The sequence below is a fragment of the Phenylobacterium sp. T106 genome (genome assembly GCF_057219735.1).
In genome coordinates this window covers 53,771-253,272 of record NZ_JBXVWA010000007.1, presented here as the reverse complement: position 1 = coordinate 253,272, position 199,502 = coordinate 53,771, and the positions used below count along the sequence as shown (strand labels likewise).

Genomic DNA, 199,502 nt, shown 5'->3' with positions numbered 1-199,502 from the left:
CCCCTCTACCGAGAGCGCAACCTCATCGAGCGCATGTTCTGCCGCCTGAAGGACTGGCGGCGCATCGCTACCCGCTACGACAAACTCGCAGCCGTCTTCGCCGCGACCGTCTACCTCGCCGCCATCGTCACCTGGTGGACCTGATTGAGTCTGGAACCTAGAGCGCGTTCCGAAAAGTGGGAACCGATTTTCGGATCCGAACGCGCTCAAGCTATTGATCTCGAGCCGCATCTTCCCGTTCAGACGGTTCTGTCTGAACGGGTGAGGCTCTGGCCGACCCCGCGCCCCTTCCGGCGCCGCGGAGTCCATGGGGTGGTCCCGGTCTCCGGCGGCCGCGGAAACCGGGTCAGCAGCAGATGGGTGAGCCTCCCCGGAGGCGCCGTCAGGCCTTCACGAACGGCTGGCTCAGCACGGGCTGGCCGCTGATGGCCAGGAGCGCGTTGGCGACCGCGGGGCCGATCACGGGCGTGCCCGGCTCGCCCACGCCGCTCGGCGGGGCCGAAGAGGGGACGATGTAGGTCTCCACCGTCGGGGCCTCCGAGTTGCGCAGCACCCGGTAGCTGTCGAAATTGACTTGGTCGACCACCCCGTCGGTGAGGGTCACGGCCCCGAAGAGCGCCGCCGACAGGCCGTAGCAGGTCCCGCCCTCCATCTGGGCCGCGATCTGGTTCGGGCTGATGGCGATGCCGCAGTCGATCGCGGTGACCACACGGCCCACCTTGGGCGCGCCGTTCTCGAGCCTGACCTCGGCCACCTGGGCCACCACAGAGCCGAAGCTCTCGTGGACGGCGACGCCGCGGGTCCAGCCGGCGGGCGGCGGCGCGGTCCAGCCGGCTTTCTCGGCCGCCAGGTCCAGGACTGCCAGGTGCCGCTTGGCCCCCGCCTTCTGGTAGAGCGCCCGCCGGTAGGCCACCGGGTCCTTGCCGGCCTTGCGCGCCAGCTGGTCGATCGTGTGCTCCATCACATAGGCCGTGTGGGTCGCGCCCACCGAACGCCACCACAGCACCGGCACGCCCGCGTCCGGCGTCAGGAGCTGCCCGTCCACCACCGGCGTCGCCTTGAGGTAGGGCGAGCCCATCGAGCCCTCCACGGCGGTGAAATCGATCTCGGCGGTGGGCGCGCCGGGCGGGGCGCCCTTCATGATCGACTGGGTGACGATCCGGTGCCGCCACGTGGCCGGGAAGCCGTCCTTGTCGACGGTCACGCGCACCGCGTGATGCACGAGCGGCCGGTAGTACCCGGCGCGCATGTCGTCCTCGCGGGTCCAGACCAGCTTCACCGGCCGTCCCTTGCCCACCTTCTTGGCGATCTGGACGCACTCGACCACGAAGTCGGACTGGAAGTTGCTGCGGCGGCCGAACGAACCGCCCGCGAACAGGGTCTCGATCTCCACCGATCCCGGCAGGGCCGTGGCCGCGCGCGCCACGTTGATCTGGTCCAGGGTCTGGCCCTGGGCGCCGTAGACCAGCCGGGGCGGGCCCTTGCCCACCATGGCCACGCAGTTCATGGGCTCCATGGTGGCGTGGGCGAGGTAGGGAAAGTCGTAGGTCACGTCGACGGCGGCGGTTCCGCCGGCGGCCTGCGCCGCGTCGCCTTTGGCGTCGAACGCCTTCCACTCGGTCTTGGCCGGCGCGGCGGCCTTGCCGGCGGCGTAGTCGCGGAACTGCTGGGCGAGGGTCGCCGAGCTTCGCGTCTCGGCCTTCGACTCGTCCCAGGTGACCTTGAGGGCGTCGCGGCCGGTCTTCGCCGCCCAGGTGGAGCTGGCGACCACCGCCACCCCGCTGGGGATCTGGAAGACGTCGACGACGCCGGGAACCTTGCGCGCCGCGGCCGCGTCGAAGCTCGCCACCTTGGCGCCGAAGCGCGGCGGGTGGGCCACCATCGCCGTCAGCATGTCGGGCAGGCGGACGTCCTGGGTGAAGCGGGCCGTGCCGTTGGACTTCGCGGCCGAGTCCTTGCGCCGCACGCGGTCCGTGCCCACCAGGGTGAAGGCCGACGGGGTCTTGAGCGTCGGCGCCTCGGGCGGCGTGACCTTGGCGGCGTCGGCCACCAGTTCGCCGAATCCCAGCGAGCGGCCCGATCCCGCGTGGCGGACAACGCCGTTCTCGACGGTGATCTCCGCCGCCGGCACGCTCCACTTGGCGGCCGCGGCCTGGACGAACATGGCCCGCGCGGCGGCGCCGGCCTTGCGCATCTTCATCCACGAGTCCGAGATCGCCGACGAACCGCCGGTGCCCTGCGTTCCGCCCATCATGGCGTTGCCGTAGAGCTTGGCGTTGGCAGGGGCCTGCTCGACCTTCACCTTCGTCCAGTCGGCGTCGAGTTCCTCGGCCGCGATGGCGGCGAGGCCGGCGTGGTTCCCCTGCCCGAACTCGATGTGCTTCGAAAGGACGGTGACCGTCCCGTCGGGATCGAACTTCAGGAACGGGCCGAATGCGCCCGGCTCCACGCGGCTGCCGTAGGACAGCACGTCGGGGAGCGAGCAGCCGACCAGCAGGGACGAGCCGGCCAGGGTGGCGCCGACCACGAGCGCCTGGCGGCGGGTCGGCGCGGCGGAGAGCTTCGCAACAGGCTTGTTCATGACCGACCTCACGCGCCCGGCGCCGCGGGCGTAGGCGCCGCTGCCGCATCCTTGATCGCCGCGCGAATTCGCTGATAGGCGCCGCATCGGCAGATGTTGCCGTCCATCGCCGCGGAGATCGCGGCGTCGTCGGGACGGGGGTTGGCCGCGAGCAGGGCCGCGGCGCTCATGATCTGGCCCGACTGGCAGTAGCCGCACTGGGGCACGTCCAGCCTGACCCAGGCCGCCTGCAGCGGATGCGACCCGCCCAGGCCCTCGATCGTGGTGATCTTCGCCGCGCCGACAGCCGAGACGGGAACCTGGCAGGCCCGGATGGGCTGACCGTCGGCCAGCACCGTGCAGGCGCCGCACTGGGCCACGCCGCAACCGTACTTCGTGCCGGTCAGCCCCAGTTCATCTCGCAGGACCCACAACAGCGGCGTGTCCGGCGGCGAGTTGACGTTCATGGCCCGCCCGTTCACATCGACTGTCGTCGGCATGGGATCCCCGATCTCGCTGATTTGCGGCCGATCCTAACGTTGTTCAGACCGCGCCGTAAATCGAACCTTGGTCCGGGACGGCGACGGAAGGTATTGCGTACCCAAACTACGAAGTTCCAGGAGCCCGAATGCCCCGCGTCGCCGTCCTCGCCGCTCTCGTCTCGCTCTCCGCCGCGCCCGCGCTGGCGGCTGACGGAGCCCAGCTGTTCAATCTCCAGTGCAAGATGTGCCACGGCGGATCGGTCATGGGCCCCGCGCTGAACGGCGTGGCCGGCGCCCCGATCGCGTCCAGGCCCGGCTTCGCCTATTCGCCCGGCCTGAAGAACAAGGGCGGGACCTGGACCGAGGCCAATCTCGACGCCTACCTCAAGGCCCCCTCGCAGTTCGCGCCGGGCACCAAGATGCTGATCGCGGTGCCTTCCGACGAGAACCGCGCGGCGATCGTCGCCTACCTCAAGACCCTGAAATAGATGGACGCCTTCCCCGCCTTCTTCCCGCTCGCCGGCCGCACGCTGGCGATCGCGGGCGAGGGCGAGGCGGCCGAGGCCAAGGCCCGGCTGTTCGAGGGATCTCCGGCCACGGTCGTGCGGCTGTCGACCGGCGAAGCGCTGGACCCCGGCTCCTATGCCGGGATGACGCTCGCCTTCATCGCGGGCGAGGACGACGCCTGGGCGCGCGACGCGGCCGACGCGGCGCGGCGGGCGGGCGTGCCGGTCAATGTCGTCGACCGCCCCGCGCTCTGCGACTTCACGACGCCGGCGGTGATCGACCGGGGCGAGGTCGTGGCCGCCATCGGCACGGGCGGCGCGTCGCCCATGCTGGCGACCATGCTGCGCCACGACATCGAGGCCCGCGTGCCGGAAGGCGCGGGCCGGATCGCCGCCCTCTTCCGCACCATGGCCGAGGAGATCCGCGCCGTGCTGCCCGAGGCGCATGCGCGCCGCCGCTTCCTGCGCGCCGCCCTGACCGGCCCGGCCGCCGAGTCGGCCATGGCCGGCGACATGCAGGGCGCCCGCGAGCGCCTGCGCGCCGCGCTCTTCGAGGGACCGCAGCTGCGCGGCGTCGTCCGCTACATCGACGCCCGCGGCCCGGCCGACCTCCTGACCCTGCGCGCCGCCCGGGCCCTGGCGGCCGCGGACGTCCTGGTGTGCGACCCGGACGCCCACGCCGACGTGCTGGCGCTGGCCCGCCGCGACGCCGAGCGCGTCCACGACCGCTCCGTCGCGGACCTGGCCGATCTCGCCGCAGAGGGGCTCACGGTCGCGCGGCTGGTCACCACGCCGGCCTGGCGCACGGAACGCGCCGCCCTCGACGCCTCGGGCGTCGCCACGGACGTGCTCCCCATCGCCGGGTGAGCGGACTGTGCGCAACCGCGGCGGGCGAGCCGCGGCCCCGCATGGGATGTCTGTGATTTCCGCGCCTTTTGTGGTTCGAAGGGCAGGGACTTCGACGGGGAGGATCGTCATGCGGGTATTCGTGGCCGTCGGGGCGCTGGCGGCGCTCGCCGCTGCGTCCACGGCGCAGGCCCAGCCGGCCGACGCCCGAATCGCGGCGCGGGTCGAGAAGGTCCTGAAGGCGACGCCCCTCATCGACGGGCACAACGACGTCCCCTGGGCGATCCGCCAGCGCGTGGGGGTGCATCCCGAAAAGATCGACCTGGCGACGGACACCCGCCACCTCGTGGAGGCCGGCGGCCCGGGCATGATGACCGACATCCCGCGCCTGAAGGCCGGCCGGGTCGGCGGCCAGTTCTGGAGCGTCTTCATCCCCTCGAGCTTCGAGGGCCCGCTGGCCGTGCAGATGACCCTGGAGCAGATCGACATCGTCAAGTCGCTGCCGCAGCGCTACCCGGCGACCTTCGAGATGGCCTACACCGCGGACGACGTCGTGCGCATCCACAGGGCGGGCAAGGTCGCCTCCCTCGTGGGCGTCGAGGGGGGCCACCAGATCGGCGACAGCCTGCCTGTGCTGCGGCAGCTCTACGCCGCGGGCGCGCGCTACATGACGCTGACCCATTCGCTGAACACGCGCTGGGCCGACTCGGCCACGGCCAACCCCCAGCACGGAGGCCTGACGCCCTTCGGCGAGGAGGTCGTGCGCGAGATGAACCGCCTGGGCATGCTGGTCGACCTCAGCCACGTGTCGGAGGACACCATGAAGGACGCCCTGCGCGTGGCGCAGGCGCCGGTGATCTTCTCCCACTCGGGCGCCGACGGCGTCGCCGACCACGCCCGCAACGTCTCGGACGAGGTTCTGGCGCTGGTGAAGGCCAACCGCGGCGTGGTGATGGTGAACTTCCTGCCGAACTACGTGAGCCGCGCCCGCATGGAGTGGGCCGCGGCGCGGTCGGCCGAGCAGGCCCGCTACAACGCGCCGCCGTTCGGCGGCCTCTACATCGGCCAGCCCGAGCGGGCGAAGGCCGCGCTCGCCGAATGGGACAAGGCCAACCCGAAGCCGCCGGTCACGCTGGCGATGGTCGCGGACCACGTCGAGTATCTGGCGAAGGTCTGCGGCATGGGCTGCATCGGCATCGGCTCGGACTTCGACGGCATCGGCGACACGCCTGACGGCCTGGACGGCGTGGACAAGTTCCCCGACCTGCTGGCCGAACTGGCCCGCCGCGGGTGGAGCGACGCCGACCTCGCGGGCCTTGCCGGCGGCAATGTCCTGCGGGTCATGCGCGAGGCCGAGGCCGCGGCGAAGCGCCTGCAGGCCACGACCCAGCCCAGCTACGCCACCCTGGCCGGCTCCTGAGGCGGCTGTCCTAGCGCGGCTGGGGCGCGCCGGGTCCGCGGCGGCCCTCGGCCTGCAGGGCGTCGCCGATCTCCTTCGTCTCGCGCCCCCACACCTGCATGTCGCCGCCGCAGCGGGCGGCCTCCGCCTTGACGCGCTCCGCGTCGGCCATCATGCCGCGCGCCTCGTCGATCAGCCGGGGCTTCACCTCGAACGAGGGGTCCCGGCCCTTGAGGCGGCCCATGTAGTAGCCGAAGCCGGTGACGGCGCCCTGGCGCAGGGCGGGATCCTCGGTGCGGGCGGCGAACATGGTCATGATCACCATGCAGCGCAGGTCGTCCCGCGCGGGGTCCGCGGGCTGGGCGACGGCGGCCGGGGGCAGGCACAAGGCGCAGCCCAGCGCGATCGGGACGAGACGGCGCATGGCGGGCTCCGGGTCCGGCGTCAGGTGTTGAGCGGCTTGCCGTTGGTTTCCGGCAGCAGCAGCAGGCAGACGATCACCGAAACCGCGGTGAAGGCGAAGGGGTACCAGAGGCCGGAATAGAGATGGCCTGTCGCGGTCACGATGGCGAACGCGGTGAAGGGCACGAACCCGCCGACCCAGCCTGTGCCGATGTGGTAGGGCAGCGACAGGGCGGTGTAGCGCACGCGGGTCGGGAACAGCTCCACCAGGCACGCCGCGATCGGACCGTAGAGGGCCGTGGCGGCGACCACGAAGATCAGCAGCACGCCGAACGCGCCGATCAGGTTCATCCGCTCGGGATCGGCCTTGGCGGGATAGCCGGCCTGGGCCAGCGTCGTCTTGATCCGGCTTTCGACCGAGGCCTTCACCGCCTTGGCCACGTCCGGCGAGAGCCCCTCGGCGCTGGTCGAGGGGATGGTCTGATAGCCGATGCGCACCATGGCCGCCCGCCCGGGTACGCCGGCCTCATTCGTGTAGGAGACGCCCGCGTTCGCCAGGGTCGACTTGGCGATGTCGCATGAGGACAGGAACGTCGCCTTGCCCACCGGATCGAACTGCAGCGTGCAGTCCGCGGGATCGGCGATCACGACCACCGGGGTTCGCGCCTGGGCCTCGGTGAGCGCGGGATTGAGCGTCTGGCTGAGGAGGTGGAAGCCGGGGAAGTAGGCCGCCAGCATCAGCACCATGCCGAACAGCATCACGGGCTTGCGGCCGGCGCGGTCGGAGAGCCAGCCGAAGAAGACGTAGAGCGGCGCCGAAGCCGCCGTGGCCGCCATCATCAGCAGGTTGATGGTCTCGGGCGGCGCCTTCAGGAAGCGCTCCATGAAGGTCTGCGAGTAGAAGAACGCCGTGTACCAGACGGCCCCTTGCGCGAACATGATCGCCACCAGGGCGATGAGCACCAGCCTGAGGTTCGGCCAGCGGCCGAACGCCTCGGCGAACGGCGCCTTGGTCTCGCCCCCTTCGGCCTTGAGCTTCGCGAACTCCGGGCTCTCCGTGAGCTTCAGGCGCATCCAGATCGAGATGGCCAGCAGGATGCCCGAGACCAGGAACGGGATGCGCCAGCCCCAGGCGTCGAACGCCTCCGGGCCCACGGCGAGGCGGGTCGCGAGGATCACCAGCAGCGCCGAGAACAGGCCGAACGCCGCCGAGGTCTGGATCCACGACGTGGCCCCGCCCCGCCCGTTGGCGGGGGCGTGTTCGGCCACGTAGATCGCCGCGCCGCCGTATTCTCCGCCCAGGGCGAAGCCCTGCAGGATTCGCATCAGGATCAGCAGGATCGGGCCGATGATCCCGGCCTGGGTGTAGCTCGGAAGGAGCCCGATCGCGACGGTCGCGCCGCCCATCAGGAGCACGGTGGCCAGGAACGCGCCCTTGCGCCCCGCGCGGTCGCCGATCCGGCCGAAGACCAAGGCGCCCAGCGGCCGGAACAGGAACCCGGCCCCGAACAGCGCCAGCGCCGCCGCCAGCCCCGCCGTCTCGGGCAAGCCCGTGAAGAACGTCTTGGAAATGACCCCGGTCAGGCTGCCGAAAACGAAGAAATCGTACCACTCGAACGTAGTGCCGGCCGAACTCGCGGCGACCACGGTCCGGAGCGATGTCGCCGGCAGCACCTCGGGCTCCTGGTCCGCAGTCGTCTCCGCCATGGCCGGTCTCCCCCATCCCTTTCCGGCTGACTTACCGTGGAACGGCGGCCCGTGAGAAGGGACACCGGCCGGTGAGCCGGTCGATGTCCAATTTTCGCCGCAGCCCCGGCAGCTTGCTGGCGCATGGGGTTCCGGGGGCAGGCCACATTTCTGGTCGTGATGGCGGCGCATGCGGCGCTGTTCGTCGCGCTGGCTTGGGGCCTGAGACCGCGCTCCCCGTTCGTCGAAACGGCCCGTTCCAACGTGACGCCGGTCTACCTGGCTCCGCGCTCAGGCCCCGCCGTCGCACGCGCTCCGGACACGCGGGCGGCCCCGGCCCCGCCCGCGCCAAGTCGCCCCACACAGGCCGCCGCTCCGAACGCGGCGGTGGAAACGCCGGGCGGGGCGCCGGCGCTTTCCGGCGACGTGACGCCCGACCGGCTCGCCAGGATCCTGCGCGGAAGCCGGGTGGGCTGCGCGAACCCCAGTCTGCTCAGCGACGCCGAAAAGGAGGCCTGCGAGGCGCGGCTGGAATCCGGCGCGCGACAGGCGGCGTACATCCCCGCCCCGCTGCCGCCGGCGCGCCGCGCGTACTACGACGCCATCGCCCGCGCGAAGGCTCCAACGCCGAACAGCGCGGTCGTTCGCAGCGCCGGCTCGAAGGGCGCTTCGCCCAAGCATGGCATGCCGGGCCTCCTTGCAGCCGAATCCAACGCCGTCCGGGCGATGGGCGGCTCGGGGCCGGGCGTCGGTTGCGCGCTCGCCTTCGGGGGGCCCAAGGGAACGAACGGCTGGAAGACACCCCCGAACGCCCTGAAGCTCGGCCCGCTTCCCTGCTTCGTGACACCGCCGACGAGCCGCTGGACGCCGGAAGCCAATATCCGCAACCCCGACGAGGCCGTGACCGACCCCAGGCAGGCGACCGAGCGCTAGCGGGCGGCCTTCAGCACGTGGTCCACGCCCCGGACGACGGCGTCCGCGTGCCGCGGGCCCAGAAGGTTCGCGTGGGTGGCCGGCGCGACATGCTCCAGATAGCCGAAGCGCGACTGCTTCGCTGGCGCCTCCTGGGCGGCGCGGATCGGCGCGCGGATCGTCTTGGCGCCGGCGGTGACGACGGCGACGGGCAATTCGGCGGGCAGGTCCAGCGCGCCCGCCAGTTTCGACGTGGCCGGCCACTGGGTCACCTCCGCGGAGGCGCCGCGCGCGTGCGGCGCCGAGCCGTGGATGCGCCGCTTCTCGGCCGCGGCGAGGGATGGCAGGCCGATCAGGTTCGAGCTCACCAGCGACACCGGGACCATCAGGCCGAACCGGGCGCCTCGGCTGACGACCTCGAGCAGCCCCCCGAACGAGCGGACCGCCTCGGCGCCGCCCGGCAGGTCGAGGATGGCGGGCGTCACCGCATCCACCAGCACCAGCCCGCGGATCGGCCGCCGCTCGCGCTCGAGTGCAAAGAGCCGCACCATGAGCCCGCCCATCGAATGGCCCGCGAGCAGCACCGGACCGTGCTCGCCGAGCCGGTCGAGCAGCGCTTCGAGGTCGTCGTTGATGGCGCGTCCGTCGCGCGGCTCGGGCCCCGGATCGGAATGCCCAAGCCCCGCGCGGTCGTAGGCGAGGCTGCGCAGGCCCTTCTGCGCAAGCTTGTCCTGGACCACGGCCCAGTCGGTGGCGCACCCGAAGGCGCCGTGCTCGCAGACGATCAGCGGCGCTTCACCCGTCGCCGGCCCGGCGCGCACCACCCGCAGGCAGCGACCGCCGATGTCGATCCGATCGCCCCGATAGTTCGCCGGCTTCAAAGGCTGAGCTGCGCCCGCGGCCGGCCGTCCGGCCCGATCGAGAGGCCCTTCAGGCCGTCGATCTTCTCCTGCTGGGCGGCGGCTTCGGCCAGCCCCTTGAGATTCCGCTCGGCGGCGGCCGCGTCCTGGGCGTCGGTGGTGACGCGCTTCACGATGAGGACCGGCTTGTCGGACTTGGCGTCCATCAGGGCGCGCTTGCTGGCGGGGATGAACGAGACGTAGGCCATGCGGACGCGGCCCGAGTAGCGCTTGGCCTTGTCGAGCGGCAGGTCGCCGGCCTCGGCGAAGGCCCGTCCCAGGAACATCGCCGGATTCAGCGGCTTCCCGTCCGGATCGCGGATCTCGAAATGCAGGTGCGGGCCGGTGGAGACCCCCGTCGAGCCGATCTTGCCGATCGGCTGCCCCGCCTCGACCTGGACGCCCGGCTTCACGTCCGAGCCGATCGCGCCGAGGTGGGCGTAATAGGTGGTCAGGCCGGCTGTGTGCCGCACGGCCACGAAGCGGCCGTAGCCGCCTTTGGTCCCGGCCTCGGTCACGACGCCTTCCGCCACCGCCACGACCGCCACGCCCGCATCGGCCGAGATGTCGACGCCCTCGTGAAGGCGACCGCTGCCCTCCCACGGAAGCTGGCGCAGGCCGAAGGGCGAGATGATCTCCCGGCCCGGCACGGGCTCTTCGAAGGCGATCAGGACCTCGCCGGCGTCCGCCTGGGCCACCTGAACCGGCGCCACCGCGGAGGCCGGGGCGGAAATCGGCCGCACCTTCGGGGCGGCCGGCAAGGACGCGTGGGCCACGGCGAACGCGGACACGCCCGCCACCAGCACGATGGCGGCTTCCGCCTTGCGGCGTGCGCTCCACCCGCCCGTGATCGATCTGCCGTTCGCCAAGGAATGCTCCAACCGCCGCTTCTCGGCCGTCCAACCCCGGCGCGCCCGCCAGGTTGCCGCGCCTTCTAGGCAAAATCCGGGCCGCGGGCGAGTCTTTGCGCCTGCGGGGCGAGCGCGACGCCACGCTTTCGCCGAACGCCGGGACATGATAGCGGGACAAGCGTATACACGTCGTATATTTACGCCTTAAGTACTTACTGATTTCGCCGGCTCGCGCGTGAGCCGGCGATGCGGAGTTGCCGATGCCCAGACCTGCCACGGATCCGGCGAAGGCCGCCCATATCAAGGCGCTGCGCCAGGAGGCGGGCCGGTGGCTGAAGGTGTCGCGGGAGCAGGCCGGGCTGACCCAGGCGGAGCTCGCCGAGCGGGTGGGGCTGCGCTATTACACCTTCGTCAGCCAGGTCGAGAGCGGGCTCGGCCGCCTGCCGATCGAGACCCAGGGGGCCTGGGCCGAAGCGCTGGGGCTCGAGCCGGGCGAGTTCGCGCGCACCCTGCTGCGGTACTACGAGCCGGAGCTCTTCAGGCTGCTCTTCGGCGGCGAGGGCGCGGCCCGTGCGCAGGCTGGCCGAGCGGCCGGATAGTCCGCCAGGAGATTTTCCGAGCGCCATGGGCCAGGTCGTCCCCTTCATTGCCCGCGTCCGCGACAGCGGCGATTGGACCGCCGCCGAGCGCGTCCGCCTGCAGGCGCTGGCGGACCAGCTCGCCGCGGCGGGCGTCGATGTGGAGGTGATCTTCGGCGCGACCGACGAAGGCGACCCGTGGTGCGTCGTCACCGACGGCTCGGGCGACGTGCTGATCCACGTGGCGCGCATCGACGGCAGGTTCGTGGTCCACTCGGCGGTCGACGACGCGATCGACGAGAGCTTCGACCTGCATGCGGCGCTCCGCCAGCGGCTGGCGGTCACCGAGGAGGCCATCGCGCCGAAGTCGGCGGCGATCCTGCCCTTCACCGGACGCGACGGTCAGACCTTCCTCGCGCTGATCGTGGCCGCCGCGTTCTTCCACGAGACCGCCGCCATCGGAGGCGGGGCCGAGGCGGCGGAAATCGTCGCCAGCCCGCCGCCGCCGGACGAGCCGGGCGCCGCGCCGCCGCCGGCGGACGCGCCGGCGCAGGACCGGGAAGTCGCGATCCAGGGTGCGGCGCTGAACGAGCCTGCCGCGGCGCGCGCACCTGTGGAAGCCGGTCTCGCCGCCATGGCGTCGGCAGTCGCCACGGCCGCCGCCCCTCCCGCCGCGTCCGCGCCGGAGCCTGGCGCGGCGGCGGCGCTGCAGATCGAACTCCCGCCGGCGGCCCCGGCGGAGGGCCCACCCCCGATCCTGAGGGGCGGAGCCGGGGACGACAGCCTTGTGGGCTCGGCCGCCGCCGAGCGGATGGACGGCGGAGCGGGCGACGACACGCTGGTCGGCGGAGGCGGCCGCGACACCTTGCTGGGCGGCGCCGGCGACGACCGCATCGAGTTCACCGACGGCGCCATCGTCGAGGGCGGTTCGGGCGCCGACAGCTTCGTGGTCGCGGCGTCGAGCGCGGGCGCCGGCCCGGACACGCTGCTCGGCGTGATCGTCGATTTTTCGTTCGAGCAGGGGGACAGGATCGTGACCGCCGCGGGCCGGGTCGTGGACGCGCCCCGCCCGCCGGACGGGACCGAACCACAGGCTCCCGGTCCCGGCGTCACGCCTCCCGGCGACTTCGGCGTCAGCACGCTGGGACCGACCCTGCCGGGGCCGACGACCCTGGCGCCGACCACGCCGACCCGCGTGGACGTCGACATCGACGGCGACGGCGTCATCGACGGCTACGTGCTGGTGAGCTTCCGTCCGCTGGAGCCCACGCCGCCGCCGCCGGCCGAGGACGCGGGCATCGTGGTGACCGGCCAGGCTCTGCCCCCGCCCGACCCCTTCGGCTGAGCCGCGCTCAGACCCTCACCAAGAGCTCGAGCGCGTCTGGATCCGAAAACCGGTTCCCACGTTTCGGAACGCGCTCAGAGGCCCTTCACGATCCCTTCGACCATCTTCTTGGCGTCGGCGAAGAGCATCATCGTGTTGTCGCGGAAGAACAGTTCGTTCTCGACGCCCGCGTAGCCGGCGGCCATGCCGCGCTTCACGAACAGCACCGTGCGCGCCTTCTCCACGTCGAGGATCGGCATGCCGTAGATGGCGCTGGTCGGATCCGTCTTCGCGGCCGGGTTGGTCACGTCGTTCGCGCCGATCACGAAGGCCACGTCGGCGGTGGCGAACTCGGAGTTGATGTCCTCCAGCTCGAACACCTCGTCGTAGGGCACGTTCGCCTCGGCGAGCAGCACGTTCATGTGGCCAGGCATCCGCCCCGCCACCGGGTGGATGGCGTACTTCACCTCGACGCCCTCCTCCTTCAGCTTGTCGGCCATCTCGCGCAGGGCGTGCTGGGCCTGGGCCACCGCCATGCCGTAGCCCGGCACGATGATCACCTTGCTGGCGTTCTTCATGATGAAGGCCGCATCGTCCGCCGAGCCCTGCTTGACGGGGCGGGTCTCGACCCTGCCGCCGCCTGCTGCCGCGCTGTCGTCGGCGCCGAAACCGCCCAGGATCACCGAGATGAAGCTGCGGTTCATCCCCTTGCACATGATGTAGCTGAGGATCGCGCCCGAGGAGCCGACCAGCGCACCGGTGATGATCAGGGTCACGTTCTCGAGCGTGAAGCCCAGGGCCGCGGCCGCCCATCCCGAGTAGCTGTTCAGCATCGAGACCACGACGGGCATGTCCGCGCCGCCGATGGGGATGATCAGGGTCACGCCGATCAGCAGGCTGAGGGCGAAGATGCCCCAGAAGGCCCAGAGCGCCTGCCCGCCGCTGAGGACCAGCACCACGATCAGCGCCACGATGGCGAGGCCGATCGCGATGTTCAGCAGGTGCCGCGCCGGCAGCAGGATCGGCGCGCCCGACATGTTGCCGTTCAGCTTGGCGAAGGCGATCACCGAGCCGGTGAAGGTCACCGCCCCGATGGCCAGGCCCAGCGACAGCTCCACCAGCGAGACCATGTGGACCGCGCCGACCTCGCCGATCCCGTACGCGGCCGGCGTATGGATCGCGGCCACCGCCACGAGGCACGCGGCCATGCCGACCAGGCTGTGGAACGCCGCCACCAGCTGCGGCATCGAGGTCATGGCGACGCGCCGGGCGATCACCGCGCCGATGGTCCCGCCCACCGCGATGCCCGCGGCGATGAGGCCCAGGGTCAGCGCGTCGAGCTTGCCCTCGGAGAGCAGCGTCGCCAGGGCGACGCCGACGGCCAGGGCCATGCCGATCATGCCGTTCCGATTGCCGGACTGGCTGGTCTCGGGACTCGAGAGGCCCCGCAGCGCCAGGATGAACAGCACCCCGGAAACGAGGTAGAGGATGGCCGCGAGATTGGCGTTCATGTCGGTTCGTCCCCCAGGAGCGCGTTCAGCCGCAGGATCAGCGGCGGCAGGTGCTCTCGAACGGTCGCCACCACCAGCCTAAGGTCGAGCTCGTGGTAGGCGTGGATCAGAATGTTCCGCGTGCCGATCGCCTCCCGCCAGGGAAGGTCCGGCGCGGAGGTTCGCGTGTCGGCGCTGACCTTGGAGGCTGCTTCGCCCACGAGTTCCACGGCGCGGATCACGGCGTACTGCGTGCGTTTGTCCGCCAGCAGGGCTGCGGCGTCGCGCTCGCCGAGAAACTCCACCGCGTCGCGGGCGAAGGCGCGCATGTCCTCGAGCAGGCTGCGGTCACGCTCGGTCATGCGCGGACAAGGTCTCGTTCCATGCTCGCGCGGAACGCCGGCTTGAGGCGGTTGAGATCGACCATGTCCACGCGGCGCCCCAGGTCGCCCTGAATGTCCATCGCGAGGCCGCCAAGATCGAACAGGGATGACTTGCCCACGATGGCGTAGGCGACATCCACGTCGCTGTCCGGGCGCGCCTCGCCGCGGGCGACCGAGCCGACCACGCCCAGCAGTTCGATCCCGTGCTCGCGTGCATCGCCTCGCCGCGACCTGATCACGACCAGAGCCTGCTCAAGCAGGGAGGCGCCCGCCGCCGCGTCAGTCACCGGCCCCCTCCCGATCGCCCGAGAAGCGCCCTGACGGCGAGCGCGAGGCCGGCGGCCACGACGACGCCGCCGAGGATCATCAGGACCAGGCCGCCCGGCGATCCGGCCGGCATCTGCTGCGTCAGGCCGATCAGCGCCGCTCCGCCGGCCGACAGCAGGGCCGCGCGAGAGAGGGCCGCGTTGCGGGCTTCGCCGCTCACTTGCCGCGGTCCTTCTTCTTGTACATCGCCAGCATGCGCTGGGTGACCAGGAAGCCGCCGAAGATGTTCACTGCGGCGAAGGCCGCGGCCACGGCGCCGGCGCCCTTCGAGACCAGGACGTTGCCGGTGAGCGCGCCGTCGGCGCCGCTGGCGGCGGCCGCTAGCAGGGCGCCGACGATGATCACCGAGGAGATGGCGTTGGTCACCGCCATCAGGGGCGTGTGCAGCGCCGGCGTCACGCTCCAGACCACGTAGTAGCCGACGAAGATCGCCAGCACGAAGATGGCGAGGCGGAAGACCGTGGGATCGACGTCCATGGGGTTCTCCGGGGCTTAGGCGGTGAGTTGCGGATGCACGACGGCGCCGCCGTGGGTGACGAGCGCGGCCTTGAGGATCTCGTCCTCCAGATCGGGGGCGAACTGGCCCTCCTTGTTCCGGAAGAGCTCGGCGAAGGCCAGCAGGTTGCGGGCGTAGAGCGACGAGGCGTCGGCGGCGATGCGGCCGGGCAGGTTGGCCACGCCCATGATCTTCACGCCGTTGGCCGTGACGGCGACCTCGCCCAGCTTCGCGCCGTCCACGTTGCCGCCCTGCTCCACGGCCAGGTCCACGATCACCGATCCGGACTTCATCGACGCGACCTGGGCTGCGCTCACCAGCTTCGGCGCGGGACGGCCCGGGATCAGCGCGGTGGTGATGACGATGTCCTGCTTGGCGATGTGGCCGCTGATGAGCTCGGCCTGCTTGGCCTGGTATTCCTTGCTCATCTCCTTGGCGTAGCCGGCGGCGGTCTCGGCGGCCTTGAACTCCTCGTCCTCGACCGCGACGAACTTGGCGCCCAGGCTCTCCACCTGCTCCTTGGTCGCTGGCCGCACGTCGGTGGCGGTGACCACCGCGCCCAGGCGCCGCGCGGTGGCGATGGCCTGCAGGCCCGCGACCCCCACGCCCATGACGAACACCTTCGCCGGCGCGATGGTGCCGGCCGGCGTCATCATCATCGGCAAGGCGCGCCCGTAGGCCTCGGCCGCCTCGATCACGGCGCGGTAGCCCGCGAGGTTGGCCTGGCTGGAGAGGGCGTCCATCACCTGCGCGCGGGTGATCCGCGGAATGAACTCCATGGCGAAGGCGCTGGCGCCGGCCTTGGCGAGGGCCTCGACCGTCGCCTTCTCGTTGTAGGGATTGAGCAGCGCGGCCACGAACGCGCCCGGCTTCAGCGCCTTGATCTCGTCGGCCTCGGGCGCGCGGACCTTGAACAGCAGGTCGGCCTTGGCGACCGCGTCCTTGGCGGACTTGGCGATCGACGCGCCGGCCGCCTGGTAGTCCGCATCCGAGAACGAAGCGCCGGCGCCGGCGCCCGCCTCGACGACGACCTCGAAACCGGCGGCCGCCAGCTTCTTCGCCGTTTCGGGCGTGGCCGCCACGCGGGTCTCGCCGGCTCGGCGCTCCTTGGTCACAGCGATGACGGCCATGGTCCGCGTTCAACCCCCGAATGCGCTGCAGGCGGGCGGACCATAGGTGCGCCCGCGTCGGATTGTCCAGCGCGGCGCCCGAAGGATTTCCCACGCGCCGCAAGCTTCTCCCGCAGCGCACCTTCGCAACGCAACAATCAACTCTTGGAGGACGCTCCAGGGATCAACGCGCGCAACGCCATGCCCCGCAGGCCGTCAGTACCCGTAGGCCTTGAGGTAGGGATAGAGCCTGTGGTCGCTGGGCCAGGTCTCCTGCTCGGGCCGCGCCGGCGGCAGGTCCCAGGGCGCAGGCCCCTGCCCGGGGATGCACACGAAGTTCGCGTCGCCGATCGTGTCGTCCTGCGCCGTCACGCCCGAGAGCGGCGCGCGCGTCACCCACGGCGCGTAGAACCAGTAGGCGGCGTAGCCGGCCCGCAGGAACGTCTCCAGCACGGCCGCCCGCGCCGTGGCGTGGAACGCTTCGACGAAGAAGACGGGCCGGACCGTTTCGATCAGGCGGTGCGCGCCCGCGAGCACCTCGGGCTCAAGCCCCTCGACGTCGATCTTCACCAGCCGCGTGTCGGCGGGCGCCAGTTCGTCGAGCGGCAGCATCAGGACGGGGAGGCGCGGCGTCTCCCGGTCGTAGAAGCTGCTGGTCCCGAGGTTGGCCGCCGCGTCGAGCGGCAGGGTCGGGAAGGCGGCGATGCGGCGATCGGGGCCTGCGGCGGCGTGCACCACCTCCAGGCGGTCGCAGCCGTTGTTCGCCGCATTGGCCGCGAGGATCGCGGCGACCCCACGGTGCGCCTCGACCGCGATCACCCGCCAGTCGGGCCGTGCCTTGGCGAACGGCGCCGCCATGGTTCCGAGATTGGCGCCCACGTCGACGAAGGTCCCCTCGCCAGGGGTCGCCAGCGCCAGGAGGAAGTCGAGTTGCGGCCGGGCGAACTCGCCGTGGCGGGCGAGGCAGGGCCCGACCACCGTGTCGTTCGCGGGATACAGGAACGACAAGCCGTAGGCCTGCGCGCGCTTCAGCATTCGGGCCGACTATTCCACCACGGCGGGGCGGGCGCCAGCCGGGCAGGACGCCTTAGTGCGCCGCCGCCGCCTCGGGCTTGGAGCGCAGGAGGAACACGCCGGCGGCGATCAGCGCCGCCGTGGCGACCAACGAGCCGATGAAGCCGGCCGCGGTGCAGAACAGGAGCGTGAAGAACAGCACGCCCGCGGCGATCACGAGCGAGCCCCACTTCGTCAGGCCCATCACGAGATGGAACGTCGCGGTCTGCTCGGCGATGTCCATGTGACCGCGCTGGTAGTCGGAGCCTTGTCCGGCCATCAATTCACTCTCTAGGTCAGGGAGGTGTTCGGCGAGGCCCTACACGAACCGCGCCCTCGGTTCAATCCGGCGGGGTCCCGTGCGGCCAATTGGCCAGCAGGGTGCGGAGCGCCGCCACCAGGGCCAGGGGCTGGTCGATCATGACGTGGTGGTGGGAATCCGGAATCTCGATCTCGGGCACGTTGCCGTCCAGGAAGCCGGGCTCGCCCGAGGCGCGGCGCTCGATGATCCGGCTCTTGTCTCCGTAGAGGTGGATCATCGGGACCTTCAGGTCGGGGAAGGCGCCACGGTCGGCCGTCATGATCCCGTCGCTGCGGTCGAGCTTCTCCCACATGTTCGGATCGAACTTCCAGGCGTAGCCCTGGCCCGAACCGTCGGGCATGGGAACCCGCTTCAGCGAGCGGCGCGCGATGAAGTCGAGGATGTAGTGGTTCTCGGCCGGCTGCGGCGGCATCAGCCGGAACCGGGCCAGGGCCGCCTCCATGGTGGGGTAGATCCGCGTCGGCCGGTCCGGGCTGGGATTGTTGGCGAGCAGCTCCTGGCGCTTCCTGCGCTCTTCCAGGACCTCGGGCGGCGGGCCGCCGAAGCCGGTGTCCACGAGGATGGCCGCATCCATGTTCTGCGGGTAGCGCGCGGCGGTGAAGAACACCTGCCCGCCACCGAAGGAGTGGCCGATGTAGATGGGCTTCTTGCCCGGCGCGTAGAGGCCGGTGGCCCGCGCCACGGCCTCGGCGTCGGCGGCGAAGTCCGGGAAGCGGTAGGTCTGCCGCCACTCGGAGTCGCCCATGCCCGCCAGCGACATGGAGGTGACGCGGAAGTCCTTGGCGAGATAGGGGCCGATGAAGCTCCACCAGTCGGCGTGGGCCGAGTTGCCGTGGACGAGGAGCAGGCCGCGCTTGCCGCGCTCGCCCCAGCTCAGCGCTTCCAGCTTGATGCCGCCGGACTCGACGAAGGTCCGCTCGGCCTCCTGGGCGATGGCCCACTTGAACCATGCGGGCGCCTCCGGCTCCCGGCCGGCGTAAGGCGCGAGCGGCGCGCGCACCTCCGGCGGCAGGTCGTCCACGTGGAACGGCCGGTCGTCGTAGGTTTCCTTGCCCCCCGGTTTCGAACCTGCGGTCTTGCGCGCGTCGTCAGCCATGGCGAGCGGTCTAACGGCCGTTTGAAAAATGGCAACCTTCCTTCGGCGCGCGCGGCGCGAGAGCCTTGGGCCGACAACCGGTTCCGCACTCGGAACGCGCTTCAGCGCCGCATCCGCTTCAGGAAGCGGCTGAACGCGATGAAGCCGCAGAAGACGGCGGGAAACCCAAGCGTCATCGCGAGCGGCAGCGGCGTGGCGTCCAGGCCGCTGAAATGCGTCGCCCCCGTGAAGAACCCGCCCAGCAACGCCGTCCCGACGAGCCACTCGACCACCGCTGCGGCCACGAGGCGGCCCACCGGCTTCTCGATCGGCGGCGGCGCGCCTCCGGCCGGCCAGTTCTGCCCCGCCGCCCTCGCGATCCGGTCGGCCAGTCCGCCCGAAACCGTGAGCCTGGCGACGTCGCCCAGCATCAGGACGGCCCGCGGTCCGAGAAACGTCTCCTGCCGGCGCACCGTGAGGTCACACCACGGGACCAGGACCGGACGCATGAACGGCGCGAAGATCCGCCAGATCGCCACCCTCAGCCCCTGGCGGCAGGCGCTCAGCTCCAGCACGCCGCTGAAGTTCACGCCGGGCGCGCCGCCCATCATCCCGGACTGACCGCCGAACGTCGCGAGCACCTCGTCGTCCCGGTCGGGGTAGGCCCGCTGCAATGCCGGCCAGCCCGACAGATGACTGAGCGCCGCCGTCACCGCGAGCCACATGGCCGCGAAAACGAGCGGGAAGACGCCGAACAGCCAGACCGGGAAGCCGTCGCCCATCGTCACTGCCCCGGCCGGTACTCGCGCTTCACGTGGCCCTTCAGCTGGTCTTCGGTGAACAGCACCGGCTTGGTCTGCATCGCCGCGAAGAGCGGGGTCTGGTCGGCGTAGTGCGGCGAGGCCGCGTCGAGGGTCGCCGACCCGAACTGGTGGATGCTCTTCGACGAGAGCCTGCCGCCCTTCTCCCAGGTGACGAACATCACGAAGGTGTCGCCGGCCACCGCCCGCAGCCGTCCATCGGGATCGGGGCGCCCGTACACCGCCCGGAAGATGTCGGGCCCGCCGTCGATGGGCAGGTCCACCGTCCCGCGCCGGATCCGGTTCACCTCGCCCCAGGTCGGGTCGATGCGGCCGTAGGCCTTCTTCAGATCCGCCATCACGCCCTTGAGCGCGGAAAGCGGCGCCGTTCCGGGTTGCTGGTTCAGCCGCAGCACGGTCAGCACCGCAAGGGCCGCTGCGCGGCTGTCGCGGTGGGTCCGAAGGTCCCATCCCCGCAGCAGGTCCTGCGCGGCCTTGAGGTCCGCATCGTCCCCCGCCGGAAGCGCCAGCAGCAGCGGCAGGGCCTTGCCCAGCTCGGACTTCGCGGAGAACGCCAGGTCGTACTTGTAGGCCTCGAATTCCTCGGCGGTGATCGAGGGGTCGGCGCCGTAGGTTTCGAGCGCGCGGAAGGCGCGGTTGGTCATGTTGGTCTGCAGCCCCATCCACTTCGGGAAGTCGGCCGGCTTCAGGTCGTGGGCGGGGTCCGTGGCCGAGAACGGGGTGTTGTTGGCGTTGTAGGTCCAGCCGCTCTTCGGGTTCCAGAGCTGCGGGACGCCGGAGAACGGCCGCTGGCGCGTCCAGATCAGGTCGCTGCGGTCGCCGGGCACGACCCCGGACCAGTCCACGCCGTCCTTGCGCACCGGGAAGCGCCCGTTGTGGACGTAGCCAACGTTCCCGTCCGCGTCCGCGTACACGTAGTTGATCGACGGCAGCACGCCCTTGGCCATCGCCGCCTTCCACTCGGCGAGGTTCCGGGCCTTGTTCATGGCGAAGTACTGCTCGTTCTGCCGGATCTCATCCATGCCGGCATAGCGGATGGCGAAGACGCCGTGGTCCGTCCGAACCACCGGCCCGTGGACCGAACGGAGCGTCTCGCGCCGCACCGTCTCCAGCGATCCGTCCGGCCGCTTCACGCGGATTTCGACCCAGCGGCTCTCCAGCCGCTTCCAAGCCCCGTCCAGCCTGTAGAGCTCGCGGTCCGTCGGGTGCATGACGAGCTGGTAGACGTCGGCGAGGTCGGGGTTGTCGACCGTCGAGGCCCAGCCCAGCCGCGCGTTGTGGCCGTGCAGCATGAAGGGGCCGCCCGGGAAGAAGCCGCCAGCCACGTGCCACCCTTCGCGGCTCTGCACCACCGCCTCGTACCAGGCGAGGGGGCCGCTGTAGGGCTGGTGCGAGTTGACGAGCAGGCGCGTCGCCCCGTCGGCCGAACGGGCCGGGCCGACGGCGACGCCGTTGGAGCCGATCTCCACGCCGTCCCAGACCTCGGCGCGGCGCTGCGACGTCGGCCGCATGGTGCGGCGGAACAGGTCGTCCAGGCCGTAGAAGGTGGGCCCCCGGTAGATCACGCTGGCCGCGAGGTCCTGCCCCGTGATCGGCAGGAGGCCGGGCGCCACCTTGTCCGGATGCGCCCGCGCCCAGGCGCTCGCGCCGGCGGCGTAGGCCTCCATGACCGCCTTGGTCTTCGGCTCCAGGTCGCGGGCGTAGCGGCGGCGCACCGTGCCCCACACGTCCTGCAGCGCCACCAGGTAGTCGCTTTCCACGCCCGCGGGTCCGTTCAGCTCGGCCAGGCGGCCGCGCGCGGCGAACACCGCCTCCTGCAGCGTGGCGAAGTCGTCCTCGCTCTGCGCCCAGGCCAGGCCGTAGGCCGCATCCGCGTCGGTCTTTCCGAGGATGTGCGGCACGCCCCAGGAGTCGCGCCGGATCGTCACGTCGGGCGCCGCCTGCGCGCCCACGGCCAGCATCGCCGCCGCCAGGCCGATGATCGCGCCCCGCATGTCCGCCCCTCCGGTGTCTTGGGTGGAGTGTCGCGGACCCCGTGACCGCGCGCAATTGCAGACTAAGGCCCGCTTGGCTCGCCAACCGGGCGCCAGAAAAACATCAGTTGATCTCCAAGCAACATCGCGCCATGGTGGCGCCTCATCGGCGGCGAATACATCGTCAGCGCGCGGCTACGCCCCGATTTGCCAAGACCGGCAAGTTGTCTCAACTTGGGACAACCTATGATTAATCTGCGTACACCTCATCGCTTGGCGTTTCAGTAACGCCTGCCGAGCCATTTTCCTCCAGCGGCGGAAGAACGCGCCGTGGAGAACAAAGTCCATGTCCCGGAAGACCAGCACCCTGCTGATGAGCGTCGCGGCCGCGACGCTGGCGACCACGGCGCTGAATGCGACGCCGGCCGCTGCGCAGTCGACCACGACGACGAGCTCGCCGGTCAAGCCGTACTATGGGAACCTGAGGCCCTTCTACGGGAACCTGCGTCCGTTCTACGGGAACCTCCGCCCGTTCTACGGCAACCTGCGTCCGTTCTGGGGCAACCTGCGGCCCTTCTGGGGAGACACGGGCGCCTTCTACGGCGACCTGAAGTCGTTCTGGGCGACGTCCAACCCGGTCGTGGGAACCGGCGCGCCGGCCTATGCCCAGGTCAGCGGCTTCTGGACCAAGGCCGGCGACGACTGGACCGTGGCCTTCAACTCCGCCATCTCGGGGACCCCGGACCAGGCCCTGATCGCGGGCAAGGTCTCCACGATCTTCGACGACTCGCGCGCTTTCTGGGGGGCCTCGGTGCAGGCCAAGACCGGCAAGTCGTTCGACGAGGGCTTCCTGAACCCCTTCCTGCAGGCCCGCGGCATCGATCCGGCGGACCCGAACGCCATCGGCAAGCTGGACCAGGACACCCTGGCCTACCTGTTCCTCGAATACTACGACGGCCTGATGGCCTTCGCCGGGACCGACCACGTCGATCACTGGATGAAGACGGTCAACTGGACCCCGTCGCTGACCAAGACCCAGGGCTCGGGCGGCTCGACCATCATCGGGATCCTCGACGAGACCTTCGTCGGCGACGCCTCGATCTCGGGCAACATCGTCCGCTCGGACGGCGTGTCGGACTTCACCAACGGGCACGGCGCGGCCGTCGGCAGCCTGATCGTGGGCCATCACGACGGCAAGGGCGTGATGGGCATCGCGCCGGACGCCAAGGTCATCGCCTACAACCCCTTCGACAACACCGGCTCGGCAAGCTGGGCCGACGTCACGCGCGGGGTCCAGACCCTCAAGGCCAGCGGCGCCAGCGTGGTGAACATGTCGCTGGGCGTTCCGGGCACGACGATGGACAACGGCTGGAACGCCGTCTTCACCGATCCGTCGGTGGCGCTGACGCTCAAGAACACCGTGTTCGTGCTCGCCGCAGGCAACGACGGCGTCACCCAGACCGGCAACGTCACCTGGAACGCGCTCAACCCCGCCTTCATCGTGGTCGGCTCGGTGGGCGTGGACGGCGCCATCTCGAACTTCTCCAACCGCCCGGGCGAGGCATGCCTCACGACCCTCGGCCTCTGCACCGGCGACAAGCTGAAGAACCACTTCCTCGTGGCTCCGGGCGAACTGATCCTGGTGTCGGACGGCAAGGGCGGCGTGACCCGCCAGACCGGCACCTCGTTCGCCGCGCCGCTGGTGTCGGGCGCCATCGCCCTGCTGCACGACCGCTGGCCCTGGCTCGCGAACTACCCGCGCGAGACGGTGGGCGTGATCCTGAACTCGGCCAAGGACCTGGGCGACCCCGGCGTGGACGCGGTGTACGGCTACGGCCTGCTCGACGTCACCCGCAGCCAGTCGCCGCTGGACTTCAACAAGCTGATCTTCTTCACCGTCGAGAACGGCAGGATGACGCCGCAGACCAAGTCGGCGGTGATCACGCGCTACAACACCGTCCAGCAGTCGACCTGGGACGCCTCGAAGGCCTTCGTCTACGCCTTCGAGACCCTGGGCCTGACGCGCCGCGACTTCGCGATCCCGCTCAGCTCCAAGCTGGTCGGCCAGAACGTCACCACCTACCTGGGCGCCCAGGAGCAGTTCCAGGCCTATCTGCTCACGCGGATGGAGACCTGGGCCAAGTCGGGCGGCAAGGTCGGCTTCGCCAACGGCTTCTCGCCCGCGATGGCGGTGGCCAACCCGTGGGGCATGGACATGACCGTGGCGGTGGCCCCGCGGCAGTCGCGCTTCGGCTTCCGCGACGACGGCCCGGCGTACCAGTCGCGCTTCGACGTGACCGGCGAGCGGTCCCGCCTGGTGTTCGGCTTCGGCGACGGGGCTCCGCAACTCGCGGCCTCGACCGGCTTCGGCTCGGCGGGGTCGTACGACATCGAACGCGGCGGCGCCGACCCCCTGCTGGGCCTCGCCTCGGGCGGCGTCTATGCGGCCCTCGACTACCGGCTCTCGGACACCTTGACCTTCCAGGCCGGCGCGCTCGGCCGGGACCAGGAGCGTGAGCGCGGCGTCGATCCCGCGTTCGGGTTCGTCGGCCACGGCGCCGAACGCTACACGGCCAGCGCCCAGCGCTTCGCGCTCGCCTACAAGCCGAACGGCGAGCTCACGCTGACCGGGTCCTGGACCCGTCTGAACGAAGGCTCGGCCATCCTGGGCGTGCAGTCGCTCGACGCCGACGACTTCCGCAACGGCTCGACCACCGACGGCTATTCGGTGTCGGTGAACTGGGCCGCGACGCCGAAGCTCAGCTTCATGGCCACGGGGACCATGGCCCGGACCCACGCGTCCGACGGCCAGCAGCTCTCGGTGGGCAAGGGCGGACTCACCGCCTCGTCCTTCGAGGCCGGCTTCGCCGCCACCGACCTGTTCCGCAAGGGCGACCGCTTCCAGGTGCTGGTCTCCCAGCCGATGTTCGTCGAGAAGGGCCGGCTCGAGCTGCAGCATGTCGAGATCATCGACCGGCAGACCGGCGACCTGGGCATCGTCAGCCGCGGCGTGGACATCGCCGGCCGGCGCCGCGTCGCCGGCGAGGCGATCTACCTGCGCCCGGTGCAGGACGGCCAGGGCGACGTGGCCCTGTTCGGACGGGTGGAGACCGCCACGGACGGCGCAGGCCAGGACGAGGTCTTCACCGGCGCGCGCTTCCGGCTCGCGTTCTGACGCGCCCCGCCTCTCGGCCGGCTCGATCCGAGCCGGTCGGGATGGGGGGCCTCTAGGGCGCGTCGTCGAGCGGCGCCACCAGCTCGCTCGGACGCGCCGCCAGGCATCGCGCCAGCTTCACCAGCATCGACACCGACAGGTTGGACTGGCCGGTCTCGTACTTGTGGACCTGCTGCAGGCTGACGCCGCATTGCTCGCCGAGCTGGGCCAGGGACAGCCGCAAGGCGCGACGCCGCCGGGCGATTTCCTTGCCCACGATCAGGTTCACGTCCGCCGAACTCAAGATCCCGGCCTCCGATGCATCGGTGGCCGCGCCCGCCTGGCGACCTGCCCGCCGCTGGTAGCGCGAACGGACTGACCGGGAGGTGAACCGCTTCGCATCTGGGTTGAAAAGCCGCGGCGCGGCGCAACGGGATGCGGCGACGCTTGTTTCGGGCTGGTGGCGGTTTTCGTCCCTCACCGCCACCATCAGGCCCCCGGCGCCGCCTGCGCGCCGGGGGCCTCATGCATTGTGGCCTTAGGCCCGGCTTAAGACGTCGGCGGTAAGCTTACCGACCGGTGCGAGGGCTCATGCGTCTGAGAAGGCTGATGTTCGCGGCGTCCGCGGCAGCCGTCCTCGCGACGGCGGCGCCGGCCGCGCGCGCCTTCGCCCCCGAGCCGGCCGCCCTGGCGCCCGCAACGCCCTTCGACCAGAGGGTGGCGGCGGCCAAGCAGGCGATGATGGCCGATCCGCAGACGGCGCTGTCGGAGTCGCTGGCCGCGCTGGACGCCGCGCGGCGCGAGACCGGCGCGGCGCGCAGCGAGCGCATCGCCACGGCCCAGTGGCTCCAGGGCGAGGCGCTCCTGCGGCTGAACCGCCTCGATGCGGCCAAGCCGGTGATCCGCGAGGGCCTCAAGGCCGTCGCCAGCGGATCGCCCGACTCCAAGCTGCACGGCGACCTTCTGATGGCCCAGGCCGGCGTCCTGGCGACCCAGGGGCAGGTGCAGCCGGCCCTCGCCGACTTCCACGCGGCCTACCGCATCTTCGGCAAGGCCGGCGAGGCCCGCAGCCAGGCGATCGCGCTGATGAACATCGGCTCGATCTACCAGGATGCTCGCGACTACGCGAAGGTGCTCCAGTACTACGCCCAGGCGGCCGACCTCTATCCCGGCGACCCGTCGCTGCTGGTCAGCGCCCGGAACAACATCGGCAACGCCTTGCGGGAGCAGAAGCGCTTCGCCGAGGCCGAGGCCGAGTTCGAGCGCGCCCGCGCCATCGCGCGCGAGATGAAGAGCGCGCTGATCGAGGCGCACGTGATGGCCAACCTGGCCGCCACCGAGGTGGAGCACGGCAAGCTGGACGCCGCCCAGCGGCACGTGAACGAGGCGCTGCGGCTGGCCAACGCCGACCCGGCGGCGCGGGAGGCGCTCCCCGGCGTGTGGGCGGTCGCCGCGCGGCTCGAACTGGCGCGGAACAGGCCCCAGGCCGCGGCGGCGCTGGCCGAACGCGCCTTCGCCGGGGTCGACCTCGAGAAGACGAGCCTGCTCGACCGGGATTTCCACGAGACGGCCTATCGGGCCTACCTCGCCCTGGGCGACGAGCCCCGCGCCCTGGCCCACCTGCGCGCCTTCAAGCGGCTGGACGACGAGGCCCGCGACCTCGCCGCCTCGACCAACGCGGCCCTGATGTCGGCCCAGTTCGACTACGCCAACCAGGCCTCCCGCATCGCGCGGCTGAAGGCGAGCCAGCTCCAGAAGGACGTCGAGCTCGCCCGGGCGCGCGGGGTGATCACCAACGTCCTGCTGGCCGGCTCGGTGGTGGTGGGCGTGCTGCTGCTGGGCGCGTTCCTCTCGATCCGCCGCAGCCGCAACGAGGTGCGCGACGCCAACGGCAAGCTTTCCAAGGCCAACGCGGCGCTGGAGAAGGCGGTGCAGGCGCGCACCGAGTTCCTCGCGACGACGAGCCACGAGATCCGCACGCCGCTGAACGGGATCCTCGGGATGACCCAGGTGATCCTGGCCGACCCGCGCCTCGACGCCGAGCTGAAGGACAAGGTCAACCTGCTCCACGGCTCTGGCGAGACCATGCGCGCCCTGGTCGACGACATCCTCGATCTGTCGAAGATCGAGACCGGCAAGATGGTCATCGCCGCGGCGGAGATGGACCTGCGCAAGCTCTGCGAGGAGACCGCCCGCCTCTGGGCCGAGAAGGCCGACGCCAAGGGCGTGGCGCTCACCCTCGACATCGACGCGGCGCCGACCCGGATCGTCGCGGACGCCGGACGCCTGCGGCAGATCCTGTTCAACCTGATGTCGAACGCCATCAAGTTCACCCACGAGGGCGCCGTCACCCTGTCGGTCCGCGCCGAGCCCGGACCCGACGGCGAGCGCCTGGTGGTGGCGGTCACCGACACCGGCATCGGCATCCCGAAGGAGCGCCACGAGGACGTGTTCGAGCCGTTCCGCCAGGTCGACGGCTCGATCACGCGCAACTACGAGGGGACGGGCCTGGGCCTCGCGATCTGTCGCAACCTGGCCCGCGCCATGGGCGGCGACATCGCCCTGGAGAGCACGCTCGGCAAGGGGTCGACCTTCACGGTCCGCATTGCGCTTCAGCGCGCGGCCGAAACCCGGCCCGGCGTCGGCGGGGCCGCGGCCGAAAGCTTCGCCGAGGCGCGGCTGCTGCTGATCGACGCCAATCCCCTGAGCCAGGCGGTGCTGCGCGCGGTGGTGCAGCCGCAGGTCGCCAGCGTCGAGGCGGTGAGCGCCTGCGCGGACGCCGCGGGAGACCACTTCGACCTGGTGATCTGCGACGGCGCGGCCCTGGGCGACACGGCGGATGCGCGGGCCGGGGGCGTCGCCCGCCTCAGGCGCGCCGTCGCGCCCGCCGCGGTCGTGGTGCTGATCGCCGGCGCCGAGCCGGGCGAGAGCGCGCAACTTACCGCCGCCGGCGCGGCGCAGGTGATCGCGAAGCCCATCCCCGCGCCGATGCTGCTGGCCGCGCTCAGGGCGGGCTTCGCCGAGCGCAAGGCGCCGGTTGCAGATTCCTCAGCGCAATCAAGGTTAGCTTAAGCCCTGCGTCGCTAGGATGACGGGCGCGTCGGCGAACCCGGCCGCCGTCGGGAGCTGCCCATGCGGGTCTTGTTGGTCGAAGACAACGATGTGAACCGCCGGGTCGTGCGCGAGATGCTTCGCGCCGGCGGCATCGAGATGGCGGAGGCGGCCGACGGCGAGATCGGCCTGCAGATGATCGCCGATAGCGACTATGACGTCGTGCTTATGGACCTGCGGATGCCCGGCATGGACGGCATGACCGCCATCCGCCGCCTGCGGGCCCGGGGCGACGCCAAGGCCAGCCTGCCGGTGATCGTGGTGACCGCCGACGCCGGGTCCTCGATCGAGCCCGACTGCCTGGCCGCCGGCGCGGACGGGGTGCTCCTCAAGCCCGTCTCCATGAACGGGCTCTTCGACGCCATCGGCAAGGTCGTGGCGGGCCGCAAGGGCGGCGACATCCTGGTGGCCTGATCCCGCATCTGGGTCTACGGCTAGGGGCATGCGCCCGAACCGCCTGAAGCAGATCTGGAACGAGGGCCGTCCGGTCCTCAACGCATGGTTGAGCCTGCCGGGAGCGGCCGCCGCCGAGGCCATGGCCGCCCAGGGCTGGGACGCGCTCACCGCCGACGCCCAGCATGGTCTGATCGGCTACGACGAGCTGGTCCCCATCCTGCAGGCCATGCGCGCCAGCGAGGTCACGCCCCTCGTCCGGGTCCCCTGGAACGCGCCCGGCGACATCATGAAGGCGCTGGACGCCGGGGCGATGGGGATCATCTGCCCGATGATCTCGACCGTGGCCGAGTGCGAGGCCTTCGTGCAGGCCTGCCGCTATCCGCCGCTGGGCTACCGCAGCTTCGGCCCGTCGCGCCCGTCCATGATCTACGGCGCCGACTATGCCCAGCACGCCAACGCCGAGGTCCTGACCTTCGCGATGATCGAGACCGCCGAGGGGCTGGAGAACGTGGAGGCCATCGTCGCCGTCCCGGGGCTCGACGCGGTCTACATCGGGCCGTCCGACCTTTCCCTGTCCCTGGGCGGGGAGCCGCGGCAGGACTCCGACGACCCCCGCGTCCTCGCCGCCTTCGACCGGATCCTGGCCGCCTGCAAGGCGGCGGGCGTCCGCACCGGGGTCCATACGAACAGCCCCGCCTACTCCAAGCAGATGATCGCGCGCGGCTTCGACCTCGTCACCGTCGGGTCCGACCTGCGCTACCTGATGGGCGGCCGCCGCGACGTGCTGGAGATGGCCAAGCCCTAGCTCCCGCCACGGGGTGCAGGCGCCCCGCGGCGGCGGCGCTGCGGCTGTCCGGACAGGATTCTGCTGGCCGCCCGGCGGCAAATCGGGTTCCGTCGCCGCCATGTCCGACGCGAAACTCAAGAAGAGCGAGACGCTCGAGGTCCGCATCCCCTACCCCACCAAGCTCGCCTTCATGTCCCGGTGCCGGGACGAGGGCCGCTCGGCGAGCGAGGCGGTGCGCGACTTCATCGAACGTGAACTCGCGCCACCGACGACCCGGAAGCGCCCGCGCCGCCCGTGGCGTCTCGCCGTGGGGGCCCTGATCGCCGCGGCGGTCGGCGCGGCCGCGGCGCCGTCCCTCGCGGGCTCGGCGCTGGCCTCGGACTTCAGCCGCCTCGACGTGGATCGCGACGGCCGCATCACGGCGGCCGACCTGCGCGGACGCGACCTCGACGGCGACGGGGCGGTCAGCCTGTCGGAGCTGCGCCGCCCCTGACGCCGGCTATTCGATCGGCTTGAGGGCGCGGCGAAGATCCAGCTTCGCCACCCAGGTGATGGGATTGAAGATGTTGGCGCCGCCCGGCCAGGACACCAGCACGATCCGGGCGCGCCCGATCAGGTTGTCCGCGGGCACCAGGCCCACGCCGGTGGCCTCGGGCCAGCGGCTGTCCAGCGAGTTGTCGCGGTTGTCGCCGACCATGAAGTAGTGGCCTTCGGGCACGATGATCATCGCGCGGTCGTCGCCGTCGTGGCCCGGCCCGCGCTCGAAGGTCAGGTAGCTCTTCCCGTCCGGCAGCCGCTCGCGCACCTGCTCGACCGGGAACCCCGCGTCGAGGTCCAGGGCCTCGCCGATGGGCGTGCGGACGATGGGCTGGCCATTCACGATGATCGCGCCCTGCTGCACCTCGATGCGATCGCCGGGCAGCCCGATCAGCCGCTTCACGTAGGTCTGGCTGGGATCGCGCGGCAGCTTGAAGACCACGACGTCGCCGCGGGCGGGCGGCTTGGCGAGGATGCGGCCCGACGGCAGCGGCGGGCTGAACGGGACCGAATGCCGGCTCCAGCCGTAGTCCCACTTGGTGGCCACCACATAGTCCCCGACCAGGAGCCCGGGCTCCATCGACGCCGAGGGGATGGTGAACGGCTCGAAGAGGATCACCCTGAGCACGAGGGCGATCAGGAGGGCGTAGACCAGGGTCTTCACCGTCTCCACGACCTCGGTCGCGAAGGACTTGGCGGGCCTGGCCTTGGTGTCGGGCGTGTCGTTCATGGCCCCTGGTGTCGGGCGCCGGAGCCTTCACTGCAACGTCTTCCGTGTCCGGACACGCCGGAATCGCGCCGCGTCCCGCAGGCGACGGCATGGCCAAGACCCCGCCGGTTGCCTAGGCTCGGCCGCCGACGCCTGCGGGGACGATCGTGGAAGAGCGCGAACTCGACGACATGGTGGCGCTGCTGCCGCCGCTCCTCCAGGCGATGGACCGCCTGGCGTTCGTGGCGCGGCATCTGGATCCCGCCCAGTTCGGCGAGCTGATGGCGGCGGTGGGCGATCCCGCCGAACCGCTGGCGGCCGAGAGGCCACGGCTCGAGCACTGGAACCCCGAGCTCGGGCATGTGAGCGGCGCGCTCGGCGCCGCGGCCGACGCAACGCTGCAGGCCTGGGCCGAGCTGCGCGACGCGCCCGACCAGGCCGACGGCCTGGGGGCGGTCTTCCGCGCCCTCCGCCACCTGCCCCGGGCGCAGGAGGCGCTCTATCCGCTGGCCCAGAACCTGCCGCCGGTCAGCCGGTTCTTCCTCGACCCGGATCGCCGCGACGACGCCGCCCTGCTGGCGCGGCTGGCCCAGGCGGAGCCGTCCGCGACGACGGGCGTCATCCACGGAGGGTCCGAGCCCGGCTCGCGCGGCGGCTTCTCCCTGTACGTACCGGAGTACTACGACGCCTCCACCGCCTGGCCCGTGGTGTTCGCCCTGCATGGCGGCAGCGGCAACGGACGGGGCTTCCTCTGGAGCTGGCTGCGCGACGCACGCACGCGCGGCGCGATCCTGGTCGCGCCCTCGTCGGTCGGCCGCACCTGGGCGCTTCAGGGCGAGGACCCCGACACGCCCAACCTGCGGCGCATCCTGGACCTCGTCCGCCAGCACTGGCGCGTCGACGAAAGCCGCCTGCTGCTGGCGGGGATGAGCGACGGCGGCACCTTCAGCTACGTCACGGGGCTCGACGCCGCGTCGCCGTTCACCCACCTGGCGCCCGCCTCGGCCGCGTTCCATCCCATGCTGACCAGCTTCGCCGACCGCGACCGCCTGCAGGGCCTGCCGATCCACATCACCCACGGCGCGCGCGACTGGATGTTCCCGGTCGAGATGGCGCGCGAGGCCGCCGGCGCGCTCCAGGCGGCCGGCGCCGCCGTCACCTACCTCGAGATCCCGGACCTGGCGCACACCTATCCGCGCGAGGCGAACGGGCCGATCCTCACGTGGCTGGGCGCGCCGTGACGCGGCGCTCCGGCGAGCCCGGGGTGGCCCGCGGCGCCTGCCTGTGCGGCGCGGTGGAGGTGGAGATCGGCGTGCCCGCCCGCTGGGCCTGGCACGATCACGGCGAGCGGAGCCGGCGCGCCCAGGGGGCCGCCTATGTGACCTATGTGGGAAGCTGGCGAAGCCGCTTCCGCATCGCGGCGGGGGACGAGCATGTCGGCCGCTACGAGGACGACGCGCACGGCGAGGTCCGCAGCTTCTGCCGGCGCTGCGGCGCGCCGGTCGCCTACGAACGCGCGCGGTCGCCCCAGATGGTCAATGTGCCGAGGGCGCTGTTCCGCGAGCGGACCGGGCGCGAACCGCGCTACCACGTCAACCTGGCCGAGGCGCCGGACTGGGCCTGGCGCGACGAACCGCTGAAGCCGCTCAAGGGATATCCCGGCGTGCTTTGGGCGCCGCCCCGTCGGCGCAAGAAGCCGCCGGACCCGATGTTCTGAGGCCAGCGGCCTCACCACCCGGTAACCAATGGCGCCGTACACCATGTCCGGTTTGGCAGAAGCTGGGTGGGGGGGAATGGCGCAGGCAGCGACGGCGACGACGGCCGGGAAGTCCCCGGCGGCGCCCAGCATGCTGCAGCTGCTCGCCTTCGTGTTCGCGAGCGCCGACCTCGTCATGGAGATCGGCGAGACCGGGCAGGTCACCTTCGCGACCGGAGCGGCGGGCCGCCTGCTGGGCCGCAGCGCCGAGACGCTGGTCGGCCAGCCGTGGCGCGAGTTCGTCGCTGACGGCGACGCCGAGCTCATGGACGCCGCGGTCCAGGGCATCCGCGCGGGCGAGCGGCGCGGTCCGTTCCTGATCGACCTCAACGGGCCACGCGGTCCGCAGCCGGTCAACCTGTGCCTGTTCCAGATGCCGCAGCGCGGCGGCGTTGCCGTCGCCTTCAGCCTGTGGCAGCCCGGCGTGGCCTCGGTGCCCACCGACGAAAGCGGCCTTGCGAGCCGGGAGGACTTCGAGGCGGCCACGGCCGAGCTGATCCGGCAGGCCGAACAGAACGGCACGACGCTTTCGGTCGACCTGCTCGAGGTCGCGGGCCTTGCCGTCGCCCTGGCCGGCATGGAGCCGGACGTGGCCGAGGCCACCCAGAAGAAGCTCGCCGCGACCCTGCAGGCCGCGTCGCATGGCGGCGTCCCCGCCGCCGGGCTGGGCCCCGACCGCTTCGCGATGCTGCGGTCGGACCACGCCGACGCCGAGCATCTCGCGCAGCGCATCCGCGAACTCGCCGGCCCGGGCGTGCAGGTCACCACCGGCGAGCTGTCGCTGGACAAGGCCTCGCCGGCCGAGAGCCTCCGCGCCATCCGCTACGCGCTGGATCGCTGCCTGGAGGGCGGCCCCAATGCGGCGACCAAGAGCTTCGAGGCGGCGCTGCGCCGGACCGTCACCGAGTCGAGCCGGTTCAAGGAACTGATCCGCTCGGAGCGGCTGGACCTCGTCTACCAGCCTGTCGTCGACCTTCAGACCCGCGAGCTCCACCACTACGAGGCGCTGACGCGCTTCGAGGACGGCGGCGGAACCGGCGACACCATCCGGCTGGCCGAAGAGCTGGGCCTGGTCGTCGAGTTCGACCTGACCGTCGTGAAGGCGGTCGTGGCGATGCTCGCCGAGACCCCGCCCGAAATCCGCATCGCCGCCAACATCAGCGCGTTTTCGCTCGAGCATCCCGGCTTCGTGGACGCGATCGTCCAGAGCACGGCCGCCAACCCCCGCCTGCGCCCCCGGCTGCTGCTGGAGCTCACCGAGAGCCACAAGCTGGGCGACCTGGGCGACGCCAACGCCAAGATCCAGGTCCTGCGCAAGACCGGCCACGAGGTCTGCCTGGACGACTTCGGCGCCGGCTCGGCGTCGCTCGAGTACCTGCGCCAGCTCGAGACCGACGTGGTGAAGTTCGACGGCAAGTTCGTGACGTCGCTGGACAGCCGTCCCCGTGACGCGGTGATGCTCCGCCGCCTGGCGCAGATGTGCCGCGAGCTGGGCGTGGCCACCATCGCCGAGGTGGTCGAGACCGAGGACGCCGCGCGCCGCATCCTGGAGATGGGCATCGACCTCGGCCAGGGTTGGCTGTTCGGCAAGCCCGTCCCGAAGCCGGTGTGGATCGAGCGCAAGCCGCTGCTCGCCCGGCGGCGGGGGACCGTGGAGACCTGGCAGTAGGGCTCAGGCCGCCTCGCGCCACGCCTTGGGGCTGAGGCCGGTCCACCGCTTGAACGCGCGCGAGAACGCCGCCGGATCGGAAAACCCCACGAGGTAGGCGGTCTCGTTCACCGAGACCTTGCGGCCGGTCAGGTAGTGCTCGGCCAGCCTGCGCCGCAGGTCGTCGAGAACGCCCTCGAAGGTCACGCCTTCCGCCTTCAGGCGTCGGAAGAGCGTCTGGCGCGAAAGGCCGAGCTGGCCCGCCACGGCGTCCATGCCGACCTCGCCCTTGTGCAGTATGGGCATGATCAGGCTCTCGACCCGCCCGCGCGCGGTGCGGTTGCTCTCCAGGCTCCTCAGCAGCGCGTCCGCCCGCTCGCTCAGCACCCCGAAGACATAGCGCGGCATGGCCGCGACCCGGTGGGTGGACCAGGCCGGGTCGATCCGAAGGGCGTTGCGCGGCGCCCCGAACCTGACCGGCGCGCGGAAGATGCGCGCGTACTCGTCCGCGTAGCCGGGGTCGTCGTGGGTCACCTGGACCTCGAGCACGAAGGGCGTCGTCCCGAACTGGCGCGTGCCCCAGGCCATCCGCCCGAAGGTCGTCTCGGTGAGTTCGTGGAAGGCGTTCGGATTGCGGCGCAGGTCGGTGAGCCAGTAGCCGTCGCGCTCGTGGCTGTGGACGAAGCGGTCGCCGGCGCCGACGCCCTCCACCTCGACCGCGAGGCGGCCGTAGCGGTTCATCTGATCGAAGGCCTCGATCATGGTCTCGGACGCGAGGGTCAGCAGCCCGACCACCGAAATCTCCGAGAAGTCCACGTGCTCGGCGTAGTGCAGGGCGAGCGCGGGGTCGCCCGTCAGCGTCTTGGCCGCGCGCATGAGGGCGGCATACCGCTCGAAGGGAACGCGGCCGTCCGGGTCGCACAGGTCGGCGGGATCCATCCCCGACCTGGCGGCGAGATCCGACGGCCGGGCGCCGCGCGAAACGGCGAACTTGAGGAGGCCCCGGGCGATGCCCGCCGCGATCGTGAGGTCCGGGGCGGCCGAGAGCGGCCTGCAACCTGCGGCCATGATTTTGACGTGCGCCGTCATGTTCCAGCGGCTCCCGCGGCCCGAACCTGCCCCCGACGCCATGTCGAAGGACTTGCATGTCGACTAGTGTTATAGTGTTGTATAACACCGAGCAACAAGATTCGAGCAGCCCCGGCCCTTGGGGTGTCTCAGGTGTCAGGACGGCATGGATCCGGAGTGGAATGAGAGCCAGCCCATCTACCGCCAGATTCGGGACCGGGTCGTGGCCATGATCCTCGACGGCCTCCTCAAGGACGGCGACGCGCTCCCCTCGGTCAGGGCCGTGGCCGCCGAGTCGCGGGTCAATCCGCTGACGGTGCTGAAGGCCTACCAGCAGCTCGCCGACGAGAAGCTCGTCGAGAAGCGGCGCGGCCTGGGCATGTTCGTCGACCGCGGCGCCCGCGACCGGCTGCTGAAGCTCGAGCGGGACCGCTTCCTCAACGACCAGTGGCCCGCCATCCGGGCGACCATCCAGCGCCTGGGCCTGACGCCCCAGGACCTGTGGCCCGCGACGGGGAGCGCCTGAGCCATGGCCATCCTCACCGCCCGCAACCTGCACAAGCGTTTCGGCCGCAACGTCGCCCTCGATGGCGTGAACCTGACCGTGGAGCCCGGCCGCATCGTCGGCCTGATCGGTCCCAACGGGGCCGGCAAGTCCACCGCCTTCAACGCCTTCCTGGGCCTGACCCCCTGCGACGGGGAGCTGTCGGTGCTCGGCTGGAATCCGTGGACCGAGCGCGACCGGTTGATGACGCAGGTCTGCTTCATCGCCGACGTGGCGGTCATGCCGCGCTGGATCCGCGTGCGCGAGGCGCTCGACTACGTGGCGGGCGTCCACCCGCGGTTCGACCGCGCCAAGGCCGAGGCGTTCCTGGCGCGCACCGACATCCGCCGCGACAGCCGCGTCCGCGAGCTCTCGAAGGGGATGGTCACCCAGCTGCACCTGGCGCTGGTGATGGCCATCGACGCCAGGCTGCTCGTCCTGGACGAGCCGACGCTGGGCCTGGACCTCCTCTACCGCAAGGCCTTCTACGACAGCCTGCTGGGCGACTATTTCGACGGCGAGCGGACGATCCTGGTCTCGACGCACCAGGTCGAGGAGATCCAGCACATCCTCACCGACGTGGTGTTCCTGAACCATGGCCGGGTCGTGCTGGACGCACGCATGGAGGACCTCGAGGCCCGGTACCTGGAGGTCATGGCGGCTCCGGACCGGCTGGCCGAGGCCCGGGGCCTGGGGCCCATCCGGGAGCGCCAGGTCTTCGGCCGCAGCATCCTCCTGTTCGACGGCGCGCCGCGCGAGCGTCTCGCCGCGCTGGGCGAGGTGCGGGCGGCCGGGCTCGCCGACCTCTTCGTCGCCCTGATGGGCCCAGCCACGACGGAGGCCGCATGAGCGCCGCAACCGACGCCGCCGCGCCCCCGAAGGTCCGCCCCTTCTACTGGTCGGTCCGCCGGGAGCTGTGGGAGAACCGCGCCCTGTGGATGGCGCCGCTGGTGGTGCAGGCGGTCGTCCTTCTTGCGTTCTTCGTCGCCTCGTTCCGGCTGCCGGACATGGTGGCCGCGGCCCGGACCGGGCAGCAGCTGGCCCTGCCCTATGCGGCGGCCGCCGCGGCGGCGTTCTTCGTCAGCTTCATCGTCGCCGTCTTCTATGCGCTCGGCGCCCTGAACGGCGAGCGTCGCGACCGCAGCCTGCTGTTCTGGAAGTCGCTGCCCGTGTCCGACACGACGACCGTGCTTTCGAAGGCCGCCATCCCCCTGGCGGTGCAGCCGGCGATCGCGCTCGCCATCGCCGTGGGCAGCCAGGTTGTCATGCTGGTCTGGGGCTCGTTCGTCATGCTGGTCAGCGGCAACGACCCGTCGGAGTACTGGCGATACCTGAACCTGCCGCTGATGTGGGCGATGCTGCCCTACGGCCTGGTCATGAACGCCCTGTGGGACGTGCCCTTCTACGGCTGGCTGCTGCTCGTCTCGGCCTGGGCCAGGCGGGCCACCTTCGTGTGGGCGGTCGGGCCCTGGCTGGCCGCGATGCTGTTCGAGTTCCTGGTCTTCCGCACCCGGCGCGTGGCTGAGCTGGTCGGAGGGCGCGTGTTCGGCGGCTTCGACCGGGCCTATACGGTCGCCGGCCAGGAGAACGTGACGGTCACCTCCCTCGACCAGGTGGATCCGATGCGCTTCTTCGGCGACCCCGGCTTCTGGGGCGGGCTGGTCGTCGGCGCGGCCTGCCTGGCGGCCTGCGTCTGGCTCCGCCGCCGGCACGAGCCGCTCTGAGGCGTCAGACCAGGGCTTCGAACTCGTCGACCAGGCGCTCCAGCTGCTTCGTCCCGGCCGCCCAGAACGACTTCGTGCGCGGGTCGAGGCCGAACGGCGCCAGCGCCTGCACGTAGGTCTTGGTGCCGCCCGCCGCGAGCAGCTTCTCGTAGACCGGCGCGAAGGCCTTGGGATCCTCGCGCCGCTTCTCCATCAGGGCCCGCACGAGCAGGTCGCCGAAGGCGTAGGCGTAGACGTAGAACGGCGCGTGCACGAAGTGGCTGATGTAGGCCCAGTAGTGCCGGTAGCCCTTGTCGAGCCGCACCGCCGGCCCGAGGCTCTCGCTCATCACCTGGGTCCACAGCGACCCGATCTCGTCCGCCGACAGCTCGCCCTGCTGCCGCGCGGCGTGGAAGCGGGTCTCGAACCGGTGGAAGGCGATCTGGCGCACGACGGTGTTGATGCCGTCCTCGATCTTGCCGGCCAGGAGGCCGCGGCGCTCGGCCTTCGGAGCCTCGGCCAGGAGCTTCTCGAAGACGAGGCCCTCCCCGAAGATGGACGCCGTCTCGGCCAGGGTCAGCGGGGTGTCGGCGAGCAGCGTTCCCAGCGGCTTGCAGAGCGTCTGGTGGATGGCGTGGCCGAGCTCGTGGGCCAGGGTCAGCACGTCGCGGCGCTCGCCCATGTAGTTCAGGAAGACGTACGGGTGCCGCTCGGCGGTGACCGAATGCGAGTAGGCGCCCATCTGCTTGCCCGGCCGCGGCCGGGCGTCGATCCAGGGCTGGGCGAAGAAGGTCCGGGCGGTGTCGGCGAAGCGCGGCGCCAGGGCCTCGAAGCTCTCGAGCACGATGCCCTTGGCCTCGTCCCAGCTGTAGGTCCGGGGCGGCGCGGCGTCGAGGGGGCAGTTCCGGTCCCAGTGGTCGAGGTAGGGCCGGCCCATCGCGCGGGCCTTCAGGGCGTAGTAGCGGTGGCTGACCGACTCGTAGGCGTCGACGACGGCGGCCTCCAGCGCGTCCACGGCCTCGGCGTCGACCTCGTTGGCCAGATGCCGGCCGGCGGCGGGACTGGCGAACTTGCGCCAGCGGTCCTCGACCTGCTTCTCGAAGGCCAGGGTGTTGAGGCTGAGGGCGAGGGTGTCGGCGCGCGCGCCCAGCGCCCGGGCCAGGGCGCCGGCCGCGGCCTTGCGCATGCCGGCGTCGGGCCCGGACATGCGGTTCAGCATCTCGTTGAGCGTCAGCGTTTCGCCGTCGACCCGGCCGGTCATCCTGGCGAGGGTCTCGTCGGTGAGGCGACCCCAGTTGGCGACGGCCGGCGCCTTGTCGAGGAGCAGCTTCTCGAGATCGGCCGTGAGTTCGTGGGGGCGGCCGGCCCGGACCCGGCGCAGCCAAGGCCGCCAGCGCTGGGCGGACTTGTTCGCCTTCAGCGCCATCTCCAGCTCGTCGTCCTCGAGCCGGTTGATCTCCAGCGTGAAGAACAGGCTCATGGCGGCGATCTGCGAGGTGCGCGCGCGCAGATCGGACTCGAATTTCGACCAGGCCGGGTCGTTCCGCGCCGTCGACGCCGCGAGCGAGGCGAACGCGCCGACGGCCCACATGGCGTTGGTCGCCTGCTCGTACAGCTCGATCCCGCGGTCGATGATCCCGCCCAGCTCGGCCGGCCGCGACCGGGTGGCGATCAGCCGCCCCTCGAGACGGGCGAGTTCGCCGTTCAACTGCTCTGCGCGCTCCAGGTCGGCGGCGATCCGCGGGTCCTCGCGGTCGGCGTAGAGGTCGTCCAGCCGCCACTCGGGCAGCGCGTCGGTCTTGAAGGGCGCGTTCATGCGCTTGAGCTTAGCGTCCCGGCACGTGGGAGTCTGGCGCCGAATTGGCCCTACAGCTTCTGGGTCGCCAGCAGGATCGAGGTTTCCGTCGCCGCGATCCCCTGCACCTGGCGGATCCTGTCCAGCGCCTGGCTGAAGTCGGCCAGCGTTCCGACGTCGAGCTCGGCCACGAGGTCCCAGCGGCCGTTGGTGGTGTGGATCGCGGCCACCTCGGGCAGGCCGCGCAGGGCGCGCACGACGGTGCTGGACCGCTCGCCCTCGATGGCGATGGTCATCACGGCGCGGACACGGTTCGCCTCGACGTCGGGGCGGGTCTTGACCGTGAAGCCCTGGATCACGCCCTCGCGCATCAGGCGCTCGATGCGGTTCTGGATCGTGCCGCGCGACACCCCGAGCGCGGCGGCCAGCGCCGCGGCGGGCTTGCGCGAATCCGCCCGCAGCAGGGCGATCAGGTCACGATCGAGGGCGTCCATCATATCGGCAGGCCGGCCTGACGTTTTGGGGGATCGGATGCCCAAACCTAACATCTTGGTGGCTTTTCGCTAGCGCAGGCGTGTCCGACGCTGGCGGCCCGAGGATTTCGCCGGAGTGCGCATGGACCGCCCGTTCTTCCTGATGACCGACCCCGGCTGCTACGACGTCAGCTACCGCATCAATCCCTGGATGAAGCCCGACGCCTGGACCCAGGCGCAGGCCCGCGCCGCGTGCGCAGGCTCGCGCGACCTGCGGCGCGCGCTGGAGGCCGCGGGCGCGCGCGTCGAGACGGTGGGCGCGGTGCGCGGGCTGCCCGACCTCGTGTTCCCGGCCAACGCCGCGGTGGTGCTGGACGGCCGCGTCCTGCTGGCCCGCTTCCGCCACCCCGAGCGCCAGGGCGAGGAGCCGGTGTTCCGCGCCGCGTTCCAGAAGCTGAAGGCGCGCGGGCTGGTGCGCGAGGTCCTCGACCTGCCCGACGGCCTGTTCCACGAGGGGGCCGGGGACGCGATCTGGGACGCCGACCGCCGCCACTTCTGGTGCGGCTACGGCCCGCGTTCGTCGAAGGGCGCCATGGCGGTGGTGCGGCGCACGTTCGGACAGGAGACCGTGGCGCTGGAGCTCGCCAGCGACCGGTTCTACCACCTCGACACCTGCTTCTGCCCGCTGGCGGGGGGCAAGGTGCTCTACTACCCGGCGGCGTTCACGCCGGCCGCGCTCGCCACGCTCCGGGCCAGGGTGGCCGAGCCCGACCGGATCGAGGCCACCGACGAGGAGGCCGCCGCCTTCTGCGTCAACGCCGTGAACCTGGGCCCGCGCGTCGTCATGGCCCGCGCGCCGGAGTCCCTGCGGGCGAAGCTGCAGGCGCGGGGCTACGCCCTGACCGAGGTCGACCTCGGCCCGTTCATCCTCTCCGGCGGGGCCGCCTACTGCATGACGCTGCGCCTGGATCGCACCTCGGCGCCGGCAGCCCTGCGCCACGCCGCGGAATAGGGAGCCCGCACATGAACGACATCGCCCTCCAGCGTTCGCCCGGCGCGCGCTTCGCCGAGACCGAAGCCGTGTTCGGCGCCCGCAACTACAAGCCCCTGGACGTCGTGCTGACGCGCGGCGAGGGGGTCCATGTCTGGGACGTGGACGGCCGCCGTTACCTGGACTGCCTGTCGGCCTATTCGGCCGTGAACCAGGGGCACTGCCACCCGAAGATCCTGGCCGCCATGGTCCAGCAGGCGCAACGGCTGACGCTGACCTCGCGCGCGTTCCGCAACGACCAGCTGGCGCCGTTCTACGAGGAGATCTGCGCGCTGACGAAGTCGCACAAGGTGCTGCCGATGAACTCGGGCGCCGAGGCGGTGGAGACCGCGCTCAAGGTGGCGCGCAAGTGGGGCTACGAGGTCAAGGGCGTGCCCGAAGGCCAGGCCGAGATCATCGTCGCCGCCGACAACTTCCACGGCCGCACCGTGGCCATCGTGGGCTTCTCCAGCGACCCGGCCTCGCGGGGCGGCTTCGGCCCGTTCGCGCCGGGCTTCCGCACCGTTCCGTTCGGCGACGCCGCGGCGCTGGAGGCCGCCATCACGCCGAACACCGTGGCGTTCCTCGTGGAGCCGATCCAGGGCGAGGCCGGGGTCATCATCCCGCCCGCGGGCTACCTGAGGCGCGCCCGCGAGCTCTGCACGCAGCACAACGTCATCCTGATCCTGGACGAGATCCAGACCGGCCTCGGCCGCACCGGACGGCTGCTGGCCGAAGAGCACGAAGGGATCGAGGCCGACCTCACGCTGGTGGGCAAGGCGCTCTCGGGCGGCTTCTATCCCGTCTCGGCGGTGCTCTCGAACTCCGAGGTGATGAACGTCCTGCGCCCGGGCGAGCACGGATCGACCTTCGGCGGCAATCCGCTGGCGTGCGCCGTCGCGCGCGCGGCCCTGCGCGTGCTGACCGAGGAGGGCATGATCGAGAACGCGGCGCGGGTCGGCGAGCGCCTGAAGGCGGGCCTGGCGTCCGTCGCGACCCCGTCGGTCCGGGAGGTGCGGGGGCGCGGCCTCATGCTGGCGGTCGAGCTGGAGCCCGACGCCGGCGGCGCGCGGCGGGTCTGCGAGGCGCTCCAGGGCCGCGGCCTCCTGGCCAAGGAGACCCACGACCACACGATCCGCATCTCGCCCCCGCTGATCCTGACCGACGACCAGGCGGACTGGATCGTCGATCAGTTCGCCGCGGCGCTGCCCTAGGGACTGGGCGTCAATCCCAAGTCAGCGACGCTCCCGATCGTCCCGGCGAATGCCGGGACCCAGATCCACGCGCGGGGTCCTGACGGGAAAGGGCTCGAGCCTACCGAGCCCGCTTGCGAGCCATTTCATCTGGATCCCGGCATTCGCCGGGATGACCGGGTGAGGAGCACCGATACTCGCGCCTCACCCGCACATCACGCTTCGGAACGCGCCTAGCGTCCGCCGCCTGCGGCCGGGGCGCGCGCGCCCTGGCTTGCGGCGGGCGCAGCCGGCGTGGCCACTGCGGCCGCGGCCCTGGCCTCGGACAGCACATAGGCGCGGATGTCCTCGGCGTCCTTCGGAGACAGGAAACGGGCGAAGCTGGCCATGCCGCGCGAGGCGTTGGCGCCGTCGATGACCACCTGCTTCCAGCTCTCGGCGCTGGCCGTGATCGGCGAGCGCTTCAGGTCGGGCATCCAGCCGCCGGACGCGTTCGGGCCGTGGCAGACTTGGCAGTTCTGGTGGAACAGCGCGAAGCCGTGCTGCACGTCGCCCGACGACTTGATCTGGTTCAGGTCCAGCGGGGGAAGCTGCGGCGGCGCCGGGAAGGCGGGCGGAGCGGCCTTGCCGCCCAGCTTGTAGACCATCAGGCGGCCGGGCAGTCGCGGCCGGGCCGGCAGCGAGCCGGGCGCGGAGATCTGGCCGCCGCCGCCCGCGCCCACCATGATCGCCACATACTGCTCGCCGTCGAGCTCGTAGGTCATCGGCGCGGCGATCACCCCGTTGCCCACCGGCGACGACCACAGCTTCTTGCCGGAGGCGGCGTCATAGGCGGCGAACTCGCCCTGGGCGTTGCCCTGGAAGACGAGGCCCCCGGCCGTCGAGAGCACGCCGGCGTTCCAGAAGTGGGGATGCTCGACCGTCCAGACCGCCTTCTGCGCGACGGGGTCCCAGGCCAGGAGCTGGCCGTGGATCATCTTGTTGAGCTGCGCCAGCGTGGCCGGATCCGGCGGCGTGGCGTTGGCGGTGAAGTCGACGGCGACGTTCCAGGCGCCGGCCTTGTAGGCGAAGCCCTTCTCGTCCGTGTACTGGAACGGCGCGATGTTGGTCGGGATGTAGACGAGGCCCGTCTTCGGGTTGAAGGCCATCGGCTGCCAGTTGTGCGCGCCCAGCGGGCCCGGCACCTGCAGTTCCGGGCCGGCCGCGTAGCGGGCGTTGGCCGTCTCGATCGGGCGTCCGGTGGCCGGATCGACCCCCGTAGCCCAGGTGATGTTGGTGTAGGGCTTGGCCGAGATCAGCTTCCCGTTGGCCCGGTCGATCACGTAGAAGAAGCCGTTCTTCGGCGCCTGCATCAGCACCTTGCGGACCGCGCCGCCGATGTTCAGGTCGGCCAGCATGATGTGCTGGGTGGCGGTGTAGTCCCAGGTCTCGGCCGGGGTGGTCTGGTAGTGCCAGACGTACTCGCCCGTGTCGGCGTTGAGCGCCACGATCGAGGACAGGAACAGGTTGTCGCCCTTGCCGCCCGACCGGATGCGGTGGTTCCAGGGGTTGCCGTTGCCCACGCCGATGTAGACGAGGTTCAGCTCGGGATCGTGGACGATGGAGTCCCAGACCGTGCCCCCGCCGCCGGTCTTCTTCCAGTCGCCGTCCGACCAGGTCGCGGCGGCCTTCTCGGCGAACACCTTGTCCGAGGCCGCGCCGTCGGGCTGCCCGTTGGGATTGGGAACCGTGTAGAAGCGCCAGGCCAGCTTGCCGGTCTGGGCGTCGTAGGCGCTGATGTAGCCGCGCACGCCGTACTCGGCGCCGCCGTTGCCGATCAGCACCCGGCCCTTCACGACCCGCGGGGCGCCGGTGATGGTGTAGGGCTTGGACTTGTCGGTGGTCTGCTGCTCCCAGGCCACGGCGCCGGTCTTGGCGTTCAGGGCCACGAGGCGGCCGTCGATGGTGCCGACGAAGACCTTGCCGTCCCAGATCGCCACGCCCCGGTTCACCACGTCGCAGCAGGCGTCGAAGCCCTTGGCGCCCTCGACCTTGGGGTCGTACTTCCAGAGCAGCTTGCCGGTCTTGGCGTCGAAGGCGAAGACCTTCGACCAGGCGGTCGAGGTGTAGAGCACGCCGTCCACCATCAGCGGCGTCGCCTCCTGGCCGCGGTCGGTGTCGAACTGCGCATGCCACGCCAGGCCGAGCTCGCCGACGTTGGCGGCCGACACCTTGTCGAGCGGGCTGAAGCGCTGCTCGTTGTAGTCCTTGCCGTAAGACAGCCACTCGGCGTTGCCCGCGGCCGCGGCGAGACGCTTGGCGTCCACCGCCCCCGGCGACTTCTGGCACGCTGCGGCCAGGCCGGCGGCCATGACCAGGGCAAGGCCCAAGCGGATGATCTTCATGACGCCCTCCCGGCAGCCGACTTCTGATGCGATCGGCGGTTTGGCGGAACTATGCCGTGGAGCGGCCTTGCGGCAAGCCTGTCGCAGCGGAAGTCAGATCAGCGTCCCCACCTGAGGCCGCTGCCCGGCCGGCGCGGGGCGCAGCCGGCCGTAGGCCGAGGCCAGCCGGTCGACGACGTCGGCCAGCACCTCGGGCGCCTGGGTGTAGGGCAGCCGCAGGAAGCGCTCGAAGGCCCCGTCGACCCCGAACCGGGGCCCGGCCGCGAGCCGCACGCCGAACCGCTCGGACGCGGCCGCGAGCGAGGTGGAGACCGGCGCGGGAAGCTCGGCCCAGAGCGACAGGCCGCCGGGCGGCGCCTCGACCTTCCAGTCCGGCAGCTTCTGGCGGACGAGACCGACCAGGACGTCCCGGCGCGCGCGCAGCATGTCCCGCCGCGCGACCAGGGACGCCTCGTCGCCGCTGAGCAGATGGGCGGCCGCAAGCTGCTCCAGCAGCGGCGTCCCGAGGTCCATCGAGACCCGGCGCGGCCCGAGCGCCTGGATCGTCGGCACGTCGGCGCGGATCCAGCCCAGGCGCAGCCCGCCCCAGTAGCTCTTCCCGGTCGAGCCCAGCCAGACCACCGTGTCCTCGCGCGCGTCGAAGGCGTAGGGCTGGATCGGCCCGTCCAGCCACAGGTCGATCAGCGTCTCGTCGAAGATCACCGTGGTCCGCGCCCGGGCGGCCGCCTGGACGATCGCGCCGCGCGCGTCGGGGGACATCCAGCGGCCGGTGGGGTTCTGGAAATCGGCGATGAAGTACGCCAGCCGCGGGCCGGCCTGGCGGAAGGCCGCGGCGAGGCCCTCGACATCCCAGCCCTCGTCGGGCAGGCCCACGGGCACGGGCCGGCAGGACGCGCGCTGGATCGCGTCGATCGCGTGCGGATAGGTCGGATGGTCGATGACCACCCGGTCGCCCGGGCCGCAGGCCAGACGGATCAGCAGCGCCAGCGCATGCTGGGCGCCGCTGGTGATCATGATCTGGTCCGGCGTCGTGGGCAGGCCGCGGCGCGTGTAGCGCTCGGCGATCACCTCCCGCAGGACCGGAAGACCGACGGCGGAGTAGCCATGATTGGGGAGATGCGCCGGCAGCTGGGCGAGCGCGGCGGCGAAGGCCGCGTGGACGACGTCCGCCGCCGGGGGCGCGGCCGAGGCCATGTCGATCAGCCCCTCGGCCTCGTTCAGGGCCATGAGGCCGCCGCCCCGGGCGCCGGGGCCGGCCGGCAGCCGCGTGCGCGCGCCGGCGCCCTGGCGGCGCTCGAGGAAGCCGTCGTCGCGCAGCCGCGCCATCGCCGCGGTCACGGTCGTGCGGCTGACTTCCAGCACCGCAGCGAGTTCGCGCTCTCCCGGCAGGACGACGTCGAGCGGCAGGCGCCCGTCCAGGATCAGCAGGCGCAGTCCGTCGGCCAGCTGGCGATAAGCGGGGCCGCCGCCCTCGCCCCGCCACGCGCCGAGCAGGCGCGCGAGCGAGGCCGGTCCGATGCGACGGTGAGCGTTCATGCCGCCATGCTCGCACAACTGGCCTGACATAACAGGTCCAGTTCGGCGCAGCTGGCCCTTCGCGCGGCGGCCGAGTATTTCAGGGTTCGACTGGTGCGGCGTTCTCCACGCCCCCGTTAACGCCTGACTCAGGTCTGCGAAACGCCGCCTTTACTCTTGCCCTGTACCAAACGGGGACAAGAACAGAGGCCTCGTCAGAACGGCGAGCGTCCCAGTCCGGTGGGTGTTTTCATATGGCCAAAACGGTCCTGGTCGTCGACGACGACCCTACCCAACGCCGCCTGATCCAGGCGGTCCTGGAGCGCGACGGCTTCGCCGTCGCCCACGCCCAGAACGGTGACGAGGCCATCCAGCACCTGTCGTCCGGCGCCGCCGTGGACGTGGTGCTGCTGGACCTGGTCATGCCGGGAATGTCGGGCCAGGACACCCTCAAGGAAATGCGCGCCCGGGGCTTCTCCCTGCCGGTGATCGTGCTGACCGCCACGGGCGGGATCGACACGGTGGTCCAGGCGATGCAGGCCGGCGCCAGCGACTTCTTCGTGAAGCCCGCCAGCCCCGAGCGCATCAACGTCTCCATCCGCAACGCCCTCAGCATGGGCTCGCTCAAGAGCGAAGTGGATCGGCTGAAGAAGCACGCCACCGGGCGCACCACCTTCGACGACCTGATCGGCGCCTCCCCGGCCATGCTGATGGTCAAGCGCCTGGGCGAGCGGGCCGCCAAGTCCTCGATCCCGATCCTGGTCACCGGCGAAAGCGGGGTGGGCAAGGAAGTCATCGCGCGCGCCGTCCACGGCAGCTCGGATCGCGCCGGCAAGCCCTTCGTGGCGGTCAACTGCGGCGCGATCCCCGAGAACCTCGTGGAGTCGATCCTGTTCGGCCACGAGAAGGGCAGCTTCACCGGCGCCACCGACAAGCACCTGGGCAAGTTCCAGGAGGCCAACGGCGGCACCCTCTTCCTCGACGAGGTCGGGGAACTGCCGCTGGACATGCAGGTCAAGCTGCTGCGCGCCCTGCAGGAGAGCGAGATCGACCCGATCGGCTCGAAGCGCTCGATCAAGGTGGACGTGCGCATCGTCTCGGCGACCAACCGCGACCTCTCGCAGGCCGTGGCCGAGGGCCGGTTCCGCGAGGACCTCTACTACCGGCTGAACGTCTTCCCGATCGAGGCGCCGGCGCTGCGCGAGCGGCGCGACGACATCCCCGCCCTCGTCGACTGCTTCATCCGCCGCTTCAACGTCGAGGAGGGCAAGGCCGTGGTGGGCGCGAGCCCCGAGACGCTGGCCTTCCTCGCGGCGCACGACTGGCCGGGCAACGTCCGCCAGCTCGAGAACGCGGTCTACCGCGCCATCGTGCTCGCCGATGCGCCCTACCTGCAGCCGCACGACTTCCCGGCCATCTCGGGCGTCGCCGCGCCCCCGCCGGAGTATGTGGCCCAGCCCATGCCCGCGGCCTCGGCCGGCCCGGCGCCCGCGGGCGCCCCGGTCCAGGACCAGCCGGTGCGCATCCTCGACGGGCGCGGCCACCTGCGCACGCTCGAGGAGGTCGAGCGCGACATGATCCAGCTCGCCATCGAGGTTTATGCCGGCCACATGAGCGAGGTGGCCCGCCGCCTCGGCATCGGCCGCTCCACCCTCTACCGCAAGGTCCGCGAACAGGGGCTCGAAGGCCTTGTGAAGGGCGGCGAGCCCGAGGCCGACGCCGCGGCGGCGTAGGATCGCGGCGAATCCTGGCCGCCCCAACCCCTGTCATCCCGGTTTCCGCGCAGCGGAACACCGGGACCCATAGACTCCGCCTTTCCGGATGAAGCGCAGCGGCGCCGCCCGCGGGCCATCCCTCACAGCAGGCGCGTATGGGTCCCGGTCTTCGCCTGCGGCGAAACCGGGATGACAGCTGTGGGGGTGCGCGGGCCGATGGACGCCGCAGGCGCTCGATTGAACCGCGGAGGACGCGGAGAAGAACGCAGAGATCTCCGCGCCCTCCGCGCCCCCTCCGCGATCTCTGCGGTCAAGTCGGGCCATGCTCCCCCCTGGGGGAGCTCGCGAAGGTAGAGGGGGTCCTGCGCCACCCCCAACCCCTGTCATCCCGGTTTCCGCGCAGCGGAAGATCGGGACCCATAGACTCCGCGTTTCCGGATTGGGCGCGGCGGCGCCGCCCGAGGGCCGCGCCCCACCATCGGGCGCGTATGGGTCCCGGTCTTCGCCTGCGGCGAAACCGGGATGACAGCTGTGGGGGTGCGCGGGCCGATGGACGCCGCAGGCGCTCGATTGAACCGCGGAGGACGCGGAGAAGAACGCAGAGAGCGCAGAGACCTCCGCGCCCTCCGCGCCCCCTCCGCGATCTCTGCGGTCAAGTCGGGCCATGCTCCCCCCTAGGGGAGCTCGCGAAGAGAGAGGGGGTCCTGCGCCACCCCCAACCGCTGTCATCCCGGTTTCCGCGCAAGCGGAACACCGGGACCCATAGACTCCGTGGGTCCGGATGAGGCGCGGCGGCGCCGCCCGAGGGCCGCGCCCCACCATCGGGCGCGTATGGGTCCCGGTCTTCGCCTGCGGCGAAACCGGGATGACAGCTGTGGGGGTGCGCGGGCCGATGGACGCCGCAGGCGCTCGATTGAACCGCGGAGGACGCGGAGAAGACCGCAGAGAGCGCAGAGATCTCCGCGCACTCCGCGCCCCCTCCGCGATCTCTGCGGTCAAGTCGGGCATGCTCCCCCTGGGGGAGCTCGCGAAGAGAGAGGGGGTCCTGCGCCACCCCCAACCCCTGTCATCCCGGTTTCCGCGAAGCGGAACACCGGGACCCATAGACGCCGTGGGTCCGGATGAGGCGCGGCGGCGCCGCCCGAGGGCCGCGCCCCACCATCGGGCGCGTATGGGTCCCGGTCTTCGCCTGCGGCGAAACCGGGATGACAGCCGTGGGGGTGGGCGGGCCGATGGACGCCGCAGGCGCTCGATTGAACCGCGGAGGACGCGGAGAAGAACGCAGAGATCTCCGCGCCCTCCGCGCCCTCCGCGCCCCCTCCGCGATCTCTGCGGTTAAGTCGGGCATGCTCCCCCCCTGGGGGAGCTCGCGAAGCGAGAGGGGGTCCACCCCAACCTCTGTCATCCCGGCTTCCGCGCAAGCGGAAGATCGGGACCCATAGACTCCGCGTTTCCGGATTGGGCGCGGCGGCGCCGCCCGAGGGCCGCGCCCCACCATCGGGCGCGTATGGGTCCCGGTCTTCGCCTGCGGCGAAACCGGGATGACAGCTGTGGGGGTGCGCGGGTCGACAGCCGCCGCAGGCGCGATCGACCGCCGAGGCCGCCTCAGATCTGGCGGGCGCGGCCTTCCCAGTAGGGCGCGCGGACCTTGTTGCGCTGGACCTTGCCGGCCTCCGAGCGCGGAAGCTCGGTCACGAAGTCGAGGCTGCGCGGGACCTTGAAGCTGGGCAGGCTGTCGCGGGCGAAGGCCAGGATCTCGTCGGCCAGCAGGTCCGAGGGCTCGTAGCCGGGCTTCAGCAGGATCACCGCCTTCACCTGCTCGCCCCATTCGTCGTGCGGCACGCCCACGGTCGCGGAGTCGGCCACCGCCTCGTGCTTGATCAGCTCGTTGTCGACTTCCTGCGGGTAGATGTTGACCCCGCCCGAGATGATCGTCTCGGCGCTGCGGCCGGTGAGGAACAGGTACCCGTCGTCGTCGAAGTAGCCCATGTCGCCCATGGTGAAGTAGTCGCCCACGCGGCTCGACTGGGTCTTCTTCTCGTCCTTGTAGTAGGTGAAGCCGCCGCCCGGCGGCAGCTGGTGGTAGATCGTCCCGGCCACGTTCGGCGGGCACTCGTTCCCCGCCTCGTCCAGGATCTTCGAGCCCAGCAGTTCGGGCCGCCTGCCCACCGAGCCCGGCTTCCTCAGCCATTCGTGGCTGTCGATCAGGAAGCCCGCGCCGCCCTCGCTGCCTGCGTAGTACTCGGTCAGCACCGGGCCGAACCACTCGATCATGGCGTGCTTGACCTCGGGCGGGCAGGGCGCCGCGCCGTGGATCAGGAACTTCACCGAGGCGACGCTGTAGCGGGCCTTCACCTCGGCCGGCAGCGCCAGCAGGCGCTGGAACATGATCGGCACCAGATGCAGGTGCGTCACCCTGCGCTCCTGGATGGTCCGGAGCGTGGCCTCGGAGTCCCATTTGTCGAGGAACACCAGGGTCGCGCCGGCGCCCATGGAGAAGCTGACGTCGAAGGCCAGCGGCGCGGCGTGGTAGGCGGGCCCGGCGCACAGCTGCACCGAGTGGGCGTCGTAGCCGCGCAGGGCGTAGATGCCGGGCGCCGCCACGGCGGGGGCCGCGCGGTAGACGCCCTTCGGCCGCCCGGTCGTCCCCGAGGTGTAGAGCATCTGGTTGCCCAGCACCGGGTCGTCGATGTCGGAGCCGTCGAGACCGGCGATGGCGGCGTCCCAGGCCTGGAACCCCTCGATGGGCCCGCCCGCCGCGACCTTCAGCCGAAGCTCCGGCGCCTGGGCGGCGGCGGGGCCGCAGGTGGCGATCCGCGCCTCGCCGAACACCGCCTTGGCCTCGCAGTCGTTCAGGATGTAGGCGATCTCGTCGGCGGTCAGGTGCCAGTTGACCGGCGTGAGACGGAACCCGCCGCGGCGGCACGCGGCCCAGACCGCGACGAACTCGTGACGGTTCGACATGACCAGCGCGACGGCGTCGCCCGCCGCCAGCCCGGCGCCGCGCAGCAGCCGCACGATGCGGTTCGCCTCGGCGTTGAGGTCGGCGTAGCTGACGGCGCGCCCGTCCGGGTCGATCACGGCGGCCTTGTCGGGCTGCAGGTTCGCCCACATCGCCGTCGTCATGCCGGTCGCCGCGGCGGCCTCAGGGTCGGTCAGCCAGGCCGCGCGCGTCATCACTTCGCTCATCGTCTCCTCCGCCGGGTCATTCCCGATCTTCGAAAAAGACCATGGCATGGCGGCGCGGGACGCCGCTAGAGCGGTCGCGCGGTTCAAGCCGCTCCCGAGGCGGACAGCCCTTCGGCGGACCTCTCAGCCGCCGGCCGGACTCACTTCGGCGCGAGCCGGCGGAACACCCAGCCGCCCACGGTGGCGCAGACGCCGGTCAGGAACGTGCCCCAGATCACGTCCAGCACCGTGATCTGCGTCGACCAGACCTTCAGCGTCGCCTGGTTGGTCAGGTCGTAGGTCGCGTAGGCCATCGCGCCCAGCAGCCCGCCCGTGACCGTCGTCTGCCGCAGCGGCTTGTCGCGGTTGGGCCAGATCGCCAGCACCAGGATCCCCAGGATGTAGACCAGGTAGAAGGCCACCGCGGCCGGCAGGTTCAGCGGGTCGGCCGGGTCGCGCAGCACCGGGTCCAGCGTCGGCCGGTACAGGCCCGGTCCGAACTGGGTCAGCCAGACGGCGTCCACGGCCGCGAAGGCGATCCCGGTGGCGAGGTAGGTGGCGATCAGTCGAAGCATCGGTGTCCCCCCAATGCGCCCGTCAGGCGGGCTTCAGCCGGTAGTGGCTCACGCCCCACTCGGTCCCGCCACGGTGGCCGAAGAGGCCGGCCGTGGCCAGGAAGAACAAGCGCCACCGGCGATGCCAGAGCGTCGCGTCCTGGCCGTAGACCGCCTCCAGCGTGGGCCGGATCTTCGCGGCATTGCGGTCGTAGGCCTCCAGCCAGTGCAGCGCGGTCTTCTGGTAGTGCGCGCCGCTCCAGCGCCAGTCCTGCTCGACCGTGAAGAGGTCGCCGAACTGGTGCATCAGCCCGTGGCTGGGCATCACGCCGCCCGAGAAGAAGTATTTCCCGATCCAGTCGGCCTCGTCGTTCACGTCGAAGCGGTAGGGCGTCGTCTTGTGCGTGAAGACGTGGATGAAGAGCCGTCCGTCGGGCTTGAGCCAGGTCTTCACCCGGCCGAGCAGGGCGCGCCAGTTGGACATGTGCTCGAACATCTCGACCGAGACGACCCGGTCGAACTCGCCGGGCGCCTCGAAGTCGTTCATGTCGCAGGTGATGACCTCGAGGTTGCCCAGCCCCCGTTCCTGCGCCCGGGCCAGGATGAAGGCCCGCTGGCTCGCCGAGTTCGACACCGAGGTGATCCGCGCGTTGGGGTAGGTCTTGGCCATCCACAGCGACAGCGAGCCCCATCCGCAGCCGAGCTCCAGGATCCGCTGGCCGTCCTGCAGGTCGGCGTGGGCGGCGGTCTCCTTCAGGGCGTGCTCCTCGGCCTCGACGAGGGTGTCGGCGGGGTCCAGGTAGAGGCAGGACGAGTACTTCAGCTGCGGGCCCAGGCAGTTCAGGAAGAACTCGGCGGGGACCTCGTAGTGCTGCGCGTTGGCCGCGTCGGTGTGCGTCGCGATGGGGTGCTCGGCCATGTCGCGCGCGAAGGCCGCTTCCGTGCCGGGCCCGGCCTTGGCGTGCTGGCGCCGGGCGTTGGACACCAGCACCTCGATCGCGGTCTTGCGGACGATGTCGGGAAGCGGGGCGCCTTCGAAGGTGTCGATGACGAACGAGGTCAGGCTCATGCGGTGTTCGGGTCTCAGCGCTTGGGGGGCAACGGGAAGAATACGGAGGTGCGCGCCTGATAGCTGCGGAAGGCCTCGCCGCGCGACTTCAGCATGGCGTCCTCCAGCGGCGGCACGCCCGAGACGTATCGCAGCAGGCCGAACATGACCGCGGGCGCCGCGAGGCTGAGCCAGGTGACCGGCCGCGCCGGATCCAGCGCGATGGCCGGGTAGGCCAGCCAGCCCAGCCACTGGAAGAAGTAGTTCGGGTGCCGCGACCAGCCCCAGAGCCCGCGATCCATCACCTGGCCCCGGTTCGCAGGATCGCCGCGGAAGCGCTTCATCTGGCCGTCCGCGACGCCTTCGCCCCAGATCGCGCCCAGGAACAGCGCCACGGCGAGCGCGTCCCGCCAGCCCACCGGACCCGGCGCCCGCGCCGCCAGGACGACCGAGAGCCCGAGCAGCGCCGTGGCCGGCGCCTGCGGCAGCGTCACGAACAGCATCCGGGCGGGATAGGTCTTCGGATCGCCGGTGCGGAACGCCGCGTAGCGGGCGTCCTCCGGGTGGCTCGCCACGCGCGGCGTCAGGTAGAGGCCCAGCCGCAGCGCCCAGGCGGCCATGAAGGCGGCGACGAGCCAGCGGCGCGCCTCGGGCGATTCCGCGCCCCACGGGCAGAGCGCCGCGGCGGCGAGGGTCGCGCCCGTGCCCCACGTCCAGAAGACGTCGGTCCAGCCGCCGTTCCTCCGCGCCAGCCCGAACGCCCAGGCAGCGACCATGACGGCGAGCATGGCGACCAGCACGCCTAAGACAAGTTGAAGCAGCATCCGCCCTCCGAGCGTGCGATACCATCATGATCCGGCCGCGAGCGCATCCAGTGCTGTGACTGGGCCGTAGCGTTTGCTAAGCACTCGGGCGGCGAGGGGACGCGCCCAGGGGCGCTGGCGTGCATCAAGGTGGAATCGGCGACATGAGTGGTGTTGAGCGGCGGAAAGTGGCCGTGGTGGGCTCGGGCGTGGCCGGGCTGTCGGCCGCCTGGCTTCTGTCCCAGCGGCACGACGTGACCCTGTTCGAATCGGACCCCCGCCTCGGCGGACACGCCAATACCGCGGAGGCTCCCGGGCACAAGGGGCCGGTCCCGGTCGACACGGGCTTCATCGTCTACAACGAGGCCAACTACCCGAACTTCACCGCGCTTCTGGCCCACCTCGGGGTGCCGCACGTCAACGCGGACATGAGCCTCTCGGTCAGCCTCGACAACGGCGACTTCGAATACTCCAGCTACGGCGCGCTCGGCGTCTTCGCGCAGAAGCGGAACCTGTTCTCGGCGCGCTTCTGGCAGATGCTGCTCGACATCACGCGCTTCTACCGCAAGGCCCCGAAGGATCTCGCCGACCTCGTCACGCCGCAGACCTCGCTCGAGGACTACCTGGAGGCGCACGGCTACTGCCAGGCCTTCCGGGACGACCACCTGCTCCCGCAGGCCGCGGCCATCTGGTCGACGCCGCTGAAGGAGATCGGCCAGTACCCTGCGGCGTCCCTGATCCGCTTCTTCCTGAACCACGGCATGATGAGCATTTTCGGACGCGGCCTCTGGCGCACCGTGGCCGGCGGCAGCCGCGCCTATGTGGAGAAGCTGTCCGAGCAGTTCCGCGGCGAGGTCCGCAAGGGCGTGCGGGTCGTGGGCGTGAAGCGCGACGCCAACGGCGTGGAGCTGCGGCTGGCCAGCGGCGCGCGCGACCGCTTCGACGAGGTGGTGATCGCCACCCACGGCGACACGGCGCTCTCGCTGCTGGACGATGCGACCGCGGAGGAGAAGAGCCTGCTCTCCTGCTTCCGCTACAGCCGCAACCTCGTGGCCCTTCACACCGACGCCGGGCTGATGCCGAAGCGGCGGCGCGCGTGGTCCAGCTGGAACCACATCGGCTTCCGCGACGCGCCGGGCGAAGGCGCCGTCACCTACTGGATGAACCGCCTGCAGAGCCTGAAGGACGCGCCGGAGCTGTTCGTCACGCTCAACCCGAACCGCGAGATCGCCGCCGACAAGCTGATCCGCACCGAGGTCTACGACCACCCGCTGTTCGACGGGGCCGCCGTCGAGGCGCAGACGCGGCTCTGGGACATCCAGGGCGTGCGGCGCACCTGGTTCTGCGGCAGCTACTTCGGGCACGGCTTCCACGAGGACGCCCTGCAGTCCGGGCTGGCCGTCGCCGAGCAGCTGGGCGGCGTTCGCCGCCCCTGGGACGTGTCCGACGAGAACGGCCGCATCCACGTGCGCGCGCCGGCCGCGCCCGTCCACGCGGCGGCTTAGGCCATGTTCGCCTCGGGGCTCTATCCGGGGATCGTCACCCACGCCCGCCTGAAGCCGCGCGTGCACAAGCTGCGCTACCGCATCTTCATGCTGCTCCTGGACCTCGACGAGCTCGAGGCGCTGGACAGGGGGCTGCGGCTGTTCTCGCTGCGGGGCTTCAATCTCGTGGGCTTCGATCCGCGCCGGCACGGCGACGGTTCGGGAACGCCGCTGAAGGCGCAGGTCGAGGCCAAGCTGGCCGCCGCCGGCATCGCGCACGGCGGTCCGGTCCGGCTCCTGGCCATGCCGCGGATCCTCGGCATGGGGTTCAACCCCCTGACCGTCTACTACTGCCACCGGTCCGACGGCGCCCTCAGCGCCATCCTGTACGAGGTGAACAACACCTTCGGGGAGCGGCACAGCTACCTGATCCCGGCGGCCGACGCGCCCGTGGTGAAACAGGCCTGCGAGAAGGGCTTCTACGTCTCGCCGTTCATGGACATGGACCTGTCCTACGCCTTCCGCATGCGGCCCCCGGCCGAGGCGGTGCAGGTGTTCGTGGACGTGGACGACGCCGAGGGGCGCGTGCTGGCGGCGGGCTTCACCGGACGGCGGCGGGAACTGTCCGACGCGGCCCTGGCCCGCGCCTGGTTCACGCATCCCTGGATGACGCTGGGCGTCGTCGCCGCCATCCACTGGGAGGCGCTGTTCATCTGGCTCAAGGGCGAGAAGATCCGGCAGCGTCCGCCGAAGCCGGCGTGGCCGGTGACCGTGGTGGACTCGCCGCTGACGGCGGTGGCCTAGCCGCAAGCTCCGCGGCCAGCTCGTCCAGCGGGGCCTGGCTGATGCGCACCGTGCCGCCCTGTGGCCGGTCCAGGTCGAGGATCAGGCCCAGGGCCAGGGTCAGCAACAGGAACATCATCGCCACCGAGCGGCGATGCGGCCGGGCGGCGGTCGCGAGGGTCGATCCCAGCACGCCCGCGGCCACCAGCGCGTAGATCGCCAGCGCGGCGATGACGCTGGCCGGGAGGCGCGCCGCATGCGCCGCCTCGCGCGCGACGCCCACGTCGAGGGACTCGTTCACCGCCGGCACGACCAGCGCCGCCAGCGGCGTCGTGCGGATCGGCGCGGCGGCGGCCAGCATGGCGCTCTCGATCCGCGTCCTCAGGTCGGCGGAGGCCTTGGCCAGCGGCGGCTTCCGGGCGGCGTTGGCGTGGCCGTACCGGGTCCGGACCACGACGTACTCGCGGTAGAGCCGGTCCAGCTCGTCCGCGGCGGGCGGATCGAGAAGCCGCACCCGCATCGCGGCGGTCCCGATCGCGTTGGCCTCGGCGACCACGAGCTCGCGCCGGGTCTCGTAGCGATCGAGCGCCAGGCCGAAGGTGAAGGCGATCAGCAGCGCCAGAAGGCCCAGCACGCCCGAGAGCACATAGCCCTGCGTCTCGTCCTGGCCCCGCGGCCTGCGCCCGGCCAGCCAGCCGCCCAGCTCGCGCGCGGCCAGCAGGGCCACGAAGAGACCGCCGGCCAGCACCGGCAGCGGCGCAGTCTGCAGCACAGCGTCCATGGATCGCCCCCGAAAGCGCGACTATGGCGCGGCGGGCGTCGCCGGCATAGCGCGGCGGAAGACCCAGACCTCGCCCACGCCGCCCAGGTCGACGGGCGCGCCATCGAGCGCCAGTCCCACGGCCTCGGCGATCGGCTGCGGCGCCGTCCAGTAGTAGGTCAGCCGCTCGGGGCTGCGGCGCAGGATGCGGCCCGCCGCGTCGAGGACGACGTACTCCACCACCTGGTCCAGGCGGTTGATGCCCTCGCGGAAGCGCCGCTCCTGGATGAACAGCCGCAGGCGTCCGCCGTCGTCCAGCGGCAGGTCCAGCACCGGCTTCGTGGGATCGGCGGGGCCGGGCCGCCGCATGATCTCCACGCTGGGCAGGTGGAAGGCCGCGCGTCCGCCGGGCGCCAGGTGCCGGGCGGCGGTGGCGAAGGTGTTGCGCCAGGCCGCGCCGCCGGGGACGTGGGCCAGGGTGAAGTAGGGGCAGATCACCAGGTCGAACGTCCGCTTCAGGTCCAGCGCCGTCATGTCGCCGCGGACCAGCCGGGCGCGCCGGCCCGTGTCCGGGGCGAGCCCGGCGAGGCGCGCCTGGCCCTGCTGCAGCATCGCCGGCGAGATGTCGACGCCGGTCACCTCGTGCCCGCGGGCGGCCAGGGCGGCCGTCAGCCGGGCCGTGCCGGCGCCCAGCTCCAGGATCGATCCGCCCGGCGGCGCGAGGCCCGCGTAGAGCGCCTCGTCCCCGGCGAGCCGGCTGTCGGCGGCGGTCACCCGGTCGTAGAAGGCCGCGCTCAGGCTGGCGGGGGCGTAGTAGGGCAGGGCCTTGACCATCCCGCGTTTGTGACCTCGCCGTTGCGCCCGATCAATGCAGGCTCCACATTCGCGGCGTTCGATGGCGCGGCCTCGAAGGGAGCCCTCATGACTCGACTGACGCGACTGGTGCTGCTCGCGCTCGCCCCGCTGATGCTGGCGGCCTGCGGGATCAACACCATCCCGACCCGCGAGGAGAAGGCGAAGGCCCAGTGGGCCGAGGTGCAGAACCAGTACCAGCGTCGCGCCGACCTGATCCCCAACCTCGTCGCCACCGTGAAGGGCTATGCGGCGCAGGAGTCGAACGTGCTGATCGGCGTCACCCAGGCCCGCGCCAGCGCGCTGCAGGTGCGGTCCGACCCCGGGATCACGCAGGACCCCGCGGCGTTCCAGCGCTACGCGGCGGCGCAGAACAACCTGTCCCTGGCGCTCGCCCCGCTGCGGGTGCTGCAGGAGAACTACCCGGACCTGAAGTCCAACGAGAACTTCCTGGCCCTGCAGAGCCAGCTCGAAGGCACCGAGAACCGGATCGCCGTGGCGCGGCGCGACTACAACGAGGCGGTGCGCGAGTACAACACGACGCTGCGCACCTTCCCGCAGATCATCTGGGCCAGCACGGTCCACGGCGGCTCGAAGCCGATGCAGCTCTTCCAGGCCACGGCCACCGCGCAGTCCGCCCCCACCGTCGAGTTCGCGCCCGCGGCGCCGGCCGTCGCCCCGCCGCCGGGCGCCGCGCCCGGTTCGCCGCCGCCGAAGTAGCCGCAGCGTGCCGGCCGGCCTGCTACGGATCGTCCTCGCGCTCAGCCTGCTGCTGGTCGCGCCCGCCTGGGCCGCGCCGAAGTTCCCCGCGCTGACCGGCCGCGTCGTGGACCAGGCCGGGATCCTGTCCCCGGCGACCGAGCAGAAGCTGACGGCGGAGCTGGCGGCGCTCGAGCAGAAGACCGGCCGCCAGGTGGTGGTCGCCACCCTGTCCAGCCTGCAGGGCTACGAGATCGAGGAGTACGGCTATCAGCTGCTCCGGACCTGGGGCATCGGGCGCAAGGCCGAGGACGACGGCGCGATCCTGATCGTCGCGCCCAACGAGCGGAAGGTGCGCATCGAGGTGGGCTACGGCCTCGAGCCCGTGCTCACCGACGCGCTCTCCAGCCTCATCCTCCAGCGGCGGATCCTGCCGGCGTTCAAGGCGGGCGACCTGGAGAAGGGGGTGGTCGACGGCGCGGAGGCCATCATCGCCCAGCTGGGCCTGCCGCCCGAGGAAGCCAGGGCGCAGATCGCCCAGGCCGAGGCCCAGCAGGCCGCGAGCCGGCCCGCCGGGAACGGCGGCGGCGACCTGCCGTGGATCATCATCGCCGTCGTCGTGGTCTTCTGGGTGCTTGGCGGCGTGACGCGCGTCTTCGGCGCCCGGCGGCGCTTCGGCGGCAACGGGCTCTGGTGGCTGCTGCCGCTCATCCTCTCGAGCTCCAGCCGGCGCGGCGGGGGCTGGAGCGGCGGCGGCGGCGGCTGGTCCGGGGGCGGCGGCTTCTCCGGCGGTGGAGGCTCGGGCGGGGGCGGCGGCGCCTCGGGGAGCTGGTGATGACGGAAAGGCCTCTCCTCACGGCGGACGAGCGCGGGGCGGTCGAGGCCGCCGTCCGCGCGGCCGAGGCGCGCACGACCGGCGAGATCTACTGCGTCCTCGCCGAGGAGAGCGCGGACTATCACGCCACCCCGCTGGCCTGGGCGGCCGGCGTGGCCCTGCTGGCGCCGGCCCTGCTGCTGATGGCCGGGATCGAGGTGACGGCGCCGGACGTCGGGCTCCTGGGGGGCGCCTGGACCGCCGACCAGGTGGAGGACGTGGGCGAGGCCAGCGCGCGCGCGGCGCTGGTGGGCGCCCTGGTGCTGCAGGCGACGCTGTTCGTGCTGACGCTGCTGGTCACGGCCATCGGGCCGGTGCGGCGCGCGCTGACGCCGGCGGGCATGAAGCGCGACCGCGTGCGCCAGCGGGCCGAGGAGCAGTTCCTGTCGAAGAACCTGCACGCCACCCGGGAGCGGACCGGCGTGCTGATCTACGTCTCGGCCGCCGAGCGGATGGCCGAGCTCATCGCCGACGAGGGCATCGACGCGAAAGTCCCGGCGGGCACGTGGGAGCGCCCGATGTCGGCCCTCACCGACGGCCTGAAGCGCGGCGCGGCGGCCGAGGGCCTGTGCGCGGCGGTCGGCCAGTGCGCCGACATCCTCGCCGACCACTTCCCGGCCCGCCCGGGCGACAATCCCAACGAGCTGCCCGACGCGGTCGTCCTGCTGCCGAAGGCCTGAGGCGGCGCGCGGAAAAACCTCTGCCGTTGGATGCACATAGGTTGTTGCCGCGCCGGCCCGCCCGGCGAATAATGGGCGCTGGCTTGGGGGAGCCGCCGGGGAGCGCGTGGCGTACGAACGCGAGAGCTTGGCCGCGGTGAAGGAGCGGCTGCGGCGGCTCGAAGCGGCCGTCGACGCCATGCAACTCGGGCTTTGGGAATGGGACGTCCGCACCGGGGACCTGACCTGGAACGTCCGCAATCGCGAGCTGTTCGGCGTCCCTGAAGACCGCGCCCTGAAGGCCCAGGACTACCCCGGGCTGGTGCATCCCGACGACCGCGAACCCCTCCTGGCCGCCTATCGCGCGGCCGCCCAGGACCCGGACGGGGGATCCTTCTCCGTCGAGTACCGGACGCTGTTCGAACCCCAGGGGCGGACCCGCTGGGTGCTGACGCGCGGCCGCGTCCTGCGGGACGGTCCGGGGGCCCGCCTCGTGGTCGGCTCCACGCTGGACATCACCGACCGCAAGACCGCCGAGGAACGGCGCGACCTCGTGCTGCGCGAGATCGCGCACCGCGCCAAGAACGGCATCCTGGTCATGATGGCCCTGGTGAGCCAGACCGCCCGCAGCGCCGTCGGGGTGAAGGACTTCGAGGAGGTGCTGACGGCCCGCCTGGGCGCCATGGCGGCGAGCCAGGACCTCGTCACCGACGCGGCCGGCGGGCCCGCGCTGGTGTTCGACGTCGTGCAGCGGGCGCTGACGCCGTTCGACACCGGCCGCTTCGACGTGAGCGCCGAGCTCAGCGGCGTCGGGGCGCCGTCCGAGGTCGTGGTGGCGCTCGCCCTGCTGCTGCACGAGCTTTCGACCAATGCGGTGAAGTACGGCGCGCTGTCCAATCCCGTGGGGCGCGTGCGCCTGGATCTGGCGAGCTGCGAAGGCGAAAAGGCGGTCCTGGCCTGGACCGAGGTGGGCGGTCCGCCGGTCAGGCTGGGCTCGCGCCGCGGCTTCGGCTCACGCCTGCTCGACGTCGCGCTCCGGGGCAACGGAGGCCTGGTGGAGTCCGAGTTCGACCCGGCGGGCTTCAGGGCCCGCATCCATTTCCCGGCCGTGCGGCAGCCGGCGCAAGGCTGACGCTTTGACGCGCACGCGCCGCGGGGTAGCATTGCGTGAAGCGGACGGAGACATCGGGGCCATGGCCTACACCCTGAACGTGAACGGCAAGGCGCTGAGCGCCGACGTGGAGGGGGACACGCCCCTCCTGTGGGTGCTGCGCGACACCCTCGGCCTGGTGGGCACGAAGTACGGCTGCGGCGTCGCGGCCTGCGGCGCCTGCACCGTGCACGTCGACGGCCAGCCCATGCGGTCCTGCCAGATCCCGGTGGAGAGCGTCGGCAAGTCGAAGATCTCGACCATCGAGGGCATGGCCGCCAATCCGGTGGGCAAGAAGGTCCAGGCCGCCTGGATGGAGCTGGACGTGGCCCAGTGCGGCTACTGCCAGGCCGGCCAGATCATGAGCGCCACAGCCCTGCTCGCGAAGACGCCGAAGCCGACCGACGCCCAGATCGACGAGGCGATGAACGGCAACATCTGCCGCTGCGCCACCTACGTCCGCATCCGCGCCGCCATCAAGCGCGCCTCCGGCCAGAAGGAGGCCTGATCGATGACCTATCATGACGTGAAGGCCAATCGCCGCGAGGTTCTGGTGTCCGTGGGCGCCGGGGGCCTGACGCTGGGCTTCGCCATCGCCGGCAAGGCCGACGCCCAGGACGCCGCGGTGAAGCCGCTGTCGGCCTATGTGCGCGTGGCGCCCGACGGCATCGTCACCATCACCGCCAAGAACCCCGAGGTGGGGCAGGGCGTGAAGACCATGCTGCCCATGCTGATCGCCGAGGAACTCGACGTGGCGTGGGAGGATGTCCGCATCGAGCAGGCCGACAACGATCCCAAGGCGTTCGGCCGCCAGTTCGCCGGCGGGTCGATGGCCACGCCGCTGCACTGGGACGAACTGCGCCGCGTCGGCGCCGTGGCCCGCGCCATGCTGATCCAGGCCGCGGCCACCGCCTGGAACTGCGGCCCCGCCGACTGCGTCACCGAGCCCGGAAGCGTGATCCACAAGCCCTCGGGCAAGAAGCGCACCTACGGTTCGCTGGCCATGGCCTGCGCCAGCGTGACCCCGCCGGATCCCAAGTCGCTCACCCTGAAGGACCCCAAGTCCTACCGCATCATCGGCAAGGCGGTGCCGCAGTACGACGTCGCCAAGATCGTGAAGGGCGAGCCGCTGTTCGGCATCGACGTGCGCCGGCCCGGGATGCTGTACGCCTCGATCGTCAAGGCCCCGGTGTTCGGCGCCAAGGTCGCGAGCGCCGACCTCGCGGCGGCGCAGTCGGTCAAGGGCGTGAAGAAGGCCTTCGTGATCGAGGGCGACCCGAACGGCCTGTTCCCGACGGGCATGACCGGCCAGGGCCTGCTGCCCTCGGTGGCGGTCGTCGCCGACAGCTGGTGGGCCGCCAAGAAGGGGCGCGACCTTCTCAACGTGAAGTGGGCCGACCATCCGACCCAGGCGCAGTCGTCGAAGGCCTTCGCCGAGCAGGCGGCGGCGTTCAACGCGGGCCAGCCGCAGCGCAACGCCCGCAACGACGGCGACGTGGCGGCGGCGCTGAAGGGCGCGGCCAGGACCGTCGAGGCGGCCTACAGCTACCCGTTCCTCAGCCACGCCAACCTCGAGCCGCAGAACTGCACGGCGGAGTGGAAGGACGGCAAGCTCGAGATCTGGGCGCCCACCCAGAACCCCGAACCCGGCCGCCAGCTCTGCGCCCGCACTCTGGGGATCAAGCCCGACGACATCACCATCCACATGATCCGCGGCGGCGGCGGCTTCGGCCGTCGTCTGGCCAACGACTACATGGTGGAGGCCGCCTATGTGGCCCGCGAGGCCGGGGCGCCGGTGAAGCTGCTGTGGACCCGCGAAGACGACATGGCCCACGACCACTACCGGCCGGGCGGGTACCACTTCCTGAAGGGCGGCGTCGACGCGCAGGGCAACCTGGTCGCGCTCCAGGACCACTTCGTCACCTTCACCAACAACACCGCCGGCCAGCCCAGCCCCAGCGCGGGGATGTCCGCGGCCGAGTTCCCGGCGCGCTTCGTGCCGAACGTGAAGTACGACATCTCGATGATCCCGTGCGGCGTGCCCACGGGGCCGCTGCGGGCGCCGGGGTCGAACGCCCTGGCGTTCGTGTTCCAGTCGTTCATCGACGAGATGGCGCACGCGGCGTCCGCCGATCCGCTGGCGTTCCAGATCAAGCTGCTGGGCGACCAGGAAGTCGTCGGCGAGGCGCCCGCCCGCTACGGCGCCGGCCGCATGCGCGGCGTGCTCAAGGCCGTGGGCGAGATGTCCGGATGGGCCAACCGCGGCAAGCTGCCCAAGGGCGAGGGCATGGGCGTCGCCTGCTACTACAGCCACCAGGGCTACTTCGCCGAGGTGGCGCATGTGGCCGTCGCGGGCGATGGCTCGGTGAGGGTGAAGAAGGTCTGGGTCGCCGCCGACGTCGGCTCGACCATCATCAACCCGCACGGGGCGCTGAACCAGGTGCAGGGCTCGGTGCTGGACGGCCTCTCCGAGGCGCTGCACCAGGCCATCACCATCGAAGGCGGCGCGACGCAGCAGTCCAACTTCACGGACTATCCGCTGATGCGGATCGCCGAGTCGTGCCCAGTGGAGGTGAAGTTCCTGAAGACCGAGTTCCCGCCGACCGGACTGGGCGAGCCCGCCCTGCCGCCGGCGATCCCGGCGCTCACGAACGCCATCTTCGCGGCCACCGGCAAGCGGATCCGCTCGCTGCCGATCACGCCGGACATGCTGAAGGCCTAGCGCCCTTATCTACCCCCCGGTCATCCCGGCGAAAGCCGGGGGTCCAGGTGGAATGGCTCGGAAGCAGGGTCGGCCAGTCTCGGAGCCCTTCCAGTCACGGTCTCGCACGTGGATCTGGGTCCCGGCAATTCGCCGGGACGATCGGAAGCTGTTGGAATCGCTGGCGTCGCGCCGGGTCAAGCTCCAGCACCTCCACTCACGACCCGGTCGTCCCGGCGAAAGCCGGGATCCAGATGGAATGGCTCCGAAGCAGGGTCGGCAGTCTCGGAGCCCTTCCCGTCACGATCCCGCACGTGGACCTGGGTCCCGGCATTCGCCGGGACGATCGGAAGCTGTTGGAATCGCTGGCGTCGCGCCGGGTCAAGCTCCAGCACCTCCACTCACGACCCGGTCGTCCCGGCGAAAGCCGGGATCCAGATGGAATGGCTCCGAAGCAGGGTCGGCAGTCTCGGAGCCCTTCCCGTCACGATCCCGCACGTGGATCTGGGTCCCGGCCGCCGGGACGAAACTGTTGGCGGCGAGCCTCCGGCCCAGCGGTCACTTCGGCCGGATGTCCACCTCCGCGAAGTGGGCGATCGTACCGGGGCCGATCCACAGCGCGACGCCGCCGGTGCGGTCGGCGCCGCCCTTCAGGTCGTTGACGATCAGCGTGGGCTGCGACGCCCCGTCCACGAACAGGCGCGCGCGGGCGCCGTCCACCACGATCCGCATCCGCGTCCAGCGCCCGGGTTCCAGGTCGACGTAGGCCTCGTAGCGGCTGGGCGTCTCGCGCCGGGTGCGTTCCCAGGGCCAGTCCGGCGCCGAGATGTACTGGGCCGCATGATTGCGCCGCTCCTGGTCCTCGGCCCGGCCGTTCGTCGGACGCAGGTAGAAGGCCTCGCCCGCCTTGCCGTCGTCGGACAGCCGGAACATCACGCCCACGAAGCCGCGCGCGCCGGTGTTGGCGCCCGGCCCGGGCGAGCCGGCCACCCACAGTTCGATCTCGCCGTTCCCGAACGTCGCGCCCTTCAGCCGCACCAGCTTGTCGGTCTGGCCGTTCGGCGGCCCCAGGTCCTCGACGCGTACGGCCTTGCGTCCCTGGTAGGCGGCCTCGGTGACCTGCAGGTTCCCGACCGGCGCGAGGTCTGCGGCGGCCGGGGTCCTGGGCGCGGCGGCCACAGGGCTCACGATCAGCAACGCGGCCACGGCCGCCCACCCGATCGAATGCTTCATCACCCGTCTCCTTCGAGCTTGCGGCATAGCGAACCATCGAGGCCGCGCCGTCCAGTCCCGGCGCGGCGACGGCCATTCTTGAGCTAACGGTACGTCAGGCTTGGCGGGACCGCCGCGGTGCGCATGATGGCCCCCCGCCCGCGCCCGTGAGGATGACCGTTGAAGACACTGCTGATCGCCAACCGGGGAGAGGTCGCCGTCCGCATCGCGCGCACGGCCGCGGAGATGGGCGTTGCGACGATCGCCGTGTTCTCCGAGGACGACGCGGCCTCGCTGCACATCAAGAAGGCCGATCGAGCCGTCGCGCTGAAGGGATCGGGTCCGGCGGCCTACCTCGACATCGCGCAGATCGTGGCCGCGGCGCAGGACGCCGGCGCCGACGCCGTCCACCCGGGATACGGCTTCCTCTCCGAGAACGCCGCGTTCGCGCGGGCCTGCGCCAACACCGGGCTGGCCTTCGTCGGCCCGACCCCCGAGACGCTGGAGCTGTTCGGCGACAAGGCCCGGGCCCGGGCTCTGGCGCGGGAGTGCGGCGTGCCCGTGCTGCCCGGCGCGGACGGGCCGACCACCCTGGAGGCGGCCCAGGCATTCTTCGCGCAGCACGGGCCGGTGATGGTCAAGGCGGTGGGTGGCGGCGGCGGGCGCGGCATGCGTCCGGTGACCGAGGCGGCCGAGCTGCCGGCGGCCTTCGAACGCTGCGCGTCCGAGGCCAGGGCCGCCTTCGGAAACGGCGACCTCTACGTCGAGCGTTTCCTGCCCCACGCGCGGCACCTGGAGGTGCAGGTGGTCGGCGACGGCCACGCGGTGGTCCACCTGTGGGATCGCGAGTGCTCGCTGCAGCGCCAGCGGCAGAAGGTGATCGAGATCGCCCCCGCCGACATGCTGCCTCAGGAGCTGCGACGCCGGTTGCTGGACCATGGCGTGGCGCTGGGCCGCGCCGCCGGCTACCGCAGCCTGGGGACCATGGAGTTCCTGGTCGCCGACGACGAGGTCTTCTTCATCGAGGGCAACGCCCGCCTGCAGGTGGAACACACGGTCACCGAGGAGGTGACGGGCCTCGATCTCGTCCGGCTGCAGCTGCAGATCGCGGCCGGCCGGTCGCTGGCCGACCTGGCGCTCACCCAGGACCGCGTGCCCGAGCCGAGGGGCCACGCGGTGCAGGCGCGGGTGAACCTCGAGACCATGGCGGCCGACGGGTCGGCGCGGCCGGCCGGGGGCGTCCTGACGGTGTTCGAGCCGCCCAGCGGGCCTGGCGTGCGCGTGGACGGCTTCGGCTACGCCGGCTACGCGACCAGCGCGCGCTTCGACAGCCTGCTGGCCAAGTTGATCGTGCATGCGGGGGCCGGGGGCCTCAGCCGCGCCGTGGCCAAAGCCTACCGGGCGCTGTCCGAGTTCCGCATCGAGGGCAGCGCCACCAACATCGCCTTCCTGCAGAACCTGCTGGCGCATCCGGCCGTGGCCGCCGGCGAGGTCCACACCCGCTTCATCGAAGCGCACATGGCCGATCTGGCGCACGAGCCCGAGGCCCACCCGAAGCTCTACTTCGACGCGGCGGCGCGCGGGGAGACGGGCGGCGGCGCGCGGCCCGAGCCACAGGCGCCGCCCGGGACCCAGACGCTCCGCGCGCCCCTGCAGGGCACCGTCATCGGGCTGGCCGCACAGGCGGGCGAGACGGTGCGCAAGGGCCAAGCCCTGGTGATCCTCGAGGCCATGAAGATGGAGCACGTCATCGCCGCCGAGGCGGCCGGCGTCGTGCGCGCCCTGGCGGTCGAGATGGGCGAGACGGTGTTCGAGGGCCGCCCCCTGGCCTTCATCGAGGCCGACGAGACGGTGGGCGCGGTGGACGACGCCGAGGCGGCGATCGATCTCGACCACATCCGCCCCGACCTCGCCGAGGTGGTCGAGCGGCATCGCATCACCCTCGACGGCGCGCGGCCCGACGCCGTGGCCCGCCGGCGCAAGAGCGGCCAGCGCACCGCCCGCGAGAACCTGGACGACCTGTTCGACCCCGGCACCTTCAGCGAGTACGGGGCCATGGCGATCGCGGCCCAGCGCCGGCGGCGCGAGCTCGCGGACCTGCAGGTCAACACGCCCGCCGATGGCATGGTGGCGGGCGTCGGCGAGGTGAACGGCGCGCTCTTCGGCGAGGAGGCGGCCCGCTGCGTCGGCCTGGCGTACGACTTCACGGTGCTCGCCGGGACGCAGGGCCACTTCAACCACAAGAAGACCGACCGGGTGCTGGAGTTCGCCGAGCACTGGAAGGCGCCGGTGATCTGGTACACCGAGGGCGGCGGCGGACGGCCCGGCGACGTGGACGTGGGCCAGCTCTCGGCCTCGTCCCTGGACACCACCAGCTTCACCACCTACGCGCGGCTGTCGGGCCTGGCCCCGCGGATCTCGATCAACTCGGGCCGCTGCTTCGCCGGCAACGCCATCTTCTTCGGCTGCGCCGACATCACCATCGCCACCCGCTATTCGAACATCGGCCTGGGCGGGCCGGCGATGATCGAGGGCGGCGGCCTGGGCGTCTTCACGCCGGACGAGATCGGGCCCTCGGACGTGATGTTCGCCAACGGCTCGATCGACGTGCTGGCCGAGGACGAGGCGCACGCGACGGCGGCCGCCAAGCACATCCTGGGCATGTTCCAGGGCCGGCTGCGCGACTGGAGCTGCGACGACCAGCGCCGGCTGCGCCACCTGATTCCCGAGAACCGCGTGCGCGCCTACGACGTGCGGGAGGTGATCCGGACGCTGGCCGACACCGGCAGCTGGATCGAGCTGCGCGGCGGTTACGGGCGCGGGATCATCACCGGCTTCCTGCGCATCGAAGGCCGGCCCATGGGCCTGTTCGCCAACGATCCGCGCCACCTGGGCGGCGCGATCGACGCCGAGGGCGCGGAGAAGGCGGGCCGCTTCCTGCAGCTGTGCGACGCGTTCGACGTGCCGGTGCTCTCGCTGTGCGACACGCCCGGCTTCATGGTGGGCCCGGCCAGCGAGGAGCAGGCCGCCGTGCGTCGCGGCTCGCGCCTGATGGTCACGGCCACCAGCCTCACCGTGCCCCTGTTCACCGTGGTGCTGCGCAAGGGCTACGGCCTGGGCGCCCAGGCGATGGCGGGCGGCGACTTCTCGGCCCCGGCCATGACCATCGCCTGGCCCACCGCAGAGTTCGGGCCGATGGGCCTGGAGGGCGCCGTGCGCCTGGGCTACCGCAAGGAGCTGGACGCCCAGCCCGACCCCGCGGCCCGCCAGGCGCTCTTCGAGAAGCTGGTGGGGCGGATGTACGAGACCGGCAAGGCGCTGTCGGTGGCCTCGGTGCTCGAGATCGACGCCGTCATCGACCCGGCCGCGACGCGGGCCTGGCTCGTGCGCGGCCTCAAGGCCTCGCCGGTCCCCCCGAGGCCGGCCGGCAAGAAGCGTCCCTTCGTGGACACCTGGTGAGGAGATCGACATGGCCAACCTGAAGCGCTGGGTGCTGCGCCGCCGCCCGCAGGGCGAGATCCGCCCCGGCGACCTGGAGCTGGTGGAGGAGCCCATCCGCGACCTCGCCGACGGCGAGGTGCTGGTGCGCACGCTCTATCTGTCGCTGGACCCCACCAACCGCATCTGGATGAGCGACCAGGACCAGTACATGCCGCCGGTGCAGATCGGCGAGACGATGCGGGGCGGCTCGCTGGGCGTCGTCGAGCGCTCGCGGTCCGACCGGTTCCAGCAGGGCGACGTGGTCAACACCGGCCTCGGCGGCTGGAGCACCCACGTGATCGCCAACGGCGCCTTCCTGATGCCGGCGCCCAAGCTGCCGGGCGTGCCGCTGACGGCCTACATGAGCGTGCTGGGCGCGACCGGCCTGACCGCCTGGTTCGGCATGTGCGACATCGGCAGGCCGCAGCCGGGCGAGACCGTGGTGGTCTCCGCCGCGGCCGGCGCCGTGGGCTCCATCGCCGGCCAGATCGCCCGGCTGAAGGGCGCCCGGGTGATCGGCATCGCCGGCGGCAAGGCCAAGTGCGACTGGCTGACCGGCGAGCTCGGGTTCGACGGCGCCATCGACTACAAGAGCGAGGACGTCGGCGCCGCCCTGGACCGCCTCTGCCCGGCCGGCGTCGACGTGAACTTCGAAAACGTCGGCGGCGCCATCATGGACGCGGTGGTGTCCCGCATGAACAACTTCGGCCGGATGCCGCTGTGCGGCATGATCTCGACCTACAATGACGAGGGCAGGCCCGCCGGGCCCACCGACTTCGTCCGCGTGCTCATGCACCGCCTGACCATCCGCGGCTTCATCATCACCGACTTCCTTCCGCGCGCGGGCGAGGCCATGGCCGAGCTGATCCCCTGGGTGACCTCGGGCGAGCTGAAGTGGAAGGTCCACGTGGACCAGGGCCTGGAGGGCGCCATGGATTCACTGCAGCGCCTGTTCACCGGGAACCACGACGGCAAGCTCCTGATCCAGGTCTCGCCCGAGCCCTAGCCGCGAGGTGAGAGGGGGGCGAGCCTCGGCTCAGCGCCCCAGGAAGATCCTGCGGATCTCGGCGCGGAAGGCCTCGACGCCCAGCTCCAGGCGCCGCGCGTAGTTGGCCTTGGCGTCCGCGCCGGCGACGTGGGTGACGCGGCCGCTCTCGTCGTGGACGGCGTCCCACGCGGCCTGGGCGATCTGTTCGGCCGTGGACCCGCCGGCGCGGCGCTCGGGATCCGAGAAGGCGGCGAAGGTCTTGCCCATGTCCTGCGCGTAGGCGGCGTGCTGGGTCATCACCAGCGAGCGGCTGGCGAAGTCGGTGGCGATGCCGCCCGGCGCGAGGGTCATCACCCGGATGCCAAACGATTCGAGTTCGAACGCCAGGCTCTCGCTCCAGCCCTCCAGGCCCCACTTCGTCGCGTGGTAGACGGAGTTGAACGGGAACGTGACCAGGCCGCCGATCGAGGTGGTCGTGATGATCGTCCCGGCCCGGCGCTCGCGCATCGCCGGAAGGAAGGCCTGGGTGACCCGCATCACGCCCAGCAGGTTGGTGTTCAGCTGGTCCACCAGCTGCGCGTCGGTGGCGCCTTCGAACGGGCCGGCGAGGCCGTAGCCGGCGTTGTTGAAGAGGACGTCCACGGGACCCGCCGCCAGCGCGGCCTCCGCGGCGGCGGCGATCTCTTCCGGCCTGGTCACGTCCAGCTTCAGCAGCGTGATCCCGGGGCTGGCGGCGAGATCCGCCTCCTTCTCCGGGTTCCGCATGGTGGCGAACACCTTCCACCCCTTCGACGCGAACAGCACCGCCGCGGCCCGGCCCAGGCCCGTGGAAGCTCCCGTGATGAAGATGGTCTGCGGCATGCGGCTTCTCTCTCGGTTGGTGCGCGTGCGGGTGATCACGGCATTGTAGCGTCGCTTCTACGCGCCGTGACGTGGCGTCACGGTTGCCAGGACCTTTCGCGCGCGTACCGTCGAGCCAACAGAGGCCGCGCGGGAGGAACGACGTGGCGATTGCGGAGGAGGGGGCCGTCCCGGCGGCCGCCACGGACAGGGCCGACGGCGAGCTTCGACCGCCTGCGTCGGTGAAGTTCTTCTACAGCATCGGTCAGGTCGTCGAGTCCGGCTACATCGCCGTCAACGGCTTCGTCTTCTTCTACTACACCGCCGTGCTCGGGCTCTCGGGCAGCATGGTGGGCGCAGCGGTCGCCATCAGCATGTGCGTGGACGCGGCGCTGGATCCCATCATCGGTTCGTGGTCGGACAGCGTGCGCTCGAAGTACGGCCGCCGCCTTCCGCTGATGCTCATCGGCGCGCCCACGACGCTCCTGACCATGGGGCTGCTCTTCGCGCCGCCATCCGGCATCACGCCGTTCCTGCTCTTCGTCTGGCTGACCCTGACCAAGGGGGCGCTGCGCGCCTTCGCGTCGGTGTTCAACATCCCCTACTTCGCCCTGGGCGGAGAGATGGCCGACGGCTACGCCGAGCGGTCGCGACTGGTGGCCTATCGCCTGCTCGGCGGGATCGTGGCCACCGTGGTGATCACCGCGCTGGCCTATTCCGTCTTCTTCGCCGGAAAGGGCGGTCTCCAGAGGCCCGACGCCTACCCGGCCTTCGGCTGGAGCATCGGCGCCCTCGTGTTCGTCGTGTCGCTCGTCTCGCTCGCCGGCGTCTGGCGCTATGCCGCCAGCCTGCCGCAGCCGCAGACGAAGCCGGCGCCGATGGCCCGACGACTCGTGGGCGAGCTGGTCGAGATCTTCGGCAACGCGTCGTTCCGGATCCTCTTCCTCTCCATGCTCGTGTTCGCCAGCGCCGCCGGCGCCCACGCGGCCCTGAACAACCACAACTACGTCTTCGTCTGGAAGCTCCGGCCGGAGATGATCCAGTTCCTGACCTACGCGTCGCTGGTCGGCATCACGGTGGGCGTGCCGATCACGCCGTACCTCCTGCGGTTCTGGGAGAAGAAGGCCGTTGTGGGCCTGGGGCTCGGGCTGCTCTGCGTGGGCTGGACCGTCCTGCCGGTGGCGCGCGCCGGGGGCTGGTTCATGCCGGAAGGCAACGAAGCCCTGGTCTATCTCATCGTGACTCAGCTCGTCGTCGGCCTGGGCCTCGGCTTCATCTACATCGCCTATCCCGCCATGATGGCCGACGCGGCCGAGGAACATGAGATGCTCTTCGGACATCGGCGCGAGGGTCTTTACTTCTCGGGCCTGGGCTTCGCCGGCAAGGCGGCCGCGGGGGTGGGCACGATGGTGGGCGGCTTCGCGCTCGACCTGCTGAAGTTCCCGCGCGAGGCCGGGCGCTCGCCCGACGCGGTCATCGACGAGAGCGTCCTCGCAGGACTGGTCATCGCCTGGGGACCATTCTGCGCCGCGCTCTGCGTGCTGGGGGGGCTGATCTTCGCGCCCTATGCCATCAGCCGCGCCCGCCACGGCGAGATCATCGCCGCGCTGCGCCGGCAGCGGTCGATGCCACACTAGCGTTCGGCGACGAGGGGACCGCAAGCAACGATGGCCATCGCAGAGGACGCCGCCGGCGGACCGGCGGAGCACGCCGCCGAGAGCCACCGCAAGCCCCCAGGCTCGGTCAAGTTCTTCTACAGCGTGGGCCAGGTGGTCGAGTCCGGCTACCTCGCGGCGAACGGCTTCGTCTTCTTCTACTACACGGCCGTGCTGGGCCTCTCGGGCGCCCTGGTGGGCCTGGCCCTAGGCATCAGCATGTGCCTGGACGCATTCTTCGACCCCTTCATCGGCTCATGGTCCGACAGCGTGCGTTCGCGTTTCGGCCGGCGTCTTCCGGTCATGCTCGCAGGCGCGCCGCTCACTTTCGTGACTCTGGGGCTGCTGTTCGCCCCGCCCCCGGCGCTTGCGCCGCTGATGCTGTTCCTGTGGCTGACGCTGCTGAAGATGGGCGTGCGCGCCTTCGCCTCGATGTTCAACATCCCCTACTTCACGCTCGGCGGCGAGATGTCGGACGACTACGTCGAGCGGGCGCGGATCGTGTCGTACCGCCTGCTGGGCGGCATCCTGGCGACGGTCCTCATCACCTGGATCGCCTTCAGCTTCTTCTTCACCGGCGAGGCGGGCCTGCAGCGGCGCGAGGCCTATCCGGCGTTCGGCTGGACGGTGGCGGCCCTCATCCTCGTGGGCGCCCTGGCGAGCTGCGCGGGGATCTGGCGGTATGCGGCCACCCTGCCCAGGCCGCTCACGCCCGCCACGCCGATGCTTCCGCGCCTCGGAACGGAGATGCGCGAGATCTTCGGCAACCCCTCGTTTCGCGTCCTGTTCTTCTCGATGCTGATCTTCTCGAGCTCGGCCGGACTGAACGCAGCGCTGAACAACCACACCTTCGTCTTTGTCTGGAAGCTCCCGGCCGGGACCATCCAGCTCATCTCCTACGCCCTGCTGCTGGGCATCACGGCCGGCATCCCGATCACGCCCCTGCTGCTGCGTCGCATGGAGAAGAAGACCGCGATGCTCCTGGGCTTCGCCCTGGTGATCGTGCCCTGGATGGTGCTGCCCACCCTGCGGGCGCTGGGTGTCTTCGCGCCCACCGGCGCCGAGGCGCTGCCCTGGCTGATCCTGACCACCCTTGTGGTGGGCGTGGGCACGGGCCTGATCTTCATCGCGCTGCCGTCGATGATGGCCGACGCGGCCGACGAGCACGAGTTCATGTTCGGCGAGCGCCGCGAGGGGCTCTACTTCTCGGGCCTCGGCTTCGCGGGCAAGGCCGCCGGAGGCCTGGGCACCATGCTGGGCGGCTTCGCCCTCGACCTGATGAGCTTCCCCCGTCACGTGGGCGCGCAGGTAGGCGCCGTGATCTCGGAGGACATGGTGCACCGCCTGATCCTGGCGTGGGGCTTCATCCCCGCCACGCTGTCGGTGATCGGCGCGCTGGTGTTCCTGCCCTACGCCATCGGTCGCGCGCGGCAGGAGGAGATCTCCGCCTTCCTGCGCCGCAAGCGGGCCGACGACGTCAGTGCGGGACGTAGCTCCTGAGCACGTCGTCGATGATGCGCTCCAGCTGCTCGATCGTGCCGCACTGCTTGGCCACGTGGCAGAAGCGGGCGTAGCGGTTCATCACGCTGTCGCCCTGGCCCCAGTAGCTCTCGGGTTCGGGGTTGAGCCAGATCACCGCGCGTGAGCGATCGTGGATCTCGCGCATCAGGTCGAGCCGGGGGTCGGCGAAGTTGGACCGCCCGTCGCCCAGGATGATGACGGTGGTGCGCCGGTCCAGCTTGTCGAGATGCTGTTCCGAGAAGTCCTGCAGGGCGCGGCCGTAGTCGGTCTGCTGGAAGCCGATCTCCTGCAGCACCTTGAAGATCGCCTGCTCGACGCCGTGGTCGTCGAGGATGTCGTTCACGCTGATCAGCCGGCCCGAGAAGGCGAAGGCCTCCAGCCGGTCCACCACCTCGTTCAGCGAATAGAGGAAGGTCAGCAGGAACTGCGCGGCGGCGGCCACCGACTTCGACACATCGCAGATCGCCACGATCGAAGGCTTGTCGACCTTCTTGACCTTGAACTGGATGTCGAAGGGCACCCCGCCGTAGGCGAGGCTTCGGCGCAGGGTCTTGCGGACGTCCAGGTGGCCCTTGTGCGCCACGTGGCGGCGGCGCGAGTACTTGGCCGCCAGGCGCTTGGCCATCTTCTTCACCAGGGCGGCCATGAGCTGGTAGTCGACGGGGTCGACGCCGCCGTCGGCGTTCAGCTGCTTGCGGGCCAGCCGCTCCTCGCGCAGCGCCTGGGCCGAGGCGGCCGCGTAGAGGTCGTGCTGGCGGCCGACGTAGGCCTGGGCCTCGGCGAACAGGTCGCGCCGCGCCTGGTCCAGCCGCTCGGCGAGGCCCTGCTGTTCGGGGAACCGCCGGGCGTTGGCGATGATCTTCTCGATCTCCTCCAGGCCCATCTCCTCGAGGAGGCGCCGGGTGAGGCGCGAGCGCTGCGTGCTGAGCCGGATCTCGGCCACGCCGGCGCGGCGGGCGGCCTCCTCCATGGTCTGCTGGATGGTCGCGTTGTCGCCCGTCAGCACCGCCTGGGCGAGCGGGCTCGACTCGGCGGCGGCCAGGTCCTCCTGGCTGGGCTCGCCCTGGGGCGACGCCGAAGGCGGCGGGATCGATACCGGCTCGCGCGCGAAGAAGGTCTCGAACACGGAGTCGAAGCGGTCGACCTCGTCGGCCGACTTGGCCAGAGTCGCGCACAGCGCATCCTTGAAGAGCGCGCGGTCGGCGAAACCCGTCACGGCCACGGCGCGCGAGGCGTCGATCGCCTCGGCCGGCGAGACCCGGACGTCCGCGGCGCGCAGGGCGCGGAAGAACTGTTCGAGCGTGTGCTGCATCTAGACCTCCTCTCCCCCCGGCGTAGCCGGAGAGGGAGAGGGTCGGGAGAGGGCGGCGTCAGCCTGCACGCTGCGTTGCGGGTGAAGCGAGGGCCGACGGCAGCCGCGCTGCCGGAGCTCAATGGAACGACCGGCCGGCCCGCGCGACCGCCGAGCCGCCCTCTCCCTTCCCTCTTCCTCTCCGCTTCGCGGGGGGAGAGGAATGCATGACGCCACGCTCATCGCCGGTGCAGCAGCTCCACGACCTGCGGCTCGATCGCGGTGATGTCCTGCTCGAACTTCAGGATGACGTTCAGGGTGTCGCGGACGAGATCGGCCGACAGGCTGTCGGCGTGCAGCAGCACCAGGGCGCGGGCCCAGTCCACCGTCTCGGAGATCGACGGCGACTTGCGCAGGTCCATCGTCCGCAGCGACTGCACGAAGCCCACCAGTTCGCGCGTCAGCTTGGCCTCGATCCCGGGCATGCGGCTGGCGACGATCTTCTCCTCCAGCGAGGCCTCGGGCAGCGGGATGTGCAGGTGCAGGCAGCGGCGCTTCAGGGCGTCGCCCAGGTCGCGCACGTTGTTCGAGGTCAGGAACACCAGTGGCGGCGTCTTGGCCTTGAGCACGCCGAGCTCGGGCACCGAAACCTGGTAGGCCGAGAGCACCTCGAGCAGGAACGCCTCGAAGGCCTCGTCCGACTTGTCGACCTCGTCGATCAGCAGGACGCAGCCGTCGTCCTCGCGCAGCGCCTTCATCAGCGGCCGCGGCTCGAGGAAGGGCTCGGAGAAGAACAGGTCGCCCATGCCGTGCAGGCGGTCCATGGCCGCGTCCATCGTCGGCGCGTCGGCCAGCTGCTCGCCCATCCGGTCCTTGAGGATCTGGGTGTAGAGCAGCTGCTTGCCGTACTTCCACTCGTACAGCGCCTTGGACTCGTCGAGGCCCTCGTAGCACTGCATGCGGATCAGCGGCAGGCCGAGCAGTGCGGCCGTGGAGAGCGCCAGCTCGGTCTTGCCGACGCCGGCCGAGCCCTCGACCAGGATCGGCTTCTGCAGGTTCACCGCCATGTAGAGCGCCGTCGCGATCCGCCGCGAGGCGATGTAGCCCACGCCGCCCAGGCCCTCGATCAGCGCGTCGACGGAGGCGAGCGGGTCGGCGGCGTTCGCGGCGGCCGCCGGGTTGGAAATGCTCAAAGGACCGGACTTTCGAAAATGGAGATTTGAAAGCCCGATTGTGCCAAGCGCGCGCCGCCCGTGCAAACAACCGTTTGGACCGTCCGTCAGACGTCGAACGTCACCCCCTGCGCCAGCGGCAGGGTCCGGCCGTAGTTCAGGGTGTTGGTCGCGCGCCGCATGTAGGCCTTCCAGGAGTCCGAGCCCGCCTCGCGGCCGCCGCCGGTCTCCTTCTCGCCGCCGAACGCGCCGCCGATCTCGGCGCCCGAGGGACCGATGTTGACGTTGGCGATGCCGCAGTCCGAGCCGCGCGCCGAGATGAAGAGCTCGGCCTCGCGCATGTCGTTGGTGAAGATCGACGACGACAGGCCCTGGGGCACGTCGTTCTGCAGCGCGATGGCGCTCTCCAGATCGCGGTAGCGCATCACATAGAGGATCGGCGCGAAGGTCTCGCGTTTGACCACGTCGGCCTGGCGGTCGATCTCGACGAGAGCCGGGCGGGCGTAGAACGCGTCACCCATTTCGACGCGTTCGCCGCCGGTGATGGCGCCGCCCGCCGCCTTGGCGTCGGCCAGGGCCGTCTGCATCAGCTCGAACGCCTGGGCGTCGATCAGCGGGCCTACCAGCGTGCCGGCCTCGCGCGGGTCGCCCACCTTCACGCTGGCGTAGGCGGCCTTCAGGCGCGGGACGAAGGCGTCGGAGACGCTCTCGTGCACGAACAGGCGCCGCAGGGTGGTGCAGCGCTGGCCGGCGGTGCCCATGGCGGCGAAGGCGACGCCGCGGATCGCGAGATCGAGGTCGGCGCTGGGCGCGATGATCGCCGCGTTGTTGCCGCCGAGCTCCAGCAGCGCGCGGGCGAAGCGCTTCGCCAGTCGCGGCCCCACGGCGCGACCCATGGCGGTGGAGCCGGTGGCGCTGACCAGCGGCACCTTCGGATGGTCGACCAGGGCCTCGCCGACCTCGCGGCCGCCGATCACCACAGACGACAGGCCCGCGGGCGCGTCGCCGAACTTCGCCGCGGCGCGCTCGAACAGCGCCTGCACGGCCAGGGCCGTGAGCGGGGTCTTCTCGCTGGGCTTCCAGACGCAGGCGTCGCCGCAGACGAAGGCCAGGGCCGAGTTCCACGACCACACCGCCACCGGGAAGTTGAACGCCGAGATGATCCCGACGACGCCCAGCGGGTGCCAGGTCTCCATCATGCGGTGGTCCGGCCGCTCGGTCGCGAGCGTGAGGCCGAAGAGCTGGCGCGAGAGGCCGACCGCGTAGTCGCAGATGTCGATCATCTCCTGGACTTCGCCCAGGGCCTCGGACGTGACCTTGCCGGCTTCCAGGGTGACGAGCGCGCCCAGGTCGGCCTTGGCGGCGCGCAGCTCTTCGCCGAACAGGCGCACCAGCTCGCCGCGCCGCGGGGCGGGCACATTGCGCCAGGCCAGGAAGGCGTCGTGGGCGGCGGCGATGGCGGCGTCGACCTGGGCGGGCGAGGCGTCATGCACATGGCCCATGACCTCGCCGGTGACGGGCGAGCGCACGGCCCGGCCGCCGCCGGTCCAGAGGCTTTCGGCCACGCCGAGGCGGGCCAGGACGACGGCGGCTTCGGCCGCGGCGGAGGTGATCTTGGTCTGCACGGTCATCATGGTACCCGATTATTCGGCCGCCACGCGCAGCGCCGGCGCCGGGACCTCGCCCGCGTAGTAGCGGCCGAAGCGGTTCGCGAGGAAGGCGTGCAGCGGGATGTCCTCCTGGCGGATGAAGCCCGTCTGCGGCAGTGCGCCGTCGGCGAGCATGTCCAGCACCGCGCAGATCGCGCCGGCGGTGGTGATCTGGATGGCGCTCTTCACCTCGCCCATCACCTCCTGGGCGAAGACCTTGTTGACGTAGGTCTCCTGCATCAGGTGGCCGCTCTTCATGCCCGAGACCGTCACGAACACGATCACCACGTCCTGCATCGTGGCCGGGACCGAGTTCTCCAGGATGTCCTTCAGGACGTCGCGACGGTTGCGCAGGTTCAGGTCGTTGAGCAGCGCCTTCATGATCGCCGCATGGCCGGGGTAGCGGATGGTCTTGTAGTTCAGGTTCCGCACCTGTCCGTCCAGGGTATGGCAGAGGGTGCCCAGGCCGCCCGAGGTGTTGAACGCCTCGTAGGCCACGCCGTCGAGGGCGAACTCCTCGCACTCCTCGAGCGCCGGCGTCTCGCGGAGCTTGCCGTTTACGATCGCCTCGCAGGGCTCGCAGTACTCGTTGATCACCCCGTCGGTGGACCAGGTCAGGTTGTAGTTCAGCGCGTTCGACGGATAGCGGGGCAGGGCGCCGACCCGCAGACGCACGTCGTGCAGCTGGTCGAAGTGCTTGATCAGGTCCCACGCCGCGATGGTGATGAAGCCCGGCGCGAGGCCGCACTGCGGGATGAAGGCGGTGGCGGCGTCCGCCGCCAGCTCCCGGACCACACGGCTGGAGGCCACGTCCTCGGTGAGGTCGAGGTAGTGGGCGCCTGCGGTCTTGGCGGCGCGCGCGACGACGGTGGTCAGGTGGAAGGGCGCGCAGTTCACCACGGCGAAGGCGTTCGCGAAGGCCTCGCCCAGGGCGGCGGGATCCTCGATGGCCAGCGCCCGGGTTTCCACGTGCGCCCGGCCCGCAAAGGCCTCCAGCGCCTCGGCCGACTGATCGACCAGCGTGACCTCGTAGCTGCCCGACCCCACCAGCAGATCGACCACGGTCGAACCGATCTTGCCTGCCCCGACGACGGCGACCTTGCGCATTTTCTGACCTCTCCGGCTTCCGTTTCGAGATTCGCGAGGGCCGCCGCCGCTTTCAACTGGCGTTTGGTCGATATGGACGGCTAAGCTAGGCATATCGACGAAGCGACTGTGCGGAACGCCGATGGACGACCTCGACGAGCACCTGCTGGCGCGGCTGCGCGAGAACGCTCGTGCGCCGGTGGCCGAACTGGCCCGCGCACTGGGCCTGTCGCGCACGACGGTGCAGAGCCGCCTCGCCAAGCTGGAGCGCAACGGCACCATCTCAGGCTACGCCGTGAAGCTTGCCCCGGCCTACGAACAGGGACGGGTCCACGCCTTCGTCATGCTCACGGTCGAGCCGAAGCAGGCCGCGGCGGTGACGGCGGCGCTGAAGCGGATGCCGGCCGTGCGGCGGCTGCAGTCGGTGAGCGGCCCGTTCGACATGATCGCCGCCGTGGAGGCGGCCGGCGTGGCCGAGATGGACGCCGCCATCGACGAGATCGGCGCGGTCCGGGGCGTGGAGCGCACCAACACGTCGCTCGTGCTCTCCACCAAGTTCGACCGGTGACGGCATGGCCCGGATCCTCGCCGTCCACGCCCACCCCGACGACATCGAGTGGCTGGCGGCCGGCACGCTGGCCCTGCTGTCGCGTTCGGGCCACCAGGTCGCGATCGTCACCGCCACGGCCGGCGAGGGCGGCTCGGCGGCGTTCGGGCCCGAGGAGACGGGCCGCATCCGACAGGCGGAGGCGAAGGACGCCGCCGCGCTGATCGGCGCCGACTACCGCTGCCTGGGCTTCCCGGACCTCGGCGTCTTCAACGACGACGCATCGCGACGGCGCGTGACCGAGCTTCTCCGCGAACTGGCGCCCGACGTGGTCATCACCGCCGCGCCGATGGACTACCATCCCGACCACGAGGCGATCAGCCTGCTCGTCAGGGATGCGTGTTTCGCCGCGCCCGTGGCCAACTACAGGACCGGGTCGGCCGCCCCGCTGGGCGCCATCCCGCACCTCTACTTCTGCGACGCCGCCGCAGGCCGTGATCGCGAGGGGCGGCCGCACGGCCGGGATTTCGCGGTGGACGTCGGCGACACGTTCGCCCTGCGCCGCGAGATGCTCGACCGGCACGTGAGCCAGGCTGACTGGGTCCGCAAGCACCACGCCGTCGACGACCACCTTGCCGCCATGGAGGCATGGGCCCGCCGCGTCGGCCGCGACTTCGGCGTCGCCTACGCCGAGGGCTTCCGCCAGTACCGCCACGACCCGTATCCCCGCACGCCGCGCCTTCAGACGTTGCTGGGGGACCGGGTGCTTTCGCCGCCCGCCGCCTGAACGTCATGGCCCCGGCTGAGACGTAGGACGGGAGGTCCGATCGCTTCGTCATCGCCCGGCTTGTCCGGGCCACCCCCTGGGCTGTGAGCCGGCCGCTGGGGCTGTCGCATGGAAAGCCCCGGCGCAGCGCCCAGTGGATCCCCCGGACAAGCCGGGGGATGACGGGAAGGCTTGGCGGCCTCAGCGTCCCGCCTTGGCCGCGTCGTAGCGGGCCCACATGGGCGCGCAGTCCACCATCGTCCGTTCCGCCATCGCGCGGTCGATGGCCATGACGGTCAGGCCGGCTTCCATGGATTCATAGGGCGTCACCGGAAACGCCTGCCGGCCTTCCATCGCCGCCAGCAGGTCCAGCGCCATCGCCTGGTCGGCGCCGTTGTGCGCGTCGGCGGTGCGGGTCTCGAAGTCGACGCGCTCGGGCTTGCCGCGGTGGAGCGCGCCCCGGACCATCAGCTTGTTGCGCACCAGGTCGGCGATCAGGGTGCCCTCGGTCCCCGCCACGTACCAGCGGCGCTCCTGCAGGCCCACATGGCTGTTGGCGTGAAACGAGAGGCGGACCTCGTTCTCGTACTCGACCATCGCGACCTGATGGTCCGTCACGTCCATGTCGGAATGGAACGCGTCGTTCGCCGCGCCCCAGCCGGCGTCGCGCAGGGCGTAGGCCGCGGAGCCGTCCTCGTAGACCCGCGGCCGCTCGGCCCCGGCGGGCGTGAAGATCCGTCGGCCGCCGAAGCTGGCGACGCGCGCCGCCCGCGCGCCCGCGATGCGGCCGAATATGTCGAAGTCGTGCACCACCTTGTCGAGGAAGTACGAGCCGCCCCATTCGGCGCGGCGACGCCAGTTGCGGGCGAGGTAGCCGCCGTGCTCGGGCGGCAGGTGCTCGGTGGCGTCCAGAGAGACGATCTCGCCGAGCGCGCCGGAATCCACGCGCGCGAGAACCTCGCGCACGATGGGCAGCGAACGCATCACCAGGCCGACGTAGACCGGCGGCGCCTTCGGATCGGCCAGCCGGCGGGCGAGCGCCTCCGTCTCGTCCTCGGTCCGCACGATCGGCTTCTCGGCGAAGATCGGCGCGCCGGCCCCGAGGGCCTGCGTCAGGTGCTCGTAGTGAAGGTGGTTGGGCGCGCCCAGCATCAGGAGATCGTAGGGCCCTCGCGCGAGCAGCTCGGCGACGTCGGCGCAGGATCGCCCCGGGCGGATGCGCGTCGTCTCGAGGATCGGCGCGCCGACGGGGTTCGGGTCGACATACGCCGCGAGGTCCAGGTTCCACCCGACCTCCTCCATCGCCGCGAGCACATGCGCGATCCGCTGGCCCAGTCCCACGACGCCGATGCGATAGGTCTTCATGCGCCACCTCCCGAACGCATGAGGCCAGCTTTGCCGGGCGTCGTCATCCCCGGAGCCGCGGCCGGCGCGCCGGGGACCGCTACTTCTCGCGGGGCGCCTGCAGCTCCGAGCCGGTGAATTCGCCCATGGGGTCGCGCTGCACGCCCATCAGCAGGGTGCGGGCGGCGTTCCTGACCTCCTCCTGGATCGCGGTGTCGGCGTCCAGCTCCTCGTGGCTCGTGGCGTACGGTTTCCAGTAGCCGATGTACCGGTCGAGCTGGGCGCTGGGGCCTGCCGGACAGAGGTGCATGAAGCTGAGCCAGTCGGCGAGGGCGCGCCGGACGTTCTCGGCCCCCTCCACGTCGCCATGCACCACCACCGCGAACTGGCGCTTCTCGAGGTGACGGGGATAGTCCCAGCCGTCCAGCTCGATCTGCTTGGCCTCGCTCACCGTCTTGCCGTGCGTTCGGGTCGGGTCGGGGTTGCCGCCGTCGGCGCACACCAGCCTGTCCATCATCAGCTTGAGCGGCGAGGTGGGCGAGTACCAGTTCACCGGCGTGATGATCATGATCCCGTGGGCCTCGACCCACATCGGGTAGATCTCGTTCATCCAGTCGTGCACCTGGCCCAGGCTGTGGTTCGGGTAGCAGGAGCACGGCCAGTGGCAGAGCGCCGGCGCCGTGGAGAAGCACGCCTTGCACGGGTGGATGTTGCGGCCGTACTCGGACGCGAGCCGCGAAAGGTCGAGGACGCGGACCGCGGTGTTGTCGGCCGTCTGGAAGATGTCGGCGGCCATCTCGACGAAGCGCCAGGACTTGGACATCTCGCCCGGACAGGTGTGCTCGCTGCGGGCCGACGCGTTCACGATGAGGAAGCGGAGCGGGCCGTTCGGGTCGTCGTGCCGCGCCTTCGCCGCCTGGATCTCGTCGCGCGCGGCCAGCCAGTCGACCGAGAGATCGTAGTCGGGATCGGCGAACCCGGGCCCCGCCTTGCGCGTGACCGGCGCCTTGCGGTGGTTCGCGTAGGCATCCCAGGCGGTCTGCACGATCCGCTCCAGCTCGGCGTCGAGGGCGCGGAAGGCGGGGTCGCGGAACTGCTCCAGGTAGCGGGCCCGGAACTGCGTCTCGGTGAGCGTGGGATCGGGCATGCCCTTGCGGGGCGGCGGAGCTTTGGCCATGCCGGGCGAACGGCTCAGTTGCCGCGCTTGTTCCCGGCGGCGGCGCGGAGCCGGTTGTGCACCTCGGTGGCGGCGATCGCGCCCTCGCCCTGGGCCGTGGAGATCTGGTTTAGCCCCCGCACGACGTCGCCAGCCGCGAAGAGGCCGGGCACGGTGGTTTCCTGGTGGCCGTTCACGATCAGGCGGCCGCCCGCGTCGAGTTTCGCGCCCGCCTGCACGGCGAGCCGCGTGCGGGGCGTCACGCCCAGGGCCGAGTAGACGGCGTCGAAGCTTCGAGGCTCGCCCGTCTCGAAGTCGAAGGCGGTGATCCGGCGCTTCTCGATGGTGACGCCGCGGAGGGCGCTCTCGACCACGGCCACGTCCGCGGCCTCGAGCATCCGCGCCGTGGCGCGCGGGAGAGCGTCCTGGCCGAGGTTGATGAAGGTCACGTCGTCGGAATAGCCCTTGAGGAAGACCGCCTCGCGCGCACAGTGGTCGTCGCAGCCGAGCACCCCGATGCGGCGCCCCGTGACCTCGTAGCCGTCGCAGATCGGGCAGATGCGCACCAGGCCGCGCGCCACCGCGTCGGTCAGGCCGGGGATCGCAGGCGCCACGTCCTGCACGCCGGTCGCCAGGATGACGCTCCTGGCGGCGAACTTGCCCGCGTCGGTGGCCAGCCGGAAGCCGCCGCGGGACGTCGCGAGATCCTCCACCCGGCCGCGGACGATCTCGGCCCCGTAGCGCTCGGCCTGCCGGCGCATGCGGTCGAGCAGCGTGCGGCCCCGCACGCCGTCGGGAAAGCCGGGGTGGTTGTGGCTGCGGGGAATCCAGGCGGCCCGGCTCTCGCCGGACTCGATGACCCGGAACCGGCGCCGGAACCGGGCGAGATAGATCGCGGCGGTAAGGCCCGCAGGGCCTGCGCCCACCACGACGCAGTCGAGGATGTCGGCCATGCGCGCCCAACGCGGGAGAACGGCTAAGGTTACGGGTCGCGCCGCGAAAAGCGCAGGTGGGGCGGCTCGCGTGCAACTTCGCGCATGCCGCTGCACCCCGGCGCTCTTCCCGCATGCCGCCGCCCGGCCTGTGATCGGCCCCGCAGTACCAGGGGGTGTCTCATGCGTAGAACAATCATCGCCGCCGCCTTGGCGTCGGCTCTCACGGGCGGCGTGGCCGCGCAGGCGCGGACGATCGTCTTCGACGACTTCGAGGGCTATGGCGACGTCAGCCAGGCCGATTTCACGGGCTTCGCCCATCTGACGGTGACGGCCGGCTCGGTGAGCTACGTCGACGAGTCCGACTCGGGCCTCACCACGCCCTACGGGCACGGGATGGTCGACACGGACGGGTCGAGCGGCAATCCGGGCGTCTTCCGGACGCCCGAAGTGGCGCTGCTCGCCGGGACCAAGATCCGCTGGGAGTTCGACGCCGCCGGGAACGGCCGTTCCGGCGTGGACAACCGCCGCATGGGATTCGTCAGCGCCACGACGCCCTACCAGCTGACCGACGTGCGCTACGATTTCGGCGGCGGCTTCCAGGACGGGCCCGACATCACCAACCCGGCCACCAAGAGCTACTTCTTCAATCTCCCGACGTTCCAGGCGAACGCGCCCTGGACCCACTTCGTCCTCGAGGCGCGGCTGGTGACGGACGCGACCATCGGGGTCTTCGTGGCGGATCCGGTGAACGGCCCGCCGGGGGACAATCAGGGGATGCTGCTGGACAACGTCCGCTTCACGGCCGTGCCGGAGCCCGGGGTCTGGGCGCTCATGATCGCCGGCTTCGGCCTGGCCGGCGCGCGGCTGAGGCGTCGCGAGGCTCGCGCGGCCTAGCGTCCAGCCGGGACGACGAGGCGCGGACGGACGATCCTCGGCGCTCTAGAGACGGACGGCGCCCAGCATCCGCTCGCCGAACAGGTTCGACCACTCCTCGGCGGTCAGCACCGCGCGGCGCTGGGCGTACTTCGGCGGGACCGCCTTGTCGGCGTCACGGCCGCGGATCACGGCCGGACGCTGGGCGATGGCGGCGCGCCAGCGCATGGTGTTCGGGTACTCCGGCGCCTCGGGCGCCATGTAGCGGCCGGGCCAGACCGCGATGTCGGCGATGGAGTATTCCTCGCCGCCCAGGAAGGCCGCCTCGCCCAGGCGTCGCTCCAGGACCGTCAGGAGGCGGGTCAGCTCGCTGGTGTACCTGTTGATCGCGTACGGGATCTCCTCGCGGGCGTAGCGGGTGAAGTGCGCCGCCTGCCCGCCCATGGGGCCGAGGTTGGCGGCCTGCCAGGTGAGCCACTGGATCGCCACGCTGCGCTGGCGCGGATCGGCCGGCAGCAGGCGGCCCGTCTTCTCGGCCAGATACTGGAGGATCGCCGCCGATTCGAACACGGCGTGCGGGCCGCCGCCGAACGGCGGATCGTGATCCACGATGGCCGGCAGCTTGTGGTTCGGATTGATCCGCCCGAACTCGGCCGTGTGCTGCTCGCCCTCGAAGATGTCGTAGCTGATCAGGCGGTAGGGGAGCTCCAGCTCCTCCAGGGCGATGCTGATCTTCTGCCCGTTCGGCGTCGGCGTGAAATGCAGGTCGATCATCGGCGTCGCCTCAGGGGTTCAGGCCTGCCGGGCAGGCCGGGGGCCGTGACCGGCGGCGGCGGTGGACGCCGCCGCCGGTCTTCATGGCGCTACGGGACCTCGTTGCCGAAGATCACCGTGCCGGCGGCGCCGAACATGCCGCCGACGCCCTGGCAGACGCTGATCTTCGCGCCCGGAACCTGCGCGGGGGCGATCCCGCGCATCTGCCGCACGCTCTCCTGCAGCGCGTACATGCCGTACATGCCCGAGTGCATGTAGGAGAGGCCGCCGCCGTTGGTGTTGAGCGGAAGCTTGCCGCCCGGGCGGGTATGGCCCTCGCGGATGAAGGCCGCCGCCTCGCCCGGCTTGCAGAAGCCGAGGTCCTCGAGGCCGTACAGCGGCAGGTGCGCGAAGGCGTCGTAGATCATCAGGTGATCCACGTCCGCGTGCGTGATCCCCGCCTCCTCGAACGCCTTCTTGCCGCTGATGCGGAAGGCGGTCGAATGGTTGCTGTCGTACATCTGGCTGACCAGCGGGGTCTCGACGCTCTCTCCCGTGCCCAGCACGTAGACCGGCTTCTGCGGGAAGTCCTTCGCCCGGTCGGCCGAGGTCAGGATCAGCGCGCCGCCGCCGTCGGTGACGAGGCAGCACATCAGGATCCGGAACGGATAGGCGATCATCCGCGAGTTCATCACGTCGTCGACGGTGATGGGGTCCTTGAACGTCGCGCGCGGGTTCTTGGCCGCCCACTCGCGCTGGACCACCGCCACGTGCGCCAGGTCCTCCTGGGCGTAGCCGTGCGTCTTCAGGTAGCGCAGCACCGGGATGGTGAACATCGAGGGCGGGCCGACGGGGCCGTAGGGCATCTCGAACTGCCCGTTCAGGCTGGACGGCGAGGCGCCGAAGCGCCCGGCGCCGACACGGCTCTTTCCGCTCTCGCCGTGGGTGACCAGGATGGTCTTGGCGTGGCCGGCGGCGATGGCCGCGGCCGCGTGGCGGACATGCAGCATGAACGAGCAGCCGCCCACGCTGGTGCCGTCCGCGTAGGTCGGCTTGATGCCCAGGTACCAGGCGAGCTCGGTGGGGCTCACGCCCGCGGTGGCGACGCCGTCGATGTCGCTGGGCTTGAGGCCCGCGTCGGCCATGGCGTTGAGCGCGGCGTCGGCGTGCAGCCCGATCACCGAGGTGTCCGGAATGACGCCCATCTGGGTGGTTTCGGCGGCCCCGACGACCGCAACGGATCCAGGTTTCATGGTCGTCGTCCCCCTACTTGGCCGGCGCGAAGAGGGGCAGGCTGATGGTGTCGCTCTGCTTCGAGAACGAAACCTTCAGCGGCATGTCGAGCTGCAGCGCCTCGGGCGTCTGCGGGCAGTCCACGATGTTGGTCATCATGGTCGGCCCCTCGGCCAGCTTCACCACCGCGATGGCATAGGGCTCGGTCCCCATGTCCGGGCGCGGGCGCTGGTTGATGACGTAAGACCAGAGCACGGCCTCGCCGCTGGCCTTGTAGACCTCGACCTTGCGGCTGCCGCACTTGGGGCAGAACGGGCGCGGCGGGAAGTAGCTCTCCTGGCAGTCGGTGCAGCGCTGCAGCCGCAGCTCGCCGGCCTGGCAGCCGTCCCAGAAATGACGGGTCTCCGGAGTCGGCTCCGGCAACATGCGTGGCATCTGAAATCCATCCCCTTCGAAAATTCGGTCTGTTCGTTCGTGCCTGTGCCGTCAGGAGAGGCAAGGCTTTTCTTCTGGCCCGGGCGCCGTCGTGCGGCGGCGCGCTCGGGTCCGCAAATCGGCGGCGGCGCCAGCAAAGACGAGACGACGGCGCTTGTCACCCCTGCGGCGCGGCGGGCCAACATTGCGAAATGCAAATCTGCGCGACAGCTCCGCTTGAGCCGCCTGGGCGATATCCACCGCCTCGCCGCAAGGCGCGCGCAGGCTGCAAGAGGAGATTCCATGCCCCGCCAACCCGACCAGTATGTCTTCACCTTCGGCCCGGACGGCGCCGTGACGTCGGTGGCCGAGGTCGAGAAGAACGGTCGCCTGGACGTCGAAAGGATCGAACCGGGCGAGACCTACCGCCTCATCGACGGCTTCGTCGTCAAGACGGAGGTCGAAGGCCGGGAACAGGAATGGGAGGTCTATGCCGACGCTGACGGCGACGGGCGATGGATCGAGGTGGGCGAGGGCGATGGGCCCTTCGACCAGAGCGTCCTCGCCCTCTTCGGAGCCACGTCGCCGCCCGGGCCGTCGGGGACCGCCGCGCCGGCCGCCGCGCCGACCGATGACGCCTACGTCTTCCAGTTCGGCGCGCTGGGCGAGATCCTGGGGGTGTTCGAGTTGAACCGCGACGGCAGCCTCGAGCGCGAGGAGATCGAGCGCGACGAAAGCTACGTTCTGCTCGACGGCTTCGTGGTCAAGACCGAGGTCGACGACGGGCGGGTCGAGCAGACCATCTACGCCGACCCGGACGGCGACGGCGTGTGGGCCCCGGCCGCCCAGGTCCTGCCCGGGGCCTCGCCCTTCGGAGGCTGGTAAAGGGTTCGACGGCGGCGCGCATCGGGTGCACGATGCGCCGGTGAGCGCCGCCATCGATCTCGAGCGCTTCGTGAAGGCGCAGGACGCCGACGGCGTCTACGAGCGCGCGCTGGCCGAGCTGCGCGCCGGCCGCAAGCAGACGCACTGGATGTGGTTCGTCTTCCCACAGCTCGCGGGGCTGGGCGTCAGCCACATGGCCCAGAGGTACGCCATTTCCGGGCTGCCCGAGGCCGCCGCCTACCTGGGGCATCCGGTGCTCGGTCCGCGCTACCGCGCCTGCGTCGCCGCCCTCAACCGCCACGACGGGATGACCGCCACGCAGATCATGGGCGGGCCCGATGACCTGAAGCTGCGCTCCAGCCTCACCCTCTTCGCCCTGGCCGCGCCCAATGAGGCCGGCGTCCGAACGGCGCTCGCGAAATACTTCGCAGGCAAGCCCGATCCGCGGACGCTGGAACTGCTGCGGTAGCCGGGGTCAGACCGAAGGGGCGGCGACCGGCCCGAAGGTCTGCTCGAAGGCGCGCAGGCCCGGGGCGCTGAAGGCGACGATGCGCGTGCCGTCCAGGCGGCGGGCCCAGCCCAGTTCGTAGATCCGCGCCAGCAGGCCCGCGCCCAGCACGCCGGCCAGATGGCTTCGGCGCACGCTCCAGTCGAGGCAGGCCTTGCAGAGCGGGCGACGGCCGGTCGTCTCCAGGCAGACGCCGAAGTCGCGGGCGAAGGCGCGGCCGGCGTCGGTCAGCGCCAGGGCGCCCTCGTGATCGGCGATGCGTCCCTGGGCGATCAGGGCGTCCAGCATGGCCACGCCCGCATCGCCGGCCAGGTGGTCGTAACAGACGCGCGCGCGGCGCAGGGCCGGGTCGCGCGGGCCGGGGCGCGTGCGCATGTGGCCGGCGCGGTCGGCCAGCAGCGCCAGGTGCTCCATCGCCTCGGCCACGTCGCGGCCTGCGAGGGTGAAGTAGTTGTGCCGGCCCTGGATCCGGCGCGTCAGCAGGCCTCCGGCTTCCAGCTGGGCCAGGTGGGAGCTGGCGGTCTGGGCCGTCACGCCGGCCTCGCGCGCCAGCTCGCCCGCGGTGAGCGCCTCCCCGCTCATCAGCGCCGAGAGCATGTTGGCGCGGGCGGGGTCGCCCAGGAGGGCGGCGATGCGGGTGATGTCGGGACCCAGCCTCATCGCCGGCGACCCTACATCATCCGGCGCCGCCACGCTTCGGTCCCGGCCGAAGCATGGGATCGCGGAGGGCGGCTATGCCGACGTTCCTCGAACCGGAGCCCGTCATGACCGTCACCTGCTGCATCCGCTATGTCATCGACCCGTTCCAGCGCGACGCCTTCGAGGCCTACGCCCGCGCCTGGGGCGCGATCATCCCCGCGAACGGCGGCGACCTGATCGGCTACTTCCTGCCGCACGAGGGCGAGAACGACGTGGCGCTGGCGCTGATCTCGTTTCCGAGCCTTGCGGCCTACGAGGCCTATCGCGCGCGGCTGAAGGCTTCCCCCGAGGGCGCCGCGAACTTCGCGTTCGCCCAGAAGAAGGCGTTCATCCGTTCGGAGCGGCGCACCTGGCTCACGCCGGTCACGCCGTGAACCGCCGGACGTTGGTGGCCGCCCTCGCACATCCCGCCATAGCGAAAGGAGATCCCGCCATGCGCGCCGACATACTCGGACCCGTCCGGGCCTACGCCGAGGCCTGGAGCCGGGGCGACACCGCCGCCGTGGTGGCGGGCTACGCGGACGACATCGTGTTGCACTGGGGCGGCTCGCACGCGCTCTCCGGGCGCCACGCCGGCAAGGTCGCGGCCCTGCAGGCGCTGGCGGAGTTCGGCCGGCGGACGCAGCGGCGGCTGGTGCGCGTGGTCGACGTGATGGCCGGCGCGGAGCGGGGTGTCGTGATCGCGCGGGAGGCGCTCGGGACGCCGCCGGTCGAGGTGGAGCGGGTGCTGGTCTACCGGGTCGCCGGCGGACTGCTCGCGGAATGCTGGCTCTACGATAGCGACCAGGCCCTGATCGACCGCCTGGTGGGCCGCTGAATCAGTATCTTGAGCGCGTTTCGACCCGAAAACCGGGTCCACTTTTCGGAACGCGCTCTAGGAGACGAGCGTGTTCTCGGCCTTCATCGCCTCGTGGGCGCGGCGCAGCACCGCGGCGGCCTCGTCGATCTGAGCCTGCCAGCGGGCGAGCTCGCGGTCATAGTGCCCGTCGTCGAGCTTCTCGACCACCGGGTCGCTTGTTGCGGATTCGCGCTTGGCCGCGGCCATGGTCTGCCCACCTCTGTCTTTCGGGCATGCTGAGGCGGCAGTGTTGCGATCGGATTGACGCAGGCGGTTGAATCAGACCGGCGCGGTCGACAGCCGGCGTCGCTCGGTGGAGGCGGCGAGCTCGGTCCAGATGGCGGCCTGTCGAGCGGCGTCGCCTTCAGCCTCGGCGGCGGCGTGCGCCTCGATGAGGCGGGCGCGCAGCCGATCGTTCTCGGCCTTGAGCACGGTGAGGCGCAGATCGCCGTCGTCGCCGGACTCGCCCAGCAGGGCGCGGACGGCGTGGTTCTCCTCGACCAGGATCGCGGCCTGGCGATCCCACATCTCGGCCGCCAAACCCAGCAGCATGGCGGAAAGGCCGAGGTCGCTGGCGCGTTCGGCCGGGGGCACGTCCGGGAGGGCGTTGCGGCCCAGGATCGCCGCCAATTCGGCCAGCACGGCGGGAACGGGCGGGTTCATAGCTTCCCCATGACCTGCAGCATGGCGCGGTCCTGCGCGTTGATCAGCCACCACGCCGGGTAGATCATGATCGGCGCCTTGTTGCCCCCGCGGTTGAAGGCGGCGGCGGAGCCCACCCAGATCCCCTGGGCCTTCACGCAGTTGAAGAGGATCCACCAGTGAAGGGCGGCCGGATCGGCCTTCAGGCCGGAGGCGCTCTCCCAGATCGCGACGGCCGCGGCCTGATCGCAGAGACCGCCGGCCTTCCCCTGGCCGAAGGTCCAGACGGGCTGGAGGCTCCAGCCGAGGTCCTCGAGAGGGTCGCCCAGGTGGCTCATCTCCCAGTCGAGAACGCCGTGGATCTCGCCCTGCGCATCGTAGAGGAAGTTGCCGGTCCGGAAGTCGCCGTGCACGACGCTCAGCTTCTGGGCCGGCGGCGGCGGGTTGGCGCGCAGCCAGCGGATGGCCGCCCGGGTGATCGGCAGGGGCTCGGCCTCGTCCTTGTCGATCAGGGCCTCCCAGTGGTCGAGCTCGCGCCGCCAGCAGGCGTCGCGCTCGGGCGCGGCCATCCAGCGGTCGAGGCCAAGCGCCACGGGGTCGGCGCGCGCGATCTCGCCCAGGATCGTCCACTTGCGCCGGGCGATCCGCTCCAGAACGTCCGGCGGGCTGGCGAACAGTTGCTGCGGGGAGGCCTGGAAGCCCGCGATCTCCTCGGCGACGAAGAAGGGATGGTCGAGCGCGTTCGAGCCCTCTTCCAGCCACAGCATCTCGGGGACGGGGACGGACGAGCCGCGAAAGGCGCGATAGGCCTCGAATTCCACGCGCCGCTCGGTGTCGATCAGGCTGGCCGGCGGATCCCGGCGCAGGATCAGCCGGCGGTGGCGCTGGCCGCCTGCCTCGGTCCAGGAGAGTACGAACCGGTACGTTTCGCGGCTGGCGCCGCCCGAGATCCGCTCCAGCGCGGAGACGGCGACATCCGTGGCCTGTGGCAGGCGGGCCGCGATATAGCCGGCCAGCCGCGCTTCGAGCGGGTGGGCCAAGTCAGGCCATCTCGAAGCGGATCGGCAGCCGCTTCGGTCCGTTGACGAAGAAGGCCTCGCTGAGCGCCGGCGTTCCGGCGATCTCGACCGACTTCAGGCGCGGGAACAGTTCCTCCCACAGGATGCGCATCTCCATCTTCGCCAGGTGCTGGCCCAGGCAAAGGTGCGCGCCGTAGCCGAACGCCAGGTGTTTGTTGGGCGAACGGTCCACGCGGAAGGTGTCGGGCGCCTCGAAGACGTCCTCGTCACGGTTGCCGGAGGCGTAGCAGAGCATCAGCCAGTCCCCCTGCCTGACGGCGCGGCCGCGCACCTCGGTGTCGGCCGTGGCGGTGCGCATGAAGGTCTTCACCGGCGTGGTCCAGCGGATCGACTCGTCCACGAGGCCCGGGATCAGCGAGGGATCGGCCTTCACCTTCCGGAACTCGGCAGGGTTCTCCGCCAGCGCCCAGAGCGCGCCGGCGGTGGAGGACGAGGTGGTGTCGTGCCCGGCGGTGGCGACGATGATGTAGTAGCTCATCGCCTCGAGGTCCGAGATCGGCTGGCCGTCGACCGTCGAGTTGGCGATCACGCTGGCGAGGTCGTCGGTGGGATTGGCCCGGCGGGACTCCGACAGGCGGCGGAAGTACTCGAAGAAGTCGGTGATGACGCTGAAGTCCATCTGCCGCTCCTGGGGAGGCTTGTCCGCGTCCGCCGACTTGCGGCCCAGCTCGGGGTCGGTGGCGCCGAACAGCTCCTGGGTCAGCCGCAGCATCCGGGGCTCGTCGCTCTCGGGCACGCCCAGGATCGTCATGATCACGTGCAGCGGATAGTGCAGCGCCACCTCGTTGACGAAGTCGCACTCGCCGCCCTTCGCCGCCATCTTGTCGACCGCCGCGCGGGCGATGACGCGGATGCGATCCTCGAGCCGCTTGAGGCTCTGCGGCATGAACCAGGCCTGGGTGAGGGCGCGGTACTTGAGGTGATCGGGCGCGTCCATGTGGATCAGGGTGCGCAGGAGGTGCGGGCTGCCGCCCATCATCTCGCGCACCTTCTGGTCGGCGATCTTGCTGGTCAGCACCGGATTGCGGTCGCCGTTGTGCCAGAGGTCGTTCTGGCGGCTGATCTCGAGGATGTCCTCGTGCTTCACCGCCACCCAGAAGGGGTCGACGCCCTCGATCTCGGCCACGCCGAACGGCTCGTTCCTGCGCAGCCAGCGGTAGGTCTCGTGGATGCGGCCGTCGGCGTAGGCGGCCGGGTCGGCCAGGTTGGCCGCATGGTCGTTCGGGATCCGGTGGTCCGCGGCGGTCATGACGCTCATCGCAAAATCGTCGGCCCCCTGACGCGAGGTCACGCGGGACGACGCCTCCTGTTTGTTCTTATGTGTGGCGCGGAGTTGATACCCGCGCGCCCCGCCCCCGCAAGGGTGACGGCGCGTCAATCGGAGGGCGCGGCAGGATGCTGACGAAGGGCGACGACTATCCCATCCACCAGACCCCGGAGCCGATCGCCTACGCCGGTTCGGACCGCAACTTCTACGACCGCTACTTCTTCAACGCCTATGCGCCCGACGGCTCGGCGTTCGTGGCCGTCGCCTACGGCGTCTATCCCGCCCTCAGCGTGGCGGACGCCCACATCGCGGTCGTGAAGGACGGCAAGGAAAGCTGCCTGCACGCGTCGCGGATCCTGGGCTACGAGCGCATGGACCTCAGCGTCGGACCGATCGCGATCGATATCCTCGAGCCGCTGCAGCGCCTCAAGGTGACGGTGACCAAGACCGACGGCATCGCGGGCGAGATCGTCTTCGAAGGCCGCGCCTTCCCGATCGAGGAGCCCCGCTTCGTCAAGCGCAACGGCCCGCGGCTGTTCATGGACTACACGCGCCTGACGCAGAACGTGCGCGTGTCGGGATGGGTCGAGGTGGACGGGCAGCGGCTGGACCTGTCCGGCTGGGTCGGCACGCGCGACCGCTCGTGGGGCATCCGGCCCGTCGGCGCGCCGGACTCGCAGGCGACCCCCGGCGCGGGCATCGCCGGCTTCTTCTGGCAGTGGACGCCCCTGAACTTCGAGGACCGCAGCGTCTACTTCCACATCAACGCCGACCCCGACGGCAAGCCGTGGAACACGCGGGCGGTGATCCTCCCGGACGGCGCCGGGCCGCACGGCGGTTTCGAGACCGAGGCGGCGACGATGGCCACAGACCTGATCCCCGGCACGCGCCACGCCCGGGGCGGGGTCCTCACCATCCCGATGGACCAGGGCGAGGCGACGGTGACGATCGAGCCGATGGCCACCTTCCTGATGCGCGGCATCGGCTATGGCGGCGACTGGCGGCACGGCGCGCTGAAGGGCGAGCTGGCGGTGGCCCGCGAGGACCTCGACTGCGCGAACTTCGACACGAGCGACATGGGCAACCTGCACATCCAGGCGATCAGCAAGGCCACGCTGCGCGAGCCCGGACGCCCCGAGCAGGTGGGCGTCGGCGTGTTCGAGCAGCTGATCCTGGGACCCTACCGGCCGCTGGGGCTGTAGGGGGCGGTCGCCCTCCCGCGGGCGGGTGGTTGAGCGCCGGGCCTGAGGCCTACCCTTTCCACCCCTCGCTCTACGCCCTGCGGGCTCGGCGAGCGGTCCCCCTTTCCCGCGCGCGGGAAAGGAAGGGGGCTTACGCCCCCGCGGCGGTCAGGGCCTGTTCCAGGTCGGCCAGGATGTCGTCGATGTGCTCCAGGCCGATGGAAAGGCGCACGTAGCCGGGCGAGACTCCGGTGGCCGCCTGCTCCTCGGGCGTCAGCTGCGAGTGCGTGGTCGAGGCCGGGTGGATCGCGAGGCTGCGCGCGTCGCCGATGTTGGCCACGTGGTAGAACAGCTTCAGCGCGTCGATGAAGCGCCGGCCCGCCTCGACCCCGCCCTCCAGTTCGAAGCCCAGCAGGCCGCCGTGGCCGCCCTTCAGGTACTTCGCGGAGCGCTCGGCCGCGAGGCCCGACTGCTGCGAGGGGTGGATCACGCGGGTCACGCCCTTGCGGCCGCCCAAGTGTTTCGCGACCGCCGAGGCGTTGGCGCAATGGCGTTCCATGCGCAGCGCCAGGGTTTCCATGCCCTGGATGATCTGGAAGGCGTTGAACGGCGACAGGGCCGCGCCCAGGTCGCGCAGCAGGATCACCCGCGCGCGCAGGATGTAGGCGATCGGGCCGAGCGGCTTCACGGCCTGGGTCCAGACCGCGCCGTGGTACGACGGGTCGGGCGTGTTGAGCAGCGGCTGGCGCTCGGGATTGGCCTCCCAGTCGAAGGTCCCGGAGTCCACGATCAGGCCGCCGATCGAGGTGCCGTGCCCGCCCAGGTACTTGGTGGCCGAGTAGACGATGATCGCCGCGCCGTGGTCGAACGGCCGGCAGATCAGCGGCGCCGCGGTGTTGTCCATGATCAGCGGGATGCCGAACTCGCGGCCGATGGCGGCCACCTCGGCGATCGGGAACACCTCCAGCTTCGGGTTCGGCAGCGTCTCGGCGTAGTAGGCGCGCGTGCGCGCGTCGGTGGCGCGGCGGAAGGCCTCCGGGTCCTTGGGGTCCACGAAGCGCACCTCGATGCCGAGGTCCTTCAGGGTGTTGGCGAACAGGTTCCAGGTGCCGCCGTAGAGGTCGGTGGAGCTGACGATGTTGTCGCCGGCGCGGGCAAGGTTCTGGACCGCGAAGGCCGAGGCGGCCTGGCCCGAGGCCACCGCCAGGGCGCCGACCCCGCCCTCGAGCGCGGCGATGCGCTTCTCGAGCACGTCGGTCGTGGGGTTCATGATCCGCGTGTAGATGTTCCCCAGCTCCTGGAGGGCGAACAGCGCCGAGGCGTGGTCGGCGTCGCGGAACTGGTACGAGGTGGTCTGGTGGATCGGCACCGCCACGGAGCCGGTGGTCGGGTCGGCCCGCCAGCCCGCATGAAGCAGCAGGGTCTCGGGGCGCAGGTTGGCTTCGGACATCGGCGGGCTCCTCATGTCGACCTTCGGCATCGGCTGTTAGGGCCAATCCGCGTGCGCGGCCAGAGGAACTCGCCGTCTCAGCTTCCGGGGGCGCCGTTTCCGAACACGTGGACCAGACGGGCCGCGGCCGGCAGCATCAGGGCGCCCAGCAGCGCCGGGAAGATGAACAGGATCAGCGGCACGGTCAGCTTGGCCGACAGTCCCAGCGCCTTCTCTTCGGCCCGCAGCATGCGCTTGGCGCGCATGTCGGCCGAGAACACCGACAGCGTCTCGCCCAGGCTGGTGCCCATCTCCTCGGCCTGACGCAGCATGGTCGCCAGCGCGCGGGCGTCGTCGATGCCGAGGCGATCGGCGAAGGCGCTCCAGGCCTCCTTGCGGGCGCGCCCGGCCCTCAGCTCCAGCACGAGGAAGCGCAGGTGGATGGTGAGATTGGGGTAGCGGCGCTCGAGCTCCTCGGTCACGCGGCTGACCGCGGCGTCCAGGGACAGCCCTGCCTCCACCGAGGCCACGAGCAGGTCGAGCAGGTCCGGGAAGCCCTCCAGATACTCCCGCTCGCGGTTCGACTTGCGGGCCTTGAGCACGTACTCGGGCCCGTACAGCGCCACCAGGGACACGCCCACGGCCATGGCCAGCGCGCCCAGGTTGCCGCCCTTCTGGCCGATCATCGCGGGCAGGGTCAGGAGGACGCCGCCGGTGGCGATGGCCAGGGCCACGGCCTTGACGCCCAGGAAGATCACCGGCGCCTCGCGGCTGTAGAAGCCCGCCTGCATCAGGCGCGACCTGAGCAGCGAGACCTTGGCCGGGTCCCGCACGGCGCTCTGCTGTCCCAGCCGGCGGATCGCGCCCAGGAACCGTTCGCCGAAGGCCGGGCCGGAGCGGTCCACCAGCGGCTGGCCGCGGCCGCCCGCCATGGCGCCGGCGAGGCGGTTGCGCCGCAGGGCCCGGACCCGCAGCTCGCCGAACACGAGAAGCGCGACGCCGGCCAGGGCGCCGAGGGTCAGCACGAGGCCGGCGAGGTAGAGGAGGGTCTCCAGGGGCATCGGGTCAGAGCCGCATGTCGATCATGCGACGCATGATCAGGTTGCCGAGGAAGATCCAGAACCCGAGCCCCGCCAGGCCGTACTTGACCATCGGCTCGTCGATCACGTCGCCGTAGAACTTCGGCGAGATCATCACGATCATCCCCAGCGCCAGGAACGGGGCCGCCGTCAGGATCATGGCCGAGGCGCGCCCTTCGGACGAGGCGGCCTTGATCTTCAGCCTCATCTTGTGCCGGTCGCGGACCGTGTTGGCGTTCAGCTTCAGGAGGCCCGTCAGGTTGCCGCCGGTGCGCTCCTGCAGGCGCACGGTGGCGGCGAACAGGTCCACGTCCGGATGCTGGCAGCGCTCGGACATGCGCTCGACGGCCTGCTCCAGGGTGGCGCCGTAGGCGATCTCGTCGGCGGCCATGCCGAACTCGGTCCCAATGGGATCGCTCATCTCGCGGCCCACCAGGCCCACGGCCGCGGGCACCGGGTGTCCAGCCTCGAGGCTGCGCACGATGATGTCGAGCGCCTGGGGCAGCTGGAAGCCGAGCTGGGCGGCGCGGCGGCCCGCCTTGAACTTGAGGTAGCCGAGCGGGGCGAAGAGCCCGCCGATCAGGGCGCCGCCCACGAAGCCGACCGGCGTGCGGGTCAGGATGCCCGCGGCCAGCGCGCCGACGACGGCGGCGGCCGCCACGTACATCAGCCACTTCTTCTGGTCGTACGGCAGGCCCGACGCGACGATCAGGTCCGACAGCCACTTGAGCGCGCCCGTGTTCCGCTCGCCCGAGGCCGTGAGGCCCCGCTGCTTGCGGAGCTCGACGACGAGGGCCGAGATGCCCTCGACCTTTTCGCCGATCTTCAGGCGCTGGTTCAGCTTGCGCTTCTGGGTGGCCACGGTGGCCAGGCCGGTCAGCCCCTGGACGCCGGCGAAGACCGCGGCGCCGATCATGATCATGACGATCAGCCTGGCGTCGATCTCGAGCCCGAACATCAGAGCACCTTCTTCGGATCGAAGTTGGCCGTGTCGTAGGGGATGCCCCGGCGGAGCATCTCGTCGAGGGCGCGGGGGCGCAGCCCGGTGGCGCGGTGCTCGCCGTGGACCGTGCCGTCGGGATCGGTATGGGTCCGGTGGTAGAGGAAGATGTCCTGCATCTGCACGACGTTGCCTTCCATGCCCACGATCTCGGTCACGTGGGTCACCTTGCGCTTGCCGTCCGACAGGCGGTTCACCTGCACCACCAGGCCCACGGCGGCGGCGATCTGGTAGCGCACGGCCTCGGGACCGATGTTGAGGCCGCCCATGGCCACCATCTGCTCCAGGCGGCTGATGGCCTCGCGCGGGTTGTTCGAGTGGATGGTGGCCATCGAGCCCTCGTGGCCCGTGTTCATGGCCTGCAGCATGTCGAAGGCTTCTTCCGAGCGCACCTCTCCCAGGATCACCCGGTCGGGACGCATCCGAAGCGCGTTCTTGACCAGCTCGCGCTGCCGGATCTCGCCCTTGCCCTCGATGTTCGGCGGACGCGTCTCCATGCGCACCACGTGCGGCTGCTGCAGCTGCAGCTCGGCGGCGTCCTCGATGGTGATCAGGCGTTCGCCGTGGCTGATGGCGGCCGACAGGGCGTTCAAGAGCGTCGTCTTGCCCGAGCCGGTGCCGCCCGAGATCACCGTGGAGACGCGGCTCTTCACCGCGCCGTGCAGGAACTCGGCCATCGCGGGCGTCATGGCCTTGAACTCGACCAGCTTCTCCAGCGTGAGCGGCTTCTTCGAGAACTTCCGGATCGAGACGGAGCAGCCGTCGATCGCGATCGGCGGGATGGCGGCGTTCACGCGGCTGCCGTCGGGCAGACGGGCGTCCACCATGGGCTGGCTTTCGTCGATCCGGCGGCCGACGCCGGCGACGATGCGGTTCACGATCCGCAGCAGGTGGTCGTTGTCGCGGAAGCGGATCGGCGTGAGCTCGAGCTCCCCGCGCCGCTCGACGTACACCTGGAACGGGCCGTTGATCAGGATGTCGTTGATCGAGTCGTCCTTGAGCAGCGGCTCGATGGGGCCCAGGCCCACCATCTCGTCGTAGATCGAGGCGCCCAGGACCTCGAGCTCCTTGGCGTTCAGAGCCATGCGCTCGGCGCGGGCGAACTCGGTGACCTGGCCGAGCACCTGCCGGCGCAGCTCGGCCTCGTCGAGCTTGTCGAGCTTGGACAGGTCCAGCTCGTCGATCAGCCGGGCGTGCAGGCGCAGGCGCAGGTCCAGCTGGGCGTCGCCGGGGGGCGGGCCCTTGGGCTTCGGCTCCGGCTTCGGAGCGGCGGGTGCGGGCGCTGACGACTGCGGCGCCGGCGCCGGCTGGGGAGCCGGGGCCGGGGCGGAACGCGCGAGACTGAACCGGCCCATGGTCAGGCGGCCTTGGCGGGCTGGTCGCGCCGCGGCGGCTGGACCACCAGCTTCTGGACCAGGCTCTGGACGTCCTTGACGATCCTGGACTTCGGCCGGTGCTGGGCGATCGGGCCGCCGAGGTTCGCCGAGGCCGCGGCCGCTTCCCAGTCCGAGCTGATCCCGGCTTCGGCCTTGCGCTGCAGCGCCTTCTCGGCCTCGCCCATGGAGGGCGCCGGGCCGAACATGCGGCTCGCCAGGCGGTTCAGGACGATGCGCGGGCGCAGGCCCGTGCCGATCCCGGCCTCGATCTCGTCCGAGCAGGCCCGCGCCGCCAACAGCGCCGGGACCGTCAGCTCGGAGATGACCAGCACCTCGTCGCAGCCCGCCAGCGCCTCCAGGGTCCATGGCCGGCGATGCCGCGGAAGGTCGAGGATGACCCAGTCGTAGCACTCGCAGGCCACTTCCAGCATGCGCAGGACGGCCTCGCGCCCGACGGCGTCAAAGGCGTTCGGATCACGGACGCCGGCCATCAGGTCCAGGCCCTTGGACACCGGCGTGATGAAGGCGTGCAGCATCGCCGCGTCGATACGGTCGGCGGCGTGGCCGAAGTCCGCCAGCCGGGTGGTCGGCTGGGCGCCGAGGTAAGCGGCCGCCGCGCCGTCCGCGAGGTTGAGGTCCACGAGGCAGACGGCCCGGTCCTTGTTCGCCTGCACGGCCAGCGCGTGGGCGATCTCGATCGCGATGGTCGTCGCTCCGGCGCCGCCCACGGCGCCTGTCACGCCCCAGCAGCGCGAGGCGCCCGGAGCGTCCTGCGTGGGCGCGGGCTGGGCCTCGGCCAGGAGGGCGGCCACCGCGGCGGTCAGCTGCTCGGGCGAATAGGGCGCCTCGAGGATGTCGGCGGCCGACATGCGCAGGATGTTGCGGACCAGCCCGGCGGGGAGCGTCTCGCCGACCAGGAGAACCGGCGGCGCGGACCGGAGGCCCGAGAGCGCCTTCACGGCCTGCGCCAGCGCCGCGGCGTCCCATGCGTCCCCGTCGATGAGGACCAGGTCGCAGGCGCCGGGGGGCAGGGACTCGAGCTGGGCGATGGCGCCCTGTTCGACGACGGCGCCCGCGAGGGGACCGTCGGGCGCCGCGGTGAAGCCTGCGCCCAGAGCGAGGATACGCCGGCCGCGGATCAGACTCGATCCGGGCATCAACGGCCCTCCTCGCCGCTCAGCGGACGATCGAGCGCCTTGCCGTTCAGTTGCAGGTCCAGGGCGCGCGGGGCCTTGCCGGGGGGCGAAGTGGTCGCCGCCGCCCGCGCCTTGTCCTCCGCCGTCGAGAAGCGGGGCGTGACGATCACGATCAGCTCGGTGTCGGCCTGCTTCCAGCGGCTGGAGCGCGCCAGGGCGCCCAGGATCGGCACCGAGCCGATGCCGGGGATCTGGCGCAGGGAGTTGGCGTAGTCTCGCTGGAAGAGGCCGCCGATCTGCAGGGACTCTCCGCCCTTCAGCTCCACCGTCGTCTTCGTCTGGCGGATGATGAGTCCGGGCACCGTGAAGCCCGACACGCGCAACGAGTTCGTGAAGTCCAGCTGGCTGACCTTGGGCTCGACCTCCAGGCGGATCAGGCCGTTGTCCTGCACCACGGGGGTGAAGACGAGCTCGACGCCGTACTTGCGGAACTCCAGGCTGATCAGGTTGTCGCGCTGCGGGACCGGATAGGGGTACTCGCCGCCGGCGTGGAACGTCGCCTTCTGGCCCGAGATGGCCACGAGGTTGGGCCGCGCCAGGGTGCGGATGACGCCCTTTTCCTCGAGCGCGCCCAGCGCCGTGTCGATGCGCGTGTCGCCCGAGCCGCCGAACAGCTGGAACAGGCCCGCGGGCGGGCTTGCCCCGATGAGGCCGTTGCCGCCCGAGAAGTTCAGCGAGTTGTTGATCACGTCGAAGGTGAAGCCGATGTCCTGCAGCTTCGACCGCGTCGCCTCGAGGACGCGCACCTCCAGCACCACCTGCTGGGCGTCGCGGACCGACAGGCGCGAGATCACCGCGTCGGGGGCGTACCGCTCGGCGATCTCCTCGGCGCGGCGCTGGATCCCGGAGTTCGAGACCTCGCCGGCCAGCATCAGCTGCTCGCCCAGGTTCCGCACCTGGATGGCCTCGCCGGGGTAGGCGTTCGTCAGGTCGTGCTGGAGGCTGGCGGCGTCGTAGCCCACGCGGATGTCGATCACCTGCAGCAGCCGACCGCCGGGGCCGTAGACCAGCAGGTTCGTGGAGCCGAACTCCATCCCCTGCACGTAGAAGCTGGAGTCGCCCGTCGCGGTGACCTTGGCCACTTCGGGCTGGGCCACGACGATGCGCGAGGCCGGTTGGCCCAGGCGATAGCTGAGCGACTTGTCGCGCGGCACATAGATCGTCCGGCGCAGAGCCGGCTCGCTGGCGAGCGTCTGGGCCTGGGCGGCGCCCGGCGCCACGAACCCGGTGAGCAGGGTCGCGCCCACGAGGGCGCTGACCAGGGTGCGGGTCAGCTTGAACATGGTCGTCTTCATGGAGTCACGCGACCGGGGTCGGCGCGGCGGGGGCCGCGACCGGGGCCGGCGCCGCCGCTGCGGCCGCCTTCTTCGGAGACGAGCGCTTGCGGGACTCGCCTTCGACGATGACGATCCCGTAGCTGACCGGAGCGCGGTACGCCGTGCGCACGGCGCCGGTGCGGGCGCCGCCGCCCAGGAAGTCGGGCACGCGCATAGGGCCGGCCTTCGCGATCGTGGCCTCGCCGTTCCGGCGCAGCGCCAGCGAGAGCTCGCCGAGCGTGGAGGCGATCGACAGCTTCTGGGAGTCCTCGATCGAGACCTCGAGCGTGGCGGTGTTCGGGCTGGCGGGCTTGGCCGACGTCGGGTCGGCGTTGAGGTCGACGCCCAGGACGCGGACGTTCTGCACGACCACGTGCGAGATATAGCTGCGGGTCGGGCCGTTCGGCGTGAGATCGCGCATCAGCACCACGTCGACGCGGTCGCCGGGCAGCGCGTGGCCGCCCACGCCGGTCGCGTCGTCGACCTTGATCGTGTAGGCGCGGAAGCCCTCGGCGACCTCGGCGGCGACCGTGGGCCGCGCGCCGGGCCCGGAGATCTTCGTGGGCAGGATGGCCTCGGCGGACGCCAGCGGCGTCAGGGCGACCGGAGCGCCCCCGTGGTCGGCGGCCAGGACGGCCTCGACGGTGGTGAAGGATCCTTGCGGCACCGCGCTGCGCGGCGCCTTCACCACCTTCAGCATGCCGGCGTTCAGCTTCTCGCCGTACTTGATGGCGCGGGACGCGACGACCAGGGGCTCGCCGGCGGCCTCCACGCGGGGCCCGGTCGCCTTCGCCGTCGCCGCATTGGGCAGCGCGATCTTGGCCACGAAGAGGGCCCCGAGGCCGAGGACCGCCGAGGCGCCGAGGCTTGCGATGGTTACGAGCCGCATGAAGTCACCCGACCGAGTTTTTCTTGTGTTCTCTCGGGGAGTTAACGATGCCGGCCTTGCAATATCGCCAACGAACGAGGTGAACGGGGCGGCAACCAACCTGAAGAGCGTCGTTCTCCGCTGGCGCGGCTTCGGCGGGTGCGGCTAGGGTCGGCCCGCAAGAACACGGAACGGGAGGTCGCGATGAAGGTCCGCCGGCTGGGAAACTCGGGGCTCAAGGTCAGCGTCGTCGGCCTGGGCTGCAACAACTTCGGCATGCGCATCGACGAGGCGCAGACGCAGAAGGTGGTCGACGCGGCGATCGACGCCGGCGTCACCCTTTTCGACACCGCCGACATCTATGGCGGGACGAAGTCGGAAGAGTTCCTCGGCAAGGCGCTGGGCAAGCGCCGGCACGAGATCGTGCTGGCCACCAAGTTCGGCATGCGGGTGGGCGGCGATCCGAAGAAGCAGGGCGGCTCGCGCAAGTGGATCATGCAGGCGGTCGAGGACAGCCTGCGCCGCCTGGGCACCGACTACATCGACCTCTACCAGCACCACCAGCCCGACGCGGACACGCCGGTGGACGAGACGCTGCGCGCGCTGGACGACCTCGTGGCCCAGGGCAAGGTCCGCTACATCGGCAACTCGAACTACTCGGGCTGGCAGATCGCCGACGCCGACTGGACGGCGGCGGGCGGGACCCGCTTCGTCGCGGCGCAGAACCTGTACTCGCTGCTCGAGCGCGACGTGGAGCGCGAGGTGCTTCCGGCCTGCGAGCACTTCGGCCTGGGCTTCCTGCCGTTCTTCCCGCTGGCCTCCGGCCTGCTCTCGGGCAAGTACCGCCGCGGCGAGGCCCCGCCGGAAGGCACGCGTCTGGCGGCCTGGGGCGCCCGCGGCCAGCAGGCCATGAGCGACGCCAACTTCGACCGGGTCGAAGCGCTGACCCAGTGGGCCGAGGCGCGCGGCCACACGATCCTGGAACTCGCCTTCGCCTGGCTGCTGGGCCATCCGGTCGTGAGCTCGGTGATCGCGGGCGCGACCACCCCTGAGCAGGTCGCCGCCAACGCCGCGACCGCGACGTGGGAACTGACGCCCGACGAGGTCGACGAGGTGTCGAAGCTCGTCGCCTGAGCGGAGCCTGCGGCGACGGCGGCGTTGACTGCCGCAAGGGACATGCACGCCATTCGGCGCCATTCGATCTGGACTCCGGCCTCGCCGGGATAGCCGCGGGGGACTGCGATGTACGACCTGCTGAAGGGCCTGAGGGTGGTCGAGGCCTCGGCCTTCGTGGCGGGACCCACGTGCGGGCTCTATCTCGCGCAGATGGGCGCCGAGGTGATCCGCATCGACACCGTCGGCGGTGGGCCGGACTTCCGCCGCTGGCCCGTCGACGAGAAGGGCGACAGCCTCTACTGGGAGAGCCTGAACAAGGCCAAGAAGTCGGTGGCCATCGACCTCGGCCGGCCCGAGGGCCGCGAACTGGCCCAGCGGCTGGCCGCCGCGCCCGGCGATGACGGCGGCCTCTTCGTCACCAATTTCCCGGTGGACGGCTTCCTGTCGTACGGGACCCTGAGGAAGCTACGCGACGACCTGATCTGCGTGCGGGTGATGGGCTGGGCCGACGGCTCGCAGGGGATGGACTACACCATCAACTCGGCGCTGGGCCTGCCGCTGATGACGGGCCCCCAGGGCGACCCGCGGCCGGTGAACCACGTGCTCGCCGCCTGGGACCTGCTGACGGGCGCCTACTGCGCCTTCGGCCTCGTCTCGGCCCTGCTGGCGCGCATGCGCGGGGGCGGCGGCCGGGAGATCCGCGCGCCGCTCTCCGACATCGGCGCGGCCACAATGGCGAACCTGGGCTTCACGGCCGAGACCCTGATGACCGGCCACCAGCGCCCGCGCATGGGCAACGACGTCTTCGGCGCCTTCGGCCGGGACTTCACCACCAGGGACGGCGAGAAGCTGATGCTGCTCTGCATCACGCCCAAGCAGTGGTCCAAGGCGCTGGACACCCTGGGGATCGCCGGTCAGGTGGCCGAGGTCGAGGCGCGCCTCGGCGTCTCGTTCGCCAGGGACGAGGGCCTGCGCTTCGTCCATCGCGAGCACCTCTATCCGCTGTTCGAGCGGGCCTTCGCGGCGAAGACCGCGGCCGAGCTGACGCCGGCCTTCGACGCCGGCGGCGTCACCTGGGGCAGCTACCAGACGCTCGAGGCCGCGCTCGACGACCCCCGGCTCTACAAGGACAACCCGCTCTTCGAGACCATCACCCACCCCAGCGGCCGGACCTATCCGGCGCCCGGCGCGATGGGGACGATCCCGCAGGACGTGCGCAAGCCCGTGACGCCGGCCCCGCGCCTGGGCCAGCACACCGACGAGGTGCTTTCCGGGCTGCTGGGCCTGTCGGGCGGCGAGATCGCCAGGCTCCACGACGCCGGGATCGTCGCGGGCGCATAGCCGCGGACCGGCGACGGGCCCCCGTCAGTCGAGGATCTTGCCGGGGTTGAGGATGCCCTTGGGGTCCAGCGCGCGCTTCAGGGTGCGCATCAGGGCGATCTCGGGTTCGCTGCGCGACATGGCGAGGTAGGCCTTCTTGTGCAGGCCGATGCCGTGCTCGGCGCTGACCGAGCCGCCGATCGCCTTGAGCGGTCCGTAGACGATGTCTTCGACCGCCTTCTTCACCTCGGGTCCCTTCTCGCCGGTCCAGACCAGGACATGCAGGTTGCCGTCGCCCAGGTGGCCGAAGACGTAGTTATCCACGTTCGGCCAGCGCGCGCGGAGTTTGCCGTCGATCTCGGCGACGTAGGCCGGCATGTCGGCGATCCGCAGCGAGACGTCGAAGGTGACGGCGGGGCCATTGCGGTTCACCTGGCCCACGTCGTCCCGCAGCGCCCACATCTTCGCCCGCTCGGCCTGGCTCTTGGCGATCACGGCGTCGACGATCAGCCCGTCCTCCAGCGCCTTGCCCAGGACCCGCTCGAACCGCTCGGCGTCGGCCGCCTCGTCGCCGCCCAGCGACTCCACCAGGACGTAGAAGGGATAGCCGTGCGGCAGCGGCGGGGTCCCGTTCGCCGGCGGCTTGGTCACCAGGTCGTAGAAGGCCGGCCACATCACCTCGAAGGCCGAGAGGCCGCCGCCCAGGCCGCTCTCCAGGGTCCGCAGGAGGCGCGGGATCGAGTCGAAGTCGTCCGTCGCGACGTAGGCCGTGTTCTGGCTGACCGGCGCGCTGCGCAGGCGCAGCACCGCGCGGGTGACGATCCCCAGCGTGCCCTCGGCGCCGATGAAGAGCTGCTTCAGGTCGTATCCGGTGTTGTTCTTCATCAGCCGGTTCATGGACGAGACGACCGTCCCGTCGGCGAGGACCGCCTCCAGCCCCAGCACCATGTCGCGCATCATGCCGTAGCGGACCACGCGGTTGCCGCCGGCGTTGGTGGAGATGTTGCCGCCGATGGTGGCCGAGCCGCGGGCGCCGAGGTCCAGCGGCAGCAGGAGGCCCTGCGCCTCGGCGGCCTCGCAGGCCACCTGCAGGATGCAGCCGGCTTCCACCGTCATGGTGGCCGAGGCGACGTCGATCTCCTCGATGCGGTTCATCTTCTCCAGGCTGAGCGCGATGGCGTCGTCGGCGGTGGCGCCGCCCGCCAGCCCCGTCTTGCCGCCCCAGGCGGTGACGGGAACGCCCAGACGGTCCGCGACCTTGAGCACCGCCGAGACCTCCGCGGTGTTCCGCGGGAAGACGACCGCGCGTGGCGACCCCAGCCGCATCCACGAGCCCTGCGCCTTCTCCAGCGCGGCCTCCCCGGTGAGGACGGCGGCGGGGCCCAGCGCTTCGATCAGCGCCTCGGCCAGGGGATCGCGGGCGAGGGTCTCGGACATGCGGCGAGCTTACGCCCGCCTCAGGCCCCCGCCAATCGGGCCAGCACGGTCCCCTCGCTCACCTGGGCGCCCACTTTGGCCGTCAAGTCCTCGACCGTGCCGTCGAAGGGGGCGGCGAGGGCGTGTTCCATCTTCATGGCCTCGAGGACGAGCAGGGTCTGGCCCTTGACCACCGTGTCGCCCGCCTTGACCGAGAGCTGGGTGATCTTCCCGGGCATGGGCGCCCGGATTGCGCCGTCGCCGCCCGCGCCGTCCGCGTCGGCCACGGGCGGATGGTCGCGGAACACGAAAGCCTCTCCGCCTTCGAACACGACGACCGCTTCGTCGCTCTCCACGTGCACGAAGCGCGACGGCTCGGCGGGCATCGCGGCCTCGACCGCCCGGTCGCCGTGGAACAGGCGGGTGGTGGCCGCCGGCGGGGCGTTGAGGCGGAAGCCCTTCAGCTCGACCCAGGGCGTGGGCTCGGCCTCGCGGCCTTCCACGCGCTCCCGGAAGGCCCAGCCCGCGGTGGCCGCCGCTTCGGCCGACGGCTCGGCCGGCGCCGTGAGCGCCGCGAGGTCGCGGCCGATCAGGCCCGTGTCGACGCTGCCGGCGATGAACTCGGGGTTCTCCAGGCAGCGCACCAGGAAGGCCGCGTTGGTCTTCACCGGCCAGACCTCGACGTCCGAACAGGCGTCGCACAGCTCGGCGATGGCCTGCTCGCGGTTGGGCGCGTGGGCGATCAGCTTGGCGATCATCGGGTCGTAGTGCGGCGTGATCGCATCGCCCTCGTCGACCCCGGAGTCGCAGCGCACGTTGGTCGGCAGGCTGAAGCTCTCCAGCCGCCCGATCGATGGCAGGAAGCCCGATGCGGGGTTCTCGGCGTAGAGGCGCGCCTCCACGGCGTGGCCGGTGAGGCCGATCTCGTCCTGGCTGAGCGGCAGCGGCTCGCCCGCCGCCACGCGGAACTGCCATTCCACCAGGTCGAGCCCGGTCACCATCTCGGTCACCGGATGCTCCACCTGCAGGCGGGTGTTCATCTCCATGAACCAGATCCGGTCGCCCTTCAGGCCGTCGCTGGCGTCGGCGATGAACTCGACGGTGCCGGCGCCGACATAGCCCACCGCCTTGGCGGCCTTCACGGCGGCCTGGGTGACCGCCGCGCGGGCCAGGTCGCTCATGCCCGGCGCGGGCGCCTCCTCGATCACCTTCTGGTGGCGGCGCTGCAGCGAGCAGTCGCGCTCGTAGAGGTGGACCACATCGCCGTGGGTGTCGCCGAACACCTGCACCTCGATGTGCCGCGGACGGGTGACGTAGGTCTCCAGCAGCACCCGGTCGTCGCCGAAGCTGGCGGCGGCCTCGCGTCGGCACGAGTCCAGGGCCGCTTCGAACGCCCCGGCGCTCTCCACCAGGCGCATGCCCTTGCCGCCGCCGCCCGCCACCGCCTTGATCAGCACGGGATAGCCGATGCGGTCGGCCTCGGCCTTCAGCCGCGCCGGGGACTGGTCTTCCCCGAGGTAGCCGGGGGTCACCGGCACCCCGGCCTTCTGCATCAGGGACTTTGCGGCGTCCTTCAGGCCCATGGCGCGGATCGCCGACGGCGGCGGGCCGATCCAGATGAGGCCCGCCGCCGTGACGGCCTCGGCGAAATCGGCGTTCTCGGAGAGGAAGCCGTAGCCCGGATGGATCGCCTCGGCGCCCGCGGCCTTGGCGGCCGCGATGATCTTCTCGCCCGCCAGGTAGCTCTCGCGCGCCGGCGCGGGTCCGATCAGCACCGCCTTGTCGGCGTCGCGCACGTGGGCGGCGTCGCGGTCGGCCTCCGAGAACACGGCCACGGTCTCGATGTTCAGGCGCCGGGCGGTGGCGAACACCCGTCGCGCGATCTCGCCCCGGTTGGCGACGAGTACGGAGCGGAACATCAGAAAGCTCCGTGGCGCGTCAGCGCCGTTGGAAAGGAACCACGGACCACACGGAGGGCACGGACGCGTCGGTGTGGTCCGTGTGGTCCGTGGTTCCAATGAATCGCGCCGGCGGCGCGGATCGTGGCGGCCATGTCGCGCCTCACATCCGGAACACGCCGAAGCGCGTCTCGGGGATCGGCGCGTTCAGCGCGGCGGAGATGGAGAGGCCCAGGACGTCGCGGGTCTGGACCGGATCGATGACGCCGTCGTCCCACAGGCGCGCCGTGGCGAAGTAGGGATTGCCCTCGTCCTCGTAGGTCTGGCGGATGGGGGCCTTGAAGGCCTCCTCCTGGTCCTTCGTCCACTTACCCGCGTCGCGGTGGACGGTGGCCAGGACCGCGGCCGCCTGCTCGCCGCCCATCACGCTGATGCGGCTGTTGGGCCAGGTCCACAGGAAGCGGGGGCTGTAGGCGCGGCCGCACATGCCGTAGTTGCCGGCCCCGAAGCTGCCGCCGATCAGGACGGTGAACTTGGGCACCTCGGCGCTGGCCACGGCCGTCACCAGCTTGGCCCCGTCCTTGGCGATGCCGCCGGCCTCGTACTTGCCGCCCACCATGAAGCCCGAGATGTTCTGCAGGAACACCAGCGGGATCTTCCGCTTGCAGGCCAGCTCGATGAAGTGCGCCCCCTTGAGCGCGCTCTCCGAGAACAGCACCCCGTTGTTGGCCAGGATCGCCACGGGATAGCCCCAGATGCGCGCGAACCCGGTGACCAGGGTGGTCCCGTACAGCGCCTTGAACTCGTCGAAGCGGCTGCCGTCCACGATGCGGGCGATCACCTCGCGCACGTCGTAGGGCGCGCGCACGTCCTGCGGCACGATCCCGTACAGCTCGGCCGGGTCGTAGGCCGGGGGCTCGGGGACCTCCAGGGCGAGGCCATGCATCTTGGTGGTGTTCAGGTTGGCGACGATGCGGCGCACGATCGCCAGCGCGTGTTCGTCGTTCTCGGCCACGTGGTCGACCACGCCCGAGCGGCGGCCGTGGACGTCGGCGCCGCCCAGGTCGGTGGCCGAGATCACCTCGCCGGTGGCCGCCTTCACCAGCGGCGGGCCGCCCAGGAAGATCGTCCCCTGGCTCTCGTCGCCCGCGCCGCGGACGATCACCGTCTCGTCGCTCATGGCCGGCACATAGGCCCCGCCCGCCGTGCACGAGCCCATGACGCAGGCGATCTGGGCGATCCCCTCGGCGCTCATGCGGGCCTGGTTGTAGAAGATGCGGCCGAAGTGCTCGCGGTCGGGGAAGACCTCGGCCTGGTGCGGCAGGTTCGCGCCGCCGGAGTCCACCAGGTAGACGCACGGCAGGCGGTTCTGCAGCGCGATCTCCTGCGCCCGCAGGTGCTTCTTCACGGTGATCGGATAGTAGGCTCCGCCCTTCACCGTGGCGTCGTTGGCCACGATCACCACCTCGCGGCCCGAGACGCGGCCGACCCCCGTGATGACGCCCGCCGCCGGCGCCTCGTCGTCGTACATGCCGTTCGCGGCGAGGGCGCCCACCTCCAGGAAGGGCGCGCCCGGATCCAGGAGCCGCATCACCCGGTCGCGGGGCAGGAGCTTGCCGCGCGAGACGTGGCGCTGGCGGCTCGCCTCGGAACCGCCGAGCGCGGCGGTCGCGGTGCGCGCCCGCAGCTCGTCGGCCAGGCCCCCGTTGACGGCTGCGTTGGCCGCGAAGGCGGCGGACGCCGGATCGACCGCCGAAGTCAGTTTCCTCATGGCCGCGACTTACGCCGTTCTTTCGATGCTGAGGTCAAGTTCGGCGATCATGGCCTCGCGCATGGCAAATTTCTGCACTTTTCCCGTGACGGTCGTGGGGAAGCCTTCCACGAACTTGATGTGCCGTGGAATCTTGTAGTGGGCGATCTGGCCGCGGCAGAAGTCGCGCACCGCCTCGGCCTCCAGCGCCTCGCCCGGCTTCAGCACGATCCAGGCGCAGAGCTCCTCGCCGAACCTCGGATCGGGGACCCCGATCACCTGCACGTCCTGCACGGCGGGGTGGCGGTAGAGGAACTCCTCGATCTCGCGCGGGTAGATGTTCTCCCCGCCGCGGATGACCATGTCCTTGATGCGGCCGGTGATGTTGCAATAGCCCTCGTCGTCGATGACGCCGATGTCGCCGGTGTGCATCCAGCCTGCGCCGTCGATCGCCTCGGCGGTCTTCCCGGCGTCGTCCCAGTAGCCCAGCATCACCGAGTAGCCCCGGGTGCACAGCTCGCCGGGGACGCCGCGCGGGGTGATCCGTCCTTCGCCGTCGACGATCTTCACCTCCAGGTGCGGCTGGATCCGGCCCACGGTCGAAACCCGCCGCTCGAGGCTGTCGTCGCAAGAGGACTGGAAGCTGACCGGGCTGGTCTCGGTCATGCCGTAGGCGATGGTCACCTGCGGCATGTGCATGTGCTCGACCACCTGCCGCATCACCTCGATCGGGCAGGGCGAGCCCGCCATGATCCCGGTCCGCAGGGACGACAGGTCGTAGGCGGCGAAGTCGGGGTGTGCGAGGGCGGCGATGAACATCGTCGGCACGCCGTAGAGGGCCTGGCACCGCTCTTCGGCCACCGCCTCCAGCACCGCCGCCGGATCGAACGCCTCGGCGGGGTAGACCATCGTGGCGCCGTGGGTCACGCAGCCCAGGTTGCCCATCACCATCCCGAAGCAGTGGTAGAGCGGCACCGGGATGCAGAGTCGGTCGCCCGCCTGCAGCCGAATGGCCTCGGCGACGAACCAGCCGTTGTTGACGATGTTGTGGTGGCTGAGCGTGGCGCCCTTCGGGAAGCCGGTGGTGCCGCTGGTGAACTGGATGTTGATCGGGTCGTCGAACTGCAGGGCGGCGGCGACCTCGGCCAGGGCCGCGCGCTCGGCGCGCTTGGCTGTGCCGGCGATGTGCGGGAACGACTGGCAGCCGCGGTGGGGATCGTCGCCGATGGTGATCACCGCCTCCACCGTCGGCAGCTTCCCGGCCTCGCGCAGCTGGCGGACCATGGCGAGGTATTCGCTGGTCTTGTGGCGCACCGCGATCACCAGGGCCCGGCAGCCCACCTTGTTGATCGCGTACTCGGCCTCGGAGAGGCGGTAGGCCGGGTTGATGTTGACCAGGATCAGGCCCGCCTTCGCCGTCGCGAACTGGGTGATGGTCCATTCGGCGCAGTTGGGCGCCCAGATCCCGACCCGGTCGCCGCGCGTCAGGCCGAGGGCGATGAGGCCGGCGGCGAAGGCGTCCACCTGCGCCTTGAGCTCGGCGTAGGTCCAGCGGATCCCCTGATGCCGCGAGATGAGCGCCGGGGTGTCCGGATGGGCTGCGCAGGTCTCGTCGAAGAGCGCCCCGATCGTCTTGCCGATCAGCGGGCTCGCGCTCGCCCCATGGACGTAGCTCAATCCCGACACCTCGCCCTCCCGCCGTTTTGCGCAGGATGGCTTCCGCGGTCGCTGGTGTCACGGGGTAACGCCACGACGGCAGCGGTGGTCCGGGGCTTAACCACGAACCACACGAACCACACGAACATCACCGGACGAGGCGCTCGATCTGGGCCTTCGAGGCCCCGCCGAAGTTCACGAGGAGGCCGACCCTGAGGCGCGAAGCCCGCAGGTAGTTGATCACTTGGGCGCGGTGTTCAGGCGCGAGTGCGCTCACAGCCTTGAGCTCAACGATCACGGAGCCGAAGCAAATGAAGTCGGGAACATAGACTGCGCGGAGCGCGCTTCCCTTGTAGTCGAGGCTTAGCTTGGGCTGGGCCACGAAGGGCAGATCGCGCCTTGCGAATTCCAGAGCGAGACTCTCCTGGTAAGCCGCTTCCAGGAAGCCCACGCCCAGCACGCGATTCACCTCAAAGACCGCACCCTGGACCGCGAACACCTCCTCGCGGTGCAGCAGTCCTTCGTGGGGTTCGTGTGGTTCGTGGTCCATCTTGCGGCTGTCCGGCTCGCGGTGGAATGGAACAATACATGAACATGGCCGGCGGTCTAGGCTCACGCAGGGTCGGCGTGGCAGAGAGCGGGGGCGATGACCGAGAGCTTTCCTGAAATCCGCGAGGCCGTGCGCAAGCTGTGCGCCCGGTTCCCTGGGGCCTACTGGCGCGAGCTGGACCGGGAGCGCGCCTATCCCACGGCGTTCGTGCAGGCGCTGACGGAGGCCGGGTTCCTGTCGGTGCTGATTCCGGAGGAGTACGGCGGGTCGGGCCTGGGGCTGGGCGCGGCGGTGGCCGTGCTGGAGGAGATCCACCGATCGGGCTGCAACGGCGCCGCCTGCCATGCCCAGATGTACACCATGGGCACCGTGCTGCGGCACGGCACGCCGGCGCAGAAGGAAGCGTACCTGCCGAAGATCGCCACGGGCGAACTGCGCCTGCAGGCCTTCGGCGTGACCGAGCCCGACGCCGGCACCGACACCACGCGCATCTCCACGGTCGCCCGGAAGGTCGGCGACACCTACGTCGTCTCGGGCCGGAAGATCTGGATCAGCCGCGCCGAGCACTCCGACCTGATGGTCCTGCTCTGCCGCACCAGCCCGCGTCGCGACGAGAAGCCGTCGGACGGCATGAGCGTGCTGCTGGTCGACATGAAGGCGGCGGTGGGGAACGGCCTCACCATCCGCCCGGTCCGGACCATGCTGAACCACGCCACCACCGAACTCTTCTTCGAGGACCTGGTGGTGCCGGCGGCGAACCTCGTGGGCGAGGAGGGGAAGGGCTTCAGGTACATCCTCGACGGGATGAACGCCGAGCGGATCCTCATCGCCTCGGAGTGCATCGGCGACGCCCGCTTCTTCATCGACCGCGCCGGTCAGTACGCGAAGGACCGCGTGGTCTTCGGCCGGCCCATCGGCGAGAACCAGGGCGTCCAGTTCCCGCTCGCCCGCGCCTATGTGCAGATGACCTCGGCCAGCCTGATGGTCGACAAGGCCGCCGAGCTCTTTGAGGCGGGCCAGCCCTGCGGCACGGAGGCCAACATGGCCAAGCTGGTCGCCTCCGAGGCCAGCTGGTTCGCCGCCGACATGTGCCTGCAGACGCACGGCGGGTTCGGCTTCGCCGAGGAGTACGACATCGAGCGCAAGTTCCGCGAGACGCGGCTCTACCAGGTGGCGCCCATCTCCACGAACCTGATCCTCAGCCACGTGGCCACCCACGTGCTGGGGCAGCCCAAGAGTTTCTGAGGGCGAGCTTCGCGGCGCGTCAGCGCCGAAGGTGAATTGACCACGAACCACACGAACCACACAAACACGGTCCTGCCGACCAGCCCGGCGCCGAGGTATGGCCGCGCGCATTGTGGTTCGTGTGGTTCGTGGTCGAATTTGACAGCGCCTGCGGCGCGCACGGGGTGAGGCGATGAACTACGAGACGATCAAGGTGACCACGCCCGAGCCGGGGATCACGGTCATCACCTTCGCGCGGCCCGAGGTGGCGAACGCGCTCTCGACGCAGATGGGCCGCGAGCTGCTGGACGTCTGGAGCCGGCTGCGGGCCGACGAGGCGCTGCGGTGCGTGATCCTGGCCGGTGAGGGCCGGCACTTCCAGGCCGGCGCCGACCTCAAGGAGCGCAACGGCATGACCGACGAGGCCTGGGCCGAGCAGCACCGCCTGTTCGAGGCGATGATCCGGGCCCAGCTCGCCTGTCCGGTTCCCGTGATCGCCGCGGTGCAGGGCGCCGCCATGGGCGGCGGCTGCGAGATGACCCTGGCGTGCGACTTCGCCTACGCCGCCGAGGGCGCCCGCTTCGGCCTGCCCGAGGCGGGCCTGGGAATCCTGCCGGGCCTCGGCGGCACGCAACTGCTGACGCGCGCGGTCGGTCCGCGCCGGGCCATCGAGATCCTCACCACCGCCACGCCGTTCCCGGCCGAGAAGGCGCTCGAATGGGGTCTCGTCAGCGACGTCGTCCCGGCGGACGCCCTGATGGACACGGTCCTCTCCGTGGCGCGGCTGATCGCCAGCAAGGCGCCGCTGTCGGTCCGCGGCGCCAAGCGGGTGGTGCATGGCGGCCAGGACCTCGACCTGAAGCAGGCGATGGACCTGGAGCTGACCGTCTACAACCACCTCTTCACGACGCAGGATCGCCGCGAGGGTGTCGCCAGCTTCAACGAGAAGCGGACGCCCGCCTTCCGCGGCGCCTAGGGTTCAAACTCGGTTCGATATCGGCGATTTCGACAGCTTCCGACCGTCCCGGCGAATGCCGGGACCCGGATCCTGCCCGGATCTTGGGTCCGGACCCTAGCGCTTCATCCAGGGTTTCGACGCGCCGGCGGCGATGCCCGAGGCGGGTCGCTTGGCGCCGCGTCCGCCCGGGGGCTGCGGCTTGGCCTGCAGGGCCGCCGTCTTGAGCCGCAGCGCGCGCTGCATCGGGGTCTCGGGCGCGTCGTCCGGGGGCTGGGTCATGCGCCACCTTAGCACGGCGGGCGACGCTGTGCGTCCGCCTCCGTCAGGGCGTCCCGGCCGCGCGTCCCGCCGCGTGGCGCAGCACGTGTTCGACCCCGTCCACGGCCGCGTCGCCGTGGACGAGTCCCAGCATGGTGCGGTGGTTGGCCTCGGGCAGCGCCCGCAGCATGGGGAAGCGCGACGCCCGCGCGGGCGCCTGGCGGACCTCGTCCCACATCGACATCTGCGCGGTGCGAGGGCCGGCGGTGATGACGGCGACGGGCCATTCCGGGCGCAGCGGCCCGGCCGCCGCGGCCTGGGCCGCCGCGGCGCGCCAGCCCTTGACCTCGGCGTAGGCGTTGCGGCTCTGCCGTCCGGAGATGAAGCCCCGCCGCTTCTCCGCGCGTCCCTGCGGCGGCAGGCCGATGCGGTCGCCCCACCAGTAGAGGGGCTTGGTCAGGCCGAGGCTCCCGGCGACGGCGCCGAACTGGGCGATCCGCTCCATGGCCGCGGCGAACCGCTCGGCCTCCGGGCGCTCCACCATCTCGGGCGTCACCGCGTCGAGCAGGACCAGGCCCACGACCTGTTGCGGGTTCGCGGCCGCGAACTGGCGGAGGTACAGCCCCGCCATGGAGTGGCCCATCAGGACATAGGGGCCCGTTTCGCCGGACGCGGCCATCAGCGCCTTCATGTCGGCGACGATCGCGTCGCCGTCCCGGGGCCGGGGCCCCGGGTCCGAGTACCCCATGCCGGCGCGGTCGTAGGCGCACGACCGGAGCCCCCTGGCCGCCAGCTTCTGCTGGATCGCGGCGAAGTCCGCCGCGCCGCTGAACGCCCCCGACTCCATCCAGACGGTGGGGCTGGCGCCCTTCGGGCCCTCGCAGACCAGCCGCAGCTGACGGCCGCCGATGTCGACCATCTCGCCCCGGGCCTTGGGGAGGCGGCTGATCACCTCGGCGGCGACGGCGACCGAGCCCCACGCGACGGCGAGGAGGGCGACAAGCATGAGGATCCAGCGGACGACACGGCGAAGCATGGTCCCTGCCTAGCCTGTTTGCCGGGGCGTGCGCCACCACGCCCCCTTGCCGCCGCGCGCCCCATGGGCCATATGCCGCCGCGGAGATCGGCGGCGGACGAACGCCCCGCCAACCTGGTCAGGGCCGGAAGGCAGCAGCCACAACGGGTCACGGCTCGGGTCGTTGTCCGGTCTCCACCTCAGCTTCCACGCTTTTCTGAACCCTCCCACTTTCGCCGGGACCTGCCGTCCCGTTACATGGCCTGCATGGGCGAAGACTTCGAGCGCGACGATTCCCCGCCCGAGCGGGACCCGAACACCGGGGACATGTTCGGTGACGCGCCCGCGCCGGCGCCCAGGCCTGCCGCCGAGGAGCCGGGCGCGGCCTACACCGTCATCGCGCGGAAGTACCGGCCGCGCAGCTTCGACGACCTGTACGGGCAGGAGGCGATGGTGCGCACGCTGCGCAACGCGTTCGCCCATTCGCGGATCGCCCATGCCTTCATGCTCACCGGCGTCCGGGGCGTGGGGAAGACCACGACCGCCCGCCTGCTGGCGCGTGCGCTGAACTACGAGAGCTCCGCCGTCCACGCGCCGTCTCTGGACCTGCGCGAGGAGGGGATTCACTGCCGCGCCATCATCGAGGGGCGGCATATGGACGTCCTCGAGCTCGACGCCGCCTCGCGCACCGGCGTGAACGACATCCGCGAGCTGACGGACTCGGTGCGCTATGCGCCGGTGGAGGCCCGCTACAAGGTCTACATCATCGACGAGGTCCACATGCTGTCGACCGGGGCGTTCAACGCGCTCCTGAAGACGCTGGAGGAGCCGCCGCCGCACGCCAAGTTCATCTTCGCCACCACCGAGATCCGCAAGGTCCCGGTGACGATCCTCTCCCGTTGCCAGCGGTTCGACCTGCGACGGGTGGAGCCGGAAGTCCTGGTCAAGAACCTGGAGATGATCTGCGAGAACGAGGGCGCGCGCGTCGAGGCCGAAGGCCTGATGCTGATCGCCCGCGCCGCCGAGGGCAGCGTCCGCGACGGACAGTCGATGCTGGATCAGGCGATCGTCCAGGCCGAGCCGGGACAGACCGTCACCGCCGCCTCGATCCGCGACATGCTGGGCCTCGCGGACCGGGCGCAGACCATCGGCCTGTTCGAGCAGATCATGCGCGGGGAGGCGGGTCCCGCCATCGAGACCTTCCGCCAGCTCTACGGCTACGGCGCCAACCCGGACCAGGTGGTGATGGACCTCCTGGACCATACGCACGGCGCCTCGGTGGCCAAGACCGTGGGGCCGCAGGCGCTGGTGATGCCGAAGGACCAGGCCCAGCGGCTGGCGGCGGTCGGGGCCGCGGTCTCTGCGGGGACGCTCGCGCGCATCTGGCAGCTGCTGCTCAAGGCCTACGACGAGGTCCGGCGCGCGCCGGACGCGGCGGCCGCCGTGGACATGGCGCTGATCCGGCTGGCCTATGCGGCCGACCTGCCGGGACCGGAAGAGGCCCTGAAGCGGCTGCAGGCCGGCGAGTCGCCCGCCGGGGGCGGTCCCGGGTCGGGGCGGCCGACGTCCGGCGGTGGTTCCGGCGGCGGCGGGGGGGCCGCATCGGCCGTGGCGCGCGCGGCGATGCCCGCAGCAGCCCAGCCGTCCACCGAGCCGGTCGCCTCGCTGCAGACCTTCGAGGACCTGCTCAAGCTGATCGACCGCCGCCGCGACATCACGCTGAAGCTGGACGTGGAGCGGTTCATCCGTCCGATCAGCTTCCGCCCGGGGGCGATCGAGTACGAGCCGGCCCCCGGCGCGCCCGCCAACCTGGCCCAGCGGCTGGTCGGCCGGCTGAAGGAATGGACCGGCGAGCGCTGGTTCGTGACCGCCCAGGGCGGCGGCGGCGCCGAGAGCCTGTGGGAGAAGCAGAAGCGCGAGCAGCGCGAGGTGCGCGCCGCCATCGAGCAGCACCCGTTCGTGCAGCAGGTGATGCAGGCGTTCCCCGGCGCCGAGATCGTCGGCATCCGAAACCTGGAACAGGCGGCCGAGGCGACCCCTTCGGAAGCGCCGCCGCCGGACGAGGACGGAGACGAGGCGTGACCCGGCTGCGGAAGCGGCGGGAGACTTCGGATCGCCAGGCCGTCCTGGCGCGCTTGGTGATCCTGGCGGTGGACGAGAGCGCTGCGGCGCAGTGAGTGGGTGAGATGAAAGACCTGGGTTCCCTGATGAAGCAGGCGCAGGCCATGCAGCAGCGCATGACCGAGGCGCAGGAGAAGATCGCCGCGCTGGAGGTGGAGGGCACCTCGGGCGGCGGCATGGTGAAGCTGACGCTCAAGGGCACGGGCGAGCTGGCCCGCGTGACCTTCGACGAGAGCCTCATGGCGCCGGGAGAGGGCGAGGTGGTGGCCGACCTGGTGGTCGCCGCGCACGCCGACGCCAAGCGCAAGCTGGACGCCGCCCAGGCCGAGGTGATGCGCGAGGCCGCCGGGCCGCTGGCGGGGCTCAACATCCCCGGCATGCCGAAGTTCTGACTTGGCCGCGTCCGCCGGACCCGAGATCGAGCGGCTGATCGGGCTCCTGTCGAAGCTGCCCGGGCTTGGCCCGCGCTCGGCGCGCCGCGCCGCGCTGGCCCTGCTGAAGCGCCGCGACCAGCTGCTGCTGCCGCTCGCCGACGCGCTCTCCGAGGCGGCGCAGCGGGTGAAGACCTGCCACGTCTGTGGCTCGCTCGACACCCAGGATCCCTGCGCCATCTGCGCCGATCCCCAGCGGGACGCCTCGCTGATCTGCGTGGTGGAGGAGGTGGGCGCGCTGTGGGCCATGGAGCGGGCCGGGGCCTTCCGCGGCCGCTACCACGTGCTGGGCGGGCTGCTGTCGGCGCTGGATGGCGTGGGCCCCGAGGCGCTGAAGGTCGGGCCGCTCGTGAACCGCGCGACGGACGCCGGCGTGCGCGAGGTGATCCTGGCGCTTCCGGCCACGGTGGACGGCCAGACGACCGCCCACTACCTCGCCGACCGGCTGGGCGGCGCCGACGTGAGCGTCACCATGCTGGCCCGCGGCGTCCCCGTGGGCGGAGAACTGGACTGGCTCGACGACGGCACCATCGCTCAGGCGATGCGCGCCCGGCGGCCGGCCTGACGGGGTCCGTCAGGGCCCTAGGCCTTCGCGCTCCAGTCCAGGGGCGCGATGCGGCGCACGATCAGGCCCCAGCTCACGACGCCGGTGAGGGTGACCGCCGCGGCCACCACGAAGGCGCCTTCGAAGCCGCCCGTTCGGTCGACGATGATCCCCGTGATGATCGGACCGGTGATGCCGGCGCAGTTGGCGATGGCGTTCTGGACGCCGATCCACTTGCCCGCCGCCTTGGGCCCGGCCAGCGTCTGGCCGGTGGCGAAGATGTGCGGCCCCACCGCGCCCAGGCCCACCGCGACCACGAACAGGCTGGCGATGGCCGCCGTGGGCGGCAGGACCGCCGCCGCGGCCAGGCCCGCAGAGGCCACCAGCAGGGTGGCGACGAAGAAGAACTTGCGCACCGCGTTGGGCGATCCGCCCGCCTCGATCCTCCGGTCCGAGATCACGCCGCTGCCCCAGGCCGAGGCCGCGTAGACGAGGTAGATGACGCCGCCCAGGGTGGCCATGTGCGTGAGCGAATAGCCGTGCGCCTGCACGAGGTAGAGGGGCATCCAAGAGACGATGAAGTAGAAGCCGAAGTTGACGGCGAAGTGGCCCAGGGCCGCGCCCCAGAGGTCGCGCTGGGCGAAGATGCGGGCCAGGCTCGGGCCGTCGGCGGCGTCCTCGGGCGGCGGCGCGGCAGCCAGGGTCCGCGTGGTCAGGAACCAGGGGACGACCCAGGCGAGCGACAGGGCTCCGAACAGGATGAAGATCCCGCGCCAGCCCAGCTCGGCCATCAGCAGGCCGCCAAAGAAGACGCCCACCGCGGGGCCCAGGGAGACCCCCAGCAGCGTCATGGCGTTGGCCGCGCCGAGGCGGCTGGCCGGCACGTGCCGGGCGATGATGGTGGACGAGCAGGGAAAGGCCGACGCCTCGCCCAGGCCCAGCACGAGCCGCAGCACGAGCAGCACGGCGAAGCCGCTGGCGAACCCTGTGAACAGCGTGGCGAGCGACCAGAGCGCGAGGCCTGCGGCCAGCGTCATGTAGGCGTTGACCCGGTCGGCGAGCCAGCCGGCCAGCACGAGGCCGGGCGTGTAGGTCCAGAAGAACGCCGAGATCAGGACCCCGATCTCGGACGCGCTCAGCGACAGCTCGGTCTTGAGCAGCGGGGCGGCGGTCGCAAGGTTCCCCCGGTCCACATAGTTGATGAAGATCGCGAGCCCCAGCAAGGGGACGACCAGCGGGCTGAACGCCGCGCGCAATGGCGCGGCCTGCGCTTGAGCCGTCATCTGTGTCGCGTCCTCCCCCGAGTGCGGCGGATGCTGGCACGCCCCGCGGGGCGTGGCCAGAGGGCGCGCCGTCGACTCCCGACTCGCCGCGACTCACTCTGCGCGCTAGGAACACAGCATGAACGGTCTGCTTTTCCTCGCCATCGGCTGCGTGCTCCTGGCCGCGGCCGCCGTCGCCTGGGCGCTGCGCGAGCGCGGCCGGGCCAATACCGCCGAGCTGAAGGCCCGCCTCGTGGAGGGTCACGGCGACCTCCTGGCCGCGCAGCTCACCCAGCAGGCCTCCAGCCTCGCCGAGGAGATCCTCAAGCGGAACGAGGAGCAGGTGCGCAGCCGCGAGCAGCTGGCCCAGGCCCGCCTAGAGGCCCAGCTGAAGCCCGTGGCCGATACGCTGCAGAAGTTCCAGGAGCAGGTGACGGCGGTCGAGAAGGCGCGCGCCGAGGAGACCGGCGGCCTGAAGGAACAGATCGCCCAGCTGCTCGCCGCCTCGGCCGCCACGCAGGACGAGGCCCGCAAGCTGTCGGCGGCGCTGCGCCGCGGCGCGGGCGTCCAGGGCCGCTGGGGCGAGCAGACGCTGCGCAACGTGCTGGAGGCCGCCGGCCTCGCCGCCCGCTACGACTTCGAGGAGCAGGCCTCGACCGACACCGAGGAGGGCCGCCGCCGCCCCGACGTGACGGTGAAGCTGCCGGGCGGCGGGCTGTTCGTGATCGACGCCAAGTGCTCGCTGAACGCCTTCCTGGAGCTGCAGGAGGCCACGGACGACCTCGGCCGCGACGCCGCCGGGCTGCGCCACGTGCAGAGCGTGAAGGGGCACATCCAGGGCCTTTCGGCCAAGGCCTACTGGGACCAGTTCGAGGCCTCGCCCGACTTCGTGGCGATGTTCGTGCCGCTGGACTCCGCGCTGGCCGCCGCGCTCGACCGCGCGCCGGACCTGATGAGCGACGCCATGGACCGGCGCGTCGTGATCGTGACCCCCAGCACCCTCTTCGCGCTCTGCAAGGCGGTGGCCTACGGCTGGCGCGTGGAGGAGCAGGCGGTGAACGCGCGCCAGATCGCCGACCTGGGCAAGGAGCTCTACAAACGCATCGCGGTTATGGGCGGTCACGCCGGCTCGGTCGGCAAGGCGCTGGAGGCCGCGGTCTCGCGGTACAACCAGTTCGTGGGCTCGCTCGAGACCCAGGTGCTCACCCAGGCCCGCCGCTTCGAGGACCTGAAGGTGGATCACCAGGGCAAGGAGATCCCCGAGCTGGCCGTGATCGAGACCGGGGTGCGCCCGATCACCAAGCTGCTGGAGGCCGAGGCGCCCACGGTGCGGCTCGCGGCCGGCGGCGAGTAGCCGCAGCCTGGCCGGCCGCCGCAGGCCATGCCCGACCTTGACGCTCAACTATCGCCCGCTTACCTGCCGCCCATGGCCCTGAGAGAGATCCTCGTCGTTCCCGACGCCCGCCTGAAGCAGGTGTCCCAGCCGGTCGCGGCGGTCGACGACGACCTGCGCGCCCTGATGGACGACATGCTGGAGACCATGTACGCGGCGCCGGGCATCGGCCTGGCCGCGATCCAGATCGGCGTTCCCAAGCGTGTCATCGTGATGGACCTGGCCCGGGAAGGCGAGGACCGCCAGCCGCGCTACTTCGTGAACCCCGAGATCCTCTGGGCCTCGGACGACACCGCGCCCTACGAGGAGGGCTGCCTGTCGGTCCCCGAGATCTACGACGAGGTCGAGCGTCCGGCCCGCGTGAAGCTGCGCTACCTGAACTACAAGGGCGAGCAGATCGAAGAGGACGCCGAGGGCCTCTTCGCCGTCTGCATCCAGCACGAGATGGACCACCTCAACGGCGTGCTGTTCATCGACCACCTGTCCCGCCTGAAGCGCGAACAGGCCATCAAGAAGGTCAAGAAGCAGGCCAAGGCGGCCTGACCCCGCGACTCCAAATGTCGGGGCCGTTCGCGCCCGTTCGTCCTCTGGCGAGAGAGCATCAGAAGAGGATCGCGCGGTGGCGGAAGAGCGGATGAAGGGACCGGCGTCCTACTTCCCGTCCATAGAGAAGCGGTACGGGCGCCCGATCTCGGAGTGGCAGGACCTGGTTCGCCAGCGGCTCCCAGCCAAGCACATGGAACTCGTCGCCATGCTCAAGGCCGAACACGGCATGGGGCACGGTCACGCCAACGCCATCGTGGCGCACACGCTGGCCCAGGAGCCGCGGTAGCCATCGGGCTCAGTGGTTGGGGTCGTGCGCGGCTTCCTCGCTTTCCTTCTCCACCTTGGCGACGCCTTCCCGCGCGCCTTCCGCCGCGCCCTTGGCGGCGTTCTTGATGACCTGACCGGCGTCGCCCGCGGCCTCCTTGATCTCGGCGCCCATCTCCTTGAGCTCGGGGCTGTTCACCGCGTCCCGGGTCTCGGCGGCGACCTTGCCCGCGGCGGCCTCGGCGTCGTTGCCGGCGTCGCGGCGCTCGGCCTCGGTGCACGCTCCCACCGCCAGCGCGAGGCCCAGGCTCGCGGCGATCATCAGTTTCGCCATGTCGGATGCTCCCTTGATCGCCCGGGAAACGGCCGCGCTTGCGGCGAAGTTCCCTTGGCCGCCGCGGGCGGCTAAGAGCGCGCCATGCGCCTGGCCTTCCTCGGCACTCCGGACTTCGCCGTCTCCGCGCTCGCCGCCATCCTGGACGCGGGGCACGAGGTCGTGTGCGTCTATTCGCAGCCCCCCGCGCCGCGCGGGCGCGGCCATGAGCTGAAGCCGTCGCCGGTGCACGCCTTCGCCGAGGCGCGGGGGATTCCGGTGCGGACGCCGGCCTCGATGCGCGATCCCGGAGAGATCGCGGCGTTCCGGGCGCTGGACCTCGACGCCGCGGTCGTCGTGGCGTTCGGCCAGATCCTGCCGCGCGAGGTGCTGGAGGCGCCGAGGCTGGGCAGCTTCAACGTGCACGGCTCGCTCTTGCCGCGCTGGCGCGGCGCCGCGCCGATCCAGCGGGCGATCATGGCGGGCGACGCGGTCACGGGCGTCCAGGTGATGCGCATGACCGAGGGCCTCGACGAGGGTCCTGTGCTCGCCACCGCCACCGTCCGGATCGGCCCGCTCGACACGGCCGCGACCCTCCACGACCGCCTGGCGGCCGCGGGCGCCGAGCTCATCGCCCGGACGCTGCCGCACATCGAGGCCGGGACGGCCGTCGAGACGCCGCAGGCCGAGGACGGGATCACCTACGCGAAGAAGATCAGCGCGAAGTTCGCCCGCCTGGACTGGACGAAGCCGGGCCGGGTCCTGGACGGCAAGATCCGCGGCATGTCGCCGTTCCCGGGCGCCTGGTTCGAGCTGCCGACGGAGAAGGGGCCGGTCCGGGTGAAGGCGCTGCTGTCGCGCTTCGAGGACGAGCCCGGCGAGCCGGGCGTGACCCTGGACGACGCCCTCCTGGTCGGGACGGGCGAGGGCGCCGTTCGGCTGCTGCGGGTCCAGCGCGAGGGCCGCGGGCCGCAGGACGCCGAGGTCTTCCTGCGCGGGACGCCCGTGCCGGCCGGGACGCGGCTGGGCTGATGCCCCGCTACCGCCTCCTGGTCGAGTACGACGGCCGGCCGTTCCACGGCTTCCAGGCTCAGGCCGACCTGCCCTCGGTGCAAGGGGCGCTGGAGCGCGCGGTGCTCAGGTTCTGCGGCGAGACGATCCGCGTGGGGGCGGCGGGGCGTACCGACACCGGCGTGCATGCGACGGGGCAGGTGGTCCAGGTGGACCTCGCCAAGGCCTGGCCGGCCGACACGGTCCGCAATGCGCTCAACTTCCACCTTCAGCCCGACCCCGTGGCGATCCTGTCGGCGGAGCTGGCGGAGGAGGGCTGGCACGCGCGCTTTTCCGCCACCGGCCGTCGCTACCGCTACCGCATCCTGAACCGCATGGCGCCGCCCGCCCTGGACCAGGGCCGCGTCTGGCACGTGAAGAAGCCGCTGGACGCCGAGGCCATGCACGAGGCCGCGCAGGTGCTGGTGGGCCATCACGACTTCACCACCTTCCGCGACCTGGCCTGCCAGGCGAAGTCGCCGGTGAAGACGCTGGACGTGGCCGACGTGCGCCGCGAGGGCGGCGAGGTGATCCTGGAGTTCGCCAGCCGCTCGTTCCTGCACCGGCAGGTGCGCTCGATGACCGGCACGCTGGCCGAGGTCGGCGTCGGCCGCTGGACCACCGCGGACGTCGCCGCCGCCCTGGCCGCCCGCGACCGGCGCGCCTGCGGCCCCGTGGCGCCGGCGGAGGGCCTCTACCTGACGCACGTGGGCTACTGAGGCGGTCGTCGCGGTCTTGGCGACGCCAGGGCGACCCTGTCCGGAAACGCGGAGCCTATGGGCCCCTGTGTGTTGAGCTGATCCGGCGCTGGCTTGACTGGTCACGGGCGCAGGCCGTCGGCCGTCTGCGATAGCTCTGCCCTTGCGACGGAGGACGGTGTACGGCGGAGCCATGAACTTCGACCTGATGCGGCTCATCGCGGCGCTGCTCGTCGTGGTGAGCCACGCGTTTCCGCTCGCGGGGGACCCGCCGCTTCGCATCGTGGGTGTCGAGGACCTCGGCGCCCTGGGCGTGTCGATCTTCTTCGTGATCTCGGGCTACCTGGTGACCGCGAGCTACCTGCGGGACCCGAAGACCTACCTGCTGAAGCGCGTGCTGCGCATCGAGCCCGGGCTGATCGCCTCGCTCGTCGTGACCGTGGTGCTGCTGGCCTTCGTGACCACGGCGCCCGCCGCCGAGTACTGGCCGGCGGCCGCGCTCTATGTGCTGCGGAACGCGCTGCTCTACCCCGTGACCTACGACCTGCCGGGGGTGTTCGCCGATGCTCCCATGGCCGGGGTCGTCAACGGCGTCCTGTGGACCCTGCGGCTGGAGTTCACCTTCTATCTCGTGCTGATGCTGATCCGTGCGCGGCCTGCCGCGGTCTACGGCCTGGCGGCGCTCTGCGCGGCGGTGTGGCTCACGATGCGACTCACCATGCCGAACTGGGCTGACGAGACCCTGACGCGGGTCGTCTTCCTCGCGGCGCGCAACGGCCTGCTGTTCTTCGCGGGCGCCGCGATCCTGCTGCGCGACTGGAAGCCGCCGCTGTGGCTGGGCGCGGCGTCTGCCCTGTCGTTTCCCCTGCTGGGCCCTCTGGCCCTGCCGACCGCGGTGCTTGGGCTCGCGCGGCCCGGCAAGCTTCCCGCCGATCTGTCCTACGGCGTCTATATCTACGCCTTCCCGTTGCAGCAGTGGCTGGCCATCCAGGGCCACCTGGGCGTCGTCACTTCCATCTTTGCCGTGACGCCGTTCGCCCTGGCGAGCTGGTTCCTCGTGGAAAAGCCCGCTTTGAAGCTGAAACCGGGCCCGCGACCCGCCTGGTGACCGCTATTTCGCAGTTCCGGTGAACCGATCACGCATTCGTGCGCTCTATGTCGGCAAGCTGAACCGGAGAGACCCCATGCGCATCGCAATCGCCGCCGTCGCCGCCCTGGGCGCCCTGAGCCTCGCCGCCTGCGAAAGCAGCGCCGACAAGGCCGCCGAGCAAAAGGCCGACAGCCTGGAAGCCCAGGCCGCCGCCACGCCCAATGAGGCGCAGGAAACCCAGCTCAACGCCGCCGCCGACGCCGTCGAGCAGCAGGCGGGCAATGCGGACGGTGGGGCCACCACGGCCAACACCCCCGACACCAGCCCGTCCAAGTAAGGGCGAGCGCGGCGTCATCGCCGCGACGATCCGGACGCCCCGGGGCTCAGCCGAGTCTCGGGGCGTTTCGATTCAGGCGCCGCAGATCGTCGGACGCGCGGCGCACGCCCAGCCATACGCCGGTGGCGACCCCCAACCCGCCCAGGGACAGCAGCGCCGTCATGGCGGTGGCCCACGCCGGACCCCGGTCGAACCCGTCGACGAAGTCGAGCCGGTGCGCGCCCTCGAAGGCCCACCGGAAGCCCTGGGCCTCGGCGTCGGCGACGCGGCGGACCTCGCCGCTGCCTGGGTCGATGTAGAGGCGGACGCCGTCCCGGAGGATGACGCGGTAGACCGGCAGGGCGACCGGCTCATGGTGGCCCCGGTAGTACTGGTCCTCGCGGGAGAGCAGGGCCGCCGAACGGACGGGGCCGAGACGTCCGGCCGCCGCCGCCAGGTCCGCCGCCTGGAGGGGCGTCGGACGGGCCAGGGGGTCGAGCCGCACGCCGTCGGCCATGAGGTAGGCGCGGCCGTCGAGCGGCGCGGCGCGGAGACGATGCGCGGCCACGCCCGCCGCTTTCGCCGCCAGGACCGCCTCGCGCAGCTGCCCGACGTCGACGGCGCCCGCCACCCGTGCCGCACGCGCGTCGCCGTCGCTGTCGAGCAGGCCCCACGGGTTGACCGAGAGGAGGCCGCTCGCCACCCAGCTCAGGGTGAGCAGCCCGGCCGCCAGTCCTCCCAGGTGGTGCCAGGCCATCCACCCCCGGTACGGCGTCAGGCGCGCGTCGCGCCAGGGCCGCCAGGCGACCACGCCGAGGTAGAGGCCGGTCACCGTCAGGAAGACGCCCGCCAGCGACGTCCAGATCACCACCTGCGTCCAGAGCTTCACGTCCGCGCGGAGAACCGCCGGGTAGAGCCAGTGTGGGATCGGACCCAGCCAGCTGAGGACCTTTTCGGTCCGGTTCACCGCCTGGGCCACCCGGCCGTCGCGGGCCGAGACATAGACATCGGTGCGCGCCGGATCGTCGAAGCGGAACAGGTAGAAGGGGCGGGCGCGGTTGAAATAGCCGGTCACCGTCCACTGGTCGCGCACGACGGCCTCGGCCGCGCCGGCGTCGCCGGCGACGCCATGGGCCCGGGCGTAGGCGACGGCGACCTGGCGCGCCTCGGCCGAGGTGACGCCCGTGAGCCCGCGACCCGTCGTCAGGTCGAAGACTTCGCCGTCGAGGCGGAGCACCGGGCGGCCGGCCAACGCCTCGACGGCGGCCCGCTCGAAGCGCCGGTCGTCGGGGAGCCCGCCGAAGTCACAGCAGGACTCCCAGGGGATGGGCGCCAGGCCTGCGGCGCGTTCGTGGTCGGTCACCTCGGGCCAGCGCACGAACAGCATCACGACGCCGCTCGCGAACCACAGCAGCATCAAGAGGCCCATGACGACGCCCACGTAGCGGTGGGTCACCACCAGCCACTTCGGCGCCCAGGGCCTGCGGGCGGAGCGGGCCGCCTCAGAAGGAATAGGCGTAGCTCACGTTGAGGGTCCGCGGCACGCCGAGGAACCGGTAGAGAAAGCGCTGGGTGGAGAGGTCGATCCGCGCCGAGTTCACCCGCGTCGCATAGTCCTCGTCGAACGCATTCTCGAGCCGGGCGGTGAGCCGGTGTCGGCGGTCGGCGTCGATGTAGACGTGCGCCGCCAGGTCCACGACCACGTAGTCGCCGTAGTTCACCCGCCCGAAGTCGGTCACCTGCTGGTGGACGTCGCCCGTCCAGAGCAGGCTGGCCGAGGCGCCGAAGGGACGGTCGGCCGGCGCATAGACGACGCCGCCCTTGGCCTGGACTTTCGGGATCCGGTCGAACTGCCGCCCCGCGCCCGCGGCCCGCGTCCGCGTCAGCGCGAAGGAGCCGAAGGCGCGCAGCGCGTCGGTCACCTGGACGCTGGCCTGCCCCTCGAGGCCGCGCGAGCGCACCTTGCCCGGCGTGTTGATGTAGATCCCGTCCGGGAAGCCCGGCTGGACGTAGTCGTCGACGATCAGGTCCTCGATCCGGCGCGCGAAGGCCGTGACCTGCCAGGTCAGCCGCCCGGTGCGCCCGCCGACGGCGACATTCCCGTTCAGGCTCTCCTCCGGCTTCAGGTCGGGGTTGCCGACCGCGCAGCATGGATCGATCCCGAACAGCTGCTCCGCGCTGGGCAGGATGAACGACGTGCCCACCATGCCCTCGAGGTACAGCTGCGGCGTCACGTCCCAATGGCCGGAGACGTTCCAGACCGCCTTCTCGCTCTCCTTCGTGCGGTTGTAGCGGACCCCGGCGGCGAGATGGGCGTTGGCGAAGAGGTCGTCGGTGGTGCGGACCTGGGCCACCAGCGCGTGCACGCGCTCGGTCTGCTGGGCGATCAGCAGCACCTCGTCGCGCCCGTTGAAGTTCTGGTAGTCGTAGCCGAGCTGATACTCGAACCCGCGGTGCAGGTTCAGCTTCGCCAGCACGGCCACGCCGTAGTCCTCGTATCCCCAGTAGGTGAGGTCGTCGACGATCACCGGCGGGGCGGCCGGGGCGCCGGGCACGTTGTTGACCGTCGAATAAACGCTGTCCCAGTCGTGGTAGTAGCCCTTGACCGAGAGCTGGACTGTCTCGCTCGCCGTCCAGTCCAGAGAGACGCTGCCGATCTCCTCGTCGCGGTCGTTGAAGGCCAGCCGCGTGAGGCGCGGGTTCGGATAGTCCAGGTGCGCGTCGGTGTGCTGGTAGTAGAGGTTGAGCACCAGGCCGTCCGAGAGCGTGAGGCCCAGCTTCCCGCCGAAGCTCACGACGTCGTAGCCGCGCTTGCGCGCCGTGGCGCTGGGCTGGAAGACGTCGAAGGTGCGGTAGCCCTCGGCCTCGTCCTTGGACGCCCAGGCCACGAACTTCGCCGGGCCGGCCGGTCCGCGCACCATGAGGTCGGCGTGGACGCCCTCGTTGGTGTGGCCCCCGACGGTGAAGACCCCGCCGAGGTTGTCGCTGTAGGGCCGGGTCACGACGTTGATGACGCCCGCCGCCGCCTGGGTGCCGTAGAACAGGCTCTGGCCGCCCTTCAGCACCTCGATCCGCTCGACCATGCTGGCGGGCAGGGTGTCGGCCGGGCTGGTGGACGTGTAGAGCCGGTTGTTGATCCGCACGCCGTCCACGAGCCACAGCACGTCGCCGGTGCGCGAGCCCTGCAGCGCGATGTCGGCGTATGAGAAGGGGCCGTTGCGCGGGGACAGGAACAGGCCCGGCGTCTGCATCTGCAGCGCCTGCCCCACATCCACGTAGATGTTGTCGCGCAACACCGTGGCCGAGATCACCTCCAGGTCGCTGCCATAGCGTGACAGGTCCTGCGGCAGGGTCTCGTCGAGGCGCGCCCCTGCCACCACCAGTTCGGCCACCTCGGAGTCCGCGGCCATCGCCGCGGTCGCCCACGCCGCCAGCGCTGCGCCCAGCAGCAGCGCGTTCATCGGACCGGTCATCGTCGTCCCCCATCGCGTGCGGCCAGACCGCCCCGCATGGGTGGGTTTGGGCCCGCGCGGGCGCGTCGGCGCGCGTACTTTACGGTTTCCAGGACCGTTACAGGGGGTTACAGGGCGCGGAGCGGGGTCGAAGACCGGGTATGAGCGACGATCTGGCCGGGGCGTTGGCGGAGGAGGTGGCGCGGATCCGCGCCGCCAGCGTCCTCGGACGCTCGCAAGGCCTGGCCCGGCTCTTCGACTACATGGCCGACCCCGCCCGCCAGGGGCGCACCCTGCGCGAAGCGGACGTGGCGCAGGACGTGTTCGGCCGCGTACTCGACCTTTCGGGCGACGCCTCGGTGCGGGTCTACGTTCACCGGCTGCGCAAGAAGCTGGCCGAGTTCTATGCGGGCGAGGGCGCGGCCGCGCCGCACCGCCTGGAGATCCCGATCGGCGAGTATCGGCTGGACGTGGTCGAGGTCGCGCCCGCCGCCGCGCCGCCGGCGCCTGCCCCGGCGGGTCGATCGCGCTGGCTGGGTCCCTTCGCGGCGGTCGCCGCCCTGGTTCTCGCCCTCAATCTCGGCGCCTGGTGGATGGTGGTCCAGCGCGCGCCCTCCCACGAACTGGCCGCCGCGGCCGCGTCGCCGCTGTGGGCGGGGGTGGGGCGGGAGCGGCCCGTCATCGTGGTGGTCGGCGACTACTACATCTTCGGCGACACCGAGAACGGCGAGGCGCCGCGGCGGATGATCCGGGCGTTCGAGATCAACTCGCCGGCGGACCTGGACGCCTGGCTGATGGACAACCCGCAGTTCCAGGGCCGCTATGTCGACCTCGACACCTACTACACGCCCGTCGGCGCGACGCTCGCGCTGCGTCAGATCGTGCCGCTGGTGCGGGAGGCGGCGGGGCGCGGCGACCGCGTGCGGGTGATCACGGCCTCGCAGCTGACGCCCGACTTGATGAAGAGCGCTGACATCGTCTACGTGGGATACCTGTCGGCCCTGCGCCTGCTGCAGGAGCCGGTCTTCGATCGCTCGCGGTTCGCGGTCGGCGACACCTTCGACGAGCTGATCGACCGCCGCACGGGCGAGACCTACGTCTCAGGCGCGGGGCCGGCGTCCGGCGACCGCCCGAACCGGGACTACGGCTACCTCGCGGCGTTCACGGGCGCGGCGGGAAACCGGTTCGTGATCGTCGCCGGCGCGCGCGACATCGGGGTCATGCAGACGGCCGAGATCGCGGCGGACGCCAAGGCCCTGTCCGCGCTGCCGGCATCCTCGCCCCTCGAGGCGCTCTACGCGGTGGACGGCGTCGGGCGGACCAACATCGCGGCCAAGCCGGTGGTCGCCGGGCGCTGAACCCCGGCGGCGGCGACGCGTTCCCCTGCCTCCACCAGCTCGAAGGAGGCGCCGAGATGGCCGCCCAGCCGGAACATCCGCTCATTCCAGCCGACCGCGTGAACGGGACCGACGTGGTCAACCCAGCGGGCGAGAAGCTCGGGAAGATCGAGGACGTCGCCATCGAGAAAGTCTCGGGCCAGGTGGCCTATGCGATCCTGTCCTTCGGCGGCCTCCTGGGGATCGGCGCGAAGTACCACCCGGTGCCCTGGAAGCTCCTGAAGTACGACACCGAGCAGCGGGCCTACGTGGTCCCCATGGACAAGGACGCCCTGGAGACCGCGCCCATGATCGACGAGAGCGAGCTTTCGGGCTGGAACGACGAACTCAGCCGCGAGGACATCCACCGCTACTACGCGGGCTACGGGATCGGACCGTACTGGCTCTAGGCCCCGCGCCTACGGCGACGGTCAGGTTGGGTTCAGGCGCGGCAGGGCCTCTTGCGCCGCCCGTCGTTCGGTCGTCACCTCGTGAGATCCCATGCGTGCATTGCTTTCCGTCACTGCGCTCCTCGCCGGAGCCGCAACCGCCTTCGTCCCCGCCGCTGCGGCCCAGCCGGCGGAAGCCGCGCGCATCGCGCCCGCCTTCGGAAACACGGTGAAGGCGCTCTATCCGGACGGCCGGGCGCAGCGCCTTTGGTTCAAGGCGGACGGCACCTGGGAAGCCATCGGGCGGCGCGGCAAGTGGTCGGCCGGGAAATGGAGCCTGAAGGACGACAAGGTCTGCCTGAAGCAGTCCAAGCCGTTCCCGGCGCCCTTCAAGTACTGCACGGTCTTCCCCGCCAAGGGTGGCCCCGGCGTCGTCTGGACATCCCGCGACATGAACGGCGAGCCGATCCGGCTCACGCTGGTGAAGGGTATCGAACGGCCCTAGGTGGACCTGGGCGCCGGCATTGCCGACCGGAAGCTGTTGAAATCGGTGCTGTCGGATCGTGGCGGGCCCTAGTCGGCCGATCTTGCGTCTCCGTTCCACTCGTCGGCGACGGCGCGCGTGACCGCCTGCATGAGCGCAAGCCGCGCCGGCACCGCCTGTCGGGTGTGGCGCAGCATCACCGCCACGGCATAGGTGCGGCCGTCGGGCGCCGTGATCAGGCCCACGTCGTTGATGCCGACCGATGCGCCGCGGAAGTCCTGCCCGGTTCCGGTCTTGTGGGCGATGGTCCAGCCGGGGGGAAGGCCGCCCTTGAGCCGCCGCGGTCCGGTCCTGGCCTGGGTCATGAGACCGATGACGTACTGCGTGGACGCGGGCGAGAGCAGTTCGCCTCGGTGCAGGGCGGCCAGGGCGGCCGTGATCGCTGCGGGCGAGGCGCCGTCGGGAGGGTCGGCCAGGTAGGCGTCCATGGCGGCCTGCCGGGTCTCCAGCGGTAACGCCTGCCGCGCCGCCTGGAAGTTCCAGCCGAAGCCGTACGAGGCCTGCCAGACGAGGCCCGCGGTGCGCGCCTGCAGGTCGCGCTCGTAGGCGCCCACCTTCACCTGGGTGAGGCCCATGTCCTCCAGCACGGCCGACACGGCGTCCGGCCCGCCCAGCTCCCGCATCAGCCGGTCGTTGGCGGCGTTGTCGCTCTCGACCAGCGCCCGGCGCAGGAGCCCGGCGAGCTGGGTCTGGTAGCCCGACGCGCCGATGTTGTAGGCGACCGGCTGGAAGAAGACCGAGCGGTCCTCGTCGGTGAGCGTCACCCACGCCTCGGTGTCCAGGCGCCCCTCGTCGACCGCCTTCATGATGGCGATGGCGACCCAGAGCTTGGACACGCTCTGCTGCGGGTAGGGCCTGTCCTGGTCGACGCCGGCGGTCCAGCCCGCCTGCACGTCGGTCACGGACACGCCGACCTCTTCCCCGTAGGCCGCCACGAGCTCGCCGAGGCGGGCCTGGAGCGCCGCGGGCGCAGGCGGGGCCTTGGTCTTCAGGATGTCGAAGCGGGTCTCGGTCAGCGCCCCGGACGCCAGCCGCGCCGCCTTGTCCGCCGAGACGAGACCGCCCGCGAGCCCGGCGGCGATGACGGCCGCGGCGACGGCCAGGCCGCGGCCGCCCCGCAAATGACGCCTCCAGCCGGACATCCAAGCTCCTGCCTACTCAGTGGACATGACCATGGTGATGGTCGTCCGGTTCCCCGCTCGTCCGCACCTCGACCGTCACATGCGAGATCCCCGCAAGTCCAGCCAGTCGGGCGCGGTATGTCGCCACGGGCCGCGGTTCGCTGGCGGCGATGACCGCGATCACCGCATGATGCCCCGGTCCGAGGCGCCAGAGATGCAGGTCGATCACCCGTTCGCCCTCATGCGAGAGCCGGCGCCGGACCTCGTCGGTGAGTTCGCGCGAAGGATTCACGTCGAGCAGGGCGGCGCCGGCGCGGCGCACCAGCGTCCAGGCGAACCGAGCCACGAGCACCGCGGCGAGCACCCCGGCCAAGGGATCGGCGAAGCGCCAGTCCAGCCATTGCCCGGCCAGCACCGCGGCCAGCGCCAGGAGCGAGACGGCGGCGTCGGCGGTCAGGTGGAGGTGCGCGGCCGAGAGGTTCAGGTCGCCCTGGGGATCGTTGCGCGCCGCCGCGGCGTCCGTGGGCCGCAGCAGCCAGATGCAGACCAGGTTCACCACAAGGCCGCCGACCGCGATGGGCAGGGCGTCGCCGAAGGCCACCGCTTCCGGCTCGAGCAGCCGGCCCGCGCTCTCCAGTCCGATGAGCGCCGCGGTCACCGCCAGGACCACGCCGTTGGCGAAGCCGGCCAGGTATCCCACCTTGCCGGTGCCGAAGCTGAAGGCCGGGTTCGTGGCGTGGCGGCGCGCCAGGGCGTAGGCGCCCGCGGCGACCAGCAGCGCCACCACGTGGGCGCCCATGTGCAGGCCGCTCGCCACCAGCGCCATGGATCGCGTGGCCGCGCCGCCCACCACCAGCACGGCCAGCGTCGCCGCGCAGATGGCCGTGACGATCCACGTGCGGCGCTCGTTCCGCCGGTGGTCCGCGCCCAGGTAGATGCGGTCCGCCCGGAACGCGTCCAGGGCGTCCGGCGGTTCCGTCCGGTCCGGGCTGGCGGTTGAGCTCAAGGGTCGTCCTGTGTCCGAAGGCCGCGCGTTATCTTGTAACATATGGGGGTGGTCAAGCGTTCTGCGCCGGGCGCCGGCGCGCGCCGGTTCACCCTGGACGGCGGAGCTTGTCGAGTCGAGGCCGGGTTGAACCGGGCCGGTCGGTCGGTCGGGGGCGGCGCGTGTCAGCTCGCGACGGCGAGGGGCAGTTCGGGCGTATTCATCTCCCGCAGGAGCGCCTCCATCTCCCTGGCCGGCATCGGCCTGGCGAAGAAGTAGCCCTGCATCCGGTCGCAGCCGGCGGAGCGCAGGAACAGCGCCTGCCCCTCGTCCTCCACGCCCTCGGCGGTGATGCAGACCCCGAGCGCCCGGGCGGCGTGCAGCATGGAGGCCACCAGCTTGGACACGCGCGGATCGCGCCCGACGTCGTCGATCAGCGAGCGGTCGAGCTTCACCGTCTGGATGGGCAGGTGCATCAGCGCGCGCAGGTTCGAGTAGCCGGTGCCGAAGTCGTCGAGCGCGACCCGCACGCCCTTCGACGCGAGCCGCTCGATGTGCCGCCGGGCGAGGCTGAGGTCCGAGACCAGGAACGTCTCGGTGATCTCGACGCAGAGCGCCGTGGCCGGCAGCGCGGTCCTGGAGAGCCGCCCGATGAGCTTGCGGGAAAAGCCCGGGTCCAGCAGGTCGCGGGGACTGACGTTGCACGCCACCAGCTCGATCAGGCCCTCGGCCACCCACGGCGCCGTGCGGGCGCAGGCCGCCTCGAAGACCGCCTCGTCGATGGCGCGGATCAGGCCCAGCTCTTCGGCCATGGGGACGAAGGACGCCGGGCTCAGCAGGCCCTGGGTCGGATGCCGCCAGCGCGCCAAGACCTCGACGCCCACCATCCGGCCGGTCATCGCGTCCACGATTGGCTGGAACCAGGGCTCAATCTCGCCCGCGGGGATCGCTCGCCGGAGCTCGGCCTCGAGGTTGCGGCGCCGTTCGCTCTCGGCGCGGAGTTCCGCGTCGAAGGCCGACCAGACGCGGCCGCCGCGCGACTTGGCGCGATAGAGGGCCATGTCGGCGAACCGCTGCAGGTCGGCGGCGTCCTGGGCGTCGCGCGGAAAGACCGCCACGCCGACCGAGCCGCCCGGGCTGACCTGGCGGCCGTAGATGGTCTGCTGCTGGCTGAGCGTCGCCACCAGCCGTTCGGCCCGCGTCGCGACCTCGGCGGTGTCGGAGACGACGGCGAACTCGTCCCCGCCCAGGCGCGCCACGAGTTCGCCGGGCAGGGCGTCCTCGTGCAGCCGCCGTCCCAGCTCGGCCAGGAGGATGTCGCCGGCATGGTGGCCGAGGCTGTCGTTGAGGTTCTTGAAGCGGTCCAGGTCGATGACGAAGAGCGAGACGGTCCCGCCGGCGTCCCGCGCCGCGTCCAGCCGCTCGCACAGGCCCGAGGTGAAGGCGCCGCGGTTCACGAGCCCCGTCAGCGAGTCCGTCTGCGCCAGGCGCAGCGTCATCTCGCGCTCGGCCTCGAGCTCGGCCACGCGCGCGGCGAGCTGGTCCAAGGTGGGGCTGGGGTCCGTCACGGAGCGGCGGCTTCGGGGGTTCCTGGTGAAGCCGCCAGCTTGTCGGGGTGCGCCTAACGCCGCGTTGAGCGACGTGGTTTACGCCCCTTAAGCCCTGGCGGGCTCGGCCTGCGGCTCCTGGATCTCCTTCTCCCACTTCGCGACCACCGCGCTGGCGATGGAGTTGCCCACCACGTTGGTGGCCGAGCGGCCCATGTCGAGCAGGTGGTCCACCGCCAGGATCAGCGCGATACCGGCCTCGGGCAGGTCGAAGTAGGCGAGGGTGGCGGCGATCACCACGAGCGAGGCGCGCGGCACGCCGGCCATGCCCTTCGAAGTGACCATCAGCAGGCCCAGCATGGTCACCTGCTGGGCGAGCGAGAGCTCGATCCCGTAGACCTGCGCGATGAAGAGCGTCGCGAAGGTGCAGTACATCATCGAGCCGTCGAGGTTGAACGAGTACCCCAGCGGCAGGACGAAGCTGGCGACCTTGCGGCTCACGCCCCACCTCTGCAGCTCCTCGAGCGTGCGGGGATAGGCGGCCTCGGACGAGGCCGTGGAGAAGGCCAGGAGGGTGGGGGCGCGGATCTGCCCGACAAGCTTGAGCACCCGCGGGCCGATGATCACCACGCCGGCGACGATCAGCAGGCCCCACAGGATGCCCAGCGACAGGTAGAAGCCGCCGACGAACTTGGCGTAGGTGAAGATCACCTCGATGCCGCGCGTGCCGATCGAGGCGGCGAGGGCGGCGAAGATGGCGAAGGGCGCCGTCTTCATGACGTAGCCCGTCACCTTCAACATGATCTGCGCGCCCTGCTCGACGGCCGCGAGCACCGCCGGCGCCCGGTCGTCGATCGCCGAGACGGCCACGCCCACGAACACCGAGAACACCACGATCTGCAGGATCTCGTTGCGCGCCATGGCGTCGAAGATCGAGCTCGGCACCAGGTGGGTCACGAACTCGCGGAGGGTGAACTTCGACATGTCGACGGCCGTCGCCGCCGCCGCCTCGCCGGGGGCCAGGTTCATGCCGACGCCGGGCTGCAGCAGGTGGACCATGACGAGGCCCAGCGTCAGCGAGACGATCGAGGCCACGATGAACCAGGAGATGGTCTTCACGCCGACACGGCCGACCTCGGAGGCGTCGCCCATGTGCGCGATGCCGGCCACCAGCGTCGTGAAGACGAGGGGCGCGATGATCATCTTGATCAGCCGCAGGAAGATGTCGGTGATAATCGTGAGGTTGTCCGCGACCGCCTTCGCCTCGTCGGCCGGGAGGTTCACGTTGATCAGCCAGCCGACGAGGACGCCGAGCACCATCGCGCCCACGACAAGCCAGGTGAAGAGACGGTTCATGCGCACCTCAGGTGAATTCGGGGGTCTTTGTCGCCGGGTTGGGCGCGTCCGTAAAGCGAAGCGGATTCGCAAGCGTCACAAGCGGGCGCTATATACGGGCCGATGAAGAAGACAGAAGCAGCCGGCATCGTCGATCGGCTGGAGACCGAATACCGCAAGAGCGTCGAGAGTCTCCGCACCGCCCTCAAGACATTCCTCACCGGCGGACCGCCGCCCGACCCGGCCGTTCGCCGTTCGGGGGCCTACGTCTACCCCGAGCTCCGGCTCACATGGCCGCCGGGCCTGCCATACCCGCGCACCAGCCGCGCCTACGCGCGCATCCCGTCGCCCGGCCGTTACGCGGTGACCGTGACGCGGCCCGAACTCTACCGCGACTACCTGGTGGAGCAGCTGAGCCTGCTGCAGGAGGACTTCGAGATCGAGCTGGAGGTCGGCCGCTCGCAGCAGGAGATCCCGTTCCCCTACGTGCTGGACGCCGCCGACCTGGCGATGGCCGACGTCAGCTCGGTCGAGATCGCCCGCCATTTCCCGACCACCGAGCTCGCCTACATCGGCGACGAGATCACCGACGGCGCCTGGGTGGGCCTGGAGGACGAGCCGCGCCCGCTGGCGCTGTTCGACGGCCTGCGCACCGACTTCTCGCTGGCCCGCCTCAGCCACTACTCGGGCACGCCGGCCGAGCATACCCAGCAGTACATCCTCTTCACCAACTACCACCGCTACGTGGACGAGTTCGTGGCCTGGGGCTGCTCGCAGCTGAAGGCTGGCGGGCCCTACACCGCGCTGTCGGCCGCGGGGCACGTCTATGTGACCGCCGAGACGCCCGACCCCGTGGCGGCCGTGGCCGCCGGGACATGGCGCAAGCACCAGATGCCGGCCTACCACTTGATGGCCCCCGGCCGGACCGGCATCACCCTGGTCAACATCGGGGTGGGGCCGTCGAACGCCAAAACGGTCTGCGACCACCTCGCCGTGATGCGCCCCCAGGCGTGGCTGATGATCGGCCACTGCGGCGGCCTGCGGGGCAGCCAGAAGATCGGCGACTATGTGCTCGCGCACGCGTACCTGCGCGATGACCACGTGCTGGACAGGGTGCTGCCCCCCGAGATCCCGATCCCGCCGCTCGCCGAGGTGCAGGTGGCCCTGAACGGCGCCGCCGAGCGGGTCACGGGCGAGACGGGCGACGTGCTGAAACGGCGCCTGCGCACGGGCACGGTGGTGTCCACCGACGACCGCAACTGGGAGCTCAAGTACTCGTCGAGCGCGCTGCGGTTCAACCAGAGCCGAGCGGTCGCCATCGACATGGAAAGCGCCACCATCGCCGCCCAGGGCTATCGCTTCCGGGTGCCCTACGGGACGCTGCTCTGCATCTCGGACAAGCCGCTGCACGGCGAGATCAAGCTGCCGGGCCAGGCCAACGCCTTCTACGACCGCGCCATCGCCCAGCACCTGCAGATCGGGATCGTGGCGGTCGACCTGCTGCGGCAGGAGGGGAGCCGGCTCCACTCCCGCAAGCTGCGCAGCTTCGACGAGCCCCCGTTCCGGTAGGCTGCGACGCCCAGGAGCCTCGCGCCGCCTTGCCCTGTCATCCCGGTTTCCGCGCAGCGGAACACCGGGACCCATAGACTCCGCCTTTCCGGATGGAGCGCGGCGCCGCCGCTCGGGGACCGGGCCCCACATCGGGCGCGTATGGGTCCCGGTCTTCGCCTGCGGCGAAACCGGGATGACAGCTGAGGCCGTGTGTAGGCCGATGGCCGCCGCAGGCGCTCGATTGAACCGCGGAGGACGCAGAGAAGACGCAGAGCGCGCGGAGATCTCCGCGCCCTGCGCACCTCCCCGCCGCAACCCGACCGACTTGATGTCAGCCCGGGGGCTTGCGCAGTCCCTGACGTAGGGACCGCCTCGAATTCGTCGCGGAAGGCGGCTAGAAAGACGCCCCATGACCCGGCGCATCGTCTTCGAAGGCATCGACAACTTCCGCGACTTCGGCGACTACGCCGCCGGCCACCGGCGGCTGCGGCCCGGGCTGCTCTACCGCTCGGCCGGCCATGGGGCCGCCACCGACGCCGACCTCGAGCGACTCGCCGCCATGAACCTGCGGGTCATCGTCGACCTGCGGCGCGCCAACGAGCGCGAGCGCCAGCCCAGCCGCCGCTGGCAGGGCTTCGCCGCCGAGGTGATCGAGAACGACATCGGCCAGGACTCCGCCGACGAGTGGACGAGCTTCATCCAGAGCTCGGACCTGACCGTGGCCGCGTTCCACGACTACATGCTCGACTACTACCGCAAGGCCCCGCACCAGGCGCGGCACATCGACCTCTACACCCGCTACTTCCGGGCGCTCGCGGCGACGGACGGCCCGATCCTCGTGCACTGCTCGGCGGGCAAGGACCGCACGGGCATCGCCTGCGCCCTGACCCACCATGTGGCGGGGGTCCACGACGACGACGTCATCGACGACTACATGCTCACCAACGATCCCGAGCGCCTGGAGCGCCGCCTGCCGATGATGCGCGAGGTGATCCGCGAGGCGACCGGGCGCACGGCCGACGACGCGGCGCTGATGGTGGCGATGCGGGTCGAGCCCGAGTACCTCGCCCAGGCCTTCCAAGTGATGCGCGAGGCCCACGGCTCGCTCGACGGCTACCTGGACGAGGTTCTCGGCCTGAGCCCGGCCACCCGCGAGCGCATCCACGACCGCCTGCTGGCGTAGCGTCACCATCGACAACAGGCCTTTGCCCGCTACGGTGTGGCCGAAGGCCGACGAGAGAGCAGCGCCGGGGGAGTCGTCGCGTGCAGGACCCAGTCGCCGCCGAGATCCAAGGCGCCGCCGCCGTGGTGGACCCGCCCCTGGAGGCGGACGTCGTCGGCGACGGAAAGCTCGATCGCGGCGCGGTCTCCTGGGCCGTCTTCGAGGGCGGCCGCGACCCGCAGGTGATCCTGATCACCATCTACATCTTCATGCCCTACGTGGCCGCCGTGATGGTGGGCGACGCCGTGCGCGGGCAGGAGGTGATCAGCCAGTGGAACCAGTGGGCCGGCTGGGCGGTGATGGCCACCGCGCCGTTCATCGGGGCGTCGATCGACAAGCTGGGCGGGCGGAAGATCTGGCTCGCGCTCATCGTCGGCCTGATGATCCCGCTGACCGCCGCGCTCTGGTGGGCCAAGCCCGACGGGACCGGGCTCTCCATCGCGACGACCATGCTCTTCGCCATGACGGTGCAGGTGCTGTTCGCCTACTCCGAGATCCTGCACAACTCGCTGCTGGTCCGCGCCGCGGGCCTGGAGGGCGCGCACAAGGCCTCGGGGCTGGCCCTGTCGCTGGGCAACCTGTTCTCGGTGCTGGCCCTGGCGTTCACGGCCTGGGCCTTCGCCCTGCCGGGGCAGGTGGACTGGTCCTGGGTTCCGTCGACGCCGCTCTTCGGCCTCGACACGGCCATGCACGAGCACGAGCGGGTGGTCGCCTGGATGGCGGCGGGCCTGCTGCTGGTGGGGTCGATCCCGCTGTTCCTGTTCACCCCCGACGCGCCCCGGACGGGCATCCCCGTGGCGCGCGCCTTCGCGCAGGGGGCCGCCGAACTCGGCCGCATGCTGAAGACGATCACCCACTACAAGGATGCAGCGGTCTACGTGGGCTCGCGCATGTTCTTCGTCGACGGCATGAACGGCGTGCTCGTCTACGCGGGCGTCTATGCGGTGGGCGTGATGAAGTGGGGCGCGCTCGAGATGCTGGCGTACGGCATCCTGCTCTCGATGTTCGCCGTCCTCGGCGGGTTCGTGGCCCGCTGGCTCGACGCGGGCCTCGGGCCCAAGAACGCGCTGCGCATCGAGATCCTGATGTCGATGGTGGGCCTGGTGGCGTTCCTCGGGATGCGCCCGGACATGATCCTCTTCTTCTGGCCCTACGACGCGGCGGCCCACGCGCCGCTGTGGAACGGCCCGGTGTTCCAGCACCTGCCGGACGTGGTCTTCGTGATCGTGGGCTTTTCGAACGCCGTCTTCATCACGGCGCAGTACGCCACCAGCCGCACGCTGCTGACCCGGCTCACCCCGCCCGACCAGACGGGCACGTTCTTCGGCGTCTATGCGCTCTCGGGCGTCGCGACGGCCTGGCTCGCGCCCACGATGGTCAACCGCGGCACGGCCTGGACGGGGACGCAGCAGGGGGGCTTCGCGATGCTGCTGATCCTGCTGGCGATCGGGCTCGTCGGCCTCGCCTTCGTCCGGGGCGGCGGGCCTCGGCGCGCCTGAGCCGCCCAGGGTTTACCGGCGTAAACCCTTAATTTCCGTAGAGAATGAACTTGAGTTAGGCATTCGGATTCAGCGCTCCTTAAAGGCGGCGGCCCACTCTCGCTCCTGTGCTTAGGGGCGAGCAGGCGATGAGCTTGAAGCCCCGTCAAAGTCTGCTCGCCAAAGGAGAAAACACCATGTCGAAGTTCGTGACCCGCTTCCTGAAGGACGAATCCGGCGCCACCGCCATCGAGTATGGCCTGATCGCCGCGCTGATCGCCGTCGTGCTCGTCGGCGCCCTGCAAGCTGTCGGCGGCAGCCTCGGCGGCGCGTTCGACACGATCTCGAGCGAAGTCGACGGCGCGGTGTCGTAAGCCGGCTCGCATCGACGAAATCAGGGCCCCCGGCGGCGACGCCGGGGGCCCTTTCGATTCCAGCTTGGCTGCAACGATGTGTTCACGCGCGGGCGGGCATAACGCCCGGCAGGAAGGACTCCGATGTTTCCGCCGATCGCCGCCGCCGCCGCCGCCTTCGCCTTTCCGGCGCTGATGCTCGTGGCCGCCGCCAAGGATGCGACGTCCTTCACCATTCCCAACCGGATCTCGGTCGCGCTGCTTGGACTGTTCCCGCTCGCGGCCTTCGCGGCCGGCCTGCCGCTGGAGACGATGGCCGTGCACCTCGCCGTCGGTTTCGCCGGGCTCGTGGCGGGCATGGTCATGTTCTCGCTCCGGTGGGTGGGCGGCGGCGACGCCAAGCTCTTCGCCGCGGCGGCTCTCTGGCTCGGCTGGCCCGCCGTCATGACCTTCGTCCTCGCCGCCGCGGTCGCCGGCGGCGCCCTGGCGATGGCGCTGCTCACCGCGCGCTCGACCCTGGTGCGCCCGATCATGCTCATGGGGCCCAGCTGGGTCGCCCGCCTGGCGGAGCCGGGCGAGAGCGTGCCCTACGGCGTGGCGATCGCCGCGGGAGCCCTGTGGGCGCTCCAGGCCTCGCCGTTCGCCGCCGTGCTCGCGCGGGCTGGAGGCCTCTAGCTTGCGGCCGCGTCCCACATGGGCGACAGGAGAGGTCGCATGTCGGACGTGATCCTCGACGCCTGGGACGGCCCGTCCGTCCCGGTCCACGCCTTCACCGAGGCCGAAACCGCCGCGGCCCTGGAGGCCGACTCCTTCGCCGCGGCCCTCGCCCGCACCTCCGACTTCAAGGGCAAGGCCGGGCAGCTGCTGCTGGTCCCCGACGCGAAGGGCGACCTGGACCGGGTGCTGCTCGGCCTGGGCGAGGCCGAGCCCGAGGCGGCGTTCCGCGCCCTGGCGGCCCGGCTGCCGGCGGGCGTCTATCGCCTCGCCCGGGCGCCGCAAGGCGCGTCGCCCGACCGCGTCGCCCTGGCCTTCGCGCTCGGCGGCTACCGGTTCGATCGATACAAGAAGCCCGCCGGAGAGCGGCCCCGGTTGCTGGTCGATGGCTGCGCCGCCGCGGAGGTCCGTCAGGTCGCCCAGGCCTGCGCGCTCGCCCGCGACATGATCAACACGCCGGCCAACGACATGGGCCCGCTGCAGATCGAGACCATCGCCCGCGAGATCGCCGAGCAGCATGGCGCGCAGATCACGGTCATCGAGGGCGAGGGCCTGCTCGAGGCCAACTACCCGGCGGTCCATGCCGTGGGCCGCGCGGCCGATCCCTCGCGCGCGCCGCGCTTCATCGAGATGCGCTGGGGCGAGGCGGGCAAGCCGCTGGTCTGCGTCATCGGCAAGGGCGTGGTCTTCGACACCGGCGGCCTCGACATCAAGCCGTCGGCCGGCATGCGGCTGATGAAGAAGGACATGGGCGGCGCGGCGCACGCCCTGGCCCTCGGGCGCATGATCATGGCCGGCCGGCTGCCGGTCAGGCTGGCGGTGCTCGTGCCCGTGGTCGAGAACGCGATCTCGGGCGACGCCATGCGGCCCGGCGACGTGCTCGCCTCGCGCAAGGGCCTCTCCATCGAGGTGGGCAACACCGACGCCGAGGGGCGCCTCATCCTCGCCGACGCGCTGACCCGCGCCTGCGAGCTCGAGCCGGCGCTCACCATCGACCTCGCCACCCTGACCGGGGCCGCCCGCATCGCCCTGGGTCCGCAGCTTCCGCCGTTCTTCACGGAGGACGACGAACTCGCCGCGCAGATCGAGGCTGCGGCCCGGGCGGAATCGGACCCCCTTTGGCGCATGCCGCTCTGGAAGCCCTACGCCGACGCGCTCGACAGCGACGTGGCGGACATCAAGAACGACCCCGACGGCTGGGCCCAGGCGGGCTCGGTGACCGCCGCGCTGTTCCTGCAGCGGTTCGCGCCGCCGTCGCCCTGGGTCCATCTCGACATCTTCGCGTGGAACCCGCGGAATCGTCCGGGATTCCCTGCTGGCGGCGAGGCGCAGGCCGTCCGCGGCCTCTACCGCATGATCCGTGAGCGTTTCGCATGAAGCACGATCCGCGCATCACGCCCTGGCGCGACGGGATCGCCGCGCGCAGCCTGGAGGGCGTGGTCGAGGCCGAGGTCTACCTGGACCCGCGCGCCATGAGCTGCGGCGTCGCGGCCGCGGCCATCCGGTCGGCGCCCGACGCCGAGGCCGAGCAGGTCGATCAGCTGCTGTTCGGCGAGCGGTTCGAGGTCATCGAGGAAGAGGGCGACTGGCTCTGGGGCCAGGCCGCCCGCGACGGGTACGTCGGGTTCGTGCAGGCCGCCGCGCTCGCTCCGGCCGGCGCTGCGCCCACCCACCGCGTCTCCGCGCTGCGGACCTATGCGTTCGCCGGACCCAGCATCAAGTCGCGCGCGAGCGGTCCATACTCGATCAACAGCCTGGTGACCGTCGAAGCCACCGAGGGTCGGCTGGCCAGGGTGGCGGGCGCCGGCTGGATGACGGCCGATCACCTGTCGCCGATCGGGGTCTTCGAGGACGACTGGGCGGACGTGGCGCAGCGCTTCGTCGGCGCCCCCTATCTGTGGGGCGGCCGCGAGAGCCTCGGCGCCGACTGCTCGGGCCTCGTGCAGCAGGCCCTCTTCGCGTGCGGCCGCGCTTGCCCGCGCGACACCGACCAGCAGCAGGCGCTCGGCGCCCCGATCGAGGCCGCCGACTTCGGCCGCGGCGACCTGGTGTTCTGGAAGGGCCATGTGGCCATGGGCGTGGGGGAGGGCCGCATCGTCCACGCCAACGGCTTCCACATGGCCACGGTGATGGAGCCCCTGGCCGACGCCGTCGCGCGCATCGCGGCGGCCGGCTCCGGCGAGCCCACGGCCTACCGGCGGCCCTAGCGCTCTAGTCGCGAACCCACCCCGAGCTGTCATCCCGGCTTCGGCGAAGCCGAAGGCCGGGATCCATAAGCGCCGGCCGGCGGGGGCGGCCCCGCGGGGGGCGGCGCTGCGCCTCTTCCGGAACCGCGGAGTCTATGGGTCCCGGTGTTCGCCTGTGGCGAAACCGGGATTACAGCTTGGAAGTTCGAGGCGCCCAAAACGCAAATGGCCGGGACGAGCCCGGCCACTGCAGTCTGATGTTCAGAGACGCCTCAGCGCTTGGGCTGGGAGTCCGCGCCGGCCGTCGTCGGGGCGCCGGCGGTGGCGCCCTTCTGGACGGGCGCGGCGCCCGGGCCCTGCCCGGCGGCGCCTTGCGTCGCGGGCGCGGCCGTGACGCCGGTGGGTTCGCCAGCCGCGGCCGGAGCCGCAGCATCCGCCGCCGCGGGAGCCGCGGCTGCGGCCGCGCCCGGCTGGCGGGTCGGATCGGGCGCCGGGATCGGCAGGGTGCCACCCTGGGCGCGCAGGTAGGCGATCACGGCGACGCGTTCTTCCTGCTTCTTCAGGCCCACGAACGTCATCTTCGTGCCCTGGATGTGCTTTTGCGGGGCCTTCAGGAAGGCGTCGAGCTCGTCGTAGGTCCAGACCGGATGGGCGCCGGCGTAGGCGGTCATCGCGGGCGAATAGGCGAAGCCGGCGTGGCTGGCGGGCTTGCGGCCGACCACCGCGTGCAGACCCGGGCCGGTGCCGTTCGCGTTCGACGCATCGGCCACGTGGCACGACTTGCACTTGGCGAAGGCCGCCTCGCCGGCGGCGACGTCGGCCGTCGGCAGCAGCGTGCCCCAATCCGGCGGGAGCTCGGCTTCGCCGCCGCCGCCGCCCGCCTCTTCGGCGACTTCCACGGCATAGCCGGCCTTGGTCGGCTTGCTCGGCTCGAACACCCCGATCGAGAGCTCGCGAAGGCCAACGATGGCGAGCCCGGTCGCCAGCACTGCGCCGAAGATCTTGTTCAACGTCAGGTCGCTCATAGTCCCCTGGTCACGCCTCTCAAACGGCCACGGGTCGAAGCCCCGCGCGCGCGCGGGAATCCCGCCCCTTGTTGCGTGCGGCTCTCTTACACGCTACCGGCGCTCGCGCAACCTGCCACGACACCCATGAACCCGATCGTCCTCATCCCGGCGCGCATGGCCGCGACCCGCTTGCCGGGCAAGCCGCTCGCCGACATCGGCGGCACGCCCATGATCGTGCGTGTCCTGCGCCAGGCGCTGGCCGCGGACATGGGTCCCGTGGTCGTGGCCGCCGGCGATCCCGAGATCGTCGCGGCGGTGGAGGACGCCGGCGGCCGGGCGGTGCTCACCGATCCCGGGCTGCCGTCCGGCAGCGACCGCATCCTCGCCGCCCTGGCAGAGGTCGACCCGGCCACACGCCATGACGTGGTGATCAACCTGCAGGGCGACATGCCCTTCGTCGGGGCCTCGGTGCTGCTGGACTGCGGCGCGCTCCTGGCCACCCACGCCTGCTGCGACATCGCGACACTGGTCGCGCCCGAGACGTCGGCGGCCGACCGCGCCAACCCCGATGTCGTGAAGGCCGTCCTGGCCATGGAGCCCGACGGCCGCAGCGGCCGGGCCCTCTACTTCACCCGCTCGACCCTCTATGGCGAGGGCCCGGTCTGGCGGCACATCGGGATCTACGGCTACCGCCGCGGCGCCCTGCAGCGGTTCAACGCCGCCCCGCCGTCGCCCCTGGAGCGGCGCGAGAAGCTGGAGCAGCTCCGCGCCATGGAGCTGGGCCTCACCATCTGGGCGGCCGTGGCCGACGCGGCGCCCATCTCCGTCGACAGCCCCGCCGACCTCGAGCGGGCGCGGGAATTCGCAAGGACCGTGGCATGAGCAAGCAACGCATCGCCTTCCAGGGCGAGCTGGGCGCCAACAGCCATGAGGCCTGCGTGGCGGCGTTTCCCGACATGGAGCCCGTGCCGCACGCCACCTTCGAGGAGGCGTTCGAGGCCGTCCGGGGCGGCGACTGCCAGCTGGGCATGATCCCGGTGGAGAACTCGATCGCCGGCCGCGTGGCCGACGTGCACCACCTGCTGCCCTCGTCGGGGCTGAAGATCATCGGCGAGCGGTTCAAGCCGATCCACTTCCACCTCATGGCCAACCCCGGGGTGACGCTGGACCAGGTGACCACCGCCGTCTCCATGCCCATCGCGCTCGGCCAGTGCCGCCGCACGCTGCGTCGCATGGGGCTGAAGACTGAGGCCGCCGGCGACACGGCCGGCGCCGCGAAGCGTCTGGCCGAGCAGCCGGACCCGACCCGCGCGGCGGTTTCTCCGGCCCTCTGCGCCGAGATCTACGGGCTGGATATCCTCGCGCGCGACATCGAGGACGAGCACCACAACACCACGCGCTTCCTGGTGATGACGGCCGACGCCAACCCGCCGCCGCCGCCGTTCACCCAGCCCTGCGTCACCAGCTTCATCTTCCGGGTGAAGAACCTGCCGGCGGCGCTCTACAAGGCGCTCGGCGGCTTCGCGACCAACGGCGTCAACATGACCAAGCTCGAGAGCTACATGGAGAACGGCGCCTTCACGGCCACCTTCTTCTACGCCGAGGTGGACGGACGGCCCGAGGACATCGGCCTGGCCCGGGCCTTCGAGGAGCTCTCGTTCTTCTCCGAGCGGTTCGAGATCCTGGGCGTCTATCCCGCCGACCCGTTCCGCAGCCGCTGAGCGGCTTGCCTGCCGCCCCGGCAGGGGCGGAGCATGCCGCCATGTCCGAACCCGTCCTTCTCTCCGAGCGCCGCGGCAAGGTCGCGCTCATCACCCTGAACCGGCCCGAGAAGCGCAACGCGCTGAACGCCGAGCTCTCGCAGGCGCTGTGCGACGCGATCGCCGCCGCCCAGGACGCGGGCTGCATCGTCATCACCGGCGCCGGTCCCGCCTTCTGCGCCGGGCTGGACCTCAGGAACCTGGGCGCCGAGCGGCTCGCCGACTTCCCGTCCTACACGCACGCCATGGCGGCCTCGCAGATCCCGATGATCGCGGCGGTGAACGGGGCGGCGGTGACCGGCGGCTTCGAGGTGGCGCTGCTGTGCGACTTCATGATCGCCTCCGAGCGCGCGGTCTTCGCGGACACCCACCTGCGGGTGGGCGTCTACCCGGGTCCGGTGGTCGTCGACCTGCCGCGCCGGGTGGGCGAGGCGTGGGCGCGGCAGATTTCGCTGTCCGGGAACTTCGTCGACGCCCAGACCGCGCTGCGCATCGGCCTTATCAACCAGCTCGTCCCGCACGACCAGCTCATGGTGGAGGTGATGAAGGTCGCCGACGCCATCGCCGAGCAGCCGCGCGACATGGTCGTGGCCCTGAGGGCGGACTGGAACGAGAGCATGGGCGTGCCCGTGGCCGAGGGGCGGCGGGTGCACGCGCGCCACGCCGTCGCCGGCGGTTTCGGGGGCAACCGGGGCGAGGAGATCGCGGCGCGCCGCGAGGCCGTGCTGGCGCGCTCGCGCGAGCAGCGGAGCGGCTGAGCCCTCAGCTCTCCTCGAACGCCCAGGCCTTGATGAGCTGGTGGGCGATGGCCATCGGCTGCGGGCAGAAGGTGTCGGGGATCTCGCCGCGGATCAGGGCGCGGGCCTCGTCGCGGCTGAACCAGCGCACCTCCGACAGCTCGGTCTGGTCGGGCCGCGCGTCCTCGTCCTCCACCTCGGCGATGAGGCCGATCATCAGCGACGACGGATAGGGCCACGGCTGAGTGGAATGGTAGCGGACGGAGACGGTCTTCAGCCCCGCCTCCTCGGCCAGCTCGCGCGCGCAGGCCTCCTCGATGGATTCGCCGGGCTCCAGGAACCCCGCCAGCGCCGAGAACATCCCCTTGGGCCAGATCTCCTGGCGGCCCACCATGCACCGGTCGCCGTGCACCGCCAGCATGATCACGACCGGATCGGTGCGCGGGAAATGCTCGGCCTCGCACGCGGGGCACTGCCGCTTCCAGCCGCCCTCGCGCGGCTCCGAAGGCTGACCGCAGGCGGCGCAGTACTGGTGGCGGCGACGCCACTCGAACATGGACTTGGCGGTGGCCAGGATGGCGGCGTCGGTGTCGGGCAGCCGCAGCGCAACCTGCCGCAGGTCGGCGAACTCCCCCAGCCCCTGTAGCGGCCCGAGCGCCGGGTCGGACGTGCCTTCGAGGTCGACGGCGAAGACCGCCGTCTCCTTCCACAGCCCCATGAAGAGGAGCCGCTCGGGACCACCGGCCAACTCGCCGGCGAGCTTCGCCGGCAGGTAGGCGATCTGGACGCCGCCCTCCTTGGTCTTCTCCACGAACGGCTTGCCGTTCCAGAGCGCCAGGCCGAGCGACTCGGACGACGCCAGGCGCGACGCCAGCCAGTCGGCGTCGCCGCGGCGGTCGGACGCGCGGTCCAGGGGGTTTCCGGCGAAGGTGTTCTGGAAGAAGGAGAGAGCCATGGCCGTGTTCTAAGCGCCAAGCTGCGGACTCGCCAAACCCGTCGTTCTGCCCCACATCGTCAGGTGAAGAGGAAACGGGAGCGCCCACCATGGCCGACGACGCCACACCGCCGCAGAACCACCCCGCCGACTACGTCCCGCCCAAGGTCTGGCAATGGAACAAGGGCAGCGGCGGACGCTTCGCCAACATCAACCGGCCGATCGCCGGGCCGACGCACGAGAAGGTCCTGCCGGTCGGCGAGCACCCGTTCCAGCTCTACTCGCTGGGGACGCCCAACGGGGTGAAGGTGACGGTGATGCTCGAGGAGCTGCTGGCCGCCGGGCACAAGGGCGCCGAGTACGACGCCTGGATGATCAACATCGGCCAGGGCGACCAGTTCGGGTCGGGCTTCGTCGAGATCAACCCGAACTCCAAGATCCCCGCGCTGCTCGACCGCTCCAACCCGGACAAGCCGTTCCGCGTGTTCGAGTCGGGCGCGATCCTGCTGCACCTGGCGGAGAAGTTCGGCGCCTTCCTGCCGACCGAGCCGGCGGCGCGGGCCGAAGTCATGTCGTGGGTGATGTGGCTGATGGGCTCGGCGCCCTACCTGGGCGGCGGCTTCGGCCACTTCTACGCCTACGCGCCGTTCAAGATCGAATACGCCATCGACCGCTTCGCCATGGAGGCCAAGCGCCAGCTCGACGTGCTGGACCGGCGGCTGGCCGAGGTCGAGTACCTGGGCGGGTCGGACTACACCATCGCCGACATGATGGTCTGGCCCTGGTACGGCCTGCTGGCCAAGGGCGGCGCCTACGAGGCCGGCGAGTTCCTGGACACCCAGAGCTACAAGAACGTCCAGCGCTGGACCGACCAGATCGGCGCCCGCCCGGCGGTGAAGCGCGGCCGGGTCATCAACCGCGCGCTGCCCGAGCGCCACTCCGCCGCCGACATCGACAAGTTCCTCGCCGAGCAGGCGGCCTCCAAGGCCCCTTAGACCGAAAACGACAGCGGGCCCCCTGCACCTAAGCCGGGGGCCCTAGCGTGACGTCGAGTATGCGTATCGGTCAGGCCCTTGCGGGCGCCTGACGGCGACGACGGATCATCACTCCGGCCCCGCCGAAGCCCAGGATCATCATCGTCCAGGTCGCCGGCTCGGGCACGACCCCCACCGGGATCGCCTGGACCCCGCCGATGCGGATCTGGCGGATGTCGCCAATCGTCCCGTTGGCGGCGATGCTGAAGTAGTCGATCAGTTGGCCGTCGATGGCCTGAGCGCTGAAGAAGCCGTTCGATGGAATGGTCGCCGCCCGCGTGAAGACCTCGCCCATGGTGTCGACGAAGGTGAGGGTCGCCTCCGTGGCCGTGCCGCCGAAGAAGCGGAACTCCGTTGCGGTGAAGGCGAGGTTGCTGTTCGTCAGGTCGAACCCGGCGAGCTGTCCCGAGCGCCCAAAATAGGTGAACGGTGTACTGATCCGCCCGTCGGCGGTGTCCAGGCGGGCCTGCCCTCCGGCGGCCACGAGCGTCTCACCGCCCGTGACGGTGAGCGAGGTGCTCGTCTGGTTCGTCAGGCCCTCAATCGCGAAGGCCGGCGCGGGGTTGTTGTTGAACAGGACGTTCTCGTCAGGCTGCAAGGCTCCCGGCCCCACGTTGATGACGATGGCCGCCGCAGCGGGCGACGCCATCGCGAGAAACGCGATGCCGGCCAGGACCTGTGTAGCTTTTTTCATCGCGTATTCCCCAGGGCCTCGCCCTCGGTCCCTCAACCGCGCCCTGGCGCGAGTTGTTCCCGAGGCGAACCTGATTTTTCCGCGGAGGGTGGCCGCGGCGACCGGCAGCGGTGTACGTGTCTCGCGAAGACGGGTTGGAGAGCCTCGACTATGGACCTGAAGGACAAGATCGTCGTCGTCACCGGCGCGGCGAGCGGGATCGGGCGAGCGCTGTGCGTTCGCTTCAAGGCCGAGGGGGCGAAGGCCATCGTCTGCGCCGACCGTGACGAGCCTGGCGCCAAGGCCACCGCCGAGATGGTGGGCGGCCGGGCCCTCAGGACCGACGTCTCCAAGGAGGCCGACATCAAGGCGCTGATCGACACGGTCGAGGCCGAGGTCGGGCCCATCGACCTCTTCTGCTCCAACGCCGGCATCGGCGTGGGCGGCGGCGCCGAGACCCCGAACGACGACTGGCAGCGGATCTGGGACATCAATGTGATGGCCCACGTGTGGGCCGCGCGCCACCTCGTGCCGCTGATGGCCGCGCGGGGCGGGGGCTACCTGCTCAACACCGCCTCGGCGGCGGGCCTGCTCTCGCAGATCGGCTCGGCCCCCTATGCGGTCACCAAGCACGCGGCGGTGGGCCTGGCCGAATGGCTGGCCATCACCCACGGCGACCAGGGCATCAAGGTCTCGGTGCTGTGCCCGCAGGCCGTGCGCACGGCGATGACCGCGGGCAATCCCGACGGCGTGGCTTCGATCGACGGCATGATGGAGCCCGAGGTGCTGGCCGAGAGCGTGGTCCGCAGCCTGGAGAAGGAGGAGTTCCTGATCCTGCCTCATGCGGAGGTGCTGCAGTACATGCGCAACAAGACCAACGACTACGATCGCTGGATCGGCGGCATGCGCAAGCTGAACCGGCGGTTCGCCGGCTGACCTGCGGGCGCGCCGGCCGCTGAGCGACCGGCGCGCGTGAGGCTGGCGACCCTGCCCGCGCCGCTCAGTCCGCTCCGGACTTCGCTTTGCCCTTGCCGGCCGGCGCCGCCTTGGCGGCGGCTGCGGCGGCGTCGGCGGCCGCCTTCGCGGCGGCCTCGGCGGCTTCCTTCTCCTTCACCCGCGCGCCGGCGAGGATGCCGGGCAGCGCGTAGTTCCCCTCGTGGCAGGCGTACTCGTAGACGCGGCCGTTCAGGGTGTTGAAGGTGTATTCGCCGCCCCAGGGCGCATCCCAGAGCTCGGGATCCTCGAGCTGGAACCGGTAGAGGATTTTGTCGGGCGCGACCCGGGTGAACCACTCGGTGATCTTGAGGGTCTTCCACGAGCCCATGAACTGCTGCGACTCGGGCAGGTTCGTCGTCTCGACCACCAGGGTGTCGCCCTCGTAGCGGCCGATGGAGTCGCCCATGTACGGCCGCAGGCCGTCGGTCCGGTGCTGCCCGCCCAGGCGGATGATCCGCGCGTCGTGGATCAGCTCGACCTCGATCACCATGGCGTCGGGCGTCTGAATGATCTGGTAGTTGTTGTTGTAATAGCCGTTCGGCAGCATGGGCGGGCCGGTGTTGCGGCCGAACCCCGTGATGCAGCGCTCGCCCAGCGAGCGGGTCTCGTAGCTGGTGTAGTCGTCGCGGAACGACCGCGGCGCCGCCGGCGGCGCCCCGGCCTTGCGGGCCGGCGGCATGCCGTTCGCGGTGGTCAGGATCGAGGTCCGGTACTGGCCGTCGATCTGCACCAGCTTGGTGCCCGGGTCGATCCAGAAGGTGTTGTAGCCGCCGGTGTCGCCGCCTGCGGCGGCGAAGTCTGGCCGGATCTCGAGGAGCTTGGCGAAGGCGGCCGTTTGCTCGACCGTCGCCGGCCCGGCGTTCTCCTTGGTGGGCTCATTGGCCGCGGCCAGGGCGGTCGTCCAGATCTTCTCGAAGGCCTGGGCCTCCTCGGGCGTCAGCGTCGGCTTGTTCGAGATCCGCGGGTTGCGGAAGAGCGGCGTGAGCGTGGCGTTCGACCAGAAGCCGGAAAGGTCGGGCTGGCCCATGGCGTTGCGCGGCGCCTTGTAGGCCTTGGACGCCGCGGCCGCCTTCGCGGCCGGCTCGGCCGACTGCGCCGTCAGGGGCAGGCTGGTGATGGCGAGCGCTGTTCCCAGCGCCAGGACGGTCAATCGACGCATGGCGGCCTCCCAATTCGTGAGTCTCTGAAGGACCCTCGCGCAGAGGATACTACGAGCTGACGGGTGACGTCAGGGCAAGGTTGCGGCCGGCCGGGCGGCTCAGGCGTCAGCCAGCATCCGGGTGACCCGGGACGTCAGTTCCTCCATCGGGAAGGGCTTCGTCAGCAGCTCCATGCCGTGGGCGATGTGGCCGTGGTTGAAGGCGGCGTTCTCGGCGTAGCCGGTGATGAACAGCACCCGCAGGTCGGGCCGGCGGGCGCGGGCGGCGTCGGCGACCTGGCGGCCGTTGAGCCCGCCCGGCAACCCGACGTCGGTGACCAGCAGGTCGATCTCCTGGCCGGCCGGCGATTCCAGGATCTTCAGGGCCGTCGGGCCGTCCGCCGCCTCCAGTCCGGTGCAGCCGATCTCGGCCAGGGCGTCGAGCACCACCATGCGCAGCGTGGGCTCGTCGTCCACCACCAGCACCGTCCATCGGCCCGACGTCGCCGGGCGGACCGGGGGCGGCGCGACGAAGTCGATGTCCTCCTCGCCGAGGTGCCGGGGCAGGTAGAGGCAGACCATCGTGCCTTCGCCCACCTCCGAATATATCCGGACGTGCCCGTTCGACTGGCGCGCGAAGCCGTAGACCATCGACAGGCCGAGGCCGGTCCCCTGGCCGATCGGCTTGGTGGTGAAGAAGGGGTCGAACACCCGGGCGAGGGTCGCCTTGTCGATGCCCGTGCCGGTGTCCGACACGCAGACCGTCACGTACTGGCCCGGGTCGAAGCCGTGCTGGGCGGCCGCGTGCGCGTCGAGCCAGCGGTTGGCGGTCTCGATGGTGATCCGGCCGCCGTCGGGCATCGCGTCGCGCGCGTTGATGCAGAGGTTCAGGAGGGCGCTCTCGAGCTGGTTGGCGTCCACCAGGGTGCGCCACAGCCCCGAGGCGGCGACGGTCTCGAGGTGGATGCCCGGGCCCACTGTGCGCCGGACCAGTTCCACGAAGTCGGGGAGCAGCCGGTTCACGTTCAGGGATCGTGGGGAGAGCGTCTGGCGGCGGGAGAACGCCAGCAGGCGGTGGGTCAGCGCCGCAGCCCGCCGCGCCGCGCCCTGGCCCGCGGCGAGGTAGCGCTCGACGTCGCCGTGGCGGCCCTGGGCCAGCCGCGCCTCGATCATCTCGAAGGCCCCGGAGATCCCGGCGAGCAGGTTGTTGAAGTCGTGGGCGAGGCCGCCGGTCAGCTGGCCCACCGCCTCCATCTTCTGGGCGTGGCGCAGCGCCTCCTCGGTTTCGCGGAACCGCTCCTGCTCGCGCCGCTGGTCCTCCAGCGCCGCCTGGATCCGGGCCTCCAGCGTCTCGTTGAGCTGGCGCAGCGCCTCCTCCGCGCGGTTGCGGGCGGTGATGTCCTGGAAGAGCACCGCCACCTGCTTCAGGTCCGGCGGCTCGATGCGGAAGGCCGAGAGCTCGAGGAAGCGCCCGGTGGCCACCAGTTCACGCTGGAAGCGGATCGGCTCGCCCGTGCGCAACACGCCGCCGTACAGCTCGACCCAACCCTCAGCCTCGTCCGGGACCATCTCGCGGACCTTCTGGCCCACCACGTTCGAAATGCCCGCGTGGCGCTCGTAGGCGGGATTCGCCTCGACATGGATGTAGTCGGACAGGGGGCCGTGCGGTCCGTCGAAGAACTCGATGACGCAGAAGCCCTCGTCCATCGAGTCGAAGAGCGCGCGGTAGCGCGCAAGGTCCTGCGTGACCTGCGCCTGATCCAGGCCTTGTGTCGTTCCGCGCATCGCGTCCCCCGAAGCCAGGACAGGCTTCCGCCTTCCGGAAATGCGCAGCTTGGCAATTGGATGCATGCCGCGCGCACGAACGCGCGGCCGCCGCCGAGGGCGGGCGGCGGGTCGGGGGATCGAAGGGGTGGGCCGCGGTCAGCGGCCGGCGGCGAGCCGGCCGTCCGGGCGGGCGGCAGCCGTCAGTGCTGGCTTTCCGGCATCGTCACGACGAGGCCGTCCAGCGCGTCCGTGACCTTGATCTGGCACGACAGGCGGCTGTTGTCCTGGACGCCCTCGGCGAAGTCGAGCATCGACTCCTCCATGGCCGAGCGGGTCCCGGTCTTCTCCAGCCAGGCCTCGTTCACATAGACGTGGCACGTGGCGCAGGCGCAGGCGCCGCCGCAGTCGGCGTCGATGCCCGGGATGTTGTTCTTCACGGCGCCTTCCATGACGGAGAGGCCCGGCTTCACGTCGATCGTGTGCTCGGTGCCGTTGTGCTCGACGTAGGTGATCTTGGCCATGGACGCCCCTGACTTACCGCCGTTTAGGCGGCGACCTCTTTCATGGAAATGGACGGGTCCGCAAGCTTCGCCTTGTTCACGGGCTTGCGGGAAAGGATGAGCTGCTTGCCCATCATGAACTCGGGCGGCGCGTTGATCGCCTCCACCGACTGAACCTGGTCGCCCTTCAGGTGGAAGACGGCGAACCGGGCCGTGGCCGGGTCGCCGCGCACGACGATCTCGTCCACGTCGAAGGCGTAGCCCGCGATCTGGAGCTTCAGGTCGTATTGGTCCGACCACTGCCAGGGGCATTCGCCCGGCGGCCGCGGCCGGCCGGTTATGGCGCAGGCGGCCTGCTTGGCCTGTTCCAGCGCGTTCGGGACGCTCTCCATCCGGAACATGCGGTCGTAGATCGGCATCGGCCGGTGGGCCACGTCGCCGATGGCGAACACGGCCGGGTCGGTGACGCTACGGGCGTCCAGATCGACCACCACGCCGCGGGCGCATTCCAGGCCGGCGTCCTTCGCCAGTTCGTCGTTGGGCGTCGCGCCGACGCCCACCACCACCGCGTCGCAGGCGATCGTGCGGCCGTCGGCCAGCGTCACGCCGGTGACGCGGCCGTCCCGGCCCTCGAAGGCGGTGACGCTGCAGCCCAGCTCGAACGTGACGCCGTGCGCCTCGTGCTGGCCGGTGAAGAAATCGGACAGCGCCTTGCAGGCGACCCGGGCCAGGATGCGGTCCTCGCGCTCCAGCACCACCACGTCCGCGCCCAGCGCGCGGCCCGAGGCGGCCACTTCCAGCCCGATGTAGCCCCCGCCCACCACGGCCAGCCGCTTGCCCGGCCCCACCGCGGCCTTGAGGGCCTCGGCGTCGGCGGCGGTCCGCAGGAAGAGGATGCCCTCGAGGTCCTTGCCCGCGATGGGCAGCGCGATCGCGCGCGCCCCCGTCGCCAGGATCAGGTGGTCGTAGGGCAGGGTCGAGCCGTCGGACAGCGTCACGGTCTTCGCGCCGCGGTTCAGCGCCGACACGCTGGTCCCGGGGCGGAAGTCGATCCCCGCCTCGGCGTAGAACTCGGTGGGCTTCAGGGCGAGCGAGTCGGCGTCGGCCTCCCCCTTCAGCCAGGCCTTGGACAGGGGCGGGCGCTGGTAGGGCGGAATGGGCTCGTCGCCGATCAGGGCGATGGGACCTTCATGACCGTACTGGCGAAGCAGCGCCGCGGCGGTTCCCCCCGCGTGTCCGGCGCCCACGATCACCACCCTGGCTTCGCTCATGGTTCTCCGATGCCCAAAAGTGACACTGGCGTCAACTTGCGCCGCGGGTTCACGCCCCATGCGGCGCGCAAGAGCGCTTGCGAAACAGCGTTTGGATAGGCCCCATCCTCATCGGGAAACGCCGATGGAGAGCGCTCATGGACGACGGATCGCTGGATTTCAAGCAGGCCGCCGAAGCCGAGGCCTGGTCGACGCCCATCGAGGCCCTGAACCCGGCCCAGGCCGACCTGTTCGCCCATGACGCCATGTGGCCGATCTTCGATCGGCTGCGGAAGGAGGCGCCCGTCCACTGGAGCGGGCCGAACGAGGAGTTCGACGGCTACTGGTCGGTCAGCCGCTACCAGGACATCATGGCCGTGGACACGAACCACGAGGTCTTCTCCTCGGCCGACGGCATCGTCCTGCAGACCCGCGAAGCCAAGATCGAGGCCGACAAGCGGCCGCGCGGCAACAGCTTCATCGGCATGGACCCGCCGGGCCACGACGTTCAGCGCAAGACCGTCAGCCCCGCCGTGGCGCCGGCCAATCTCCAGGCGCTGGCGCCGCTGATCCGCGAGCGCGCCGGCAAGATCCTGGACGGGCTGCCGATCGGCGAGGAGTTCGACTGGGTCGACCTCGTCTCCAAGGAACTCACGGCCATGACCCTGGCCACGCTCTTCGACTATCCGCAGGCGCGGCGGCGGGACCTGACCTTCTGGTCCGACATGTTCACCAACGCCCCGGGCTTCGGGCCGGCCAAGAGCTGGGAGCACAAGCGGGAGCAGGCCGACGCCTGCTTCGCCGCCTTCGACGACCTGTGGGCCGAGCGGGTGAACGCGCCGCCGAAGTTCGACCTGGTCTCGATGATGGCCCACGCCGAGGCCACCCGGAACCTCTCGGCCACCGACTATCACTCCAACGTCGTGCTGCTGATCATCGGTGGCAACGACACGACCCGGAACACCATCTCGGGTTCGGTCTACGCGCTCAACAAGAACCCCGACCAGTACGACAAGCTGCGGGCGAACCCGTCGCTGATCCCGTCGATGGTGTCCGAGACGATCCGCTGGCAGACGCCGCTGGCGCACATGGCGCGCACCGCGACCCGCGACTTCGAGCTCCAGGGCAGGACCATCCGCAAGGGCGACCGCGTCGTCATGTGGTACGTGTCGGGCAACCGCGACGACGCCCAGATCGAGAACCCGAACGCCTACGACATCGAACGCGCGCGGCCCCGCAACCACCTCTCGTTCGGCTTCGGCATCCACCGCTGCGTGGGCAATCGCCTGGCCGAGCTGCAGCTCACCATCATCTGGGAAGAGATCCTCGCCCGCTTCCCCGAAATCCGCCTCGTCCGCGAGCCCCTGCGCACCCACTCGGTGTTCGTGAAGGGCTACGAGACCCTCCCGGTGGTGATCCCGACGCGGAACTGAGCAATCCTCTCCCCGCGCGCCGCCGGGCGCGACGAGAGGGAGAGGGTCGGGAGAGGGCGGCTGGGCGACGCTGTCGGTCCGGCGAGGGCCCGCCTCTGTGCTGCGGAGTTCGCGCCGCTGCCCTGCGGCCGCCTCGGCAGCGCCGCCCTCACCCTACCCTCTCCCTCTCCGCTTCGCGGGGGGAGAGGAGAATTGTGCGGCGCGCGTCAGCCTGACCTATAGTCGCCGCCATGGAAGCGGGTCGGAAGTACCACGTGGGGGAGGTGAAGAGCCGGCTGCTGCGCGAGGCGCGGGGCATGCTCGAGGAGGGCCAGCCGCTGCACCTGCGCGCCCTGGCGGCGCGGGCCGGGATCACCGCCGGCTCCATGTACCACCACTACGAGAACAAGACCGAGCTCCTGGGCGAACTGGCGGCCGGCGGGTTCAGGGAGCTGCGCCGCGACCTGGAGGCGGCCGAGCGCGCCGCGGTCGACGGCCAGCGCCTCCGCGCCTGGGCGGCCGGCTATTTCCGCTATGCGCGCGCGGAGCCCGCGCTCTTCGCCCTGATGTTCGATCCCGAGGTGGCCGAGCTGGAGCCTGTGGCCGAGGCGCGGGCGGCCATGCTGGCCAGCCTTCACGCCCTCGTCGCCGACGTCGCGGCCGCCCTGGATCGTCCCGGCGCCCCGCTCGACAAGATCACGCTGGCCGTCTGGGCCGCCTCGCACGGCGCCGCCTCGCTGAGTCCGGCCGCCCGCGCCCAGTCCGACCTCATCGACGACGTCATCGCCGGCCTCGACGCGCTCTTCAGACCGGAGCGGGGGTCGCCCTAGAGGCGGTTGCACCGGCACTCTCCCATGAGGCGAAGCCTGTTGTCGAAGATCGCTGTTCGATCAATCGTGCCCGCGACACGACGCATCGAGTGGGGATAACCAATGCGCAAATTCGGATTTGCCGCGGTCGCGATCGCGGCCTCGATTCTGGGCGCGGCGCCGGCGAGTGCAGCCGGACTTCTGACGTCCGACGTGGGGTACACGGGGCCGATTCTGGACATCGGCGTCTACGGCGACCAGTTCTACACCTTCAGCGCCGGCCCGCTCTCGCTGCCCGGCGGCATCACCTATTCCGCCCAGAGCCCCAGTTCGGTCCTGGGGATCGGCGGCTATGGGCTCAACAACAACGGCTTCAGCAACACGACGAACATCATCGGCACGAATACGGGCGGTACGTTCGTGACCCTGGAGTTCGACATCGCCGTGGCCATGTTCGGCGGTGGGTTCAACTACGCCAGCTTCGATAACGACGGCACGCCGGGCTACGATCCGGTGATCATGCGCGCGTTCGACGAGGACGACATGCTGATCGCCGAGTACGACATCGGCGCTCTGGCGCCCATCTCGACGCCAAATGCCGCCGACGCCTTCGCCTTCCGCGGGATCGACGGCGAGGGCCGGCTGATCAAGCGGTTCGAGTTCGGCGGCTCGTACGCGATCCTGGCGGGCGAGGCCACGGATACCGCCGTGGTGCCCGAGCCGGGCGCCTGGGCCCTCATGATCCTGGGCTTCGGCGCCGCAGGGGCCATGCTCCGTCGCCGTCGCCTGGCGCCGATGGCCGCCTGATACGGTTTGACGCGGCGGGCCACGCCCGCCGCGTCTGTCGCTATCCGTCTGGCTTGGCGGACGTCTGGAACAAGCGTGCGCGCTTCAGGCGCACCTCGATCGCAGGCCGCGCCTCAGCGGGCGCGGCGGCCAGCGCCTTCTCGTACCAGTCCACCGCCTCGGCCACGACGGCCTGGTCCAGCGACGCCTTGCCGGCGGCGACCAGGGCCGCGTCCTCGCCGTCCAGCTTACGGACCGCCCGCTCCATGGCTTCATCGCCAAGCAGGCTCGCCGCATCGGTGCGCCCGGCGGCATAGGCCACCCGCCAGAGACGCGCCGCGGCGGCCGTATCACGCTTCACGCCATCGCCGTTCCAATAGATCTGGCCCAGCGTGAAGCTGGCGTTCGGGTGGCCGGCGGCCGCGGCTTTCTCGTACCAGCCGCGCGCCGCGACGACGTCCAGCGGCACGATCCGGCCCCGCAGATAGTGGTCGCCCAGGTCGGTCTGGGCGTCGGCGTCGCCCAGTTCGTCGCCCTGCCGGCACAGAGCCAGGCCCCTTGCGGCGGCGTCGCCGCCGGATGCGATCAGCAGGTTCCCTTCGGCGCAGTGCGACTTGGCCATGCCCATGTCGCCGGCCTTGCGGAATGTCGCCATGGCCTTGCCGAGGTCGACCGGTCCGCAGAGCCCGTTCTGCTGGGCCTCACCCAGCGTGTGCATGGCGTCGGCCCGGCTGGCGGAGGCCGCCTCAAGCCAGGCGCAGCCTTTTCGCGTCTGCTCCGGCGATGAACCGGAAAAGACAAGCACAAGGCCGGCGTAGGTCTGGGCGTCCGCCCGGCCGGCTTCGGCCAGGCGCAGCAGGGCCGAAGGATCACCGCGTCGCCCGGCCTCGAACGCCGCGGCGGTCTCGGGGCTGACGGGCGGGGCGCCTGGCATCAGCACCGGCTGCGCCGCCGCGGGTTGCGCCGAGACCCCGATCCCGAGGGCGAGGATCGCGGCGGCCGTGCGCATCAGACCACCCGGTCGACCAGCATCTTCTTGATCTCGGCGATCGCCTTCGCCGGGTTCAGGCCCTTCGGGCACACCTGCGCGCAGTTCATGATGGTGTGGCAGCGGTAGAGCTTGAAGGGGTCCTCCAGCTCGTCCAGCCGTTCGCCGGTGGCCTCGTCGCGTGAGTCGATGATCCAGCGGTAGGCGTGCAGCAGCGCGGCCGGCCCCAGGTACTTCTCCTGGTTCCACCAGTAGCTCGGGCAGCTGGTCGAGCAGCAGGCGCAGAGGATGCACTCGTAGAGGCCGTCGAGCTTCTCGCGGTCCTCGGGAGACTGCTTCCACTCCTTCTGCGGCTCAGGCGTCTCGGTCTGCAGCCAGGGCTCGACCGACGCGTACTGCGCGTAGAACAGGGTCAGGTCCGGGACCAGGTCCTTCACCACGGGCATGTGGGGCAGGGGGCTGATCTGGATCTTCTCGCCGGGGCACTCCTCGTGGCCGTGGGTGCAGGCCAGCGTGTTGCGGCCGGCGATGTTCATGGCGCACGAGCCGCAGATCCCCTCGCGGCACGAGCGGCGGAACGTCAGCGTCGGATCGACGGTGTTCTTGATGTGGATCAGGATGTCGAGGACCATCGGGCCGCACTGGCTGGTGTCGACCTCGTAGGTGTCCCAGCGCGGGTTCTCGCCGGAGTCCGGATCGTAGCGGTAGATCCTGAAGGTCTTGACCTTCGAGGCGCCCGCCGGAGCCGGGTAGTGCTTACCCGTCGGCTTGATCTTCGAGTTCTTGGGAAGGGTGAGCTGGACCATTCGTCTATCCCTTCCTCAGTAGACCCGCGCCTTGGGCGGGAACGGCGCGATCTCGTTGGTCATGGTGTAGTCGTGCACCGGCCGGTAATCGATCTTCACCTTGCCGGTGGGGTCGTCGAACCAGGCCAGGGTGTGCTTCATCCAGGCCTTGTCGTCGCGGTCGGGGAAGTCCTCGTGCGCGTGGGCGCCGCGGCTTTCCTTGCGGTTCTCGGCGCCGACCACCGTGACGACCGCCTGGCCGATCAGGTTGTCGAGCTCGAGGGTCTCCATCAGATCCGAGTTCCAGATCATGGAGCGGTCGGTCACACCGAGGTCCTTGCGCTTGGCTTCGACCGCGGCCATCCGCTTGACCCCGCTCGAGAGCGCCTCGCTGGTGCGGTAGACCGCCGCGTCCTCCTGCATGGCCATCTGCATCTCGAGGCGCAGCGCCGCGGTGGGCACGGGGCCCGACGCGTTGCGGAAGCGGTCGAGGCGGGCGAGGTGGCTTTCGGTGTGGTGCGGCTTCAGCTCGGGCTGGGTCGCGCCGGCCTTGAGCGTGTCGGCCGCGCGAAGCGCCGCCGAGCGCCCGAACACCACCAGGTCGATCAGGCTGTTGGAGCCCAGGCGGTTGGCGCCGTGCACGCTGACGCACGCCGCCTCGCCCACGGCCATCAGGCCGGGCACCACCTGGTCCGGGTTCTTGCCGGCCTTGGTGACGACCTCCGAGTAGAAGTTCGTGGGGATGCCGCCCATGTTGTAGTGCACCGTGGGCAGCACCGGGATCGGCTCCTTCGTCACGTCGACGCCGGCGAAGATCTTGGCGCTCTCAGAGATGCCCGGGAGGCGCTCGGCCAGGATCTTCGGATCCAGGTGGTCGAGGTGCAGGAAGATGTGGTCCTTCTTCGGGCCCACGCCGCGGCCTTCGCGGATCTCCATGGTCATGGCGCGGCTCACCATGTCGCGCGGGGCCAGGTCCTTCACGGTGGGCGCATAGCGCTCCATGAACCGCTCGCCCTGCGAGTTGGTCAGGTAGCCGCCCTCCCCGCGGGCGCCCTCGGTGATCAGGCAGCCCGAACCGTAGATGCCGGTCGGGTGGAACTGCACGAACTCCATGTCCTGCAGCGGCAGGCCGGCCCGCAGCGCCATGCCGCCGCCGTCGCCGGTGCAGGTGTGCGCGCTGGTGGCCGAGAAGTAGGCGCGGCCGTAACCGCCGGTGGCCAGGATCACGAGCTGGGCCTGGAAGCGGTGCAGGCTGCCGTCGTCCAGCTTCCACGCCGTGACGCCGCGGCAGACGCCCTCGTCCATGATCAGGTCGAGGGCGAAGTACTCGATGAAGAACTCGGTGTCGTGCGCCAGCGACTGCCCGTACATGGTGTGCAGCATCGCGTGCCCGGTGCGGTCGGCCGCCGCGCAGGTGCGCTGGATCGGAGCCTCGCCGTAGTTCTTGGTCATGCCGCCGAAGGCGCGCTGGTAGATCTTGCCGTCGGCCGTGCGGCTGAACGGCACGCCCCAGTGTTCCAGCTCATAGACGGCGGCCGGCGCGTTGCGGCACAGGTACTCGATGGCGTCCTGGTCGCCCAGCCAGTCCGACCCCTTGACGGTGTCGTACATGTGCCATCGCCAGTCGTCCTCGCCCATGTTGCCCAGGCTGGCCGAGATGCCGCCCTGCGCCGCGACCGTGTGCGACCGCGTGGGGAACACCTTGGTGATGCAGGCGGTCTTCAGCCCCGCCTGGGCGCAGCCCAGCGCCGCGCGCAGGCCCGAGCCGCCGGCGCCCACGACGACGACATCGAACTTGTGATCGGTGAATTCGTAAGCCGCCATGGGATCAGGCGCCCCCCAGCGCGACCTTGAGGACCGAGAAGATGGCCAGCGCCCCGGCCAGCCATCCGACGAAGAGGTTGAGGAGCAGGCAGGCCGCCTTGTTCAGGTGGCTGTAGACATAGTCCTCGATGACCACCCGCAGCCCCGAGATCATGTGCGTGGTCGAGATGAAGATGGTCAGGATCACCAGGGTGGCGTTCACCGGCGAGCCGATCCACTCGACGGCGCTGTAGTAGTCCATCCCGGCCAGCAGGATGACGCTGTAGACGCCCCAGAGGACCAGCGGAACGAGCGCGATCGCGCCGACGCGTTCGCCGACCCAGTGCCCGACGCCGTGCTTGGCCGAGCCGAGCCCGCGGGCGCGGGAAAGCGGAGTGCGGTAGCTCATGCCAGGGCTCCCGTCATGAAGGCGATCGCCCAGGCCGCCGCCGTGGCCGCGATGGTGAAGCCGAAGACCGTCCAGGCCGAGCTGTTGGCGCTCTTGATGTCCAGGCCGTGGCCGAAATCCCAGACCAGGTGCCGGACTCCGTTGGCGAGGTGGTAGAAGACCGACGCGGTCATCCCCAGCATCACGAGCTTGCCCAGCGGCGAGCCCAGCAGGCCCATGAAGGCCTGGTAGGCCTCGGGCCCCATCGCCAGCGAAACCGCCCAGGCCGACACGATCAGGCCGGCCAGGTAGAGCCCGACCCCGGTGACCCGGTGCAGGATCGAGGTGAGCATGGTGACGTGCCAGCGCCAGATCTGCAGATGTGGCGATATGGGGCGGTCGGCGGGACCGCGTGGAACGCTTGTCATGGCTTTAGCCGTGCCTCCCCAAAAGCCGTCGGCGAACCTGTTCTTAAGCGCCCGACGAAGGGTGTCAACGAACGGCGGCGCTTGGAGGCCGCCTGGGCATGTCGATCCGACCCTACGGGGGCGGCAGGCGCCCGATCGCGCGCCACCAGGGGCGGGCGACGCCTGCCGCCGGCACAGGCCGCCTGCGGCCGGCGGCCCCGCCCGCCGCCCGCGGCGGCGTCACCTGGCGTCGGTGCGGCGTGCATGGGAAACGGCAGGGCTCCAAGCTTCGGATGGCGCGAAGTTCTGCCGAGCTCAGGCGCTGACGACAATGCGTTCTTGCTGTAGCCTTCCTTCGCGAAAGGCGAAGGATGCGCTTCGATCTGACGGACCTCAGGCTGTTCTGCGACGTGCTCGACGAAGGCTCGATCACGGCCGGCGCCGCCAAGAGCGCGCTGGCGCTGGCGGCGGCCTCCACGCGGATCCGCAACATGGAGGCCGCGCTCGGCGCCGAACTCCTGACGCGGTCGCGCCACGGGGTCACGCCGACGGCCGCCGGACGCATGCTGCTCAAGCACGCGCGGACGATGCTCTCGCAGGCGGCGCGGATGCGGGAGGACCTGTCTGCCTTCGCGGGCGCGCTCTCGGGCGAGGTGCGGCTGCTCGCCAACACCAATGCCCTCACCGAGTTCCTCCCCGAGGTCCTGGCCTCGTTCCTCGCGGCCCATCCGCACGTGAGCGTCGATCTCGAGGAGCGGCTCTCGGACGAGATCGTGGGGCTCATCGCCGAAGGCGTGGGCGACGTGGGCATCGTCGCCGGCACGGTGGAGGTGGGCGCGCTCGAGACCTATCCGTTCCGGCAGGATCGTTTCGTCGTCGTGGCGGCCCGCGGCCATCCGCTGTCGCGGCGCACGCGCGTCGCCTTCGCCGAGGTGCTGGACTACGACCTGATCGGCCTGGAGCGCTCGGCCTCGCTGCAGCGCTTCCTGACGGGGAAGGCGGCGCGCCTCGGCGTCCCGCTGCGGCTGCGCGTGCAGCTTCGCAGCTTCGACGCCGTCTGCCGAATGGTCGAGGCGGGCGTCGGGGTGGGCGTGGTGCCCCAGACGACGGCCGCGCGGGCGGCCAGGAACCTTGCGGTCATCGACCTGGCCGACGACTGGGCCCTGCGCGAGCTCACCATCGTTGTCCGCGCCGCGGCGGACCTGCGCCCCTACGCCCGCGAACTGGTCGAGAGCCTCAGGGCGTGACCCGGACGGGCGCTAGGAGCTGCGCCGCATAGAGGAATCGCCGCGCCGGGACTGGGCGTTCAGGACGCTGGCCATGTGCCGCGCGTCCTCCTCGGAAAGTCCGCTCTGCGGCACGCCGCCGACCACGGCAGGCTCGCCGGTGAAGATCAGGAAGGTGGTGTAGCCCGCGGGGTCCCTGCGGACGGCGTAGCGGTCGGTCTTGCGTTCGTCAGGCATGTCGCGGGCGAGATTGCCCGATCCCGGACGCGTGTCCAACCGGAACAAGGACCCCCGCGGCTCGCTTTCCGCCTCACGGAGCGCACATGACCGACAAGTCCTTCAAGCCAGGCGACGCCGTCGCCTGGGACCACAGCCAGGGAACCACGCAGGGCAAGGTCGTGCGCAAGCAGACGTCGCCCACCCGGATAAAGGGGCACAAGGTGGCCGCCTCGCCGGACAATCCGGAATACATCGTCAAGTCCGACAAGACGGGCGCGATCGCGGCCCACAAGCCAGGTGAGCTGCGCAGGCGCTGAGCCTCAGCGCAGGCCGTGGATCTGCGCCGACTCCTCGGCCAGGCTCTTGATCTCCCGGATCGCTTCGTCATGCGCGCCGCTGAGGGCGTTGGCGTGCTCCGGAGGGAGGGGACCCGTCGTGAACTCCAGCCGCGTCCTGTCGTCGACGGACTCGATCTCGAAGACCTCGGCGAAAGGGCCCCGCGGGTCGTCGGCGTAGTCGAAACGAAGCAGCCTCTCAGGCCGAAAGGCCGTGACGGTGCCGCAGGCGCGGGTCGCCCCGTCAGGCGCCTTCCACGCTATGGGATCGCCTTCGCGGAACGTGGTGCGCACCGAAATTCCTTCCAGGTAGGCCGCCGCCCACTCCTGGATCAGCTCTGGCGTGGTCAGCACGCGCCAGACCTCCGCGGGCGGGGCGTCAATCTCGAGGCTGCGTTTGATCAGGGGCATAACAAGCTCAACTGGATGGGAATTTCAGCGTTACGATCAGCAGCCTCACGAGACCGAATGCGTCGCGTCTGATCGCTATGGTTGAGTTCGAACACTGAGACTTCGACCGGAGCCGACGGGTTCCGCAATTCGATTCAACCCTGGGGTAGTCTCGCCCGGGAACAGGGCGACTTTTGGGAGAAGCTCGGCCGTATAGCGGGCTGGCAGAGTGTGGCGAAACGCTGCGGCCGCTGGCGTCGCGCTAGGGTCTGCCGGACGGCGTGAGGGGGCCGCCGTAGCGCCGGCGCGCCAGCGCGATGGGGGCCAGCGCCGCGGCGACGCCCCCGACGTTCGCGGCGACGTCCTTCCACTGGAACGTGCCCGAGACCAGACCGAAGATCTGCATGACCTCGAAGGTCATGGCGACGCCCAGGAAGCCCGCCCCGATCAGCCAGGGGCTCACCCGGGGCAGCGATACCGCGGTGAGCAGCGTCAGCAGGTAGCCGAAGGCGACATGCTCCACCACGTCCGGCGGCGGGGCCATCGCCGCGGCGTCATGATGGGGGTCGATCGCCCCTTTTGCCGCGACCGCCAGAACGACGAGGAGGGCGGCGCGTCCGAGCCAGGTCAGAAGGCTTTGCATCATCGCGTCTTAGGCGAGATCGGCGGCCTATGACCAGGGCCCGACCCGGCGCGTGGCGCCGGTGAGCGGAACGGCCGTCTCGCGACGTCCGCCCAGTCGCGCGGCGTGCTCCATCAGGGCCGCGACGCGGTTCTCGGTCGAGGGGTGGGTCGAGAAGAGATTGTCCGCGCCGCCTCCGGCGAGCGGGTTGATGATGAACATGTGCGCCGTCGCCGGATTGCGCTCGGCGTCCGGATTGTAGACGCCGCCGCGGGCGTAGGCGTCGATGCGGCGGAGCGCGGAGGCGAGCGCCTCCGGGTCGCCGGAAAGCGCGGCGCCCTCGCGGTCGGCCTCGTATTCGCGGCCGCGGCTGATCGCCATCTGCACCAGGGCGGCGGCCATCGGGGCGACGATCATCATCACCAGCATGCCGACGACGCCGGTCGGCCGGCCGTCCTCGTCGCGCCCGCCGAACAGGAAGGCGAAGTTGGCCAGCATGCCGATCGCGCCTGCGATCGTGGCGGTGATGGTCATGGTCAGGGTGTCGCGATGCTTCACGTGCGCGAGTTCGTGGGCCATGACGCCGCGGATCTCGCGGCGGGACAGCATCTGCAGCAGGCCGCGCGTGGCGGCGACCGCGGCATGGCTCGGGTCGCGGCCGGTGGCGAAGGCGTTCGGCTGGTCCTGGTCGATGATGTAGATCTTCGGGGCCGGCATCCCGGCGCGCTGGGCAAGCTCCAGCGTGTCGGTCACGTAGTTGCGGATCAGCGGCTCGGGGTGGGAGTCGTCCACCTCCTGCGCCCGGTACATGGACAGGACGATCTTGTCCGCGTTCCAGTAGCTGACCAGGTTCATCACGCCGGCCAGGGCGAAGGCCACGACCATGCCGGTCGGCCCCCCGATCAGGTAGCCGATGCCCACGAAGAGCGCCGTCAGCGCCGCGAGCAGCATGAAGGTGCGAAGGTGGTTGCGCATGGTCTCCGTCAAGCCGTCAGAACTTGCTGGGAGATATGGTGCGCATCATACGCGTATGCAACCGCGTACGAACGAGCAAAGCCGCAAGCGGCAGCTCGCGGCTTCGTGCGTCCCGGGTGGGGCAAGCGGTTGGATCAGGCGAAGAGATCGCCGTAGCGATACTCGACGCCCCCGCCGAACGCTTTGTAGTCGCGGGCATGGACGAGACCGCCAGTCGGCGTGTTGTCCTCGTCGGTGCTGTCCCCGTCGATGGCGTAGTAGAACTCGCCGCCGCCCGAGTGACCGCGGAACGTGCCGAACTTGATCGCAACGCCGGTGTTCTCGGCGTCCAGCAGCTGGGGATTTAGGGCCAGGATCTCGTTCAGGGCGTCCTGGTACCAGTCGTCCAGATCGTCGGAGACGCTGTCGGGGGTCTCGATCTTCACGAAGAAGAACTCTTCGTCCTCGCCCTGGTCGGGCGTCAGGTCGAAGTAGAAGGTCACGTGCGAGATGTCCTTGGGCATCGTCGCGAAGTGGCCGCCGTCGATTTCGGAGTCCACGGGCTGGCTGTCGAGAGTCGTCTTGGGCATTCACCCCTCCTTGCGTTCACGCCGAGATGTGTGGCCGCATCGGTAAAGGGTCGCGGAAGGGGCGCGGTTAAATCCGCCGTAGGGTTGACGCCCGCCACGCGTTTGCCCGTTCCTATCGTGCGTTCTTGGGACTACATGACCGGCATGAGCGAAGCCGCGACCAAGACCCCCGTCACCGTCCTCACCGGCTATCTCGGCGCGGGCAAGACCACGCTCCTGAACCGTATCCTGTCGGAGGACCACGGCCGGAAGTACGCCGTGATCGTGAACGAGTTCGGCGAGATCGGGATCGACAACGACCTCATCGTCGGGGCCGACGAGGAAGTCTTCGAGATGAACAACGGGTGCGTCTGCTGCACGGTGCGCGGCGACCTGATCCGGGTCCTCTCGGGGCTCATGAAGCGCAAGGGCCGGTTCGACGGCATCATCGTCGAGACCACGGGCCTTGCCGACCCGGCGCCCGTGGCGCAGACCTTCTTCGTGGACGACGACGTGCGCGCGCGCACCGAGCTCGACAGCGTCACCACGGTGGTCGACGCCAAGCACCTGCCGCTCCGGCTCAAGGACTCCCGCGAGGCGGCCGAGCAGATCGCCTTCGCCGACCAGATCATCCTGAACAAGACCGACCTGGTCTCCGAGGCGGAACTGGCCGAGGTGGAGAAGGCCATCCGGACGCTGAACCCCATGGCGCCGATCCGGCGCGCGCAGCGCTCGAACGTGCCGCTCGACGCCATCCTCGGCCGGCACGCCTTCGATCTGGCCCGCGTGACCGAACTGCAGCCCGATTTCCTCAACCCCGCCCATGGCGAGCCGGGGCACGTGCATGACGAGCACTGCGATCACGATCACGGGCACGAGCATCACCATCACGATCATGAGCATCACGACCATGGTCACGCGCACGACCACGGCCACATCCACGACCACGTGGCCGAGAGCGGGATCCGCTCGGTCTCGCTGAGATCGGACAAGCCCATCGACGCCAACCGCGTCACCGCGTGGCTCAACAACGTGCTGCAGACCCAGGGCGTCGACATCCTGCGCGCCAAGGGCATCCTGGACATCAAGGGCGAGGAGCGCCGGCTGGTCTTCCAGGCGGTGCACATGATCCTGGAGGGCGACTTCCAGGGCGAGTGGAGGCCGGGCGACCAGCGCTACTCCCGTCTGGTCTTCATCGGCCGCAACCTCGACGAGGCCGCGCTGAAGGCCGGCTTCGAGAGCTGCATCGCCGCCTGAGTCGGCCGCACGGCCTGGCTCAGGCCGCGATCGGCTCGCTGACGAGGCGCCGCAGGCAGTTCGCCGCGACGACGTCCGGCTTCAGGTGCCCGCACCAGGCGAAGCTGCGGCCGCCGCGCCATTCCAGTTCCAGCCGGCGCCCTTCGATCCGGTAGCGCCCGCGGTGGGTCCGGGGGCCCACCGACACCTCGATCAACTGCCACATGTCCGTGTGCGCCTTCGCGCTCTTTTCGAGGTCGTTCTGACCCCACCTGAGCCGACAAGTCTAAACGAGGGCGGTTACATGGCTGTTAATGCTGAATCTTCGGGTAGCTATAGCGCCTCGCCGACGAGGGCGACCTTGTGGTAGCCGGCCGCCTGCAGCGCGTTCATCACCGCGATGACCTTTCCGTAGGCCACGCCCTCGTCCCCGCGCAGATAGATGCGGCCGGACGTGGGGTTCGCCCCGCCGATCGCGGCGCCCACGGCCGCCGGAAGATCTCCGAGCATCGTCGCGCGGTCGCCCACGAACGCGCGGCCGTCGAGGGTCACCGACACGACCACCGGCGGCGCCGAGACGGCGTTCGTGGATCCCACCGGCGGAAGGTCGACCCTCACCGACACGGTCGAGACGGGAAGCGCCACCATGAAGATGATCAACAGCACCAGCATCACGTCCACAAAGGGCGTGACGTTGATCTCGGCGTTCTGGCGGATCGCGTAGGCGGCGTGGCTGTGGGAAGCGAGGGACGCGGCCATAAGGGGGCCTCCTGTTGCAGACTACAACAGTAATTTATTACACCTATAACTTTCCGCAAGCTGACTCTGTCGTCCGGCGCCCCGGGCACGAAAAAGCCCGCCGGGGGGCGACCCCGGCGGGCGTGTTCGAAGCGATCCGAAGGGCCTAGAGCTCTTCGTTGATCAGGGCCACCTGGTAGAAGCCGTTGCCCTGCAGCGTATTCATCACGGCCATGAAGTCGCCGTAGAGGACGTCCCGGTCGGCGCGGATGTAGACGCGCTGTTCGGTCGGCGGGATCGCCGGATCGTCCTTCTGCAGCTGGACCGTCAGGTCGCCGGTCAGGCGGTCGAGGTTCGTCGGCGCTTCGCCGATGAAGACGCGGCCGCCGCGCTGGACGTTGATCAGCGTCGGCTCCTTCACCTTCGTGCCCGGAGGCGGCGGGATGGCCGGCGGCAGGTCGAGCTTGATCGACACCGTCGCGGCGGGGATCGACACCATGAAGATGATCAGGAGCACCAGCATGACGTCCACGAAGGGCGTCACGTTCATGTCCGAGTTCTGGCCGAGGTCGAACTTGCTGCCGCCCCCTCCGCCAACCTTAGCGCCCATAAGTCCTGGTTCCTTACCCTGTGCGCGCGCGCACCCGCGCTTGTCGTCCGACCATTGGCAAGCCGCCGGGGGCTTGTAAAGCGCGAATGCGCCGAACGCCGGTCCGAGCCGACGCTTGCCCCGCGGGCGCCCAAAGCACTAGGGGAAGCGCATGCTTTCCGCCTTCGACGCCTACGTCACCGCCGCCTTCTTCGACCGCGCCGGCCGCGGCGTCTTCGCCCTGGGCGATGGCACGGTCCGCTTCGAGGGCGGCGAGGTCGTGGAGGCCCATCCCGACGGCGCGGCGCTCTCGGCCTGCCTTCCTCCGGCGGGCGAGGGCGTCCTCACCGGCGGCGACGACGGCCGGGTCATCCTCTCGACGCCTTCGGAGGCGCGCGAGGTCGCCGCCGTCCCCGGCCGCTGGATCGAGGCGGTGGCGGCGAGCCCCGAGTCGGGCCTCGTCGCCTTCTCCGCCGCCCGCGACCTGCACGTGCGCGACCCGGCGGACGCCGCGTTCTCGCGCACCTTCACCCACGAGAAGTCGGTCGCCGGGGTGGCCTTCGACCCCAAGGGCCGGCGCCTCGCGGTGGCGACCTACGGCGGCGTGGCGCTCTGGTACGCCCGCATCGCCGACCAGAAGCCGGTCTTCTTCAAGTGGGCGGGCAGCCACATCGCCGTCTGCTGGAGCCCCGACGGCAAGTTCCTGGTGTCGTCGATGCAGGAGAACCAACTGCACGGCTGGCGCGTGGCCGACGAGAAGAACATGCGCATGGGCGGCTACCCCTCGAAGGTCCGCAGCCTGGCGTTCCTGTCCAAGGGGCGGCTGATGGCGACCTCGGGGGCGAACGGCGCCGTCTGCTGGCCGTTCGCCGGACCGGCCGGGCCCATGGGCCAGCAGGCCGCCGAGATCGGTTACGACGAGGCGGCGCTCACCACCCGCATCGCCACCGCGCCCGACGCCACCTGGCTCGCGGCCGGGCTGGACGACGGCCGCGTCTGGGCGGCGGACGTCACGGGCCAGCGCCTCGTGCCGATCAAGGCCGAGAAGGGCGCCCCCATCTCGGCGCTGGCGATCTCGGCCGACGCCAGGCGGGTCGCCTGGGGCGACGAGGATGGCAACGCGGGCGTCGCGGACGTCGGCTAGGCGCCCGAGGCGGTCTGTCCGCGTCGGGCAATGGGAACGGAGGGGCGTTCATGACGGTGGTGGTGATTGGCTCCATGCGGTTTCCCGCCGACGCCATGGCGAACGTGCGGCCTCACCTCGCGACGCTCGTCGCGGAGACCCGGAAGCACGACGGCTGCGTGGAGTACAACGCCGCCGAGGATATCGGCGACCCGGGGCTAGTGCGCTTCTCGGAAATCTGGCCCAGCCATGATCTGCTGATGGCTCATCTCCAGGCGCCGCATATCGCGCCGTGGCGAGCCGTGGCGGCGCGCTACGGCGTTTCCGACCGCACGTTCACCGCCTTCGACGCCTCGAACCCGCGCGAGGTCTAAGGCCGCAGCCGCCGGCGCGAGGCTAGGCCCAGGCGCCGTAGGGGTCCTTGAAGGGCTTGCCCAGCGCTTCGGCGACGGCCGGATGGGTGAGGTGGCCGTCCAGCACGTTCAGGCCCCGCGCCAGGTGCTTGTTCGCCTTGAGCGCGTCCAGGCCCTTGTCGGCGAGCTGCAGGCCGAAGGGCAGGGTGGCGTGGCCCAGGGCCTCGGACGACGTCCGGGGCGCGGCGCCGGGCATGTTGGCCACGCAGTAGTGCACCACGCCGTCCACGGTGTAGGTCGGGTTCTTGTGCGTGGTGGGCCTGCTGGTCTCGAAACAGCCGCCCTGGTCGATGGAGACGTCCACCAGCACCGAACCCGGCTTCATCTGCGACAGGTGCTCGCGCCGCACCATCTTGGGCGCCGCGGCGCCGGCGGTCAGCACCGCGCCGATCACGACGTCGGCCTTCAGGATCTCCTCCTCCACCGCGTCGATGGTGGAGTAGCGGGTGATCACCCGCCCGGCGAAGATGTCGTCGATGTAGCGCATGCGCGGGATCGATCGCTCGAGGATCACCACCTCGGCCCCCAGGCCGGCCGCCATCACCGCGGCGTTCGCGCCGACGACGCCGCCGCCCAGGATGCACACCCGCGCCGGCGGCACGCCGGGAACGCCGCAGATCAGGAGCCCCATGCCGCCGTTGTGCTTCAGCAGGGTCTCGGCCGCCGAGAAGACCGCGATCCGCCCGGCCACTTCCGACATCGGCGCCAGCAGCGGCAGGCCGCCGTTGACGTCGGTGACGGTCTCATAGGCCACCGCCGCGCAGCCGCTGGCCAGCAGGCCCTCGGTCTGCGCCGGATCCGGCGCCAGGTGCAGGTAGGTGAAGAGGATGTGCGCCTTCGAGAGCTTCACCCACTCGGCGGCCTGCGGCTCCTTCACCTTCACGATCATCTGCGCGCCCGAGAAGACCGCGTCCGCGTCGGCCACGATCCGCGCGCCCGCCCGTTCGTAGAGCGCGTCGGCGTAGCCGGCGCCTTCGCCGGCGCCCCGCTCGACGATCACCTCGTGGCCGTGGGCCACGTATTCCCGGACCGCCGTGGGCGTCAGGCCCACCCGGTATTCGTCAGGCTTGATCTCGCGAGGCACGCCGACGCGCATGACAAGTTCCTCCGAGGCAGGTTATTGCCGCTACGGCAGCCTTTGGGGGAATGGCGTTGCGGGGTCAAGGGCTTCGCCCGGCCAGCCAGGCGTCAAGCGGAGGCCATGCGCTAGGCGCGCCGGCGGCGCCGGGCTTCGGCCTGGACGTTGGCGGCGGCGGGGCGGGCCAGCCGGTAGAGGGGATAGACGCCGTAGCCCTTCGCCAGCGGGGTCTTGCCCACGTAGTTGCAGTCGAACGGGTGGTCCGCCTCCATCTCGAGCACCGCGGCGAAGGGCTCGGTGACGTAGACGCTTCCCGAGGGCGTGACCGGCTCGATCCGCGCCGTCCGCGAGACCTCGGTGCCGTAGTAGGTGGTGCGGCGGCTGACCGGGTCGTAGCCGGCATAGGTGGCGCCGTAGTGCAGCGCGATGCGCATGCCCGTGCCCTCGGGCACGCCCAGGGCCTTGCAGTCCACCTTCGCGAACTGCTCCGAAAGGTCGAGCGCGCAGGCGGCCGCCGAGCGCGCGTCCTCGAAGACGACATAGAGGGCGTCGCCCCAGGTGTTGCCCACGCGGATGACGTCGGAATAGTCCTCGAGCGTCACGGCGGCGCGGTGCATGACCTCGTCCCAGAAGACCGGCAGCACGCGCTCGTCCAGCGTCGTGAAGCCCGGGAAATCGGTGAACATGATCCCGAAGGTCCCGCGCTCGACCTTCGACCGCGGCGGCGGCGGCGGCATCACCGGCCGCTTGAGCGGGCCGTCGCGCACCACGTGGGAACGGCCGCCGGCCGCCTGCCAGGCCGAGATGTCGGAACCCGAGAGGGTGCCCGCCCCGCCGGACTCCAGCACCGCGATCTGCACCGCCTCGCCGTTCAGGTGCCGCGCCCGGAGCCGCGCCATGCCCATGGTCACCTTGGAGCCGTAGGCGAACTGCATCATCTCGCCGACGTAGCTCATGTTGCTGGCGATGGTGAGAGACGTGGCGCGCTGGCGGCAGCTCACATAGCGCCGGACCCAGTCGTCCCCGGCGGGCGCCACCGACTGGGCGATGAAATCGGCTTCGGTGAAGGGCAGCACGACGTCCAGCTCGCAGCCGGCGGCCAGGAGTTCCTCGGCGATGAGGATGTCGCTGCCCGACGCGAGCGCGCCATAGGCGAAGCCCACCTTCTCGCGCTGGATGATCTCGCGGACCTGGGCCGCCACGCGGGCTTCCAGCTCGGGGTCGGCCACGAAGATGTTGCCGCAGAACATGGCCACCTTGGGCGGGCGCACGTGGTGCAGCAGGCCCTCGATCCCCGCGGCGTCGCGGCTCACGGCCTTCAGGCGCTGCAGCTGCAGGAAGGTGGTCGAGCGCGAGCCGACGTCGGCGTCCGGCGCCTCGGTGGCCCGCCGCAGCACCTTGTCGGCGCCTTCCAGGTCGCCAAGCACCACCATCGCCTCGGCCAGGGTGGCGAGCGTGTAGTAGTCCTGCCCGGCCCCGGCGAGGACCTGCTGGACCACGATGCGCGCGAGCCGCTGGGCGGTCGCGGGACGTCCGGCGATCTGCGCCAGCGTGGCCGCGTTGATGGCGGGATAGCTGGACCGTGTCCGACGATAGACCGCCGAATAGAGCCGGCAGGCCTGGAGCAGCTTGCCGCGATTGGGCTCCGCACCGGCGGCGAACGCCTGATCCTTGAGCAGCCGCGCCTTCAGCGACAGCGCGTCGACGTCGCCCTTCGCCTCGAGCTGGTACTCGTCGTAGAGGCGCAGGCCGCGCTCGGTGTCGCCGAGCCGGGCCAGGGTCAGGACCTCGAGGTAGCCCAGCCCCTGATGGCCCAACTTCTTGCCGCGCGTGACTTCGTCGTAGGCCGCGAGAAGGTCTCCGCGCGCGAGTGCGGACCGGATCGAGTCGATAGTCTCGTCGCCGACCATTCCCGCGGCCCCGTGACGTCGGGCCCGGTCTTCCGGCCCTGTCCCCCATGTTCGGGGTAGCCGCGTCCGGGGATGCAGGCAAGTTCTCTCGCCTGCTGCGGGATGGCCCCGTCGCCGCAACCGCGAGCAACCGCGACGCGACACGACTCGTCGGCTCGGCTAGATCGGGCAGGGTGGAGCGGGTGGGTTGCGGCCGGTTCGGCGCGGATCGCGCCCGCTCGAGCTTCGACGATGACGGCGCGGGCCGCCGGAGAGGAGAACGACGTTGGCCCCTGATGGGCGGTCCGGGCGGCCGGGCGAGGAGAGTCCGCTGATCCGCGCCTTCTTCGAGAAGCGCGAGAACCTCGTCCTGTTCCTCGCCGCGCGCACGCGCGACCTCGCCACCGCCGAAGACCTCGTCCAGGACCTCTACCTCAAGATCGCCGCCCAGCCCTCGGAGGACGTGAAGGCGCCGTCGGCGCTCCTCTACCGCATGGCCGGCAACCTCCTGATCGACCACGTCCGGAGCCGCCAGCGGGCCTCGCGGCGCGAAGGCCAGTGGCGGATGGACACGCGCGTGGCCGGCGGCGCGGAGGAACTGGCGCAGGAGCCCGCCGCCGACGAGGTGGTGATCGGCCGCGAGCGCGCCCGCCAGCTGGCGGAAGCCGTCGAGGCCCTGCCGCCCAAGATGGGCCAGGCCTTCCGACTGCATAAGATCGAGGGCAAGAGCCAGGCCGAGACCGCCCAGGCCATGGGGGTGTCGGTGAAGATGATCGAACAGCACATCGCGGCGGCGCTGAAGCACCTGACCCAGAGGCTGCGCGGTTGATGTGTGGAATGTCGGCTCGGCGACCTAGGGGCGTCCCGGCGCGGCGCCGTCTTACCAGCGGTTCGGCGCAATGGGCGTCGTTCGAGGCGAGCCTATGACCAGCTTGGCGACGGACAGGGACGGGCAGGCGGCGCAAGCCAGCGCCTGGCTCGTGCGCCTTTCCGCCGGCGACGGCGGAGAGGCCGAGGCGCTGGCGTTCGACGCCTGGCTGGACGAGACGCCCGGCAACCGCGAGGCCTACGCGGCCGCGCTGGCGACCTGGCACGAGTATTCCGCGGGCGCGGACGCCGTGGGCGTGGCGATCGCCCGGCCGGCGCGCCGGCCCGTTTCGCTGTCCCGCCGGTGGATGGCGGGCGCCGGCGGCCTCGCCATCGCGGCGACGGTGGCCCTGGCGGTCCTGCCGGCCCTCACGACCACGACGGCGACCTATGCGACCGGCAAGGGCGAGCACCGGCAGGTGGCCCTGGCGGACGGCTCGAAGATCGACCTGAACGCCGAGACGCGCCTTTCGGTGAAGTACGGCCTGCTCCGGCGCGAGGTGACCCTGACCGACGGCGAAGCGCTCTTCGACGTGGCTCACGACACGCGCCGGCCGTTCACGGTGGCGGCCGCGGGGCGGATGGTCCGGGTGCTGGGGACCCAGTTCGATGTCCGCAGCCGCTCGGGCGACGTCGTCGTGACGGTGGCCCGCGGGCGGGTCGAGGTGCGGCCCAACGCCGCGTCCACCCAGGCGTTCACGCTCGTGCGGGGCCAGCGGCTCGAGGTCGAGCGCACCGGCCGGGCGCAGCTGCATACGGTCGACCCGCAGGAAGCCTACAGCTGGCGCGCCGGCCGCCTGGTGTACCGCAACCAGCCGCTCGCCGAGGTGGTGGCGGACCTGAACCGGCAGTTCGTCCAGCAGGTCGAGATCGGTGATCCGGCCCTGGCGCAGACCCCGATCACGGGCGTGATCGTCCTCGACGATCCGCAGTCCGTGGTGGCGCGTCTGAGCTTGATGCTCCCCATAAGATCGGTACCTTCCGACCGGGGGCTGCTTCTGCTTCGGAAGTAAGGCCGAAGGACAAGTCGGAGCTAACCATCCGCGTGCGTCGGGACCTGGTGGCCGCCACCACGTGCGTCGTGTTGGCGATGAACGGCGGCGACCCCGCCCAGGCCGCAGGCGCGCGGGTGCAGTTCAAGGTCGCGCCCAAGTCCTACTCCGAAGCCCTGCTGGACATGGCCCAGCAGGCGAACGTCACCCTCATCGGCGCGGGCGCCTGCATCGGGCAGTCGCCGGGCGTGTCCGGGGTGCTGACGATCGAGCAGGCGCTCGATCAGATCCTGGCGGGGGCGCCCTGCACGGCGCGGCTGGTGGCCGCCGGCACGGTGGAGGTGGCGCCGATCCTGCGGCCGGAGGCCCCGCGCCCCTCACCGCCCGTGACCGTCTCGGAACTGCTCGTGACCGCGACGAAGCGGGTGCGCGACCCCCGGCAGATCGCCGTGGCGGTGACGGCGATCCCGCGCGGGCAGCTGCTGTCGACCGGCGCCACCGACGCCGGCGAGGCGGCGGGACAGCTCGCGGGCGTCCTCGCCACCAACCTCGGCCCGGGCCGCAACAAGCTGCTGCTGCGCGGCCTCTCGGACGGGGCCTACACCGGTCGCGCCCGCTCGATCGTGGCGACGTTCCTCGACGACATACCCGTCAACTACAACGCTCCCGATCCCGACCTGCGGCTGACGGATGTCGAGCGCGTGGAGGTCGCGCGCGGCCCGCAGGGCGCGCTCTACGGCGCCGGGTCGCTCTCGGGCCTCTACCGGATCGTCGCGCGCAAGCCCGACCTCGAAGCCTTCCACGCCGAGCTGCGCGGGACCGCGGCGATCACGGAGAGCGGGGATCCGAGCTACGCCGTCGAGGGCTACGCCAACTACCCGCTGACGCTGTTCGGCCAGACCGTCGGCCTGCGCCTCGCCGCCTACCAGGAGGAACAGGGCGGCTACCTCGAGAACGTCCGGCTGATGCGCAGCAACGTCGACCGCACCGTGCGGCGGGGCGCGCGGCTCATCATGCTCTACGAGCCGACGGACGACCTGGCGTTCACCATCACGCTGGCGGGCCAGCACCTGCGCTCGGACGACACCCACTACACGACGCCCGGCATGAAGCTGACGCGGGACACGCGTTCGCCGGAGCCGCACGTCAACGACATCGAGCTCGCCACGGCCACCGTGCGGCGCTCGTGGGGGTGGGGCGAGCTGACCTCGGCGACGGGCGTGGTCCGCCACCGCTACGGCAGCCTGTTCGACTCGACGGCCAGCAAGGACCTCTACACACGCTTCGCCGAGACCGCGGCCTATGCCGAGCGCACGCGCACCACCATGCTGGTGGAGGACCTGGTCCTCACCTCGCGCGGGGCCGGCCGCCTCGAGTGGCTCGCGGGCGTCTACGGCTCGTACACGCGCGTGCACACGCCCACCGAGTTCCTGGCGCAGCTCTCGTTCTCGCCGGTGCTGATCCCGGTCTATGGCGACGACCGGCGCGATCGGATCCGCGAGCTGGCCGCCTACGGCGAGGTTTCCTACGAGGTGCTGCCCGGCTGGACCGTCGCGGTGGGGGCCCGCGCCTTCCAGATCGAGACCCGGACCCGCTCGTCGGTGGTGTCCGAACGCTTCCAGCCCCGCAGTTTCGACCGCGAGGTGAAGTTCAGCGGCGTCTCGCCCAAGCTCTCGCTCCAGAAGACCTTCGGCGGGGGAAATCTGGCCTATGTGGTGATGTCCGAGGGCTACCGGTCCGGCGGCATAAACTCGGGCGGCGCCGTGCCTCTGCTGCCCGAACGCGAGGTCTTCGGCCCCGACCGGCTCACCAACTTCGAGGCCGGCCTGAAGCTCGAGGCGTTCCGGCGGCGGCTCGGCGTGAACACGGCCCTCTTCTACGACCTCTGGGACGACATCCAGACGGACCAGTTCCGGGACTCGGGAATTCCCTTCACCACCAATGCGGGCGACGCCCAGGTCATCGGGGTCGAGACCGAGGTCACCTGGCGCAGCGACTTCGGTCTCACGGCGCAGCTGAATGCCCGGATCAGCCGCACCCGGACGGGCCGGCCGAACCCCGCCTTCATCCGCACGCCCCTTGCCGACGGCCTGCCGGGGGCGCCCCCCATCTCCGCCGGGGCCGTGCTCAGCTACGACACCGCGCTGGGCGACGACTGGACGCTGCGGCTCATCGGCCAGGCCAGCTACGTCGGCCGCTCACGGGTCAGCTTCGAGGCGGCGCAGCCGCGCACCCGCGAGTACGGCCGCGCGAAGCTCTCTGCGGAACTGATCAACGGCGCCTGGGGCGCGCAGCTCTTCGTGATCAATCCGCTGAACGACTACAGCGACACCTTCGCCTTCGGGAACCCGTTCACGCAGAACCAGGCCAAGATCCGTCAGGTGACGCCCCAGCGACCGCGGACCATCGGCATCACCGTGTCGCGGGGGCTGTAGAAAAATTCTATCGGCGACCTGGGGGTTCCGCCGTGCGGCGCCGTCTCCACCGCGACCTTCGATTTATGGAGAGCGCAGGTCGAACAGCAGGCGCGTGTGACGAAGCGCCTCAGTCCGGGTGGCGTGTGATCCCGAGCCCAAGATCGCGCCACGCCTTGGCTCGGCGCGGTTTCGGCCCCTGATGGCGGCCGGGACCGCGCCTCCCTGCTCGCGCCTCGCGAGAACAGATTTGGCCGATCGAAGCTCTGATGCTACCTTCTGCACGTTGACCGCGGTCGGCTCGGGCCGCGATCCACACGCGTCGGCTCTCCAGTCGCTGACACGAGACCACCGCCCCGGTCCGAGGACGTCACACCTCGGCCGGGGCTCCTCGTTTCCGGGCCCCCCTTCCGAGACCCCTTTCCTCGACGCTCGAGACCCGCCGGCGCGCCGCTACGGCGGCCAGGCGCGCGCCAGGAAGGCGGCGATGCGGGCGACCGCCTCGTCCGCCTCGGGCAGGGCGCCCCCGAACATCTGCCAGACGTGGATCATGTCCGGCCAGACCTCGAGCTCGACCGAGACGCCCGCGGCCTCGGCGCGCTGCGCCAGGGTGACGGCGTCGTCGAGCAGGACCTCGTCCGACCCGGCCTGGATGAGGAGCCGCGGCAGGCCCGAAAGGTCGGCGGCCAGGGGCGAGGCCAGCGGGGCGGCCGGATCCTGGCCCTGGAGGTACTGGTCGGCCATCTCCAGCAGGATACGGCGCGTGAGCAGCGGATCGGCGCCGGCCCGGGTCTCGTACGAGCCGCCGGTGCAGGCGAGGTCGACCCACGGGCTCATGGCGACCGCTGCGGCCGGCGCGGGGAGGCCGGCGTCCCGGATGGCGATCAACGCTGCGATGGCCAGCCCGCCGCCGGCCGACTCCCCGCCGATGGCGATGCGCGCGGGCTCCGCTCCGTCCGCCAGCAGCGCGCGATACGCCGCCACCGCGTCCTCCACGGCGGCCGGGAACGGGTGGTCGGGCGCGAGGCGGTAGTCCAGGCTCACCACACGGGCGCCGGTGGCGAGGGCGAGCGCGGTGGTGAAACCGCGGCTGCCGGCCGGATCGCCCATCACGTAACCCCCGCCGTGCAGGTGCAGGAAGACGTTCGGGCCGCCGCCCGGCTCCCGTTCGAGGGTCTCGACCGGCCGTCCGGCCAGCGCGCCGGCGGCGACCCGCAGTCCCGGCGGCGGCGGCTGCGCGGCGGCGAAGAGCGCCGCCTGCGCGCGTCGGTGGGCGATGGAGGCGTCGGGGCCGCCCAGCAGCGACAGCAGCATCGCGCGCACGCCGTCTATGGGGCGCTCGGGGCGCGCGCTCATCCGTTCGGCCCTGCGCCCAGCCGGAAGCCCTCGTACCCGCGCTGCGCCACCTCCAGGCAACGCTCGCGGTAGGCGGCGAACCCGCCCACGTACACGCCGAAGCGGCGCGGCTTTCCGGGGATGTTGGCGCCGAAGTACCAGGACCCGTCCGCCTTCGGGTACAGCGTGTGGGCGACCGCCGCGTCGGATTCGGCCACCCAGGCCGCCTCGGCGGTCTCGGTCGCCTCGACGGTGGCGACGCCGCGCGTGCGCATGTGCTCCAGGCAGTCGGCGATCCAGTCCACATGCTGCTCGACGGCCGTCGGCATGTTCGCCAGGACCGACGGGCTGAGGGGGCCCGTGACGGTGAACAGGTTGGGGAAGCCCGCGATGCCTAGGCCGAGGTAGCTCTTCGGCCCTTCGGCCCATCGGTCGGCCAGCCGGACGCCGCCGCGGCCCCTCACGTCGATGGCGAGCAGGGCCCCGGTGATGGCGTCGAAGCCCGTGGCGACGACCAGGTCGTCCAGCTCGTACGCCGCGTCCGCCGTGCACAGGACGTGGCCCGCAACCTCGCGGATCGGCGCGCTGCGCACATCGACCAGCGTCACGTTGGGACGGTTGAAGGTCTCGTAGTAGTAGTCGTCCAGCGGCGGGCGCTTCACGCCGATCGGATGGTCGTTGGGGACCAGCCGCTGCGCGGTCGCCGGGTCGCGCACCGTGCGCAGGATGTGGGCGCGCACGAAGTCCTGCGCCGTCTCGTTGGCGCGCTCGTCGCTGAAGAGGTCGGTGAAGGCGGTGAAGAACCGCATGCCGCCCTGGTCCCAGAAGGCCTGATAGGCCGCTTCCCGCGCCGCGTCGCTGACCTCCAGCGCCGATTGTTCCGGCGGGTCGAACGGCACCGCGCCGCCCGAGGCCAGGCACCGGGCGCGGATCTCGGCGTAGTTGGCCTTCACCCAGGCGTCGAAGTCCGGGTCGGTCGGGCGGTTCCAGGCCGGCAGGACCCAGTTGGCCGTGCGCTGGAACACCGTGAGATGCTCGGCCTGCTCGGCGATGCGCGGGATCGCCTGCACGGCAGAGGCGCCGGTGCCGATCACGCCGACGCGGCGGCCTCGGAAGTCGACGGGCTCATGCGGCCACTGGGCGGTGTGGAACAGCCGCCCCTGGAAGTCGCGAAGGCCCGGGATGTCCGGCCAGTTCACCTGCGACAGGCAGCCCATCGCCGTCACCAGGGACCGCGTGGTGGTCTCGAAACCGTCCGTCGTGCGCAGCCGCCAACCGCCCAGGGACTCGTCGAAGTGCGCCGCCGCCACCTTGGCGCCGAAGCGATAGCGCCGCCGCAGGTCGAAGCGGTCGGCGACGTGCTTCAGGTAGCTGAGGATCTCGGGCTGCTCGGAATAGCGCAGGCTCCAGTTCCAGTCCTGCTGCAGGCCGTCGTCGAAGGCGTAGCTGTAGTAGTAGCTCTCGCAGTCGCACCGCGCGCCCGGGTAGCGGTTCCAGTACCAGACGCCCCCGACGTCGTCGGCCTGTTCCAGGCCCAGGACGTCGAGGCCCTGCTCGCCGAAGCGGTGGACGGCGTAGAGCCCCCCGAAGCCCGCGCCGATGACGACCACGTCGTACTGCGGTTGCGCGCCCATGGGCCCTCGCTCGTTCGATAGCATAACGGACGTTACGCAGACGCTATCGGCTTCTTCGGGCCTGTGTAAAGGTGCGGGCCGAAACGAGGGGGTCGGAGCGGGAGGATGTCCGTGGGGCGGATGGCAGGCAAGGTGGCGCTGGTGACCGGCGCGGCGGGCGGCATCGGCCGGGCCTGCGCGCTGCTCCTGGCCCGCGAGGGCGCGCGGGTCTTCGCCGGGGATGTGGACATGGAGGGGCTCGCGGGCACCGCCGCGATGACCCGGGACGGCGACGCCGTCGAGACCGTGCGCCTGGACGTCACCTCCGAGGGAGACTGGGCCGAGGTCGTGGGCCGGGTCAGCGCCGCCGCGGGGGCGCTGCACGTCCTGGTCAACAACGCGGGCCTCTGCATCAGCGCCCCGCTGCTCGAGACGACCAACGATGTCTGGCGCCGGCAGATGTCGGTGAACCTGGACGGGGTGTTCTTGGGCACGCGGGCGGCCATGCCGCTCCTGGCGCGGGCCGGCGGCGCGGCGGTCGTCAACGTCTCGTCCGTGGCCGGCCTGGACGGCCTGCCGGGGCTCTCGGCCTACTGCGCCACCAAGGGGGGCGTGCGGCTGTTCACCAAGGCGGTGGCGCTCGAGTGCGCGCAGGCGCGCAACGGCGTGCGGGTGAACTCGGTCCACCCCGGGGCCATCGAGACGCCGATCTGGGTGAAGATGCAGAACGACGGCCGGCTGGACCCCGGCTCGAATTCGGCCGAGGCGCTGATGGACGCCACGCGCCACGCGGCCGCGGAGGCCACGCCGCTCGGCTTCGCCGGTCTGCCCGAGGACATCGCCGAGGGCGTGCTCTACCTGTGCTCGGACGCCGCCCGTTTCGTCACGGGCGCCGAACTGGTGATCGACGGCGGCGTGCACGCGGGCTGACGGTGCGGCGACCGTATTCGGCGCGGCGGCGCTGTGCTAACGCGCCAGTCGCGCAAGTCGCGCGAAGCGTGAGGACGTCATGGCCCGGCAGGCTGACCACGAGCAGAGGAGGCGCCAGTTCGCCGCGGCGGCCCTGGCGGTGATCTCGCGCGACGGCCTGGAAGGCCTGACCATGCGCAACGTGGCCAAGGAGGCCGGCTTCACGACCGGCGCGCTGACCCACTACTTCCAGTCCAAGGACGAGGTGCTGATCGCGGTGTCCGAACACGGCGCCGAGATCGTGCGGCCGATGATGGACGAGGCGGCCACCGGCGTGTCCGCGCGCGAAGCGCTTCGCGACCTGCTGCACACCATCCTGCCGGCCTCGGCCGCCATGAAGGCCCAGTGGCGGTTCTGGGTCGCGTTCTGGGAGCGCGGCGCGCATAGCCCCCAGGTGCAGCGCGTGATGCGCGAGCGGTACTTCGAGTACATGAACCGTGTGGCCAGCGTGATCCGCCGGGCCCAGGAGCAGGGCGAGGCGCCCCGCGACCTGGACGTCGACCAGGTGGCGCGGGAGATCGTGGCGACGATCGACGGGCTCGCGGTCCAGGTGCTGCTCGGCGCGGCGAAGTTCACCGGCGCGGCCCAGCGCCAGTTCGTGGACACGATGCTCGACGCGCGGCTCGGCGCGGTCGCGGCCTCGTCGCCGAAGGCGTCCCGCGCCGCCGGCTGAGCGACGCCTGACGACCGGTCGGTCGGACGCGCCTCCGGCTTCATGCCATTGCAGAACAAGCGTTATACGATCGCTTGCCCATTTTGCAGAACGAGCGTTATGCTCGCCTGCAGAAGACGAGCGCCGGGGCGATCGCGCAGAGCGTGAGGCCGCCGCGCCACATGGGGAGTGTGCGGTCATGTCCGACGCGGAATGGGCGCTGTCGCGCCTCTATCACACCGTCATCAATTGCCGCGATCTGGACGAGTCCGTCGCGTTCTACCGCAAGCTCGGCTTCGAGGTCCTCAACGACCGCCGCAACGTCGACTGGCCCGACTTCGTGGCCGGGATCTTCGGCCTGTCGAAGGCCAAGGGGCGGGGCGTCCTGATGGTGCTCCCCTCGGACCCGGACGGTCCGATGATGGACCTCATCGAATGGATGGAGCCCAAGGCCGCCTTTCCGGATCCTGCGGCGCGCAAGACCCAGGTGCCGCGGATCATCGCCTTCAGGACCCAGAACGTGCATGCCGCCTACGAGGCGCTCAGCAAGTCGGGCGTGGTGTTCACCCAGGCGCCGCACGTGCCCGACGCGGCGCTCGGGATCGTGGGCACGGCCTGCTGCTACGATCCGAACGGCAACATCATCGAGATGATCGAACTCCAGCCGGGCGTCCGGCACTCACGAGCCAACGAGGCGCTGGGCAACAAGGCGTCGAACTGAACTTCGGCCCGCGCGGGGCCGCAGATGACCAACGATAAATCGGGGAGGGATCGGCAGATGGCCAGGATGTTCGGGCGCCAGGCGCGCCTTCTGGGCAGCGTGGCGGCGCTTGCGCTCGCAGGTGGAGCGGCGCAGGCCGCGGACCAGGCGGAAACCGCGATCAGCGAAGTGGTGGTCACGGCGCAGTTCCGCGAGGAGAACGTCCAGAAGGTCCCGATCCCGATCACCGCCGTCGGCGGCGAGGACCTCGAGAAGCAGGGGGTCGTCGGCTTCAAGGAACTGGGCATGAGGGTGCCGTCGCTGCGCTTCGGCGCGGGCGTCACGGGCGGTGAGAACGTGATCACCATGCGGGGTCTGGGCAGCCAGAACACCACCCCCGGCGGCGACTCGCCCGTCGCGTACAACATCGACGGCGTCTACGTGCAGCGCACCACCTCCATCGATCCCGAGTTCTACGACATCGCCCGGGTCGAGGTGCTGCGGGGACCCCAGGGCACCCTCTACGGCCGCAACTCGGTGGGCGGCTCGATCAATGTGATCACCAACAAGCCCACCGGTCAGTTCGGCGCCGGTCTCGACGCCATGGTCGGGAACTACGACGCACGCACCTTCCGGGGCTTCGTGAACGTGCCGCTGGTGACCGAGGGCGACATGCAGATCGCCGCGCGCCTGACGGCGGTGTCGGCCGAGCACGATCCCTACACCAAGAACCTCTCGGCCAAGCCGACCGCCACCAACGAGCTGGACCGGCTCGACTACCAGATGATCCGGGCCCAGATCGCCATCGACTTCACCCCGCAGGCGCGCCTCCTTCTCGCGGCGCACCGCACGTGGGGCGAAGGCGTGGCCGCCACCGCGACCGCCTGGTGGCAGACGCCGGCGCGCTACACGCGGCCGCCGCTCGGCATTCCCGCCGGATCGGCGTGCGACTTCAGCACCGCGGCCAGGTTCGATCCCCGCCGCGTCTGCCACGACTATCCCGACGTCGGCAGCAACGACACCGAGCTCTATTCGGGTACGTTCGACGTCGAGCTTCCATTCGCGAACCTGACGACCGTGACGGCCTATGGGACCAGCCACGTCGACCAGATCAGCGACGGCGACGGCTCGGACCTCCCCATCTCGGTCGGCGAAGCGTGGCGCCTGGATGCGAAGCAGTTCTCCCAGGAGGTCCGCTTCGCGTCCAACCAGGAGAGCGCCCTGACCTGGGTGGTCGGCGGCATCTACTTCTACGGCAAGAACTTCCAGGACTTCGTCTACCGGGACCTGGGCTTCAACGATTTCGGCCCGACAGCGCCCTTCAACCGCTTCAACTTCCTGAGCGAGGGCACGAGCAAGACGCGCTCCTGGGCCGCGTTCGGGCAGTTCGACTACGACTTCGGCAAGAACGGCGGGCCGCCGGTGATCCTGACCGCGGGCCTGCGGTACACCCACGACAAGAAGTCCGGCTTCAACCAGCTCGACTACCAGCTGCCGCTCGCCTGCGGCGGCAGCTGCGGGGTCATCTCGGGGCCCTTCAGCAAGACCTGGAACCGCATCACCGGCAAGGTCGGCCTGAGCTACCAGGCCAGCGAGGACACCATGTTCTTCGTCTCGGTGGCGCGCGGCTATCTGGCCGGCGGCAACATCACCGGCCTGGGCAACATCTACGATCCGGAGACGCTGACGTCGTTCGACGCGGGCGTGAAGTCGCGCTTCCTGGACGACCGGGTCCAGCTGAACATCGCCGCCTATCACCAGCGCATCAAGAACCTGCAGGTGTTCATCCAGAGCGCGACGCAGTCCGGCATCAACAACGTCGACGGCGCCACCAATGTGAACGGGGTGGAGGCCGAGGTCACGGCCGTTCCCGTGGACAACCTGCGGCTCAACGCGACCGTCACGCTCACCGACGCCGAATACGGCCGCTACATCACCCGGGCCGCGCGCTTCGGCGGACCGGGCCCGGGCTGCGATGCGGTGACGCTGCTCTGCAACTTCAAGGGCAACAACCTGAACCAGACGCCGGACTACACGGTGAACCTGGGCGCGGAGTATCGGTTCGAAACCTCCTTCGGGACCATCACGCCGCGCGTGGACATGTACCTGTCGGGGCGGGTCGACTTCCTCGCCGACAACTTCATCACCTCGCGTCAGAGCGCCTACACCACCACCAATGCGCGGGTGACCTGGGAGAGTCCCGACAACCGCTACCGGGTCGAGGCGTTCGTCGCCAACATCGAGGACGACGACGTCATCTCGAACGACGGCCTGCAGTCGATCTCGCTGGGCCAGCAGGTCCTGCAGCCCGACAACTTCGTCTACTATCCGCCCCGGACCTACGGGATCCGGATCGGCGCGAGCTTCTAGGAGAGGGGGCCGGGCCCCCAGGGTCCGGCCCCGCGACGCCCATGTCGATGGAGTGGCCCGTACGCGCCGACTGGTTGGCCCAGGTGCGAGAAGCGCCCCTGGAGCCCGGGCTTCCGATCATCGACGCGCATCATCATCTCTGGAAGCTGCCGCACGACACCTATCTGCTGGACGATTTCCTGGACGACGCCGACCCGCAGCGCGGGGGTCACAACGTGGTCGCCAGCGTCTTCGCCGAGTGCGCGGCCATGTACCGGCCGGACGGCCCTGCGCATCTGCGGTCGATCGGAGAGGTGGAGTTCGCCAATGGGGTGGGCGCGCAGGCCGCCAGCGGCGCCTTCGGCCCGGTCCTGGCCTGCGCCGCGATGTTCGGCTCGGCCGACCTCATGCTGGGCGAGCGCGTGGGCGAGCTGCTGGACATCCATCTGGCGCGCGCGCCCGAGCGCTACCGCGGGATCCGGCCGATCGTGTGCGCCGATCCCCATGGCGTGCTGGATCCCTGGCCCAGTTCGCCCTCGGACATGATGGAGAGCGCCGCGTTCCGGGCGGGCGCGCGGGAGCTGCAGCGGCGCAACCTCTCGCTCGACATCTGGGTGTTTCACCACCAGCTGGACCAGGTGGCCGGCCTCGCGGCCGCCCTGCCGGGGCTGACCGTGATCCTCGATCACATCGGCACCCCGCTCGGGATGGGCTGGTACGCCGGGCGCCGCGAGGAGGTGTGGGCGCGATGGCGCGCGGGGATGGCCGCCGTGGCCGCCTGTCCGAACGTCTTGCTGAAGCTGGGCGGCCTGAACATGCACTTCAACGGCTTCGACTGGCACACGCGGCCGAAGCCGCCGTCCTCCGACGAGCTCGCCGCCGCCAACGGGCCCTACTATGCGGCCGCCATCGAGCTGTTCGGGCCGGGCCGCTGCATGTTCGAGAGCAACTTCCCGATGGACAAACGGGCGTGCAGCTACGGAGTCCTGTGGAACGCCCACAAGAAGATGGCCGCCGGCTTCAGCGCCGACGAGAAGCGCCTGATGTTCCACGATGTCGCGGCGCGCGCCTACCGGATCGAGGGTCTGCCGGAGCCGGCGACATGACCTGACCCCGCGGCCTCGCCCGACCGCGGCGGCGCGATTGACTCGGCTCGGAATGCCCGATTACGTAACGGTCGTTATATAATGAACGGAAGGACGCCCAGTGAAGTTCGACATCTTCTGTGAGATCCAGCGGGCCTTCCCCTGGGAGGGCGGGCAGGACGAGTCCAGCCTGTTCCAGGAGATCCTGGAGCAGGCGCGCGCGGCGGACGCGGCGGGCTTCACCACCTGGTGGCAGGTCGAGCACCACGGCGCCCCCGAGTTCAGCTACTCGGCCGCTCCCGAGGTCGTCCTGACGGCGATCGCCATGTCGACGCGGCGGCTGCGGGTCGGGCACGCGGGGGTCCTCGCGCCCTTCGCCATCAACTCGCCGCTGCGGGTCGCCGAGCGCGGCGCCACGCTGGACGTGCTGTCGGGCGGTCGCTTCGACATGGGCCTCGCCAAGTCGGGCGGGAAGGAGTGGGAGACGTTCGGCGTCGATCCGGACAAGGCGCGCGACCAGACGCGCGACGCCATGCACATCCTGCCCCGCATCTGGACCGAGCCCGAGTTCTCGTGGGACGGGCCGGACTACAAGGTTCCGCCGCGGGAGATCGTGCCGAAGCCGGTGCAGTCGCCGCACCCGCCGCTGTGGCAGACCTGCGGGTCGCCGGAAAGCTTCTACATGGCCGGCGAAATGGGCGTCGGCGCGTTGGGCACCACGCTGCTGAGCCCCGTGAAGTTCCTGGGCGAGATGCTGCGCGAGCACGACCGCGGGCTGGCGGCGTGCAAGACCCCGGCCGGGAAGTTCGTCAACGGCGAGAAGGGCTGCTTCACCTTCGTCCACATCGCCGAGACGCGGGCGCAGGCCATCGCCAACGGCGCCGCCTGGTCGGCCCTCTGGTACGTCAACGCCGCGCCGCGGGTGTTCAAGGTGCCGCGACGCGTCTGGTACGACGTGATCAAGGCGGGTCTCCACCCGAACTCTGCGCGCGACACCGCCGCCCTCGCCAAGCTCGATCCGAACGAGACGGTGATCCACGACGACGATCCGCCGGTGGTGGTGCTGCTGAAGCGGATGGCCCAGGGCGAGGATATCAGCCACGAGGAGGCGCACGAGGTGCTGGAGCCCCTCGACTGCGTGGTCATCGGCGATCCCGACCACTGCGCCGAGAAGCTGAAGGGCTACGAGGCCATCGGGGCGGACCGGATGATGTGCATGATGCAGTACGGCTCGATCCCGCACGCGGCGGTGCTGAAGAGCATCGAGCTGGCCGGCCGCCTGCTGTTGCCCGCCTTCGCCCGCGCAGCCTGAGGCGCGGGCCCGCCGTCAGTTGGCGCCTTCGAGCAGGCGGCGGGCGATGACCTGCGCCTGGATCTCGCCGGCGCCCTCGAAGATGTTCAGGATCCGGGCGTCGGCCAGCACGCGGCTCACCTGGCTCTCGAGCGCGAAGCCGTTGCCGCCGTGGATCTGCACGGCGTTGTCGGCCGCCGCCCAGGCGACCCGCGCGGCGACCAGCTTGGCCATCCCGGCCTCGAGGTCGCAGCGCCGGCCGGCGTCCTTCGACCGCGCCGCGAACCACGTCAGCTGCCGCGCGCCCAGAAGCTCGGCGGCCATCATCGCCAGCTTGTTGGCCACGCGGGGGAATTCGGCGATCGGCTGGCCGAACTGTTTGCGCGTCAGGGCGTAGTCGAGGGCCAGGTCGAGGGCGTTCTGGCCGACTCCGATGGCGCGCGCCGCGGTCTGGATCCGGGCGCTCTCGAAGGTCGCCATGAGCTGGGCGAAGCCCTGGCCCTCCTGGCCGCCCAGGAGGTTCTCGTGCGGCACCTCGAAGCCGTCGAAGCCGATCTCGTACTCCTTCATCCCGCGGTAGCCGATGACCCCGATCTCGCCGCCGCTCATCCCGGGGGCCGGGAACGGGTTGCCGGGTTCGCCCCGCGGCTTCTCGGCGAGCAGCATCGACAGGCCGCGGTGGTCCTTCTTGCTCGCGTCGGTGCGCACGAGCAGCGTCATCAGGTCGGCGCGCGCGGCGTGGGTGATCCAGGTCTTCGCGCCGTAGATCCGCCAGCCCTTGTCCCACCGCAGGCCGCGGGTCTTGAGGCTGCCCAGGTCGGACCCCGTGTCCGGCTCGGTGAAGACCGCCGTGGGGATGATGGCGCCCGAGACGACCCCCGGCAGGAAGCGCGCCTTCTGCTCCTCGGTCCCGTGCGCCAGGAGCAGTTCGGTGGCGATCTCCGACCGGGTCGCCAGCGAGCCGGCGCCGATCCAGCCCCGGGAGAGGGATTCGGTGACCACGCACATGGCCACCTTGCCGAGCCCGGAGCCGCCCCAGGCCTCGGGCGCGGTCAGGCCGAACACCCCGAGGTCGCCCAGTTCCTGCAGCAGCTCCAGCGGGATCAGCTCGTCCTTCAGGTGCCACTGGTGGGCGAAGGGCGCGATCTTCTCCTGGGCGAAGGCGTGGAACTGGTCGCGCACCATGAGCAGCGTCTCGTCCAGGCCGCCGTCCTCGAGGGCGGGAGCCCCTCGCGCCTCGGCCAGAAGCTGCACGATGCGGCTCTTGGCGGCCTGCGAAACGCCCGGCCGAAGCCGCCCCAGGATGTGTGTCAGGCGCTCGGCGGGGGCGAACACGTCCGCAGGGCGAAAGGTCTCGCCCTGGCTCATCGGGATGCCGCCCACGAGCTGGCTCAGATACTCGTGCGCGAGAAGCTGCGCGGGCAGCGCCTCGGCCTCGGTCATCCGTGGGCCCAGGTCGCGCACCCAGGCCGCCACCTGCCGCAGGGTCTCGGCGTAGGACGCCGCCCACGCCAGCCCGTGCGCCACGTGCTGTTCGGCGTCCAGCAGCTGCCGGTCCAGGCGGTCGTCCCTGCGGACGCGGCTCGAGACGGCGGCGCCCACGGCGGACACCAGCGCGGCCGCCTCGTCGGAAGCCTGTTCCAGGAGTTCGGGAAGATTCGGCAGCGCTGGGCTCATGAGTCCAATATGACAGGCTTGCGGTGCATCGGGCGAGGCGGCCCTGCTGTACCCGGTTCGTCAAGCTCTACAAGGGAGACGCCGCATGCTGATGGTCCATCACCTCAACGACAGCCGCTCGCAACGCATCCTCTGGCTCCTGGAGGAGTTGGGCGTTCCGTACGAGATCAAGCGCTACGAGCGAGACGCCACGACCCGGCTGGCTCCGGCGGCGCTGACGGCGGTCCACCCGCTGGGCAAGAGTCCCGTGATCAGCGACGGCGACAGGGTCGTCCACGAGTCCGGCGCCATCATCGACTACATCATCCGCCGCCACGGCGGGGGCCGCCTGGCGCCGCCCGCCGGCAGCGACGCCTACGAGACCTACAACCAGTGGCTCCATTACGCCGAAGGGTCGGCGATGCTGCCGCTGATGCTCAGCATGTACGTGGCTCGTCTCGGCGAGGCCGGCGCGCCCTTGCATCCACGCATCGAGAGCGAGCTGGACAACCACCTGGGCTATGTCGAACAGAGCCTCGCCGGGCGCGAGTGGCTGCTGGACCAGGGGCTGACCGGCGCCGACATCAACATGTCGTTCGTGGGAGAAGTGGCCGGCGTGTTCGGCCGCTTCCCCAAGTACCCCGCCATCCAGGCCTGGGTGGAGCGCTTCCAGGCGCGCCCGGCCTACAAGGCGGCGCTCGAGAAGGGCGGGGCCTACAGCTTCGCGCGGTGACTACTCGAACGGCGGGAACTCGTCCTCGAGCAGCCCGTCCAGGAAGTCCAGCACCGTCGCCTTGAAGGCGGCGTGCGGGATCGCCGAGAAATGGTCGCAGCCCGGCAGGGTGACGGCCTTGCCATAGGGGAACACCCGCGCCAGCGCGTCCGGGTCGCCGGCCAGGTCGTCGCCGACGCCGGCGACGACCAGCACCGGCATGTCCAGGCGGCCCAGGGTCTCGCGCGTCAGGGGCGGGCTCTGGGCCTGGGAGAAGGCGGCCAGCGCCTGGCGGTCCTCGCCCTGCTCGTCGGCGAACTGACGGAAGCTGCGCAGGAACTCGGTCTTGATCGTGGACGGGTCCTCGGCGGTCATGGCGGAGACGATCGTCTCGCCGTTCTCGGGCGCTCGTGGCGGGTCGAACAGCTTGCCGCCCACGCCGCCCAGCATCAGGTTGTTCACGCGGTCGGGATGGTCCAGGGCCATCTGCATCGCCGTGCGCGTCCCCATCGAGTAGCCCAGCACCTCGGGCTGGCGGACGCCCAGGTGATCCAAAAGGGCGATGGCGTCGCGGGCCAGCGTCTCGCGGCCGTAGGCGGCCGGATCGTGGCTCTTCTCGCTTTCGCCGTGGCCGCGCTGGTCCATCGCGATCACGCGGAATCCGCGCCGGCCCAGCGCCGCGTACCAGCCGGTCCGCTTCCAGCCCTCGTTCCGGTTCGAGGCGAAGCCGTGCAGCAGCAGGATCGTGCGCTCGGCCGGGCCGGGCGGGGCGATGTCGTCGTAGGCGATCTGGACGCCGTTCAGGGTCGCGGTAGGCATGGCGCGAACCGTACGGTCAGGGCGGCTCCCCCGTCCACTCCCAGTGCCACGGTTCGAAGGGGTAGTTCACGAAGCCGAAGCGCCGCGCATTGGCCACCAGCCAGCGGTAGGTGGGCGTGCGGCTCATGTGCAGCCGGTTCGCGTCGGCGCTTGAGTCGGGGCCGAAGCCGGGCGCCTGGCCCACGTACATGTCCGCGGCCAGGCCGGTGCGGTGGGCCGAGCAGCGGGCGCGCACGATGCCGTCGCAGTTGCCCTCGGCCTGGCAGCGGGCGGCGTCGGCCGCCGGGCTCCGGTAGCCGGAGAAGATCTTCAGGCTGTTCGGATCCTCGGCGATCGCGGGAACCTCGGCTTTGGCCGCCGCCACCATCTCGCGATAGGCCGCCAGCGCGCCGGGGCGCAGCCAGACCTGCTTGCCGCCGTAGCCTTCCTCGGGCCGTGCGGCGGTGATCCGGTCGGGCGTGTCCGGGCAGCCGCCGAACGAGGTGAAGCGCACGAACTCGCGCCGGGTCTGGACCGTCCCCTTCATGGCCACGAAGGTCGTCTCGCTCAGGACCCCGTCCGCGGCGGCCTGGGCGTTGTCCTCCTGCCAGGCCGCGAGCGCCGCGGCGAAGCCCTCGGAGTTCGCCGGGCAGGCCGTACGGATCTCCTGCTGGATCAGCGGGACGTAGATCTCCCAACCCGTCTCCGCGCGGCCGAACGGCGCCCAGGCCAGCGTCGTGAGCGAGTTCGCGTTCGCCTGTGCGGCGTTGCGCCAGCCCGGGTGGCGGCAGTCGGCGCTGACCGGCCCGGCGACGTCCGCGGCGCCGAGCGGCGCGTCCCGTCCGGGGGGATGCGCGGGCGCGCACGAGGTGACGCGCAGGACGAGCAGCCCCAGCAGCAGCAGGGCCGCCGCCGAGGCGCCCAGGAACCGCATGACGTCTCGAACCTTCATCCACATCTCGCCGCCAGGAAGTCGCGGCGTAACGCAGAGGTCCAGCATGAAGTTCGCCGCTGTCCTGCTCGCCGGCCTGTCAACGACCGCCCTCGGCGCGTGCGACCTGCGCATCACGCCGAAGCCCGAGACCGAGACGGCGGCCGCGGCCGCCCCGGCCGCCCCCGCGCCGGCCCCCGCCACCGAGGCGCCGCACCCGCCGGCGCAGAGGTCGGCCTCCCCGCTGGCGACGGCCATCGACGAGGCGGTGTTCAGCGCCCAGCTTTCGGATCCGAAGGGCAAGCGCGACCTGCTGGTCCGGGCCCAGGTGCTGCTCGACCGGGCGCATTTCTCGCCCGGCGTCATCGACGGGCGCGACGGCGAGAACATGCGCAATGCGATCGCCGCCTACGAGCGGGCGAACAACCTGCCCGAGGACGGCGTGCTCGACGTCGAGGTCTGGGATCGGCTGACCGCCGATGCGGGCCCCGTGCTTACCGACTATGTGATCACGGACGCCGACGTGAAGGGGCCCTTCACCCCGCGCATCCCCGAGGACTACGCCGAGATGGCGAAGCTCGAGCGCCTGGCCTACTCGGGGCCGCTGGAGGCGCTGGCCGAGCGGTTCCACATGGACGCGGCGCTGCTCCAGGCTCTGAACCCCGACGTCGACTTCCGGCGGGCGCGTTCGACGATCGTGGTGGCCTACCCGGCGCGCGAGGCGCTGCCGGGTCGGGTGGCGACGATCGAGGTGGACAAGGCGCGCAAGCAGCTTCGCGCCTTCGACCCGGCCGGCAAGCTGCTCGCCGCCTACCCGGCGACGGTCGGCTCGAGCGAGCTCCCGACCCCGTCCGGCGAGCTGGTGGTCACCACCGTCGCGCCGGCGCCCACCTGGACCTACGACCCGTCGAAGCTGAGCTTCGGGGACCGCAAGGCCGGGAAGCAGACCATCGCGGCCGGCCCCAACAACCCGGTCGGCGCGGTCTGGATCGACCTGTCGAAGGACACCTACGGGATCCACGGAGCGCCCGATCCGCGCCTGGTGGGCAAGGTGGCGAGCCACGGCTGCGTGCGCCTGACCAACTGGGATGCGGTGCAGCTCTCCAAGGCGGTGACGCGGGGCACGCGCGTGGTCTTCACCGGGGAGGCGGCGCCGGCGAGCGCCTAGGTTCCGACCCAAGACCCGGTCATCCCGGCGAAGGCCGGGATCCAGATGGAATGGCTCAGATGCGGGTCTGTGGCTTCGGAGCCCTTCCCATCACGATCTCCCACGTGCATCTGGGTCCCGGCATTCGCCGGGACGGTCGGAAGTTGTTTGCCCTAGCTGCGCCAGCGCAGGAGGGCGGGCTCCACCGGGTTGACGAAGGGCCGGCCCTCGCGCCGGCTGGCGGACCATTCGCGCTTCAGGGCCTGGTACCACTTGGCCTGCCGGTCGGCGTCGTCCACCCAGAGCAGGCTGGGGTCCTGGCGCAGGCCGCGGTTCTGCAGGCGCACCATGTCGGCGTCCTGTCGCAGGAAGGTGCGCGCCATCGCGCCGATGACCGGCTTCAGGAGCGTGAAGGCCGGGTGATCCGACCAGACGATCTGCGTCACCTCGGTGCGCGTTTCGTCCAGTGGCGTGAGGCAGGTGAGCGACAGCACCTGGCGGCGGCCCACGACCACATGCTCCCAGCGCAGGCCCGGGAGCCGGAACGTGATCTCCGTCAGCGGCTGGCCGCCCAGGATGGCGTAGGCCCGGCTGTTGCGGCTGGGCTCATGGCGGACCATGGCGAACCCCTGCTCGCGCGGCTCGAAGCGCTTCTGCTTGTCGTGCTCGCTGCCGGCCGTGCGCCACCACCACTGGCGGTGCACATAGGGACCGTGCGCCGGGTCCATCAGCCCCACCACCGCCTGGTCGATGTGGGCCTCGAAGACCATGCGGTCCACCAGCTTCGGCTGACCTCCGACGACGCCGGGGAACGTCGGCGGCGGCCCGTCGGGCTCGGAGCCGGGCGTGGCGCACACCCAGAGGAAGACCAGCCCCTGACTCTCCGCGACGGGGTAGCGACGCACGCGGATTCGGCCCACGTCCATCGCCTGGTCGGCGGTGAGGGACGGGATCGCGGTGCAGGCGCCGTCCGCTCCGAAGCGCCAGCCGTGGTAGGGGCAGGCCACCGTCTCCGCGCCGGAAGCGTCGCGGTGAAAACGGCCGGCCGACAGCGGGGCGGCGCGATGCGGGCACACGTCGTGCAGCGCGAACAGGCGGCCGCCGGGGCTGCGGCCCAGGACCACCGGCTCGCCGAGCAGCTCCCGGTGGACCAGCCTGCCGGGCCGCAGCTCGCTCGAAACGGCGGCCAGGTACCAGACGTCCGTCAGGTATCCCCGCCCGAATCGGCCGTCCGCTCGGGCCGCGCGGGTCTCGCCGTCAGCCATGGTCGGGTGCGCTCATGCTGAGTCTCAAGTACCCGCCGCGCGCGGGCTGCGTCCACCGTAACACCTGCGGACGAGCTTTCTTTCCGCCGGGGAGGGCGCCTCAGACTGCCGGCGTTGCGGCGGAAAGGGAGAAGACCGATGGCGCGCAAGACGATCGGCGACGCGTTCGGCGGCAAGGTCACGACCCTCGAGGAACAGCGCGCCATCTGGGCCGAGGCGCTGCACGAGGACGCCATCTGGGAGAGCCCGGTCTTCGAGCGCCCGATCCAGGTGATCGGCCGCCAGGCGACCGGCCGCTTCTTCGAGCTCCTGCTCAGCGTGGTTCCGCAGTTCTCGACCACCCTGGTCGCGGCCTACCCGACCCGCGATCCCGACACGACGATCATCGAGAGCCACGGCGGCGGGCCCACCGTCGATGGCGGGCGCTACACCCAGCGCTACTTCTCGCTGATCACCCAGAAGGACGGCCTGGCCTTCCGGATGCGCGAGTACTGCAACCCGTTCCAGACCTACAAGGCCTACGGCAAGGCCCGGTGGGAGGCCGCGGTCGACGAGATCATGCGCGGCAATGCGCCGTGGCCGGCCTCGCAGGCGCCCGATCCGATCAGCCTGCCGCCGACCGTCTGAGGAAGCACGCGGCGTAGGGAGACAGGCCCACGGACTCGCCGCGCAGGTCGGCCTCGCCCGCGCGAAGGGGCAGCAGGTCGACCTCGCTCAGCGTCGGATGGGCAAACACCTGCGGCGCGCCCGAGAAGTTGAAGACGCAGAGCACGTCGCCGCTCTCATGGCGCCTGACGAAGGCCACGAGCGGCTCCGCGACGCCCAGGAACTCGATGTCGCCGACGCCGAGGGCCGGCGTGGCCTTCCGGAGCGCGATCATCTCCCGGGCGAAGCTGAGGACCGAATCGGGGTCGGCGGCCTGCGCCTCGACCGAGAGCTCCCGGTGCTCGGCGGCGAGCGGCAGCCACGGCTCGCCGGTGGTGAACCCCATCTGTTCGCCGGTGGTCCACGGCATGGGCGTGCGGCACCCATCACGGCCGCCGTCGTACGGCCAGTAGAGGTCGCCCACCGGATCGCGCAGCTGGTCGCGGGTCAGCGACGCCTGCGGCAGGCCCAGCTCCTCGCCCTGGTAGATCAGGGTCGTGCCCTTGAGCGCCACGAGCAGGGCGAACAGCATCTTCGCCAGCTCGGGCGAGGCGTCGCGGCCGCCGAAGCGGCTGACCGTGCGCGGCACGTCGTGGTTCGAGAAGCTGATGGTGGGCCAGTGGTCCGGGAACCGCGACAGCGTCTCGTAGTGGCGCGTGACGAAGCCCGACTCCAGCTTGCGCGCCAGCAGCATCACGAAGGTGTAGCCCGAGTGCAGCCCATCGGTCGGGGTGCAGTACGCGCCGCAGCGCTCCTCCTCCTCGGAGAACTCGCCGAAGACGAAGCGGTCGCCGCCGTTGCGCCCGTCGTGCGCCTCCACCCGCCGGCGGATGACGTCGAGCATCGCCACGTTCTCCTCGAGGTTGGAGTCGTAGAGATGCCGCTGCAGGTTGCCCGCGTGGCTCCAGTGCAGGCCGCGCCGCTCGTCCATCGGCACGGGCGGGTTGGGCGTGAGGTCCGCGTCGTGCAGGTAGGTGCCGGCGACGTCGAGCCGGAAGCCGTCGACGCCCTTCGAGAGCCAGAAGTCCAGCACCGAGAGCGCAGCCTCCCGGGCGGCGTCGTCCCGCCAGTTCAGCTTGGGCTGCTGGCGCAGGAACTTGTGGTGGTAGTGCTGCCGCCGCGCCGGCTGGTAGGCCCAGGCCGGACCGCCGAACACGCTGAGCCAGTTGTTGGGCGCGGTCCCGTCCGGCTGGGGGTCGGCCCAGACGTACCAGTTCGCCTTCGGGCCCTCGCGGCCCCCGGTGAGGCTTTCCACGAACCAGGGATGGACGTCGGAAGTGTGGGAGAGGACCTCGTCCAGCACCACCTTCAGCCCGCGCGCATGGGCCTCGTCCAGCAGCGCCTGGAAATCCTCGTGCGTGCCGTAGTCGGCCTGGATCCCCTCGAAGTCGGCAATGTCGTAGCCCCAGTCGCGGTTGGGCGACGGGTGGATGGGCGAGAGCCAGACGCCGTCCACGCCCAGGCCCTGGATGTAGTCCAGCTTCGACATCAGCCCCGGCAGGTCGCCGTGCCCGTCCCCATCGGAGTCGCAGAAGCTGCGGACGTAGACGTGATAGAGGATCGCGCCCTTCCACCACGGATCGGTTGCGGCGCTCATGGGTGCTTCCCCTCTGGGGCGCTCCTTGCGAAGCGGGAGAAGAGGCTGGCCCGCCGGCCCCTCCGCCTCGGATGGAACCCGCTCCGTCCGGCGCCGGCGGCGCGATCCGCCTCCCCCGCGGGGGAGGACCTGGTCAGACCTCGGACGCGTCGGTGATGATCTTGCCGACCAGGCCGTAGTCGACCGCCTGCTCGGCGCTCATCCAGAAGTTCCGCTGGGTGTCCTTGACCACCCGCTCGTAGGTCTGGCCGGTCTCGCGGGCGATCATCCGGTTGACGCGTTCCTGCATCTTGATGATCTCCTCGGCCTCGATCTGGATGTCCGAGGCCTGGCCGCGCACGCCGCCGGCGGGCTGGTGCAGCAGGAAGCGGGTGTTCGGCAGGCAGAGGCGGTTTTCCTTGGTGGCGCCCAGGAAGATGTGCGCGCCGGCCGAGGCCACCCAGCCGGTGCCGATCACCTTCACCTGCGCCCCGCAGAAGCGGATCATGTCGTGGATCGTGTCGCCGCTCTCCACGTGGCCGCCCGGCGAATTGATGAACACGCGGATCGGCTTGTCGCTCTCGGCGGCGAAGGCGGTGATCTGGGCGGTGACGCGCTCGGCCAGGCGCATGTCGATCTCGCCGAAGATGAGCACGGTGCGCGACTTGAAGAGCGCGTTCTGCACCGGCCCCGACGTCATCGGCATGTCGGGCAGGCGGCCCTTGTCCTCGTCGTCGCCGTCTTCGTCGAGGTAGGAGATCCACTTCAGCATCGGTCGCGCGTCCTTCGCCGCCACTGCGGCTCTTGTCTGGTCCCCTGGAGTTATTGGTCCGCGGCGGTTCCGGCAAGTGCGGAGGTCTTCCTTGGGCCGCCGCGGGCTATCCCGCGCTGGTCACGATCAGCCGCGCGTAGAACTGGATCATCTTCTCCAGGTTCCTGAGCGTCAGGTGCTCGTTGGTGCCGTGGATCATCTGCACGTCCGTCATCGAGAACTCCACCGGCTGGAAGCGATAGACGTCCTTGGCGACCGGCGTCAGGAACCGGCTGTCTGTGCCCGCGGTCACCAGGCTGGGCGCCACCGGGGCCTCGGCCACCGCGCCGGCGGTGGCGGCGATCATCTTCCAGCCCCAGGACCGGGTGGACGAGACGGGCGAGGGCTCGTTCGGCGGCGACGCCCACTCCAGCCTGACCGGAAGATCGCCCACGGCGCTCCGGGCCCGCGCCATCACCGTGGCCGAGGTGTCGCCGGGCGCGATGCGGTAGTTGATCCACGCGGCGGCGTCCTGCGGCAGCACGTTCTCCTTGGGGCTGCCCTTCAGCATCGTGGGCGCGATGGTGGTGTGCAGCAGGGCCGCCCCGGCGGGCGTGGCGGCCGCCTGGTCGACCAGCAGCCGCCCGAACAGCCATTCGTTGGCCACCGCCATGCGCACCGGGAACGACGCCTGGGGCGCCACCGTGCGGATCATCGCCGCGCCCGGCCCGCGGAACTCCAGGGGGAACGGCTTGCCGTTGATGGCGGTCACCGCGCGGGCCAGGGTCACGACGCCCCCGCCGTCCGCAGGCGGGGCCGACGAGTGTCCCCCCGGCGCGGGCGCCGTCACCTTCAAGGTGCCGTAGCCCTTCTCGGCCCTGCCGACGACCGCCAGCTTGCCGCCGGTCAGCGGATTGTCGAGCAGCACCGCTAGGCCTTCGTCCAGCACGAACTCGGCCGTGACGCCCCGGGCCTTCAGGTAGTCGGCCGCGGCCCGGGCGCCCTGGCCGATCACCTCCTCGTCACCGCCGAAGACCAGGATCACGGTGCGCTTCGGCCGGAATCCCTGCCGGGCCAGGGTCTCCACCGCCTCGAGGATCCCGATCAGGGACCCCTTGTCGTCGACCGCGCCGCGCCCCCAGACCGCGCCATCCGCCACCGCGCCGCCGAACGGCGGGTGCTTCCAGTCGCCCTCGGTCCCCGGCGTGACCGGCACCACGTCCTGGTGCGCCATCAGGATGATCGGCGCGAGCGCCGGGTCGCTGCCCGCCCAGGTGTAGAGCAGCGTCCGGCTGGCCAGCTCGACGCGGCTCATTGCGCCGTGCGCGACCGGATAGGCGGTGCGCAGGAATCCATGGAGCCGGGTCCACTCGGCGTCCACGTCCTCGGCGCGGTCCTGATGGCGCACGGTGGGGATCTGGATGGCGAGGCTCAGGTGCTCCGCCGCCCGGGCCGCGTCGAGGGCGACCGGCGCGGCGACCTGCACGCCCGAGACGTCGGCTGCGTCCGAGGGTTTCAGGGCCAGGGTCCGTGCGACGACCACGACGACCAGCACCAGGGCCGCGGCCAGGACGCCCAGGGCGATCCGCCCGAGAACACGCATCATCGAGAATCCTCCCGACCCCGACCGAGCTTTGACGCCGGCGCCATTGAACCGCAAGCCGGCTGGGCCATTCCGCCGGGGTGATCCGCCTCAAGCCCGCGTCGCCGGAAGCCCTGGCCCTCGCCGGGTTGCTCGGCGGTCTCCTGGATGTCGCCATCGTCGCGCTCCTCCTCGGAGTCGCCGTGGCGCGCTGGGCTCCGCCCGAGGACCTCCCCTGGACGCCGCTGGAGCTCGCGGCCCCCGTCGGCCTCGCCACCGTCGCCAAGTTCGAGCGCGCGGCGGGCGACCCCGCGCAATGCCGCGCCATCCTGCGCGAGGGCGGCGTCGCGTTCGCCGAGCACCCCGATCGCGTCTCCGGCAGCTGCTCGACGCGCAACACGCTGCGGCCGGCCGGGCCCGTGCCGCTGGCCCCGGCGGCGCCGGTGATGACCTGCCCGCAGGCGCTCGCCTACGCCTTCTGGGCGCGCCACGCGGTGCAGCCCGTGGCCGAGGCCGAGCTCGGCGTCCGCATCGCGCGGATCGAGCACTACGGGACCTACGCCTGCCGCAACGTCTACGGGCGCGCGACCGGGGCCAGGAGCCAGCATGCCTTTGCGAACGCGCTCGATGTCGCCGCCTTCAGGACCGAGGACGGAGAGAGCGTCAGCGTGCTGAACGACTTCGACGACCCCGGCCCCGAGGGCCGGTTTCTCCGACGGGCGCGCGACGGCGCCTGCCGCTGGTTCCGCGCCGTGCTGAGCCCCGACTACAACGCCGCGCACCGCGACCATCTTCATCTGGACCGCGGGCGGTTCGACGCGTGCCGCTGAACTACCTGGGCCGGAAGGCGAGCAGCACGTTCCCGGGCGCCTGGCCGAACATCCCGTAGCCGGACCCCACGAGCACCAGCCCGTTGACGCCAACGATCGAGGCCGCGTCGATCGAGCCCCCCTTGCCGGGCACGCCGTTCAGGGTCGGGAAGTCGCGCAGGGTGTCGTAGGACCACAGCGCCTTGCCCGTGCGCGTGTCGATGGCGAAGAGACGCCCGTCGAGGCTGCCCTGGATCGCCACGCCGTCGATGACCGTCGGCGCGCCCGAGAAGCCGTACAGGCGCTCGCACCGAGGCGCCTTCTTGCCCCGCTCACCGGCGCAGTCGGGGCCGACCGAGTACTGCCACCTGATCGCGCCCGTATTGGCGTCGACGCCGTAGAGCCCCGGGGTCAGCTTCGCGTCGATCGGCGGGCCGCCGGGAAGCTGACGGCCGACCGCGGCCACCGGCACGATCACGGTGTCGTCCAGGAAGGCGATGCCCCAGTGGATGCCGCCGTTCGGCGCGCCCGTGCCTATGTC

General features: G+C 71.0%; 190 protein-coding genes, 1 other RNA gene and 2 pseudogenes (1 of these 193 cut by a window edge). 92 read left to right on the top strand and 101 right to left on the bottom strand.

Annotated features, from left to right (window positions below; all coding sequences use genetic code 11):
* A partial coding sequence (locus tag AC2D8W_RS16970) for a transposase (RefSeq protein WP_484672524.1) occupies nucleotides 1-144 on the top strand: 144 nt, incomplete at its 5' end.
* 238 nt (nucleotides 145-382) lie between these two features.
* Here the strand turns inward: AC2D8W_RS16970 and AC2D8W_RS16965 are convergent.
* Together AC2D8W_RS16965 and AC2D8W_RS16960 are read right to left on the bottom strand one after the other, a co-directional pair.
* A complete protein-coding gene (locus tag AC2D8W_RS16965) occupies nucleotides 383-2,581 on the bottom strand; it encodes a xanthine dehydrogenase family protein molybdopterin-binding subunit (protein WP_484672518.1) in 2,199 nt (732 codons plus the stop codon).
* Between the two features lie 8 nt (nucleotides 2,582-2,589).
* The gene (locus AC2D8W_RS16960) at nucleotides 2,590-3,060 is read right to left on the bottom strand and encodes a (2Fe-2S)-binding protein (protein ID WP_484672517.1); all 471 of its coding nucleotides are present in this window, start codon (nucleotides 3,058-3,060) and stop codon (nucleotides 2,590-2,592) included.
* Nucleotides 3,061-3,188: 128 nt separating this feature from the next.
* On the opposite strand from AC2D8W_RS16960, the gene AC2D8W_RS16955 reads away from it, so the two are divergent.
* The 3 genes from AC2D8W_RS16955 to AC2D8W_RS16945 all read left to right on the top strand — a co-directional run bounded on the left by AC2D8W_RS16955 (nucleotide 3,189) and on the right by AC2D8W_RS16945 (nucleotide 5,814).
* Entirely contained in the window at nucleotides 3,189-3,530 is a 342-nt protein-coding gene (locus AC2D8W_RS16955; protein ID WP_484672516.1) for a c-type cytochrome, read from the top strand.
* Nucleotides 3,531-4,415, top strand: a complete 885-nt coding sequence (locus tag AC2D8W_RS16950; RefSeq protein ID WP_484672515.1) for a precorrin-2 dehydrogenase/sirohydrochlorin ferrochelatase family protein — start codon at nucleotides 3,531-3,533, stop codon at nucleotides 4,413-4,415.
* A gap of 109 nt (nucleotides 4,416-4,524) precedes the next feature.
* Nucleotides 4,525-5,814 carry a dipeptidase gene (locus AC2D8W_RS16945; protein WP_484672514.1) on the top strand — a complete coding sequence of 430 codons (1,290 nt, stop codon included), beginning with the start codon at nucleotides 4,525-4,527 and terminating at the stop codon, nucleotides 5,812-5,814.
* Between the two features lie 10 nt (nucleotides 5,815-5,824).
* Here the strand turns inward: AC2D8W_RS16945 and AC2D8W_RS16940 are convergent, their stop codons facing one another.
* Nucleotides 5,825-6,217 carry a hypothetical protein gene (locus AC2D8W_RS16940; protein WP_484672513.1) on the bottom strand — a complete coding sequence of 131 codons (393 nt, stop codon included), beginning with the start codon at nucleotides 6,215-6,217 and terminating at the stop codon, nucleotides 5,825-5,827.
* 20 nt (nucleotides 6,218-6,237) lie between these two features.
* On the bottom strand, nucleotides 6,238-7,902 hold the full coding sequence (locus AC2D8W_RS16935) for an MFS transporter (protein WP_293485233.1): 1,665 nt from the start codon (nucleotides 7,900-7,902) through the stop codon (nucleotides 6,238-6,240).
* Between the two features lie 366 nt (nucleotides 7,903-8,268).
* On the opposite strand from AC2D8W_RS16935, the gene AC2D8W_RS16930 reads away from it, so the two are divergent.
* On the top strand, nucleotides 8,269-8,814 hold the full coding sequence (locus AC2D8W_RS16930; RefSeq protein WP_484672512.1) for a hypothetical protein: 546 nt from the start codon (nucleotides 8,269-8,271) through the stop codon (nucleotides 8,812-8,814).
* On the opposite strand, the gene AC2D8W_RS16925 is transcribed toward AC2D8W_RS16930, so the two are convergent.
* A complete protein-coding gene (locus AC2D8W_RS16925; RefSeq protein WP_484672511.1) occupies nucleotides 8,811-9,674 on the bottom strand; it encodes an alpha/beta fold hydrolase in 864 nt (287 codons plus the stop codon). The genes AC2D8W_RS16930 and AC2D8W_RS16925 overlap by 4 nt on opposite strands.
* The gene (locus tag AC2D8W_RS16920) at nucleotides 9,671-10,561 is read right to left on the bottom strand and encodes a M23 family metallopeptidase (RefSeq protein WP_484672510.1); all 891 of its coding nucleotides are present in this window, start codon (nucleotides 10,559-10,561) and stop codon (nucleotides 9,671-9,673) included. The genes AC2D8W_RS16925 and AC2D8W_RS16920 overlap by 4 nt, the downstream gene beginning before the upstream one ends.
* Nucleotides 10,562-10,803: 242 nt before the next feature.
* Here AC2D8W_RS16920 and AC2D8W_RS16915 point away from each other — a divergent pair, with 242 nt between their 5' ends.
* Both AC2D8W_RS16915 and AC2D8W_RS16910 read left to right on the top strand, forming a co-directional pair.
* On the top strand, nucleotides 10,804-11,142 hold the full coding sequence (locus AC2D8W_RS16915) for a helix-turn-helix domain-containing protein (RefSeq protein ID WP_484672509.1): 339 nt from the start codon (nucleotides 10,804-10,806) through the stop codon (nucleotides 11,140-11,142).
* 25 nt (nucleotides 11,143-11,167) lie between these two features.
* Nucleotides 11,168-12,466 carry a hypothetical protein gene (locus AC2D8W_RS16910; protein WP_484672508.1) on the top strand — a complete coding sequence of 433 codons (1,299 nt, stop codon included), beginning with the start codon at nucleotides 11,168-11,170 and terminating at the stop codon, nucleotides 12,464-12,466.
* Nucleotides 12,467-12,540: 74 nt separating this feature from the next.
* Here the strand turns inward: AC2D8W_RS16910 and AC2D8W_RS16905 are convergent, their stop codons facing one another.
* From AC2D8W_RS16905 to AC2D8W_RS16855, 11 genes are all read right to left on the bottom strand, one after another.
* Nucleotides 12,541-13,956, bottom strand: a complete 1,416-nt coding sequence (locus AC2D8W_RS16905) for an NAD(P)(+) transhydrogenase (Re/Si-specific) subunit beta (protein WP_293485224.1) — start codon at nucleotides 13,954-13,956, stop codon at nucleotides 12,541-12,543.
* Nucleotides 13,953-14,297, bottom strand: a complete 345-nt coding sequence (locus tag AC2D8W_RS16900; RefSeq protein ID WP_484672507.1) for a HepT-like ribonuclease domain-containing protein — start codon at nucleotides 14,295-14,297, stop codon at nucleotides 13,953-13,955. The genes AC2D8W_RS16905 and AC2D8W_RS16900 overlap by 4 nt, the downstream gene beginning before the upstream one ends.
* Nucleotides 14,294-14,605, bottom strand: a complete 312-nt coding sequence (locus tag AC2D8W_RS16895) for a nucleotidyltransferase family protein (RefSeq protein WP_484672506.1) — start codon at nucleotides 14,603-14,605, stop codon at nucleotides 14,294-14,296. Before AC2D8W_RS16895 ends, AC2D8W_RS16900 begins: the two co-directional genes overlap by 4 nt.
* Nucleotides 14,602-14,805 (bottom strand): hypothetical protein, encoded by a 204-nt coding sequence (locus tag AC2D8W_RS16890; RefSeq protein WP_293485219.1) that lies wholly within the window; start codon nucleotides 14,803-14,805, stop codon nucleotides 14,602-14,604. Before AC2D8W_RS16890 ends, AC2D8W_RS16895 begins: the two co-directional genes overlap by 4 nt.
* The gene (locus AC2D8W_RS16885; RefSeq protein ID WP_484672505.1) at nucleotides 14,802-15,122 is read right to left on the bottom strand and encodes a proton-translocating transhydrogenase family protein; all 321 of its coding nucleotides are present in this window, start codon (nucleotides 15,120-15,122) and stop codon (nucleotides 14,802-14,804) included. Before AC2D8W_RS16885 ends, AC2D8W_RS16890 begins: the two co-directional genes overlap by 4 nt.
* Nucleotides 15,123-15,137: 15 nt before the next feature.
* Nucleotides 15,138-16,271 carry a Re/Si-specific NAD(P)(+) transhydrogenase subunit alpha gene (locus AC2D8W_RS16880; RefSeq protein WP_484672504.1) on the bottom strand — a complete coding sequence of 378 codons (1,134 nt, stop codon included), beginning with the start codon at nucleotides 16,269-16,271 and terminating at the stop codon, nucleotides 15,138-15,140.
* A gap of 195 nt (nucleotides 16,272-16,466) precedes the next feature.
* On the bottom strand, nucleotides 16,467-17,285 hold the full coding sequence (locus AC2D8W_RS16875) for an FkbM family methyltransferase (RefSeq protein ID WP_484672503.1): 819 nt from the start codon (nucleotides 17,283-17,285) through the stop codon (nucleotides 16,467-16,469).
* A gap of 52 nt (nucleotides 17,286-17,337) precedes the next feature.
* Nucleotides 17,338-17,583 carry an aa3-type cytochrome c oxidase subunit IV gene (locus AC2D8W_RS16870; RefSeq protein ID WP_484672502.1) on the bottom strand — a complete coding sequence of 82 codons (246 nt, stop codon included), beginning with the start codon at nucleotides 17,581-17,583 and terminating at the stop codon, nucleotides 17,338-17,340.
* A gap of 61 nt (nucleotides 17,584-17,644) precedes the next feature.
* Nucleotides 17,645-18,721, bottom strand: a complete 1,077-nt coding sequence (locus AC2D8W_RS16865; RefSeq protein ID WP_293485208.1) for an alpha/beta fold hydrolase — start codon at nucleotides 18,719-18,721, stop codon at nucleotides 17,645-17,647.
* A 101-nt stretch (nucleotides 18,722-18,822) separates the two neighbouring features.
* The gene (locus tag AC2D8W_RS16860; RefSeq protein ID WP_484672501.1) at nucleotides 18,823-19,482 is read right to left on the bottom strand and encodes a hypothetical protein; all 660 of its coding nucleotides are present in this window, start codon (nucleotides 19,480-19,482) and stop codon (nucleotides 18,823-18,825) included.
* A 2-nt stretch (nucleotides 19,483-19,484) separates the two neighbouring features.
* Nucleotides 19,485-21,515: an acylase gene (locus tag AC2D8W_RS16855; RefSeq protein WP_484672500.1), complete on the bottom strand. Its 2,031-nt coding sequence runs from the start codon at nucleotides 21,513-21,515 to the stop codon at nucleotides 19,485-19,487.
* Between the two features lie 325 nt (nucleotides 21,516-21,840).
* Between AC2D8W_RS16855 and AC2D8W_RS16850 the strand changes: the two genes are divergently transcribed.
* The gene (locus AC2D8W_RS16850) at nucleotides 21,841-24,669 is read left to right on the top strand and encodes a S8 family peptidase (RefSeq protein WP_484672499.1); all 2,829 of its coding nucleotides are present in this window, start codon (nucleotides 21,841-21,843) and stop codon (nucleotides 24,667-24,669) included.
* 52 nt (nucleotides 24,670-24,721) lie between these two features.
* On the opposite strand, the gene AC2D8W_RS16845 is transcribed toward AC2D8W_RS16850, so the two are convergent.
* On the bottom strand, nucleotides 24,722-24,952 hold the full coding sequence (locus AC2D8W_RS16845; RefSeq protein WP_293485200.1) for a helix-turn-helix domain-containing protein: 231 nt from the start codon (nucleotides 24,950-24,952) through the stop codon (nucleotides 24,722-24,724).
* 305 nt (nucleotides 24,953-25,257) lie between these two features.
* On the opposite strand from AC2D8W_RS16845, the gene AC2D8W_RS16840 reads away from it, so the two are divergent.
* The 4 genes from AC2D8W_RS16840 to AC2D8W_RS16825 all read left to right on the top strand — a co-directional run bounded on the left by AC2D8W_RS16840 (nucleotide 25,258) and on the right by AC2D8W_RS16825 (nucleotide 29,435).
* Nucleotides 25,258-27,720: a sensor histidine kinase gene (locus tag AC2D8W_RS16840; RefSeq protein WP_484672498.1), complete on the top strand. Its 2,463-nt coding sequence runs from the start codon at nucleotides 25,258-25,260 to the stop codon at nucleotides 27,718-27,720.
* Between the two features lie 60 nt (nucleotides 27,721-27,780).
* Nucleotides 27,781-28,173, top strand: a complete 393-nt coding sequence (locus tag AC2D8W_RS16835; RefSeq protein WP_293485198.1) for a response regulator — start codon at nucleotides 27,781-27,783, stop codon at nucleotides 28,171-28,173.
* Between the two features lie 28 nt (nucleotides 28,174-28,201).
* Entirely contained in the window at nucleotides 28,202-28,960 is a 759-nt protein-coding gene (locus AC2D8W_RS16830) for an HpcH/HpaI aldolase family protein (protein WP_484672497.1), read from the top strand.
* Nucleotides 28,961-29,060: 100 nt separating this feature from the next.
* Nucleotides 29,061-29,435 (top strand): EF-hand domain-containing protein, encoded by a 375-nt coding sequence (locus AC2D8W_RS16825; RefSeq protein WP_293485194.1) that lies wholly within the window; start codon nucleotides 29,061-29,063, stop codon nucleotides 29,433-29,435.
* 6 nt (nucleotides 29,436-29,441) lie between these two features.
* Here the strand turns inward: AC2D8W_RS16825 and lepB are convergent, their stop codons facing one another.
* Nucleotides 29,442-30,209, bottom strand: coding sequence for a signal peptidase I (lepB, locus tag AC2D8W_RS16820; protein WP_484672496.1), 768 nt, complete (start codon nucleotides 30,207-30,209; stop codon nucleotides 29,442-29,444).
* Between the two features lie 146 nt (nucleotides 30,210-30,355).
* Here lepB and AC2D8W_RS16815 point away from each other — a divergent pair, with 146 nt between their 5' ends.
* The 3 genes from AC2D8W_RS16815 to AC2D8W_RS16805 all read left to right on the top strand — a co-directional run bounded on the left by AC2D8W_RS16815 (nucleotide 30,356) and on the right by AC2D8W_RS16805 (nucleotide 33,613).
* The gene (locus tag AC2D8W_RS16815) at nucleotides 30,356-31,429 is read left to right on the top strand and encodes a hypothetical protein (RefSeq protein WP_484672495.1); all 1,074 of its coding nucleotides are present in this window, start codon (nucleotides 30,356-30,358) and stop codon (nucleotides 31,427-31,429) included.
* The gene (locus tag AC2D8W_RS16810; protein WP_484672494.1) at nucleotides 31,411-31,905 is read left to right on the top strand and encodes a GFA family protein; all 495 of its coding nucleotides are present in this window, start codon (nucleotides 31,411-31,413) and stop codon (nucleotides 31,903-31,905) included. The genes AC2D8W_RS16815 and AC2D8W_RS16810 overlap by 19 nt, the downstream gene beginning before the upstream one ends.
* A 76-nt stretch (nucleotides 31,906-31,981) precedes the next feature.
* The gene (locus AC2D8W_RS16805; protein ID WP_484672493.1) at nucleotides 31,982-33,613 is read left to right on the top strand and encodes an EAL domain-containing protein; all 1,632 of its coding nucleotides are present in this window, start codon (nucleotides 31,982-31,984) and stop codon (nucleotides 33,611-33,613) included.
* A 3-nt stretch (nucleotides 33,614-33,616) separates the two neighbouring features.
* Here the strand turns inward: AC2D8W_RS16805 and AC2D8W_RS16800 are convergent, their stop codons facing one another.
* On the bottom strand, nucleotides 33,617-34,681 hold the full coding sequence (locus AC2D8W_RS16800; protein WP_484672492.1) for an AraC family transcriptional regulator: 1,065 nt from the start codon (nucleotides 34,679-34,681) through the stop codon (nucleotides 33,617-33,619).
* Nucleotides 34,682-34,826: 145 nt separating this feature from the next.
* On the opposite strand from AC2D8W_RS16800, the gene AC2D8W_RS16795 reads away from it, so the two are divergent.
* From AC2D8W_RS16795 to AC2D8W_RS16785, 3 genes are read left to right on the top strand one after another with little or no spacing between them, the layout of a single operon-like run.
* Nucleotides 34,827-35,186 carry a GntR family transcriptional regulator gene (locus AC2D8W_RS16795; RefSeq protein ID WP_293480953.1) on the top strand — a complete coding sequence of 120 codons (360 nt, stop codon included), beginning with the start codon at nucleotides 34,827-34,829 and terminating at the stop codon, nucleotides 35,184-35,186.
* Between the two features lie 3 nt (nucleotides 35,187-35,189).
* A complete protein-coding gene (locus AC2D8W_RS16790) occupies nucleotides 35,190-36,053 on the top strand; it encodes an ABC transporter ATP-binding protein (protein ID WP_484672491.1) in 864 nt (287 codons plus the stop codon).
* On the top strand, nucleotides 36,050-36,928 hold the full coding sequence (locus AC2D8W_RS16785; RefSeq protein WP_484672490.1) for a hypothetical protein: 879 nt from the start codon (nucleotides 36,050-36,052) through the stop codon (nucleotides 36,926-36,928). The genes AC2D8W_RS16790 and AC2D8W_RS16785 overlap by 4 nt, the downstream gene beginning before the upstream one ends.
* Nucleotides 36,929-36,932: 4 nt before the next feature.
* On the opposite strand, the gene AC2D8W_RS16780 is transcribed toward AC2D8W_RS16785, so the two are convergent.
* Nucleotides 36,933-38,723, bottom strand: a complete 1,791-nt coding sequence (locus tag AC2D8W_RS16780) for a M3 family oligoendopeptidase (protein WP_484672489.1) — start codon at nucleotides 38,721-38,723, stop codon at nucleotides 36,933-36,935.
* A 50-nt stretch (nucleotides 38,724-38,773) separates the two neighbouring features.
* Nucleotides 38,774-39,196 carry an Lrp/AsnC family transcriptional regulator gene (locus AC2D8W_RS16775; RefSeq protein ID WP_484672488.1) on the bottom strand — a complete coding sequence of 141 codons (423 nt, stop codon included), beginning with the start codon at nucleotides 39,194-39,196 and terminating at the stop codon, nucleotides 38,774-38,776.
* Between the two features lie 121 nt (nucleotides 39,197-39,317).
* Between AC2D8W_RS16775 and AC2D8W_RS16770 the strand changes: the two genes are divergently transcribed.
* Both AC2D8W_RS16770 and rocD read left to right on the top strand, forming a co-directional pair.
* Nucleotides 39,318-40,187: a dimethylarginine dimethylaminohydrolase family protein gene (locus AC2D8W_RS16770; RefSeq protein WP_484672487.1), complete on the top strand. Its 870-nt coding sequence runs from the start codon at nucleotides 39,318-39,320 to the stop codon at nucleotides 40,185-40,187.
* Nucleotides 40,188-40,198: 11 nt separating this feature from the next.
* Nucleotides 40,199-41,419 (top strand): ornithine--oxo-acid transaminase, encoded by a 1,221-nt coding sequence (gene rocD, locus AC2D8W_RS16765; protein WP_484672486.1) that lies wholly within the window; start codon nucleotides 40,199-40,201, stop codon nucleotides 41,417-41,419.
* Between the two features lie 212 nt (nucleotides 41,420-41,631).
* Here the strand turns inward: rocD and AC2D8W_RS16760 are convergent, their stop codons facing one another.
* Nucleotides 41,632-43,782: a PQQ-dependent dehydrogenase, methanol/ethanol family gene (locus tag AC2D8W_RS16760; protein WP_484672485.1), complete on the bottom strand. Its 2,151-nt coding sequence runs from the start codon at nucleotides 43,780-43,782 to the stop codon at nucleotides 41,632-41,634.
* A gap of 93 nt (nucleotides 43,783-43,875) precedes the next feature.
* Nucleotides 43,876-45,318, bottom strand: a complete 1,443-nt coding sequence (yczR, locus tag AC2D8W_RS16755; RefSeq protein WP_484672484.1) for a MocR-like transcription factor YczR — start codon at nucleotides 45,316-45,318, stop codon at nucleotides 43,876-43,878.
* Between the two features lie 233 nt (nucleotides 45,319-45,551).
* Between yczR and AC2D8W_RS16750 the strand changes: the two genes are divergently transcribed.
* Nucleotides 45,552-47,030 carry a sigma-54-dependent transcriptional regulator gene (locus AC2D8W_RS16750; protein ID WP_484672483.1) on the top strand — a complete coding sequence of 493 codons (1,479 nt, stop codon included), beginning with the start codon at nucleotides 45,552-45,554 and terminating at the stop codon, nucleotides 47,028-47,030.
* A gap of 1,587 nt (nucleotides 47,031-48,617) precedes the next feature.
* On the opposite strand, the gene AC2D8W_RS16745 is transcribed toward AC2D8W_RS16750, so the two are convergent.
* From AC2D8W_RS16745 to AC2D8W_RS16730, 4 genes are all read right to left on the bottom strand, one after another.
* On the bottom strand, nucleotides 48,618-50,201 hold the full coding sequence (locus tag AC2D8W_RS16745) for an AMP-binding protein (RefSeq protein WP_484672482.1): 1,584 nt from the start codon (nucleotides 50,199-50,201) through the stop codon (nucleotides 48,618-48,620).
* A 140-nt stretch (nucleotides 50,202-50,341) separates the two neighbouring features.
* Nucleotides 50,342-50,755, bottom strand: a complete 414-nt coding sequence (locus AC2D8W_RS16740) for a DUF2177 family protein (RefSeq protein WP_484672481.1) — start codon at nucleotides 50,753-50,755, stop codon at nucleotides 50,342-50,344.
* Nucleotides 50,756-50,777: 22 nt separating this feature from the next.
* Nucleotides 50,778-51,803: an SAM-dependent methyltransferase gene (locus tag AC2D8W_RS16735; protein WP_484672480.1), complete on the bottom strand. Its 1,026-nt coding sequence runs from the start codon at nucleotides 51,801-51,803 to the stop codon at nucleotides 50,778-50,780.
* 14 nt (nucleotides 51,804-51,817) lie between these two features.
* Nucleotides 51,818-52,606: a DUF1295 domain-containing protein gene (locus AC2D8W_RS16730; protein WP_484672479.1), complete on the bottom strand. Its 789-nt coding sequence runs from the start codon at nucleotides 52,604-52,606 to the stop codon at nucleotides 51,818-51,820.
* Between the two features lie 143 nt (nucleotides 52,607-52,749).
* Here AC2D8W_RS16730 and AC2D8W_RS16725 point away from each other — a divergent pair, with 143 nt between their 5' ends.
* Both AC2D8W_RS16725 and AC2D8W_RS16720 read left to right on the top strand, forming a co-directional pair.
* Nucleotides 52,750-54,090 (top strand): NAD(P)/FAD-dependent oxidoreductase, encoded by a 1,341-nt coding sequence (locus AC2D8W_RS16725; protein WP_484672478.1) that lies wholly within the window; start codon nucleotides 52,750-52,752, stop codon nucleotides 54,088-54,090.
* Between the two features lie 3 nt (nucleotides 54,091-54,093).
* Nucleotides 54,094-54,873 carry a DUF1365 domain-containing protein gene (locus AC2D8W_RS16720; RefSeq protein WP_484672477.1) on the top strand — a complete coding sequence of 260 codons (780 nt, stop codon included), beginning with the start codon at nucleotides 54,094-54,096 and terminating at the stop codon, nucleotides 54,871-54,873.
* Here the strand turns inward: AC2D8W_RS16720 and AC2D8W_RS16715 are convergent.
* Nucleotides 54,788-55,633, bottom strand: a complete 846-nt coding sequence (locus AC2D8W_RS16715) for a bestrophin-like domain (protein ID WP_484672476.1) — start codon at nucleotides 55,631-55,633, stop codon at nucleotides 54,788-54,790. The genes AC2D8W_RS16720 and AC2D8W_RS16715 overlap by 86 nt on opposite strands.
* A 21-nt stretch (nucleotides 55,634-55,654) precedes the next feature.
* On the bottom strand, nucleotides 55,655-56,446 hold the full coding sequence (locus AC2D8W_RS16710; protein ID WP_484672475.1) for a class I SAM-dependent methyltransferase: 792 nt from the start codon (nucleotides 56,444-56,446) through the stop codon (nucleotides 55,655-55,657).
* A gap of 87 nt (nucleotides 56,447-56,533) precedes the next feature.
* Between AC2D8W_RS16710 and AC2D8W_RS16705 the strand changes: the two genes are divergently transcribed.
* The 6 genes from AC2D8W_RS16705 to AC2D8W_RS16680 all read left to right on the top strand — a co-directional run bounded on the left by AC2D8W_RS16705 (nucleotide 56,534) and on the right by AC2D8W_RS16680 (nucleotide 62,568).
* Nucleotides 56,534-57,184: a LemA family protein gene (locus AC2D8W_RS16705; RefSeq protein WP_293483591.1), complete on the top strand. Its 651-nt coding sequence runs from the start codon at nucleotides 56,534-56,536 to the stop codon at nucleotides 57,182-57,184.
* 7 nt (nucleotides 57,185-57,191) lie between these two features.
* Complete coding sequence (locus AC2D8W_RS16700) at nucleotides 57,192-57,998, top strand: TPM domain-containing protein (protein WP_484672474.1); 807 nt, start codon at nucleotides 57,192-57,194, stop codon at nucleotides 57,996-57,998.
* Nucleotides 57,998-58,717: a TPM domain-containing protein gene (locus AC2D8W_RS16695; RefSeq protein ID WP_484672473.1), complete on the top strand. Its 720-nt coding sequence runs from the start codon at nucleotides 57,998-58,000 to the stop codon at nucleotides 58,715-58,717. Before AC2D8W_RS16700 ends, AC2D8W_RS16695 begins: the two co-directional genes overlap by 1 nt.
* Nucleotides 58,718-58,823: 106 nt before the next feature.
* Nucleotides 58,824-59,828 carry a sensor histidine kinase gene (locus tag AC2D8W_RS16690; RefSeq protein WP_484672472.1) on the top strand — a complete coding sequence of 335 codons (1,005 nt, stop codon included), beginning with the start codon at nucleotides 58,824-58,826 and terminating at the stop codon, nucleotides 59,826-59,828.
* Nucleotides 59,829-59,889: 61 nt separating this feature from the next.
* A complete protein-coding gene (locus AC2D8W_RS16685) occupies nucleotides 59,890-60,354 on the top strand; it encodes a (2Fe-2S)-binding protein (protein WP_484672471.1) in 465 nt (154 codons plus the stop codon).
* A 3-nt stretch (nucleotides 60,355-60,357) separates the two neighbouring features.
* Nucleotides 60,358-62,568 (top strand): xanthine dehydrogenase family protein molybdopterin-binding subunit, encoded by a 2,211-nt coding sequence (locus tag AC2D8W_RS16680; RefSeq protein WP_484672470.1) that lies wholly within the window; start codon nucleotides 60,358-60,360, stop codon nucleotides 62,566-62,568.
* A gap of 537 nt (nucleotides 62,569-63,105) precedes the next feature.
* On the opposite strand, the gene AC2D8W_RS16675 is transcribed toward AC2D8W_RS16680, so the two are convergent.
* Nucleotides 63,106-63,780: a LamG domain-containing protein gene (locus AC2D8W_RS16675; protein WP_484672469.1), complete on the bottom strand. Its 675-nt coding sequence runs from the start codon at nucleotides 63,778-63,780 to the stop codon at nucleotides 63,106-63,108.
* A gap of 159 nt (nucleotides 63,781-63,939) precedes the next feature.
* On the opposite strand from AC2D8W_RS16675, the gene AC2D8W_RS16670 reads away from it, so the two are divergent.
* Entirely contained in the window at nucleotides 63,940-67,218 is a 3,279-nt protein-coding gene (locus AC2D8W_RS16670; protein ID WP_484672468.1) for a carboxyl transferase domain-containing protein, read from the top strand.
* 10 nt (nucleotides 67,219-67,228) lie between these two features.
* Nucleotides 67,229-68,245, top strand: coding sequence for an NADP-dependent oxidoreductase (locus AC2D8W_RS16665; protein ID WP_484672467.1), 1,017 nt, complete (start codon nucleotides 67,229-67,231; stop codon nucleotides 68,243-68,245).
* 30 nt (nucleotides 68,246-68,275) lie between these two features.
* Here AC2D8W_RS16665 and AC2D8W_RS16660 read toward each other — a convergent pair whose 3' ends face one another.
* Nucleotides 68,276-69,088 carry an SDR family oxidoreductase gene (locus tag AC2D8W_RS16660; RefSeq protein ID WP_484672466.1) on the bottom strand — a complete coding sequence of 271 codons (813 nt, stop codon included), beginning with the start codon at nucleotides 69,086-69,088 and terminating at the stop codon, nucleotides 68,276-68,278.
* A 143-nt stretch (nucleotides 69,089-69,231) separates the two neighbouring features.
* Here AC2D8W_RS16660 and AC2D8W_RS16655 point away from each other — a divergent pair, with 143 nt between their 5' ends.
* Both AC2D8W_RS16655 and AC2D8W_RS16650 read left to right on the top strand, forming a co-directional pair.
* Nucleotides 69,232-70,704, top strand: a complete 1,473-nt coding sequence (locus AC2D8W_RS16655; RefSeq protein WP_293480804.1) for an MFS transporter — start codon at nucleotides 69,232-69,234, stop codon at nucleotides 70,702-70,704.
* A 30-nt stretch (nucleotides 70,705-70,734) separates the two neighbouring features.
* Nucleotides 70,735-72,222, top strand: coding sequence for an MFS transporter (locus tag AC2D8W_RS16650; protein WP_484672465.1), 1,488 nt, complete (start codon nucleotides 70,735-70,737; stop codon nucleotides 72,220-72,222).
* Here AC2D8W_RS16650 and AC2D8W_RS16645 read toward each other — a convergent pair.
* The 4 genes from AC2D8W_RS16645 to AC2D8W_RS16630 form a co-directional block, all read right to left on the bottom strand.
* Nucleotides 72,200-73,555, bottom strand: coding sequence for a vWA domain-containing protein (locus AC2D8W_RS16645; RefSeq protein ID WP_484672464.1), 1,356 nt, complete (start codon nucleotides 73,553-73,555; stop codon nucleotides 72,200-72,202). The genes AC2D8W_RS16650 and AC2D8W_RS16645 overlap by 23 nt on opposite strands.
* Nucleotides 73,556-73,773: 218 nt before the next feature.
* Nucleotides 73,774-74,727: an AAA family ATPase gene (locus AC2D8W_RS16640; RefSeq protein ID WP_484672463.1), complete on the bottom strand. Its 954-nt coding sequence runs from the start codon at nucleotides 74,725-74,727 to the stop codon at nucleotides 73,774-73,776.
* Between the two features lie 86 nt (nucleotides 74,728-74,813).
* On the bottom strand, nucleotides 74,814-76,337 hold the full coding sequence (gene amaB / locus AC2D8W_RS16635; protein ID WP_484672523.1) for an L-piperidine-6-carboxylate dehydrogenase: 1,524 nt from the start codon (nucleotides 76,335-76,337) through the stop codon (nucleotides 74,814-74,816).
* A gap of 12 nt (nucleotides 76,338-76,349) precedes the next feature.
* Entirely contained in the window at nucleotides 76,350-77,462 is a 1,113-nt protein-coding gene (locus AC2D8W_RS16630; RefSeq protein WP_484672462.1) for a saccharopine dehydrogenase family protein, read from the bottom strand.
* Between the two features lie 121 nt (nucleotides 77,463-77,583).
* Between AC2D8W_RS16630 and AC2D8W_RS16625 the strand changes: the two genes are divergently transcribed.
* Entirely contained in the window at nucleotides 77,584-78,009 is a 426-nt protein-coding gene (locus tag AC2D8W_RS16625) for an Lrp/AsnC family transcriptional regulator (protein WP_484672461.1), read from the top strand.
* Between the two features lie 4 nt (nucleotides 78,010-78,013).
* Complete coding sequence (locus AC2D8W_RS16620) at nucleotides 78,014-78,775, top strand: PIG-L deacetylase family protein (protein ID WP_484672460.1); 762 nt, start codon at nucleotides 78,014-78,016, stop codon at nucleotides 78,773-78,775.
* Between the two features lie 180 nt (nucleotides 78,776-78,955).
* Here AC2D8W_RS16620 and AC2D8W_RS16615 read toward each other — a convergent pair whose 3' ends face one another.
* From AC2D8W_RS16615 to AC2D8W_RS16605, 3 genes are all read right to left on the bottom strand, one after another.
* The gene (locus AC2D8W_RS16615) at nucleotides 78,956-80,119 is read right to left on the bottom strand and encodes a Gfo/Idh/MocA family protein (RefSeq protein ID WP_484672459.1); all 1,164 of its coding nucleotides are present in this window, start codon (nucleotides 80,117-80,119) and stop codon (nucleotides 78,956-78,958) included.
* 79 nt (nucleotides 80,120-80,198) lie between these two features.
* Nucleotides 80,199-81,275 carry a flavodoxin family protein gene (locus AC2D8W_RS16610; RefSeq protein ID WP_484672458.1) on the bottom strand — a complete coding sequence of 359 codons (1,077 nt, stop codon included), beginning with the start codon at nucleotides 81,273-81,275 and terminating at the stop codon, nucleotides 80,199-80,201.
* A 14-nt stretch (nucleotides 81,276-81,289) separates the two neighbouring features.
* The gene (locus AC2D8W_RS16605) at nucleotides 81,290-82,207 is read right to left on the bottom strand and encodes an NAD(P)/FAD-dependent oxidoreductase (RefSeq protein ID WP_484672457.1); all 918 of its coding nucleotides are present in this window, start codon (nucleotides 82,205-82,207) and stop codon (nucleotides 81,290-81,292) included.
* Between the two features lie 162 nt (nucleotides 82,208-82,369).
* On the opposite strand from AC2D8W_RS16605, the gene AC2D8W_RS16600 reads away from it, so the two are divergent.
* On the top strand, nucleotides 82,370-83,083 hold the full coding sequence (locus tag AC2D8W_RS16600) for a PEPxxWA-CTERM sorting domain-containing protein (RefSeq protein WP_484672456.1): 714 nt from the start codon (nucleotides 82,370-82,372) through the stop codon (nucleotides 83,081-83,083).
* A gap of 45 nt (nucleotides 83,084-83,128) precedes the next feature.
* Here the strand turns inward: AC2D8W_RS16600 and AC2D8W_RS16595 are convergent, their stop codons facing one another.
* The 3 genes from AC2D8W_RS16595 to AC2D8W_RS16585 form a co-directional block, all read right to left on the bottom strand.
* Complete coding sequence (locus tag AC2D8W_RS16595) at nucleotides 83,129-83,836, bottom strand: glutathione S-transferase N-terminal domain-containing protein (RefSeq protein WP_293480049.1); 708 nt, start codon at nucleotides 83,834-83,836, stop codon at nucleotides 83,129-83,131.
* Nucleotides 83,837-83,925: 89 nt separating this feature from the next.
* The gene (locus tag AC2D8W_RS16590; protein ID WP_484672455.1) at nucleotides 83,926-85,068 is read right to left on the bottom strand and encodes a thiolase C-terminal domain-containing protein; all 1,143 of its coding nucleotides are present in this window, start codon (nucleotides 85,066-85,068) and stop codon (nucleotides 83,926-83,928) included.
* Nucleotides 85,069-85,081: 13 nt separating this feature from the next.
* Nucleotides 85,082-85,474, bottom strand: coding sequence for a Zn-ribbon domain-containing OB-fold protein (locus AC2D8W_RS16585; RefSeq protein ID WP_293480045.1), 393 nt, complete (start codon nucleotides 85,472-85,474; stop codon nucleotides 85,082-85,084).
* A gap of 291 nt (nucleotides 85,475-85,765) precedes the next feature.
* On the opposite strand from AC2D8W_RS16585, the gene AC2D8W_RS16580 reads away from it, so the two are divergent.
* Nucleotides 85,766-86,347, top strand: a complete 582-nt coding sequence (locus AC2D8W_RS16580; RefSeq protein WP_484672454.1) for a hypothetical protein — start codon at nucleotides 85,766-85,768, stop codon at nucleotides 86,345-86,347.
* 40 nt (nucleotides 86,348-86,387) lie between these two features.
* A complete protein-coding gene (locus AC2D8W_RS16575; protein ID WP_484672453.1) occupies nucleotides 86,388-86,816 on the top strand; it encodes a DUF1810 domain-containing protein in 429 nt (142 codons plus the stop codon).
* A 6-nt stretch (nucleotides 86,817-86,822) separates the two neighbouring features.
* On the opposite strand, the gene AC2D8W_RS16570 is transcribed toward AC2D8W_RS16575, so the two are convergent.
* Nucleotides 86,823-87,515: an ArsR/SmtB family transcription factor gene (locus AC2D8W_RS16570; RefSeq protein WP_484672452.1), complete on the bottom strand. Its 693-nt coding sequence runs from the start codon at nucleotides 87,513-87,515 to the stop codon at nucleotides 86,823-86,825.
* Between the two features lie 74 nt (nucleotides 87,516-87,589).
* Between AC2D8W_RS16570 and AC2D8W_RS16565 the strand changes: the two genes are divergently transcribed.
* Nucleotides 87,590-87,928 (top strand): NIPSNAP family protein, encoded by a 339-nt coding sequence (locus AC2D8W_RS16565; protein ID WP_484672451.1) that lies wholly within the window; start codon nucleotides 87,590-87,592, stop codon nucleotides 87,926-87,928.
* A 59-nt stretch (nucleotides 87,929-87,987) separates the two neighbouring features.
* Nucleotides 87,988-88,371 (top strand): nuclear transport factor 2 family protein, encoded by a 384-nt coding sequence (locus tag AC2D8W_RS16560; RefSeq protein WP_484672450.1) that lies wholly within the window; start codon nucleotides 87,988-87,990, stop codon nucleotides 88,369-88,371.
* 57 nt (nucleotides 88,372-88,428) lie between these two features.
* Here the strand turns inward: AC2D8W_RS16560 and AC2D8W_RS16555 are convergent, their stop codons facing one another.
* The 4 genes from AC2D8W_RS16555 to AC2D8W_RS16540 form a co-directional block, all read right to left on the bottom strand.
* Nucleotides 88,429-88,599 (bottom strand): hypothetical protein, encoded by a 171-nt coding sequence (locus tag AC2D8W_RS16555; protein WP_484672449.1) that lies wholly within the window; start codon nucleotides 88,597-88,599, stop codon nucleotides 88,429-88,431.
* A 72-nt stretch (nucleotides 88,600-88,671) separates the two neighbouring features.
* The gene (locus AC2D8W_RS16550; protein ID WP_484672448.1) at nucleotides 88,672-89,055 is read right to left on the bottom strand and encodes a hypothetical protein; all 384 of its coding nucleotides are present in this window, start codon (nucleotides 89,053-89,055) and stop codon (nucleotides 88,672-88,674) included.
* Nucleotides 89,052-90,074 carry a phosphotransferase family protein gene (locus tag AC2D8W_RS16545; RefSeq protein WP_484672447.1) on the bottom strand — a complete coding sequence of 341 codons (1,023 nt, stop codon included), beginning with the start codon at nucleotides 90,072-90,074 and terminating at the stop codon, nucleotides 89,052-89,054. The genes AC2D8W_RS16550 and AC2D8W_RS16545 overlap by 4 nt, the downstream gene beginning before the upstream one ends.
* 1 nt (nucleotide 90,075) lies before the next feature.
* Complete coding sequence (locus AC2D8W_RS16540) at nucleotides 90,076-91,371, bottom strand: cytochrome P450 (protein WP_484672446.1); 1,296 nt, start codon at nucleotides 91,369-91,371, stop codon at nucleotides 90,076-90,078.
* 137 nt (nucleotides 91,372-91,508) lie between these two features.
* Here AC2D8W_RS16540 and AC2D8W_RS16535 point away from each other — a divergent pair, with 137 nt between their 5' ends.
* A complete protein-coding gene (locus AC2D8W_RS16535) occupies nucleotides 91,509-92,582 on the top strand; it encodes an Rv3169 family protein (RefSeq protein ID WP_293485328.1) in 1,074 nt (357 codons plus the stop codon).
* Nucleotides 92,583-92,712: 130 nt separating this feature from the next.
* Here the strand turns inward: AC2D8W_RS16535 and AC2D8W_RS16530 are convergent, their stop codons facing one another.
* From AC2D8W_RS16530 to cpaB, 7 genes are all read right to left on the bottom strand, one after another.
* On the bottom strand, nucleotides 92,713-94,011 hold the full coding sequence (locus tag AC2D8W_RS16530) for an O-acetylhomoserine aminocarboxypropyltransferase/cysteine synthase family protein (RefSeq protein ID WP_484672445.1): 1,299 nt from the start codon (nucleotides 94,009-94,011) through the stop codon (nucleotides 92,713-92,715).
* A 77-nt stretch (nucleotides 94,012-94,088) separates the two neighbouring features.
* Nucleotides 94,089-95,051 carry a type II secretion system F family protein gene (locus AC2D8W_RS16525; protein WP_293485332.1) on the bottom strand — a complete coding sequence of 321 codons (963 nt, stop codon included), beginning with the start codon at nucleotides 95,049-95,051 and terminating at the stop codon, nucleotides 94,089-94,091.
* A gap of 4 nt (nucleotides 95,052-95,055) precedes the next feature.
* Nucleotides 95,056-96,027 (bottom strand): type II secretion system F family protein, encoded by a 972-nt coding sequence (locus AC2D8W_RS16520; RefSeq protein ID WP_484672444.1) that lies wholly within the window; start codon nucleotides 96,025-96,027, stop codon nucleotides 95,056-95,058.
* A complete protein-coding gene (locus tag AC2D8W_RS16515; RefSeq protein WP_484672443.1) occupies nucleotides 96,027-97,424 on the bottom strand; it encodes a TadA family conjugal transfer-associated ATPase in 1,398 nt (465 codons plus the stop codon). Before AC2D8W_RS16515 ends, AC2D8W_RS16520 begins: the two co-directional genes overlap by 1 nt.
* A 2-nt stretch (nucleotides 97,425-97,426) precedes the next feature.
* A complete protein-coding gene (locus AC2D8W_RS16510; RefSeq protein ID WP_484672442.1) occupies nucleotides 97,427-98,602 on the bottom strand; it encodes a CpaE/TadZ family protein in 1,176 nt (391 codons plus the stop codon).
* Nucleotides 98,602-99,936, bottom strand: a complete 1,335-nt coding sequence (locus AC2D8W_RS16505; RefSeq protein ID WP_293485340.1) for a type II and III secretion system protein family protein — start codon at nucleotides 99,934-99,936, stop codon at nucleotides 98,602-98,604. Before AC2D8W_RS16505 ends, AC2D8W_RS16510 begins: the two co-directional genes overlap by 1 nt.
* 4 nt (nucleotides 99,937-99,940) lie before the next feature.
* Nucleotides 99,941-100,846 (bottom strand): Flp pilus assembly protein CpaB, encoded by a 906-nt coding sequence (gene cpaB / locus AC2D8W_RS16500; protein WP_484672441.1) that lies wholly within the window; start codon nucleotides 100,844-100,846, stop codon nucleotides 99,941-99,943.
* 183 nt (nucleotides 100,847-101,029) lie between these two features.
* On the opposite strand from cpaB, the gene AC2D8W_RS16495 reads away from it, so the two are divergent.
* Both AC2D8W_RS16495 and AC2D8W_RS16490 read left to right on the top strand, forming a co-directional pair.
* Complete coding sequence (locus tag AC2D8W_RS16495; protein WP_484672440.1) at nucleotides 101,030-101,959, top strand: aldo/keto reductase; 930 nt, start codon at nucleotides 101,030-101,032, stop codon at nucleotides 101,957-101,959.
* 108 nt (nucleotides 101,960-102,067) lie between these two features.
* Nucleotides 102,068-103,282, top strand: a complete 1,215-nt coding sequence (locus AC2D8W_RS16490; protein ID WP_484672439.1) for a CoA transferase — start codon at nucleotides 102,068-102,070, stop codon at nucleotides 103,280-103,282.
* A gap of 24 nt (nucleotides 103,283-103,306) precedes the next feature.
* Here the strand turns inward: AC2D8W_RS16490 and AC2D8W_RS16485 are convergent, their stop codons facing one another.
* The 5 genes from AC2D8W_RS16485 to AC2D8W_RS16465 form a co-directional block, all read right to left on the bottom strand.
* Nucleotides 103,307-104,698 (bottom strand): FAD-binding oxidoreductase, encoded by a 1,392-nt coding sequence (locus AC2D8W_RS16485; protein ID WP_484672438.1) that lies wholly within the window; start codon nucleotides 104,696-104,698, stop codon nucleotides 103,307-103,309.
* Between the two features lie 20 nt (nucleotides 104,699-104,718).
* Nucleotides 104,719-106,596 carry an acetyl/propionyl/methylcrotonyl-CoA carboxylase subunit alpha gene (locus tag AC2D8W_RS16480; RefSeq protein WP_484672437.1) on the bottom strand — a complete coding sequence of 626 codons (1,878 nt, stop codon included), beginning with the start codon at nucleotides 106,594-106,596 and terminating at the stop codon, nucleotides 104,719-104,721.
* A gap of 142 nt (nucleotides 106,597-106,738) precedes the next feature.
* On the bottom strand, nucleotides 106,739-108,346 hold the full coding sequence (locus tag AC2D8W_RS16475) for a carboxyl transferase domain-containing protein (protein ID WP_484672436.1): 1,608 nt from the start codon (nucleotides 108,344-108,346) through the stop codon (nucleotides 106,739-106,741).
* Nucleotides 108,347-108,355: 9 nt separating this feature from the next.
* Nucleotides 108,356-110,011 (bottom strand): AMP-binding protein, encoded by a 1,656-nt coding sequence (locus tag AC2D8W_RS16470; RefSeq protein WP_484672435.1) that lies wholly within the window; start codon nucleotides 110,009-110,011, stop codon nucleotides 108,356-108,358.
* A 118-nt stretch (nucleotides 110,012-110,129) separates the two neighbouring features.
* Nucleotides 110,130-110,531: a GxxExxY protein gene (locus AC2D8W_RS16465; RefSeq protein WP_484672434.1), complete on the bottom strand. Its 402-nt coding sequence runs from the start codon at nucleotides 110,529-110,531 to the stop codon at nucleotides 110,130-110,132.
* Between the two features lie 96 nt (nucleotides 110,532-110,627).
* Here AC2D8W_RS16465 and AC2D8W_RS16460 point away from each other — a divergent pair, with 96 nt between their 5' ends.
* Together AC2D8W_RS16460 and AC2D8W_RS16455 are read left to right on the top strand one after the other, a co-directional pair.
* Complete coding sequence (locus AC2D8W_RS16460; protein WP_484672433.1) at nucleotides 110,628-111,776, top strand: acyl-CoA dehydrogenase family protein; 1,149 nt, start codon at nucleotides 110,628-110,630, stop codon at nucleotides 111,774-111,776.
* A gap of 172 nt (nucleotides 111,777-111,948) precedes the next feature.
* A complete protein-coding gene (locus AC2D8W_RS16455; RefSeq protein ID WP_484672432.1) occupies nucleotides 111,949-112,731 on the top strand; it encodes an enoyl-CoA hydratase/isomerase family protein in 783 nt (260 codons plus the stop codon).
* 96 nt (nucleotides 112,732-112,827) lie between these two features.
* Here the strand turns inward: AC2D8W_RS16455 and AC2D8W_RS16450 are convergent, their stop codons facing one another.
* Together AC2D8W_RS16450 and AC2D8W_RS16445 are read right to left on the bottom strand one after the other, a co-directional pair.
* Nucleotides 112,828-112,992 carry a hypothetical protein gene (locus AC2D8W_RS16450; RefSeq protein WP_293481644.1) on the bottom strand — a complete coding sequence of 55 codons (165 nt, stop codon included), beginning with the start codon at nucleotides 112,990-112,992 and terminating at the stop codon, nucleotides 112,828-112,830.
* Between the two features lie 43 nt (nucleotides 112,993-113,035).
* The gene (locus AC2D8W_RS16445; RefSeq protein WP_484672431.1) at nucleotides 113,036-114,007 is read right to left on the bottom strand and encodes an alpha/beta fold hydrolase; all 972 of its coding nucleotides are present in this window, start codon (nucleotides 114,005-114,007) and stop codon (nucleotides 113,036-113,038) included.
* Nucleotides 114,008-114,088: 81 nt separating this feature from the next.
* On the opposite strand from AC2D8W_RS16445, the gene ffs reads away from it, so the two are divergent.
* From ffs to recR, 4 genes are all read left to right on the top strand, one after another.
* Nucleotides 114,089-114,187: signal recognition particle sRNA small type (gene ffs / locus AC2D8W_RS16440), an RNA gene on the top strand.
* Nucleotides 114,188-114,253: 66 nt separating this feature from the next.
* Nucleotides 114,254-116,068, top strand: coding sequence for a DNA polymerase III subunit gamma/tau (locus AC2D8W_RS16435; protein WP_484672430.1), 1,815 nt, complete (start codon nucleotides 114,254-114,256; stop codon nucleotides 116,066-116,068).
* Nucleotides 116,069-116,172: 104 nt separating this feature from the next.
* Nucleotides 116,173-116,499 (top strand): YbaB/EbfC family nucleoid-associated protein, encoded by a 327-nt coding sequence (locus AC2D8W_RS16430; protein ID WP_484672429.1) that lies wholly within the window; start codon nucleotides 116,173-116,175, stop codon nucleotides 116,497-116,499.
* A gap of 1 nt (nucleotide 116,500) precedes the next feature.
* Nucleotides 116,501-117,103, top strand: a complete 603-nt coding sequence (gene recR / locus AC2D8W_RS16425) for a recombination mediator RecR (RefSeq protein ID WP_484672428.1) — start codon at nucleotides 116,501-116,503, stop codon at nucleotides 117,101-117,103.
* A gap of 17 nt (nucleotides 117,104-117,120) precedes the next feature.
* Here recR and AC2D8W_RS16420 read toward each other — a convergent pair whose 3' ends face one another.
* Entirely contained in the window at nucleotides 117,121-118,365 is a 1,245-nt protein-coding gene (locus AC2D8W_RS16420; protein ID WP_293481639.1) for an MFS transporter, read from the bottom strand.
* A gap of 118 nt (nucleotides 118,366-118,483) precedes the next feature.
* On the opposite strand from AC2D8W_RS16420, the gene AC2D8W_RS16415 reads away from it, so the two are divergent.
* From AC2D8W_RS16415 to AC2D8W_RS16405, 3 genes are all read left to right on the top strand, one after another.
* On the top strand, nucleotides 118,484-119,698 hold the full coding sequence (locus tag AC2D8W_RS16415; protein ID WP_484672427.1) for a DNA recombination protein RmuC: 1,215 nt from the start codon (nucleotides 118,484-118,486) through the stop codon (nucleotides 119,696-119,698).
* A 72-nt stretch (nucleotides 119,699-119,770) separates the two neighbouring features.
* Nucleotides 119,771-120,280 carry a peptide deformylase gene (locus tag AC2D8W_RS16410; protein WP_484672426.1) on the top strand — a complete coding sequence of 170 codons (510 nt, stop codon included), beginning with the start codon at nucleotides 119,771-119,773 and terminating at the stop codon, nucleotides 120,278-120,280.
* A gap of 91 nt (nucleotides 120,281-120,371) precedes the next feature.
* Nucleotides 120,372-120,569, top strand: coding sequence for a DUF4287 domain-containing protein (locus AC2D8W_RS16405; RefSeq protein ID WP_484672425.1), 198 nt, complete (start codon nucleotides 120,372-120,374; stop codon nucleotides 120,567-120,569).
* 9 nt (nucleotides 120,570-120,578) lie between these two features.
* Here the strand turns inward: AC2D8W_RS16405 and AC2D8W_RS16400 are convergent, their stop codons facing one another.
* Entirely contained in the window at nucleotides 120,579-120,881 is a 303-nt protein-coding gene (locus AC2D8W_RS16400) for a hypothetical protein (RefSeq protein WP_293481635.1), read from the bottom strand.
* Between the two features lie 84 nt (nucleotides 120,882-120,965).
* Between AC2D8W_RS16400 and fmt the strand changes: the two genes are divergently transcribed.
* The 4 genes from fmt (at nucleotide 120,966) to AC2D8W_RS16380 (ending at nucleotide 124,035) form a co-directional block, all read left to right on the top strand.
* A complete protein-coding gene (fmt, locus tag AC2D8W_RS16395; RefSeq protein ID WP_484672424.1) occupies nucleotides 120,966-121,892 on the top strand; it encodes a methionyl-tRNA formyltransferase in 927 nt (308 codons plus the stop codon).
* On the top strand, nucleotides 121,892-122,629 hold the full coding sequence (gene truA / locus AC2D8W_RS16390) for a tRNA pseudouridine(38-40) synthase TruA (protein WP_484672423.1): 738 nt from the start codon (nucleotides 121,892-121,894) through the stop codon (nucleotides 122,627-122,629). Before fmt ends, truA begins: the two co-directional genes overlap by 1 nt.
* 172 nt (nucleotides 122,630-122,801) lie before the next feature.
* Nucleotides 122,802-123,716, top strand: a complete 915-nt coding sequence (locus tag AC2D8W_RS16385; RefSeq protein ID WP_484672422.1) for an acyltransferase family protein — start codon at nucleotides 122,802-122,804, stop codon at nucleotides 123,714-123,716.
* A 76-nt stretch (nucleotides 123,717-123,792) separates the two neighbouring features.
* Nucleotides 123,793-124,035, top strand: coding sequence for a hypothetical protein (locus AC2D8W_RS16380; RefSeq protein WP_484672421.1), 243 nt, complete (start codon nucleotides 123,793-123,795; stop codon nucleotides 124,033-124,035).
* Between the two features lie 46 nt (nucleotides 124,036-124,081).
* Here AC2D8W_RS16380 and AC2D8W_RS16375 read toward each other — a convergent pair whose 3' ends face one another.
* Both AC2D8W_RS16375 and AC2D8W_RS16370 read right to left on the bottom strand, forming a co-directional pair.
* The gene (locus AC2D8W_RS16375; RefSeq protein ID WP_484672420.1) at nucleotides 124,082-125,473 is read right to left on the bottom strand and encodes a hypothetical protein; all 1,392 of its coding nucleotides are present in this window, start codon (nucleotides 125,471-125,473) and stop codon (nucleotides 124,082-124,084) included.
* A gap of 43 nt (nucleotides 125,474-125,516) precedes the next feature.
* A complete protein-coding gene (locus tag AC2D8W_RS16370; protein ID WP_484672419.1) occupies nucleotides 125,517-127,487 on the bottom strand; it encodes a TonB-dependent receptor plug domain-containing protein in 1,971 nt (656 codons plus the stop codon).
* A 140-nt stretch (nucleotides 127,488-127,627) separates the two neighbouring features.
* On the opposite strand from AC2D8W_RS16370, the gene AC2D8W_RS16365 reads away from it, so the two are divergent.
* The 3 genes from AC2D8W_RS16365 (at nucleotide 127,628) to AC2D8W_RS16355 (ending at nucleotide 129,736) form a co-directional block, all read left to right on the top strand.
* Nucleotides 127,628-128,824, top strand: coding sequence for a helix-turn-helix domain-containing protein (locus AC2D8W_RS16365; RefSeq protein WP_484672418.1), 1,197 nt, complete (start codon nucleotides 127,628-127,630; stop codon nucleotides 128,822-128,824).
* Between the two features lie 56 nt (nucleotides 128,825-128,880).
* Nucleotides 128,881-129,252: a PRC-barrel domain-containing protein gene (locus AC2D8W_RS16360; RefSeq protein ID WP_484672417.1), complete on the top strand. Its 372-nt coding sequence runs from the start codon at nucleotides 128,881-128,883 to the stop codon at nucleotides 129,250-129,252.
* 91 nt (nucleotides 129,253-129,343) lie between these two features.
* Nucleotides 129,344-129,736, top strand: a complete 393-nt coding sequence (locus tag AC2D8W_RS16355; protein ID WP_484672416.1) for a hypothetical protein — start codon at nucleotides 129,344-129,346, stop codon at nucleotides 129,734-129,736.
* Nucleotides 129,737-129,804: 68 nt separating this feature from the next.
* Here the strand turns inward: AC2D8W_RS16355 and AC2D8W_RS16350 are convergent, their stop codons facing one another.
* The 4 genes from AC2D8W_RS16350 to AC2D8W_RS16335 form a co-directional block, all read right to left on the bottom strand.
* A complete protein-coding gene (locus AC2D8W_RS16350; protein ID WP_484672415.1) occupies nucleotides 129,805-130,917 on the bottom strand; it encodes a serine hydrolase in 1,113 nt (370 codons plus the stop codon).
* 16 nt (nucleotides 130,918-130,933) lie between these two features.
* Nucleotides 130,934-131,902: a cation diffusion facilitator family transporter gene (locus AC2D8W_RS16345; protein ID WP_484672414.1), complete on the bottom strand. Its 969-nt coding sequence runs from the start codon at nucleotides 131,900-131,902 to the stop codon at nucleotides 130,934-130,936.
* Between the two features lie 164 nt (nucleotides 131,903-132,066).
* Nucleotides 132,067-133,449, bottom strand: coding sequence for a putative bifunctional diguanylate cyclase/phosphodiesterase (locus AC2D8W_RS16340; protein ID WP_484672413.1), 1,383 nt, complete (start codon nucleotides 133,447-133,449; stop codon nucleotides 132,067-132,069).
* An 87-nt stretch (nucleotides 133,450-133,536) separates the two neighbouring features.
* Nucleotides 133,537-134,784, bottom strand: a complete 1,248-nt coding sequence (locus AC2D8W_RS16335; RefSeq protein WP_484672412.1) for a dicarboxylate/amino acid:cation symporter — start codon at nucleotides 134,782-134,784, stop codon at nucleotides 133,537-133,539.
* Nucleotides 134,785-134,886: 102 nt separating this feature from the next.
* Here AC2D8W_RS16335 and AC2D8W_RS16330 point away from each other — a divergent pair, with 102 nt between their 5' ends.
* From AC2D8W_RS16330 to AC2D8W_RS16300, 7 genes are all read left to right on the top strand, one after another.
* Nucleotides 134,887-136,332, top strand: a complete 1,446-nt coding sequence (locus AC2D8W_RS16330; protein WP_484672411.1) for an AMP nucleosidase — start codon at nucleotides 134,887-134,889, stop codon at nucleotides 136,330-136,332.
* A 391-nt stretch (nucleotides 136,333-136,723) separates the two neighbouring features.
* Complete coding sequence (locus AC2D8W_RS16325) at nucleotides 136,724-137,497, top strand: tyrosine-protein phosphatase (RefSeq protein ID WP_293484726.1); 774 nt, start codon at nucleotides 136,724-136,726, stop codon at nucleotides 137,495-137,497.
* 80 nt (nucleotides 137,498-137,577) lie between these two features.
* Nucleotides 137,578-139,035 carry an MFS transporter gene (locus AC2D8W_RS16320; protein WP_293484728.1) on the top strand — a complete coding sequence of 486 codons (1,458 nt, stop codon included), beginning with the start codon at nucleotides 137,578-137,580 and terminating at the stop codon, nucleotides 139,033-139,035.
* A gap of 176 nt (nucleotides 139,036-139,211) precedes the next feature.
* Nucleotides 139,212-139,388, top strand: a complete 177-nt coding sequence (locus tag AC2D8W_RS16315) for a Flp family type IVb pilin (protein WP_293484862.1) — start codon at nucleotides 139,212-139,214, stop codon at nucleotides 139,386-139,388.
* Between the two features lie 123 nt (nucleotides 139,389-139,511).
* Nucleotides 139,512-140,042 (top strand): A24 family peptidase, encoded by a 531-nt coding sequence (locus tag AC2D8W_RS16310; protein ID WP_293484730.1) that lies wholly within the window; start codon nucleotides 139,512-139,514, stop codon nucleotides 140,040-140,042.
* A 39-nt stretch (nucleotides 140,043-140,081) separates the two neighbouring features.
* Nucleotides 140,082-141,458, top strand: coding sequence for a leucyl aminopeptidase family protein (locus AC2D8W_RS16305; protein ID WP_484672410.1), 1,377 nt, complete (start codon nucleotides 140,082-140,084; stop codon nucleotides 141,456-141,458).
* On the top strand, nucleotides 141,455-142,288 hold the full coding sequence (locus AC2D8W_RS16300; protein ID WP_484672409.1) for a C40 family peptidase: 834 nt from the start codon (nucleotides 141,455-141,457) through the stop codon (nucleotides 142,286-142,288). Before AC2D8W_RS16305 ends, AC2D8W_RS16300 begins: the two co-directional genes overlap by 4 nt.
* Before the next feature lie 251 nt (nucleotides 142,289-142,539).
* Here the strand turns inward: AC2D8W_RS16300 and AC2D8W_RS16295 are convergent, their stop codons facing one another.
* Nucleotides 142,540-143,292 (bottom strand): c-type cytochrome, encoded by a 753-nt coding sequence (locus AC2D8W_RS16295; protein WP_293484735.1) that lies wholly within the window; start codon nucleotides 143,290-143,292, stop codon nucleotides 142,540-142,542.
* A 126-nt stretch (nucleotides 143,293-143,418) separates the two neighbouring features.
* Here AC2D8W_RS16295 and AC2D8W_RS16290 point away from each other — a divergent pair, with 126 nt between their 5' ends.
* The 3 genes from AC2D8W_RS16290 to AC2D8W_RS16280 are packed head-to-tail and all read left to right on the top strand — an operon-like array spanning nucleotide 143,419 to nucleotide 145,792.
* Entirely contained in the window at nucleotides 143,419-144,156 is a 738-nt protein-coding gene (locus AC2D8W_RS16290; RefSeq protein WP_484672408.1) for a 3-deoxy-manno-octulosonate cytidylyltransferase, read from the top strand.
* A complete protein-coding gene (locus AC2D8W_RS16285) occupies nucleotides 144,153-144,995 on the top strand; it encodes a prephenate dehydratase (protein WP_293484739.1) in 843 nt (280 codons plus the stop codon). Before AC2D8W_RS16290 ends, AC2D8W_RS16285 begins: the two co-directional genes overlap by 4 nt.
* A gap of 41 nt (nucleotides 144,996-145,036) precedes the next feature.
* Nucleotides 145,037-145,792, top strand: a complete 756-nt coding sequence (locus tag AC2D8W_RS16280) for an enoyl-CoA hydratase (protein ID WP_484672407.1) — start codon at nucleotides 145,037-145,039, stop codon at nucleotides 145,790-145,792.
* Nucleotides 145,793-145,796: 4 nt separating this feature from the next.
* Here AC2D8W_RS16280 and nudC read toward each other — a convergent pair whose 3' ends face one another.
* A complete protein-coding gene (gene nudC / locus AC2D8W_RS16275) occupies nucleotides 145,797-146,726 on the bottom strand; it encodes an NAD(+) diphosphatase (protein WP_484672406.1) in 930 nt (309 codons plus the stop codon).
* Between the two features lie 89 nt (nucleotides 146,727-146,815).
* Here nudC and yghU point away from each other — a divergent pair, with 89 nt between their 5' ends.
* Nucleotides 146,816-147,700, top strand: coding sequence for a glutathione-dependent disulfide-bond oxidoreductase (gene yghU / locus AC2D8W_RS16270; RefSeq protein WP_484672405.1), 885 nt, complete (start codon nucleotides 146,816-146,818; stop codon nucleotides 147,698-147,700).
* A 70-nt stretch (nucleotides 147,701-147,770) separates the two neighbouring features.
* On the opposite strand, the gene AC2D8W_RS16265 is transcribed toward yghU, so the two are convergent.
* Nucleotides 147,771-148,433, bottom strand: a complete 663-nt coding sequence (locus tag AC2D8W_RS16265; protein ID WP_484672404.1) for a PEPxxWA-CTERM sorting domain-containing protein — start codon at nucleotides 148,431-148,433, stop codon at nucleotides 147,771-147,773.
* Between the two features lie 150 nt (nucleotides 148,434-148,583).
* Here AC2D8W_RS16265 and AC2D8W_RS16260 point away from each other — a divergent pair, with 150 nt between their 5' ends.
* Nucleotides 148,584-149,348: an SDR family oxidoreductase gene (locus AC2D8W_RS16260; protein ID WP_484672403.1), complete on the top strand. Its 765-nt coding sequence runs from the start codon at nucleotides 148,584-148,586 to the stop codon at nucleotides 149,346-149,348.
* Between the two features lie 64 nt (nucleotides 149,349-149,412).
* Here the strand turns inward: AC2D8W_RS16260 and AC2D8W_RS16255 are convergent, their stop codons facing one another.
* From AC2D8W_RS16255 to AC2D8W_RS16240, 4 genes and pseudogenes are all read right to left on the bottom strand, one after another.
* Nucleotides 149,413-150,567, bottom strand: a complete 1,155-nt coding sequence (locus tag AC2D8W_RS16255; protein ID WP_484672402.1) for a hypothetical protein — start codon at nucleotides 150,565-150,567, stop codon at nucleotides 149,413-149,415.
* A 99-nt stretch (nucleotides 150,568-150,666) separates the two neighbouring features.
* Nucleotides 150,667-152,286: pseudogene (locus AC2D8W_RS16250) on the bottom strand (ATP-binding protein); the annotation flags it as partial.
* 227 nt (nucleotides 152,287-152,513) lie between these two features.
* The gene (locus tag AC2D8W_RS16245) at nucleotides 152,514-152,834 is read right to left on the bottom strand and encodes a 2Fe-2S iron-sulfur cluster-binding protein (RefSeq protein WP_293484751.1); all 321 of its coding nucleotides are present in this window, start codon (nucleotides 152,832-152,834) and stop codon (nucleotides 152,514-152,516) included.
* Between the two features lie 23 nt (nucleotides 152,835-152,857).
* Nucleotides 152,858-154,084 carry an NAD(P)/FAD-dependent oxidoreductase gene (locus AC2D8W_RS16240; protein ID WP_293484753.1) on the bottom strand — a complete coding sequence of 409 codons (1,227 nt, stop codon included), beginning with the start codon at nucleotides 154,082-154,084 and terminating at the stop codon, nucleotides 152,858-152,860.
* A 137-nt stretch (nucleotides 154,085-154,221) separates the two neighbouring features.
* On the opposite strand from AC2D8W_RS16240, the gene AC2D8W_RS16235 reads away from it, so the two are divergent.
* From AC2D8W_RS16235 to AC2D8W_RS16225, 3 genes and pseudogenes are all read left to right on the top strand, one after another.
* Nucleotides 154,222-155,496, top strand: a complete 1,275-nt coding sequence (locus AC2D8W_RS16235; protein WP_484672401.1) for a cytochrome P450 — start codon at nucleotides 154,222-154,224, stop codon at nucleotides 155,494-155,496.
* A 230-nt stretch (nucleotides 155,497-155,726) separates the two neighbouring features.
* Nucleotides 155,727-156,305 carry a TetR/AcrR family transcriptional regulator gene (locus AC2D8W_RS16230; protein ID WP_484672400.1) on the top strand — a complete coding sequence of 193 codons (579 nt, stop codon included), beginning with the start codon at nucleotides 155,727-155,729 and terminating at the stop codon, nucleotides 156,303-156,305.
* Nucleotides 156,306-156,995: 690 nt separating this feature from the next.
* Nucleotides 156,996-157,091: pseudogene (locus tag AC2D8W_RS16225) on the top strand (PEPxxWA-CTERM sorting domain-containing protein); the annotation flags it as partial.
* 40 nt (nucleotides 157,092-157,131) lie between these two features.
* On the opposite strand, the gene AC2D8W_RS16220 reads toward AC2D8W_RS16225, so the two are convergent.
* From AC2D8W_RS16220 to sdhC, 5 genes are read right to left on the bottom strand one after another with little or no spacing between them, the layout of a single operon-like run.
* Nucleotides 157,132-158,079, bottom strand: coding sequence for a tetratricopeptide repeat protein (locus AC2D8W_RS16220; RefSeq protein ID WP_484672399.1), 948 nt, complete (start codon nucleotides 158,077-158,079; stop codon nucleotides 157,132-157,134).
* Nucleotides 158,079-158,864, bottom strand: a complete 786-nt coding sequence (locus AC2D8W_RS16215) for a succinate dehydrogenase iron-sulfur subunit (protein ID WP_293484761.1) — start codon at nucleotides 158,862-158,864, stop codon at nucleotides 158,079-158,081. Before AC2D8W_RS16215 ends, AC2D8W_RS16220 begins: the two co-directional genes overlap by 1 nt.
* 15 nt (nucleotides 158,865-158,879) lie before the next feature.
* Nucleotides 158,880-160,667 carry a succinate dehydrogenase flavoprotein subunit gene (gene sdhA / locus AC2D8W_RS16210; protein WP_484672398.1) on the bottom strand — a complete coding sequence of 596 codons (1,788 nt, stop codon included), beginning with the start codon at nucleotides 160,665-160,667 and terminating at the stop codon, nucleotides 158,880-158,882.
* Nucleotides 160,668-160,671: 4 nt separating this feature from the next.
* Complete coding sequence (sdhD, locus tag AC2D8W_RS16205) at nucleotides 160,672-161,055, bottom strand: succinate dehydrogenase, hydrophobic membrane anchor protein (RefSeq protein ID WP_293484764.1); 384 nt, start codon at nucleotides 161,053-161,055, stop codon at nucleotides 160,672-160,674.
* A complete protein-coding gene (gene sdhC / locus AC2D8W_RS16200; RefSeq protein WP_484672397.1) occupies nucleotides 161,052-161,462 on the bottom strand; it encodes a succinate dehydrogenase, cytochrome b556 subunit in 411 nt (136 codons plus the stop codon). The genes sdhD and sdhC overlap by 4 nt, the downstream gene beginning before the upstream one ends.
* 350 nt (nucleotides 161,463-161,812) lie before the next feature.
* Here sdhC and AC2D8W_RS16195 point away from each other — a divergent pair, with 350 nt between their 5' ends.
* Nucleotides 161,813-162,688, top strand: coding sequence for a LysR family transcriptional regulator (locus tag AC2D8W_RS16195; protein ID WP_484672396.1), 876 nt, complete (start codon nucleotides 161,813-161,815; stop codon nucleotides 162,686-162,688).
* A gap of 12 nt (nucleotides 162,689-162,700) precedes the next feature.
* On the opposite strand, the gene AC2D8W_RS16190 is transcribed toward AC2D8W_RS16195, so the two are convergent.
* Nucleotides 162,701-162,904 (bottom strand): hypothetical protein, encoded by a 204-nt coding sequence (locus AC2D8W_RS16190; protein ID WP_293484770.1) that lies wholly within the window; start codon nucleotides 162,902-162,904, stop codon nucleotides 162,701-162,703.
* Nucleotides 162,905-162,990: 86 nt separating this feature from the next.
* On the opposite strand from AC2D8W_RS16190, the gene AC2D8W_RS16185 reads away from it, so the two are divergent.
* On the top strand, nucleotides 162,991-163,203 hold the full coding sequence (locus AC2D8W_RS16185; protein ID WP_293484772.1) for a hypervirulence associated TUDOR domain-containing protein: 213 nt from the start codon (nucleotides 162,991-162,993) through the stop codon (nucleotides 163,201-163,203).
* Nucleotides 163,204-163,206: 3 nt separating this feature from the next.
* Here AC2D8W_RS16185 and AC2D8W_RS16180 read toward each other — a convergent pair whose 3' ends face one another.
* The 4 genes from AC2D8W_RS16180 to AC2D8W_RS16165 form a co-directional block, all read right to left on the bottom strand.
* Complete coding sequence (locus AC2D8W_RS16180) at nucleotides 163,207-163,632, bottom strand: SRPBCC family protein (protein WP_484672395.1); 426 nt, start codon at nucleotides 163,630-163,632, stop codon at nucleotides 163,207-163,209.
* A 241-nt stretch (nucleotides 163,633-163,873) separates the two neighbouring features.
* Nucleotides 163,874-164,254: a hypothetical protein gene (locus AC2D8W_RS16175; protein ID WP_484672394.1), complete on the bottom strand. Its 381-nt coding sequence runs from the start codon at nucleotides 164,252-164,254 to the stop codon at nucleotides 163,874-163,876.
* A gap of 27 nt (nucleotides 164,255-164,281) precedes the next feature.
* Nucleotides 164,282-165,208 carry a zinc metalloprotease HtpX gene (gene htpX / locus AC2D8W_RS16170; protein ID WP_484672393.1) on the bottom strand — a complete coding sequence of 309 codons (927 nt, stop codon included), beginning with the start codon at nucleotides 165,206-165,208 and terminating at the stop codon, nucleotides 164,282-164,284.
* 134 nt (nucleotides 165,209-165,342) lie between these two features.
* Nucleotides 165,343-165,777: a hypothetical protein gene (locus AC2D8W_RS16165; RefSeq protein WP_484672392.1), complete on the bottom strand. Its 435-nt coding sequence runs from the start codon at nucleotides 165,775-165,777 to the stop codon at nucleotides 165,343-165,345.
* A 135-nt stretch (nucleotides 165,778-165,912) separates the two neighbouring features.
* Here AC2D8W_RS16165 and AC2D8W_RS16160 point away from each other — a divergent pair, with 135 nt between their 5' ends.
* On the top strand, nucleotides 165,913-167,013 hold the full coding sequence (locus AC2D8W_RS16160) for a CobW family GTP-binding protein (protein WP_484672522.1): 1,101 nt from the start codon (nucleotides 165,913-165,915) through the stop codon (nucleotides 167,011-167,013).
* Nucleotides 167,014-167,032: 19 nt separating this feature from the next.
* Here the strand turns inward: AC2D8W_RS16160 and AC2D8W_RS16155 are convergent, their stop codons facing one another.
* From AC2D8W_RS16155 to AC2D8W_RS16145, 3 genes are all read right to left on the bottom strand, one after another.
* Nucleotides 167,033-167,218: a hypothetical protein gene (locus tag AC2D8W_RS16155; RefSeq protein WP_484672391.1), complete on the bottom strand. Its 186-nt coding sequence runs from the start codon at nucleotides 167,216-167,218 to the stop codon at nucleotides 167,033-167,035.
* A 107-nt stretch (nucleotides 167,219-167,325) separates the two neighbouring features.
* Nucleotides 167,326-167,751 (bottom strand): biopolymer transporter ExbD, encoded by a 426-nt coding sequence (locus tag AC2D8W_RS16150; protein ID WP_484672390.1) that lies wholly within the window; start codon nucleotides 167,749-167,751, stop codon nucleotides 167,326-167,328.
* Nucleotides 167,752-167,896: 145 nt separating this feature from the next.
* A complete protein-coding gene (locus AC2D8W_RS16145; RefSeq protein WP_293484786.1) occupies nucleotides 167,897-168,340 on the bottom strand; it encodes a biopolymer transporter ExbD in 444 nt (147 codons plus the stop codon).
* A gap of 151 nt (nucleotides 168,341-168,491) precedes the next feature.
* Between AC2D8W_RS16145 and AC2D8W_RS16140 the strand changes: the two genes are divergently transcribed.
* Both AC2D8W_RS16140 and AC2D8W_RS16135 read left to right on the top strand, forming a co-directional pair.
* The gene (locus AC2D8W_RS16140) at nucleotides 168,492-169,463 is read left to right on the top strand and encodes a WD40 repeat domain-containing protein (RefSeq protein WP_484672389.1); all 972 of its coding nucleotides are present in this window, start codon (nucleotides 168,492-168,494) and stop codon (nucleotides 169,461-169,463) included.
* Between the two features lie 50 nt (nucleotides 169,464-169,513).
* Complete coding sequence (locus AC2D8W_RS16135) at nucleotides 169,514-169,816, top strand: putative quinol monooxygenase (protein WP_484672388.1); 303 nt, start codon at nucleotides 169,514-169,516, stop codon at nucleotides 169,814-169,816.
* 22 nt (nucleotides 169,817-169,838) lie between these two features.
* Here AC2D8W_RS16135 and ald read toward each other — a convergent pair whose 3' ends face one another.
* Both ald and AC2D8W_RS16125 read right to left on the bottom strand, forming a co-directional pair.
* The gene (gene ald / locus AC2D8W_RS16130; protein ID WP_484672387.1) at nucleotides 169,839-170,951 is read right to left on the bottom strand and encodes an alanine dehydrogenase; all 1,113 of its coding nucleotides are present in this window, start codon (nucleotides 170,949-170,951) and stop codon (nucleotides 169,839-169,841) included.
* Nucleotides 170,952-171,061: 110 nt separating this feature from the next.
* Complete coding sequence (locus AC2D8W_RS16125; RefSeq protein ID WP_484672386.1) at nucleotides 171,062-172,843, bottom strand: adenylate/guanylate cyclase domain-containing protein; 1,782 nt, start codon at nucleotides 172,841-172,843, stop codon at nucleotides 171,062-171,064.
* Nucleotides 172,844-173,108: 265 nt separating this feature from the next.
* On the opposite strand from AC2D8W_RS16125, the gene AC2D8W_RS16120 reads away from it, so the two are divergent.
* The 3 genes from AC2D8W_RS16120 to AC2D8W_RS16110 all read left to right on the top strand — a co-directional run bounded on the left by AC2D8W_RS16120 (nucleotide 173,109) and on the right by AC2D8W_RS16110 (nucleotide 177,116).
* On the top strand, nucleotides 173,109-173,651 hold the full coding sequence (locus AC2D8W_RS16120) for an RNA polymerase sigma factor (RefSeq protein ID WP_484672385.1): 543 nt from the start codon (nucleotides 173,109-173,111) through the stop codon (nucleotides 173,649-173,651).
* A gap of 94 nt (nucleotides 173,652-173,745) precedes the next feature.
* Nucleotides 173,746-174,702, top strand: coding sequence for a FecR family protein (locus AC2D8W_RS16115; RefSeq protein WP_484672384.1), 957 nt, complete (start codon nucleotides 173,746-173,748; stop codon nucleotides 174,700-174,702).
* Nucleotides 174,703-174,734: 32 nt separating this feature from the next.
* Complete coding sequence (locus AC2D8W_RS16110) at nucleotides 174,735-177,116, top strand: TonB-dependent receptor (protein WP_484672383.1); 2,382 nt, start codon at nucleotides 174,735-174,737, stop codon at nucleotides 177,114-177,116.
* A gap of 432 nt (nucleotides 177,117-177,548) precedes the next feature.
* Here AC2D8W_RS16110 and AC2D8W_RS16105 read toward each other — a convergent pair whose 3' ends face one another.
* Complete coding sequence (locus tag AC2D8W_RS16105) at nucleotides 177,549-178,451, bottom strand: alpha/beta hydrolase (protein ID WP_484672382.1); 903 nt, start codon at nucleotides 178,449-178,451, stop codon at nucleotides 177,549-177,551.
* Nucleotides 178,448-180,064 (bottom strand): flavin-containing monooxygenase, encoded by a 1,617-nt coding sequence (locus AC2D8W_RS16100; RefSeq protein ID WP_484672381.1) that lies wholly within the window; start codon nucleotides 180,062-180,064, stop codon nucleotides 178,448-178,450. Before AC2D8W_RS16100 ends, AC2D8W_RS16105 begins: the two co-directional genes overlap by 4 nt.
* A gap of 120 nt (nucleotides 180,065-180,184) precedes the next feature.
* On the opposite strand from AC2D8W_RS16100, the gene AC2D8W_RS16095 reads away from it, so the two are divergent.
* The 6 genes from AC2D8W_RS16095 (at nucleotide 180,185) to AC2D8W_RS16070 (ending at nucleotide 187,110) form a co-directional block, all read left to right on the top strand.
* A complete protein-coding gene (locus tag AC2D8W_RS16095; protein WP_484672521.1) occupies nucleotides 180,185-180,973 on the top strand; it encodes an SDR family NAD(P)-dependent oxidoreductase in 789 nt (262 codons plus the stop codon).
* A 79-nt stretch (nucleotides 180,974-181,052) separates the two neighbouring features.
* Nucleotides 181,053-181,685: a TetR/AcrR family transcriptional regulator gene (locus tag AC2D8W_RS16090; protein WP_484672380.1), complete on the top strand. Its 633-nt coding sequence runs from the start codon at nucleotides 181,053-181,055 to the stop codon at nucleotides 181,683-181,685.
* Nucleotides 181,686-181,863: 178 nt separating this feature from the next.
* A complete protein-coding gene (locus tag AC2D8W_RS16085; RefSeq protein WP_293484809.1) occupies nucleotides 181,864-182,385 on the top strand; it encodes a VOC family protein in 522 nt (173 codons plus the stop codon).
* Between the two features lie 57 nt (nucleotides 182,386-182,442).
* Nucleotides 182,443-184,734: a TonB-dependent receptor gene (locus AC2D8W_RS16080; protein WP_484672379.1), complete on the top strand. Its 2,292-nt coding sequence runs from the start codon at nucleotides 182,443-182,445 to the stop codon at nucleotides 184,732-184,734.
* 47 nt (nucleotides 184,735-184,781) lie between these two features.
* Nucleotides 184,782-185,819, top strand: coding sequence for an amidohydrolase family protein (locus AC2D8W_RS16075; RefSeq protein ID WP_484672378.1), 1,038 nt, complete (start codon nucleotides 184,782-184,784; stop codon nucleotides 185,817-185,819).
* 100 nt (nucleotides 185,820-185,919) lie between these two features.
* On the top strand, nucleotides 185,920-187,110 hold the full coding sequence (locus AC2D8W_RS16070) for an LLM class flavin-dependent oxidoreductase (protein ID WP_484672377.1): 1,191 nt from the start codon (nucleotides 185,920-185,922) through the stop codon (nucleotides 187,108-187,110).
* Between the two features lie 15 nt (nucleotides 187,111-187,125).
* Here AC2D8W_RS16070 and AC2D8W_RS16065 read toward each other — a convergent pair whose 3' ends face one another.
* The gene (locus tag AC2D8W_RS16065; protein WP_484672376.1) at nucleotides 187,126-188,766 is read right to left on the bottom strand and encodes an acyl-CoA dehydrogenase family protein; all 1,641 of its coding nucleotides are present in this window, start codon (nucleotides 188,764-188,766) and stop codon (nucleotides 187,126-187,128) included.
* An 85-nt stretch (nucleotides 188,767-188,851) separates the two neighbouring features.
* On the opposite strand from AC2D8W_RS16065, the gene AC2D8W_RS16060 reads away from it, so the two are divergent.
* On the top strand, nucleotides 188,852-189,478 hold the full coding sequence (locus tag AC2D8W_RS16060) for a glutathione S-transferase family protein (protein ID WP_484672375.1): 627 nt from the start codon (nucleotides 188,852-188,854) through the stop codon (nucleotides 189,476-189,478).
* Here the strand turns inward: AC2D8W_RS16060 and AC2D8W_RS16055 are convergent, their stop codons facing one another.
* Nucleotides 189,479-190,276: an alpha/beta fold hydrolase gene (locus tag AC2D8W_RS16055; protein ID WP_484672374.1), complete on the bottom strand. Its 798-nt coding sequence runs from the start codon at nucleotides 190,274-190,276 to the stop codon at nucleotides 189,479-189,481.
* Between the two features lie 16 nt (nucleotides 190,277-190,292).
* The gene (locus tag AC2D8W_RS16050; RefSeq protein WP_484672373.1) at nucleotides 190,293-191,207 is read right to left on the bottom strand and encodes a D-alanyl-D-alanine carboxypeptidase family protein; all 915 of its coding nucleotides are present in this window, start codon (nucleotides 191,205-191,207) and stop codon (nucleotides 190,293-190,295) included.
* A 46-nt stretch (nucleotides 191,208-191,253) separates the two neighbouring features.
* Between AC2D8W_RS16050 and AC2D8W_RS16045 the strand changes: the two genes are divergently transcribed.
* Complete coding sequence (locus AC2D8W_RS16045) at nucleotides 191,254-192,354, top strand: L,D-transpeptidase family protein (protein ID WP_484672372.1); 1,101 nt, start codon at nucleotides 191,254-191,256, stop codon at nucleotides 192,352-192,354.
* Between the two features lie 152 nt (nucleotides 192,355-192,506).
* Here the strand turns inward: AC2D8W_RS16045 and AC2D8W_RS16040 are convergent, their stop codons facing one another.
* Nucleotides 192,507-193,598 (bottom strand): Rieske 2Fe-2S domain-containing protein, encoded by a 1,092-nt coding sequence (locus tag AC2D8W_RS16040; RefSeq protein ID WP_484672371.1) that lies wholly within the window; start codon nucleotides 193,596-193,598, stop codon nucleotides 192,507-192,509.
* A 138-nt stretch (nucleotides 193,599-193,736) separates the two neighbouring features.
* Between AC2D8W_RS16040 and AC2D8W_RS16035 the strand changes: the two genes are divergently transcribed.
* Nucleotides 193,737-194,225 carry a nuclear transport factor 2 family protein gene (locus AC2D8W_RS16035; RefSeq protein ID WP_293484823.1) on the top strand — a complete coding sequence of 163 codons (489 nt, stop codon included), beginning with the start codon at nucleotides 193,737-193,739 and terminating at the stop codon, nucleotides 194,223-194,225.
* On the opposite strand, the gene AC2D8W_RS16030 is transcribed toward AC2D8W_RS16035, so the two are convergent.
* The 3 genes from AC2D8W_RS16030 to AC2D8W_RS16020 all read right to left on the bottom strand — a co-directional run bounded on the left by AC2D8W_RS16030 (nucleotide 194,203) and on the right by AC2D8W_RS16020 (nucleotide 198,173).
* Complete coding sequence (locus AC2D8W_RS16030; protein ID WP_484672370.1) at nucleotides 194,203-195,840, bottom strand: alpha-glucosidase; 1,638 nt, start codon at nucleotides 195,838-195,840, stop codon at nucleotides 194,203-194,205. The genes AC2D8W_RS16035 and AC2D8W_RS16030 overlap by 23 nt on opposite strands.
* Before the next feature lie 133 nt (nucleotides 195,841-195,973).
* Nucleotides 195,974-196,591 (bottom strand): ATP-dependent Clp protease proteolytic subunit, encoded by a 618-nt coding sequence (locus AC2D8W_RS16025; RefSeq protein WP_484672369.1) that lies wholly within the window; start codon nucleotides 196,589-196,591, stop codon nucleotides 195,974-195,976.
* A 106-nt stretch (nucleotides 196,592-196,697) separates the two neighbouring features.
* Nucleotides 196,698-198,173, bottom strand: a complete 1,476-nt coding sequence (locus AC2D8W_RS16020; RefSeq protein WP_484672520.1) for a M20 family peptidase — start codon at nucleotides 198,171-198,173, stop codon at nucleotides 196,698-196,700.
* 80 nt (nucleotides 198,174-198,253) lie between these two features.
* Here AC2D8W_RS16020 and AC2D8W_RS16015 point away from each other — a divergent pair, with 80 nt between their 5' ends.
* The gene (locus AC2D8W_RS16015) at nucleotides 198,254-198,982 is read left to right on the top strand and encodes an extensin-like domain-containing protein (protein ID WP_484672368.1); all 729 of its coding nucleotides are present in this window, start codon (nucleotides 198,254-198,256) and stop codon (nucleotides 198,980-198,982) included.
* Nucleotide 198,983: 1 nt separating this feature from the next.
* Here AC2D8W_RS16015 and AC2D8W_RS16010 read toward each other — a convergent pair whose 3' ends face one another.
* Nucleotides 198,984-199,502: the 3' portion of an outer membrane protein assembly factor BamB family protein gene (locus AC2D8W_RS16010; RefSeq protein ID WP_484672367.1), read on the bottom strand. 1,386 nt of this gene lie beyond the right edge of the window; only the last 519 of its 1,905 coding nucleotides appear in the window; its start codon lies off the right edge, out of view; the stop codon is at nucleotides 198,984-198,986.

Bases quoted from the DNA above. Each gene is read 5' to 3' on its own strand.
- AC2D8W_RS16965 (WP_484672518.1), bottom strand. From the start codon at position 2,581: ATGAACAAGCCTGTTGCGAAGCTCTCCGCCGCGCCGACCCGCCGCCAG.
- AC2D8W_RS16960 (WP_484672517.1), bottom strand. From the start codon at position 3,060: ATGCCGACGACAGTCGATGTGAACGGGCGGGCCATGAACGTCAACTCG.
- AC2D8W_RS16955 (WP_484672516.1), top strand. From the start codon at position 3,189: ATGCCCCGCGTCGCCGTCCTCGCCGCTCTCGTCTCGCTCTCCGCCGCG.
- AC2D8W_RS16950 (WP_484672515.1), top strand. From the start codon at position 3,531: ATGGACGCCTTCCCCGCCTTCTTCCCGCTCGCCGGCCGCACGCTGGCG.
- AC2D8W_RS16945 (WP_484672514.1), top strand. From the start codon at position 4,525: ATGCGGGTATTCGTGGCCGTCGGGGCGCTGGCGGCGCTCGCCGCTGCG.
- AC2D8W_RS16940 (WP_484672513.1), bottom strand. From the start codon at position 6,217: ATGCGCCGTCTCGTCCCGATCGCGCTGGGCTGCGCCTTGTGCCTGCCC.
- AC2D8W_RS16935 (WP_293485233.1), bottom strand. From the start codon at position 7,902: ATGGCGGAGACGACTGCGGACCAGGAGCCCGAGGTGCTGCCGGCGACA.
- AC2D8W_RS16915 (WP_484672509.1), top strand. From the start codon at position 10,804: ATGCCCAGACCTGCCACGGATCCGGCGAAGGCCGCCCATATCAAGGCG.
- AC2D8W_RS16910 (WP_484672508.1), top strand. From the start codon at position 11,168: ATGGGCCAGGTCGTCCCCTTCATTGCCCGCGTCCGCGACAGCGGCGAT.
- AC2D8W_RS16905 (WP_293485224.1), bottom strand. From the start codon at position 13,956: ATGAACGCCAATCTCGCGGCCATCCTCTACCTCGTTTCCGGGGTGCTG.
- AC2D8W_RS16900 (WP_484672507.1), bottom strand. From the start codon at position 14,297: ATGACCGAGCGTGACCGCAGCCTGCTCGAGGACATGCGCGCCTTCGCC.
- AC2D8W_RS16885 (WP_484672505.1), bottom strand. From the start codon at position 15,122: ATGGACGTCGATCCCACGGTCTTCCGCCTCGCCATCTTCGTGCTGGCG.
- AC2D8W_RS16880 (WP_484672504.1), bottom strand. From the start codon at position 16,271: ATGGCCGTCATCGCTGTGACCAAGGAGCGCCGAGCCGGCGAGACCCGC.
- AC2D8W_RS16875 (WP_484672503.1), bottom strand. From the start codon at position 17,285: ATGCTGAAGCGCGCGCAGGCCTACGGCTTGTCGTTCCTGTATCCCGCG.
- AC2D8W_RS16870 (WP_484672502.1), bottom strand. From the start codon at position 17,583: ATGGCCGGACAAGGCTCCGACTACCAGCGCGGTCACATGGACATCGCC.
- AC2D8W_RS16865 (WP_293485208.1), bottom strand. From the start codon at position 18,721: ATGGCTGACGACGCGCGCAAGACCGCAGGTTCGAAACCGGGGGGCAAG.
- AC2D8W_RS16860 (WP_484672501.1), bottom strand. From the start codon at position 19,482: ATGGGCGACGGCTTCCCGGTCTGGCTGTTCGGCGTCTTCCCGCTCGTT.
- AC2D8W_RS16855 (WP_484672500.1), bottom strand. From the start codon at position 21,515: ATGCGGGGCGCGATCATCGGCCTGGCGGCGGCGATGCTGGCCGTGGGC.
- AC2D8W_RS16850 (WP_484672499.1), top strand. From the start codon at position 21,841: ATGTCCCGGAAGACCAGCACCCTGCTGATGAGCGTCGCGGCCGCGACG.
- AC2D8W_RS16840 (WP_484672498.1), top strand. From the start codon at position 25,258: ATGTTCGCGGCGTCCGCGGCAGCCGTCCTCGCGACGGCGGCGCCGGCC.
- AC2D8W_RS16835 (WP_293485198.1), top strand. From the start codon at position 27,781: ATGCGGGTCTTGTTGGTCGAAGACAACGATGTGAACCGCCGGGTCGTG.
- AC2D8W_RS16830 (WP_484672497.1), top strand. From the start codon at position 28,202: ATGCGCCCGAACCGCCTGAAGCAGATCTGGAACGAGGGCCGTCCGGTC.
- AC2D8W_RS16825 (WP_293485194.1), top strand. From the start codon at position 29,061: ATGTCCGACGCGAAACTCAAGAAGAGCGAGACGCTCGAGGTCCGCATC.
- lepB (WP_484672496.1), bottom strand. From the start codon at position 30,209: ATGAACGACACGCCCGACACCAAGGCCAGGCCCGCCAAGTCCTTCGCG.
- AC2D8W_RS16805 (WP_484672493.1), top strand. From the start codon at position 31,982: ATGGCGCAGGCAGCGACGGCGACGACGGCCGGGAAGTCCCCGGCGGCG.
- AC2D8W_RS16800 (WP_484672492.1), bottom strand. From the start codon at position 34,681: ATGACGGCGCACGTCAAAATCATGGCCGCAGGTTGCAGGCCGCTCTCG.
- AC2D8W_RS16795 (WP_293480953.1), top strand. From the start codon at position 34,827: ATGGATCCGGAGTGGAATGAGAGCCAGCCCATCTACCGCCAGATTCGG.
- AC2D8W_RS16790 (WP_484672491.1), top strand. From the start codon at position 35,190: ATGGCCATCCTCACCGCCCGCAACCTGCACAAGCGTTTCGGCCGCAAC.
- AC2D8W_RS16785 (WP_484672490.1), top strand. From the start codon at position 36,050: ATGAGCGCCGCAACCGACGCCGCCGCGCCCCCGAAGGTCCGCCCCTTC.
- AC2D8W_RS16780 (WP_484672489.1), bottom strand. From the start codon at position 38,723: ATGAACGCGCCCTTCAAGACCGACGCGCTGCCCGAGTGGCGGCTGGAC.
- AC2D8W_RS16775 (WP_484672488.1), bottom strand. From the start codon at position 39,196: ATGGACGCCCTCGATCGTGACCTGATCGCCCTGCTGCGGGCGGATTCG.
- AC2D8W_RS16770 (WP_484672487.1), top strand. From the start codon at position 39,318: ATGGACCGCCCGTTCTTCCTGATGACCGACCCCGGCTGCTACGACGTC.
- rocD (WP_484672486.1), top strand. From the start codon at position 40,199: ATGAACGACATCGCCCTCCAGCGTTCGCCCGGCGCGCGCTTCGCCGAG.
- AC2D8W_RS16760 (WP_484672485.1), bottom strand. From the start codon at position 43,782: ATGAAGATCATCCGCTTGGGCCTTGCCCTGGTCATGGCCGCCGGCCTG.
- yczR (WP_484672484.1), bottom strand. From the start codon at position 45,318: ATGAACGCTCACCGTCGCATCGGACCGGCCTCGCTCGCGCGCCTGCTC.
- AC2D8W_RS16750 (WP_484672483.1), top strand. From the start codon at position 45,552: ATGGCCAAAACGGTCCTGGTCGTCGACGACGACCCTACCCAACGCCGC.
- AC2D8W_RS16745 (WP_484672482.1), bottom strand. From the start codon at position 50,201: ATGAGCGAAGTGATGACGCGCGCGGCCTGGCTGACCGACCCTGAGGCC.
- AC2D8W_RS16740 (WP_484672481.1), bottom strand. From the start codon at position 50,755: ATGCTTCGACTGATCGCCACCTACCTCGCCACCGGGATCGCCTTCGCG.
- AC2D8W_RS16735 (WP_484672480.1), bottom strand. From the start codon at position 51,803: ATGAGCCTGACCTCGTTCGTCATCGACACCTTCGAAGGCGCCCCGCTT.
- AC2D8W_RS16730 (WP_484672479.1), bottom strand. From the start codon at position 52,606: ATGCTGCTTCAACTTGTCTTAGGCGTGCTGGTCGCCATGCTCGCCGTC.
- AC2D8W_RS16725 (WP_484672478.1), top strand. From the start codon at position 52,750: ATGAGTGGTGTTGAGCGGCGGAAAGTGGCCGTGGTGGGCTCGGGCGTG.
- AC2D8W_RS16720 (WP_484672477.1), top strand. From the start codon at position 54,094: ATGTTCGCCTCGGGGCTCTATCCGGGGATCGTCACCCACGCCCGCCTG.
- AC2D8W_RS16715 (WP_484672476.1), bottom strand. From the start codon at position 55,633: ATGGACGCTGTGCTGCAGACTGCGCCGCTGCCGGTGCTGGCCGGCGGT.
- AC2D8W_RS16710 (WP_484672475.1), bottom strand. From the start codon at position 56,446: ATGGTCAAGGCCCTGCCCTACTACGCCCCCGCCAGCCTGAGCGCGGCC.
- AC2D8W_RS16705 (WP_293483591.1), top strand. From the start codon at position 56,534: ATGACTCGACTGACGCGACTGGTGCTGCTCGCGCTCGCCCCGCTGATG.
- AC2D8W_RS16695 (WP_484672473.1), top strand. From the start codon at position 57,998: ATGACGGAAAGGCCTCTCCTCACGGCGGACGAGCGCGGGGCGGTCGAG.
- AC2D8W_RS16685 (WP_484672471.1), top strand. From the start codon at position 59,890: ATGGCCTACACCCTGAACGTGAACGGCAAGGCGCTGAGCGCCGACGTG.
- AC2D8W_RS16680 (WP_484672470.1), top strand. From the start codon at position 60,358: ATGACCTATCATGACGTGAAGGCCAATCGCCGCGAGGTTCTGGTGTCC.
- AC2D8W_RS16675 (WP_484672469.1), bottom strand. From the start codon at position 63,780: ATGAAGCATTCGATCGGGTGGGCGGCCGTGGCCGCGTTGCTGATCGTG.
- AC2D8W_RS16665 (WP_484672467.1), top strand. From the start codon at position 67,229: ATGGCCAACCTGAAGCGCTGGGTGCTGCGCCGCCGCCCGCAGGGCGAG.
- AC2D8W_RS16660 (WP_484672466.1), bottom strand. From the start codon at position 69,088: ATGCCGCAGACCATCTTCATCACGGGAGCTTCCACGGGCCTGGGCCGG.
- AC2D8W_RS16650 (WP_484672465.1), top strand. From the start codon at position 70,735: ATGGCCATCGCAGAGGACGCCGCCGGCGGACCGGCGGAGCACGCCGCC.
- AC2D8W_RS16645 (WP_484672464.1), bottom strand. From the start codon at position 73,555: ATGCAGCACACGCTCGAACAGTTCTTCCGCGCCCTGCGCGCCGCGGAC.
- amaB (WP_484672523.1), bottom strand. From the start codon at position 76,337: ATGACCGTGCAGACCAAGATCACCTCCGCCGCGGCCGAAGCCGCCGTC.
- AC2D8W_RS16630 (WP_484672462.1), bottom strand. From the start codon at position 77,462: ATGCGCAAGGTCGCCGTCGTCGGGGCAGGCAAGATCGGTTCGACCGTG.
- AC2D8W_RS16625 (WP_484672461.1), top strand. From the start codon at position 77,584: ATGGACGACCTCGACGAGCACCTGCTGGCGCGGCTGCGCGAGAACGCT.
- AC2D8W_RS16620 (WP_484672460.1), top strand. From the start codon at position 78,014: ATGGCCCGGATCCTCGCCGTCCACGCCCACCCCGACGACATCGAGTGG.
- AC2D8W_RS16615 (WP_484672459.1), bottom strand. From the start codon at position 80,119: ATGAAGACCTATCGCATCGGCGTCGTGGGACTGGGCCAGCGGATCGCG.
- AC2D8W_RS16610 (WP_484672458.1), bottom strand. From the start codon at position 81,275: ATGGCCAAAGCTCCGCCGCCCCGCAAGGGCATGCCCGATCCCACGCTC.
- AC2D8W_RS16605 (WP_484672457.1), bottom strand. From the start codon at position 82,207: ATGGCCGACATCCTCGACTGCGTCGTGGTGGGCGCAGGCCCTGCGGGC.
- AC2D8W_RS16600 (WP_484672456.1), top strand. From the start codon at position 82,370: ATGCGTAGAACAATCATCGCCGCCGCCTTGGCGTCGGCTCTCACGGGC.
- AC2D8W_RS16595 (WP_293480049.1), bottom strand. From the start codon at position 83,836: ATGATCGACCTGCATTTCACGCCGACGCCGAACGGGCAGAAGATCAGC.
- AC2D8W_RS16590 (WP_484672455.1), bottom strand. From the start codon at position 85,068: ATGAAACCTGGATCCGTTGCGGTCGTCGGGGCCGCCGAAACCACCCAG.
- AC2D8W_RS16585 (WP_293480045.1), bottom strand. From the start codon at position 85,474: ATGTTGCCGGAGCCGACTCCGGAGACCCGTCATTTCTGGGACGGCTGC.
- AC2D8W_RS16580 (WP_484672454.1), top strand. From the start codon at position 85,766: ATGCCCCGCCAACCCGACCAGTATGTCTTCACCTTCGGCCCGGACGGC.
- AC2D8W_RS16570 (WP_484672452.1), bottom strand. From the start codon at position 87,515: ATGAGGCTGGGTCCCGACATCACCCGCATCGCCGCCCTCCTGGGCGAC.
- AC2D8W_RS16565 (WP_484672451.1), top strand. From the start codon at position 87,590: ATGCCGACGTTCCTCGAACCGGAGCCCGTCATGACCGTCACCTGCTGC.
- AC2D8W_RS16560 (WP_484672450.1), top strand. From the start codon at position 87,988: ATGCGCGCCGACATACTCGGACCCGTCCGGGCCTACGCCGAGGCCTGG.
- AC2D8W_RS16555 (WP_484672449.1), bottom strand. From the start codon at position 88,599: ATGGCCGCGGCCAAGCGCGAATCCGCAACAAGCGACCCGGTGGTCGAG.
- AC2D8W_RS16550 (WP_484672448.1), bottom strand. From the start codon at position 89,055: ATGAACCCGCCCGTTCCCGCCGTGCTGGCCGAATTGGCGGCGATCCTG.
- AC2D8W_RS16540 (WP_484672446.1), bottom strand. From the start codon at position 91,371: ATGAGCGTCATGACCGCCGCGGACCACCGGATCCCGAACGACCATGCG.
- AC2D8W_RS16535 (WP_293485328.1), top strand. From the start codon at position 91,509: ATGCTGACGAAGGGCGACGACTATCCCATCCACCAGACCCCGGAGCCG.
- AC2D8W_RS16530 (WP_484672445.1), bottom strand. From the start codon at position 94,011: ATGTCCGAAGCCAACCTGCGCCCCGAGACCCTGCTGCTTCATGCGGGC.
- AC2D8W_RS16525 (WP_293485332.1), bottom strand. From the start codon at position 95,051: ATGCCCCTGGAGACCCTCCTCTACCTCGCCGGCCTCGTGCTGACCCTC.
- AC2D8W_RS16520 (WP_484672444.1), bottom strand. From the start codon at position 96,027: ATGTTCGGGCTCGAGATCGACGCCAGGCTGATCGTCATGATCATGATC.
- AC2D8W_RS16515 (WP_484672443.1), bottom strand. From the start codon at position 97,424: ATGGGCCGGTTCAGTCTCGCGCGTTCCGCCCCGGCCCCGGCTCCCCAG.
- AC2D8W_RS16510 (WP_484672442.1), bottom strand. From the start codon at position 98,602: ATGCCCGGATCGAGTCTGATCCGCGGCCGGCGTATCCTCGCTCTGGGC.
- AC2D8W_RS16505 (WP_293485340.1), bottom strand. From the start codon at position 99,936: ATGAAGACGACCATGTTCAAGCTGACCCGCACCCTGGTCAGCGCCCTC.
- cpaB (WP_484672441.1), bottom strand. From the start codon at position 100,846: ATGCGGCTCGTAACCATCGCAAGCCTCGGCGCCTCGGCGGTCCTCGGC.
- AC2D8W_RS16495 (WP_484672440.1), top strand. From the start codon at position 101,030: ATGAAGGTCCGCCGGCTGGGAAACTCGGGGCTCAAGGTCAGCGTCGTC.
- AC2D8W_RS16490 (WP_484672439.1), top strand. From the start codon at position 102,068: ATGTACGACCTGCTGAAGGGCCTGAGGGTGGTCGAGGCCTCGGCCTTC.
- AC2D8W_RS16485 (WP_484672438.1), bottom strand. From the start codon at position 104,698: ATGTCCGAGACCCTCGCCCGCGATCCCCTGGCCGAGGCGCTGATCGAA.
- AC2D8W_RS16480 (WP_484672437.1), bottom strand. From the start codon at position 106,596: ATGTTCCGCTCCGTACTCGTCGCCAACCGGGGCGAGATCGCGCGACGG.
- AC2D8W_RS16475 (WP_484672436.1), bottom strand. From the start codon at position 108,346: ATGAGGAAACTGACTTCGGCGGTCGATCCGGCGTCCGCCGCCTTCGCG.
- AC2D8W_RS16465 (WP_484672434.1), bottom strand. From the start codon at position 110,531: ATGGACCACGAACCACACGAACCCCACGAAGGACTGCTGCACCGCGAG.
- AC2D8W_RS16460 (WP_484672433.1), top strand. From the start codon at position 110,628: ATGACCGAGAGCTTTCCTGAAATCCGCGAGGCCGTGCGCAAGCTGTGC.
- AC2D8W_RS16455 (WP_484672432.1), top strand. From the start codon at position 111,949: ATGAACTACGAGACGATCAAGGTGACCACGCCCGAGCCGGGGATCACG.
- AC2D8W_RS16450 (WP_293481644.1), bottom strand. From the start codon at position 112,992: ATGACCCAGCCCCCGGACGACGCGCCCGAGACCCCGATGCAGCGCGCG.
- AC2D8W_RS16445 (WP_484672431.1), bottom strand. From the start codon at position 114,007: ATGCTTCGCCGTGTCGTCCGCTGGATCCTCATGCTTGTCGCCCTCCTC.
- AC2D8W_RS16435 (WP_484672430.1), top strand. From the start codon at position 114,254: ATGGGCGAAGACTTCGAGCGCGACGATTCCCCGCCCGAGCGGGACCCG.
- AC2D8W_RS16430 (WP_484672429.1), top strand. From the start codon at position 116,173: ATGAAAGACCTGGGTTCCCTGATGAAGCAGGCGCAGGCCATGCAGCAG.
- AC2D8W_RS16420 (WP_293481639.1), bottom strand. From the start codon at position 118,365: ATGACGGCTCAAGCGCAGGCCGCGCCATTGCGCGCGGCGTTCAGCCCG.
- AC2D8W_RS16415 (WP_484672427.1), top strand. From the start codon at position 118,484: ATGAACGGTCTGCTTTTCCTCGCCATCGGCTGCGTGCTCCTGGCCGCG.
- AC2D8W_RS16410 (WP_484672426.1), top strand. From the start codon at position 119,771: ATGGCCCTGAGAGAGATCCTCGTCGTTCCCGACGCCCGCCTGAAGCAG.
- AC2D8W_RS16405 (WP_484672425.1), top strand. From the start codon at position 120,372: ATGAAGGGACCGGCGTCCTACTTCCCGTCCATAGAGAAGCGGTACGGG.
- AC2D8W_RS16400 (WP_293481635.1), bottom strand. From the start codon at position 120,881: ATGGCGAAACTGATGATCGCCGCGAGCCTGGGCCTCGCGCTGGCGGTG.
- fmt (WP_484672424.1), top strand. From the start codon at position 120,966: ATGCGCCTGGCCTTCCTCGGCACTCCGGACTTCGCCGTCTCCGCGCTC.
- truA (WP_484672423.1), top strand. From the start codon at position 121,892: ATGCCCCGCTACCGCCTCCTGGTCGAGTACGACGGCCGGCCGTTCCAC.
- AC2D8W_RS16385 (WP_484672422.1), top strand. From the start codon at position 122,802: ATGAACTTCGACCTGATGCGGCTCATCGCGGCGCTGCTCGTCGTGGTG.
- AC2D8W_RS16380 (WP_484672421.1), top strand. From the start codon at position 123,793: ATGCGCATCGCAATCGCCGCCGTCGCCGCCCTGGGCGCCCTGAGCCTC.
- AC2D8W_RS16370 (WP_484672419.1), bottom strand. From the start codon at position 127,487: ATGACCGGTCCGATGAACGCGCTGCTGCTGGGCGCAGCGCTGGCGGCG.
- AC2D8W_RS16365 (WP_484672418.1), top strand. From the start codon at position 127,628: ATGAGCGACGATCTGGCCGGGGCGTTGGCGGAGGAGGTGGCGCGGATC.
- AC2D8W_RS16360 (WP_484672417.1), top strand. From the start codon at position 128,881: ATGGCCGCCCAGCCGGAACATCCGCTCATTCCAGCCGACCGCGTGAAC.
- AC2D8W_RS16355 (WP_484672416.1), top strand. From the start codon at position 129,344: ATGCGTGCATTGCTTTCCGTCACTGCGCTCCTCGCCGGAGCCGCAACC.
- AC2D8W_RS16350 (WP_484672415.1), bottom strand. From the start codon at position 130,917: ATGTCCGGCTGGAGGCGTCATTTGCGGGGCGGCCGCGGCCTGGCCGTC.
- AC2D8W_RS16335 (WP_484672412.1), bottom strand. From the start codon at position 134,784: ATGAACCGTCTCTTCACCTGGCTTGTCGTGGGCGCGATGGTGCTCGGC.
- AC2D8W_RS16330 (WP_484672411.1), top strand. From the start codon at position 134,887: ATGAAGAAGACAGAAGCAGCCGGCATCGTCGATCGGCTGGAGACCGAA.
- AC2D8W_RS16325 (WP_293484726.1), top strand. From the start codon at position 136,724: ATGACCCGGCGCATCGTCTTCGAAGGCATCGACAACTTCCGCGACTTC.
- AC2D8W_RS16315 (WP_293484862.1), top strand. From the start codon at position 139,212: ATGTCGAAGTTCGTGACCCGCTTCCTGAAGGACGAATCCGGCGCCACC.
- AC2D8W_RS16310 (WP_293484730.1), top strand. From the start codon at position 139,512: ATGTTTCCGCCGATCGCCGCCGCCGCCGCCGCCTTCGCCTTTCCGGCG.
- AC2D8W_RS16305 (WP_484672410.1), top strand. From the start codon at position 140,082: ATGTCGGACGTGATCCTCGACGCCTGGGACGGCCCGTCCGTCCCGGTC.
- AC2D8W_RS16300 (WP_484672409.1), top strand. From the start codon at position 141,455: ATGAAGCACGATCCGCGCATCACGCCCTGGCGCGACGGGATCGCCGCG.
- AC2D8W_RS16295 (WP_293484735.1), bottom strand. From the start codon at position 143,292: ATGAGCGACCTGACGTTGAACAAGATCTTCGGCGCAGTGCTGGCGACC.
- AC2D8W_RS16290 (WP_484672408.1), top strand. From the start codon at position 143,419: ATGAACCCGATCGTCCTCATCCCGGCGCGCATGGCCGCGACCCGCTTG.
- AC2D8W_RS16285 (WP_293484739.1), top strand. From the start codon at position 144,153: ATGAGCAAGCAACGCATCGCCTTCCAGGGCGAGCTGGGCGCCAACAGC.
- AC2D8W_RS16280 (WP_484672407.1), top strand. From the start codon at position 145,037: ATGTCCGAACCCGTCCTTCTCTCCGAGCGCCGCGGCAAGGTCGCGCTC.
- nudC (WP_484672406.1), bottom strand. From the start codon at position 146,726: ATGGCTCTCTCCTTCTTCCAGAACACCTTCGCCGGAAACCCCCTGGAC.
- yghU (WP_484672405.1), top strand. From the start codon at position 146,816: ATGGCCGACGACGCCACACCGCCGCAGAACCACCCCGCCGACTACGTC.
- AC2D8W_RS16265 (WP_484672404.1), bottom strand. From the start codon at position 148,433: ATGAAAAAAGCTACACAGGTCCTGGCCGGCATCGCGTTTCTCGCGATG.
- AC2D8W_RS16260 (WP_484672403.1), top strand. From the start codon at position 148,584: ATGGACCTGAAGGACAAGATCGTCGTCGTCACCGGCGCGGCGAGCGGG.
- AC2D8W_RS16255 (WP_484672402.1), bottom strand. From the start codon at position 150,567: ATGCGTCGATTGACCGTCCTGGCGCTGGGAACAGCGCTCGCCATCACC.
- AC2D8W_RS16245 (WP_293484751.1), bottom strand. From the start codon at position 152,834: ATGGCCAAGATCACCTACGTCGAGCACAACGGCACCGAGCACACGATC.
- AC2D8W_RS16240 (WP_293484753.1), bottom strand. From the start codon at position 154,084: ATGAGCGAAGCCAGGGTGGTGATCGTGGGCGCCGGACACGCGGGGGGA.
- AC2D8W_RS16235 (WP_484672401.1), top strand. From the start codon at position 154,222: ATGGACGACGGATCGCTGGATTTCAAGCAGGCCGCCGAAGCCGAGGCC.
- AC2D8W_RS16230 (WP_484672400.1), top strand. From the start codon at position 155,727: ATGGAAGCGGGTCGGAAGTACCACGTGGGGGAGGTGAAGAGCCGGCTG.
- AC2D8W_RS16220 (WP_484672399.1), bottom strand. From the start codon at position 158,079: ATGCGCACGGCCGCCGCGATCCTCGCCCTCGGGATCGGGGTCTCGGCG.
- AC2D8W_RS16215 (WP_293484761.1), bottom strand. From the start codon at position 158,864: ATGGTCCAGCTCACCCTTCCCAAGAACTCGAAGATCAAGCCGACGGGT.
- sdhA (WP_484672398.1), bottom strand. From the start codon at position 160,667: ATGGCGGCTTACGAATTCACCGATCACAAGTTCGATGTCGTCGTCGTG.
- sdhD (WP_293484764.1), bottom strand. From the start codon at position 161,055: ATGAGCTACCGCACTCCGCTTTCCCGCGCCCGCGGGCTCGGCTCGGCC.
- sdhC (WP_484672397.1), bottom strand. From the start codon at position 161,462: ATGACAAGCGTTCCACGCGGTCCCGCCGACCGCCCCATATCGCCACAT.
- AC2D8W_RS16195 (WP_484672396.1), top strand. From the start codon at position 161,813: ATGCGCTTCGATCTGACGGACCTCAGGCTGTTCTGCGACGTGCTCGAC.
- AC2D8W_RS16190 (WP_293484770.1), bottom strand. From the start codon at position 162,904: ATGCCTGACGAACGCAAGACCGACCGCTACGCCGTCCGCAGGGACCCC.
- AC2D8W_RS16185 (WP_293484772.1), top strand. From the start codon at position 162,991: ATGACCGACAAGTCCTTCAAGCCAGGCGACGCCGTCGCCTGGGACCAC.
- AC2D8W_RS16180 (WP_484672395.1), bottom strand. From the start codon at position 163,632: ATGCCCCTGATCAAACGCAGCCTCGAGATTGACGCCCCGCCCGCGGAG.
- AC2D8W_RS16175 (WP_484672394.1), bottom strand. From the start codon at position 164,254: ATGCAAAGCCTTCTGACCTGGCTCGGACGCGCCGCCCTCCTCGTCGTT.
- htpX (WP_484672393.1), bottom strand. From the start codon at position 165,208: ATGCGCAACCACCTTCGCACCTTCATGCTGCTCGCGGCGCTGACGGCG.
- AC2D8W_RS16165 (WP_484672392.1), bottom strand. From the start codon at position 165,777: ATGCCCAAGACGACTCTCGACAGCCAGCCCGTGGACTCCGAAATCGAC.
- AC2D8W_RS16160 (WP_484672522.1), top strand. From the start codon at position 165,913: ATGACCGGCATGAGCGAAGCCGCGACCAAGACCCCCGTCACCGTCCTC.
- AC2D8W_RS16155 (WP_484672391.1), bottom strand. From the start codon at position 167,218: ATGTGGCAGTTGATCGAGGTGTCGGTGGGCCCCCGGACCCACCGCGGG.
- AC2D8W_RS16150 (WP_484672390.1), bottom strand. From the start codon at position 167,751: ATGGCCGCGTCCCTCGCTTCCCACAGCCACGCCGCCTACGCGATCCGC.
- AC2D8W_RS16145 (WP_293484786.1), bottom strand. From the start codon at position 168,340: ATGGGCGCTAAGGTTGGCGGAGGGGGCGGCAGCAAGTTCGACCTCGGC.
- AC2D8W_RS16140 (WP_484672389.1), top strand. From the start codon at position 168,492: ATGCTTTCCGCCTTCGACGCCTACGTCACCGCCGCCTTCTTCGACCGC.
- AC2D8W_RS16135 (WP_484672388.1), top strand. From the start codon at position 169,514: ATGACGGTGGTGGTGATTGGCTCCATGCGGTTTCCCGCCGACGCCATG.
- ald (WP_484672387.1), bottom strand. From the start codon at position 170,951: ATGCGCGTCGGCGTGCCTCGCGAGATCAAGCCTGACGAATACCGGGTG.
- AC2D8W_RS16125 (WP_484672386.1), bottom strand. From the start codon at position 172,843: ATGGTCGGCGACGAGACTATCGACTCGATCCGGTCCGCACTCGCGCGC.
- AC2D8W_RS16115 (WP_484672384.1), top strand. From the start codon at position 173,746: ATGACCAGCTTGGCGACGGACAGGGACGGGCAGGCGGCGCAAGCCAGC.
- AC2D8W_RS16105 (WP_484672382.1), bottom strand. From the start codon at position 178,451: ATGAGCGCGCGCCCCGAGCGCCCCATAGACGGCGTGCGCGCGATGCTG.
- AC2D8W_RS16100 (WP_484672381.1), bottom strand. From the start codon at position 180,064: ATGGGCGCGCAACCGCAGTACGACGTGGTCGTCATCGGCGCGGGCTTC.
- AC2D8W_RS16095 (WP_484672521.1), top strand. From the start codon at position 180,185: ATGGCAGGCAAGGTGGCGCTGGTGACCGGCGCGGCGGGCGGCATCGGC.
- AC2D8W_RS16090 (WP_484672380.1), top strand. From the start codon at position 181,053: ATGGCCCGGCAGGCTGACCACGAGCAGAGGAGGCGCCAGTTCGCCGCG.
- AC2D8W_RS16085 (WP_293484809.1), top strand. From the start codon at position 181,864: ATGTCCGACGCGGAATGGGCGCTGTCGCGCCTCTATCACACCGTCATC.
- AC2D8W_RS16080 (WP_484672379.1), top strand. From the start codon at position 182,443: ATGGCCAGGATGTTCGGGCGCCAGGCGCGCCTTCTGGGCAGCGTGGCG.
- AC2D8W_RS16075 (WP_484672378.1), top strand. From the start codon at position 184,782: ATGGAGTGGCCCGTACGCGCCGACTGGTTGGCCCAGGTGCGAGAAGCG.
- AC2D8W_RS16065 (WP_484672376.1), bottom strand. From the start codon at position 188,766: ATGAGCCCAGCGCTGCCGAATCTTCCCGAACTCCTGGAACAGGCTTCC.
- AC2D8W_RS16060 (WP_484672375.1), top strand. From the start codon at position 188,852: ATGCTGATGGTCCATCACCTCAACGACAGCCGCTCGCAACGCATCCTC.
- AC2D8W_RS16055 (WP_484672374.1), bottom strand. From the start codon at position 190,276: ATGCCTACCGCGACCCTGAACGGCGTCCAGATCGCCTACGACGACATC.
- AC2D8W_RS16050 (WP_484672373.1), bottom strand. From the start codon at position 191,207: ATGAAGGTTCGAGACGTCATGCGGTTCCTGGGCGCCTCGGCGGCGGCC.
- AC2D8W_RS16045 (WP_484672372.1), top strand. From the start codon at position 191,254: ATGAAGTTCGCCGCTGTCCTGCTCGCCGGCCTGTCAACGACCGCCCTC.
- AC2D8W_RS16040 (WP_484672371.1), bottom strand. From the start codon at position 193,598: ATGGCTGACGGCGAGACCCGCGCGGCCCGAGCGGACGGCCGATTCGGG.
- AC2D8W_RS16035 (WP_293484823.1), top strand. From the start codon at position 193,737: ATGGCGCGCAAGACGATCGGCGACGCGTTCGGCGGCAAGGTCACGACC.
- AC2D8W_RS16030 (WP_484672370.1), bottom strand. From the start codon at position 195,840: ATGAGCGCCGCAACCGATCCGTGGTGGAAGGGCGCGATCCTCTATCAC.
- AC2D8W_RS16025 (WP_484672369.1), bottom strand. From the start codon at position 196,591: ATGCTGAAGTGGATCTCCTACCTCGACGAAGACGGCGACGACGAGGAC.
- AC2D8W_RS16020 (WP_484672520.1), bottom strand. From the start codon at position 198,173: ATGCGTGTTCTCGGGCGGATCGCCCTGGGCGTCCTGGCCGCGGCCCTG.